This window comes from Polaromonas potterensis, assembly GCF_033446725.1.
Classification (GTDB): domain Bacteria; phylum Pseudomonadota; class Gammaproteobacteria; order Burkholderiales; family Burkholderiaceae_C; genus Polaromonas.
In genome coordinates this window covers 471,797-658,339 of record NZ_JAWQLX010000001.1, presented here as the reverse complement: position 1 = coordinate 658,339, position 186,543 = coordinate 471,797, and the positions used below count along the sequence as shown (strand labels likewise).

Below are 186,543 nucleotides of genomic sequence, written 5' to 3'. Positions count from 1 at the left end.
AACTTGGCTGCCAGCACTGAGGTGATGGCCGCCGTCAGGGTCGTCTTGCCATGGTCCACGTGGCCGATCGTGCCGACGTTGACGTGCGGTTTGGACCGCTCAAATTTGCCTTTTGCCATTTTTCGACTCCAAATACCTTAAGGGTTTACTTACGAAATTTGTTTACAAACCACTCACACCAACCAGCCAGCAGAAGCAAGCGCGGAGCTTGCTTCTGCTGAAATGGTGCCCATTCCGGGAATCGGACCCGGGACCTCTCCCTTACCAAGGGAGTGCTCTGCCACTGAGCCAAATGGGCCTAATTCAAACTATCGCCAAAAAACCAGCTTAACTGCCATGGAGCGGGAGACGGGAATCGAACCCGCGTCATTAGCTTGGAAGGCTAGGGTTCTACCATTGAACTACTCCCGCATCGACCGCTTCAAACTCAAGCGACCCCGAAAAACGGCATTCCAACTATCCAGACACACGCCTGCAAAATCAATTATCACTGGTGGAGAGGGCTGGATTCGAACCAGCGTACTCGTTAGAGGGCAGATTTACAGTCTGCTGCCATTAACCACTCGGCCACCTCTCCTTCGGCGAACCTCAGATTATGCCATGGAAATTTGACGAAAGACAATCCGCGAGCACAAGTGACTACCACTGAATCGCAGAAAACCCGTTTTCCCGCAAAAAGTCATTGGCCGCGCTGAAATGCCCGCAACCCAGAAATGGTTTGGGCGGACGCAAAGCCGACAGCGGCGAAGGGTGATTGGCGGTCAGCACCCGGTGCCGGCCATCGATCAAGACCTGTTTGGCCTGGGCGTGCGCGCCCCACAGCAAAAACACCACCGGCTCGGGCCTGGCCGATACCGCGCTGATCAACTGATCCGTCAGCAACTCCCAGCCCTGCTTGGCATGGCTGGCGGGCTGCCCGTCTTCCACAGTCAAACCGGTGTTGAGCAGCAACACGCCCTGGCGCGCCCAACGCTCCAGCTTGCCGCTGGTGTGCACTTCGGCATCGATCTGCGGATCGCGCGCCAGCTCCTTGAAGATATTGCGCAGGCTGGGCGGCGTTTTCACACCTTCAGCCACCGAAAAAGCCAGGCCATGCGCCTGGCCGAGGCCGTGATAAGGGTCTTGACCCAAAATTACGACCTTGACCTCGGCCAGTGGCGTCAGCTCTAGCGCGCGAAAAGGCTGAGCCGGGTAAATCGTGGCGCCGGCGGCCAGGCGCTGGCTGACAAAAACGCCTAATTGCTGGCCCGTGCTGCTGACCAGAAACTGGGTGACCAAAGCCGACCAATCGGCCGCCACCGGCCAATCGGTCGGATTCCAGCCTTGCAAACACGCAGCGGACGCCACACCGGCTTGCGGCAAACGGTCAAAGGCCAAATCGGCCTGTAGCCCTTGTGGTACGGACATAAACAGCTATCGAATAAATAGCAATTAGCAGTCCGGGAACAAGCCGGCCAGCGCCACGCCCGGGTCATCGGCCCGCATGAAGGCCTCACCCACCAGAAAGGCGTTGACCTTGGCGGCGCGCAGGCGCGCCACGTCGGCTGGCGTCGAAATGCCGGACTCGGTGACCAGCAGGCGGTCGGCAGGCACGTCTGTCAACAGGGCCAAGGTGTTGTCCAGCGAGACTTCGAAGGTCTGCAGATTGCGGTTATTGATGCCTAACAGCGGTGTTTTCAGTTGGAGTGCGCGATCCAGTTCGGCGCGGTCATGCACTTCCACCAGCACCGCCATGTCCAGCGACAAGGCCAGCGCTTCGAAGGCCTTCAGTTGCGCGTCGTCCAGGCAGGCGGCGATCAGCAATATGCAGTCGGCGCCCATGACGCGTGATTCGTAGACCTGGTAGGCGTCAACGATGAAATCCTTGCGCAACACCGGCAGGCTGCAGGAGGCTCGGGCTTGCTTCAGGTAGTCGATGCTGCCGCGGAAGAAATCCTTGTCCGTGAGCACCGACAAACAGGCCGCGCCATGTTCGGCATAACTTTGCGCAATGTCTGCGGGCACAAAGTCAGCCCGCAATACCCCTTTCGAAGGGCTGGCTTTTTTGATTTCGGCGATCACGGCCGGCTTGCCCGCAGCGATTTTGCGGCGCAGGGCGCCGACAAAATCGCGCGTGTTGAGGCGCGATTCGGCGTCTTCACGCATCAGGGCCAGCGGTTTGCGCTTGATCGCTTCGGCGACCTCTTCGTGCTTAACCGCCACAATTTTGTTCAGGATATCGGACATGGTGTTTCAGGCTGCCAGTGAGGTGGAGGTGGACACAAGCTGTTCCAGCTTGTTTTTAGCGGCGCCGGAATCGATGGCCTTACGGGCCAGCTCAATACCGGCCTTCATGTTGTCGGCCACATTGGCCGCATACAACGCGGCGCCAGCGTTGAGCAGCACGATGTCGCGGGCGGCACCCGGTTCTTTGTCGAGCACGCCTTTGAGCATCTGCATCGACTGCTCGGGTGTTTCCACCCGCAAGGCGCGGTTGCTGGCCATGGCCAGGCCGAAGTCTTCCGGGTGGATTTCGTACTCGGTGATTTCACCATTTTTCAGCTCGCCGACCACGGTGGCCGCGCCCAGCGACACTTCGTCCATGCCGTCCTTGCCGTAAACCACCAGCGCATGTTCGGTGCCCAGGCGTTGCAAGGCGCGGATCTGGATACCGACCAGGTCGGGGTGGAACACCCCCATCAGAATGTTGGGTGCGTCGGCCGGGTTGGTCAGAGGCCCGAGGATGTTGAAGATGGTGCGCACGCCCAGCTCCTTGCGCACCGGTGCGACGTTTTTCATCGCCGGGTGGTGGTTGGGTGCAAACATGAAACCGATACCGACCTGCGCAATACATTGGGCAATCGCCTCCGGCGACAGGTTGATGTTGATGCCCAAGGCCTCCATCACGTCGGCACTGCCGGACTTGCTGCTGACGCTGCGTCCGCCGTGTTTGCTGACCTTGGCGCCGGCCGCGGCCGCGACAAACATGGCGCAGGTCGAGATGTTGAAGGTGTGCGAGCCGTCGCCGCCGGTGCCAACAATGTCGACCAGGTGGGTTTTGTCGGCCACATGAACCTTGGTCGAAAACTCGCGCATGACCTGAGCCGCGGCGGTGATTTCACCAATGGTTTCTTTTTTGACGCGCAGGCCGGTGATCAGCGCCGCCATCATGACGGGCGACAAGTCGCCGCTCATGATCAGGCGCACGATCTTGAGCATCTCGTCGTGAAAAATCTCACGGTGTTCGATGGTGCGCTGCAGCGCTTCCTGGGGGGTGATTTTGTTGCTCAAAGGCATGATGTGCTCTTGTCCTCTTGTCTCTTGTATCAATGAGAAGGATTGTCGGACAAGGCCAGCTTCAGGCCAAATCCAATAAATAGGGCGCCGGCGACACGGTCCAGCCAGTGCAGGCGCTGCTGCAAGGTTTCCAGGCGTTGGCCCAGCCAGGCAGACGTCAAAGCCCAGCCGAGGTTGACACCCAGCCCATTCAGGTTGAACACCAGCCCCAGCAGCAAAAACACCAGCGCCTTGTTCTCCACGCCGGGCGCGATAAATTGCGGCACAAAAGCCAGGAAAAACAGCGCCACCTTGGGATTGAGCACATTGGTCCAGAAACCCTGAAAAAATATACGTTTTAGGCCTGTAGCCCCCGTTGGATGGACGCAAACAGCTCCTGAATCAATAGCAAACCCAGACACCTTGCTGCTCAGCAGGCGAATCCCCACATACACCAGGTAGGCCGCGCCCACCCACTTGAGCAGGGTGAAGGCCGTGCTGGACGCCGCCATCAGTGCACTGACGCCTAGCGCAGCGGCTGCGATGTGCACAAAACAGCCGGCCGTGATGCCCAGGGCCGCCACCATGCCGGCGCGTGCGCCGCGGCGCAGAGCATGCGTCACGATGTACAACACGTCCGGGCCGGGGGTCAGGTTCAGCAACAACCCGGCGGCGATAAACAGCGCCAGGTTGTCCACGCCGACCATCAGCGCTGCTCCAGGAAGTTTTTCAGCATCGCATGGCCATGTTCGGTCAATATCGATTCGGGGTGAAACTGCACTCCCTGGATCGCCAACTCCTTGTGGCGCACACCCATGATCTCGCCGTCGTCGGTCCAGGCGGTCACCGCCAGCACCTCCGGACAGCTCGATTTTTCAATCGCCAGCGAGTGGTAACGGTTGACGGTGAACTGCGCCGGCAGGTCGGCAAACACACCTTCCTGCGTGGTGCTGATCACGCTGGTTTTGCCATGCATCAATTGCTGCGCGCGCACGATCTTGCCGCCAAAAGCCGCACCGACCGACTGGTGGCCCAGACAGACGCCCAGGATAGGCAGCTTGCCGGCAAAGTGCTGGATCGCGGCCACCGAAATGCCGGCCTCGGCCGGCGAGCAGGGGCCGGGTGAAATTACCAGCCGGTCCGGCGCGCGGGCCGTTATACCTTCCAGCGTGATTTCGTCATTGCGAAAAACTTCGACCTCGGCCCCCAACTCGCCAAAATACTGGACGATGTTGTAGGTGAAGGAGTCGTAGTTGTCGACCATCAGGAGTTTGATTGTGCGGCTCATGATTTACTCCAGACCTTCTTCGACCAGCTCGCTGGCGCGCAACAGCGCGCGGGCCTTGGCTTCGGTTTCTTTCCACTCCAGCTCGGGCACCGAATCGGCCACCACACCAGCCGCCGCCTGCACATACAGGGTCTGGTCCTTGATGATGCCGGTGCGGATCGCGATTGCCACATCCATGTCGCCGGCATAACTCAGGTAACCACAAGCGCCGCCGTACAGGCCGCGTTTGGTCGGCTCGAGCTGGTCGATCAGTTCCATCGCATGCACCTTGGGTGCGCCGGTCAGGGTGCCGGCCGGGAACGTGGCCTTGAGCACGTCCATGCTGGTCATATTGTCCAGCAACACACCTTCGACATTGCTGACGATGTGCATCACGTGGCTGTAACGCTCGACCGCAAAGGCCTCGGTCACCTTGACCGTGCCGGTCTTGGCGATGCGGCCGATGTCGTTGCGTGCCAGGTCGATCAGCATCACGTGTTCGGCGCGCTCTTTGGGGTCGTTGATCAGTTCCTGTTCGACCGCCTGGTCGGCCTCGGGCGAGGAAGCCCGGGGACGCGTGCCGGCCAGCGGACGAATTGTGATTTTTTGGCCCTCTTCCACCTGTTCCTGGCGCACCAGGATTTCAGGCGAGGCGCCCACCACATGGAAATCCCCAAAGTGGTAGTAATACATGTAGGGGCTGGGGTTGAGTGAACGCAGCGCGCGGTACAGGCTCAGCGGCGACTCGGTGTAACGCTTCTTGATACGCTGGCCGACCTGCACCTGCATGAAGTCGCCGGCCTCGATGAGTTTTTTGGCGCGCTCCACGGCGGCGATGTAGTCGGCCTTGCCAAAGTCGCGCTCGGCCGGGTAAGCCTGGGAGGGTTTGACCACCGGGGCGCTGACCGAATATTTCAGCTGTTCCTTGAGTTGGCGCAGGCGTTTTTTGGCATTGGCATAAGCCTCACTCTGGGCCGGGTCGGCATACACGATCAAATACAGCTTGCCCGAGAGGTTGTCGATGACGGCCAGCTCTTCACACTGCAACAGCAAAATATCCGGGCAGCCCAGGGTATCGGGCGGACACGAAGCTTCGAGCTTCTTCTCGATGTAACGCACCGTGTCATAGCCGAAATAGCCGGCCAGTCCGCCGCAAAAGCGCGGCAGACCGGGCCGCAGCGCGACCTTGAAACGTTTCTGGTAATCGCTGATGAAATCGAGCGGGTTGGCCTGGGAGGTTTCAATCACCTGCCCGTCCCGAACCACCTCGGTCAGCACGTCGGCGCCAAAACCACTGGCCCGCACCAGGGTGCGGGCCGGCAGGCCAATAAAGCTGTAGCGGCCAAAACGTTCGCCGCCGACCACGGATTCCAGCAAAAAGCTGAATTTGCCGCCGTCTTTGGAATGGGCAAGTTTGAGGTACAGCGAGAGCGGGGTTTCGAGGTCGGCAAACGCCTCCACCATCAAGGGGATGCGGTTATAGCCTTGCTGCGCCAGGCTTTTGAATTCAAGTTCTGTAATCACGGCTGGTTTCCTTCACCGGTGGACCCACGCGCCTGGCGTGGCCACCCATCATTCAAGAGGCCCCGGGACGGGGCTGGGATGCCCTTGCCATCGGCAAGAGCGCATCAAACATACATGGCGATCGAGGCGAACAGGCCCCGTCATGCAATAGCTGCGGTCAGGCCCGCCAGGGCCAGGCTCCCCGGTCGCTGCTACCTGTTTGAATGATGCGGTGAATGAACATAGGAAGCCAAAGTGTAGCAAAGACCCGGGCCGCTGGCGAAGCCGGCCGCCCATGCTCGCAAACCCTGTTGTCCCGACCCCGCCCCGCTTACAAAATGGTACAGACACAAACGAACGGTCGTTCTATTTTCTGGAGACAGGCATGAAATTGGTCAAACAATGGGCGCTGGGGTTGGTGGTCGGGATGATGGCGCTGGGGGCCACGGCGGCCACCATCGATGTGGGTGGCGTCAAGATGGAGGACGCCACGGAGGTGCGTGGCGCCAAACTGGTGCTCAACGGCGCCGGCGTTCGTTACAAGGCTGTGTTCAAGGTCTATGCCGCCGGTTTGTACCTGGGCAAAAAAGCCGCTACCCCGGAAGAAGTGCTGGCCACCCCCGGTATCAAACGCATGCAGATCACCATGTTGCGCGACATCGATTCAAACGAGTTGGGCAAACTGTTCACGCGTGGTGTGCAGGACAACGCGCCCAAGACCGAGATGTCCAAGCTGGTGCCCGGCCTGATCAAGATGGGCCAGCTTTTTTCGGACCAGAAAAAACTGCTGGCCGGCGACGTGTTCACCATCGACTGGGTTCCCGGCACGGGCGCGGTGATTTCCGTCAAGGGCGTGCCCCAGGGCGAACCCTACAAGGAGCAGGAATTTTTCAACGCGCTGATGCGTATCTGGCTGGGCCCCGAGCCGGCCGACTGGAAACTCAAAGACGCCCTGCTCGGCAAAGCCGTCTGAACGCTGGGGTTTAGCCCCGTGCGGCGGCCGGCCAGCGCAACTCGGCCAGCGAATCGACAAAACCGTCAGCATCCACAGCCCGCACCGGCTCGCCATGGTTGTAGCCGTAGGTCACCAGTACCACCGGGCACGCCGCGGCACGGGCCGCACGCGCATCGTTGCTGGAGTCGCCAATCATCAGCGTGCGGTCAGGCGTTGTTCCCAACGACTCGCAGGTTTTAAGCAGCGGCAGCGGATCGGGCTTTTTGCGCTCGAAGGCATCGCCGCCAAACACCTGGTTGAAAAAACCGTCCAGCCCCTTGGCTTTGAGCAGCGGCAGCGCAAACGCCGTGGGTTTGTTGGTCAAACAGGCCAGCTTCAGGCCCTGGGCTTTCAACTGCTGCAAACCTTCCAGCACGCCCGGGTAGACCTTGGCATGCTGGCCGTTGATCGCCAGGTAATGGCGCTGGTAGCTGGCCCAGCCGGTGGGGAACAGTCGCGCAGCATTCGCTTCCAAATTGATAGCTGACTGCGCCCGCTCTTCCTGGGCCAGAGGCCTGTTTAATACATAAACCAGCACCGACTGGATCAAATGTTCCGAGCCCTTGCCCACCAGCGGCTCCACCACCGCCCGGTCTACTGGGGGCAGCGACAGATCGGTCAGCATACCGTTCAGGGCGACCACAAAGTCACCCAAGGTGTCCACCATGGTGCCGTCCAGGTCGACGATCACCGCATCCAACATGTTGTGGTTCAAGGCCATAGGATTCAGAGCAAAGGCGCCATCCTAAGCGAAATTCACTGGCCCGCGACGAAACAAAAACTGGTTGAACGCAGGAAGTGCAGGACGACCCCCTAAGGCCTGCGTGCCGGCGTGAGTCGCAGGTACAAGTCAACACCTGCACCCCTGTCCAGCTTGATGGTGTAACGCCGTTGTGCTGCGCCGCGTCCCGCCGTGACGAGATACCTGCCCGTCGGCAGGTCCACATTGATCAGCGGCGCGCCCTCTTCGATATCCGCGTAGCGGCCCCTTGAAGATCGTCGATGCGAATCCTCAGCGGCAGCCGGTCTTCGAGTTGCGTCTGCGCCAGCGCAACGTCGGAGCGCGGTGCGATGCGATGAGTCGGCCATCGTGTGTCCATGGTGAGAGGCACAAAGCCATGTGAAACCCGCTTTAAGGGCCTCACTTCACGCTGACCAGCATCCCTGCCCATGCACACGTTCAATGACAATCGCCGGGGCATGACGTGACATCGGAAACAATTTCGCAAAACACTGGGATCCCAGCTTGCAGGCGCAGGCCAATTGCAAGCACACACGCGGGAATTTTCCTACGCTGGCATACAACGACCTGGACCCTGGTCCGGCGATTCGATCCGCCGGTATACGCTGCTTATTTCAGTACAAAACGCACCGTTGACGACTTCCCGGCCCGCATGACAAGGGCCACCACCTTGGTCTTGGCCGCAACTTTGAAACTGCCTTTGGCTTCCAGTTTGTCGCCGGCAGGGCTCAGCGCGACCTCCTGTTTGTCGGTCCCGGTGAGCAGGGTGAGTTTGGCGCTGGCCTTGCTGACATCCACCGGCTTGCCGTGGTCACGCACATACAGCTGCAAACCCTCCGCCCTGGCGACCAGTTCGTAGTCCATGTCCTTGATCTCGACCACCACACCGCCATGCAGCGGCTGGTGGGCATGGCCGTGTTCGTGTTTGTCGGCCGCGAAGGCGGCTCCGGTGGTGCTGAAAACCAGCGCGGCGATGAGTGAAGCTAGTTTCATAAGGGTTCCTTTGATAGCTTGAAACAGAGATGCCAGAGAAAGCACGGGAAAGTCAAGCCGGGCTCAGAAAGCCTCGGCGTTTTTGTCGTCGAGCAGGCGTTCGGTGTCCTTGCGACCGAACAGCCAGAACATGACGGGTGTCAGAAAGGTATCGAGCAAGGTCGAGCTGATCAAACCCGAGAAAATCACGACCGCCACCGGGTGCAGGATTTCGGTTCCGGGACGTTCCGCCTCGAACAACAGCGGGGCCAGTGCAAACGCCGTCACCAGTGCCGTCATCAGCACCGGGCTGAGGCGCTCCAGCGAGCCCCGCACAATCATCTTGTGGTCAAAGCTTTCACCCTCAAAACGCATGAGGTTGATGTAGTGGCTCACTTTCAGGATGCCGTTGCGCACCGAGATGCCAGCCAGCGTGATGAAGCCGACCAACGCCGCCACCGACAGCGGCTGGCCGGACAGCCACAAGCCCAGCACGGCACCGACCAGCGCCAGCGGGATATTGGCCATGATCAGCAAGGCCAGCCGCGTGGACTGGTACCGGCTGTACAGCACCACAAACATCAGCACCGCCGACACCAGGGACAACAAGCCGACCAGCCGCGAAGCCTCCTCCTGCGCCTGGAACTGGCCACCCAGCGTGACGAAGTAGCCCTCAGGCAACGGCGTCTCGGCCACCACCCGGCGGATGTCCGCGATCACCGCCGACAGTGCCCGCCCCTGCGCATTGGCCGACAACACGATGCGGCGTTTGCCGTCGTCGCGGCTGACCTGGTTGGGGCCGTCGCTGTCTTCGATGCTCGCCACCTTGGACAAGGGAATGCGCCCGGTCGGTGTCTCGATCAGGATTTGCCCCAGGCCTTCCACCGAACGTGCCGACTCGGGCAGGCGAACCACCAGCGCGAAGCGCCGCCCGCCTTCGACGATCTGGGTGATTTTTTCGCCCTCGACCAGGCTTTGCAAGGTACTTAACACCTGCGGTGCCGGCACGCCGTAACGGGCCGCCGCCGCATAGTCGATGCGCACCTTGATTTGCGGCGCCAGCACCTGTTTTTCGATCTCCAGGTCGGCGACGCCGGGAATCGCGGCCAGGCGCGCACGCAAAACCTCGGCCTGGCCGCGCAGAGTGTCCAGATCCTCGCCAAAGATCTTGATGGCGATCTGCGAACGCACGCCCGACAACATGTGGTCGATGCGGTGCGAGATCGGTTGGCCTATGCTCACGGCCGCCGGCAGGTTGACCAGGCGTGAACGGATGTCGGCCGCCACCTCGTCCATGGAGCGTTTGATGTCACCTGAAGGCTTCAGACCCACGTCCAGTTCACTGACGTGCACCCCTTCCGCATGTTCGTCCAGTTCAGCGCGGCCACTGCGCCGCCCGACCTGGGTGACCTCGGGCACCTGCTTGACCAGCACCTCGGCCTGGCGCGCCAGCACCGAACTTTCGGCCAGGGTCACGCCAGGGTTCAGCCGCAGGCCAATCAGCAAAGTGCCTTCGTTGAAGGGCGGCAAAAAAGTGGTGGGGAAAAACGGCACGGCCAGCGCAGCCACCACCACCGCCAGCGCACCTGCGGCCAGCGCGGCCTTGGGACGGTCCAGCACTGCCTGCAAGCTGCTGCGGTAGTGCCTCTTCAGCCATGCCAGCAACTTGGTGTCGCCATGGTCCAGCGACTTCATGCGGGGTAGCAGGTAAAAACTCAGCACCGGCGTGACGGTCACGGAGACGACCAGGCTGGCCAGCGTCGACACAATGAAGGAAATACCCAGCGGTACAAACAAGCGCCCTTCCATGCCGGGCAGCGCGAACAGCGGCACAAACACCAGCACGATGATCACCGTGGCGTACAGAATGGCCGAGCGCACTTCCATGGTCGCGCGCGCCACCACTTCGATAGGGTGCAGCCGGTGCTCGGGATGTTTGACCCGGTCTTCCTTGAGCCGGCGCATCACGTTTTCAATGCCCACCACGGCGTCGTCCACCAGCCCGCCGATGGCAATCGCCAGCCCCCCCAAGGTCATGGTGTTGATCGACAGGCCAAAGTAGCGAAACACCAGCGCGGTGATAAAAATCGAGACCGGAATCGCCACCAGCGCAATGACGGTGGTGCGCACATTGCCGAGAAACAAAAACAGAATCACCGCCACAAAAGCCGAGGCCGCCATCAGCTTGCCTTGCAAGGTGGTGATGGACGACTCGATAAAACTCGCCTGTCGGAAAGTGACGGTCGGTTTTTCCATACCGGCCGGCAAGGAACGCTGCATCTCGGTCAGTGCGGCCTCGATCGCGCGGGTCAACCCGATGGTGTCGGCCGTGGGTTGTTTCTGTATGCCCAGGATCACCGCCGGCTTGCCTTCGTAACCGGCATCACCCCGTTTGATGGCGGCGGCAAACGTCACCTCGGCGATCTGCCGCATCAGGATGGACTGGCCGTCGCGCGCGGTGAGCGCCAGGTTTCTCAGATCGTCCAGGCTGGACGTGCGCCCCAGGTTGCGAATCAGGTATTCGCGCCCATTGAGCTCCAGAAAACCACCCGAGGTGTTGCTGGAGTACCCCTTGAGCGCATTTTCCAGTTGCTCATGGGTGATGCCTAACTCGGCCATACGCACGGTGTTGGGCTGCACCTGGAACTGGCGCACCTCGCCACCAATCGGCACGACCTGCGCCACACCCGTCACGGCCAGCAGCCGCGGACGCAACACCCAGTCGGCGTATTCGCGCACCGCCATGGGTGTGGTCTTGGCCGTGTCGATGGGAATCGCGATCTGCATGATCTCGCCCATGATGGAGCTGATCGGCCCCATGCGCGGCATCACCCCCGAAGGCAGGCCCTCCTCCATCGAGGACAGGCGTTCACCGACCATCTGGCGCGCCCGAAAAATCTCGGTGCTCCAGTCGAAGGTCACATACACAAAAGACAGGCCGGCGCTGGAGGTGGAACGCACCGTCTCCACGCCGGGCAGTCCGTTCATGGCGGTTTCCAGCGGAAAGGTGATGAGTTGCTCCACCTCTTCGGCCGCCATGCCGCCGGCTTCGGTGACGATGGTGACCGTGGGTTTGTTGAGGTCGGGAAACACATCGACCGGGGTGCGTGTGAGCGTGAAAGCGCCATAGGCCATCAAGACCAGGCTGGCGATGATCACCAGCAAGCGATTGGCGAGGCTGCTGTCGAGTAACCACTTGAACATCGTGTTACCCCTAGCTCAGCGAACTTGATTGATCAAGGTGGCACCCTGCGTGGCCACACGATCACCGGCCTTCAGGCCAGACGTCACCGCCACCGTAGCGCCATCCAGCGGCGCCACCGTGACCACACGCGCTTGGAAGTGTTCGGGCGCGGTCTTGACCCAGACAATGGTCTGGTTGGCCGGATTTTTCATCAGCGATGCGGCCGGGACCGGCACACCCGCCACCAGGCTGCGGCTTTGCACCACCACGGCAAGCGGCTGGCCGACGGCCAACTGGCTGAGTAACGGACCTTCGGCACGAAAGGCCAGCGGCAGGGCCTGGTCACGCAAGGCGCGCGACGCACCCACAAAAATGAGCTCCACCTTTTTGCTGCCCACCGCGACAAAAGCGCCCGCCACATCGGCCGCCAGTGCAGCATCGAAGGCCAGGGCCTCGATGTGCAAACGTGCGGGATCGATCACCTCGAACAACAACTCGCGCGCATCCACCACCTGACCGGCCACGGCGTTGGCCGAGGCAATCACACCGCTGACGGGCGCGACCAGCGCATCACGCGCGGACAGGCCGGCACCTACTGCGGCGATACGTGCCCCCAGGCTGGTCACCTCGCTGTCGGCCGCTTCGATGTCTTTGCGTGGCACCGTATCGGCCAGTTCTTTCAAACGCGCCAGGCGTTTTTCGGCCAGCTTGCGGCTGGCCTGAAGCTCGGCCAATTGCGCGGCGTGGTTCGAACGTTCAATCGCCGCAGCGGAGGGCAGCACATAAGCCAGCACCTCGCCCTTGCGCACGGCCTGCCCCAAAGACGGCAGTCCCCGCGGACCCGCTTGCAGACGGCCGGCCATCAAGGCCTGCACCTTGCCACCAGCGTTGGGGTCCATCACCACCTTGCCCGACAATTCGGTCGCACGCGGCAACTGCCTGGCTTCACCCACCACGGTGCGCACACCCATCTGGCGCTGGGCCGGTTTGGGCAAAAACACACTGCCATCGGGCAGGCGTTTCGGGCCGTTGCTATTGGCCGAGGGCGGCGCACCGCCGTGGTCATGCCCCTCGCCGGCAAAAACCGGCGCCGCCATGGAGAGCAAGGCCAGCCACAAAGCGGACACCGCCGCGGACATGCGTAAACCTTGCATCATGTTGCACTCCCGAGTGTTTGGATTTGACGGGCGCGAACACGACGAAAACCCCAAGCCAGCAAGGCCAGGGCCAGCAGTCCGCCGACAGCCCAGGCGCCGTAGCGTTGCCACGCCGAACCGCCTGCGGATACATCGGCATGTGCGTCGGTGTGGATATCCAGCTCGCCAGCGAGCAGATCGGTGTCATCCCCTGCGATCACCGTCGCCGCCACCGCGCTCAGCCCCGGCTGGAGTTCTTGCGTCAGTGTGGCTTCAAACACGCCCTCGCCATGCGGTTGGGTGTCCACCTTCACGCCGCCCAGCTCCAATTCGAGCTTGGCATTTTTCACCGGGCTGTTGTCGGTGGTTCGATCCAGGTAAAGGGTGAGTTGTTTGCCATGGAGGACACCCACCAGCTCAAAGGTCTCGGACACCGCGACAAAACGGGGCAATGCCGAGCCAGCCGCGGAGGCGGGTGCTTCGCCATGATCGTGGCCGTCACCCGCCCAGCTTGTGAACGGTGTGGCGGCGATGAACATCACCAGGGACAAGGCCTTCAGCCTTTTCAAAATAGTCATGATTGAATTCCAAAAAATTGTTTGACCGGGAACCGGCTTATTCGGGAAGCAGTCCCAGGGTTTGACGCCATGCGGAGATCGCCGCGGCCAGGTCGATACGGGTCCGGGCCGCCTGGCGTTCGGCATCGATGGCTTCGAGATCAATGCGCAAACGTGTCGGCAGATCGGTCTCACCCATCTGAAACGATTTCAGGAAAAAACGCTGTGACTCGCGGGCAAGTTGTGAACGCCTGTCGGCGGCGCTCAACTGCGCCCGGGCCGATTCGAGGCGGATCCGCGCGGCGTCGAGCTCGGTCAGCAAACGTTCCCACTCCAGACGCAGCAGCCCTTCCACTTCGATGGCATCGGCCTGCGCCGTGGCCAACCTGGCCTGGTTGCGATCACTCGAACCCAAGGGGATGCGAATACCCACGGTGATGCTTTGCTGGTAGGCCTCGTTGAACACGCCCCGCTCACGGCTTGTCGCCAGGGTCAGCTCGGGGTTGCCGCGGGTTTGCACACGTGTCAGTTCCGTGGATCGCCGCGCGACCTCCGCCCGGTCCAGCAGTTCGGCGAGCGCCGGATGATGCTCATCCAGGGCGGCAACATCAGCGGGCAGCTCGGGAACCGGTTCGGCCACAGGCGTGGCAGGCGCCACTGGCACCTTACCGAGCAGGGCCCGCAATTGCTGCGACGCGGAGGCCAGCGCGCCCGTGGCTTCGGCCAGCCCGGCCTCGGCGCCGGCGACCGCCCCGTCAGCCTGGTGCTGATCGGATCGGGCCAGATCGCCGACCTTGACACGTTTGAGCACGTCGGCAGCCAGTTGCTGCGTATTGCTCAAGCGTTCACGGGCCAGGGCTTGCTCGATCCCGGCACGTTGCCACTGCCAATAAGACGCGCGAACGTTGGCGGCCGTGCGCAACTGCGCGGCCAGGACCCGGCTCGCGCTGGCACGTATCTCCGCGTCAGCCAGGCCACCCGTGCGTGCCCGCTCGCCGGGCAGCCACAAAGGCATGGCCAGTCCAGCGACCAGTTCGCGAGCGCCGCGATTGTTGTTCAGCCTGTCGTTCTGGCTAGCCAACTCCAGGGCCATGGGTTCGGCCGTCCAGCTGTCGGCGGCCTGCCTGCGGGCCGTCACCGCCTCCTGGCGGGCCGCGCGTGACTGCGCTTCTGGCTGACGTTGCCACGCGGCGTCAAAGACTTGTTTCAGCGTCGTGGGAGCACTGACACCGTTGGCCTGCGTGAACACAGGTACAGCCACGCCGACAGCAGCGTTAGGTGGCGCTGCTTGCGCCCAGGCGTTGCTGGCAAGCAGCGCCAGCAAGACGCACGGAACGCCATATTTTTGATTTCTTCGGAACATCCGATTCTCCAGTGATGAAAAGACACGTGGGGAATCGGCGAAGCGCGATCAACAGGATCGCCGTACATCCTTACGTGCCGCGCATAGCGGAACGCAAGAGGCACAAAAGGACAGAAAAATGCCCTGCCTCGCCGATCAGGCGAGGTCGGCCCAGTTAGGGCGTTCGGGCAGGGATGGGGGAGGAGGAGGAGAGGTCCGGATCTGATGCGCGATCCGGGCGCCGGACGGCACACCTAACGCCGGCAAGGGCGCCGAGCCGAAGATCGCCGTGCTGCCGCCTGCATGGCAGGCACCGCAGTCGGCATCCATGCCAACCGTGCTTGTCGGTTTGCTGCTGTCACCCTGATCGGGATCAGCCTGGTGTTGGTGCTGGTGATGCCCCACATGTTGTGCGGCCGAACCGGTTTCGTGCTGGCAATAGGCGCTCACGGCCGCCCAGCTGAGCTGCAGGGGCACAAAAACAAACAGAAGGACAATCAACCAGCGACGCATAGAGTGTTGCATTCTAGCGGGCGGACCAACAGCCCTCGGGCTAACGTGCCTTTGTCTGACCGCGTTTGTTGTCAATGGCGCGGCGCAGGCACTGTAACAGCCGCTGCTCATCCAGTGGTTTTTCAAGCCAGTCGGAAATTCCAAGCGCTTGGTGCGCAAGGTCCTGCTGCACCTCCCCGGCCGTGACCGACAACACCAACACCGGCAAATCGACGGTCCGTGGGACCAGGCGCAATTCCCGAATCAGCGCCAGGCCGTTTTCGTAGGGCAGCTTGACGTCCACCGTCATCGCCGCATAAGTCTCCATCCGGAGGTAGCTGCGGGCTTGCGCCGCCGTGTGGGCGATGTCCGCATCAAACCCGCCCTTGTCCAGCATCATGCCTATCAGTTGCGCCACATCCGGGTCGTCTTCACACACCAGAATGCGGGGCCGCGCCACGGCGTAAAGACTCATGGGCGCTGTCACCGGCGGCGCCTCCCGCCATTCCGGCAGGTCGAAAAAGAAGGTGCTGCCAACCTGGCTCTCCGTCGTGAACCCAATACGACCGTCCATGCGCTCCAGAATCGCCTTGGAGATATTCAAGCCCAGCCCGGTTCCGCCTCTCTGGCGCGTGTCGGACGAGTCGGCCTGCGAAAATTTCTGGAAGATGCGTTTTCGGAACTCCTCGGGAATGCCCGGCCCGCTGTCGCTGATCTCGACCCGCACCCGCCCCGCTTCACGGCGCAACACCACCTGCACCAGGCCCTCAGGTGGGGAAAACTTGATGGCGTTGGACAAAAGGTTGGTCACCACCTGGATCAGGCGGTCGCTGTCGGCGTTGACCCGCACCGGGTGTTTGGTCGCACGCAGAACCAGTCTCACATGGTGTTGCGCGGCAAAACCTTCGTTGGCGGCCAGCGCCTGCGCCATCAGCGGCTCCAGGTCCAGCGCCTGCAGATCAAAACGCATCTTGCCGGACTCGATTTTTTCGCTGTCCAGAATATCGTTGATGAGACGTATCAGCCGCTCGCAATTGTTTTTGGCAATTCCAATCAGGTGTTTGGCCTTTTCAGGCAACTCGCCGGTCACGCCGCCCCACACCAACCCCAGGGAGCCGCGTATCGACGTGAGGGGCGTGCGCAATTCGTGGCTGACGGTCGAGACAAATTCGCTTTTCATGCGGTCCATCCGTTTGAGTTCGGTGACGTCGTTGCCCAGCGCGAACAATCCGATCACCTTGTCCTGCTCATCACCTTCACCGTAGCGCGGAAAATAATTCATCACATACTCGCGCCGCTCGCCGCTGGGCAGTATTTGCTCGCGCTCGTAACGCACCGCATAACCCGCCAGCGCTTCCTGCACATGGGGTTGAACCCGCGCGTAGAACGCCGGGCCCATGACGTCTTGCATGTTTTTTTGATGAATCTGCTCCCGCGTCAGACCGAACGCTTCTTCATACGACTTGTTATGAAACTGGAAACATTGGTCCCTGTCAACGTAGGCAATCAGCGCCGGAACGGTATCCGTGATCTGGCGCAGCAAGGCTTCGCTGTCGTGCAAGGCCTCGCTGATGCGCCGGCTCTCGGTGATATCGCGAAGGATGGCCGTGAACAGCCGCTGCCCGCCCACACTGACATCCCCGAAAGACACGTTGACCGGGAATTCGGTGCCGTCGCCGCGCCTCCCCAGAACCTCGGCACCCGACTCGCGGAAACCGCGTGGCCGCTCGGTCAACGCCCCGAAAAAAGCCGTGAACCCCATCTGGTAACGCGTCGGCAGCAGCACCGAGACCTTTCGATCCATCAGCTCGTCCTGCCGGTAACCGAAAAGATGTCGCGCCGCGCTGTTGACGCTGACAATGGTGCCATCCTCGGTCGCGGTCACCATGCCTTCCGCCATGCTTTCGGTGACGGCCCGGCTCATGGCTTCGCTATCGGCCAGTTTGGCCTGAATCCGGCGGCTCTTGGCCTGCAAGCGGAGCATCATCCAGATCGCCCAGACCAGAACACCCAGCGACAACAAACCACCCAGCAGGATCAGCAGCTTGACGCTCTGGGCCGTCCGCCGGGTGTCCTCCTTGGAGCGTTCCAGCGCCCGGTTTTCGCTGCTTTTGATCCGGGCCACCAGGCCATCAATTTCTTCGTGCAACTGGCGATTCAAATCGTTGCCTACCAGGGCCGTGGCGGCTTCCAGGCCCAGGCTCTGCCGGACCGTGACGGTCTGTTCCATGGCCTCCACCCGCCGGGCGATCAGACCTTCCAGCAGGTGCAAATTTTCTCGTCCGGTCTCGAGTTCCTGCGCCGTCAACACGTGCATCAAGGCCTGCTGGCTGCGCTCCCGCGCCTGTTGATAAGCCGCCAGATCGCCGGCCGTCGCCGTCAGCAAATAACGCCGCTGCAGGGACTCAACCGTCTTGAACTGGGACACCAGGCGCTCCAGCAGGATGACGGTTTCCTGCGATTGCGTTTCACGCTGGGCATCGCGGATCAGGTAATTGATGGTGCTGTAAGAGGCCGTGATGCTCAGGACAATCAAGACCAGCCCCACACCCAGGGCAAAGTTGATGCTTGCGCGAAAAGGTAGCTTCATGGGTGTGGGCCTGAGCTGTGCAGCGCTGTCCCGTCGCGGACCGGCGCGCAGCCGCTACATCATTTCGCCAGCGCCGCCCGCATCGCGGCGATCGAGGCATGGTAGTCCGGCTTGCCAAAAATGGCGCTGCCGGCCACAAAGGTGTCGGCGCCGGCCGAGGCCACACGTGCGATGTTGTCGGCCTTGATACCACCGTCGACTTCCAGACGGATGTCCTTGCCCGAGGCGTCGATGCGTTTGCGCGCCTGCTCGATCTTGCGCAGCGCCGAGTCAATAAAACTCTGGCCGCCAAAGCCGGGATTAACACTCATGATCAGGATCAGGTCGATGTCCTCGATCACCCAGTCCAGCACGTCCAGCGGCTCAGCCGGGTTGAACACCAGCCCGGCCTGGCAACCTTTGGCCTTGATCGCCTGCACGCTGCGATGCACATGACCGGAGGCGTCGGGGTGGAAGCTGATCAGGTCGGCGCCGGCGTCGGCAAAAGCCGCGGCCAGCGCATCTACCGGCTGGACCATCAGGTGCACATCAATCGGCACCGCCGTGCCGTCGGCCTTTTTGGCGTGCGGCTTCAGGGCGCTGCAGATCATGGGGCCGAAGGTCAGATTCGGCACGTAATGGTTGTCCATCACGTCGAAATGGATCCAGTCAGCGCCGGCGGCAATCACGGTCTGGAGTTCTTCACCCAGGCGCGCGAAATCAGCCGACAAGATAGAGGGGGCAATCCGGTACACCGGTGGCTTGGTTTGGCTCATGGCGGGATTGTCGCAGCAAGCCGGACGCCCTGCACGGGCGTGCGTCATTCAGGGCGGTTAACATGGGCACCACTTTTGTGAAAGCCATGCCGAAATACCAATTTTCCTGCGAAGTCCTGCCGCACTACCTGCCGGAGCAATCCGCGCCTGAAGACGACGTGTATGGGTTTGCCTATACCGTCACCATCACCAATACCGGTGATGTCGCGGCCCAGCTGATTTCGCGCCACTGGATCATCAGCGATGCCAAAGGCCACACCGAGGAAATCAAGGGCCTGGGCGTGATCGGCCACCAGCCGCTGCTCAAACCCGGCGAGTCCTTCCAGTACAGCAGCGGCTCGCGCCTGCGCACGCCCACCGGCACCATGCACGGCAGCTACTTTTTTGTCGCCGAAGACGGTGAACGGTTCGAAACGGCCATCCCGATGTTTGTGCTCGACGCGGGTGACGCGGCCGGCGCCACCGGCGGAACCGGCAGCAGCCGCGTGTTGCACTGAGCCCCCGCACCGGCATGCGCAACCTGGCCGACCTGCTGGACCTGCTGGAGCCCAAAGCCGAGCTCGCCAGCCGCCACCTCTGGCTGATAACCCTGCTGGACTGGATACGCGGCGACAGCAGCAATCCGCAGGCGGCTTTGTCCCGGGTCCGCCTGTTTGTCGATGCCGCCCAGGCCAGGCCCGGGTTTCAGGTCAAATTACACGACTGGTGGAACACCCTGGTCAGCACGGTGGATGCCACACCCCTGTTTGCCGATTTTGGCTTTGCCCCACGCGCGGCTTTCCTGAGTGAACTGGGCGAACGGCTGCGTTACAGGCTGCTGCCCGGCACGCCGGAAACCACCCATGCCATCGAGTTGTTCATGCTGCTGTTTCCGACGCCGTTTGACGCCCAGTGGCTCAAGCTGCTGGATGAAGAAACACTGGGCCGTCTGGGCACCCTGCTGACGACGAACCCACCCGGCGAGACCATCGCCGATGACGAAACACCACCGCCAGCGGACCACACCCTGCTGCAGGACTGGCAAGGCGTGTTGCTGGAGGCCTTGACTTATTGCACCAGCCAGGTCGCGGCCACCGGTTTTTCGCCGGAACTGCGCCTGCGCATGAGTTCACAAACCTTGCAGGCCCGGCCTTTTCATGGCCTGGCACCTGATCTGGACGCCATCCGCGCCGCGCTGCTGGCGCACGGGCCGGACAGCGGCGCGCTGCACCTGGCGCTGGACCAGTTCAAAAGCCGGCTGGAAGCTTGCCGCAGCGCGGCCGCCTCGGTGTATGCCCACCTCGATGAACACGGCATTTCGGTCGGCCTGGTGTTTCGCCTGCGCCAGTTGCGCGAACGTATCCTGCGTATTCGTGAACTGCTGGACTGCATGTTGTCGGAAACTCCTGCCGCCAGCGCCATGCAGTTGCTGGCCCGGCTGGTCTTGCTGGCCGAAGAGCGGCGCAGCATTCGCGCGCTGGTGGCCAGCAACTCCAGCCTGCTGGCCGCCAAGGTGGCAGAACGCGGCGCCGAAACCGGCGAGCACTACATCACGCGAGACCGCGCAGCCTACATGGCCATGCTGGGCAAGGCGGCCGGCGGCGGCGCGCTGACAGGCGTCACCACCTTGCTGAAATTCATGATCGTCGGGCTGGCGCTGTCCTCCTTCTGGAGCGGCTTCTGGTCTGGCGTGATGTATGCCGCCAGCTTTGTGCTGATCCAGTTGCTGCACTTCACGCTGGCCACCAAACAACCGGCCATGACGGCGCCGGCCATGGCCGCCAAGCTGAAAGATTTGCGCTCGGGTGAAGCGGTCAGCGAGTTTGTCGACGAAGTCACACACCTGGTGCGTTCACAGGTCGCGGCCGTGCTGGGCAATGTGCTGATGGTGGTGCCGGTGGTGTTGCTCATCAACGGCGCCATCCTGCTGGGCCTCGGGCACCCGATGATTGATGCCAAGGAGGCGCAACACGTGTTGCACAGCCTGAGCCTGCTGGGTCCGACGCTGTTGTGGGCCGCATTCACCGGCGCGTTGCTGTTTGCCGCCAGCATCATTGGCGGCTGGATAGAAAACTGGTTTGTGCTTTACCGACTGGCGTCCGCCATGCGTTACAACCCGGGCATCACACGGACCTTGGGCATGCAACGCGCGCGGCGCTGGGCCGGCTTCATGCGTGACAACATCTCGGGTTTTACCTCCAACATTGCGCTGGGTTTTTTACTGGGGCTGATCCCACCCATGACCGGATTTTTTGGCCTGGAGCTGGAAGTGCGCCACGTCACCTTGTCGGCCGGCCAGTTGGCCGCAGCCGGCGCCGCGCTGGGCTGGGACGTCTTGCGGCAACCGGCCCTCTGGTGGTGTGTGGCGGCGATCCCGCTGATAGGCGCGTTCAACCTGAGCGTGAGTTTTTACCTGGCCTTCCGGCTGGCCCTGCAGGCCCATAACGTCACTCGGCCTGATCGTGCGCGCATTCGCTCGGCAATCTGGGCGCGCTGGCGCAGCAAGCCCAGCAGCTTTTTTATTCCCGGCTGACAAGCGTCGGCACGCGGCGTTCCACCACACGCATGCGGCGATCTCAGCACTTGTCCTACACGCGCCATTTGTGTGCTGATGTAAATTAGCACGACCGGTCCTCTCGGGCTGTCCAGTCCGCATTGACGGGCCGTCTTGTCGAACCCTTCGCGCCCGCCTGCTGCGGGTTGCCTTGCAATCCATCAACGGAGACACCCCATCCATGAATGAACTCATGGCCTTCTGGGCCGAATGGCTCAAACCGTCGGCAGGCCTGCCTACCGTTCAGTGGTCGATCTTGCTCGCCTTGGCCGCCTTTATCGGCCACCTGGTGCAGCGTTATGGCGGTGTGCCCAAGGTGGTGGGTTATTCCGCGGTCGGCGCCTTTGCCGGCCTGGCCGGTTTCACCGGCGCGGCCTGGCCGCTGCAGGGCACCGGCCTGTTTCTGCTCGAGCTCGGCGTGGCCGTGGTGCTGTTTGAAGCCGGTGGTCGCATTCCGCTGCGCTGGTTTCGCCACAACCCCATGGTGCTGGTGCAAAGTCTGGCCGAATCAACACTGACCTTTGTCGCGGTGTACTGGACACTGACCTTTCTGGGCATGCGTGAAGCCGTGGCCGAACCGCTGGCCCTGCTGGCCATGGCCGCTTCGCCGGCCGTGTTGTCGCGGGTCATCATGGACACCCACGCCTCCGGCCCCGTGACCGAACGGGCCATGGTCTTGTCCACCCTGAGCACCTTGTATGCGTTGACCTTGTGCAGCGCCCGCGCCGGCATGATGGACCGAGGCGACGCCAGCCTGGTCAGCACGCTTTATCCGGTGCTGGTGGTGTTGGGCCTGTCGGTGGTGGTGGGCGCCGTGCTGGCCCTCACGCTGCGTATCGCGCTGCGCGTGATGAGCCCCACCAGCGAAAACACCGCCATCCTGCTGCTCGCGCTGATCGCCGCCGGTGCGGCCCTGGCCGCCCACTTTGGCGGCTCCGCGCCGCTGGCCGCGCTGCTGGGCGGCATGTTGCTCAAACAACTCAACCCCCGTCCCTGGTCCTGGCCGCGGCAGATGGGCACTGCGTCAGCGATGTTGACCATGCTGATGTTTGTGCTGGTCTCGGTGGTGGCCGCGCAGGCCGACTGGAGCGGCCCGGTGGCCGGCATGGTCGCCGCACTGGTCGCGGCGCGGGCCCTGGCCAAAATTGTCGGCGTGGGCCTGGGCAATGTGGGCAGCGGCGCGAGCTGGAAGCAGGCCTTGTGGGTCGGCTGCGCGATGTCACCGATGTCCTCGGTGGCGCTGCTGCTGGTATCGCAGTTTGTTGCCGCCTCGGCCTCGCTGGGCCCGCGCATCGCCAGCATTGCCTTGCCGGCGATTTTGCTGATGGAGGTGCTGGGCGCCACGGTGGCCACCTTTGCGATCTACCGTGCGCGCGAAAGCTCCAAGCCCTGGGCACCCCCATCCTTCAACCGCTCTGCAGGAGATTTCCGTGAGTAACTCGTCCACGCCTCAGCCGGCGCCCCTGGGGCTGGAGCCCTTCCAGAAATCCGAAGCCCTGTCGCTGGGTGTCGAGCTGGAGTTGCAACTCGTCAACACCCACGACTACGATCTGGCGCCCTACGCCGAAGACATGTTGCGCCTGATGCACAAGACGCCGCTGCCCGGCAGCGTGGTGCCCGAGATGACGTCCAGCATGATCGAAATTTCGACCGGCGTCTGCCAGTCCTCCTCCGAGGTACTGGGCCAGCTCACGCAAATCCGCGATGCGCTGGTCAAAAGCGCCGACAAGCTCAACATCGCCGTGGTCGGCGGCGGCACCCACCCGTTTCAGCAATGGCACGAACGCCGCATTTACGACAAGCCGCGTTTTCGCGAACTCGGCGAACTGTATGGTTACCTGTCCAAACAGTTCACGATTTTCGGCCAGCATGTGCATGTGGGCTGCCCCGATGCCGACACCGCACTGCTGACCCTGCACCGCATGTCGCGCTACATCCCGCACTTCATCGCACTGTCCGCATCCAGCCCCTATGTGCAGGGCCAGGACACCGCCTTCGACTCGGCGCGGCTCAATTCGGTGTTTGCCTTCCCCTTGTCGGGGCGTGCGCCGCTGGCCCTGACCTGGGACGAGTTCACGGTCTACTTCGACAAGATGACACGCACCGGCGTGGTCAAAAGCATGAAGGATTTTTACTGGGACATCCGGCCCAAGCCGGAGTTCGGCACCATCGAAATCCGCGTCTTCGACACGCCGCTGACCATAGGCCGCGCCTCGGCGCTGGCCGCCTACGTGCAGTCGCTGGCGGCCTGGTTCATGAACGACCAGCCCTTCATGCCGACCGAAGACGATTACCTGGTCTACACCTACAACCGCTTCCAGGCCTGCCGCTTCGGGCTGGAGGCGGTCTACGTCGACCCGGCCACCGGCGAACACATGGCGCTGCGCGACCACATCCTCATGACCATGGACAAACTCGGCCCCCACGCCGGCCCGCTGGGCGCCAGCAGCGGCATCCATTTGCTGCGCAGCAGTGTCGAGTTGTCCAACAACGATGCGCGCTGGTTGCGCGAACGACAAACGCAAGAACGCCTGCTGGCCGAAGTCATTCGCCAGGCCGCGCTGAAGTTTCGGGGTTTGCCGGTTTAGGCCTTGCCGGCATCACGCGGCGCTGGTGGCTTGCAATGGACAGTGGGACTGACTCCCCACTCCCACCCCTAACCCCTCCCTCGCCCCGCTGGGCGATGGAGGGGGACTTCATTTGGCCAGGTGTGTTGCAAGCGCGTGCATGAGCGGCGGTCTCTTGACTCCGATGAAGACGCGCAGCCGCGCCTTCATCTCCCCTCATCCCGTACCCGGTTTCGCCCCCCAACCCGTTTGACCGGGCCGAGGAGCACAGCCAAAAGCGGATCAGGGCTCGCGATTGTCTGAGGCGAAGCCGAGTTCGAGCGAGACCCCGCTTTTGGCGAGCACCGCAGCTTGCCCGCAGCGAAGCGTAGGGACCCGGACAGTCGGGTCGCCTTTCTTTTCCTTAGGTTTCTTTGGCGAAGCAAAGAAAAGTAAGTCGCCCGCCGGGGCGAGTCCCGGCCAGCAGGCAAACCACGCAACCCCAGACGAAACCACTTCCCACCCGCCACCCGTTATGCTCACCCCATGGGTGAATTCGACCTGATCAAACGCTACTTCACACGCCCCACGCCCCGCGCCGTGCTGGGCATAGGCGACGACTGCGCGTTGTTGCAGCCGGCCGCCGGCATGCAGCTGGCCATTTCCAGCGACATGCTGGTCGAAGGCCGGCACTTTTTTGCCGACGTCGATCCAAGCACCTTGGGCCACAAGGCCCTGGCCGTCAACCTGAGCGACCTGGCGGCCTGTGGTGCCAAGCCACTCGCCTTCACCCTCGCGCTGGCGTTACCGCGTGCCGATGAGACTTGGCTGGCGGCGTTTTCACGCGGCCTGTTCGCGCTGGCCGACACCCACGGCTGCGAACTCGTTGGCGGCGACACCACCCAAGGCCCGCTCAACATCTGTATCACGGTGTTCGGCGAAGTCCCGGCCGGCCAGGCCTTGCTTCGCTCAGGCGCACGCAGCGGCGACGATATTTATGTCAGCGGCAACTTGGGCGATGCGCGGCTGGCGCTGGACGCGCGGCGCAACAACAGCCCGCTGCCCGGCGCCCTGCAGGCGCCGGCCAAAACACGCCTGGAACAACCAACACCCCGTGTGGCATTAGGTCTGGCCTTGCGCGGCGTGGCCAGCGCGGCCATCGACGTCAGCGACGGCCTGCTCGGTGACCTCGGTCACATCCTCAAGGCCTCCGGCGTGGGGGCTTGCATCGACACCTCGATCGCTATTCATTTGATAGCTGCTTGCGCTCATCCTGCCTGGGCTACAGGCCTTATTTCCTTGGAAACGCAGCTGGACTGCGTGTTGGCAGGCGGCGACGACTATGAACTGGCATTCACCGCACCGGTGTCGGCGCGCGAGGCCGTGCGCGCGGCCGCGCAGCAGTCGGCCACGCCTGTCACACGTATCGGCCAGATAGAGGCGGCGCCAGGCCTGCGCCTGACCGATGGTGACGGCCGGCCTGTGACGCACAGCTTCCGTTCATTCGACCACTTCGCCTGAAACGTAGCGCCAGCCATGAGCCGCGCGGTCCGCCTCTTGCAATTGCTGGAAGCACTGCGCGGCCACCGCCATCCCGTCAGTGCCGATCGGCTGGCCACGCAGCTACGCGTCAGCCGCCGCACCGTGTACCGCGATGTCGCCAGCTTGCGCGAGCAAGGCGCCCGCATCGACGGCGAAGCCGGCGTGGGTTACCAGTTGCGTCCTGGCTTTGTGCTGCCACCCTTGATGTTCGGTGAAGATGAGATCGAGGCGCTGGTACTGGGCGCACGCTGGGTGGCGCTGCAGGCCGACCCCGAACTGGCCCAGGCCGCGCGCCAGGCCTTAGGCCGCATCAGCGCCACCTTGCCCACGCATTTGCGCCTGGCCGTGGAAACCAGCGGCCTGCTGGTGCCCCCACCTGAGCGCAGGGTGCCGCCCGAACCCTGGCTGCCCGCGCTGCGCCTGGCGATACGCACCGAACAAAAAATCCTGCTCGGCTACCGCGACGCCAACGGCCAGCTCAGCCAGCGTACGGTGTGGCCGTTTGTCATGGCTTTTTTTCAGGCGTCACGCATGTTGGCCGCCTGGTGCGAGTTGCGGCAGGATTTCCGCCACTTTCGGGCCGACCGCGTGGCCACACTCATCACCACCGGCGAAGCTTATCCCGCGCGGCGCCATGCCCTGATGAAACGCTGGCGCGAACAAACGGGTCATGCAGCGGAGCTGGACTGAGCTCGGGCGCGCGGCCAGCGAACAGACCCGCTACACACTGCTGACAATTCCTGGCAGCAGGGCGCTTTACGCTGACAGCTTCATCACTCACCCCGAAAGGACGCACCATGGCACCCGCCCTGACCCTCTACACCCACCCCATGTCCCGCGGCCGCGTTGCACGCTGGATGCTGGAAGAATGCGGCGTGCGCTACGACAGCGTGCTGCTGGATTACGGCACCAGCATGAAAGCCCCCGACTACCTGGCCATCAACCCCATGGGCAAGGTACCCGCGCTGCAGCATGGCGCTACCGTCGTGACCGAAAACGCCGCCATCTGCGCCTACCTGGCAGACCTGTTTCCCGAGAAGCAACTCGCGCCGGCCGTCGGCAGCGCAGCGCGCGGCAGTTATTACCGCTGGCTGTTTTTTGCCGCGGGCCCCGCGGAGGCCGCGACCACGGCCAAAACGATGAACCTGCTCGCGCCCCCGGACAAAGCCATGCAAGCCGGCTACGGCACTTACGCGGATGTGCTGAGCACCCTGGAAACCGCCGTCTCGCGTGGGCCCTATCTGTGCGGCGACCATTTCACGGCCGCCGACCTGTATGTTGCAGCCTTCCTGCACTGGGGCATGCAATTCGGCGGCATAGACAAGCGCCCCGCCTTCGAGCGGTATACCCTGCCCATCGTCCAGCGGGACGCCTGCCTGCGCGCCAGCGCCATCGACGACGCCTTGTTGGCCAAGCAGCCGGGCCCGCGCTGATCAGCTTGATCAGCTTGATCAGTTGGTGCAGCCAGCCGGCCGCGCCACGGCTTAATCGACCAGGCCCCCGGAGGAGGATTCGCCAGGGGGCGGCTGCGTCTGCAGCCGTCGCAGCCGCACCGTCAACTCCTTGGCCAGTTGGTAATCCCCACGCCGCTGCGCCACCGCCAGTGCGTCGGCAAACGCGGCTTCAGCCCCCACCGTGTCGCCGCAAGCCAGTGCAATCAGGCCCAGCAAACGACCCGCCGCCGCAAAATCCGGATCAAAAACCAGCGCCTGTTCAACATGCCTGCGCGCAGCCGCGTGGTCCTCGCGCCGGTGGTAGGCCAGCGCCAGACCCATGCGCAACAAGGCGCCATCACGACCAGCGGCCAGCAAACGCTCCAGCGCCGCCGGGTCGGCGCCGCGTTCGGCAGTCATGCGCCCCCGGTCCAGGCCAGGTTGAACACGGCGAATGCCGCCAGAAACCACAAGAGCAGGACCAGGTGTGTGAGTTGCAGCGTTTCCTGCCGGATCCAGTACGCCACGGCCATGCCGCCCAGCGTCATCGCCAGCACCGCGGCCGACAAGGCGCCCAGACCCAAATTGAGCCAGGGCAGCGCCGCCTCCCGCGTGCCATAGACCAGCAGAGCCGCGCAGCCGGTCCACAGGCAAACGGCGGCGACCCCTTGCAGGGCCAGCACCATCAGCAAGGCCAAGCGGTGCAGGCCTGCCGAGGAAATGGCGCGGCGGCGCAAGGGGGTGGGCACCTTGGGGGCCTCGTCCAGCGGCGCCATCGACAAGGTGCGCCCAACCGCAGCCGCGGCGCCCCGAAAATCATGGACATTGTTCAGCGCCGCCACACTGCTCCAGAGCGCCAGCCCGACCGCATGCACGAGCAGGAAGAGTTGGATACTGGCCTGTGTGTCCATGGCTCAGCCCCGCACGGCAACAATGCGGCGCGCCAGCAACGCCGCCAGCGCCGGCGCCAGGGCAAAACTGGCAAACAGCCAGACGGCGGCCGATTGCGCCCCGACATTGCCGCCCGGCTGCGTCAGGCCGGCCGCGTTGACCACCAGCCCCGCCACCGCCGCACCCACCGCCATGCCGTAAAGCTGCACCGTCGTGATCGAGGTGGAGGCCAGGTTTTCCTCGCCAGGCCGGGCCAGCGACAGCACACGTGTCAGCAGGTGCGGCCAGCCGGCACCCACGCCGAAACCCGCACCCGCCAGCGCCAGCGCCATGCAAATCGTCTGCAGCACAGGCTCCATACGCGCCACCGGCATGAGCAGCGCCAGCGCGGCCAAAGACAGCGTGCCCACCACCGGCCCCAGCCGCAACATGCGCTCGGCCCCGGCGCCGCTGCGACCCGAAGACAGCAGCGAAGCCGCACTCCAGCCGCCGGCCATGGCGGCCGTCAAATAACCCGCTGCCAGCGGTGAAAAACCGTGCAAATGTTGCAGAAAATAGGGCACAAAAATCTCGGTGGTCGTGCCTATCAGCAGCAGTGCCACGCTGGCATAAATCGCGCCCAGCGGCGTGAACAGCGCGTAAGCTCCGGTGGGCAGCAGCCGCACGCTGGCATGCCGGTCCACCCGCGTCACCGCCCAACCCAGCGCCAGCCCAAGGACGACCACCGCCACCTGCGCCAGCGGCGTGCTGAACAGGCTGGCCATCGCAATACACAGCGCGGAAGTGATCAATAAAACGATCTGCGCCAGCGGCAAGGCCGTAGGCGGCACATGGCGCCTGTCGTCGGGCTCAGCGGCATGTGCCGGCAGTTGCGCAGACACAATCAACGCCTGCACCAGCGCCACGGGCAGCAGCGCCCAGAAGGCCCAGCGCCAATGGCCCAGCTGCGCAAACACACCGCCCACGGCCGGCCCGCATAGTGTCGCCACACCCCACATGCCGGACACCAGCGCCACCGCGCGTGGCCACAGCCTGGCCTCGAACATGTAGCGAATCAGCGCATAACTGAAGGCCGCCAACACCCCACCGCCCAGGCCCTGCACCGTGCGCCCGGCCAGCATCCAGGCCATGTTGGGCGCCAGCGCGCACCCTATGCTGCCCAGCACAAACAAGGTCAGCGCCGCCAGGTAACCGCGGCGCGGCCCCAGTCCCTGCAGCAGGCGCGCCGACAAGGTGGCACCCAGGATGGACGCCACGACAAACAAGGTGGTGTTCCAGGCATACCAGGCGACGCCGCCTATGTCCTGCACCACCGAAGGCAACACCGTGGTCACGATGTGCACATTGATGGCATGCAGCGCCACGCCGCCGGTGACCGCCACCGCCCGCCAGGCATTGCGGCCCGACATCAGTTCACCCCAGGAGGCGGTGGCAGCGACCTGCGCTGGGGGCAGGCCGGCCGAGTCGGCGGGAACGGTGGTGGAAAGCTGGGTCATGGGGTGCAATCAAGGGCTGGCCGCCTGAAGCAACCAAATACAAAAGTAATTACTTGGATAATACTCGACGCACCCCAATTAGACAAGTAAACTCTTGCTTAATATGACGCCCCGCTCCACCGCCGACCGCATTCTGCTGCTGCTGAAAAGCCGCGGCGCCACCTCCACGGCCGAACTCGCCACCGCCCTGCAAACCAGCACGGAAGGCGCACGTCAGCAGGTGAACAAGCTGCTCGAGGCCGGCCTGGCGCGCGGCACGGCCGAGGCACCAGCCGTTCACGCAGGTGCCGGCCGTCCCGGCCAGGCCTGGGTCTTGACGGCCGCCGGCCACATGCATTTTCCGGATCGCCATGCCGAGCTCACACGTTCGCTGATCACCACGGTGCGCGAGGTTTTTGGCGAGGCCGGCCTGGAGCGGCTGATTGCCCAGCGCGAGAACACCTCCCGCAGCGCCTACCTGCAGGCCTGCGAGGACTTGACCGAGTTAGAGCCGCGCCTGCGCAAGCTGGCCGCGTTGCGCGACGAGGAAGGTTATATGGCGCGGCTGGAGCGCGACGGCGGCGACTGGTTGCTGGTCGAAGACCACTGCCCGATCTGCGTCGCGGCTGAAAGCTGCCAGGGTTTTTGCCGCTCCGAGCTGGCCATTTTTCGCGAGGTGGCGGGTCCAGGCGGCGCCTTGCGTCGCGAAGAACACCTGATCGCCGGCGCGCGCCGCTGCGTTTACCGCATCACACCGGTTGCCGGGGTCGCCGCACACGGCCCACACGCCGAGCGCCCGCCCCGGCCGGAAAAGCCTTAGCGAACCAGGCCACGGTCCGAGGCCACGCCGGCTACAGCGCTTTCCCCAAAAAGGAGCGCATCGTCCAATGCCACGGCCATGGCCTGGTAGCCGGCATCGCCCGGATGCAGGTGGTCGCCGGAGTCCCAGGCCGGCAACAGGCGCTCAGGGTGCTGCGGATCACGCAGCACCGCGTCGAAGTCGGCAACGGCATCGAACGCGCCGCTGCTGCGTATCCATGCATTGATGGCCCGGCGTTCCCCGTCCTTCGCGGGCGTGAAATGCCCCCCCAGCGGTGTGCCTTGCAAGGCGCCTTCAAACGGCGGCAGGGTCGCACCCACGATACGAATACCTTGCGCCCTGGCCCTGGCAATCAACTGGCGATAACCGTCGATGACTTGCGCCGCCTGCACGGCCGGCGCGTCGGGTTCAAACGCACTGCCCGGCCAGCCGATGTCGTTGATGCCCAGCAGCACAACCACCGTCCGGATGCCGGGTTGCGCCAGCACGTCGCGCGCCAAGCGCGCCGAGGCATTGCTGCCCATGCCGTCCTTCAACACACGGGCGCCTGAAATTCCGGCGTTGAGCACCGCCACCCGGGATGGGGCCAGGCGCTCGGCCAGGAAATCCGGCCAGCGCCGGTTGGCATCCATGGTCGAGCCATTGCCGTCCGTGATGGAGTCGCCGAAGGCCACCACCACGCCTGCGTTTTGCGGGGAGTCGACCAGGATGCTGCTGACTATGGCGCGGCTGGTAAGCACCCCGACCGGCGCAAAGTCCCGGGCGGCGACCACGTTGCCGGCGCCAATATAGGTCTTCTGCCTCGCGTCCCAGTGAAAGGTCGAAAACGCCGTCGGCTGAGGCAGGTAAAGCGAAACCGACACCAGGGCCAGTGGTGCCAGTGGCAGCGCGACCGGGTCGCTGATGACCTGGCCGCCCGGCGGAATACGCACGTCGGCGCGACCGTTGAAGGTCAGCGGCCGGCTCGAAGCCGGTTCGACTTGCTGATGCGATCCGGCCAGCGCCAGGCTCGCCGCGCCAACCGTCATGGCCTGCTTGCCGTATTCGTTGCTGAGCACCACCCGGGCCCGCGCCCCCCCGATGCTGACCCGCGCCACTTGGCGCAGCGTCTGGTCCGACAGATTGAAGGGCATGTTGACGGGCAGGATGAAGTCGCCGCTCCAGAGCGGCTGCTGGCTGGCATGCCAGCTGGGGACCCAATGGCCCGCATCGGGGTCAGCGGCCAGTGCCGGCGCGGCGCTCAGTGCGAGGGACGTGGCCAGAACGGCCAGGGTTTGCTTGAAGGTCATGGGTTTCTCCAGGTTGAATGCGGATGGCATGACTGAACCATAGGTTCTTCCGTACAAGAATGGAACGACCTAAAATTGCATACATGCCATTCAAAATTGGAATCCCATGGATGCCTTGAAAGCCATGCGTGTCTTTGTGCGCGCCGTCGATCTCGGCAGCCTGTCCGCCGTGGCCCGCGCGTTGGACAGCACCCAGCCGAATGTGAGCAAGGTGGTGGCCGCCCTTGAGCGGGATGTGGGGGCCCGCCTGTTCGTGCGCAGCGCCAAAGGCCTGGAAGCCACGGAAGAAGGCCGGCGCTTCTATGAGCGCGCGCAGCGCATCCTCGAAGACTATGAAGAAGCACTTGCAGAAGCGCGCGAAACCGTGGCGCGGCCTTCCGGCACCCTGCGTTTCAACGCACCGCTGGCGCTTGGCGAGTTGCGGCTCAATGCCCTGATGCTGGAGTTTCTCCAGCACCACCCCGAGATCCGTGTCGAGATGATTCTCAATGACCGCCTGGTCGATCTGGCCGAAGAGGGCATCGACGTGGCCTTGCGGCAAAGCGACACACTTCCGCTGAACGTGGTCGCCCGCGAAGTCGCCGCTTCTGACCGCTACCTGAGCTGCGCGCCCGCCTATCTGAAGGGATGTGCGGCAATCAAGCGCCCTCAGGATCTGGCCGGCCATGAGTACCTGGAGTTTGCCTGGGCGGCCACACCCGGCTACGTGACGCTGACGGACGGCAGCGGCAACGTCAGGGTGAAAGTCGACGGCCGCTACCGCGTCAACAGCTCCATGGCCATCCGCGAAAGCCTGCTGGCCGGCGCCGGCGTGGGCATGACGCCAGCCTGGCTGGTCGAAGACCTGGTTCGCACCGGCCAGTTGGTGCGCGTGTTGCCGCGCTACCAGGGCGCCGTGCAGCGTGCCTACCTGCTGTATCCGTCGCGCCGCCACCTGCCGGGCCGGACACGCGCCCTGCTCGACTTCCTGTCCACACGCCTGCCGCAGATCGCCGGCTTCACGCCGGTGCGGACCTGAGGCGCCAAGCAGAGGTATAACACTCCGATGAATTCAGCCTCCCTTACCGATTTGCCGCCCGAACTCCAGCGCCTGCAAGCCAGCGCCACCCGTCTTGAAACCCCTTGCGGCGCCGGCGCCATGGTCTGGCATGTCTGGCGCCCGGAACCCGCCCAGGCCTTGGCCGAGCACCCGCCTGTGGTGCTGCTACACGGCGGCAGCGGCAGTTGGACCCACTGGCTGCGCAACATCGAGCCGCTGGTGCGTGCGGGCCGCGAGGTCTACGCGGCCGACCTGCCGGGTTTTGGCGACTCGGCCCCACCCACCACCGGAACCGACGCCGACGCCGACGCCTTGCCGGCACCGGTTGAGGCCGGCTTGCAGATTTTGCTGGGTGAGCGGGCCTGTGACCTGGTGGCGTTTTCTTTTGGCGGCATGGTCGCCGGTTTTCTGGCCGCGCAATTTCCCGCGCGAGTGGCGCGCCTGGTGCTGGTGGGCGCGCCCGGTCTCGGTGTGGCGTCGCGCAACACCATCACACTCACGCCCTGGCGCCATCTCAGCGACCCGGCGCAACGACAGGCCATTCACCGCAACAACCTGGCCGCGCTGATGTTGTACCGGCCCGAAGCCATCACGGCGCTGGCGCTGCGCATCCACACCGACAACACCTTGCGCGACCGCATGAAAGGGCGCAGCCTGGCTTATACCGACGCGCTGGGGCAAGCCCTGACCCGGGTGCACTGCCCGGTGTTTGCGATCTACGGCCGTGAAGACGCCTTGTATCGCCAGCGCCAGGAAGTACTGGCCCAGGCCCTGCAAGCCGCGCCGCAGTTCCAGGGCCTGCAGTGGATTGAAGACGCCGGCCACTGGGTGCAGTTCGAGCAGGCGCCGGCGTTTGATGCCGCGCTGCTGGCCGTGCTGGATACCCGCCGGCCCGACTCGCTACCAAATAAATAGCTAGCTGCGCCCGTCCTGACTGGGCTAGAGGCCTATTTCTCTCACAACCACGTCAAGCCAGCCCATCCAGGGCTCCCCCAGCAATTGCCGCCGCCGCCGGGCCTGACCATAATCAGGGCGTGCGCCACCCGCCCCTCACTTCATGACCCGTCCGACTGATCATCCCGATTCACCCTCTTCCCCGCAGCGGCCCAGCGCCCGCTTCATGTTGGCCCATCCTGCCCACCTGATCGCGCTGGGTTTTGGCTCCGGCCTGAGTCCCATCGCGCCCGGCACCGCCGGCACCTTGTGGGCCTGGCTGGCTTTTGTGGTGATGGCGCCCTGGCTGACGGCCGCACATATGGGGCTGGTGATCGCCGCTTCGCTGCTGGTCGGCTGGTGGGCTTGCACCGTGACGGCCAAAAACATGCGGGTGCTGGACCCCGGCAACATCGTCTGGGACGAGGTGGTGGCTTTCTGGCTGGTGCTCTGGCTGATCAGCCCCGCTGGTTTTTGGGGCCAACTGGTGGCCTTTGGCTTGTTCCGGTTTTTTGACGCCGTCAAACCCGGTCCGGTGGCCTGGGCCGACCAGGCCTTCAAAGGCTTCAATGCCCGCGGCGGCTTCGGCATCATCTTCGACGACCTGGTGGCTGCGGCCTGCACGCTGCTGGTGATTGCCGTCTGGCGTTTCTTATGAGCACCTCATCGCTATCAAATTCAGAGCTGGTGACACCCGTGTTGGTTGGACTGGTGGCCGATTTGATGCTCAACAAGGGCTGGCTGCTGGCCACCGCCGAAAGTTGCACCGGCGGCATGATCGCCGCCGCCTGCACCGACCTGGCCGGCTCCAGCACCTGGTTCGAGCGTGGCCTTGTCAGCTACTCCAATGAAGCCAAGACCGAGATGCTGGGTGTAGATGCAGCGCTGATTGCCGCCCACGGCGCGGTCAGCGAAGAGGTGGCGCGCGCCATGGCGCAAGGCGCGGTCAGCCATTCCCATGCCCGCGTCGCCGTGGCCGTCACCGGCGTGGCCGGCCCCACGGGCGGTAGCCGCGCCAAACCGGTGGGCACGGTGTGGTTTGGTTTCATGGTGGACGGCCGGCTGAGCAGTGAGGTCCAATATTTCGACGGCGACCGCGCCGCCGTGCGTGCGGCCACCCTGCACCACGCGCTGCAGCGGCTGGTGCAGTTGCTGGGCTGACGCCGCACTTTTCATGCCGCATCACGCCGCCGCCGAACTCATCGACTCCCGCGCGGCCTGGCGGCGCCTGCTGGTCACGCTGGCGCTGATGACCGTGGGTGCCAGCGGCATGTACGTGGTGCCCGTGGTCCTGCCGGCGGTGCAGGCCGACTTTGGTGTGGCGCGCGCCGACGCCTCCATGCCTTACACCTTGCTGATGATTGGTTTCGGCATAGGTGGCATGTTCATGGGCCGGCTGGCCGACCGTTTTGGTGTGGCGTTGCCGCTGCGTCTGGGCGCGTTAGGCCTGGGCCTGGGTTTTGCCGGCGCGGCGCTCTCCAGCAACATCTGGCTGTTTGCGCTGGCGCATGGCCTGTTGATCGGCCTGTGCGGCAGCGCGGCCACGTTTTCACCGCTGCTGGCCGACACCTCGCTGTGGTTTGCGCGCCGCCGCGGCATTGCGGTGGCCGTGTGTGCCAGCGGCAACTACCTGGGCGGCGCGCTCTGGCCGCCCATCATTCAGCACTTTGTCGAGAGTGTGGGCTGGCGCCAGACCTACTGGGGCTTGGCGGTTTTTTGCAGCCTGGCGATGCTGGGCCTGGCGCAACTGATGCGACAACGTCCGCCGGCGCTGCAAGCACCCTCGACCCGCCTGGGCGGCGTGGTCGCCAGCGACCGGCCCTTCGGCCTGTCAGTGGGACAGGCGCAGGCGTTGCTGTGTGTGGCCGGCGTGTCCTGCTGCGTGGCCATGGCCATGCCGCAGGTACACATCGTGGCGTATTGCAGCGACCTCGGTTTCGGCGCGGCGCGTGGCGCCGAAATGTTGTCGCTGATGCTGGCTTGCGGCATCGTCAGCCGCCTGATCTCGGGCGCCATCTGCGACCGCATAGGCGGCCTGCGCACCCTGCTGCTGGGTTCGGCCTTGCAAACCGTGGCGCTGCTGCTGTTTATTCCTTTTGATGGCCTCGCGTCGCTGTACCTGATCTCGGCGATGTTCGGCCTGTTCCAGGGCGGCATTGTGCCCAGCTACGCCATCATCGTGCGCGAGCACTTTCCCGCAGCCCAGGCCGGCGCCCGTGTCGGCACCGTGATCATGTGCACCATGCTGGGCATGGCGCTGGGTGGCTGGATGTCGGGCAAGGTGTTTGATGTCACCGGTTCTTACAACGCCGCCTTTTTCAACGGCATCGCCTGGAACCTGCTGAACTTTGCCATCGTGCTGTATTTGCTGCGCCGCACGCTGAAAACGGCACCTGCTATGCCAGCCATGCAAGTCCCCTAGCAAGGGAGCGGCCGCATGCGCCGGGCACAATGACCATTTCGAAAAAACAAACTCAGGAGTTTTTATGCGTTCCATGCTCTGCGCCAGTCTTTGTTCCCTTATGCTTTTGCCCGCCGCCTGGGCCCAAACCGATGCGGCCGCACTGGCTGCCAAAGAAGCCGGCGCCAGCGTCAGCCCCAGCGGCCTGGTCTACCGCTCGCTGAAAGAAGGCAGCGGTGCCAGCCCGGCCGCGACCGACACCGTCAAGGTGCATTACCGCGGCACCTTCCCCGGCGGCAAGGAGTTCGACAGCTCGTACTCACGCAATGCGCCGGCCGAATTTCCGCTGAACCGCGTGATCGCCTGCTGGACCGAAGGTGTGCAAAAAATGAAGGTGGGCGGCAAGGCCAAACTTACCTGCCCGTCGGCGATTGCCTATGGCACGCGTGGCGGCGGCGGCGGCGCGATCCCGCCGAATGCGACGCTGGAATTTGAAATCGAACTGCTGGCTATCACGCGCTAACCTCAAGCCCACACGCTCGCTCGCGGGCATCTGGCTCTCTACCCAAGGGAGCTGCGCTTGCTTGAGGCGGCCCCGCGCGGCGCGCTGAGCGCCAGCCTCAGTCCTGCAGGCTGGCGGTGATTTGGTAAGAGCGCAGGCGCGCCTGGTGATCAAAAATTTGCGAGGTGATCATCAGCTCGTCGGCGCCGGTACGGTCTACAAAGGCTTGCAGGCCGCGCCGCACGGTCTCGGGCGAACCGATCGCTGAACACGACAAAGTCTGCTCCAGAATCGCGCGTTCGGGCGGCGTCAGCCGCTCTTCGTATGCATCCACCGGCGGCTGCAAACGCGAAGGCCGGCCGCTGCGCAGGTTGACAAACGCCTGCTGCATCGACGAGGACAGGAAGTGCGCCTGCGCATCCGTGTCGGCGGCAAACACATTGAAGCCCAGCATCACATGCGATGTGGCCAGTTGCGCCGAAGGCTTGAAGCGGCTGCGGTAAACCTCGATCGCCTGCATCATCTGCGCCGGCGCAAAGTGCGAGGCAAAGGCAAAAGGCAGCCCCAACTCGGCCGCCAGTTGCGCGCCGAACAGGCTGGAGCCCAGAATCCAGACCGGCACCTTCAGGCCGGCGCCTGGCACGGCCCGCACACGTTGGCCCTCGGCCACCGGTTCGAAATAATGCATCAGCTCCACCACATCCTGCGGAAACTCGTTCGGGTCGGCGTTGAGGTCACGCCGCAAGGCCCGTGCCGTGGCCTGATCCGAGCCCGGCGCCCGCCCCAGGCCCAGGTCGATGCGGCCGGGGAACAGGGATTCGAGCGTGCCGAACTGCTCGGCAATCACCAGTGGTGAATGGTTGGGCAACATCACGCCGCCGGCACCGACCCGTATGCGGGAAGTGCCGGCCGCCACATGGGCGATCACCACCGCCGTGGCGGCGCTGGCAATACCGGCCATGCCGTGGTGCTCGGCCAGCCAGTAACGCTGGTAAGCCCAGCGTTCGGCATGTTGCGCGAGATCGAGGGTGTTGCGCAGGGACTGCGCGGCGTCACCGCCCTCGACGATGGGGGAGAGGTCCAGAACGGAAAAAGGAATCATGCAGGGCAGATGGGTCGGATTGAAACTTTATCAATGCCCGACTGGCGCGCCGGCACGATGCGAAAAAAGAGTCTAGTCAATTGCGGCGGCCGATTGCCAGGCTGGCGGTCCTGCCCCTGCTTGGGCAAGGGCTTCAACGGAGCTTGTGCACCGCAGGGTGAGGGTTATGCAAGGTTTTGGCCAGATAGGCCTTGATATCCACCACCCGCTCCCCGACTGCATCGACGCTCGCGCGCAACTGCTGGGCGGTGCAACCCAGCTTTTCGCCCCAGTACATCTCTTCCCAGGGTTCGTGCACGTTGACACGCTGGCGGTCCGCCGGCTCGCGATGCGGGGGTTGGGTCCTCATATCATCTCTCCGTGAAATAAGTCGTCCAGCCCTGATTTATACGCCCGGACCATGACGGCGCCAAGCGCAGCAGCCTACAAAACGCGTAAGGCACCATCGCCGGGAAATGCGCCACCACGTGTGCCCCCGGGAGGTGTACTATTTCCCGAGCCCAAACACGTCCCTGGCCCGTCTTCGTACAACGTTCGAAAGTTCGCATGCACCCCAACCAGCACACCCTGGAAAAGCTGTACAACGCCTTCACCAACCTCGACGCGGACACCATGGCGCAGTGTTATGCGGCCGATGCGACGTTTGACGACGAGGTTTTTTCACTGCGCGGTCACCGCCAGGTCACCGGCATGTGGCACATGTTGTGCGACGCCACCCAGGCCAAGGGCCGTGATGTCTGGAAGCTCGACTACAGCGGCCTCAGCGCCGATGCCAGCAGCGGCCAGGCGCATTGGGAGGCCGACTACCGCTTCAGCGCCACCGGCCGCATGGTGCACAACATCATCGATGGACGATTCACTTTCACCCCGCATGGCCTGATTGCCACCCACCGTGACAGTTTTGACTTCTGGGCCTGGTCGCGCCAGGCGCTGGGTACACCCGGCCTGCTGCTGGGCTGGACCCCCTTTCTGCGCAACAAGGTGCGGGCACAGGCCGCAGCCAATCTGCAGAAATACCTCAACAGCAAAAACTAGGCAGACACAGACCATGGCCTCCACCCTGCCCACTGCCTGGTTTGAAGGTTTTGAAGCGCGCGACTTCGAAGTCAACGGCACCTCCATCTTCGCGCGATATGGCGGCAATGTGGCAGGCCCGGCCTTGCTGCTGCTGCACGGTTTTCCGCAAAGCCACGTGATGTGGCACCGCGTGGTGCAGGCGCTACAGGCGCGGTACTTCATCGTCCTGCCGGATCTGCGCGGTTACGGCGATTCGTCCAAGGTGGCCGGCCTGCCCGACCACAGCAACTACAGCAAACGCAACATGGCGCAGGATGCGCTGAGTGTGATGGATATGTTGGGCCGGGACCGGTTTTATGTCTGTGGCCACGACCGCGGCGGCCGGGTGGCCCACCGCCTGGCGCTGGACCACCCGGGGCGCGTGCACAAGCTGTGTCTGATCGACATTGCGCCCACGCTGGACATGTACAACGCCACCGACATGCAGTTCGCCACCGCTTATTACCACTGGTTCCACCTGATCCAGCCCAGCCCGCTGCCCGAGACCATGATAGGTGGCAATGCCCTGCCCTACCTGCACGCCAAACTGGGCGGCTGGGGCAGCCAGGGCTTGAGCTACATCGAGGCCGAAGCCCTGCTGGAATACGAACGCTGCTTTTGCACGCCCGAGGCGATTCACGCCGCCTGCGAGGACTACCGCGCCAGCGCCGGCATCGACCTGGTGCACGACCGTGACAGCCGGGCGCAGGGTGAAAAAATTGTCTGCGACACCCAGGTCTTGTGGGGCGAACGCGGCGTGGTCCACAAACTCTTCAACCCACTGGCGCTCTGGCAGGCACAGTGTGCCGGCATCGTCAGCGGCCAGTCCCTGCCGGCCGGACATTTCATCCCGGAAGAGTTGCCACTCGAAACCGCGCATGCGCTGGCACAATTTTTTGCGGCGGAAGAGACTGAAGGCCCTCCGGCGACCTGACCCCACCCCACGCGAGGTGGTCCATCAAAAAAGCCAGGCGATTCGCCTGGCTTTTTTTCTGAGTCGCAGCGCCGCAGCTTATTTGATCGCGCTCAGCTTGACCTCACGGATCTTGCCGTTTTCAACCACCGCCACGCGGGTATCGGCCAGGCTGCCGCCTTTGCTGTCAACACCCGTCAGGGTGTTGGGGTTGTGGGCCGGCGACAGGGTTTTCATGGCCTTGTCGAGCTGCGCACGGATGGCCGTGGCATCGCTGGTGGTCTTGGCCAGTTTCATGGCCTCGACCGCGGCGTGCACGGCCGTGTAGTTGAGCGAAACTTCCGAGCTGGGGTCACGGCCCGGGAACAGCTTGCGGTAACGCTCGACAAAGGCCTTGGCCGTCGGTTCGCCGTCGTCCACCAGCGGCAACACACCGATGGCGCCTTCCAGCGAGGCATAACCCCCGCTGACCTTGCTGATCTCGTCCATCTTGGCCTGGTCGATGATGACAAAGCCGCCCTTGAAACCCAGCTCGCGCGCCTGTTTGACCACCAGGCCTGTGGGCTCCGAGGCACCGCCAATAAACATCACGTCGGGCTTGGCCGCCAACACGCGGCTCACGCCGCTGTAAAAGTCGGTCGCGCGGTTGTAAGACATGGGGTTGTCCGCCACGATCTTGCCGCCGGCGGCGATCCAGGCCGGTTTGAAGGCCGCGTTCCAGGCCTTGGCGTAATCATGGTCCCCATCCGCGATGCCCAGGTTCTTGCCGTATTTCCCCATCGCGTGTTTCACAAAAGGCTGGATGTAGCTGGTGTATTCCGGCGGAATCCGCAAGGTCAGCTTGTTGTTGGTGGCCGTGATCTGAGGCACGCTGGAGTAGGCCAGCAGCAAATATTTCTGCGCTTCGTTGGTGGTTTGCAACGCAAAAATGCCGCCCGAATGCGGCACCAGAATCACCGCGGCCTTGTGCTCCTGCACCAGGCGCTGCGCATTGATGGCGGTTTCGCTGGGGTTGTATTTGTCGTCCAGCGACACGATCTCGATTTTGTATTTTTTGCCGTTGACTTCCAGGCCGGCGGCATTGATCTCGCCGGCGGCCATGGTCATGCCGTCGAGCACGTTTTTGCCGTAGAGCGCGGCGCCACCGCTGAGCGGGCCCGAATAACCAATCTTGACCACCTCCTGCGCCATGGCACTTGTGCCCAGCGCCATGCCGGCCACAAGAGCCAGCGTGGAAAGACGGTTGAAACCTTTGTGCGAATTCATGAAATGTCTCCTTGTGATCAGCTTGCGAAACGGGTGAAGGGGGAATCAGGCGCCGATATAGGCCTTGCGGATGGCGTCGTTGTTGAGCAGGGTGTCGCGGTCGCCTTCCATCACGATGCGGCCGCTTTCAATCACATAAGCGCGGTGTGCGATCTTCAGCGCCGCGAATGCGTTTTGTTCGGCCAGCAACACCGTGGTGCCGGCGCGGTTGATCTTCTGGATCACCTCGAACACCTGCTTGACCACCAGCGGCGCCAGGCCCAGCGAAGGTTCGTCCAGCAGCAGGGCTTTGGGCCGCCCCATCAACGCCCGGCCGATGGCCACCATTTGCTGCTGGCCGCCGCTGAGGGAGCCGGCGGCATCTTCCTTTTTTTGATCGAGGATGGGAAACAAGGCCAGAACCTCTTCCAGCCGGCTCTGGTTGCCGGCCTTGTCGCCGCGGTGCACATACGCGCCCAGCATCAGGTTCTTGAGCACCGACATCTGCGGGAAAAGCTTGCGGCCTTCGGGGCATTGCACCACGCCGTGTTCGACGATGTGTGAGGGTTTCATGCCGGCGAGTTCGCGGCCGCCATACTTGATGCTGCCACCGGCCGCCTTGTGCAGGCCGCTGATGGTCAGGAAGATCGAACTTTTTCCGGCGCCATTGGCGCCCAGCAGCACCACCAGCTCGCCATCTTTGGCGTGCAGGGTTACACCATCGAGCGCACGAAAGCTGCCGTAGTTGAGCGAGACATTGTCAAGCGTCAGCATGTTCACTCCCCAGGTAGGCATCGATCACGGCGGGGTTGGCGCGAATTTCGGCTGGTGTGCCTTCGGCAATTTTTTCACCGTAGTTGAGCACCAGAATTTTGTCGGCCAGCCGCATGATCATGTCCATCTTGTGTTCGATCAGGCACACCGTCAGCCCGCTCTTGACCATCTTGCGGATCAGGTCGGCCAGGCCCGTGGTTTCTTCCGGATTCACGCCGCCGGCAGGTTCGTCCAGCAGCAGCAGCACCGGGTCGGTCGACAGCGCCAGCGCAAAGGCCACGCGTTTTCGCTCCTCCTGCGAAATGTCGCCGGCCAGCCGGTTGCCGATGTGCGAAAGCCCGACAAAATCGAGCGCGGCAGCGGCCTTCTCGCGGCAGATCCGTTCTTCCTGTTTGAGCCGCGCCGAGTTGACCAGCACATCCAGCAGGCCGGACCGTGTGCGCAAGCGGTGACCCACGATCAGGTTGTCGAGCACGGTCGCCATGTCAAACAAGGTGGTGCTCTGGAAGGTGCGCGCAATGCCCAGTTGCGCCACCTGGTCGGTGCGCAGATGCGTGATGTCACGGCCCTGGAAGGTGATGCTGCCGGCGCTGGGCTGCTGCATGCCGCTGATCAGGTTGAAGAAGGTGGTTTTGCCAGCGCCGTTGGGGCCGATGATGGCGTTGATCTTGCCGGCCTCGATGGTGGTGCTGACATCGTTGACCGCGGCCAGGCCGCCGAAATGTTTGCTGAGGTGGGAGATATCAAGCATCAAGACCTCCTGGCGCAACCGTGGGCTTCGCACCGGATCGGGCGGGTGTCGCGTGTGCAGTCGCGGCCGGCGTCGCCACAGGCGTCATCGCGGCGCGGCGTGCACGCCAGCCCAGGTAGGTACCCACGATGCCGTGTGGCACAAAAATGACCAGCAGCACCAGAATCGGGCCGAAGACCAGGTAACGCAACTCCTGCAGGAACTGCAAATACTGCGTGAGCCACGGCATCGCAATCGCGCCCAGCAGCGGCCCGAGCAAGGTGCCCAGCCCGCCTATCAGCATGTACATGGTCATGTTGAAAGTGTGTTCCACCGAGGCCAGGTCCGGCCCCAGGAAACGCACAAAACCCGCGTACAGGCCGCCCGCAAAACCGGCATACGCCACCGACAGCATGAAGGCCAGCAGCTTGTTGCGCATCAGGTGAATGCCCAGCGATTCGGCCAGTTCGTCCCCGTTGCGAATCGCCATGAAAGTGCGGCCCAGCAAGGAGTTGACGATGCGGTGCATGACCCACATGCCGATCACCAGGAAGAAAAACACCAGGTAATACAGCGAACGCGGCGAGTCGAAGGTCAGCGAGCCGATGGCGGTCGGCACCGGGATGCCCATGATGCCGACCGTGCCGTGGGTCAGGCTTTCCCACTTTTCGATCAGCAGAAACATGATGTAGCCGACACACAGGGTGAAGATGGAAAAGAAGTGGCCCTTGAGGCGCAAGGACACCAGGCCCACAAAAAACCCCAGCGCTGCCGCCACCACGCCGGACAAGGCGAAGGCGATCCAGAACGGCACCTGGTAGTCCACTGTCAGGATGCCGACGGTGTAGGCGCCAACGGCCATGAAGCCGCTGTGCCCCAGGTTGAACTGGCCGGTGTAACCCGTGATGAGGTTGAGCCCGACGGTGGCGATGGCAAAGATATAAGCCGTTGACATCACCGTCAGGTGGTAATCGTTGCCCACCACAAACGGAAACAGCAAGCCCGCGATAAACAACAAACTCCAGCCGGTTTTGCCTTGAAGGTATTTCATGATCAGCGCCCCGCCTGGGTAAAGAGCCCTTGCGGGCGCACCGACAAAATCACCACCAGCAGCACAAAAGCGATGATGTCCTTGTAGTCGGTCGAAATATAAAAGGCGCCAAAACTCTCGGCAAACCCGATGATCAGTCCGCCGACGATGGCGCCCGGCACACTGCCCATGCCGCCCAGAATGATGATCACGAAAGCCTTGGTGATGACGATGCCACCCATCGCCGGATAGACGAGGTTGATGGGCGCGTACAGCGTGGCGGCAATCGCGGCCAGTGCACCTGAAATCCCAAAGGTCAACATCGCCACCTTGTTCGCGTCAATGCCCACCAGTGACGCACCATCGCGGTTTTGCGCCATCGCGATGATGGTGGAACCGACCACGGTTTTTTTCAGAAACAACTGCAGCACCAGCATCAGGCTGAACGCGCCCGCGATGATCAGCAACCGCTGCGCCGGCGCCACCACGCCGCCCAGGTCGATGATGCTGGTGTATGGCGTCTGCATGCGGCGAAAGTCCGCGCCCCACAAGGCTTGCGCCGCCGCTTCGAGAAACAGCAACATGCCGATGGCTGCCACCATGGGGTGCAGGCCCGAGGCATGGCGCAAGGGGTGAAACACCAGCCGCTCCGACAGCACGGAAATGGCGGCCACACACAGCGCCGATCCGCCCATCGCCAGCCAGTAGTTCCAGCCGAAAGCCGTCATCAGATGGAAGGACACAAAGGCCCCGGCCATGTAAAAGGCCCCGTGTGCGAAGTTGGGCACATGCAGGATGCCGTAGACGAGGGTCAGGCCCAGCGCGACGAGGCTGTAGATACCGCCTAAGGTCAGGCCATTGAGTACTTGCTGGAGAAAAACGTCCATGGATCGTCCTTCAGCCCGTACACGGCAGGTGCCGGTGGGTCATTCGCATGCTGGGTTCCTTGAGGATGCCGACGGTTGCTGGTGAAAGCAAAAACGTACACGAAAGGCCGGACGACGTTGCTCGATGGCACTCGCATCTGGCGGTACGGGCCATTCTGCGGACGGGGTGAGGGGGAGTCAACCGGCGGCATCCCGCTGTGGGGGCTTTCACGGGAAAACACCAAGGCTTTCCAAGCCCTCCGTGTCGCACACGTTACTCGACGGCGGAACAAGGATGGTCGGCGCAGCAACGATGCAGGGCTTTCGGCATGAACGGTCTGAGCGCCAAGAATGAGCGCAGGCAAACGCTACACAATGAATAGCGATCCGCGACCGTCTCTATTGCGCTGGCGCCTGAAAAAACGTAAACCCGCCGGAACCCCAGTCTTGCGCGCCAGGACCCACCGGGTTTCACAAATGGCAGTAGCTCGGGTAAATTTCGAACATCGCGCGGGACACCCAAACAGCCCCCGCCACACACGCCGACCGGAAGAACAACATGACTCTCCCACCCTGGATGCCTGTCGCCGCCGCCGAGATCGGGGTCCGCAGCTTTGCGCCCGGCCAGAGCAACCCGCGCATCACCGCGTACCACGCACACACCAACATCCGCGGCTACGACGACAAGGCGTCCTGGTGCTCGTCCTTTGTCAACTGGTCGCTGATACAGGTGGGCGTGACTGGCACCGGCTCGGCGCTGGCCCGTTCCTGGCTCGACTGGGGCGAGCCGCTTGAGCAACCGGTCACCGGCTGCATCGTGGTGTTATCCCGCGAAGACCCCGGCAGTTGGAAAGGCCATGTCGGTTTTTTCCTTCGCATCGCAGATGATCAGGTGGTCCTGCTGGGTGGCAACCAACTGGAGCAGGTGCGGGAACATGGTTATCCGCTGGCGTCCGTGTTGGGTTATCGCTGGCCGGTGGACGCTGCGCGCGCTTGATGCGTCATGTGCGGGCTATCGACAGGCTGGCGCCCACTGTGACCGCCAACAAACGCTACAAAATAGGTAGCTCCTTGCGCCCGTGCTTATTGGGCTAGAGGCCTAAAACGCTCACACCAATCCGCTCTTTGGGGTTTCCACTCCGTCAGACTGTTGCTGCGACAGAGACGCACCGGGATCATGCAGGTATTGACTCCGGCATGAATGGATAACGTATTTCTGTACAAACCAAGTACCAAGCCCGTTACGGAGGGTTTCCGCGTCCAGGTTGACGCGCTGTCATCGACAGGTGCCACAAGTTTTGCGGTCTAAATTACATTAGCCACAAACACAATGAATTCAATACGCGTTTGCCGGACAAAACCAGCGATCAATACGGAAGCCACTGCGGGACGTCGGGCAGAACGACGTTAACAGCCATGCGCATTGAACAAGCCACGCCCGAAGACTGCCGCGCAATTGCCGAGGTTCATGTCTTGTCGTGGCAACACGCGTACAAGGACATCCTGCCCGCCGAGTACCTCGACGCGCTTTCGATCACGTCGCGCGAAGCCATGTGGCGCGAATCCTTCTTCAGCGGGCAACCGCAGTTGCTGGTGGCCAAGGACAACGGAACAGTGGTTGGGTTTGTCGCCTTCGGTCCATCTCGCGACGAAGGAGCGCAACCGCTCTGCGCAGAGGTCTGGGCGATCTACCTGACCCCGTCCATCTGGTCGCAGGGAGCCGGCCGCCTGCTCTGGCTCACCGCATGGGAGCGCCTGCTCGCGCAGGGTTTCAAAATAGTCAGCCTGTGGGTTATCGTCGGCAACGAGCGCGCCATCAGATTTTACTCAGCCGCGGGCTTCAAGCCCGCAACCCATTCGACCAAAGCGTTCACGCTCGGAGGGGTGTCGCTGCAAGAGATCCGGTATGACTTCAACGGTAACGGTTAACCCGTCCATCGAGTGGCGTTCAACGTTGGACAACGTGGCCCGGCGTTAGCTAGACCACTGCTGCCGGAACTTCAGGCCTTGATATCACCCCGCCCCGTGGCACTTCTTGTATTTCTTGCCGCTGCCGCAAGGACACAAATCATTGCGGCCTGGTGTGGCTTCCTTGCGAATGGTTTCGACTTTCGGCCCCATGGTTTTCCACAACTCGCGCAGGTCGTACACCGCCCAGATCGCGTCGCCAAAGGCGTTGAGTCGGGCGATGCTGGTGCTGGGCGCGCCTTCCTCGCTCAGCGGTGACACTTCGGGTTTGGCGGTGTCGTCTTCGGTCATGGCGACCACGGATTGCAGGGCGTCGTCCAGCCACTGGGCGGCGTCCTTGTCGCGCGGGGCGGCCCATTCTTCGGGCCAGCTTTCCACGGCAAACATAAAACCCAGGGCCCAGACCTGGGCAAAAGCTGGCAGGTCTTCGCCCTTGAAGGCGGTTTGTTCTTCGGGCGGCATGTCGGCGACAGCTCCGCGAATGTCCATCACCTCGGGGTGGTAACACAGGTCATCTTCCAGCGTGTCCACCTTGGCGTCGAGCGCCGTGGCGACTTCGGCCCAGCGCTGGTTCCAGAGTTCCATGAAACGCGCTTGCTGGTCCGGGCTGGCAAACGAACCGCTTTCCGCGTCAGGCATCTCGCCCTCTGCCGGGAGCGCCAGCAGCACGGACAGGTACTCGTCGTCGGCGATGGGGCGGCGTGAACAGATCACGGCGGCCATGAAACCTTCACAAAACTCCCACTGCGGTGTTTCGTCATACCGGCTGCGCAGATCGTCGAGGATGGCGTCGAGTTCGTCAAAGGCTTCCATTTCCATCCAGGTTGTTTCGGGCGTGTCGGAAGCTGGGGTGGGGGAAGAAGAATCGGGGGGTGTTGAAGTCGTCATGGGAAAACAGTCTTGAGCCCCGGGCGGGGCTCTTATGATCGAAAGTGTATCTGCCGCGCCGCGGGCCGTCTTGCCCGCTCCCCACCTGATGGAAATCCCGCCATGCTCCAGCGACTTGATGCCCTGTTTCCGGTTCGTTACACCTTTCTGGGCTTGTGCCTGTTTGGCCTGTTGCTGGCGCTGTTCAGCCTGATTGCTTTTGGCGTGGGCTGGCTGGCCCTGGGGCTTTGCGCGCTGCTGCTGGGCCTGGGCATCCACGACCTGCGGCAGACCAAAAGCTCCATTTTGCGCAACTACCCGGTGATCGGTCATCTGCGTTTCCTGCTGGAGTTCATACGCCCGGAGATGCGCCAGTATTTTATTGAAAGCGACGCGGAAGCCGCGCCTTTTTCGCGTGCGCAACGCTCGCTGGTCTACCAGCGCGCCAAGGGCGAGATGGACAACCGGCCGTTTGGCACCCAGCTCGACGTCAGCACCCAGGGTTATGAGTGGATCAACCATTCGGTGCAACCCACACACATTGCCTCGCACGACTTTCGCGTCACCATCGGCCCCGACACGGCCCAGCCCTACAACGCGAGCATCTTCAACATCTCGGCCATGAGTTTTGGCGCCTTGTCGGCCAACGCCATCCTGGCGCTCAACAGCGGCGCCCAGCGCGGCGGTTTTGCGCATGACACCGGCGAAGGCTCGATCTCGCAGCACCACCGCGTGCACGGCGGGGACCTGATCTGGGAAATCGGCTCGGGTTATTTTGGCTGCCGCAACGACGACGGCAGCTTCAACGCGGAACGGTTTGCGGCCAGCGCTTGCGACCCGCAGGTCAAGCTGATTGAACTCAAGCTGAGCCAGGGCGCCAAGCCCGGGCATGGCGGCATCTTGCCGGGCGCCAAGGTCACGATTGAAATTTCTGCCGCACGCGGTGTGCCGGTGGGCAGGGACTGCGTGTCGCCGTCCTCACACAGCGCTTTTTCAACGCCTGTGGAGATGATGCATTTCATCGCCCGCCTGCGCGAGTTGTCGGGCGGTAAACCGACCGGTTTCAAGTTTTGCCTGGGCCACCCCTGGGAGTGGTTTGCCATGGTCAAGGCCATGCTGGAGACCGGCATCACGCCGAACTTCATCGTGGTCGATGGCGCCGAGGGCGGCACCGGCGCCGCGCCGCTGGAATTCACCGACCACGTGGGTGTGCCGGTGCAGGAAGGCCTGCTGCTGGTGCACAACACGCTGCTGGGTGTGGGCCTGCGCGAGCGCATCAGCATAGGCTGCGCCGGCAAGGTGATCAGCGCTTTCGACATCACCCGCATGCTGGCGCTGGGCGCCGACTGGTGCAACTCGGGCCGGGCCTTCATGTTTGCGCTGGGCTGCATCCAGGCCCAGACCTGCCACACCGGCAACTGCCCGACCGGCGTGACCACGCAAGACCCGGTGCGCCAGCAGGCCCTGGTGGTGCCGGACAAGGCCGAACGGGTCTGGCGTTTTCACCAGAGCACGCTGAAGGCGCTCAAGGAGTTGCTGGAAGCGGCGGGGCTGAAGCACAGCAACGACGTCACCGCGCACCACATCGTGCGCCGCATCAACGACACCGAGGTGCGGCTGCTCAGCAACCTCGTCATGCAGGTCGCGCCGGGCGCCTTGCTGGGCTCGCTGGAAGATCAACACAATGTGTTTCGCCTGTACTGGCCGCTGGCCAGCGCGCACAGCTTCCAGCCCAGCAGCGCGCCCGTGCTGCAACCCAGCAGCCCCGAAACGCTATCAACTTCATAGCTGCTTGCGCCCGTCACACCAGAGCTAGAGGCATATTTTTTTAGCTTCTCAATAACTCAAGGCAAGACAACCCCGGTGGCGGGGCTGCCCAGACTGGGTAGACTCGCAGCTGCTGAGTCCATAAGCCGTTGTGCAGGCCTATTTGCATAGACCAAGGATCCGCTCCTGCTGCGGGCACTCCTTCGCCGGTTGTGATTTCACACGTGTTCCCAGCTTCGATTCTCTGGCGATACAGGAGCGGATCTCACGCGCCGTCGGGGCATAGTAGAACCATCCGCGACCGAGATCCGGCAGCGCCAGCTCAACCTCACGCCATTTCGGGTGTCCTTTTTCTTGCAGCACCGGGAAGTTCTGGCACAGCGAACGCGCCATGCTCCGCAGGTGGCTCTCGGTGTCCTTCAGCTGGAAATCGTAGGTAACGAGGAAGGCCTTGACTGCCAGCCCCGGGAGATCCGCCGTGAGCAGGTTGGGATAATTGCTGGCACGCACACTGGCTTGAAAGTAGGTCTTGAGAACTGCTTCGCTCGATGCATGGTTGGGGTCGAACTTGAGCAGTTTGATCAGTTTGCGCGACTCGGGCTTCATGTCAACCAGCAGTTTGGCGGGTTGACCGGCGACGACGGCGACCACGTCAATGGTCTTGTCGGTGACCAGCTTGGACAGCGCTTCCTCGTTGGAAAGAAAGCTCGCCTTGGCGTCCGGCATGGGTTCGCCAAACATCAAGCGGTAGAGCGTTGCCGAAGTAAGCGCCGTGCCGCTTCCTGACTCGCCCGCATTGATCTTTGCATTCTTGATCTCGTGGATATAGTTGCGCTCCGAGTCAGCCCGCACGATAAAGTAGATTTCCTCGTTATAGAGCGGCATGATCACCCGCAGCGGCTGGATCAAGGCACGGGCCGCTGCGTTTCCGCCCGCTGCGGTGTCGAGGAAGGCCTGATAGACGTCCGACTGCACCAGGGCCAGTTTGACGCCCGGCTCGTAACGCAACAGCCGAACGTTCTCTGCCGATCCGGCCGAAGGCAAGGCGTCGAGCTTGATGTCCGCCGAGGGAGCAACAAACTGGGCGAGATCGCGCCCGATCTTGATATAGGTTCCCCGCTCGGAAGCGGTGACGATTTTGTATTCCACCGCAGCGACCGCCGCCGAGGCGTGGCAGAGCATCCCAGCCATCAGCAGCGTGCTCAATATGAAGTTTTTCATGCTAATGCTTCTCCTGTGGTGTATCCGGATTGCAGAGTCCAAGCGTTGCGACTGCTGGTGGACATTTTTCAACTATTGACAGGTCCTGGCGGGTCTTCACTTCGGCATCAGTCGCCGGCAATGGGCGCACAGTGAGTGCGGCGTCAGCACCGGGTGGCGCACGCGATGGCGCTTTTTTAAGTTCATCCGCACCGGTCGCGAGTTTTGCCCCGGCTGACGGCGTGGACCCACCGAGCTTAGGCGCGCCGGACACGTCAGTGACTGCCTGCTGTTCGCCCTGCTTCTGCGCGAGTTGCACAAGCTGCCCATCATATAAATTGACGGACACAACAGCTGTTGTCAACGCGAGCAATAACGCCAGGATTGCAATGAGCTTCCTGCGTCGCGACTTGGTCGCGGCCGTAACCATTTCGGATGAAAGCGCTTCATCCACCGGTTGCGGTTCAGGGGGCGTGTAAGTCAGATCATGATTCGGGTGCGCAGCCTCCGGACCCGCGACTCCGGCATCGTTCAGTGTTGAATAAGTAAGCTCCTTGCCAAGGACCGCTGGCGCGGGCAGGGAGTCGGGTTCCGGTGCCGCAGGCAGAGTGAATTCGGCGCCACATTTGTAGCAGTTCCTCGCGGCTCGGTTGTCAATCGCTCCGCACCGGTCGCATGGTTGCAGGTTCAACTGCCCGCCACAATCATTGCAGAAAATTGCACCGGCTGGATTGAGGTGCTTGCAGAAAAGGCACCGGAGAGGAGTTATCGGCGACATCTCGAGTTGTGACCTTCATGTAGTCAGCGAAGTTGCGTCCAAACATAGAGAATCAGGGTCGGTCATCCGAGCGCGGGAAGATCAAAGCCAGTGGTTATCTTATAACGGATAGTGGTGGACCGGTGAGCGCTTCGGTGGTAGCTCGGCAGGCTCGGGCTGCGTTTGGCCCGCATTGGCATGGCCCGGCTGCTGACTTGCCTTGAGTTATTGAGAAGTTACACATTTTTCTTATAAACCGCGCCAGCTAGGCTAGAGACGGCTCAGTGGTTGTCGCGCGGCACGGCTGAGCCGCTTTTGCCGACCAGGAAGTCGAAGTCAACCCCTTCGTGCGCCTGCAACACATGGTCCACGTAGAGCTTGACGTAACCGCGCTCGGAATGAATCGCGGGTGCCGTCCACGCAGCCCGGCGCGCCTGCAGCTCGGCCGCGTCCACATGCAGGTGCAGGTTGCGGCCCGGCACATCCAGCGTGATCAGGTCGCCATTGCGCACCAGCGCCAGCGGCCCACCGATGGCCGCTTCGGGCGAGGTGTGCAACACCACGGTGCCGTAAGCCGTGCCCGACATACGCGCGTCCGACAGGCGGATGATGTCGGTCACACCCCTGCGCAGCAGCTTGGGCGGCAAGGGCATGTTGCCCACTTCCGCCATGCCCGGGTAACCCTTGGGCCCGCAGTACTTGAGCACCATGATGCAGTTCTCGTCAATGTCCAGGTCCTCGTCATTGATGCGCCCGTGCAGGTCTTCAATCGACTCGAAGACCACGGCGCGACCGGTATGTGTCAGCAAATGCGGCGAGGCGGCCGACGGTTTGATGATGGCGCCGTCGGGCGCCAGATTGCCGCGCAAAACCGCAATACCCGCGTCTTCCTTGAACGGGCTGTCAAAGGCATGCACCACCTCGGGCCGCCAGCACGGTGCTTTGGCGATGTTTTCGCCCAGGCTGCGACCGTTAACGGTCAGGGCGGACAGGTCCAGCAAACCTTGCTGACCGAGCTGATCCAGGATGGCCGGCAGGCCACCGGCCTCGAAAAAATCTTCCATCAGGAACCGCCCTGAAGGCATGAGGTCCAGCAGGCAATGCACGTTGCGGCCCAGGCGGTCCCAGTCGTCCAGGTTCAGGTCCACACCGATGCGGCGCGCCAGCGCAATCAGGTGCACCACCGCATTGGTCGAGCCGCCAATCGCGGCATTGGTGCGTATGGCGTTTTCAAACGCGGGCCGCGTCAGGATTTGCGACCTCTGCACATCGTCGTGCACCAGTTGCACAATGCGCCGGCCGGCTTCGCGCGCCAGCACGTGGCGGCGCGCATCGACCGCCGGAATGGCGGCGTTGCCGGGCAAGCCCATGCCCAGGGCTTCCACCATGCAGGCCATGGTTGAGGCCGTGCCCATGGTCATGCAGTGCCCATGCGATCGATGCATGGCGGTTTCGGCCTCGTGAAACTGGTTGAGTGTGATGCTGCCGGCGCGCAACTGCTCACTCATGGAAATGGTGTTGGTGCCGGAACCCACCGCCTTGCCTTCGTAATAACCGCGCAACATGGGGCCGCCCGACACCCCGATGGTGGGCAAATCGACACTGGCCGCACCCATCAGCAAGGAAGGTGTGGTTTTGTCGCAGCCCATCAGCAACACCACGCCGTCCAGCGGATTCGCACGCACGGCTTCCTCGACATCCATGGAGGCCAGGTTGCGGTACAACATGGCGGTCGGCCGCATCATGGTTTCGCCCAGCGACAAGACTGGGAATTCCAGCGGGAAACCGCCGGCGTCCAGCACGCCGCGGCGCACATGTTCGGCCAGCTCGCGGAAATGCGAGTTGCAAGGTGTCAACTCCGACCAGGTGTTGCAGATGCCAATGACCGGACGGCCATCAAACTGGTCCTGCGGAATGCCGCTGTTTTTCAGCCACGAGCGGTAATAAAAACCCATCTTGTCCTGGCGGTCGAACCAGGCGCGGCTGCGTAATTTTTTGCGTTCTGTCATGTGAGTGTTCTTTCCTGGCTGGGCTTCTGACGGTTGATGTGTTCGAGCTGCAGCCAGAGGCCGCTGTGGTCGGTCTCGCCGACCCGTGCGACCAGATCGGTGAACAGCTGGCGCACCTGGCTGGCCACGGGCGCGTCAAAACCCTGCTGCGCCGCTACTTCCATGGCGTTGTCCAGATCCTTGAGCTGCATGGTGGCACGGGCGCGTGGTGTGAAGTCGCGCTCCACCATGCGTTGGCCGTGCAGGTCCAGCACCCGGCTTTCGGCGAAGCCGCCACGAATCGCTTCGCGCACCTTGGCTGGATCGGCGCCGCCGCTGGCAGCCAGTTGCAAGGCCTCACACACGCCCGCGATATTGATGGCCACGATCAGTTGGTTCGCCAGCTTGGCGAGCTGGCCCGCGCCGCTGGGGCCCACATGCGTGGCGCGGCCCATGGCCGCGAACAAGGGACCCGCCTGCTGAAAAGCCGAAACCTCGCCGCCCACCATGATGGCCAGCGTGCCGGCTTCGGCCGCGCTGACACCGCCCGAGACCGGCGCGTCCAGATGGTGCAATCCCGCAGCGGCCAGTTGCTCAGCGTGCCCACGTGCTTGCGCCGGCTTGATGGAACTCATGTCGATCACCAGGGTGCCGGCTTGCATGGCCTGGGCGGCGCCGCTGTCAAACAAGACCTCGCGCACGATGTCGCCGTTCTCCAGCATCAGCACCACGATGTCGGCGTCTTTCACTGCGGCTGCCGGCGTCAGGGCCAGCACGGCCCCGTCGGCCAGCAACGCCTGCGCCTTGGCCACACTGCGGTTCCAGACCGTGACCGCAAAACCGGCTGCCAGCACGCAGCGCGCCTGGCGCGCACCCATCAGGCCAGTTCCTAAAAAACTGATTTTTGTCATGGCAAACACTTCGGTGAATGGCGTCAGTAAGTGGCTCGTCCGCCGGACAGGTCGAACACAGCACCGGTGGAAAACGAACATTCCCGCGTGCACAGCCAGCCCACCAGGGCGGCGACCTCGTCAATCGTCCCGAAACGCCCCATGGGAATCTTGGAGCGCATGTAGTCGATGTGTGTTTGCGCCATCTGCGCGAACAAGGGGGTTTCCACCGCAGCCGGTGCCACGCAGTTCACCACCACGCCTTGCTGGGCCAACTCCTTGCCCAGTGTTTTGGTCAGGGCGATCACGCCGGCCTTGGATGCGCTGTAGGCGCAGGCATTCGGGTTGCCCTCTTTGCCGGCCACCGAGGCAATGTTCACGATGCGACCGTAGCCCTGGGCCAACATGCCCGGCAACACCGCCTGGCAACACAGGAACAGGCCGGTGAGGTTGACCTGCATCACCCGCGACCAGTCGTCGAGCGGGTAGTCCACCACGGGGGCGTTCGGGCCGGTCAGCCCGGCGCTGTTGACCAGGATATCAATGGCCCCGCCCACCACCGCCGTGCGTTGCGCGGCCTCGCGCGCCGCGGTGGGCTCGGCGATGTCGACAATTTCTGCACGCGCCTGGTCGCCGAGTTCGGCAACAGCGCGCCGCAGGCCGGCCTCGTCGCGGTCCCACAAGGTGACCTGCGCGCCACTGGCGATCAGCCGGCGCGCAATGCCCAGCCCGATGCCGGAGGCGCCGCCGGTGACCACCGCATGTTGTCCCTGCAAATCCAGTTGGTTCATGCGGCCGCTTTCTGCGCTGGCCGGCTGGCGGCGGCCATCCGTGCGCACAAATTGAAGGCCTGCTGCAGGCCCTCAATATTGGCAATGCCCTTGCCGGCAATATCAAAGGCGCTGCCGCTGGCCGAGGTGGCCACCGGCACCGGCAGGCCGCCGTGCAAGGTGACGCCATGGTCAAAGCCCATGAGTTTCATGGCGATCTGGCCCTGGTCGTGGAACATGGACACCACCGCGTCGAAGTCGCCGCGGCGCGCCGCGATAAACACCGTGTCAGGTGAATACGGGCCGCGTGCGTCCAGCCCCAGCGCCTGCGCCTGCAACACCGCGGGGGCAATCACTTCGATCTCTTCCATGCCAATGGAGCCGCCGTCGCCGGCATGCGGGTTCAGGCCCGACACCGCGATGCGGGGCTTGGCGATGCCGGCCTGGCGCAACGCGGCATCGACAATTTTCACGGCCTCACACACGCCTTCACGTGTGATCAGGTCCGCCACTTCGCGAATCGGCACATGCGAGGTCACGCGCGAGGTCCAGAGGTTTTGGGTGATGTTGAACTCGCAGACAAAACCGGCGACCTTGAAACTCTCCTGCATGTGGCGCAGCTCGTCTTCCTCGGTCAGCCCGCCCAGGCGCAGCGAATGTTTGTTCAGCGGCGCAAACAGAATGCCGTCGCAAACACCGCGCTTGACCGCGGCCAGCGCCGTTTCCATGGCCAGGAAGGAAGCGCGGCCGGCTTCGACCGTGCATTCGCCCAGCGGTGGCGACTGGCCATTCAGCCAGTTTTGCGCCAGCACGGTCACGCGGCCGGGTTCAAACCGGACCTGCGCCAGGTCAGTGACCACCAGGGTATCCAGCGTGACGCCGGCAATACGCTGGGCATCGGCCAGCATCACCGGGTCGGTGATCAGCAGCAGATTGGCCGCGTCGCGATTTTCCTTGCGCGCCAGCAACTTGACGGCCATTTCGGGGCCGACACCGGCGGGATCTCCCAGGAGGACGGCGAGGCTGGGGCGTGGGAGGGTCATGGGAACTTCCTTGGTGGGTTCTTGGGATGGAAAAAAAGAAACGTCCGGGCGTTGCGGCGCCCGGGCCGGGGACTTATTCGGCCTTGATGTTGGCGGCCTTGACCAGCTTGCCGTAACGCTCGTAATCGTTTTGGTTGAGCTTGGCGAACTGCTCGACGGACAGCAGTTCGATCTCGCCGCCCAGGGACTTGATACGGGTCTGGACCTCGGGCGATTGCAAGGTGCTCAGCAGTTGTTCACTCAGGCGAGCCACCACGGCCGGCGGTGTGCCGCGGGTGGTGAACAAGCCGTACCAGGTCGTGACGTCGGCGCCGCTGATGCCTTGTTCGGCCAAGGTGGCGACATTGGGCAACTCGGGCGTGCGTTTGGGCGCGCTGACGGCCAGGGCGCGCAGCTTGCCGCCCTTGATTTGCGCCATGGCCGAGGAGGTGGTGTCAAACATCATGTCGACCTGGCCGCCAATGATGTCGATATGTGCTTGTGAGCTGCCTTTGTAAGGCACGTGGATGGCCTGGGTGCCGGTCGCCAGGTTGAAGGCCGCGCCACCGATGTGCTGGGTGCTGCCCAGCCCCGACGAGCCGTATTTGGCGTCGCCGGGCTTGGCCTGCATCATGGCCAGCAAGTCCTTGACGTTGTTGTAGGGCGAGGTACTGGACACCACCAGCACGTTGGGCATGACAGCCACCATGCCAATCGGTTGCAAATCCTTGATCGGATCGAACTTCAGCTTGAGCAGGTGCGGCGCAATCGCCTGGCCGGTGTTGGTGGCCAGCAGCAGGGTCAGGCCGTCGGGCTCGGCCCGGGCGGTGATTTCAGCCGCAATGGTGTTGGACGCGCCGGGGCGGTTTTCCACGATGAAGGACTGTTTCATGTCGCGGCCAAACTTCTCGGCCAGCACACGCGCCAGGATGTCGGTGCCGCCGCCCGGCGAGGCGCCGACCATGATACGCACCGGTTTGGCCGGGTAGGCCTGCGCGGCGGCCGTGCCGGGCAGGACCAGTGAACTCAGGGCCAGTGCGCAAGCTGGCGCGAAACGAAAAAAGGAAGCGGGCTTCATCGGTTTGTCTCCTGTTGTTGTGCGGTCAAAGCGGAGACTACCGAGAAAAGACATTCCAATCCAATCGAATCTCATCAATAATTCATACACTTTTGTATATGGATGAGACATGACGGCGGTTTCCGACCTTTCCCTGCTGCTGCGCCTGCGCACCCGCCAGTTGGCCTTGCTCAGCCTGCTGGACACCGAGCGCAACCTGGGCCGGGCCGCGGCCGCGCTCAACATCAGCCAGCCGGCCGCCAGCAAGCTGCTGCAACAGGCCGAAGAAACCTTTGGCGTGCCGCTGTTTGAACGCCTGGCACGTGGCATGGCGCCCACACCGCATGGGGAAATCCTGATCCGTTATGCACGCGGCCTGTTCACCGACTTTGGTTTTGTGCGCGAAGAAATGGTGGCCCTCAGCTCCGGCCTGCGCGGGGCGCTGCGTATAGGCAGCGTGCCCGGCGCCGTGCCCGAGTTGCTGGCGCCCACCTTGAACGAATACAAACGCCGCCACCCCCAGGTGGCCGTGGCCGTGACGGTGGACACCAGCAACGTCATGATCACCCAGCTGGCCCGGGGCGAGGTTGACTTGGTGCTGGGACGCCTGACCGAGGGGCACGGCGAGGGGGATTACACCCTGGTGCCCTTGTTGCAGGAGGCGCTGGTGGTGGTGGTGGGCCACACCCACCCGCTGACCCAGCGCGCCAACGTGACCTTCAGCGACCTGACCGCCCTGCCCTGGATATTGCAGCCACCGGGCTCGCCGCAACGCCTGCGTTTTGACGCGGCCCTGCGCGAAGCCGGCATCCACACACGCCTGAACATCACTGAAACCTCCTCGACCATCGTCACCACGGCCATGCTGGAGATTTCCGACATGGTGGCGGTGATGCCGGCCTCGCTGGCCGACCACTACGGCCGGCTCGGCGTCTTGCACGCCTTGCCGCTGGACATGCCGATACGCGTGCCGCCGATTTACCTGATCACGCGGCAGGACCGCCCGCTGTCGCCGGCGGCCGCACGTTTTGCCGCGCAGATACGCAGCCAGGCCGGCACCGCAGCCGGCCCGGCGGCGCGGTGACAACACTCGCTGCAACCATTCGCTATGAATTAGATAGCTGCTTGCGCCCGACCGATATGGGCTGGAGGCCTATTTCTTATAAGACCTCAAGCTAGCAAGCGCTATGCGGAGTCGCCCCGCAACTCCTGCACAAAGGTCGCCACCAGCGGGTTGTCGCTGCCTGGCCCCAGCAGGGCGCCCAGGCCTTCAAAATCGCCGCCCACCTCGAAGGCCAGCCGCGTCACCAGGCCCCATTCACAAAACGGCGCGATCAGGTTGCCCGGCACCAGCGACAGCAGCGGTTCACGGCGCAACAATTCCAGCAGCAGCGGCACCGAGGTGCCGGAGATCGGGTGTAGCCGGGGCGGCTCGGCAAAAGACGAAAACATGGCGTCGAACAGGCTGCGCACACCCTTGCCTTCGGTCGGCAGCAGCCAGCGCGCGGCGCACAAGTCCTCCAGCGTGAGGCCGGCCTGCCCGGCCAGCGGGTGGCGGGGGCCGGCCACCACCCAGGGCGTGTCGCCGACCAGGGGCACAAAGCGGCAGGCGCTGGGCACGGCGGCTGGCTGACGGCACAGCGCCAGGTCCAGCCGCCCGGAGCTGACTTCGGGCAGCAGGTGTTCGCCCCGATCCTCCTGCACCTCGATACGCAGGCTGGGGTAACGGCTGCTCAGTTCCGGCAAGCGCCGGCACAACAGCCCGGTGACGGCCGCCGGGATGGCGCCCACACGCAACACGCCGCTGGCGCCTTCCTGCAAGGCATGCAAGGTGTCGGCCGAGGCACGCAGCGCGTCCATGGCGCTTTTGGCGATGGGGATCAGCGAGCGCCCAGCCAGGGTCAGGCGCATGCCGCGCGCGTGGCGCTCAAACAAGGCCATGCCCAGCAGACGTTCGATGTCACTCAAGGCCTGGGTGGCGGCCGGCTGGCTCAGGCCGACTTGCTCGGCCGCGCGTTTGGTGCTGCCAAATTCGGCAATCGCAACCAACAGCTGCAAGTGCCGCAGCCGCCCCTTGGCGATCAGGCGGGCATACAAGACCGAGGCGGCGGGCGGGGAAGGCGTCATGCTGAGCTATCTGGTTTACGGATAGCTCACAGCATAAATCTATTTGTTCTCAATGCCTGCACTCCCCATAATCAAGGCCTCTCTTTCTCTTTTGCCCCCTCCACTTACCATGCAAATTTCAAGACGCACTCTGGCTGCCGCGCTTCCGGTCCTGTTGCTGGCCGCGACGGCTTCGACCTCGACACTGGCGCAAGCCGATTACCCGCAGCGCCCGATCAAACTGATCGTGCCCTTCGCGCCCGGAGGCTCGACCGACATCGTGGCCCGGCTGGTGGCCGACAAGATGCGCACGACTTTGGGCCAGTCCGTGGTGGTGGACAACCGCGCGGGTGTCGGCGGCATGATTGGCACCGAGGTGGTGGCCCGGGCCGAGCCCGACGGTTACACCATTGGCATCGGCACCGTCAGCACCCTGACGGTCAACCCGCTGCTGCTCAAGGCCAACCGGGTGGACCCGCTGAAAGACCTGGCACCCATCACCGCGCTGGCGGCCGTGCCTTCCGTGTTTGCCGTGAACCCCGCCTTCGGCCCACGCAATTTCAAGGACGTGGTGGCCGAAATCCGCAGCAAGCCGGACCAGTACAACATGGGTTCCTCGGGCCCGGGCTCCATCAGCCACCTGCTGATCGAAGCCATGAATACCGACCTGAAGTTCAAGCTGCGCCACATCCCCTACCGCGGCATGGGCCCGGCCATCACGGCCGCGCTGTCCGGGGAAACCCAGGTCTACAGCGACCAGTACCCCTCGGCCGCGCCACACATCAAGTCCGGCAAGATGGTGGCCTTCGCCGTGGGCGCCAACCAGCGCCTGGCCGATCTGCCCGAGGTGCCGACCTTCAAGGAACTCGGTTATGCCGACCTCAACACCCTGGCCATGACCTGGTTCGGTCTGGTGGTGCCGGCCAAGACCCCGGCCGCGATCCAGGCCAAGCTGCACAAGGCCGCGACGGAAGCGCTGCGCGACCCGGCCTTGCTGGCGCGTCTGAAAGAGCTGGGCGTGGACCCCGTGGGCAACTCCCCGGAGGCGTTTCGCAAGCAGATTGTTGACGGCCTGGCGCTGAATACCCGCATCATCAAAGCCGCCAACATCAGCGCGGAATAAAAAAGCCACGCATGAACAAAGCCGTAGATTTTTCCAGCCTGATCGCCGCGCCCGAAGGCGTCGAGGCGCAGTCACTGCAGCAACACACGCAAGTGGTGGCCTGGCGCCGCCACATGCATCGCAACCCCGAGTTGTCCTTCCAGGAAGTCAACACCTCCGACTACCTGGAAGCCAAGCTCAAAGCGATTCCCGGCCTGGAGGTCTCGCGCCCCACCGCCACCAGCTTGCTGGCGCGCCTGGTCGGCGGCCTGCCCGGCCGCACGCTGGCGATGCGGGCTGACATCGACGCCCTGCCCATCCAGGACCAGAAAGGCTGTGACTACGCCTCGCAAAACCCCAACGTGATGCACGCCTGTGGCCACGACGGCCATGCGGCCATGTTGCTGGGCGCGGCACAGCTCCTGGGCCGGCTGCAAAGTCAGGTGCCGGGCGAGGTGCGTTTTTTCTTTCAGCACGCCGAAGAACAACACCCGGGCGGAGCCCAGCAAATGGTGGATGCCGGCGTGATGCAGGGTGTGGACCAGGTGATCTCCGCGCATGTCATGTCCACCCTGGACACCGGCAAGATCGCGGTGCTGGACGGCCCGGCGCTGGCCAGTTCCGACCGCTTCAAGCTGCGCATTTTTGGCAAGGGCGGGCACGCCGCCAACCCTGACCGCTGTGTGGACCCGATCGTGATCGGCGCGCAAGTGGTGAGCAGCTTGCAGACCGTGGTCTCGCGCAACATCGACCCGCATGACGCCGTGATCATCTCCGTCACCAAGTTCGACGGCGGCAGCGCCTTCAACGTGATCCCCGACAGCGTGGAGCTCTGGGGTTCGGTGCGTTGTTTCAACGACAGCGTGCGCCAGCACCTGCCCGACATGATTGAGCGGGTGGCGCAAGGCGTGGCCGCCACCTATGGCGGGCGCTGCGAGCTGGAGTACATCCGCGGTTACGGCGCGGTGGTGAACGATCCGGTGGTGGCCGGCCAGTTGCGCGGCGTGGTGGAACAACACCTGCCCTCGGCCCAGCTCGAAGCCATCCGGCCCCTGCCCAACAGCGAGGACTTCAGCGCCTTTTTGCAACACGCGCCCGGTGCGTATGTGTTTATCGGCGCACGCAGCGCGGCCAAGGGCATCGAGCACCCGCACCACCATCCGCGTTTTGACTTTGACGAAGATGCCTTACTGCATGGGGTGCAGCTGTTTGTACACGCGCCGTTTGCGTTGAACCCGTTGGCCTGAGCGGTTTCTGCTGCTTGTAGATGCGGGGAATCATTGCCCATCATTCCGATGGGTAATGAGCACTTTGCTGATCTTTAGGGCTGGATATCGGCTTCGGGCTCGCTCCAGTCCTTCGAGGAAAGCCAACCAATGACCGCTCAGCAGCGGATCCGGCTGCTCGCCAACAAATATCGAACGCACGGTTTCGGCACCTTTGCGGCCAATGCCAGACGCGACTGGTTGCGGCATCAACGGCCGATCGCAAGATACTGCTGACAAGCCATTCGCTGAAACCCGGTGACGGAATCTCGAACACAGCCGACCTCGAGTGCCGAATTCACGCCCCCAACCCGAAACGGTAGCAGCGAACTGTGAAGAGCAGTCGTTCAATGTCCGAGGTTAGGGGTGTATATGCGACCCACATCAATAAATCCCGGGGCCCCGAAATACCCACGAACGATTGCAGCGTGAAAGCGAGGCCCGGTCCCGGCAAACTGCGCTTGCACCCGAGTCCGCGGCAAAGCCTGCGCCAGGCATGCAGCGCACAGCCCACCCGCCACCGAGTTGCTCCGTACCAAGAAAGCCAATCAGCGAAGTGGCGTTCCCGCCTTCATCAAGGCGGGCTATGGTGTGGCGCCAGATTTTGCGTGGCCGATGTATATGTTCGCCATGCCGAATATGCTCACATTGCTCTGTGCTGAAGCGCACAGGCTACCTTGAGAATACATTCCTGTAGGCCGAGATCAGTTCATCCAGCCCCCCATGGCTTCGCGCCTGGAGGGTGGTGTGGGCGTGGTGTCCCGCTGTACGGGTTTACAGCGGTGAGAGCTGCGCCTTCTTCATCATGGCCTCGGTGAGCTCGATCTCTTTCACGAATCCCCGGACATAGTCCTGCGAGCTTGCGGAGGGTCTGACATTGCCGCCGTTCGCCTCAAGCATCGAGCGCAAGGCGGGTTGGCTGAGGGCTTGCTCAAATGCGGACTGAATCCGGGCCACGACGGTACTGGGTGTGGCTGCAGGCACTGATACGCCCCCCCAGGAGGTGAGCTCAACACCACGCACCCCAAGTTCGGCCAGCGTGGGCACATCGGGTAGCAGCGGATTGCGTATCGGTCCTGCGACCGCTAGAGCCTTGAGCTTGCCGGACTTGATCTGGGGATACGCTACAGTAAAGATGGGCATACCAAAGTCCACCTGGCTGCCCAGCACCGCATTAACCAGCTCCGATGCCCCTTTATAAGGAACGTGGGTGGCATCGACCTTCATGGCGCTGGACAGAAGCTCAACGCCCAGATGTGACGGTGTGCCAACCCCTCCCGATGCGTAGTTGAGCTTGCCCGGTTGGGCGCGCATTCTGGCACCCAGCTCTTCGAGACTGGAGATTCCGGAATTAGGTTGCACAATCAATACGATGTCGGAGGTCGTCAACCGCATGATGTGGTGAAAATCTTTGAGTGCATCGTACCCAGGCTCCTTGTACATGCGCATGTTCGCAGCCATAGGAGCCGCAGAGTAGACCCATGTATAGCCATCTGGCGCGGCCTTGGCCGCCAGGCGCGCACCGAGATTCCCCCCCACGCCGCCCTTGTTGTCGATAATCACCGGTTGCCCGAGTAGTGGCGAGACCGCTTCAGCCAGCATACGTGCCGTGAGGTCAGGGCCGGTACCAGCCAGGTAAGGAAGCACCCATTTGATCGGTCGGCTGGGCCATTTGTCTGCGGCCAAAGCGGACCCGGCGGTGGGCAGCAGGGCAGCAGCCAGGGTACAGCCAAGTAGTCTGCGGCGTTGCAAATCAATCATTGTGTGTCTCCTTCATTTTTTTGTGGAATACCGTTAATGCAATTCGCCGAGTAGCTCGCGCGCAATGGTATTGCGCTGAATTTCGCTGGTCCCCGTCAACACGCGGTACATGCGTAGCATGCGAAACAGAAATTCAACCCGGCGCCCCTGCACGATGCCTTCGCCACCATGAATCTGTACCGCTTTGTCGGCAACACGGAATGCGGCCTCGGAACAAAAGAGCTTGGCCATTGAGGCCTCCGCCCGCGCCTCCGCACCGGCATCAATTTGCTGTGCGGTAACGATCATGAGCGAACGTGCGGCGGCCAAGTCTGTCGCCATGTCGGCCAGCATGTGCTGGATGGCTTGAAACTGGCCGATGGCGCGACCAAACTGGTGGCGCTGGATGGCATAGTCGCGAGCATCACGCAGTGCCACGGTTGCCAGGCCCACCATAGATGGGCAGTGGAGCAAGCGGTTCACGGTGATGCGCCCCAGGGCCAGGGCCAATCCGCGTCCCGGCTCACCAATTATGTTGGCCGCGGGCACACGGCAGTTCTCCAGCACGATGTCTCCAGTATGAGATTGGCCAGCCATGGTCTTATAGCCCGACTCCACCCGTACACCGGGCTGCGCGAGGTCGACAAAAAACGCCGATACCTCCCGCTTCTGCGGATCACTGGAGGTTGATGCCATCAGCACAGCAAAGTCGGCAAAAGGTGAGCCCGAAATGAACCGCTTGCGGCCGGTGATCACGTAGCCATCTCCTTCACGCACCGCTTTGGTCTGCACCGCGCCGGCGTCGGAGCCGGCTTCGACTTCGGTGAGGGCAAAACAGATGGCCTTTTCGGCCTGCGCCACGGGCAGGATGAAATTTTCCATCTGATAGGGCGTTGCCTTGCGCGCCAATGCGCCAACGCGCGGAGGCCCGCTGAGTTCGCCAAAGATGTGCGGTGCCAGCGGCGATCCGCTGGCATAGATCGCCTCCTTGACCAATACATGGTCGAGCACCGAGAGGCCTAGTCCGCCCATCTGTGCTGGCAGTGTCATGCCATAGAAACCCAGCGCATGTGAGCGACGCCAGACATGCTGCAGCGTTGCACGGTCCGGGCTGCGCTCGTGGTCAATACCTTTCTCACGGACCAGCGCAGCGAGTTCGCCGTGCAGGTAGTCATTGATCTGCGCAATCAGTGTGGCGGCCGCCTCTGAGCCTTCAAAGGGGACTTTGAAGAGCGCCTCTGGACGGTTCTCGATTCCATTGGATGTTTGATTCATGTCATGCTTCCTCAATTGACCATACGGCTGCGATCAGCCCAATAGGGGGTCTGAATAGCCTTTCGTGCTACCTTGCCGTTGGGGTTCTTCAGCAACGTGGGAACAAACTCGATGTGGCGTGGCAGCTTGAAGCCCGCGAGGCGTCCGGCACAAAAAGCGCCCAACACTTCACCAGTGGCCAAGCTGCCCGGCTTGAGTACCACGTGTGCGGCAACCGCTTCGCCCCACTTATCGTCGGGGATGGCGAAGACGCAGGCTTCTGCCACAGCTTCGTGCTGGTAGAGCACAGCCTCCACTTCCGAGGGATAAACGTTGAAGCCACCGCTGATGACCATGTCTTTCTTGCGGTCCACGACGTAGACGTAGCCGTCGTCGTCCATCCGCGCCAGGTCACCGGTGTGGTAGCGGCCATCTTTTAACACCTCTGCCGTCAGTTCTGGTGCGCGCCAGTACCCCGGGAAAACGTCGGGGCCACTGACTACGATCTCGCCAATGTCGCCTATGCCAACAGGCTGGCCGGCATCGTCCACGATCTCAACATTCGACTCCAAATAAGCGCGACCGCACGAGGCCAAGCGTTCGGGCCTAGCCGCGCGGGCAAACACGTGGTCTTCCGCGGTCAAGCCACATACTCCTGATGTTGTCTCCCCTGCTCCGTAGCCCTGCGAAAGGATAGGGCCGAACACGTCCATGGCACGCAGGATGCGGGCTGGCGCCATGGGTGCTGCACCGTAGCCCAAGCGTTGCAGATCAGGCAAAGGACGGTATTGGTTGCCGACCTCGGCGAGCAACATATTGATCATGGTGGGCACCATGAAAGTATGCGTCACACGGTCGACTTTCATATCAACCATGAAGCGCCCTGGATCGAAGCTGTTGAATAAGCGGATCGTCGCGCCGCTGCACAGCGCAGGCACGATCTGCATACCTGATGCATGTGTGATCGGCCCCACCAAGCCAAGCACGTGACCGGTTTGCATGCCCTCGGAACGCATCAAAAACTTGCGCAACTGTGCGAGTCGATTGCCAAAAGTCTGCATCGCTGCCTTGAGCACACCCGAAGAACCGGATGTGTAGTGCAACACCGCCACCTCATCGGCTGTCACCCTTGCGGGGCTGAAGGCATCGCTGGCCTGTGCCAGCACGGCTTCGTAGGACGTGGCGGCATCGGCCGAGTCATCAAGCAGCAGCAGGCGCGGCGCTTCACCCTTGAGATGCTGCCGGAAGGCTTCTGCACGATCGGCCGTTGTCACGATCAGGGTAGCCCCGCTGTTGGCCACAATGTCGCCCACTTCCGTGGGTGACAGACGGGCATTAAACGGTGCTTTGACCAGTGCCGCCTTGTAGCAGGCCAGCTCAATTTCAATCACTTCAATGCAGTTGGGTAGATAGATTCCGACTCGGTCACCGCGCTGCAACCCCGAGCCGATCAGGGCATTTGCGAGGCGATTGGAGCGGCGATCCAGTTCAGCGTAGGTGATGCTGCGCGCCGGGCTCTTCACGGCGATCTGGTTGCCGAAGGCGCGCGTGCCGCGAGAAACAAGTTCACCGACGTTGGCGATCCAGGGGGTAGGCTGACTCACGTAATCTCCTTTGTGTGTGACACGTTCTGCATGTCACTACACCCGACTGTTCCAGAATTGGAGCGATCAAGGAAATACTGTTTGGTGATGCTGCGCCATCAATAGATTTGATAGCCACTTTCGTTTAAATGCCCGTCCTGGGCAGGAGCAGATCCGCTACCCAATAGCCGCCCCGGATCAGACGGGTCACCTCCTGCTCCAGTGCATCAATTACCACACGTGCTGCCGGAGTGGGCGTACGGTCAGCCGATGTAGCCAAGTGGTAGCTGCGCTGAAGGTCCGGGCGAACCACCCGGGCAATGATCCAGTTCTCTGCAAGGGGCGGGGGGTCAGTCAGTGCGCAAGCGGGTGTGAAAGTGAAACCGGCACCACATAGGAAGAGCGAGCGGATGACACGTACCGAGTCATGCTCATGCGCCACGTTCAAAGCTACGTTCAACGAGGCGGCCGCATCTTCCACACTCTGGCGGATCGAGAATCGCCGCGATTGCAGCAATAAGGGCAACTGCGCAGCCTGCTTGAAGTAGATCTCCGGCCATGCGGATTTGCGGCCTTGCCGCGCAGGGCGCAGCAGCGCCGAGACCACTCCTTCGGCATCATGCCCGCAGATATACATGGACTCGCTTGCCAACGGTTGGCAGTGCAGCCCGTCAACCTGCGGCGTATTGACCAGGATACCCACGTCGGCGCGGCGGTCCAGCATCGCCTTCTTCACTACCAGGCTCAGGTCATCAAGCACAAACACACGGATGCGTGGATGTGTTTTCTTCAGCATGGCCAGCACCGGGCCCAGCAACAGTGATGCCAGCAGGAAAGGAGCAGCCACCGTGACAGAGCCCTCCGGGCCCTGAGGCAGGCGCTGTATACGCTCACGCACCGCATCGGCGTCAGACAGCAGGCGGCGCGCATCTTCGTACAGCTGAACCCCCGCAGGTGTGGGCGTCACTCCTATGTGAGAGCGCTCAAAAAGCTGAGTACCCAACTCCGCTTCGAGCTTCTTGATTTGTGCTGTGAGCGCCGGCTGGGCGATATACAGAGAGCCCGCTGCGCGCGAGAGGCTGCCCGCTTCCAACACCGCGATGAAATAACGAAGAGTGCGTAAATCCATAGTGCGCTCATTGTCGCCAACGGCCCAACGATATGGGGGAGAACTTACCTGGATGGCAATAGGCATTGCCTTGCACCTACCTGCCCGCGTCCACCACACCGCGTTTGGGGAATTGACGTGCCGCCTAAAAACGGCTGACTCCCTAGTCTTGCAGACATCGATTCAGTCGCTGCATATTTCTGTTTTTCGTGAAAAAGCAACTCAATCGGACGCGATCACCAAGTTTTATGGATTACTGACACCTAGAAAATTCCTCCAGTTCAGCAGGCATATTTCCGCACAGTAGCCAACCAGTAAGTCCGCTTGTGGCCTGATGCACCCGACCAAGTCCGACGCATCCCGCGGTAGAACAGACCAGTCGCCTCCCGACTCCGAACGTCCGATTCCCGCCACTGCGGTCATTCGGCGGCCGAGCTTGGGTGGCCGCAAACAGCCTGAAGCAGTCGGCTAAGAAAAAGTGTTGAACGGCTGCTCCTGGCCGATCGTCCCCATTCAGCCCAGGCTCGCCATGGACGTCATCCCGCGGGGTCGGTTCGATGTTTCAGGGGTCAGTGCCAACATCTTATATAGAGCGGGTCACCCATTCCCGACACAGAGGGTCAAGCAGATCTGAATACGCACGGATGCTGCCTTGGACAGCGCCAGCTTCAGGTTGCTACTGTTTTGATAGCTGCTTGCGCCCGCACATCCAAGGCTAGAAGCCGTTTTCGCATACAAAGCACGGCCTGATCCTTGCTCAGCAGCCAGGCTTTGTGCGCCACCGCCAGGTCAATGAAGATCTGGTCGTCGGCGTCGGTGCAGGTCACCGGTGCCTTGTCGCCGGCCGCCACCCGGTGGCTATGGGTATCGAAGGCCAACAAGACCGTGGCATCGGCCAGGCCGTCACGCGCCATGCGTTTGGCGATTTGCGGGTAACCCAGCACACGCTGCAGCTCGACCCGCATGGCGTCGGTGGCCAGCCATTGCAAGTGGCCGGCCAGCACCGCACTTTTCAGCGCCTGCGCCGCCAGGTCGCCAAACACAAACAGGTCCAGCACGATGTTGGTGTCCAGCACCACGCGGTCGCCAGCCTGGGCGGGGGTGTCCATGGGCACGGACATCAGGACGTGGCGGCTGGTTTTTTCTCGCGTGCGGAGCCGGCCACCATGTCAAAACGGAACAAGCGGCATTCGATCGGGCCGTTCCACATCGGCACACGGCGCGATTCTTTCAGGCGCATTTTTTGCGGCAGCTTCATGTCGGGCGTGAGCACATGGGCAGTCCAGCCGGCGTAGTTTTTCTTCCAGTGACTGGCCAGTTGTGGAAAGAAATCCGAGGCTTCTTCGCCGCTGGCGGTCTGCGCCTGCTCGCGGCCCGGATTGGCGCTGCGGTCGCGCCGCGGGCCATCCTCGGAATTCGCACGCTCGTCCTGCGGCAGAGGCTGGCCGAACTCGTCGATGCTCTGGCCCTGGAACTGCGTGTTACGGCGCTGGTCGCGCCCCTGCACCGACGGGATGCCGGCCACACCGGCCACATCAATCCGTTCGCCATAAGGCGGGTTCACCAGCATCACACCGGACGGCGCAGGCGGCATACGTTGCAGAGCGTCACCACCACGCAGTTGTATGGCGCTGGCCACACCCGCACGTTCGGCATTGCGCTCGGCAAAGTCGACCATGCGGAAAGACACATCGCTGCCGAAGATGGGCGCGGTGGGTTCGGTGATGGCGGCTTCGGCCTGGTCGAGCAAGCCTTCCCAGACATGCGGCTGGAAAGGCACAAATTTTTCAAACGCAAAACGCCGGCCCATGCCGGCGGCGATGTTGCGGGCGATCTGCGCCGCTTCAATCACGATGGTGCCGGAGCCGCAGCACGGGTCGTACAGCGGCACGCCCTGTTTGCAAAGCCCCTCCTCGCCGCTCCAGCCGCTGGCAGCCAGCATGGCGGCGGCCAGGGTTTCCTTCAGCGGGGCATCGCCCTTGTCTTCGCGCCAGCCGCGTTTGAACAGCGGCTCGCCCGAGGTGTCGATGTAGAGGGTCACGGTGTCTATGGTCAGGTGCACGTACACACGCACATCGGGCCAGCGGGTGTCGACATCGGGGCGCACATCGTATTTGTCGCGGAAGCGGTCGGCGATGGCGTCCTTGATCTTGAGCGCGGCAAAGTTCAGGCTGGTCAACGGGCTGTGTTGCGCCGTGACCTCGATCTTGAAGGTCTGTTTGGGCGTGAACCAGATTTCCCAGGCCACGGCGGCGGCGGCGTTGTAGAGGTCTTGTTCGCTGCGGTACTGGTTGTGCTGCAGCTCGATCAGCACACGCTGGCTCAGACGGCTGTGCAGGTTGAGCTGCAGCGCGTCGCGCCAGGAGCCGGCCACCTGCACGCCGGCGCGCCAGGCCTTGCCCTGGGTGCCGGTGATACGTTTGACCTCGGCGGCCAGCAGTTCCTCGACACCTGCGGCGCAAGGTAAAAATAGTTGAAGTTGGTTCATATGTGGGGCCTCTAGGGATTTCTAGAAATTCGGTTATCGGGATGCAGGGCAAGGCGTGCGGCGCGCAGGACACCGGAATGCACTTCGGTGCATGAGGATTCCGAGCACCGCGCAACGCGGCCAAGCGCCCGAGAACCGGATTTATAGAAATCCCCCGTTATAGGGATTTTCGCAGGTTCGCCGGTGCGATGCGCAAAGCCTCGCGGTACTTGGCCACGGTGCGGCGTGCGCATTCGATGCCCTGCTCCTTGAGCATTTCGGAAATCTGGTTGTCGCTGAGCGGTTTGGTCAGGCTCTCTGAGGCGACAAACTGCTTGATCAGCGCCCGCACCGCCGTGCTGGAGGCATTGCCGCCGGTTTCCGTGCCCAGCGCCGAACCAAAAAAATACTTCAGCTCGAAGGTGCCAAACGGCGTGTTCATGTATTTGGCCGTGGTCACGCGCGAGATGGTGGACTCGTGCAGGCCCAACTCGTCGGCGATTTCGCGCAACACCAGCGGACGCATGGCGAGTTCGCCATGGGTGAAGAAGTTTTTCTGCCGCTCGACAATCGCGCTGCTGACCCGCAGGATGGTGTCAAAACGCTGCTGGATGTTTTTGATGAACCAGCGCGCCTCCTGCAGGCGCTGCTGCAGGGCCTGGCCGTTCTGGCCCCGGTTCTGCTTGAGCGCATTGGCATAAATGTCGTGCACCCGCAGGCGCGGCATCACGTCGCTGTTGAGCGAAACCTTGAAGCCGCGGCCGGACTTGACCACGATCACATCGGGCACGATGAGGTTGCGCTCGACGTTGACAAAACGCCGGCCCGGCTTGGGGTCCAGCCGGCCTATCAGTGCAATCGCGGCCTTGATCACGGTGTCGGGAAAACCGCACAGCTGCGACAGACGCTTGACGTCGCGTCGAGCCAGCAACTCCATGGGTTGCTGGCACATGGCGATGGCGGCGCGGGTTTCGTCGGAGTTTTTGCACTCCAGCAGTTGCAGGCCCAGGCACTCGGCCAGGTTGCGCGCGCCCACGCCGGCCGGCTCCATGTGTTGCAACAGCTTCAGGGCCACGGTGAACTCGTGCACCATCGCTTCGACTTGTTCCAGGTCGTCCCCGGCCAGACCCGCGGCCAACTCGGCCAGGCTGTCTTCCAGGTACCCGTCGTCGTTGAGCGATTCGATAAGAAAATGCAGCGCCGCCCGGCCTTCGGGCATCAGGCGCAGGGACAGCGCCTGGCGGTGTAAATGGTCTTGCAGCGATTCATGGCTGCGCGCCAGATCGGCGGCATCGACCTCGCTGTCGTCGTTGTTGTTTTTGCGCGGCGCGGCGTCGCCGCCCCACTCGTTGTCGTCGGGCGCGGTGTCGACACTGCCGTCGCCGTCCCAGCTTTCCTCAAGTTTGGCCTCGCTGCTGGGTTCAGCCTCATTTTGGCTTGTAGCCCCCGCGCCATCTGCGCTGACAGCTATGGAATCCGTAGCAGATTCAAACTCACGGGTTTCCTGGCTGACCGGCGTGTCGGCCTGGACCAGGCCAAAGTCTTCGCGCGGCGCGGCTTCTTCGGAGACTTCAAGAAAAGGATTTTCGTCGAGCATCTGCTCGACTTCCTGGCTCAGCTCCAGGGTAGACAGTTGCAGCAGGCGAATCGATTGCTGCAACTGGGGCGTCAGCGCCAGATGCTGCGAAACGCGTAGGGACAGGCCTTGTTTCACGACATCCCTAAGTGCGCGACAAAGCGGGTTGGGATGTATGAACCAAGCGGGGGCCGCGCAACCGGCTTTGCCGGGGCGCAGGCGCCGCCCCCTGCAGGGGGGAGGGAGCTACACGCAGTGAGCGACAAAGGGGGGGAGCCAAAGTGATCACATCTTGAAATGTTCGCCCAGGTAAACCCGGCGCACATCGGCATTGTTCACAATTTCAGAAGGGGTGCCCGTGGCCAGCACGTGGCCATCACTGATGATGCAGGCATGGTCGCAAATGCCCAGGGTTTCACGCACGTTGTGGTCGGTGATCAACACGCCGATGCCGCGGGACTTCAGGAAACCGATGATGCGCTGGATCTCGATCACGGCAATCGGATCGATACCGGCAAAAGGTTCGTCCAGCAAGATAAAACGCGGCTGCGTGGCCAGCGCCCGGGCGATCTCGACACGGCGCCGCTCGCCGCCCGACAGGGCAGGCGCGGGTGAATCACGCAGGTGGTCGACGCGCAAATCCTGCAGCAAGGCGTCCAGGCGTTCGTTGATGGCCTTGGCGCTCAGCGGCTTGCCGGCTTCGTCGGCCTGCAGCTCCAGCACGGCGCGCACATTCTGCTCGACCGTGAGTTTTCGGAAAATCGAGGCTTCCTGCGGCAGATAACTCAGGCCCAGGCGCGAACGCTTGTGGATGGGCATGTGTTCGATGGACTCGCCGTCGATGGTGATCTCGCCGGCGTCGGCGCGCACCAGCCCCACGATCATGTAAAACGACGTTGTTTTGCCGGCGCCGTTGGGGCCTAACAGACCCACAACTTCGCCTTTTTGCACCGTCAGCGAAACATCCCGCACCACCTTGCGGCTGCCGTAGGACTTTTGCAGGCCGGTGGCCACCAGGCGGCTGATGGGCGCGGTTTCCGGAGACACATTCATGGCGTCGGTGTTATTTTTTGTCATTGCCCAGCGTGGTACTGGGCCGCAGAACAGGCGCCGACCCGGAGGGCGCCGCCGGGGCGCCGGGGGCGCCCGCTGCGGGGGCCTGGTTGCGCGGCGCCAGCAGGGCGCGAATCCGGCCCGAGGGGTTGCTGGCCGTGCGGGCTTTCTCGCCGCTGTCGACGGTGAACACGTCGGTCGGGTTGTCGTAAACAATCAGGTTGCCGTGGGTTTCGTCAGCCAGGGTCGCGCCTATGTAGCGACGCAACACGGCCTGGCGGATGAACTTGACGGTGTCGGCGCGGCTGTCGTATTCGATACGTTCGCCTTCACCTTCAATGTATTCGTCGACCAGGTCGCGCTTCTTGCGATAAAACGCCAGCTTGCCGGGCGCCGCGACCACGATGGCGCGCTGGTAACCCTCGGCGTCCTGGATCACATCGACCTGCGCACCCCGGATGATGATGGTGCCCTTGGTGATCACCACGTTGCCGGTGAACACACTGGTTTGATTGAGGTCGTCATGACGCAGGGCGTCGGCCTCGGCGTTCATGGGCTGGTCGCGATCGGCCTTTTCAGCCGCAACCGGAAAGACCGCCAGGGTGGCGGCCAGCATCAGTACACAGGCGGGGTAGTTCATAAAGGCACGAATCTTGCTGCTTTGGTGGTGTTGCTTCATTGTAGCCATGGCACTCCCCGGAATTGGCAAGGTGCATAAAAAACCCGCCGGATCAGGGCGGGTGAGGCGAAATACCCGGCGGCGGCATCCAGCTGGCCGCTTGGGGATTAAGCTTTTCGGGCCTGGGTAATCAGGTAGTCCGTCACCAGCAGCGCGCGATCCATGGTTTTTGCCAGTTCGCCTGAAGTATAGAAACGCCCGGCCACGCCCAGGGCTGGCACGCCGTCCACCTTGTAGGCGTCTTGCAACTGCGTGGCCTTGCGAGCCTTGGTGGCGATGCCAAAGGAGTTGTACATTTCCACAAACTTGGCCTTGTTGATGCCTTGCTTCTCGGCCCAGGCGGCCACCAGCTCGGGGGTGTTCAGCATCTGCTTTTCGTTATGAATCGCGAAAAACACCTTTTTGTGGAGTTCGTCGACCTTGTTCATGGCTTCCAGCACATAGTAAAGACGCTGCTGCGGCTCGAAGTCGGCGCGGAAGGACACCGGCACACGCCGCACCGCCACGTCTTGGGGCGCTTTTTTGCTCCAGGCGTCAAACGCCGGCTCAAACTGGTTGCAGTGCGGGCAGCTGTACCAGAAAAACTCCACCACCTCGACCTTGCCGGCCGGCGCGTCGACCGGTGCGCGTTTGTCGAGCAGCAGGTAATCGCGGCCTTCCTGGGGCGCTTGGCCCTGGGCCTGGGCCGAGGTTGTCAAAGCGCCCAGGGAAGCGGCGGCAGCCACGGAAGCGGCGGATATCGAAAATTCACGTCTTTGCATCAAGCATTTCTCCATTAGTGCGACAGGTTGGACACCCTGGCCTCAGAAAGTTCAGCGCTGAACCCGGACCAGGGCAGTTTCGATGCCGCTGCCATCCAGGCGCTCCTTGGCTTTGTCGGCATCCTCTTTTTTATCAAACGGCCCGAGGCGCACGCGAAACACGGTGCGGCCCGACTGTTCGCGCTCGGTGACCTTGGCTTCCAGGCCCATCAGCGAGATTTTGGCGCGCTGCTGCTCGGCGTCTTCAGGCGTGCGGAAAGCCCCGACCTGCACAAAATAATTGAAAGGGTCCGGGCCGGACGCAGTGGCCGGCGTCGCCAGCTTGGCTTTGGCCAGGTCACCGATGGGGTCGGCCGATGGCGGTTTCGCGGGCTTGACGGTCGGGTCGGCCACGGGTTTCTGCGCGGTCACAGGCGCTTGCGGCGTGACATCGGTCACCGGGCCGCCGGACGCAGTGGCCGCCGCTGGCGCGGACGCCGGTTTGGCCGGATTTTTGCCGTACAACGGTGCGTTCGGGTTCCAGTTCTGGTTCTTTTTGGCCTCGGCCGCGTCATGGTCGGGGTTGCGCGACTGGCCCTTGTTCATGAAAGGCACGGGCACCTTGGTGATGTAAACGGCCACGGCCAGCGCCGCGGCCAAGCCAATCAGCGCGCCAATGATCAGGCCCAGAAAGGTGCCGCCGCGTTGTGGGTTCATGCCTGGCCGGCTGGGCCGGTGGGAGGGGGTACGCGCCATGGTCTCATCATTCCTTACATTTTGCGCGGGGCATCAACACCCAGCACGGCGAGGCCATTGTGCAACACCTGCGCCGTCGCCGCGACCAGGGCCAGGCGCGCGAGTTTGACCACGGCGTCATCAACCAGGATGCGCTCGGCATCGTAATAGCTGTGGTAACAGGCGGCCAGTTCGCGCAGGTAAAACGCCACGTCGTGCGGCGCAAAACCGCTGGCGGCGTTGCTCAGCATGTCGGGGTATTTGGCGATCAGCAGCATCAAGGCCTGGGCCTGCGGGCTGTCCAGCGCTGACAGGTCCACCGACTTGAGTTCGGCCTCGTCGCCGCCCCAGGCGGTCAGCACCGAGCAGATGCGGGCATGGGCGTATTGCACGTAATACACCGGGTTTTCGTTGTTTTTCGCCAGCGCCAGGTCGATGTCGAAGATGTATTCGGTGTCGGGCTTGCGGCTGAGCAAAAAGAAACGCACGGCGTCCTTGCTGGTCCACTCGATCAGGTCGCGCAAGGTCACATAACTGCCGGCGCGTTTGGATATCTTGACCTCTTCGCCATTGCGCACGACCCGCACCATGGTGTGCAAGACGTAGTCGGGGTAGCCCTGAGGCACACCCTCATTGGCCGCCTGCAGACCGGCGCGCACCCGGGCAATCGTGCCGTGGTGGTCCATGCCCTGGATGTTGATGGCCTTGCTGTAGCCGCGCTCCCATTTGGCCAGGTGGTAAGCCACGTCAGGCACAAAATAGGTGTAGCTGCCGTCGCTCTTTTTCATCACACGGTCTTTGTCGTCACCGTAGTCGGTGGACTTGAGCCACAAAGCGCCGTCCTGCTCGTAGGTCTTGCCGGCGTTCTTGAGTTTGGCCACCGTGGACTCGACCCGGCCCGAGCTGTACAGGCTGGACTCCAGGTAGTAGTTGTTGAACTTGACCGAGAAGGCTTTGAGGTCCAAATCCTGCTCGTGGCGCAGGTAGGCAACGGCGAACTGGCGGATCGAGTCGGTGTCTTCCACGTCGCCCGAGGCGGTGTATTCGCGGTCGTCGGACTTGACGGTTTTTTTGGCCAGGAAGTCAGCCGCGATATCGGCGATGTAGTCGCCGTTGTAGGCCGACTCCGGCCAGCCGGCGTCGCCGGGCTTGATGCCCTTGGCGCGCGCCTGCGTGCTGGCAGCCAGCGTCTGGATCTGCACACCGGCGTCGTTGTAATAAAACTCGCGATAAACCTCGGCGCCCTGGGTGACAAACAGGTTGCAGATGGCGTCACCCAGGGCGGCCTGGCGGCCATGGCCCACATGCAACGGCCCGGTCGGGTTGGCCGACACAAACTCGACAATCATGCGCTGGCCGTTGGCGGCCTGGGTGCCGTAGCCGGGTCCGGCCTTGAGCACTTCGCGCACGGTTTCTTGCTTGGCTGCGGGTTTGAGGCGGATGTTGATGAAGCCGGGGCCGGCGATCTCGATGGCGTCCACCCAACGCTCGAAAGCCGGGGCTTTCAGCAGGAGGGCGCGCAGGTTCTCGGCCAACTGGCGGGGATTGAGTTTGAGCGGCTTGGCCAGCTGCATGGCGGCCGTGCAGGCGAAATCGCCATGGGCCGCCACTTTGGGGGATTCAAACGCGGCCTTGTCGCCTGCGCCTGGGGAAAGTTCTTCCAGCCCCGCAGCCAGGGCCGCGAGCAGGTCTTGTTTAATCGAGAGCATGGGCCGATTTTACGGTTAAGAGCCTGCTCCCAATCTCGATGGGGTCGCGTTGGGACGCAATCGGGATGAGTTGGTCGCCAAGATCACGCAGCATGGGCTCATGCCCATGCAAGGGATTTGGTGGGCAAATCGCCCGATTTCGCCCCAACCCGAAGGGCAGGTGCCTTTTCGGGCGCTCCGCGGCGTTGCGGCGCTTGCCAATAGCCAGCTATTGGCGGCGCACCGCGCCTTGCAGCCCATCCCGAAAAAACACCTGCGCGGCCCCATGGAGATTGGGAGCAGGCTCTTAGCCGCGTGCCGTCCGGGCCAGGGACCTACCCGGTCATCGAATTTGCCCGGCGAAGCGTTATGTGTTGGAATTCCACCCGGAATTCAATCCTGATTCCCCACCCTTCCTACTCCTGGAGCCACCCATGAAAAAACTGTTGTCCCTGATCGCTATGACCTTTGCCATGTCGATGGGCCTGTCGGCCGTGGCCCATGCAGCGGGCGCCGATACCGATTGCGCCGCCAAGTCTGCCGAGAAAAAGCTGGCGGGTGCCGCCAAGGCCAGCTTCGAGAAAAAATGCATGGCTGACGCAGGTGCAGCGCCCGCAGCCCCTAGCGCCGCCTGTGAAAAATCGGCTGCCGACAAAAAACTCGCCGGCGCCGCCAAAACCTCACACATCAAAAAATGCATGGCTGACGCAAAACCCGGTGCCACGCCAGCTGCTGCGGCTGCCGGCGCCAAACCCATGGCAGCTGATGCTGGTGCGAAGAAATAAGCCGTCAACGACGGCTCTGGCATTGAACTGATGCCGCACCCCCGTCCGGGCAACCTGGCGGGGGTTTTTACTGGGGCAAGGGGGAAATTCGAGGGTTTGCGCGTCGCTATTAATTCAATAGCTGCTTGCGCCCATACCTAAAGGGCTAGAGGCTCTTTTTTCTTAAGAAACCACGCCAGACAGCAAAACGCCCCCGGCCTGGCTAACGTTTACGCGCACCGGCCCAGAATTCGGACTGGCTGTAGTTGTGTTTCAAAAAATCAATCCACAGCCGCACCCGCAGCGGCAGGTGTTTGCGCTGCGGAAACACGGCGTAAATGCCGTTGGGCGGCGCATCAAAGTCTTTCAGCACCGGCACCAGCTTGCCGGCGGCGATTTCCGCCTCCACCTCCCAGGTACTGCGCCAGGCAATGCCGCAGCCGTCCATACACCAGTCGTGCAAGACCTGGCCGTCCGAACAGTCGAGCGGGCCGCCGGGTTTGAAATGCACCACCTCGCCGCCGACCAAAAAAGCCCAGCCCCGGGTTTGCGAGGCATCGCTGGACAGGGTCAAACAGGCAAATTTGGCCAGGTCGGTCGGATGTTGCGGTGTGCCGTAACGTTTGAGGTAGTCGGGTGCGGCCACACACAGGCGCCGGTTGTCGGCCATACGCACGCTGACCAGCGAGGAATCCGGCATGTCGCCGACCCGCACCGCGCAGTCAAAGCCTTCCCCGGCCAGGTCCACCACGCGGTCGCTAAGGTTGAGCGAAATGGTCACATCGGCATGGAGTTCACGAAATTTGGGCACCAGGGGCGCAACATGGCGGCGGCCAAAACCCGCCGGCGCGGTGATGCGCAAATGCCCGCTGGCCTTGACGCCGCCGGCCGAGACACTGGCCTCGGCGTTGGCAAAGTCCACCAGCAGGCGCTGGCAGTCTTCCAGGAAGGCGCTGCCTTCATGGGTCAGGGACATGCGGCGTGTGGTGCGCACCAGCAGCTTGACGCCCAGCCGTTCTTCCAGCGCATCCAGCCGCCGGCCCATGATGGCCGGCGCCACCCCTTCGGCCTTGGCGGCGGCGGTCAGGCTGCCACGTGTGGCGACCGACACAAAAGACTCCAGCTGCTTGAGTTTGTCCATGCGTCATTATGTACAAAATTGTTTCGAATCATCTTGTTTTTCAAATGATTCCGACAATTCGCATACTCAGCCGACTGTCCTGCGTTTCAGGCGGATCTGATTCGGCAAAGGCACGGAACGCCGCAGCACATCCTCGCCCAGCCACAAGGCCGAACGCCAGGCGCGCTGGGCCACGGTGGCTAGCGGCATCTGCTGGTAGTCGTCGTTGAAGACCTCGAAGCTGTAATCGCCGCGGTAACCCAGCTCGTGCAGGCGTGTCACCAGCGCCGCGAGGGCTTGGCTGTGCACACCTTCGCCGGGAAAGACCCGGAAATGCCGGGCGGTGGCGATACGCTCCTCGACCGACTTGATCTCGGTCCACATGAAGTCGGCCAGTTGCACCAGGAATATCTTGGCCGGGTCCAGCAAGTCCAGCTCGTCCAGCGGGGTGCGGGTGGCAAACATGTGGAAGGAATCAAAACCCAGGCCGAGGTTGGGCATGTCGGCCTGGCTGATGATGTCCCAGGCCTGCGGAAATTCATTCACCGTGCGGCCCCAGGACAGGGCTTCGTAGGCGATCCGGATATTCATGGGGATGGCCAGCATGGCCAGCTTGCGCAGGTCCTTGACCAGCACCTGCGTCTCGCGGGTGGCGTGTACGGAGGTCGACGAGCAGATCAGCAGCAGGCGGCAACCCAGCCGGTGGCACATCTCCAGCATGGACTTGGCAATGTCCACCTTGTAGTCATGCAGGTGGCCTGACAGGCCCTCGAAATCACGCAGCACCTGGAAGCCCGTGACGCGCAGGCCGCTGGCACGCACGGCGGCCACGGCCGCTGCCAGGCCATCGGGGTGGCCCACCAGGTCCTTGGCGGCCAGCATGATCTGGGTGAAACCGGCGTCACGCACGGCCTGGAGTTTGGCTTCCAGCGGGCCGGCCAGCGAGATGGTGTCCATCCCGAAGTCGGCTATGTTGCCACTGGCGTGGCTCATGATGAAACGCCGCGCTCGTTGTGCACCAGCTCGAAACTCACACCGCCCGGCCCGGTTTTGACCAGCGCCCCCCGATCAGCGGTGTGTACGCCACTTGATTCGACAAATTCCACACCGCGCTGACCAAGCGCGGCCACCGCCGCCAGCACGTCGGCCGTGCCCAGGCCGATACGCTGCAGGCTTTCGTCATCCTCCACGTCCAGCACACCGGCTTCCGGCTCGATCAACTGGATATAAAACCGCGATGCGGCCGGACACGGGCTGCGCAGAATCCGGCCCTTGGGCAAGATGCCAAAGCGCTGCTCGGCGGGCAACTCGGCAAAGCCGAACAACTCGCGGTAAAACGCCGACCAGTCTTCGGCGCGGTCGTTGCCGATGTATTGCACGACACCGAAAAAATGCAGGCCTGCCAGCGCCGGCGGCTTCGGGTCCACGCCAGGAATCGGCACAAAGTCCACGTCGTAGATGGAAAATCGGTCGTAGCCATCGACGAAATAAATACGGCTGCTGCCTACACCGTGGATGGCCGGGATGTTGAGTTCCATCACCTCCACGCGTGAAGGCACGGCCCAGGCACCGCGGTCCAGCGCGCGGCGGTAGGCGGCCGCGGCATCACGCACACGTAATGCCACGGCGGCGATCACCGGCTTGCCTTCCGTCGCCGCGGCGTCCGCATCAAGCTGGGCCGGCACATGGGCGTTGACAATCACGTTGATGGCACCCTGCCGGTAGAGCAGGACCTCGCGCGACCGGTGGCGGGCGATCGGGCGAAAACCCATCTTCTCCAGCACCTGCCCCAGCGCCTGCGGCCGGCTCGTGCGGTATTCAATGAACTCAATGCCGTCCAGCCCGAGCGGGTTGGCGACCTCCGTGATCGATTCCCGGTCAGCGCTTGTGACCGGTTGTGGGGTGTTCATGCTGTTCTCCGGTGTTGGCTGTGGTGGTCCTTGGGACGTTGTGCGGTGCGCAGAGCTTAATAACTGAGGCGGGCCACCGCGCGCAAGGCCTCGGGCGTTGCGGTGCCGAAGCCAAAAAATTCAAGGTAGGCCGGGATCTGCTCGAACAACATGTCCGAGCCCACCTGCACCGCGCAACCACGCGCCTGGGCCGCGCGCAGAAAAGCCGTCATCTCTTTTTTCATCACCACCTCGCCCGCAAACGTGGAGGGCGCCATGCGCGCCACATCGACCGGCAGGGGGTCGCCCTCGTTCATGCCCAGCGGCGTGGCATTCACCACCAGGTCGTAACCGGCCGGGTCGTTGTTGCCGGTGCTGAGCTGCAGCGCCGGGTAATGCTTGCGCAGGCGGGCGGCCAGGGCGTCGGCAGAAGCCGGATGACGGTCGTACAGCCCCATCGCACGCACGCCAGCCGCCGCCAACGAGGCGGCAATCGCCGAACCCACGCCGCCGCAGCCCACCACCAGCACGCGAGCCCCTGCCAGCCGCAGGCCCTTGCGCAACACGCCACGCACAAAACCGGCGCCATCAAACATGTCGCCCAGCAGGCTGCCGTCGGGGCGGCGCAGGATGGCGTTGCAGGCGCCGGCGATGTCCACGGCCGGGGTGTGGTCGTCCAGCAAAGCCAAGGTTGTCACCTTGTGTGGCATGGTGATCAGTGCGCCACGAATGTTGGTGAGCTTGAACAGGCTTTTCAGCACCTGCGCATAGTCCTCGGGTTTGACCCCCATGGGCATCACCACGGCATCGATGCCGGCCTGCTCGAACCAGGGGTTGTAAATCATGGGCGCCTTGAAAGCTTCCGTCGGATAACCGATGTGGGCGATCAGGGTGGTGGTGCCGCGAATCATGGCCGCCCCCTCTGGAAGGTGGCCGCGCACAAGGCTGCGCTGCCGGCATTAAGGATCAAGGTGCTGTTCATGCGAGTCAAAAATGTCGGATAAAAGAAGCGCGCCGCCCGAGACAAGGTGTTCCGGGCGGAGAAAAGCGTTCGACCTTATTTGCGCAACTTGGTCAACTCGGTCATCAATTCATTGACCGTGGATTCGCCCACACCGGCGGAATATTTGGCGATCACCGGCTTCATCTTCTCGCGCAGCTTGGTCATTTCGGCGGGTGGCAACTCGGTGACCTGCATGCCCGCCTTCTTGAGCGCATCCAGCGTGGTGCCCGCGGCATCACGTGCGGCCTGGCGCTGGTATTTGCCAGCTTCGATCGCAGCATCGGCCAGCAGTTTTTTCTCGTCGCCGGAGAGTTTGTCCCAGAACTTCTTGCTGATGATGACCGACTGCGGGTTGTAAACGTGGTTGGTCAGGGTCAGGTGTTTCTGGACCTCGGCAAACTTGTTGGCCAGGATGGTGTTCAGCGGGTTTTCCTGGCCGTCCAGCGCCTTGGATTCCAGGGCGGCATACACCTCGGGAAACGCCATGGGTGTGGGGTTGGCGTCCAGCGCCTTGACCCAGTCCAGGTTGATGGGGTTGGGGATCACGCGGATTTTCAGGCCGGCCAGGTCTTCCACCTTGTTGATGGCGCGTTTGCTGTTGGTCATGTTGCGAAAGCCCAGCTCCCAGTAAGCCAGGCCGACCATGCCTTTATCCTGCAGCTTGTCGTGCAGTTTTTTGCCGAAGGGGCCGTCCACCACGGCATCGGCTTCTTTTGCATTCGCAAACAGGAAGGGGAAGTCATAAATCGCGAACTCCTTGACCTGGCTGGCCAGGATGCCGGAATTCAACACCACCATTTCGATGGTGCCGCCCTGCAGACCCGAAACGTTGGGCGCATCGCCGCCCAGCACGCCACCGGGAAACAGGTTGACCTTGATCTTGCCGCCGGATTTGGTGCTGACGATCTCGGCAAACTTCTCCATGCCCATCACGATGGGATGGCCCTTGGGGTTCTGGTGGGCAAACTTGATCGTGTGTTCCTTGATGTCCTGTGCCGCGGCCAGACCGAAAGCGCCGAGCGTGGCCGCAGCCACCAGGGTTTTGATCATCAGACGTTTCATTGTTGTCTCCTTGGGAATCTCTCAGTACGCCAACCGTAAAAGTGCAGGACATGCGCGTACCAGGCATGCCGCCACACAGGAAATCAGGATCGATGCCGGTCGGCACTTGAACCCATATTTCTATCCATAGAGAAACCGTGCGGGCCACATCACAATCTGCGGGAACAACACCATCAGGAACATGAGCGCGAATTGCACGGCCATGAAGGGCAACACGCCGCGTGTCACCTCGTCCATCTTCATGCGGCCCACGCCTGCCACCACGTTGAGCACCGTGCCCACGGGCGGGGTCACCAGCCCGATGGAGTTGTTGATGATGAACAACACGCCGAAATACACCGGGTCGATGCCGGCCGCCTTGACCAGGGGCATCAGCACCGGCGTCAGGATCAGGATGGTGGGTGTCATGTCCATGGCGGTTCCAACAACCATGACCAACACCATGATGGCCATCAGCAGCAGCGTGGGGTTGCCCAACAAGGGCTCCAGCAGGCTGATGACTTGCGCGGGCAACTGGGCCACGGTGATGAGCCAGGCCGAGACCATGGCAGCGGCAACCAGAAACATGATGACGGCGGTGGTTTTGGCGGCCGCAAGAAAAACGTCGTACAACTGCTGGATGCTTAACTCGCGGTAGATGACACCCGCAACAAACAGCGCATACACCGCGGCCACCACGGCCGCTTCGGTGGGCGTGAAAACGCCCATGCGCAAGCCCACCAGAATGATCACCGGCAGCATCAAGGCCCAGCCAGCCTGGCGCATGGCCAGCAGCACCTCACTGCGCGAACGGCGGGGCGGGGTGGCGATGTGCTCGCGGCGTGTCAGCCACCACCAGGTCAGCCACAAACCGGCGCCCAGCACCAGGCCAGGAAAAATGCCGGCCAGAAACAATTTGCTGATCGACACATTGGCGGCCACACCAAAAATCACAAACCCGATGGACGGCGGAATGATGGGCCCGATGACGCCGCAGGCCGCGATCAGGCCGCCGCTGCGCGCCTTGTCATGCCCGGCCTTGACCATCATGGGCAGCAGCAGAGCCGTGAGCGCGGCCGCGTCGGCCACGGCCGAGCCCGACAAGGCCGACAACAAACAAGCGGCAATGATGGTCACATAACCGAGGCCGCCCTTGATGTGGCCGACCAAGGCCATGGCGAAGTTAACAATGCGCCGCGACAATCCGCCGGTGTTCATCACCTCGCCGGCCAGCATGAAAAAAGGCACGGCCAGCAGCGGAAAACTGTCGGCCCCGTTGATGACGTTTTGCGCGAGGATCTGCGCGTCGAACATGTCCATGTGCCACATCAGGGCGGCACCACACAACAACAGGGAAAAAGCGATCGGCACGCCCAGGGCCATGGCGGCCAGCAGGGAACCGAGAAAAACAGCAATGGTCATGACGATGCTTTAGTCAGTTGGGGACAGAGCTGGCTCACTGCGTGTAGCTGCGGTCTGTCCCGCAAAGGTTTACAAGGGCTTGGGCAGGTCAAGAGGCTCTTCTTCGGACTCGCGTATGCCTATCAGCTCGGCCTCCGACAGCTGGCCGGACAGCAAGCGCCAGAGTTGGTTGAGCAGGATCACAGCGCCCGAAACGGCAAACACCAAACCGCAGCCGTAAAACAAGGCCATCGAGGTTTCCATCGCAGCGCTGGTGGAATCCCAGTTGATCTTGACCTGCTCCAGCGAGCCCTGGAACAGCAGCCAGCAGATGTACAACATCAGTAGATGGCCGATGAACAGGCAGGTTTTTTTGCCCCGCAGCGGCAGGCGCGAAACCAGGCTGTCGGTGCCCAGGTGTGCGCCCTCGTTCATCGCCACGATGCCGCCCAGAAAGGTGAGCCAGACGAAGAGCCAGCGCGACAACTCTTCCGACACAGCAATGCCGGAGTTCATGGCGTAACGCAAGACCACATTGGTAAACACCAGCACCACCATGAGCGCCAGACAGGCCACGATCAGCCACGAGAGGGCCTGGCAATAGCGGTTTATCAGTTTCTGGATCACGGTTGGGCTCCTGCCTACAAATCACCTCATTAATGTACGAACTAGTTAGTTTTTACAAATCAGTGATTACCCCATGCCGCCCGCACGCAGCGGCGACAGGGGCCGTTCAGACCTGAACGAAACGCACGACCATCTCCACGATGTTCTGGCGCCGGACCGCCAGGGCTTCGGGCGACTGGCCGTCACGTTTGAAGATCAGGCCAAAGGTATGCTGGTTGGACACATTGAAAAAAGTCAGCGCCGAGATCGACGCATGGATGTCGATGGCGTCCAGGCCGGGCCGGAACACCCCCGAGGCCACGCCGCGGTCGTAGAGCTGGCGAATCGCCTGGATGGCCGGCACGTTGAGCGCCTCGATGACTTCGCTTTGCGCCAGATAGACACCGCGCTCCATGTTTTCGTTCATCACCAGCCTGATGTAATCCTGGTTGTCATGGTGGTGGTCGAAGGTGAAACCCACGAGTCGGCGCAAGGCGTCCTCAGGCGGCAGGTCTTCAAGGTGCAGCTCGGCCTCGATGGTCCGCATGCGGCGATAGGCTTCCTCCAGCACCGCGATGTACAGGCCTTCCTTGCTGCCGAAATAGTAATAAATCATGCGCTTGCTGGTGCGCGTGGCAGCCGCGATCTCGTCGATGCGTGCGCCGCTGAGACCTTTGCTGGCGAACTCCGTGGTCGCCACCTCGAGAATCCCGGCCATGGTCCGCACCGGGTCGTTGGTGCGGGTGGTTTCGCGCGGCGACACCTTGGCCACCGGTTTCACCGGACGCGTGGAATGTACTGACTGGTCCATTTTGGCAGTATAGGGGCGGCCGAGGAACAAGGGGTGCACTGACGGACGAAAGCGCATGGGCAGTAAAAGCAACGCTTTGTGCCCACGTCGTGTCCGGCCCTGCGCCTACACCCGGCTAGCTCGCTGCCGCTTACAACTGGACAGGTGGGTGCAAAGAGGTTTCCAGATCTACAGTTCCGTGGAAATCCAAGCGCACCGATGCCCAAGAATGCGCGGAAGCAGCCGTCCATCGGCTGTTCCGGCTACGGAGAAGCGGGGTTACGTTCGCCATTGAACGCAACCGTACGCACATACAGCGTATTTTTTAACCCCACGACGACGGCCAAGCTGTTCAGACAGATGGTTTTCGTCAATTATCCAAAGGATTTTTTATGAATTACCCCCTCATTTTTTCAGCCACGCTGATGGCTCTGGCCTTGAGCGCCTGTGATCGCCCGGCCGCTGTGGTGACACCCCCCACCGTGGTGACCGTTCCGGTGCCCGGCCCCGCCGGCCCCACAGGCGCAACGGGCTCAACCGGCTCAACCGGTTCGACCGGTTCGACCGGTTACACCGGCGCGACGGGAGATACCGGCGCCACCGGCAACACGGGTAGTACCGGCAACACCGGCAGTACCGGGGCGCCAGGCCAGACCGGAAAAGACGGCGAGACCCTGGTCATCGTTCCGGCCACACCCTCACGCTGAGTTCCCCGCGCCATCCTGAAGCAGGAAGGCCTCGTGGCCGCCAGGCGTTAAAAAAGCCCCGGCCCCGGGCGACACCAGGACGGGGCTTTTTGCATGCGCGGCGCTTATTCCAGCTTGATGCCCGCGTCACGGATCAGTTTGCCCCACTCGGCTTGTTCCGCTTTCAGGTACCTGGCCACTTGCGCGGGATCACCGCTCAGGGGCGCGCTGCCTTCTGCCGCGAGCTGGGCAATCATGGTGGGATGGGTCAGGGCTTTGGCCACGGCCGCATTCAGCCGTTTGATCACCTCGGCCGGCGTGCCGGCCGGCGCCACGATGACTTTCCAGTCCACTGCTTCAAAACCCTTGTAACCGGCCTCGGCGACGGTCGGCACCTCGGGCAGGATGGCCAGGCGTTTGGTCGAGGTCACGGCCAGCGCGCGCAGCTTGTTGCCCTTGACCATGCCGATCACGGCTTGCGGCGTGGCGAACATGTAGTCGGTCTGGCCGCCCAGCAGGTCGGTGATGGCCGGCGCTGCGCCTTTGTAAGGCACGTTCAGCACCTTGATGCCGGTACGGCGCGCCAGCATTTCGCCGGCCAGATGCCCAACCGTGCCGGTGCCGGCCAGCGCCTGCTTGAGCTCACCGGGTTTGGCCTTGGCCGCCTTGATCGCATCAGCCAGTGTTTTCCACGGGGAATCGGCGCGCACCACCATCACGGTCGGCAGCTCGGCCACCAGGGCCACGGGCGCAAAATCCCTGGCCGGGTCAAAAGGCATGCTGGGCAACAAGGCCGGGTTGATGGCCAGGTTGGCGGTTTGCCCCATGCCTATGGTGTAGCCGTCGGCCTTGGACTTGGCCACCATGTCCAGGCCGATGTTGCCGCCGCCACCGGCCTTGTTGTCAATCAGAAAAGTCCACTGCGTATCTTGCGTGATGGTGTTGGCGATGTGGCGCGTGACCGTGTCAGTGCCGCCGCCCGGGGTGTAAGGCACGACAAAACGGATGGGTTTGTCAGGCCAGGCGGTCTGCGCCAGGACGGGCAAGCCGGCGATGCCGACCGCGCTGGCCAGCAGCAGCCCGCGGGTGAGGTGGGCGAAACGTGGGGGGCGGGTCGTGGTTGTCATGGGGTCTCTCCGAAAGTGATGTTGTGGGTTTTGAGCCGGGCGATGTCGGCCGCGCTGTAGCCGACCTCTTCCAGCAGCGCCTGGCTGTGCTGCCCCAGCGTGGGTGGCTGGAGCCGGATTTGCGGACGTTCACCGTCCAGGGTGAAAGGCATCAGCGGTACCTTGGCGGTGCTGCCGTCGTTCATGCGAATGGGCGCGAGACCGCCGGTGGCATTGAGGTGCGGATCGTCGAACAAATCCTGCGGCTTGGTGATGGGGGCAAACGGCAGCTCGTTTTTTTCAAACACGGCGCTGAGTTCGGCCGCGCTGTAAGCCGCCAGGTGGGAGCGCAACAGGGGCATCATCCAGTCGCGCGCCAGCACCCGATCGTTGTTGGACTTCAGGCGGGTATCGGCCAGTAGCTCTTCCAGGCCAAAGGCCTTGCAAAAAATCGCCCACTGCTTGTCGCTCACGGCGGCCAGAAAAATCTGCTCGCCGTCCTTGACAGTGAACACGTCGTACACCGCCCAGGCCGAGATGCGGCTGGGCATGGGGTCGGCGGCCTTGCCGGTGGCGGCGAACTGCATCATGTGTTGCGCCACCAGAAAGACATTGTTTTCGAACAGGGCCGATTGCACTTCCTGACCCCGGCCGGTTTTCTCGCGTGCGGCCAGCGCGGCCATGGCGCCAATCGCGCCAAACATGCCGCCCATGATGTCGTTGACACTGCTGCCCGCACGCAAGGGATCACCGACACGCCCCGTCATGTAGGCCAGGCCGCCCATCATCTGCACCACCTCGTCCAACGCCGTGCGGTGGTCGTAAGGGCCGGGCAGAAAACCCTTGTGGCTCACATAGATAAGACGCGGATTCAGCTTTTTCAGGGTGTCGTAGTCCAGGCCCAGCTTTTTCATGGTGCCGGGCTTGAAGTTCTCGCTGACGATGTCGGCGGTGGCAATCAGGCGCAGCGCGGCCTCCACGCCTTCGGGGTTTTTCAGGTCAAGCGCGATGCTTTTTTTGTTGCGGTTGAAGGTCGGGAAAAAACCAGAACCCGAGCCCAGCAGGCGCCGCGTGTTGTCGCCCTCTATGGGTTCCACCTTGATGACCTCGGCGCCCAGGTCGGCCAGCAACAGACCGCAGGTCGGGCCCATGACCATGTGGGTGAATTCGACAACACGGATGCCGGCATACGGCAGGGTGGACGGGTTGATCAGAGGGGGGGCAGTGTCTTTGCTTGTCATGTCAGTCATTCAAATCAAGATTCCGGGCAGGCGCAAAACATCTGTCGCGCAGAAGCGTCGGGCTGTCGCAGCTCGTGACCGAGACAAAGGATTCAAGTAGCTTGAACTTGTCCATGGTGCGCCCGTCGCCAGCGAATCAGTCGAGGGAGATGTGAGCGTCGCGAATGACGCGCCCCCATTTGTCGGTGTCGCGTTTCGTCCAGGCCTGCACCTCCTCGGGCGTGCTGCCAAGCAACTCGACGCCGTGGGGTTCGATCTTTGCCTGCAGCGCAGGATCCTGCAGCACCTTGCGCAAAGCGGCGTTCAGGCGCTCCACCACCGGCGTGGGCGTGGCCAGCGGGGCATACAGGGCATACCAGGTGGTGTAGTCGAAGCCGGGCAGCGTGGCCGATAACAGGGGCAAGGATCGGGTGGCGGCCGAGGTGCTCGCGGCAGTCGCTCCAATGACGCGTACGTAGCCCTTGTCCGCCACACCCTGCAAGGACGGCAAGCTGCTGAACATGGCACTGACCTGACCTGACACCAGGTCGCCGACGGCGGCGGAACTGCCCTTGTAGGGAACATGCAGCACGTCGGTTTTGGACAGTACCTTGAACATTTCCATGCCCAGGTGAGCCGTTCCGCCGGTGCCCGCAGACGCAAAACTCACTTTGCCTGGATTGGCCTTGGCGTAGTCCACCAGTTCTCGCACCGTCTTGACCGGCAGCTTGGCCGACACCACCAGCACATGCGCGCTGGTGGAGACCATGCTGACTGGCCGCAATTTGGCCAGCAGGTCGGCTCCGCCGTTTTTGCTGAGCAGGGGCTGCAGCACCACGTTGCCCAAGGCGGGCATCAACAAGGTATGCCCATCGGGTTCTGCACGTGCGACCGCGGTCAGTGCGGGCATACCCATGGCACCGCCCTGGTTCTCGATGAGCACGGGCTGCTTGAGTTCAACCGCCAGACGCTGAGCGATTTCCCGGGCGACCACATCGGCCGGTCCGCCCGCGGCGTAGGGCACCACCAATTTGACCGGCTTGCTGGGCCAGGGCGCTTGCGCGAAGGCGGCGGTTGGGATAGCCAAGGCGGCGCAGGCGAGTAAAAGGCCGGTACGGCGCTGGAAGTTCATGCCTTGTCTCCTGAAAAAGCGGGGTTGATCAAATTGAAAAAGGGGATCAGGTCGGGGCGCTGGCATGGCGCCCGGAAAGCGCCTCGGTGTCTCGCGCGGAATAAGGGCGTGCGGCCACGATCTCGGCGTTGTGCTCGTCCAGCGCCATGCTTTTCCTGGTTCGTTGGCTCAGGCATGAGCGGCTCCCTGCACAAACCCTTTGGGCAAGCCCGCCTCGGGCGTCATGCCGTAAATCGGCTCGCCCGGCAAACCGGCCTGCAGCGGCGCACGGGCGGCCAGCAACCGGCCGAGATCAACACCAGTGGACACACCCATGGCTTCAAACATGAACACCAGGTCTTCGGTCACCACATTGCCCGAGGCACCGGGCGCATAAGGGCAGCCGCCCAGGCCGCCGAGTGAGGCATCAAAAGTACGCACCCCTTCGTCGTAAGCTGCCAGGCAGTTGGCCAGGCCAAGACCGCGTGTGTTGTGCATGTGGGCCGCGCCGGCGTGCTCACCTATCTCGGCGCGCAGGCGCCGAAACAAACGGCGCACCTGCGCCGGGTTGGCATAACCAACGGTGTCCGACAGGCCCGATTCGTCGGCGCCAGCGGCGATACATTGGGCCGCCAGCCAGATCACTTCGTCCTCCGGCACCCAGCCCTGCAAGGTGCAGCCAAAGGCGGTGGAGATGCCGGCTTCCAGCCTGACCTGGGGCGCGATGTCGCGGCGCAGATCGGAGATCGCACGCACCTCCTCGATCATTTCTTCGCGGGTCTTGCGCACATTGGCCAGCGAATGGGCGGCGCTGGCCGATACCGGCACCGTGAGTTTGTGCACACCGGCGGCCAGTGCGGCTTCGGCACCTTTTCTATTCGGCACCAGCGCCATCACGGTCAGGCCGGGCAGGGTCAGCGCGTGTGCCACCACCTCGGCGGCGTCGGCCATCTGCGGCAGGTGTTTGGCCGGCACAAAAGAACAGACCTCGATTTCGCGCAGGCCGGCGGCGTGCAGGGCGCTGATCCAGCGCAGCTTGTCGGCCGTGGCCATGGTGCGCGCGACACTTTGAAGGCCGTCGCGCGGCCCCACTTCGCTGATCAGCACAGAGGGTTCAGGAGGGGTTTGCATGTTTTTCAGTATTCTGTAAGATAGAACAATATTCTTTCTAATGAAATATTGAAGCAGCTTGCCCGCGCTGTCAAGCGGGGACTTGCCCAGGAGATTGACCGATGCCACGCAAAGCCCAGACCGAATCCGTCGCCGATGCCCACGCCGCCCCCGGCGGTGCCGCCGCCGTGGACCGCGCCCTCACCTTGCTGTCGGCGTTCAAGGCGGGCGACACCTCACTGGGTCTGATCGAGCTGGCGCAGCGCACGCAGCTCTACAAAAGCACGGTGCTCAGGCTGCTGGCCTCGCTGGAACACGCACATCTGATCCAGAAACTCGACGACGGCCGTTATGCGCTGGGTGCCGAAGTCGCCCGGCTGCACGGCGTGTATGCCGCCTCGTTTTCGCTGGACAAGGTGGTGCTGCCGGTGCTGCGCCAGCTCGTGGGGATCACCGGCGAAAGTGCGGCCTACCATGTGCGCCAGGGCGAGGCCCGTTTGTGCCTGTACCGCGTGGACTCGCCGCACCCGATCCGCGACCACATCAAGGCCGGCGACGTGTTACCGGCCGACCGCGGCACAGGCGCTCGCATTTTGATAGCGTTTGACGCCCATCAGGCAAGGGCCAAAGCCCTAAAAGACCGGCAACTTTACGCAAAAATCCGGGAACAGGGTTATTACACGGCGGTCGGTGATCGCCTGGCCGAGGTGGCCGGTATTTCCGCGCCGGTGTTCAAGGCCGATGGCAGCTTGGCCGGCGCCCTGACCTTGACCATGCCGGTCTCCCGTTACGACCAGACCTACGTCAAACCGGTGCTGGAATGCGCACGCAAACTCAGCGGCATGCTTTGATTACCTTCATTAAGGTCATGGATAAACCAATTTATTCATCATTAATAAGCGCTTGAGTATCAAATAAAGTAGAGGGATGGAAAAACCCAAAGCCGGGCCGACGTTGCCACGGGCTGTTTTATTTGATGCTTACGGCACGCTGTTCGATGTGTACAGCGTGGGCCTGCTGGCGGAGCAGTTGTTTCCCGGCCAGGGACAGGCGCTGGGCCTGCTCTGGCGCGACAAGCAGATTGAATACACCCGGCTGGTCACCACCAGCAATGGCGGCGACCACTACCAGCCCTTCTGGGACCTGACCCGCGCCGGCCTGCGTTATGCCTGCAAACGCCTGGGCTTGGACCTGAGCGCCGGCAACGAAGAGCGGCTGATGAACCAGTACCGCCACCTGTCGGCTTTTCCGGAAACCCGCGAGGTCTTGCAGGCGCTAAAAAGCCGCGGCATCGTCACCGGCATTTTGTCCAACGGCGACCCCGGCATGCTGGACATCGCCGTGCGTTCCGCCGGCCTGGAAGGCCTGCTGGACCATGTGCTCAGTGTCGACGGCGTGCGCAAATACAAAACCCATCCCGACGCTTATGCGCTGGGGCCGCAGGCCACCGGCCTGGCCGCCCGGCAGATTGCCTTTGTCAGTTGCAACAGTTGGGACGCGCTGGCCGCGACCTGGTATGGCTACCAGACCTTGTGGGTCAACCGTTATGCCCTGCCTTTTGAAGAGCTGGGCACAGCACCCACACACACCGGCCACAGCCTGCGCGAAGTACTGATGCTGCCCGGCCTGATCGCCCCGCCTGCGGCAGGAGCGACGGCATGACACTTTTCGACATGAGCTTGCTGGACATGCTGCTGATAGGCGGTGGCGCATTTGCGGCGGGTGCCGTCAATGCCATCGCCGGCGGCGGCACCTTTTTTTCCTTTCCGGCACTGCTGATGATTGGCATTCCGCCGGTGGTGGCCAACGCCAGCAATTCCGTGGCCCAGTGGCCAGGCAGCCTGACCGGCGCCTGGGCCTACCGGCGTGAATTGGTCCCTTACAAGCGTTATTTGCTGCCCATGGGCGCGGCTTCGCTGCTGGGCGGCGTGGCCGGCGGACTGCTGCTGCTGAGCGCCGGCGACGCGCGGTTCTCGGCACTGATCCCCTGGCTGCTGGCCTTTGCCACCTTGCTGTTCGCCTTCAGTCCGCAACTGGCCGCCACCCTCAAACACCTGCGCGCGCGCCACGGCCAGGTCAAACCCCAAGTCGCCGCGGAAGAGTGCCATGGCAGCGGCTCGCCGGCCGGCTGGCTGGTGCAACTGCTGGTGTCCATTTACGGCGGATTTTTTGGCGCCGGCATGGGCATCCTGATGATGGCCAGCCTGGCCATAGGCGGGCACGAGGACGTGCAGCACATCAACGCCTTGAAGAACCTGCTGTCTGCCGTGGTCTACAGCATCACGGTCGCCACCTTCGTCGTGGCCGGCGCGGTCAGTTGGCCGCACACGCTGGTCATGGTGCTGACCGCCAGCCTGGGCGGCTACCTGGGCGCGCGTATGGCGCGCAACATACGCGGCCCCTGGCTGCGCCGCATGGTGATCGCGGTGGGCACCGTGTTGACGCTTTATTATTTTTCCAAGACGCTGGGCTGAGACGCAGCAGCGCCTTCACCACCCCAGGCCATTTGTAGCAACGTTTATTTTTAAAAAGGGACTGACATCATGACTGCCAACACGACTGCACGCACCACCCGCCACCACCTCCAGGTCGCCACCAATCTGTACCGTTTTGTGGAAGACCAAGTGCTGCCCGGCACCGGTGTGGCCAGCGACACCTTCTGGGCCGGCTTTGATACCATCGTGGCCGATCTGGCACCGAAAAACATCGCCTTGCTGGCCGAACGCGACCGCCTGCAGACCGAGATGGACAACTGGCACAAGGCCCACCCCGGCCCGATCCAGGACATGCCGGCCTACCGCGCTTTCCTGGAGAAAATCGGCTACCTGGTGCCGGTTCCGGCCAAGGTGCAAGCCACCACCACCCACGTCGACGCCGAGCTGGCCCTGCAGGCAGGCCCGCAACTGGTGGTGCCGGTGCTCAACGCGCGTTATGCACTCAACGCCGCCAACGCGCGTTGGGGCTCGCTGTATGACGCGCTGTACGGCACGGACGCGATTGCCGAAACCGGCGGCGCCGAAAAAGGCAAGGGTTACAACCCGGTGCGCGGCGCCAAGGTCATCGCCTTTGCGCGTCAGGTGCTGGACCAGGCCGTGCCGCTGGCCAAGGGCTCACACAAAGACGCGACCTTGTACAGCGTGGAAGACGGCCAGCTGGTGGTGAACACGGCCGCCGGCCGCACCGCCCTGGCCAATCCCGCGCAGTTTGTCGGCTACCAGGGTGAGGCCGCCGCACCTTCGTCGGTGCTGCTGACCCACAACGGCCTGCACCTGGACATCCAGATCGACCGCAACACCGCCATCGGCAAAACCGACGCCGCCGGCGTCAGCGACCTGGTGCTGGAAGCCGCGCTTTCGACCATCCTGGACCTGGAAGACTCGGTGGCCGTGGTGGATGCCGACGACAAGGTGCTGGCCTACAGCAACTGGCTGGGTATTTTGCAGGGCACGCTGACCGAAAACGTGAGCAAGGGCGGCAAGACGTTTGTGCGTGGCCTGAACCCCGACCGCGTGTACACCGGTGCCGATGGCCAGCCCTTGAGCTTGCATGGCCGCTCGCTGATGTTCCTGCGCAATGTCGGCCACCTGATGACCAACCCGGCCATCCTGTACGCGGACGGTAAAGAAATCCCCGAAGGCATCCTGGACGCGGTGGTGACCGTGGCGATTGCCATGCACGACCTGCAACGCCGCGGCAAGCAAGCCATCGTCAACTCGCGCACCGGCTCGATCTACATCGTCAAACCCAAGATGCACGGCCCGCAGGAAGTGGCTTTTGCGTCGGAGCTGTTCGGCCGCGTGGAAAGCTTGCTGGGCCTGCCGGCCAACACCGTCAAGCTCGGCATCATGGACGAAGAGCGCCGCACCAGCGTCAACCTCCAGGCCTGTCTTGCCGAAGCCAGCGCGCGTGTGGCCTTCATCAACACCGGTTTTCTGGACCGCACCGGCGACGAAATGCACACCGCCATGTATGCCGGCCCCATGATCCGCAAGGGCGACATGAAAGCCAGCGCCTGGATTGCTGCTTATGAAAAAAGCAATGTGCTGGTGGGCCTGTCCAGCGGCCTGCGCGGCAAGGCGCAAATCGGCAAGGGCATGTGGGCCATGCCGGACCTGATGGCCGCCATGCTGGAGCAGAAAATCGCCCACCCCAAAGCCGGCGCCAACACCGCCTGGGTGCCCTCACCCACCGCCGCCACCCTGCATGCCCTGCATTACCTGCAGGTCAGCGTCAGCGATGTGCAGCAACAGCTGGAAAAGATCGACGCCCATGCCGAACACGACAAGCTGCTCAACGCGCTGCTGGAAGTGCCCGTGGCGACAAACACCAACTGGTCGGCTGCTGAAAAACAGCAGGAGCTGGACAACAACGCGCAAGGCATCCTGGGTTACGTGGTGCGCTGGATCGACCAGGGGGTGGGCTGCTCCAAGGTGCCCGACATCCACAACGTCGGCCTGATGGAAGACCGCGCCACCCTGCGCATCTCCAGCCAGCACATCGCCAACTGGTTGTTGCACGGCGTGGTGACCGAGGCCCAGGTGCGTGAAACGTTTGAACGCATGGCCGCCGTGGTGGATGACCAAAACGCCGGCGACCCGCTTTACAAAAACATGGCGGGTCACTTCGACACCTCGGCGGCCTACAAGGCGGCTTGCGACCTGGTGTTCAAGGGCCTGGCGCAACCCAGTGGTTACACCGAGCCGCTGCTGCATGCCTGGCGTCTGAAGGTCAAGGCGCAGGCCTGAGCGTGACAAGCCCAACCAGCTATCTATTTGGTAGCTGGTTGGGCAATACCAGAAAGGGCCACGACCCGATTTGACACGAAGATAATTTGCAAAAAAAAACGGCGCCCGAGGGCGCCATTTTTAATGGCGCTGCCGAGGATTCAGACCAGAAAGCGTTGCGCCAGCAGCGTCCAGTAAGCCGCACCTATGGGCAGGTTCGCGTCGTTGAAGTCGTAGCCCGGGTTGTGCACCATGCAGGCACCGGCGCTGTCGCCATCGCCGTTGCCGATGAACAAATAGCTGCCGGGCACACGTTCCAGCATGAAGGCAAAGTCTTCACTGCCGGATAAGGCCGGACCTTGCAGCGTCACGCGCTCCTCTCCGACCAGTTCCAGCGCCACCTCGCGGGCGAAGGCGGTTTGCTCGGGCGTGTTGACCAGCACCGCATATCCGGGCCGCCAGTCGATCCGCGCCGTGGCGCCAAAACTTTCAGCCTGCGCGGTGATCAGCGCCTTGATGCGCTGCTCCAGCCTGGCGCGCACCTCGCGGTCCAGCGCGCGCACGCTGAGCTCCAGGGTCGCGCTTTGCGGGATCACATTGTTGGCTTTGCCGGCATGCAGCGCGCCGACGGTGACCACCGCCATCTGCAGCGGATCGATGTTGCGCGAAACGATGGTCTGCAGCGCCATCACAATGCTGGCCGCCGCCACGATCGGGTCGGTCGCCAGGTGCGGCATCGCGCCATGGCCCCCGACGCCGGTCAGCGTGACGGTGACGTAGTCCGACGAAGCCATGGCCGCACCTTCGCGCAGCACCAGTCGCCCTTGCGGAACGCCGGGCATGTTGTGCATGGCGAAGATCGCGTCGCAGGGGTATTTCTCGAACAGGCCGTCGTCCATCATGCGCAGGGCACCGCCGCCGCCTTCTTCGGCCGGCTGGAAGATCAGGTTCAAAGTGCCGGAAAAGTCCCCGCTCTGCGCCAGGTGCTGCGCGGCGGCCAGCAGCATGGCGGTGTGGCCGTCGTGGCCGCAGGCGTGCATCACGCCGGCGTGGCAACTGGCGTGCGGCAGGCCGGTGGCTTCGTGGATGGGCAGCGCGTCCATGTCGGCGCGCAGGCCGAGCCGGCGCTGGCCGTCGCCGCGCACCAGCTGCCCCACCAAGCCGGTGCCGCCCAGGCCGCGCTCGACCGCGTAACCCCAGCCTTGCAGCTTCTCGGCCACCAGGGCCGAGGTGCGGTGTTCGTCGAAGGCCAGCTCGGGATGGCGGTGGATATCGTGCCGCAGGCTGATGAACGCATCGGCCTTGTCGTTCAGTGCCTCCAGCAGCCGCGTGTTCATGCGGGCGCTCACTGCGGCTGCAGGTTGATCGCCTTGGCGATGGCGCGGTACTTCGCGGTTTCGGCCGCGAAGTACTTCGCCCCGTCGGCCAGTGACGTGGGCGACGATGCCAGTGCCGTTTGCGCCGCCAGTTGCGAGCGCAAGGAGGGGTCCTGCAACGTCGTGCCGATGGCCTTGTGCAGGCGCTCGACCACGGCTTCCGGCGTGTTCTTCGGCACGAAGAAGCCGCTCCAGATGCCGTAGGAGAAGTTTTTCAACTCCTTGCCTTCGCTGACGGTGGGTACATTCTTCAGCAATTCAGAGCGCTGCGCGCCGAGCTGTCCGATGATCTTGACCCGGCCCTGGTCGGCCAGCCCCCCCATCGCCGCGCTGTACACCAGCACGGCGAAATCGACAGATCCGCCGCCTATGTCCTGCATCAAAGGCGCATTGCCCTTGTAGGGCGCGTGGATCAGCTTGATGCCGGCGCGCTGCTGCACATCCTCGAGGATCAGGTGGTAGAGCGAACCTATGCCCACGCTGCCGTAAGTCAGCGGCTTGTCGCCCGACTTGCGCGCCAACGCGATCAGTTCGTCCACGCTGTTGGCCGGCAAGTCCTTGCGCGCGACGAAGACCATCACGGCATCGCTCGCCGGATGCACGAGGCGGAAGTCCTCGGTCTTGAGCTTCACGGCGGCGTTGGCCAGCGGCGCCAGGATCAACTCGTTCGGCGAGCCCTGAAAGAGGTAGTAGCCATCGGCCGGTGCGGCCAGCACCTTCTGCGCGGCCAGCGCGCCGCTGACGCCGCCGAGGTTTTCAACGATGACCGACTGGCCCAGCTCCTTGCCCAGTGGCACGGTGAAGATGCGCGCGTGCGCATCGGACGGCCCGCCAGCGGGGTAGGGCACCATCAGGTTGACAGGCTTGCTCGGGTAGCTCTGGGCGAGCACGCCGCCGGTGGCCAGCAGCAGGCCGGCCAGCAGCACGGTGACGGTCTTGAATACGTTCATAGGGTTGTCTCCTTGGAATACTTGGAATACTTGGAATGGGTGCACGGGGGGATACACCTCAAGAATGCTAGATAGCCCGGATTAATGTGTCCAATGCATTATTTTTGTGATTACCATTCATGCGACTCATTCACGACGCTAGAACATGAATCTTGCACAACTCGAACACCTGCTGGCCGTGGCCGAGACCGGCTCCTTCAGCCGCGCCGCCGAGCGGCAACACCTCACGCAGTCAGCCCTGAGCCGCAGCATCCAGGCCCTGGAAGAAGATCTGGGCGCGTGCCTGATAGACCGCAGCGGCAAACGCAATGAACTCACGCCGCTGGGTCAGGCCGTGGCGGTGCGCGCCAGACGCATGGTCTTCGAGGCGGCCGAGCTGCGCCGCAGCGCCGAGCTGCTCAAACAGGGCGACCTGGGCGCCATCCGTATCGGCCTGGGGTCGGGGCCGGGCGCCATGCTGATGACGCCGTTTCTGGTACACATGGCCAGGCACCACCCGGGCGTGCAGGTCAGCGTGTCACCAGGGGCGACCGAGTTGCAGCTGATGCAGCTGCGCCAGCGCACGCTCGACGCGCTGGTGGTCGACGTTCGCCGCATCGCGCCGGCCCCCGACCTGGCCATCGAGAACCTGACCGAACTGCGCGCCGGCTTTGTCTGCCGCAGCGGCCATCCCTTGCTGCAGGCCGACGGACCTGTGTCTTTTGACGACATGCTGCGCTACCCGCTGGCCTGCATCCCCCTGAGTACGGAAGTCGCCCACCTGCTGGTCACCCGCTTCGGCCCGCGGGCCGACCCGCAGCAGGCCGTGAGCCTGCGCTGCGACGACATCACCAGCCTGATAGAGACGGTCAAGGCCTCGGACGCGATCTACCTCGGCATCCTGGCGGCTACACGCGCCGGCATTGAGGCGGGACAACTCGCCGAACTGGCGACCGACCCCCCATTCACCAGCGGCGCGCGTTTTGCGTTTGTCACGCTGGCCGGGCGCACCGAAGCCCCATCGATGGGCCTGTTCCGCCAGTTTGTGGCGGAGCGGCTGCGCGACTAAGGCCGCGATACGCCGATGCGGGCCAGATGACACGCGGGGCCGCGTGCACGGGCCTGGCGCAAGGCCAAGGCGGGCACCGCTTGGGTAGCGCTCCTGAATTCATAGCTGCCTGCGCCCATCCCCTTTGGGCTGACGGCTTATTTTGCTTGTAACTATTTTAAAAGCGTCTTCGGGCGCTTTTTTTTCGTCCGGCGCTTGGCCCGCACATCCAGTCGCGCATCTGCCGCGTATTCCCTGCAAGCGCCCAACAAAACGCTCACGCGCTGTGGCGGATTCCACAGGATCTTCAACCCAAGAATCATCAGGAGCCTTTTATGAAAAAACTCATCATTGCAGCCGGCGTGGCCGTCCTTCTCAGCGCCTGCGCCGGCGGCATGTCGGGCAACACCATGTCCGGCGAACCCTCGGTCATGGTCGGCGGCGCGGCCATGTTCCCGAGCAAGGACATCATCGACAACGCCGTCAACTCCAAGGACCACACCACCCTGGTCGCTGCCGTCAAGGCCGCCGGCCTGGTCGAGACCCTGAAAACGCCGGGGCCCTTCACGGTGTTTGCACCGACCAACGCGGCTTTCGCCGCCTTGCCGGCCGGCACAGTGGACACGCTGCTCAAACCCGAGAACAAAGCCCTGCTGACCAAGGTGCTGACCGCCCACGTGGTGTCGGGCCGGCTGGACGCGGCCGCACTGAGTCAGCGCGTGATGGCCGGCAATGGCCGCGCCGTGTTGACCACGGTCAGCGGTGACACCCTGGTCGTGACCAGCAGCGGCCCGAATGTGATGGTGACCGACGAAAAAGGCGGCACCGCCATGGTCAGCATCGCCAATGTTTACCAGTCCAACGGTGTGATCCACGTGGTCAACCGGGTGCTGGTTCCCAGCTGAGTCCCCCACGTTTTCTTCACGCTTCATCATTCAACAAGGATATTTATCATGACCGCCAAACTCCTCTCCTCCGCCCTGATCGCTGTCGCCGCCCTGGCCTCGATGAATACTTTTGCGGCCGGTGCCGACAACCCGCTGGAGCCCACACGCACTGTCGCGAGCAGCTCCACCCACAGCACCATGCGTATGCAAACCATGAGCCTGCAGCAGCCAGGCGCTGTCACCAGCAGCAACCAGGTGGACGGCGGCATGATCGCCATGACACCGCGGACCAGCCAGCGCAACCGCAGCGACGTGCGCGCAGAAGGCACACAAGCACGCAGCAGCGCGATGTACAACGCCGCCCCTGGCCGCGCCTGAGTTGTCGCCCCGACGGGAGCAAGCACCGGGACAGCCGGTGCGCCAGCCACCCCAAACCGCCACGGTTTGTGGTGGCTTTTTAACAGGGGCACTTGGTGGCATTTTTCCGTCGCCGACTCCCGTATCAGCAACGCGAAACAGGGATTCAGGCATCAGACACGCTATCCAAACCATAGCTACTTGCGCTCATTTTTAAAGGGCTGGAGGCCTATTTGATGCTGCATCACATCTACGTTCTAGCGGTGCGGGCAACACCACCACTCTCGGCCCGTCACATGTAAGCAGGTACTTCTTGATCGATCACAGGTTAAAAATTGTTACAAGATACTTCGGCATCTTCATCCGCCGAGCCCCAGTTCAGACCAAACTCCAAGCTCGTACCGAATCCGGGGTTTTGCCAACAAAATCACGGAACCCGCTTTTACTTTGTCACACCACCCGCCGCCCAAGATGGCATTGCAAGCCGACGTTTTTCACCATTGCCTGCAGGAAGCTGCCAAGGCCGCCAAACCAGCGCTTGAACACTGCATAGACCATGCGGTGGCGGCGCTGCAGATCGCGGAAACCCAAAGCCTCAAACCGGCCGAGCGCGACAACTTGGGCCAGGCCTGGCGCGAGCTGCTTAAAAACAAAGACGGCTGGTGCGCGCAATACCCGCAGGCACTGCTGGCAGCCTTCAACAGCACGGCGCCGGGCGCAACCGACCGGCCAGCGGCCCAGCCATTCACAACCGGAACATCCACGCGCCCCGGTAGTGGGGCCGACCTGTTTTCGCTGGTGGACAACGCCCAGGTCGAAGAAGGCATTGAGTCCTCCCGGCTGCTGCAGCAGGTCTTGCCGGTGGTCGAGCGCGCCCTGGCCGAGCTGGATGCCTTGATGAGTTCGGCCCAGGGCCTGGTCAATGTCAGCCCGGAGTTCAACCCGGTGCGGCCCGAGGTGTATGCCCACACCTTGCGCAGCTTGCTGGCCAGCGCGACGGTCGAGCCGGCCGTCAGTGCCTTGTGGGCCAAACACCTGGCCGAACCGCTGGGGCGCGAACTCAAACGTGTGTACGAACGCCTGATCAATGTGCTGGAGATGGCCCAGGTGCGGGCCGCCAGTTACCGGGTGTTGCCGACACCGGCCAACAGCGGCCGGGGCCCGGGCAGCGGCGCGGCGCAAACACAGGCCGGTACGGGCACAGAAACCACCTCAGGCTCGGCCCCCCTGGGTTATGTATCGGACGAGCCCCTGGCCAAGGTGCCCTCGCAATACGCCGATCTGTCGAATTACGAAATCCGGGATGAGCTGTTCCAGGACTTTTTGTTTCGCGGCGGCAGCCATGCCAACCACGGGCTGGCGCCCTCGTATTACGCGACCATCGAAGAAGAATTAAGCGCGCTCAAAGCCAGCCCCGACTCGGCACCCGTGGCCTTGCAGGACGAGCCACCACCCGCGCTCAGCGACGATTACCGCGGCACACGCAGCGACCCCGAGCGGCCGGTGCACCCGGCACAGGAAACGCCGGACAACCCCTCGCGCATCATCGATGTGTTGAGCCAACTGAGCTCGCAGGTCTGGGGCGTTTACGGGCGCGCCCGCGAACGTGCGCTGGTGCGCACGCAACTCAAAAAAGACGCGACCCGTGTCGGCCAGGTCTTGGGCATGGAGGTGGTGCGCAAGCTGGTGAACCAGGTCGCGCAAGACCCGCGCCTGCTGGAGCCGGTGCGCGAGGCCATCGTCGCGCTGGAGCCCTCGCTGCTGCGCCTGGCCATGGTCGACTCGCGTTTTTTCAGCGAAGAAAACCACCCCGGCCGGCGCCTGATGGAACGTGTGGCGCAGCGCAGCTTCAAATACAACGACGCGGCCAGCCCGGAATTCGCGGTCTTTTTCCAGTCGGTGAGCGAGGCCTTCAATGCACTCAATGCCCAGGACATCGCCGATGCCCAGCCTTTTGCGGCGGCCCTGGGCGAGCTGCAAAACCTGTGGGATGGCCAGGACCAGCAGGAGCAGGCACAGCGCAGCAACATGCGCCAGACCATGCAGTTTGCCGAAGAGCGGCAAAGCCAGGCCGACCAGATCGCCTACGACCTGAGCCTGCGTGCCGACCTGGACCAGGTGCCGGGCGTGGTGCTGGACTTTTTGTTCGGCCCCTGGGCGCTGGTACTGGCCCATGCCCGCCTGACCGACGCGGCGCGCCAGATCGACCCCGGCGGTTATAGCTCGCTGGTCAGCGACCTGTTGTGGAGCGTCAAGCCCCAGGTCACACTCAAACGCCCGGGCCATTTGATCGAGATGATTCCCGGCCTGCTCGGCAAGCTGCAATCTGGCCTGGCCTCGTTGGGGCAAGACCCGCGCGAGACCGAAGCTTTTTTCAAGGTGATGGAAAAACTGCACCGCCCGGTGCTCAAGCTGCGCCGCCTGCGCAGCCGCCGCGATGCCGAGGAATCGGCCGCCACGCCGCTGGACATGGCGCTGGCCGAGGACCCGGAACTGAACGACCTTCTGCAGGCCAGCCCCGAACAAAGAAAAGCCAAAACCGCCGGCCAACCCTGGCTGACGCCGCAAGAGCTGGACAAGGCCGGGTTCGAAGAAACCCTGCCGTCCGGCCCCGCCGAACTGGATGACAAACCCAGCGAGCCCGGGCCGGCAGAGCAACCCGTCCCGGTGGCAGAGGACGAAACACCAAACCTCGCAGAAGCCGGTGACGAGCCCAGCCCCGAACAAGTCTTGCTGGGCCTGCGCGAAGGCAGCTGGGTGGACCTGTATTCCAAACGCCACTGGCTGCGCGCGCAACTGATCTGGGCCAGCACACGCGGCACCCTGTTCATGTTTGTCAGCCACGGCGGCCAGCCCCATTCCATGACCAAACGCAGCTGCGAACGCCTGCTCAAGGAGGGTTTGTTACGCCCCGTCGCCACCCACGGCGTCGTGGCGCAGGCTTTGAACAGCCTGGTCAGGGAAGTGGCGCCGGTGGATGCAAAAGTGGCGGCCTGAGCTGGCATCAGGCTGCGTTTTCGGCAGACAGGGGACCGCAGGCCGGACGCCCCACGCCTGACCCTGCCAGAATCCCTCCATGTCATTTTTCAAAGACCTCAATCTCTCCGCCTTCACCGCTGGTTTTGTCGCCGTGCTGGTCGGCTTCACCAGTTCGGTGGCCATTGTTTTTCAGGCGGCGCTGGCTTTTAACGCCACGCCAGCGCAGATCAGCTCCTGGATGTGGGCGCTGGGGCTGGGCATGGGTTTGTGTTCGGTTATTCCTTCCTTGTGGCTAAAGAAGCCGGTGATGGTGGCCTGGTCCACGCCGGGGGCGGCGGTGCTGGCCACGGCAGGACTCGCGGGTGGGTTTTCCATGGCCGAGGCGGTGGGCGCTTTCATGGTCAGTGCGGCGCTGATCACCTTGTTTGGTGTGACCGGCTGGTTTGAAAAAGTCATGAACCGCATTCCGATGGCGATTGCCTCGGCGTTGCTGGCCGGGGTGTTGGCGCGTTTTGGCATCCAGGCTTTTGCCGCCGCGCAAACCGCGCTGGTGCTGGTGGTGTTGATGCTGCTTGTTTATCTGCTGGGCAAGCGCCTGTTGCCGCGTTATGCGGTGCTGCTGACCTTGCTGGCCGCCGTGGTTTATGTCGCGGCCCGTGGCCAGATGGCCTGGACCGCGATCACCTTTGACTTTGCTCGACCGGTTTTTGTGATGCCCAGCTTCACCTTGGCGGCGGTGGTCAGCCTGGCCTTGCCGCTGTTTGTGGTGACCATGGCTTCGCAAAACCTGCCCGGCGTGGCGGCGATTCGTGCCGCGGGTTATGGGCCGGGCAGCGCCGACGGCGGCATCCCGGTGTCCAAAGTGATCACGTTGACGGGGCTGGCCAGCCTGGTGCTGGCGCCGTTTGGTGCGTTTGCGCTCAACCTCAGCGCCATCACCGCCGCCATCTGTATGGGCAAGGAAGCGCATGAAGACCCGGCCAAACGTTACACCGCGGCCGTGTCTTGCGGCGCGATCTACATCGTGATCGGTATTTTTGGCGCGGCCGTCACCGGCCTGCTGACGGCGTTTCCCAAGGAGCTGGTGGTGGCGATCGCCGGGCTGGCTTTGCTGGGCACCATCAGCAGTGGCCTGGCGCAAGCGCTGCGCGAGGAGCCACACCGCGAGGCCGCGCTTATCACGTTTCTGGTCACGCTGTCGGGCGTGGTGATTGCCGGCATAGGTTCGGCCTTCTGGGGCGTGGTCGCCGGCGCGCTGGCGCTATTTGTACAACAATATCGCCAGCGCGCCGCTTAGGCGATCCTCTTTCCTCAAGACTGAACCGCCATGCACATTCTTTTTGTCGCCGATCCGCTTGCCTCTTTCAAGATCTACAAAGACACCACGTTTGCGATGATGCGCGAGGCGCAGCGGCGCGGCCATCAGCTCAGCGTGTGTGAACCCAAAGACCTGCGCTGGCAGACCGGCGAACAAGTCACAGCCCTGGTCACCCAGATCACCCTGACCGGCGATGCGACCGACTGGTTCAGCGCCGCGCCGGCCCTGCGCCGTCCGCTGCAGGAGTTTGACGCCGTGATCATGCGCAAGGACCCGCCTTTTGACAGCGAATATTTCTACAGCACCCATTTGCTGGAGCAGGCCGAGCGTGAAGGCGCACGGGTGTTCAACAAGCCCCGCGCCTTGCGCGACCACCCGGAAAAACTCGCCATCCTGGAGTTTGCCCAGTTCAGCGGCCCGACCCTGGTGACACGCAGCGCGGACGACATCAAACGGTTTCACGCCGAACACAAAGACATCATTCTCAAGCCGCTGGACGGCATGGGCGGCATGGGTATCTTCCGCGTCAAGGAAGACGGCCTGAACCTGGGCAGCATCATTGAAACGCTGAACAAGGACGGCGCGCAAAGCGTGATGGTGCAGAAGTTTTTGCCCGAAATTTCCAGGGGCGACAAACGTGTGCTGGTCATAGGCGGCAAACCCGTGCCTTACAGCCTGGCGCGTATTCCCCAGGGCAGCGAGGTGCGCGGCAACCTGGCGGCCGGCGGCCTGGGTGTGGCGCAAAAACTCTCGGCACGCGATCAGGAGATCGGCGACGCCCTCGGGCCGGTGCTGGCGGCGCGCGGTTTGTTGCTGGCCGGGGTGGACGTGATCGGCGACTACGTGACCGAAATCAACGTCACCAGCCCGACCTGCTTCCAGGAAATTTTTGACCAAACCGGCTTCGACGTGGCGGCAATGTTTATCGATGCGCTGGAAGCCGCGCTGAGTAGTTGATCAAAAAGTCCTGCAGCCCTTATTCAGCAATCACAAGCAGCTCCTGAATTTATAGCAATTCAATTCAGGTGCGCAAGGCACCACCCTCAAACACCTTCAGCTCGCCGGGGGCAAACGCCTGCCAGGCTTCGTTGGTGGTCAGCGGTGCCGTCACCACCACCGCGACCCGGTCGCCCGGCGCGGCTTGCTCGGCAAAATTGACACTCAGGTCTTCGTCGCTGAGTGTGGCGTGCGAAAACGGGTGTTTGCGTTCCACGTAATACAGCTGGGTCGAGGCATGGGCCCAGAGCGCCAGGCCGTTGCTCAGCAAAAAATTGAAGGTGCCGTGTGACGCGATGTGGGCCGCCAGTTCGCGCAGGGTCAGGGTCAACTCCGCGATGCTGGGCACGCCGGCGTGGGACTTGGCCAGCTCCTGCATGATCCAGCAAAATGCCCGTTCGCTGTCGGTGTTGCCGACCGGCCGGAAGCTGCCGTGCAGGCGCGGGTTGAAATCTTTCAAATCGCCGTTGTGGGCAAACACCCAGTAGCGGCCCCACAACTCGCGCACAAAGGGGTGGCAGTTTTCCAGCGCCACGCGGCCTTGGGTGGCCTTGCGGATATGCGCGATCACATTGCGGCTTTTGATCGGGTAGCGGCGTATCAGCTCGGCCACCGGGGATTCGCTGGCAGACTGGTGGTCGACAAAATGGCGCAGGCCCTTGTCGCAGTCCGCCCCTTCACCGCCTTCAAAAAACGCAATGCCCCAGCCATCGGCGTGGTGGTCGGTCTTGCCGCCGCGCTGCGCAAATCCGGTGAAGCTGAAGGTCACGTCGGTGGGCGTGTTGCAATTCATGCCTAAGAGTTGGCACATGGCTCAGGGCTCCACTTTCCGGGGGGCGGGTTCGCGCAAACGCCAGGCCGCCAGCAAGGCCAGCGTACACAGGGCGGCCAGCAACATGAAGGACTCGTTGAAGGCGGCGAGCCGGGCCGGGCTGGTGGCGGTCTGGCTCAGGGAATCGCCGTGGGCGGTCAGCCGCCATTCAAGCACGATGCCGCACAGGCTGACGCCGATCGCACCGCCCAGCATGCGCACAAAATTGATGGCGCTGGAGCCTTGTGAAATCAGGTTGGAACTCAGCGGCCGCAGGGAGCCGAGGTTGAGCGAAGGCAGGATAAAACCCAGGCCGATACGCCCCAAAATAGCCCAGAGCACCAGCAACCAGATCGCGGAGCTTAAGTTCACGGTCAGCATCAGGGCAAAAGACAGGGCCAGCAGCGCCAGCCCGATACACACCAGCAGCCAGGTGGGCTGGCGGTCGGCCAGGCGGCCAACCATGGCAATCGTCACGGCCAGCACAAAACCGGCGGGCAGCAAAATGCTGCCGACATACGAGGCCGACAACCCCAAACCCAGCTGCATGTAGACCGGCAACAAATAGGTCGAGCCAAACAGCGCCGTGCCGTAAATAAACGCCACGATGCTGCCCATCGCAAATGGCCGGTAACCAAACAGCGCCAGGTTCATCAGCGGCTCGCGCCCGGTCTTGGCCATGCGCCGCTGCCAGGCGATAAACACCAGCAGCGCCAGCACGGCGGCGGCCAGCAGTGACGCAGCCTGCAGCGCAGCGCCTTCATGCAGCGCCACCATGCCGTTGAGCAGACACAAGGTGCCGGCGCCGCCCAGCAACAGGCCACGCCAGTCCAATGTCGCGCCATTGCGATTCGCCGCCGCGCCGCCCGGCGCCGTGACCGGCACATAACGGTAGGCCAGCCACAAGGAAGCCAGGCAAAAAGGCACCACCATGAAAAAGATGGAGCGCCAGCCAAACAGGTCGACCAGCACGCCGCCTATGCTGGGCCCGATGGCGGGTGCCAGCACCACACCCATGCCGAAAATGCCGCTGGCCCGGCCTTGTTCGTGCGGCTCGAAAGCCCGCATGATGATGATGGCCGGAATCGGCTGCACCACACCGGCCGCCAGCCCTTCGGCCACCCGGGCGCCCAGCACCAGGGTGAAGGTGTTGGCAAAACCGCCGACGATGCCGCCGACCAGCAGCAGCAACATGGTACCCACATAGGTGCGGCGGTAGCCGTATCGCGCCAGCAGCCAGGGCGTGGTCAACATGGACACCGTCATCGCCACCATGAAACCCGAGGTCACCCACTGGGCCCGCCCCTGGCCCAGGGTGAAGTGGTGGCTCATGTCGGGAATCGCCACGTTGACGATGGTCGAGGACATGATGGAAGCCATCGTGCCTATCATCACCGAGAGCAGCAGCAGCCAGCGATAACGCGGGCCGTACAGCGCGCGCATCTCGGGCAGGGTGGAGGGGTTGCTCACGGGTGGCTGCGGGTGAAGCCGGGGGCGCCGGGGACCATCAGTCGCGCGGCTCGGACCAGAGTTTGCCGCCTGTGGACCAGTTTTCGCGCTTGATGTCGGTGATGATGATGTCGACGGAGTCAGGCGCACCGCCCAGGATTTCGACGCTGACACGGGTGATTTCCGCGACCAGTTTTTTCTTCTGCTCGACGGTGCGGCCTTCCATCATTTCGACGTGGTAAGTGGGCATGGTGATCCTTGAATTGATTGACGCGGGGTAGGACATGATAAAAGAAGCCCCGGCGTGAATGGCTATTGTCTGTCAGCCCAGGCGTGTGATCAGAGGCTTTCTTGGTCCAGGTTTTTCATCTCCCAGAGCACCCGCCCCAGTTCCGCCTTGAGTTGTTGGCGGGCATCCTCTTCATGCAGGCCAGCCAGGCTGCGTGCCAGGTTCATTTGGCGCGGTGAAATCGGCTTGCCCCTGGACGCAAACACGAGGCTGTTGCTTTTTTCGGCGGCGATGACTTCGACCACGTTGCCGCTGAAGCTGCGGCTGATACGTTCGGCCAGCACCGGGTAATCGGGGTGGTCGTAATGCAGGTTGACCACCAGCACGCCGTCGATTCTCAGGGCCACAAAACAGTCGTCATAAAACCCTTGTGAACACAAGGCGACGGGTTGCCCTTCGTGGTCGAAACCGTCGACCAGCAAGACATCAAAATCCGGTGTTTCGGTCTGCAAAAAAAGCGCACCGTCGGCGGCGATGACCTGGAAACGCGCGTCGTCGTCGGGCACCTGAAACTCCCGGCGCAAGGCCAGCACATGCGGGTTGATCTCCAGCACCGTCATGTGGCTGGCGGGCAATTGCCGGTAGCAGAATTTGGCCAGCGAGCCGCCGCCCAGCCCGATCATGCCAATGCGGTCCGGCGCCGGCTGGAACAACAAAAAACCCATCATGGTCCGGGTGTAGTCCACCGCCAGGTCCCAGGGCCGATGTCTGAGCATGCGGCTTTGCAACTCACCCAACGTGAAATGCAGCGACTTGCCGGTCGCATCTTCATGCACAAAAGGCTGGGCGTATTGCAGCGACAGGAAGTCGCCGCAGGCCGGGGCGTCCAGACCTGCAACTTCCGGCATGGCGGTTGCGGCTTTCACAGTGAACGCGCCATTCTGCGCAGATCGATCACGACCGACGGCAAGGCCATGGCCACCAGCAGCAAGGCGAGCGGCAAGGTGGCGCTGAAACCCATGGCCCGGAAGGCCAGGGCGCCGACCAGGCCGCCTGAGAAAAACAGGCCAAGCAGGGCGGCGTGGATGAACAACTTGTCGGTGTTGGCCCGGACAATCTGGATGTCATTGGCTTTTTTGGAGTGGTTCCAATAAATCAGCCGCCCCAGTTCAATGCCCAGGTCGGTGATGACGCCGGTCATGTGGGTGGTGCGGATCTCGGCGTTTGAAATCTTGGTGACGATGGCGTTTTGCAAGCCCATGATGAAACACAGCAGCAACACCGCCGTGGGCACCAGCAGGCTGGCGAGTGAGCTCAGGTTGGCGCCCAGCAGGCCGAACATCAGCAGCAGCGCCGCTTCCAGCAGCAGGGCCAGCGCGTATTTGCTGCGCAGCTCGTGGCGCCGGGCCCAGCTGATCAGCAGCGTGGTGGTGATGGCCCCGCCGATAAACGCCGCCAGCGACACCAGGCCGGCCAGCGCCAGCGCGATGCTGCCCACCACCAGGTCATCGGCGATGGCAGACACGATGCCCGTCATGTGTGAGGTGTAGCGGTGTACCGCCAAAAACCCGCCGGCATTGATCGCTCCCGCCACAAACGCCAGTATTCCGCCGAATTGCCGGTTGCTGCGGCGTGTGCGTTCCCGGGCGGTGAGCTGGAGCAGGAAGGAAAGAAGCATGGAAGCAGTCCATTATCGGCCTGCGTTGCGGCAAGAAGCCTGGATGGCGTGGGACTCGAACATGGAAAATCGGCTTGTGCTTCCGAAAAATACAAGACAAATTGAGCGATAGCCCATACACCACAGGCGCAAGCAGCTATTGAATTTATAGCGGCCTATCGTCCCTGGCTTGCCAGCCAGCCAGCCAGGAGTCGATATGGGCCGCGGGCCACGCCGATGGCCCGCGCCCAGAAGATGCACTACACTTTTGCCTCAGGTGTTTAGGGACGCCTGCCCGCACAAGAGGCTCTCACCCTAGAGTTCATCATTTCATGATTGATGTGATAAGCACATGTTTCGTTTGGCCATAGCGGGGTAGCCAAAATAACGAACAGGAGCTTTGTCATGTTGTCCCCGTCTTTTTCTCCCCCTTCTCCGCTGGCTGTCGTGAACGCCGCGATCACCGAAATAAAAACCCGCGCGCGTTTGTTGTTGAACGGCCTGGAAACCGACCAGCCGCAAGCCATGGCCCGTGCGCAACATATCAGCCACAAACGCCGCTGGGCGATACCGCCCACCTGGCAATTGCGGCACTGCCTGAACATCGTTGCCGCCGAGGCCGGCTTCGCCTTGTGGGACCAGGCCCGGAGCGTGCTGGGCGGCGAGGCGCGCGCCGGCGACGACATGGGGGACTTCTGGTGCGAGACCGAAGCTTCGGCCTTTCTGAACCACTGGTATGCCGATTACGCCCTGGCGCTGGATTGCCTGCACAAAGAGTCCCGGCGCTTCCTGCTGCCCTACCGCCGCCAATTTGTGGTCGCGGGCGAGTTTTATGTGCAGCACCTGGGCCTGGTGCCCGATGACGCGGCCTGGCCGGCCATGGGCCACGACCTGGTCGCGGGTTACGGCAGTGCCGGCTGGCGGCACTTATGCGATCAGCGTCTGCGTGCGCGCCCACCGGCCCTGCCGCAGATCAAGCCGCGTCGCAGCGGGCGGGGCGTTGCTCGCGGATAAGGCCAGACAAGCCGAGTTGACGTTCGCCTGCAAGATGGACACCTTGCAGCGGCTTGAACCCAGGCTTTAGCTCAGCACCACGCTGCTCAAACGCCGGCGGTAGGTCGCCACGGTCGGGTCGTCCGGCGGAATCTGGCCGTCGGCGACCTTGACCTTGGGCGGCTCGATGATTTCCAGAATCGAGACAAAAGTCTTGCGTGCCAGTTCCTCGTTCCAGGATTTGTCGCGCATCAGGATTTCCAGCAACTCGTCCATGGCCGGCACCCAGTGCTGCTGGCTCATGTGGAGTTGCGCCAGGGCGTAACGGGTGTCGAAATCCCGCTTGTTAGCCAGCAGTTTTGCATCAAATTCGGCTTTAGCCCTTGATACATCTGCGTGAGCAGCTCCTGTTTCAATAGCGTTGAACCAGTGCCGCAAGGCTTCGAACTTGCGCACCCCCGCGGCCTTGTCGGCCACAGTCGCAAACGCGGCTTGGGCGTGGTCCACCTGGCCGTGTTGCAGCAGCAGGCGTATGTAGTCAAAACGCGTGTTGTCGTTGGCCGGGTCGGTGGCCACCGCTTCCTGCAGTTTTTCCAGCTGGGCGGCCGGGTCCAGGTCTTCCGGGGCTTCGGCCTCCTCCTCGGGCGGCAGTTCGTCGGCTGGCGGCAGGTGTTTGTCGAGAAACTCCTTGATCTTGCCCTCGGGCAAGGCACCGGCAAAACCGTCCACCGGCTGGCCGTTGATCATCAGGATGCAGGTCGGGATGCTCTTGATGCCGAAAGCGGCGCCCAATTGCTGCTCCTGGTCGGAGTCAATCTTGACCAGCTTGAAACGACCGCCGTAGGCCACTTCGACCTTTTCCAGAATCGGCCCCAGCGATTTGCAGGGCCCGCACCAGGGCGCCCAGAAATCAATCAGCACGGGGGTGGTCATGGAAGCCGCGACGACTTCCTCTTCAAAGTTGTGTATGGTGACGTCGATCATGATGCGGGACAGGTAGGGGTGAGACGATGGTTTTCAACCGGCGGGCAAGCCGGGATGGACGATAGCACGTCACCAACAGGTCAGGGGCCCCGGGCTAAGGTCGCGAAGAGGCGGGTTCATCTTTCGATATTTTCGGGTCTTGGGGCGAACCCTTAAAATCAGGGCCAGCAAGCGCCCGGCCCGTAAACCTCCTCAGACCTTGAAGATCCCCCTATGACGACAAGCAACAATCCGGTCAGCCCCCTGGTGGGTGTGGTGATGGGCTCCAGCAGCGACTGGAACACCATGCAACACGCCGTGCAAATTCTCCAGCAGTTCGGCGTGGCGCACGAAGCCCGCGTGGTGTCGGCCCACCGCATGCCCGACGAGTTGTTTGCCTATGCCGAGCAGGCGGCCGGCCGCGGCTTGCGGGCCATCATCGCCGGTGCCGGCGGCGCGGCCCACCTGCCGGGCATGCTGGCCGCCAAAACCGCCGTGCCTATTCTGGGTGTGCCGGTCGCCAGCAACCACCTGCAGGGCGTGGACTCCTTGCACAGCATCGTGCAAATGCCCAAAGGTGTGCCGGTGGCCACCTTTGCCATCGGCAATGCCGGTGCGGCCAATGCGGCCTTGTTTGCGGTTGCCATGCTGGCCAGCCACGACCCCGTCCTGGCCGACAAGCTGCAGGCCTTCCGCGCGGAGCAAACCGCTGCCGCGCGTGCCATGACCTTGCCGCCGTTATGAAAGCCGTGTTCCCCGGCACCGTGTCGGCCGCCGGCCAGCCCGCCACCCTGGGTGTGATGGGCGGCGGCCAGTTGGGCCGCATGTTTGTGCACGCCGCGCAGCGACTTGGTTATTTCACCGCCGTGCTGGACCCCGATCCACACAGCCCGGCCGGCCGGGTCAGCCACCACCATATCCAGACCGCTTACGGCGACGACACCGGCCTGATACAACTGGCGGACTTGTGCGCAGCCATCACCACCGAATTTGAAAACGTGCCGGCACAAGCCCTGCTGGCGCTGGCGGCCAACCGGCCAGTGGCGCCCGGCGCGGCAGCGGTGGCGATTGCGCAAAACCGCATCGAGGAAAAAGCCCACTTCACGGCCAGCGCCGGCGTGGCGGGTGTGACTTGCGCGCCGTATGCAGTGATTGAAACCCCTGCCCAGCTGGCGGCGGTGTCTGGCGATCTGTTGCCCGGCATTCTGAAAACCGCACGCATGGGTTACGACGGCAAGGGCCAGGTCCGTATCAAAAACGCCGCCGAACTCGCTGCCGCCTGGGCCGACCTGAAACAAGTGCCTTGCGTGCTGGAAAAGTTGCTGCCGCTGAAGGCCGAATGTTCGGTCATCGTGGCGCGCGGCTGGGACGGCGACATTGTCGGTTTTGCGCCGCAATACAACGTGCATGTGGACGGCATTTTGGCGGTGACCCTGGCTTATGAAGGAAATATGCCTCCAGCCCTTGCGCAACGGGCGCAAGAAGCTACTAAATTAATAGCGAATCACATCGGCTACGTCGGTGTCTTGTGTGTCGAGTTTTTTGTGATCGATGACGGCAGCACGGACGGCGCGCTGGTGGTCAACGAAATGGCGCCGCGTCCGCACAACAGCGGCCACTACACGCTGGACGCCTGCGATGTCTCGCAGTTTGATTTGCAGGTGCACGCCATGGCCGGTTTGCCGCTGCCCCTGCCGCGCCAGCATTCGCCGGCCATCATGCTCAATTTATTGGGTGATGTGTGGCTGGATGCCGCGGGCCAATCCCGCACGCCCGACTGGCAGGCCGTGCTGGCCTTGCCCGGCACGCATTTACACCTGTACGGCAAGCTGGAGGCGCGCGCCGGCCGCAAGATGGGCCACCTTACCATCACCGGCGCCGACATCGCGGGCGTGCAAGCCGTGGCGCGCCAGGCGGCGACCATCCTGGGCCTGCCCGGCCTCGAGACGCTCTGATGATTTTTCCCGGCACCGACCCCCAAGCTATTGCGGACGCCGCCCGCTGCATCCAGGCCGGTGGGCTGGTCGGTTTTCCGACCGAGACGGTGTATGGCCTGGGCGCCGATGCGTCCAGCGATGCCGCGGTCGCCGGCATTTTTGCCGCCAAGGGTCGTCCCTCAGACCATCCGCTGATTGTTCATGTGGCCGAGGCCGCGCAGGTCCATGACTACGCCAGCAGCGTGCCACCGTTTGCGGCCAGCCTGATCAAGGCCTTCTGGCCCGGCCCGCTGACCGTGATCCTGCCGCGCAAGCCGGGTGTGGCTGCAGCGGCCGCCGGCGGCCAGGCCTCCGTAGGCCTGCGTTGCCCGGCGCACCCGGTGGCGCTGGCTTTTTTGAAAGCCTGCAACACCGGTGTGGCCGGTCCCAGCGCCAACCGTTTTGGCCGCGTCAGCCCGACCACGGCGCAACATGTGGCCGGCGAGTTTGGCGACGCGTTGCTGGTGCTGGACGGCGGGCCGTGTACGGTCGGCATTGAGTCCAGCATCGTTGATTGCACGCGTGGCCGTCCGGTGCTCTTGCGCCCCGGCGTGTTGACCCGCGACCAGCTGGAGGCCGCTTGCGGCGAGCCGGTGTTGACGAAGGACGAAGTCTTGGCAGAAGAAGGCGATGCCCCACGCGCCTCCGGCACGCTGGAAGCACATTACGCGCCCAACGCCAAGGTACGCCTGATGGATGCCGCGGCCATCCAGGCGGCGCTGGACTTGTTAGGCGCCGACGCCGCGCATCTCGCGGTCTATGCCCGCAGCATCGTGCGTATCAAGTCGTCGAAGGTGCTTTACCGCCGCATGCCTGACGACGCGCTGGCGACCGCCCAGCAACTGTTTGCGGTGCTGCGCGATTTTGATAACCAGGGCATCAAGCTGATCTGGATCGAACACCCGCCGGAGACAACGGAATGGGACGGCGTGCGGGACCGCCTGGGGCGGGCGGCGGCGAGCTGAACCAGCTTTGCGCGTTCCGCGGCGCCTCACTTCTTCAAGGGTCGAGGAATGGAGCGCCCCTTGTCCTTCTCGGCCACGATGAACTCCACGAAGCGGAGATTTTCGGTGGTGCTCGGGTTCCAGTGCGCATGGATGGTTCCGGTCGGAACGAACAGGCTGTCCCCGGCACGCAGCGTGACGGGCGGCTTCCCGTCCTCCTGAAAAACACCCGTGCCTGACAGGATATGGAAGGTGATTGCGGCCGGGTGAACGTGCCGGGGGTTGATCCCGCCGGGTGCATATTCCGCCTCGAAGACCATCACTTCCTGGTTCGCCGTATTGGGTAGCACACGCCTGAGCAGGGGCTCGTGGGGTATCGCGCCCTGCTTTTCTTGCGCGGACGGCATCTCTTGTGCCGACGCCGGTTGCAGCATGGCGCCCAGAACAAAACCCAGTAACGCAAGTGGCTTCTTCATGAGGATTCCTTGGCTGAATGACAGGCTGGACGGTAGCATCCTGGGTATCCGTTGTGTATCGTTTTTTATCCATCAGCTATAACCAAAGGGTTTCAACAAGGAGTGCGCATGAAGTCTGTCGATGCCGTCGTCCGGCGGGTCACGCTGCGGGAACTCCGGCTGTTGGCCGCCATCGCCCATGCCGGCAGCATCCTGAAGGCGGCGCAGGACGTGGGCCTGAGCCAACCCGCGTTATCGAAGGCCCTGGCTGACCTGGAAGAGACGCTGGGCGTGCGTTTGTTCGACCGCACCAACCGTGGTGTCGAGCCCACCCCGCACGGCAGGGTATTCATCCGTCGAGCGCTTGCGGTCTTTGACGAGATGCGCCGCGGAGTGGAAGAGCTCAACGTCCTCTCTGATTCAAGCGGCGGCGAAATTCGCCTGGGGGGAACGCCCACGATGTGCGGCGGATTTTTGTCGCATGCGGTCGCCAGCATGGCCCTTGAGCGGCCGGGCATCCGCTACAAGCTGCTCGAACTGGAGTCCGAACGGCTGGCCACGGAGGTCAGGAGCCGTTTGATCGACATCGGCATCGGCCGTGAACCGCTGGTTCGACCGGATGGCGAATTGTCTTTTGAACGGCTGTTCGACGACCCGCTGTATGTGGTTGCGGGGGCCGATCATCCGCTGGCCCGGCGACGCCGCCTCACCCTGGCCGATCTGGCGAACCAGCGCTGGGTGCTCCCGATGCCGGAGACGCCTGTCAGCGGGCAACTCCGCGCTGCTTTCGAGCATCAAGGGGCAGCTATGCCGGAATCCATTGTCACCAGCATGTCCGTCCTCGTCCGCCAGGAATTGCTTTCGACGAACCGTTTCCTTACGGTACTCTACGGGTCGATGCTGCAGTTCGGCAACATGCCCTCCCATCTGCGAATTTTGCCGGTGGAACTGTCTGCGCGACTACCGATTGGCGTTTACAAACTGGAAGGCCGGACGCTTTCACCCGCGACCGAGTTGTTCATTGACAGCCTGAAAACCTTTGCTGCGCGTATGTGCACGCTCAGTGTTGACTTGCTCCAGCGTGCGCTGCGGGACCGTTAGACGGCGCGTGCCTTGTGTTGTTACCAATTTTCTCACTGACCAGAGGACCCTGATGGAATTTGTATGGATATGCACAAGCCGGCAGCAGCCGTCGGCGATAAGCGGGTGCAAGGACTGACATGGCCCACCCGACAGAACCCTCTTCCGCCGGTGTGACGCCGTCTATCGCGGCGCTGCTGCAACAACTGCGCGAAGGCGGCGACCGCGCCGCGGCGCAGGAGATCCTGCGCATCACAACCGAACTCGAAGAGCAGTTGCGCCAGCGCAGCGCCGATGTGGCCGCCGCGCACCAGGCGCTGGAGTCGTTTTCTTATTCAGTCTCCCATGACTTGCGTGCGCCGCTGAGCACCATAGACGGCTTCAGCCGTTTGCTGGAAACCTCGGTGACCAAGGGGACAACGGAGCGCAGCCAGCATTACCTGGCGCGTATCCGTTTTGGTGTGGGGCAGCTGAACGAATTGATCACCGCCTTGCTGACGGTCTCGCGCCTGCTGCGTGCCAAGCTGGCGCCACAAACGGTCGACCTGAGTGCCTTGGCGCAAGCGGCTTTTGCCACCTTGCAGGCGACCGATGTGGCGCGCACGGTGCGTCTGGATGTGCAGCCGGACCTTGTTGTCCACGGGGACCCGGCCCTGCTTGGGCAACTGGTGAAACACCTGGCCGGCAACGCCTGGAAGTTCAGCGCGAAAAAAGACAGCGCCGACATCACGCTGGGCAGCCAGCCCGGACCGGACGGCGAGACCGTGTATTTCTTCCGCGACAACGGCGCCGGGTTTGAGATGCAGCAGGCCGACAAACTGTTTGGCATCTTCCAGCGCCTGCACACGGCGTCGGAATTTCCCGGCCTGGGGGTCGGGCTGGTCAGCGTGCAGCGTATTGTGGGGCGGCACGGCGGACGGGTATGGGTGAAGGCGGCGCTGGAGCAAGGCGCTACGGTTTATTTCACCTTGGGACCTGGGCCTTTGCCGACTTGAGCGTTGCGGCGGCTTGGGGCCGGCCGGAACTCGGCCCCGCTTGCAGGCCACTCTTCACCCCTCACTCGCTACAAATTCAATAGCTAGCAACGCCCATTCGGCAATGGCTAGAGCCCAAAAATACCTCTAAAACTCAAATCTCGATCTTGCTGCCCAACTCCACCACCGAGTTGTTGGGCAGGTTGAGAAAATCCGCCGCGCCGCTGGCGTTGTGGTGCATCTGCGCAAAAAGTTTTTCGCGCCAGGGCATCATGCCGCTGCCTATGGTCGGCACCACCACGTCGCGCGACAGGAAATAGCTGGTGCTCATGTGTTCCAGCTCGCAGCCGCGGTTGCGCATCTGCTCCAGGGCGGAGGGCACATCGGGGTCGTTCTTGAAACCGTAGTGAATCACCACCTGCCAGCAGTTGTGGCCCAGCGCTTCGATCGCCAGCCGCTTGTCCAGGCCGATCCAGGGCACCTCGTGGCTGCGCACCGTGACAAACAGGTTTTGCTCATGCAGCACCTTGTTGTGTTTGAGGTTGTGCAGCAAGGCGTTCGGCACCGTGCCCGGTTCGGCGGTCAGAAACACCGCCGTTCCGCCCACGCGGGCCGGCGGGCTGACAAACACCGCCTCCAGAAAACTGGGCAGGTCAATGGCATCGGCACGTAACTTGTCATTGAGCAGCGCTCGCCCCTGTTTCCAGGTCATCATCAGCGTGAAGATGACGCCGCCAATGGCCAGCGGGAACCAGCCGCCAGCAAACAGCTTCATCAGGTTGGAAGCGAAAAAGGCGAAGTCGACCACGAAAAACACACCGGTGGCGGCAAGACACAGCCACAGCGGGTATTTCCAGCCGTGGCGAATCACGTAGAAGGTCAGAATCGTGGTGATCAACATGTCGGTGCAAACGGCAATGCCGTAGGCGGCCGCCAGGTTGCTCGACGAGCGGAACATCACCACGGCCAGCACGATGGTGACAAACAGGCCCCAGTTCACCAGCGGCATGTAGATCTGGCCGGTGTCGTGCACGCTGGTGTGCTGGATGTTCAGTCGCGGCAGGTAACCCAGCTGGATCACCTGTTTGGTCACGCTGAAGGCGCCGGTGATCAGCGCTTGCGACGCGATCACCGTGGCCATGGTGGCCAGCAACACCAGCGGCACCAGCGCCCATTCCGGCGCCATCATGTAAAACGGATTTTTGACGGCCGCCGGGTTGTTCAGCAGCAGCGCGCCTTGGCCAAAATAGTTGAGGGTCAGCGAAGGCATGACCACTGTGAACCAGGCCAGGCGGATTGGTTTTTTACCGAAATGGCCGAGGTCGGCATACAAGGCCTCGGCGCCCGTCACACACAAAACCACGGCGCCCAGGATGATGAAGGTGGTGCCGGGGTTGTGCCACATGAACAACACGGCGTAATGCGGGCTGATCGCCTTCAGGATGACCGGGTTGGTGATGATTTGCATCACGCCCAGCAGCGCTATCACGCCAAACCAGACCAGGGTGATGGGGCCGAAAAACTTGCCGATGCCGGCGGTGCCGCGTTTTTGCACGGCAAACAGCGCAAACAGAATCACCAGCGTGGCCGGAATCACATATTGCTTGAAGGCCGGCGAGATAACCTCCAGGCCCTCCACCGCCGACAGCACCGAAATCGCCGGCGTGATCACGCCATCACCATAAAACAGCGAGGTGCCGAAAATGCCGATGACCAGCAACACCCGCCGCAGCTTGGGTTTGTCCTTCACCGCCTGCGAGGCCAGCGCCAGCATGGCCACCAGCCCGCCCTCGCCATTGTTGTCGGCACGCAGCACCAGCACCACGTATTTGATCGACACAATCACGGTCAGCGTCCAGAAAAAGATGGACAGGATGCCGTAGATATTGGTGGGGGTGAACGCCACATGCCCGGAGCCGAAGACTTCCTTGACGGCATACAGGACGCTGGTGCCGATGTCGCCGTAGACAACACCGATGGCGCCTAGGGTCAGCGCCGCAAGAGAGGATTTTTTACTTGACACAAAAAATTCCCGCGGAGGCCGGAGGTCAGAAGCTGACCCCTGGCGGCGGGAATGGTAACTGGAGGAACGCTATTTTGCGCCTTGCCCCGCACTAAGCAAGTTGGGAGAGATACCTAAATGCGAGATTCCAGCCTTGTGTTGCAGTGCAACAACTGGGCGCCGACGCCGGCGCGGCAGTCGCTACGACTTTGATAGCTGCTTACGCCCATGGAATAAGGGCTGGAGGCAAAAAAGGCTTGTAAAAAAGGCCCCGAAGGGCCTTTTTTCAGTCATAAACCTCGGCGTCCGGGTCGGTGGCTTCCAGCTCGTAGCTGGCGGCCAACATGGCCAGGCGGCCAATCACGCCATACATATAAAAGCGATTCGGGCCGCTGGAGCCGGGTTTTTCGCCCGGTTGTGGCAGGCGGCCGCTTTCGGCAAAAGCCAGCGGTACAAAGCTTGAACCCGGCGCGTTGAGGTTTTCGTCGATGCCACGGTCGGCATGCACGCGGTAAAAACCGCCCACCACATAACGGTCCATCATGTAGACCACGGGTTCGGCCACCGCGTCGTTGATGCGTTCGTGGGTCTGCACCCCTTCCTGGATGATGACTTCGGACAGCGCCTGGCCGTCCTTGGTGGTGCTCATCTTGAGTTTGGTCTGGGGGCTGAGTGCGTCCAGGTCTTTCACGTCGCGCACCGTCATGATGCCTTTGCCATCCGTGCCGTTGTCGGCCTTGACGATGACAAAAGGCTTCTCGTTGATGCCGTATTCCTTGTATTTGCGACGAATTTTGGTCAACAGCGCATCAACGTTGCTGGTCAGGCAGTCCATGCCCACGCCTTGGTCCATGTTGACTTCGCCACATTTGGCAAACATCGGGTTGATCAGCCAGGGGTCCACACCCAGCAGCTTGCCGAAGCGTTTGGACACTTCTTCATAGGCCTGCGCGTGACGCGACTTGCGCCGCACCGACCAGCCCGCATGCAGCGGCGGCAACAGATATTGCTCGTTGAGGTCTTCCAGAATGCCGGGGATACCGGTCGACAAGTCGTTGTTCAGCAGAATGGTGCAGGGGTCGAAGTTTTTCAGACCCAGGCGCCTGTCGGTGCGGATCAGCGGCTCCAAGGTGATCTGCTCGCCGGTCGGCAGATTCAGGGTGGTGGGGGCCTTGATCTCCGGGTCGAGCGAGCCAAAACGCACGTTGAGCCCGGCCTGGTGAAAAATGCGCTTGAGCTGCAGCACATTGGCCAGGTAAAAGCTGTTGCGGGTGTGGCTCTCGGGCACGACCAGCAGGTTGCGTGCCTCGGGGCAGATTTTTTCAATCGCCGCCATCGCGGCCTGCACCGCCAGTGGCAGCATCTCGGGCGTCAGGTTGTTCCAGCCGCCGGGATAGAGGTTGGTGTCCACCGGTGCCAGCTTGAAACCGGCGTTACGCACATCGACCGAACTGTAGAACGGCGGCGTGTGCTCCATCCACTCCAGGCGGAACCAGCGCTCGATCGCCGGCGTGAAGTCCAGGATGCGTTGCTCCAGCTCGTTGATGGGGCCGTTCAGGGCGGTGATGAGGTGCGGAACCATGCGGCCACTTTCAATTGAGGATGCTGTTATATGTTTCGGCTATATCTTGACCGGATTTTAGGGATATTGGGATGGCCGTCCCGGTTACAAGAGGCAACAAGCGGCGGAAACCGGCCGGATGGGCAGCCGCCGCGTCCCCTCAGAGGCGGACTTCGCCCTGGCCCAGCACCACGTATTTGAGCGAGGTCAGGCCTTCGATGCCGACCGGCCCGCGAGCGTGGAACTTGTCGGTGCTGATGCCGATTTCGGCGCCCAGGCCGTATTCGAACCCATCGGCGAAGCGGGTGCTCGCATTCACCATGACGCTGGCCGAATCCACCTCACGCAAAAAACGCTGCGCATGCATGTGGTCACGCGTGAGGATGGCGTCGGTGTGGTGGCTGGAGTACTGGTTGATGTGTGTTATCGCCTCATCCAGCCCCGCCACCACGCGGATAGAAATGATGGGCGCCAGGTATTCCTCGGACCAGTCCTGCTCGGTCGCGGCAACGATGTTGGCGACCGATTGAATCGCGGGCTGCGCGCGCAAAATCTGGGTCGCCGCTTCATCACAGCGCATTTCCACACCTTTGGCCGCATAAATGGCCGCGATTTTTGGCAAAAACTCGGCGGCCACACCACGCGCGACCAGCAGGCCTTCGGTGGCGTTGCAGGGGCTGTATTTGCTGGTCTTCGCGTTGTCGGCCACGCTCACGGCCATGGCGATGTCGCAGGGATCGTCCACATAGACATGGCAATTGCCGTCCAGGTGTTTGATGACAGGCACCTTGGCGTCGCGGCTGATACGTTCGATCAAGCCCTTGCCGCCGCGCGGAATAATCACGTCCACGTATTGCGGCATCGTGATCAACAGGCCCACGGCTTCGCGGTCGGTGGTCGGCACCAGTTGCACCGCATCGGCCGGCAGGCCGGCCTCCAGCAACGCCTGCTGCACCAGCGCGGCCAAGGCCTTGTTGGATTCAATCGCTTCGGAGCCGCCACGCAAAATACAGGCGTTGCCGCTTTTGATCGCCAGCGACGCAGCTTCAATCGTGACGTTGGGCCGGCTTTCGTAAATCATGCCGAACACGCCTATGGGCACCCGCATCTGGCCCACGCGTATGCCGCTGGGCTGCTGTTTCATGCCGATGATTTCGCCAATCACGTCGGGCATGACCGCCAACTGTTCGCAGCCGATGGCCACGGTTTCCAGAATTTTCGGACTCAGGATCAAGCGGTCCACCAGCGGCGCGGCCAGGCCGGCGGCCTGGGCACGTGCGATATCGATGGCATTGGCCGCCTGCAGCGGTGCAAGCTGGCTGCGCAGCAAGGCGGCCAGACCCAACAATGCTTTGTTTTTGATAGCCGTTGACGCCCGTGCCATCTGGGCTGAGGCCACTTTTGCCTTGGAACCCATGGTCTGGATCAGGGCCGGGAGCTCGCTGCAGGCAGCCAGGGAGGAGGAGGAATCGGGCGCGTTCATCCCTCCATTTTCCTCCAAAATCTCAAGCCCCCACGTTCGCTTAGTGAACCCGGCTCTTGGGCGTGCACTGTTCACACACCATACCGGCCAGGCGCTGCAGCGCCTGCCAGCCATCCTGCGGCCAGTCGGGCTGTTTCAGGCCCTTGACGATGCCGTCCACCTTGTGTGCGGCGTGCAGCAAATTGGCCAGGCTGGTATCGCCGATCTGGGGCAACACACGTTCAAACAGTTTTTCCTTGATGCCCCAGACGCGGTTTTCACGCAGCGCCATGGGCATGGGCCGGCCGGCGTTCAGGGCGTCTTTCACCCGTTTCAGGCTGCGGATGTCTTCGGCCAGCGCCCAATGCACCAGCACCTCGGACTCCCCTTCGGATTGCAGACCGTCCAGCATGCGCTGCACACGCAGCGCCTGGCCGCCCAGCACGGCTTCGGACAGCTTGAACACGTCGTAACGCGCGACATTGAGCACGGCGTTTTCGACCTGGTCGAAACTCAGCACCGCTTCTTCCGGGGAGGGATACAGCAGCCCGAGCTTCTGGATTTCCTGGTGCGCGGCCAGCAGGTTGCCTTCGACGCGGTCGGCAAAAAACTGCAGGGTGCGCTGGCCTTCTTCACCGGCCGCCACACGCTGGCCCTGCTGCTGCAGGCGCTGGGCAATCCAGGCCGGCAGGCTGCGGCGGTCGATCGGATCGAACTTGACGGTGGTGCCAAAACTCTCCAGCGCGCCAAACCAGGCGCCTTTGGTGGTCATGCTGTCGAGCCGGGGCAGCAGCACCAGGGTCAAGGTGCTGTCGTCGCCCTGCGAACGTTCAGCGATCTGCTGCAGAGCGGTCGAGCCGTCCTTGCCGGGTTTGCCGCTGGGAATGCGGATTTCGATGATTTGTTTGTCGGCGAACAGACTCATGGAGCCGCCGCTGGCCAACACCTCGCTCCAGTCAAAATGGGCGCCGGCCACGCTGTGCACCGTGCGTTCGGTGTAACCCTGTGCACGGGCCGCCGTGCGCAAGGCATCGGCAAACTCCTGCACCAGCAGCGGCTCGTCGCCATGCAGGGTGTACAGGGGTTTCAGGCCACGCTGAAGGTGTTGCTGAAGTTGGATAGGCGCAAGCTGCATGGCCTGAAGTTTACGCGGCCTGCGGCCACACCCGCCCGACCGCCCCGCTGCGGCCCCGGTACAGATTGTTCAAGCTCAGCGTCAGGCAATACGCCGCGCCGCCGGAGCGATTGAAGGCGCCCAGCGGCACCACGTGTACGTGGTAGCCGCGCGCCTCCAGCGCCTGTCGCGTCACCGCGCTGCAGTGGCACATGACCACATCGCGGCCTATACACACTGAGTTGACGCCCAGGTGCAAGGCATCGTCGCTGCCGGCCTCTATCAACTGATCGCCGGCCACCGCCCGTATCTGCGCCCGGCCGGCTTCACTGAAGGCCGGCGGGTAATACAAAACTTCGCCGCCCGACAGCAGGCAAAAACAGGTGTCCAGGTGGTAAAAACGCGGATCCACCAGTTCCAGCGACAAGGTCGGAATACCAAACACCTGTTCCACACTGTCACGCGCCGCCAGGCTGGAGCGCTGACCGTAACCCATCCACATGATGCCGCGGCCGGCATCAAAAATCGCATCGCCCGCCCCTTCAAAAAACACGCCGGCCGGCATGGCATGCAAGCTATCCACCTCGCCGCGCAGGCGCAGTTGCTCAAACAGGCGCCGGCCATGGGCTTCTTCACCGGCCCGCTCGGGCTTGAGATAACGCGCCAGCAAGACCTTGCCGTCCAGCACGACCGCGCAGTTGGCGGTGAACACCAGATCGGGCAAGCCGCGCACCGCCGGCTTGACCTCGACCCGCGCACCCAGCGCCTCATAACAGGCCTTGAGCGCGGCCCAGCCGCTGCGTGCGTCCTGCGCCAGCCGGTGGGCATCGAGTGACCACTGGTCCGGGTCCATCCAGGGGTTGATGGCGTAACTCACCTCGAAAAAATCGGGCGGGCTCATCAGCAGTTGCGGCGCCGTGGCCGCGACCGGGGCCACGTCCGGAAGGGCCGCGACGGGATGCGGCGTGACATACCCTTTCATCTCCAGCAGCACCGCTGCAAATACATCGACCGCGGTGTCGATCTGCGCCCGGCTGATGGTCAGCGGTGGCGCAAAACGGATCACGGTCTCGTGGGTTTCCTTGGACAAGACCCCGCGCGCGGCCAGGCGCTCAACCACTTCGCGCGCGTCCGCAAAAGCCGGGTCCATGTCCACCCCCACCCACAGGCCGCGGCCGCGCACGGCACGTACCAGCGGCGCAACCAGCCCCTGCACCGCGACCAGGCGCTGCAGCAAATGCCGGCCCAGCGCCGCGCTGCGGGCCACCAGGTTTTCGTCTTCCAAGACCTGCAAGGCCTCCAGCCCGACGGCGGCGGCCAGCGCATTGCCGCCAAAGGTCGAGCCGTGGCTGCCCGGCGTGAACACATCCATCACCGCCTGGTCCGCCAGGAAGGCGCTGACCGGCAGCAGCCCGCCGCCCAGGGCCTTGCCCAGGATCAGCGCATCGGGCCGGATGCCTTCGTGCTCAAACGCAAACCAGCGGCCGGTGCGGCCCAGGCCGGACTGCACTTCGTCGAGGATCAGCAACATGCCTTGCTGCGTGCACCAGTCGCGCAGTTCGGCAAAAAAGCCGGCAGGCGGCAACACAATGCCAGCCTCGCCCTGGATAGGTTCGACCAGCACCGCACAGGTGTTGGGTGAGGTAGCGGCGCGCACACTGGCCATGTCGCCAAAATCAAAAAAAATGAAGCCCGGTGTGAACGGCCCGAAACCGGCGCGGTAATCGGCCTCGCTGGAAGCGCTGATGACGGTGGTGGTGCGGCCATGAAAATTGCCACGCGCCACCAGAATCTCGGCTTGGCCGTCCGGCACACCCTTGACCCGGTAGCCCCAGCGCCGCGCCGCCTTGATCGCGGTTTCTACCGCCTCGGCGCCGGTGTTCATCGGCAGCGCCCGCTCAAAGCCAGCGATGCGGCACAGTTTTTCCAGGAAAGGGCCGAGCGTGGTGCCGTGGTAAGCCCGCGAAGTCACCGCCACCCGCGCCAGTTGACGCTGCGCCGCAGCCACCAACCGCGGATGCAGATGGCCATGGCTGACGGCCGAGTAGGCACTCATCATGTCCAGGTACTCGCGGCCTTCGACGTCCCACACCAGGCAGTCCAGCGCATGGTCCACCACCACCGGCACGGGATGATAGTTGCGCGCACAAAAGCTCGCCTCAGCCCGCATGAAGTCTTGCGAAGTTGCTACAGTTTTTGCGTTCATGGTGACTCTCCTGTTGGAGACAACTGTAGACGCGTGTCGCTTCGGCGGTGGTGAAAATGCGGCCCTGCGGATACAGCTTGCGGACGTGCAGCGGGCCTTGGGCTTCCGAATCGGAAGCGGGCTTCGACAGGCTCAGCCCGAACGGCAGTCAGGGAACTCAGCCCTTGGCCGGCGGCAAAGGAAAGCCGCCAAATTCCTTGAGGGTCTGCCACTCGGTATGGGTCACGATTTTTTCGATGCCCAGGCCGACGTCATCCAGCCAGCCATCGGTCAACTCGCGGTAACGCGCCAGGTCACGGCAGCAGATGCGCACCAGGTAGTCATACGGCCCGCTGATCTGGTAACAAGCAATCACCTCGGGGCTGGCCAGCATGCACGTTTGAAAACGCTGCACCGTGGCCTGGCGCTGGTCTTTCAGCGCGATTTCGGCGAAAACCACCACTTGTTGACCCAGCACGGTCCGGTTGACCAGGGCCCGGTAGCCCTGGATCAAGCCTTCGGCTTCGAGCCGGCGCACGCGGTTGAGCGTGGCGCGCGCCGACAGGTGGATCGCTTCCGACAGCGCCTGCACGCTGGTGCGCCCGTCGCGCTGGAGCAGCTCCAGCAGCTTGAGATCGGCGCGGTCGGGCTCCATGGTGGGTCAGTCCGTCAGGCGGCCATGGCTTGCGCAAAAAGCCATGCTCACAATTCCTTGACCGCCGCCAGCCGGCGTAGAACCTGCTGGACGATGTCGCTCTGCATGTCGCGGTACAGCAGCGCCTCTTCGGTTTCCTTGGCCAGCACGGCGGACTCGTTGAAGGTGATGTCGCGGTGCAGCACAATTTCGGCCGGAGGAATCAGCAGTTTGCCGGCCAGCGTGCGCAGCCGGAAGCGAAAACGGGTACGTAGCTGGAACTCACGCACCTGGCCGACGGCGTTGACGCCGACCACGGTTTTTTCACGCTGGTCACCCAACACGTCAAAGATCACATCCGCCTTGTCGATCTGGCGCGGGTCGCGGATCACGCGCACCGTGCCGCTGGCCTCCAGGTTGCGGGTGAGTTCGGTCGCCAGCGTCGAGTTTTCGGGCGCGCCGTTGAACAAGGTCTTGAACGCGTAGTTGGGCGCCTTGCGCAGCGCAAAGCCGCAGGCGCTCAAACCCGCCGAAGCCGCGGCGGCCACCAAGAAAATGCGACGCTGCATGGTGATCCCTTTTAGATGACGATGTTGACCAGCCGGCCTGGCACCACGATGACTTTTTTGGCCGGGGCACCGGCGGCTTGTTTGACAAACGCCTCCGAGGCCAAGGCCGCCACTTCGATCGCGGCTTTGTCGGCGCCGGCGGGAACGGTGACAGAACCGCGCAGCTTGCCATTGATTTGCAACACCAGTTCGATTTCGTCCTGCTGCAGCGCGCCGGGATCGACTTCGGGCCAGGGCGCATCCAGCAGGTCGCCGTATTCTGTCGCAAAGCCCAGGTCTGACCACAAGGCATGCGCCATATGCGGCGTGGCCGGGTAGAGGCAACGCAACAAAATGCCCAGGCCTTCACGCAGGGCAAAGGCCGCGCCGCTGGAGGTCTGGCCTTTGAAATCTTCCAGCGCGTTCAGCAGCTTCATGCCGCCCGACACCACGGTGTTGTACTGCATGCGCTGGTAGTCGTAGTCGACCTGCTTGAGCACGGTGTGCACCTCCCGGCGCAAGGCCTGGGTTTCCTTGTCAAATACGATCCCAGCCCTTTTAGGATGGGCGCCACCAGCTCCCAAATTCATAGTATCGAGCTTGACGCCGAAATTCCAGACCCGGCGCAGGAAGCGGTAGCTGCCTTCGACGCCGGCGTCGTTCCATTCCAGCGTGGCCTCGGGCGGCGAGGTGAACATGGTGTACAGGCGTGCGGTGTCGGCGCCGTATTTTTCGATCAGGTCTTGCGGATCCACCCCGTTGTTTTTAGACTTGCTCATGGTGCCTACGCCTTCGTAGTTCACCATAGTCCCGTCTTTGCGGAGTTTGGCGCCTGTGACCTTGCCGTTTTCGTCCTGCACGTCGTCCACATCGGCCGGCCAGAAATACTCGACACCGCCTTTGGCGCCCTTGCGCGAATAGATGTGGTTGAGCACCATGCCTTGCGTGAGCAGCTTGGTGAAAGGTTCGTCGACCTTGACCAGGTCCAGGTCACGCATCACCTTGGTCCAGAAACGTGCGTAGAGCAAATGCAAAATCGCATGTTCGATGCCGCCTATGTACTGGTCCATGGGCATCCAGTAGTCGGCGCCTTCGGCCACCATTTTTTCGTCGTTCTTCGGGTCGCAATAACGCATGAAGTACCAGGACGAGTCGACAAACGTGTCCATGGTGTCGGTCTCGCGCCGCGCGGCCTTGCCGCAGACCGGGCAAACCACACCGGCGTGAAAACCTTCGTGTTTGTGCAACGGGTTGCCCGAGCCATCGGGCACGCAGTCTTGCGGCAAGACCACGGGCAGGTCTTTTTCCGGCACCGGCACGGCACCGTGTTCCTCGCAATGGATGATGGGAATCGGTGTGCCCCAATAACGCTGGCGGCTCACGCCCCAGTCGCGCAAGCGCCAGGTGGTTTTTTTCTCGCCCAGGCCCTTGGCGGCCAAGTCGGCGGCCACGGCATCGACGCAGGCCTTGAAGCCCAGACCATCGTATTTGCCAGAATGGATCGCCACGCCCTGCTGCTTGTCGCCGTACCAGTCGGCCCAGGCCTCGGTGTTATAGGCCTGGCCTTTGACGTCGGTGACCTGTTTGATGGGCAGACCGTATTTTTTGGCGAATTCAAAATCGCGCTCGTCATGCGCGGGAACGCCCATGACCGCACCATCGCCATAACTCATCAGCACGTAGTTGCCGACCCAGACCTCGACCTGTTCGCCGGTCAGCGGATGCGTGACCAGCAAACCGGTAGGTTGGCCTTTTTTCTCCTGCGTGGCCAGCTCGGCCTCAGTGGTGCCGCCGGCTTTGCATTCTTCGATGAAGGCGGCGAGCTGGGGGTTGGTGGACGCGGCATGGACCGCCAGCGGATGCTCGGGCGCCACGGCGCAGAAGGTCACGCCCATGATGGTGTCGGCGCGTGTGGTGAAGACGTACATCTTCCCGTCGCCGATCAGCGCACCAGCACTGTCCTGGATGTCGTGGGTGAAGGCAAAACGCACACCTTCACTTTTGCCAATCCAGTTTTCCTGCATCAGCTTGACACGCTCCGGCCAGCCCGGCAGGCCGCCGGCGACGCTGCCCAACAGCTCTTCGGCGTAGGCCGTGATCTTCAGGTAATAACCGGGAATCTCGCGCTTTTCAACCACCGCACCGGTGCGCCAGCCCTTGCCGTCGATCACCTGCTCGTTGGCCAGCACGGTCTGGTCCACCGGGTCCCAGTTGACGACCTGGGTCTTGCGGTAGGCGATGCCCTTGTCCAGCATTTTCAGGAACAACCACTGGTTCCATTTGTAATAACTCGGGTCGCAGGTGGCGATCTCGCGGCTCCAGTCGATCGCCAGCCCCATCGCCTTCATCTGCTTCTTCATGTAGGCGATGTTGTCGTAAGTCCACTGTGCCGGTGGCACGCCGTTTTTCAACGCGGCATTTTCAGCCGGCAGGCCAAACGCATCCCAACCCATGGGCATCAGCACGTTGTAACCCTTCATGCGCAGGTAACGCGTGAGCATGTCGTTGATGGTGTAGTTGCGCACATGGCCCATGTGCAACTTGCCGCTGGGGTAAGGCAGCATGGAGCAGGCGTAATACTTCTTTTTGGACGTGTCTTCGGTCACGCGGTAAGCGTCCGCGGCAGTCCAGTGGGTTTGCGCATGGCGCTCAACGTCGAGATGGTTGTATTTGTCTTGCATGGCGCACGGAAAATAGAAATTAACAAGGCAGCGCAATGCTGCCGACTGCATGGATTTTAGGCGCTGGACCGGTCGGACCGGTCAACAGCCCCCTCAGGGCCGGGTAACGGGAGACGGGGGAGACAGCGACGGGACGGGCGCGGCCGGGGTTGCGGCGGTTTTCGGGGCATCCGCGACAAAACCGATGCGGTTCAGCCCGGCTTTTTGGGCCATACCCATGACCTCGACGATTTTGCCGTAAGGCACGCTTTCATCGGCGCGCAACTGGACTTCGGTGTCGGGATTACGTGCTGCGCTTTGCTGCAGGCTCTGGGCCAGCTGGACCGGCGTCATCGCCTGGTCGTTCAAGTAAGCCTGACCGGCCTTGTCGACCACCAGGGTGACGTATTTGGGCGCTTCATTCGGCTGGGCTGCATCACTTCTCGGCAAATCGAGTTTGATGGAACTGCCCAGCAAAGGCGCGGTGAGGATAAAAATCACCACCAGCACCAACATCACATCCACCAGCGGCGTGACATTGATCTCGCTCATGGGCTGGGCGCCGGGGGTACGTTCCAATCGTCCAAAGCTCATATCAGGGCTTCTTCAGATATCCTGGGGCGGAGCCACCGGCCGCAGCGCCGGGCCGCCCCAAGCAAGGCCAGCCCCCTCGGGGGGCAGCGCAGTAAGCGAAGCGACAAGCGTGGGGGCCAGTAATTCACGCAGGTCGCGCGCAAACCCTTCGAGGTCGGCTTCGATGCGGCTGATGCGGCGACCAAAGATGTTGTAGGCCAGCACGGCCGGGATCGCCACCGCCAGGCCGGCGGCCGTCATGATGAGGGCCTCGCCGACCGGGCCCGAGACCTTGTCGATGGTGATCTGGCCAGCGGCGGCAATACCCACCAGTGCATGGTAAATACCCCAGACCGTGCCCAGCAGGCCAACAAAGGGTGCGGTGGAGCCGACGGTGGCCAGCAGAACCTGGCCATGCTGCAGCTTGTTCAGCACCGCATGCAGGGCATCGCGAAGCACCCGTGTCAGCTGCTGGGATTTGTCGCCGGCCGAGGCCAGCGTGCCGGTGACTTGAAGGTCGGTGGCGGTGATCAGGGGAAGAACCAGTGCTTCACGGTCGAAAGCGGCGACTTTTTGCTGCGCATCGGCGATCGCTGTGGACTGCCAGAACACCGCCGTGCTGCGCGCCACATCGCCGCTCGCCCGCTGCAGCAGCCAGGCTTTCCAGACAATCACGACCCAACTGGCCACCGACATCACCAGCAGCAAGACCGCCACCAGGCCGGTCACGGCGTCGCCCTGGGTGATCAGCGCGAGCAGGTTCATCGTGTCACTTCAGATTCAGCACATCAAACATGTCGAACAGGCCGGTGCGCTGGCCTGCGAGAAAACGCGCTGCACGCAAACTGCCTTGCGTATAACCTGCCCGGCTGGACGACTTGTGGCTGATCTCGATGCGCTCGCCGGTACCCAGGAACATCACGGTGTGGTCGCCCACCACGTCGCCGCCGCGCACGGCGGCAAAACCAATGGAGGACGGATCACGCTCGCCGGTCACACCTTCGCGGGCATAAACCGCGCAGTCTTTCAGGTCACGACCCAGCGCGTCGGCAATCACTTCACCCATCTTGAGCGCGGTGCCCGAAGGTGCATCCACCTTGTGGCGGTGGTGGGCTTCGATGATTTCAATGTCGTAGCCGGTGGCCATGGCTTTGGCCGCCATTTCCAGCAGCTTGAGCGTGACGTTGACACCCACACTCATGTTGGGCGCCATGACGATGGCGATGTCTTTGGCGGCCGCGGCGATCTCGGCTTTTTGGGCGTCGGAAAATCCCGTGGTGCCAATCACCAGCTTGATGCCGAGTTCGCGGCATTTGGCCAGGTGCGCCAGCGTGCCTTCGGGCCGCGTGAAGTCGATCAGCACTTGCGAGCCGCTCAAGCCGGCCGTCAGGTCGGACGTGATGGCGATGCCGCTGGCATGGCCCAGGAAAGCCGTTGCGTCGGAGCCCAGGCCCGGGCTGCTGGCCACATCCAGGGCACCGGTCAACTGGCAGTCGTCGCTGCCGCGCACGGCCTCGACCAGCATCTGGCCCATCCGACCACTGGCGCCGGCCACGGCAATACGAAGGCGGGCTGCACCGCCGGCAGTGTTGGCCGCGCTCACTTGGACGCGCTTTCCAGCGGTGGGTAGCTGGTGGCCGGCGCCAGAGGCGCAGGCTCTGTCACCGGGGCGGCCGTGCTGCTGGTCGCGGGTTTCTTTTCGACGGCCTTGAGTTGTTCGTCCGTCAACTCCAGCACCGGCACCTTGCCGAGTTTGCGGCGGGTGTCTAGCTTGGAGACAAATTCAATCTCGCTGGGCATGGTGTCGCCCTCAAAACGCTCCAGCACGTCGTTCTTGAAAAACACCGTGAGTTTGAGCGACTGCGGCTCGGCGCCCTGGCGCTTGAAGGTGAACACATAGTCCCAGCGATCGGCGTGGAACACGCTGGTCAGCAAGGGCGTGCCCAACGCCTCGCGCACCTGCGCCCTGGCCATGCCGGGCTGAAGCATCTCCACCTGCTCCTTGGAGACAAAGTTGCCCTGGACCACATCGATCTTGTAAGGCGTGATCCAGTTGACGGGATTGACCTTGCTTTCGCTCAAGCCGCTGCTCATGCTTTTCATGCTGCCGCAGGCGGCCAACCCGGCGCATGCCAGAACGGTGAGAGCGGTTTGGATGCCGTAACGGTATTTTGCAGACATGGGATAGGGTGTAGCGATATGATCAATCATTGTAGCGGCAGGGTGCCGCCCTGCCCGAGCACCCCCACTGTCCTGCGGGCCGGCTTTGACGCCCCCGCCTTGCGACCCTTTTTTATGCCCTCTTTTCTCAGGATATGTCCATGAGCAACATCGACGAACTCAAAAACACCGGATTGAAAGCGACGCTGCCGCGCCTGAAAATCCTCGAAATTTTCCAGGCCGGCAAACAGCGGCACATGACGGCCGAAGACGTCTTCCGGGTCTTGCTGGAAGACCGCTCCGACATCGGCCTGGCCACGGTTTACCGGGTGTTGACCCAGTTCGAGCAGGCTGGCCTGCTCAACCGCAGCAATTTCGAGTCCGGCAAAGCCGTTTACGAAATCAACGAAGGCCAGCACCACGACCACCTGGTGTGCCTGGATTGCGGCAAGGTCGAAGAGTTTTACGACGCGGAAATTGAAAAACGCCAACACGCGGTCGCCAAGGCCAAGGGTTTTGCGATTGCCGACCACTCGCTGTCGATGTACGCCAACTGCACCAAGGACAAGTGCCCGAACCGGCCGACCTCGCCGCGGCACCATGGATAAAACGGCCTGACGGCCAGCTTTCTAGCAAAACCTTAAGGGAAATAGGGCCCTAGCCCTTGATGGACGGTCGCAAGCAGCTATCAACTCGATAGCGAGTACGGGGCCACCGGCCGCAGCGCTGGGCCGTCCCAAACAAGGCCAGCCCCCCAGTGGGGCAGCGCGCTACACGAAGTGAGCGAGCGTGGGGGCCAGTTTCTAGCCGCCCCGCTCCATCGCCTGGCGATGCCGGTCGACAAACTCCTGGTAGGTGTCTATGCCGCGCAGCTGCAGGATGACATTGCGCACCGCCGCCTCGACCAGCACCGCGATATTGCGCCCGGCCACCACCTGGATCACCACCTTGCGCACCGGAATGCCCAGCACGTCCTGGGTCAGCGGCTCATAGGGAATTCGTTCGTACTCGCGCTCCAGCGTTTCGCGCCGTACCAGGTGCACGATGAGTTTGAGCCGCATCTTGCGCCGCACCGCGGTTTCGCCAAATATCGCCTTGATGTCGAGCAGGCCGATGCCGCGCACTTCCAGCAGGTTTTGCAGCAGTTCCGGGCAGCGGCCCTCGATGGTGGTCTGGTTGATGCGGTACAAATCCACCGCATCGTCGGCCACCAGGCCGTGGCCGCGCGAAATCAACTCCAGGCCCAGCTCGCTTTTGCCCAGGCCAGACTCGCCGGTAATCATCAGGCCCACACCCAGAATGTCCATGAACACGCCGTGCATGGAGGTGCGGTCGGCAAAATGTTTGGACAAATAGGCCCGCAACACGTCGATCACAAAGGCGGCCGACTCCTTGGTCGCAAACATCGGGATCTGGGCGCGTTCACACATCGACAGCAGGGTATCGGGCGCGACCTGGCCGTCGGCAATGATCAGCACCGGTGGCTCTAGGGTGACGATGCGCGCAATCCGGCGCGCGCAGTCCTCGGGGCTGGCGCTGGTCAGGTAGGCGACCTCGCGCTCTCCCAGTATCTGCACGCGATAGGGATGGATGTAATTGAGGTAACCCACCAAGTCGGCGCCGGAGCGGGCGGCGCGCACCGCTACTTCGTCAAAACGTCGCTCCGAAGCGCCCAGGCCGGCAATCCATTCCCACTTCAGGGCGGCGCGGTGATCCTCGAACAGCACATCGGCACTGACAACGGTAGGCTTCATGCCCGCTTAGTCCGCGAAAAAACCGGGCTCATGTGTTCAGGGGCTGACGGCGTGGCTGGACTGCCAGGAGGCGATCAGCTGGTGCAGCGCCGCGGCATCGGTGCTGGCCTTGAGTTGCTCGCGCAGCGCACTGTCGCTGAGCAATTCGGCGATTTCGGACAGGATTTCCAGGTGCTTCTGGGTCGCCGCCTCGGGCACCAGCAGAAAAATCAGCAAAGCCACCGCCTGCTCGTCAGGCGCATCAAACCCGATCGGGGTCCGCAACTGGAACAGCGCCGCCATGGGCGCCTTCAGGCCCTTGATACGGCCATGGGGAATGGCCACGCCATGGCCCAGACCGGTCGAGCCGAGGCGCTCACGCGCGAACAGGCTGTCGGTGATCAACGCACGGTTCAAGCCGTGCTGATTTTCAAACAGCAGGCCGGCTTCTTCAAAAGCGCGTTTTTTGCTGGTGGCTTCAACACTCACCAGCACTTGGGTAGGGGGCAATATTTGCGAAAGACGGTTCATAACAATCTTTTAGTCGCCGAATTATGCACTTTCGCAAACAGGGGGGCATCACGGGCACAAAAAAGCCGCCTCGTTGACCGGGCGGCTTTCAGATGTTGCTTCAATTTTTTGGCGGGAAAACCATCCCGCCCGCCCATCACGCCAGCCGTTTGACGGTCTCGTGGTGGTGATCCTGGGTTTTGGTTTTGTAACGCCCGACCTGACGGTCCAGTTTGTCGGTCAACTCATCGACCGCAGCATACAAATCAGCATGCGAACTCTCGGCAAACAGATCACGTCCCTTGACGCGTACGTTGCACTCCGCTTTCTGTCGTCTATCTTTCTCCGTCATGTTGTCCACTGTCAAAAGGACTTTTACATCTACTACCTGATCAAAATGCCTGGTAATTCGATCCAGCTTGCTGGTCACATAGCCGCGCAGGGCGGGGGTAACTTCAAGATGGTGGCCGCTGATCGTCAAATTCATAAAGAGACTCCTTTTCCATGGCTGGAGTGGGGGTTAAAAACACCGCTTTGGCAAGGGTGCAAGGCGGCGGACGGACAACTCTCTTGCTTTCACTATGCGCCCGAACCCTGGCAAAAACAATCCTGTGCCGCAACAAAAATGCAACGGTCTGAAAGGGCGCTTGACGGCCGTTTCTGATGAACTGGCAAGTCCCAAAAACCGCGGCCGGCCAGGCCGCAAGCGTTGTTGATTTGTAAGGTGTTTTTGCAGTCACCGACAAACAGCCGACAGCCCAAGGCAGCTTGCAGTAACTCCAAGGCCGCAGCGAAAGGCCTGCTGTTTTGCTCAAGCTTTGGCAGGGCAGTGGCGCTCGTCCCGCGGCCCATACCCCCTGCGGTCCTAGAATCAGGACCGGTTTCCTCACGTCTACCCGGGCAGCGCATGAACCTCCCTCAGGCCAAGTTCTTTTTATGTCTGCCCCAGGCTTGAACGCGCTGGTGCTGATGGGTGGCGGCGCACGCACCGCCTACCAGGCCGGCGTCTTACAAGCGCTGGCCCGCATCCTGAGCCTGCAGGGCGACAGCGCCCAGCCCTTCCCGTTCAAGATCCTGGCCGGCACCTCGGCCGGCGCGCTGAATGCCAGCTACCTGGCCAGCCGGGCCGGTGAAGGCCTGGCCGCGTTTGAACAACTGGCCGAGTTCTGGACCACGCTGCGTTCGGCGCAGGTCTACCAGCTCAAGGTGCCGGGCTGGATACGTTCCAGCCGGATTGCCGCCGCCCTGTTCTTGTCGCAACATGTGCGCAAACAGCAGGCTTTTTTGAACAACACGCCGCTGGTGAACACCTTGCACCGCGTGATCTCCCTGCCCAACATCGACCAGGCCCTGCAGGACAACACCCTGCTGGCGCTGGCCGTGACGGCGTCGAGTTATTCCAGCGGTGTGCATTGGACGTTTTGCCAAACCGCAAGTGGTGACAGCGGCGGTTTGTGGGACCGGCCGGGCCGGCGCGCCGAGTTCCAGCCCATCACCATCGAACACCTGATGGCCTCCAGCGCTATTCCTTTTCTTTTCCCCGCCACGCCGTTGTGGGTCGATGGCCACCGCGAGTATTTTGGCGATGGCTCGATGCGCCAGAGCGCGCCGCTGTCGTCGGCGCTGCATCTGGGCGCCAACAAAATCCTGGTGATAGGCGTCGGCCAGCCGGAACGCGCCGGCCTGACGAGCAATGGCAACCCATCCGTTGCGGCCCGGCCCACCTTGGGCGCGATTGCCGGCCACGCCCTGGCCAGCGTTTTTCAGGACACCTTGCAAGCCGATGTTGAACAAGCCCAGCGCGTGACCCACACGCTGCGCCAGATGCCACGCGAAACGGCTGCCCTGATGCCTTACCGGCCGGTCGACGTGCTGGCGATCGCCCCGTCGCAATCGCTGGACGCACTGGCCCAGGCCCATGCCAGCGAACTGCCCGCCGCCACCTACAACGCCATGGCCGGCCTGGGCGCCCTGGGATCGCGGAGCGGCCCGAGCGGCGCGGCCCTGGCCAGCTACCTGTTGTTTGAGCCGGGATTTATCAAGGCGCTGATGGCGCTGGGGGAGCGCGATACCTATGCGCGCAAGGGCGAATTGCTGGCCTTTTTTGGCCTGGTTTAGGGCCGGGAACAGGCGCTTTAAGCCGGGCTGGTGCCATAATCACGCCATCTTAATGATGGAGAAATCCTTGGAAAGCAGCCCCAGTCGCTAGCTTTCAACGCCGCAGACTGATGTTGCCGGGGTTGAAAGCGATGCCACCATCCGCAACCCCCGCCGCCCCACCCGGTTAACACCCGGTTCCGGCGCCCCAAACCGATTGGGAGCCAGTCATGCTCAATATTTTCACGCTCGCCAACGGGCGTCTGTTCCAGGAAGAAATCGAATCCCTGGAAGAGCTCTCCAAGTTCCAGCCCATCTGGGTCGACCTGGAATCACCCACGCTGGAAGAAAAACGCTGGATCAAGCAGTATTACGGCCTGTCGATTCCCGAAGACGCGATGGACGAGGACATTGAAGAGTCCGCCCGTTTCTACGAAGAAGACAACGGCGAGTTACATATCCGCTCCGACTTCCTGATTGCCGACGAGGACGAACCCCGCACCGTGCGGGTCGCCTTCATCCTGAACCTGGTCAACGACAACCTCAAAAGCAAGGGTGTGCTGTTTTCCATCCACGACGAAGACGTGCCGGTGTTCCGGCTGCTGCGCATGCGTGCGCGCCGCGCGCCCGGCCTGCTGGAAGACGCCAAGGAAGTGTTGCTCAAGCTGTTCGACGCCGATGCCGAATATTCGGCCGACACCCTGGAAGGCATTTACGACGAACTCGAAAAAGTCAGCACCAAGGTCTTGTCCGGCGACGTGACCGACGCCCTGGCCGGTGAAGTGCTGGGCGCCATCGCCCGCCACGAAGACTTGAACGGCCGTATACGCCGCAACGTGATGGACACGCGCCGCGCCGTCAGCTTCATGATGCGCAGCAAGATGCTGAACGCCGAACAGTTTGAAGAAGCGCGGCAGATCCTGCGCGACATCGACTCGCTGGATTCACACACAGCTTTCCTGTTCGACAAGATCAACTTCTTGATGGATGCCACGGTTGGTTTCATCAACATCAACCAGAACAAGATCATCAAGATCTTCTCGGTGGCCAGCGTCGCCTTGTTGCCGCCCACCCTGATTGCCAGCGTCTACGGCATGAACTTCAAGTTCATGCCCGAACTCGACTGGTCGCTGGGTTACCCCTATGCCCTGGCCCTGATGGCGGCCAGCGCCGTGGTGCCTATGATTTATTTCAGAAAGCGCGGCTGGTTGAAATAATTCCACTTCTACTTCAATACGATATGTCGTTGCACCCCCTTGCCGTGCTGTAGCACTGTCTGCGGAGGCGCGCCTAATCTCGCATCGAATTAGAAATGGAATAAGGGCCTTTCATCGCGTGCGCCTTTGGAGTCACGCTGCGTTCGCGACTTGCCTGGGGCCGCACTTATGAATAAAATAAGGCTCCAGCCCTTATGAGGTGGGCGCAAGAAGCTATTGTTTTTATAGCGACTGCAGCAAGTGCCTAACCATGGCCTGCGCATACAGACTGGCCACGTCCCGCACAAACACCGGGAAATCCACATGCGCCTGGTCATCCGCCCGGTCTGAAATAGTGCGCACCGCGGCAAAAGGCAGGCCGTAGTCAAAACACACTTGCGCCACCGCGGCACCTTCCATTTCCACCGCCAGCACCGCGTGGCCCTGGCCTTGCAAGGACTCACGCAAGGTCTGCGCCTCCTGCGCGCCGGACACAAAACGGTCGCCGCTGGCGATCAGGCCGTGGTGGACGGCCACCGCCGGCAACAGCGCCAGGCTTTGCAAACTCGCCCGGCCCGCCGCCAGCAACAAGGCGGTCAGCGCCGCATCACAGGCAAACCGGCTTTGGCCGTACAGCGGCACTTCGTAACGCGGAAAAATCGGCGAGGCATCGAGGTCGTGCTGCACAAACTCGGTGGCCACCACCACGTCACCCACCTGTACCCCGGCCCCCAAACCACCGGCCACGCCGGTGAACACAATGCGGCTCACCTTGAAGCGTTCAATCAGCGCGGTGGCGGTGGTGGCCGCCGCGACCTTGCCGATACGCGACAAGGCCAGCACCACGGGCTGGCCGTGCAAGGTGCCTTGCCAGAAATCGCGTCCGGCGTGATTGATTTTTTGCGGCTGTTGCAGGAGTTCGAGCAAACCCTGCTGCTCTTCGGCCAGGGCGCTGAGAATGGCGGTGAAAGTCATGGCCGCCAGTGTGCCCGAAATGGTCCGTACAACGACGTCCACCCAAAGAAAAAGGCGGCCTGAGCCGCCTTGAACCAGTCTGCGTTCGCAGGCCTTATTTCTTGTCGCGCAGCTCGCGGCGCAGGATTTTGCCAACCGGGGTTTTGGGCAGTTCGGTGCGGAACTCCACCACCTTGGGTTGTTTGTAGCCGGTCAGGTTGGCCTTGCAGAACTCGCGCACCTGGGCTTCGGTCAGGTCAGGGTTTTTCTTGACGATGACCAGTTTGACGGCTTCGCCCGACTTGTCGTCGACCACACCGACACACGCGCATTCCATCACGCCTTCCATGCCGGAGACCACGTCTTCGACCTCGTTCGGGTAGACGTTGAAACCACTGACCAGGATCATGTCTTTCTTGCGGTCCACGATCTTGAAAAAACCGCGTTCATCGACGATGCCGATGTCGCCGGATTTGAAATACCCGTCCGGCGTCATGACCTTGGCGGTTTCGTCAGGGCGCTGCCAGTAACCGGCCATGACCTGCGGGCCCTTGATGGCGATTTCGCCGGGCTGACCTTGCGCGACCTCGTTGCCGTCATCGTCCAGCAGCTTGAAATACGTGCCGGGAATCGGCACACCAATGGTGCCGGTGAAGGCTTTGCTGTTGGTCGGGTTGCAACTGGCCGAAGGCGAGGTTTCCGACAGGCCATAACCTTCGCAAATCGGGCAGCCGGTTTTCTCCAGCCACAGCTTGGCCACCGCGCTTTGTACCGCCATGCCGCCGCCCAGCGACACCTTCAGGTGCGACCAATCCACGGTGTTGAAATCCGGGTGGTTGGCCAGGCCGTTGAACAAGGTGTTGACCGCCGGGAAGCTGTGAATTTTGTGTTTGGCCAGTTCCTTCAGCACGGCCGGCAGATCGCGCGGATTCGGGATCAGGATGTTTTTGCCGCCTGTGCGCATGCCCAGCATCATGTTCACGGTGAAGGCGAAGATATGGTACAGCGGCAGCGCGCACACATAGGTGGGCTGCACACCCGGCGTCATGCTGGCCATGGCCGGGATATTCCAGGCTTCGGACTGCAACACATTGGCGATCACATTGCGGTGCAGCAACACCGCGCCTTTGGAGACACCGGTGGTGCCGCCTGTGTATTGCAGCACCGCCACGTCGTCGGGCTTGAGTTCGGGGCGCTTGAGCGTGCCGCGTGTGCCCTGGGCCACCGCGTCGTTGAAACGCACGGCACCGGGCAAATTGAAAGCCGGCACCATTTTCTTGACATTGCGCACCACGTAGTTGACCAAGGCGCCCTTGAGCATGCCCAGCTGGTCACCCATGGCCGTCAGCACCACATGTTTGACCGGCGTGTTGGCGATGCACTGCTCCAAGGTGTTGGCGAAGTTTTCGATGATGACAATCGCCTTGGCGCCGGAGTCCTTGAGCTGGTGCTCCAGTTCGCGCGGGGTGTAGAGCGGATTGACATTGACCACCACAAAACCGGCACGCAGGATGGCGGCCACCGTCACCGGGTATTGCGGCACATTGGGCATCATGATGGCGACGCGGTCGCCCTTGACCAGCCCCAGCCCCTGCAGATAAGCCGCGAAGGCCTGCGACAGGCTGTCGGTCTGTGCAAAGGTGATGTCCTTGCCCATGAAGCTGTAAGCCACGCTGCTGCCGTTTTTGCGGAAGCTTTCTTCCATCAGCGCCACCAGCGACGGGTACTGGGACGCGTCGATGTCGGCAGGCACGCCCGGGGGATAGGCCTTCAGCCAGGGACGCTCAGCGGTGGATACAGTCATGCTTGTCTTCTCCAGATTACGATTGAATATCAGCCACGGATTTTCATGGCTTCACCCTCTGCGGGGTTATTACGTTTTCCCTAGGAAACCTGAAAATTAGAGGGGAAATCCCTCTAATTCCGGTCTTTTGGCAGCAAGACAGCCCAGCAACGCCAATTATTCGATGGCCTTGCCCATGTCTTCAATGACTTTTTTGGCATCGCCAAACACCATCATGGTTTTGTCCATGTAGAACAGTTCGTTGTCCAGGCCGGCATAACCGGCGGCCATCGACCGTTTGTTGACGATCACGGTCTTGGCCTTGTAGGCCTCCAGAATCGGCATGCCGTAAATCGCGCTGCCTTTGACATGTGCGGCGGGATTCACCACGTCGTTGGCGCCCAGGATGATGGCCACATCGGCCTGGCCGAACTCGGCGTTGATGTCTTCCATTTCGAAGACCTGGTCGTAAGGCACTTCGGCTTCGGCCAGCAACACATTCATGTGACCGGGCATACGACCAGCCACCGGGTGAATCGCGTATTTGACCTTGACACCTTTGTGAATGAGTTTTTCGGCCAACTCGTTCACGGCATGTTGGGCACGCGCCACCGCCAGACCGTAACCCGGCACGATGATGACGGTTTCGGCATTGCTCAGGATGTAGGCCGCATCGTCGGCCGAGCCCGACTTGACCGGCCGCTGCTCGGTCGAGCCGGCGACAGCGGTGCCGGCTTCGCCGCCGAAGCCGCCCAGAATCACGTTGAAGAAAGAGCGGTTCATCGCCTTGCACATGATGTAAGACAGGATCGCGCCGGACGAACCCACCAGCGAACCGGCAACGATCAGCATGGCGTTGTTCAGAGAGAAACCAATACCGGCCGCCGCCCAGCCCGAATAGCTGTTGAGCATGGACACCACCACCGGCATGTCGGCACCGCCGATGGGGATGATGATCAACACACCCAGCACAAAGGACAGCGCCAGCATCGCGAAGAAAGCCGTCCAGTTGCCGGTGAACATAAACACCAGGCCCAGCACCAAAGTCGCAATACCCAGCACCAGGTTCAGCATGTGCTGGCCCGGGAAGGTAACGGGCGCGCCCTGGAACAGGCGGAACTTGTATTTGCCGCTGAGTTTGCCGAAAGCAATCACCGAGCCGCTGAAGGTGATGGCGCCAATCGCCGCCCCCAGGAACAACTCCAGCCGGTTGCCGGCCGGAATCGCGACCGTCGACAAGCCATGGGCCACGATGCCAAAAGCGTCGGGCTCGGCCATGGCCGCCACGGCGATAAACACCGCGGCCAGGCCGATCATGCTGTGCATGAAAGCCACCAGCTCGGGCATCTTGGTCATCTCGACGCGTTTGGCCATCACGGTGCCCGCGCCGCCACCAACCACCAGCGCGGCCAGCACATACACCATGCCGGTGGCCTTGCCGCCGGCGGTTTCAACAATCAGCGCACCGGTGGTGAGCACGGCAATCGCCATGCCGACCATGCCGAACAGGTTGCCGCGAATCGAAGTGGTGGGATGTGACAGGCCTTTGAGCGCCTGGATAAAACAGACGGAAGCCACCAGATACAGCAGCGTGACAAGATTCATGCTCATTTCGCGGCTCCTGCGTCAGCGGCGACGACTTTCTTTTCTTTCTTGCGGAACATCTCCAGCATGCGGCGCGTGACCAAAAAGCCACCGAACACATTGACCGCGGCCAACGCCACGGCCAGCACGCCCATGGTTTTGCCGAGCGGCGTGACCGTCAAGGCGGCGGCCAGCATGGCGCCGACAATCACAATCGCCGAAATGGCGTTGGTCACCGCCATCAGCGGTGTGTGCAGGGCGGGCGTGACGGTCCACACCACGTGGTAACCCACGTAGATGGCCAGCACAAAGATGATGAGGTTGATGATGGTGGGTGACACGGCATCCATGGTCTTCTCCTGGTGGGCTGGCGTGGCCGCCAGCCCCTGAAATGGTTGATTTCTTTGAACTTCGCGAAAGCTTACTTGCGCTTGACGTCGCCGCCCTGCGTCATCAGGCAGGCCGCCACGATGTCGTCTTCGAGGTCGATGTTGAGCGCACCGTCCTTGTTGATGATCAGCTTGAGGAAGTCCAGCAGGTTGCGCGCATACAGCGCGCTGGCGTCGGCCGCCACCAGCGCCGGCAGATTGGTCTCACCGATCAGGGTGACGCCGTGTTTGATCACAGTTTTTCCGGGCTCGGTCAGCGGGCAGTTGCCGCCTTGCGGCGCGGCCAAATCGACAATCACGCTACCGGGCTTCATGGCCTTGACCATGTCTTCGGTCACCAGCACGGGAGCGGCGCGGCCCGGGATCAAGGCGGTGGTGATCACCACATCGGCCTGGGCCACGCGTTTGGCAACCTCGGCTTTTTGCCGTTCCAGCCAGCTAGGTGGCATGGGTTTGGCGTAACCACCGACACCGACCGCGGCTTCGCGCTCTTCGTCGGTCTCGTAAGGCACGTCGATGAACTTGCCGCCCAGCGACTCGACCTGTTCCTTGACGCTGGGTCGCACGTCACTGGCTTCAATCACGGCGCCCAGGCGTTTGGCCGTGGCAATGGCTTGCAAGCCGGCCACACCCACGCCCAGTATCACCACGCGGGCGGCCTTGACGGTGCCGGCGGCGGTCATCAACATCGGGAAAAAACGCTGGTATTTTTCAGCCGCCATCATCACGGCCTTGTAGCCGGCGATGTTGGCCTGCGAGGACAAGACGTCCATGCTTTGCGCGCGGCTGGTACGCGGCGCGGCTTCCAGCGCAAACGCGGTCAGTTGGGCAGCGGCCAGACGTTGCAGGCCGGTCGCATCAAAGGGGTTGAGCATGCCGACCATCACGGTGCCGGCCTTGGCCAGGCCGATTTCGCTGTCCAGCGGGCAACGCACCTTGAGCACGATGTCGGCAGCGTAGGCACCGGCGGCATCGGTGATCTCGGCACCGGCGGCGACATAGGCCTGGTCCGGCACGCTGGCGGCGACGCCGGCACCCGACTGGATGCTGACGGTATGACCCTGGCCTTTGAGTTTTTTAACCGTCTCTGGCGTGACGGCGACGCGTGTTTCCCCCGCCGTGATTTCGGCCGGTACCCCTATTCGCATGCGTGTCTCCTCGTTGCGTGTCTGTCGTTCTGGGTGGAATTAAAGCTGTCGGCAAGCTTACATGAAGTTTCGTATCTTTTTTGCCACCCGGTAACCAGGCCGGTACGAGCCCGCCGCCGCTGATAATGAAGCGATGAACACACGATGGAAACCCAACGTCACGGTCGCGGCGATTATCGAGCGGGAGGGCAAATTTCTGCTGGTGGAAGAACACACGCAAGACGGCCTGCGCCTGAACAACCCGGCGGGCCACCTGGACCCGGGCGAAAGCCCGGCCCAGGCCTGCGTGCGGGAAACGCTGGAAGAAACCGCGTTTCACTTCAGGCCCGATGCGCTGACCGGCATTTATATGTCGCGTTTCGAGCGGCCGGTGCCCGGCCAGGACATCCCGCTGGACGTCACCTATTTGCGCTTTGCCTTTTGCGGCACCCTGGGCGACGAGGTGATCGGCCAAGCCCTGGACGACGGCATTGTGCGCGCCTTGTGGCTCAGCCCCGAAGAGATCCGGGCTTGTGCGCACATACACCGCAGCCCGCTGCTGCTGACCTGCATGGAAGACTACCTGGCCGGCAAACGTTACCCGCTGGACCTCGTCACCACCGACCCCAGCGTTTACGATACAAAACCCTGAAACGTCCCGGTTCAGGCCGCCCGCCTAAAATCCTGCGATGCAAAAACAACGCATTGTGGTCGGTTTAAGTGGCGGTGTGGACTCGGCGGTGACGGCGCATCTGCTCAAACAGCAGGGCCACGAGGTCATCGGTATCTTCATGAAAAACTGGGAAGATGACGATGACAGCGAGTTCTGCTCGTCCAACATCGACTTTGTCGACGCCGCCGCCGTGGCCGACGTGATCGGCATCGAGATCGAACATGTCAACTTCGCCGCCGATTACAAGGACCGGGTGTTTGCCGAGTTTTTGCGCGAATACCAGGCCGGCCGCACCCCCAACCCCGACATCCTGTGCAACGCCGAGATCAAGTTCAAGGCTTTTCTGGACCACGCGATGCGCCTGGGCGCCGAAAAAATCGCCACCGGCCACTATGCCCGTGTGCGCCACAACGAGGCCACCGGCCTGCATGAGTTGCTCAAGGGCCTGGACCCGGCCAAGGACCAAAGTTATTTTCTGCACCGCCTGAACCAGGCCCAGCTGTCCAAAACCCTGTTCCCGGTCGGTGAGTTGCACAAGACCGAGGTGCGACGTATCGCCGACGAAATCGGCTTGCCCAACGCCAAGAAAAAAGACTCGACCGGCATCTGTTTTATCGGTGAGCGGCCGTTTCGCGATTTCCTGAACCGCTACATCGCCAAGGCGCCGGGACCCATCAAAAACGACAAGGGCCGGGTGCTGGGCGAACATGTGGGCCTGAGCTTTTACACCCTGGGCCAGCGCCAGGGCCTGGGCATAGGCGGCGTGAAAGCGCGCGGCGCCGAACTCAAGGCGGTGCAGGCCCTGGGCCAGCGCGGCGTGGGCGAACACGAGCCCTGGTTTGTGGCGCGCAAGGACATGGCCAGCAACACCTTGTGGGTGGTACAAGGCCACGACCACCCCTGGTTGTTGTCAACGGTGCTGCAGGCGCAGGATTGCAGCTGGGTCGCCGGCACACCGCCCGCCGAGGGAGCGATGGCCGCCAAAACCCGTTACCGCCAGGCCGATGCCGCTTGCACCCTGGTCGCGTCCTCCGCGACCCAGGCCGAGTTGTCGTTTGAGCAGCCGCAATGGGCCGTGACGCCGGGCCAGTCGGCCGTGTTGTACCAGGGCGAGGTTTGCCTGGGCGGCGGCGTGATTACCGCCAGCAATGTGCAGAACCTGCTCTAAACCCGGTTTTTTGGCCTTTTCTTAAGCCAAATCGGCTTCTATCCCTTGACCGGCGGGCGCAAACAGCTATCAATTAAATAGCAACTGCGACCCGCCTTCGGCCCTAAAGCACCGTTTCCAGGTAGGTGTAGATGTAGTTGGAGCCGCCGTTGACATTGCCCAGCAGACGCGAGGCGCCAAAAATGCCGGAGCGGTGCGACACGCCAAAGCCGAGGTAGGTGTCTTTCAGGCGGCGGCTGCCCAGCAGGTCGCCCACGCTGAAGTCAATGCTCGGGTCCAGGTAGTTCAGCAGCCGCGAAGTCGAGCGGTTGCGTTCCGCCTGGCTGCTGGCCTCGCTGTAAGGCACGCGTTGTGCCAGCGACAAGCCCACCCCCAGGCCGAGCCGGGTCTTGACCCGGTCATTCCAGGGGAAGCCGGAATAATAGGCTTTCATGAAAGCATCCAGTTGCAGGCCGTTGGTCGCCAACCCGCGGTCATCGTGCTGCAGCAGACCGACGTAACCCACAATATCCACCGGCCAGCCGTTGAGCTTTTCGATGAAAGGTTTGCCGATCTGCACACCAGCGATCTGGGTTGAATTGACCTTGGCCGTCGAGGCACAACGCAGGGTCACGATCTTGACCAGGTGGCAGCCGTCTTCCGTCGATTTGCCGTACAAGACCTTCAGATAGGTCGGCGAGCTTTCTCCGGCCCAGGTCCGCTGGGGGCTGCCGAAATCGTAGGCGGCGCCCAAAAACAGCACGGTCTGCGTCCCTCTCTGCACGATGGGACTGGTTTTGATCTTGCTGTCCAGTGCGGTCCAACTCACGCCACCCAGCAGACGCCAGCGCTCACTCACCTCGTAAGTGGCATACAGGCCCACGCTGGTGTTGATGCCGCTGCCCGGCTCGTAGGCCGGCCGCGCGGAAGTGGCTTCGCCGGGCCGCACGCCGTAGTAGTAGTTATTTAGTTTGGCGTCACGCGCCGACACCGTCAGGCTGGGGCGCAAGGCCAAGCGGCCGGAACGCCAGTCGTAGGCGTAGGACAGACGTGCCTCGTTGCCCTTGGAAAAACCGCCAGCGTCATGCAAAAACTCCGCCTGCACCGTCCCCCAGGGCTGGCGGTAGCGGTAAGACACGCCGGCATCCAGGCCGGCGCCGCGCTCGGCCATGCCGGCCAGGCTGGTCGGCATCTGGTCTTTGGTCAAACCCTCGAAACGCTGGTCAAGGAACAAATCCACACGATGTGTCTCGTCCTTGAACAGTTTCACGCCAACACGGCTGGCGTGCAGAAACAGGCGGTCACCTTCGTAGAGGTAAAGCGGCAACAGGTCGTAACGCGTGCCGCCGCCCACATAGGGCGACTGCTCGGCACGCACGACCAGCCCCAAACCGGCGCTACCGGGCGTGCTGAGCAGGTCACTGAGGGGGTCGGTGTTGGCCTGTGCCGGCGCCCAAGCCAGGCCGCCGGCCGCCAGCAAGGCCGAGCCCAGCCAGGTTCGCAAGCGGGGCGCCCGCGCTGTATTTTTGTTGTTATTCAGGCGCATGGCCACGGACTCCCTAGGTTGGCAAGCTTGGATACTAGTCAACAAAACGCCGCTGAGACCGCCCGCGCCTGCAAACAGGGACAGCAGTGAACAAAAGCGTTGCGTGAAAGAATCAGAACGGAATGTCGTCGTCCATGTCGTCAAAGCCGCTGGCGGCTTTGGGCTGTGCGGGCGGGCGCGGCGCAGCGGCGGGCGCACGTGGGGCGGCGGCTGGCGGACGCGGCGCGTACTGGCGGGGTTCGCCGCCCTCGCTGCCGCCCTCTCCACCGGGGCCACCCATGCCTTCGCGGCCGCCCAGCATCTGCATTTCGCTGGCGACGATGTCGGTCGCGTATTTTTCAACACCGTCTTTGTCGGTGTATTTGCGGGTTTTCAGGCGCCCTTCGATATAGACAGAACGGCCTTTTTTCAGGTACTCACCAACGATTTCGGCCTGCCGTCCAAAAAAGCTGACGCGGTGCCATTCGGTCTCTTCGACCATTTCACCGGCCTTGTTTTTGTATTTGCTGCTGGTGGCAATGGCGATATTGGCCACAGCGTCGCCGCTGGGCAGGTAACGAACTTCGGGGTCGCGGCCGAGATTGCCGACGAGAATGACTTTATTGACGGATGCCATGGCATGTACTCCTAATCTTCACAGTTTAACTGGCTGGGCCGTTCCCGCACCAGCCGGGCTGGAAGCCAGCGCCACCGCATGCCGGCCCGGCGCCCGCATCGGCCAGGCGACCAGCAGCCACAACAAGGTCAATACAGTGCAGCCGGCAAACAGCGCTTGCGCGCCGGCGGTTTTGGCCAGCCAGCCGCCCAAAGCGCCCCCTGCAAAAAAACCCAGCGACTGCAAGGTGTTGTAAACACCCAGCGCCGCGCCGCGCGAATGGGCCGGCGCCACGCGGGAGGCCAGGCTGGGCTGGCTGGCTTCGAGCACATTAAAACCGCAGAAAAACAGGAACAACAAAACCCCCAGCCAAGCCAGGCTGGGCGTGCCTTGCGCGGCCGCGCCCATCAGGCCCAGTTGCACCAGCGCAATCAGCCCCACGGCGGCCAGGAACACGGCGCGCAGGTAGCCGCGTTTTTCCAGCGGGAACAGTGTCAGCCCCATGACCAGAAACGAGGCCAGCACCGCCGGCAGGTATACCTGCCAATGGTTGTTTTTGTCCAGTCCGGCCTGCACCAGCAACGCCGGCACCGCCATCCACATGGCCAGCTGGACCGCGTGTAAGACAAACACGCCGAAATTCAAGCGCAACAAAGCCACATGGCTCAGGACTTCGCGCAAGCTGCCGCGCGGCCGGTTGACGGCTTGGAGTGGCTCGGGCGGCGCCCACCAGATCACCACGGCCATACCGACCAGCGCCAGGCCGCCGGTCAGCACAAACAGGCCGGCCAGGCCGATATGTGCGGCCAGCACCGGGGCCAGCACCAGCGACAGCGCAAACATCAGGCCGATGCTGGCGCCTATCAGCGCCATGGCCTTGGTGCGTACCTCGTCGCGGGTGGTGTCGGCCAGCAGCGCGGTCACGGCCGCCGAGATGGCACCCGCGCCCTGCAAGGAGCGGCCCACCACCAGCCAGTTCAGGTCGGGCGCCCAGGCGGCGACAAAACTGCCCATCGCAAACAGGCCCAGGCCCGCCACAATCACCTTTTTGCGGCCCAGCCAGTCCGAGGCGAGGCCGAAAGGAATTTGTAACAAGGCCTGCGTCAGGCCGTAAATCCCCATCGCCAAGCCCACACGCGCCGGGTCGTCACCTCCCGGGTAACGTGCCGCTTCCAGCGCAAACACCGGCAGCACAAGAAACAAGCCGAGCATGCGCAGCGCAAAAATCGAGGCCAGCGACACGCTGGCGCGCCGCTCGGTGGCAGTCATGGGAAAGGAAGGCGGGGCGGAGGGAGCGGCAGGCACGGTCAAGGGATGGAGCTGGTTAGGTGTACGCGGCGGGCGCCAGCGGGCAAAACGTCTATTGTCTTTGAATTGGCCTTGGGGCTTTGACAGCCAGCCGGCCGGCCCCAAACCCCATGGCAAGGCCACCGGCGACTGACCTGCCAAAAAACGCACATCCGTCTATGATGGTGGGTTTTGCGGCGCCCCAACACAGTGAACTCTTCTACCGACGGCCAATACCTCGCTCCCGCAGCCGCAGACGGCCGGACTGTGACCGAACCCGATCAGAGCCGCTACCTGGCCCAGGCCTTGGCGGCGCAGCGCATCAGCATCCGCGGGGCGCGCACGCACAACCTCAAAAACATAGACCTGGACATCCCGCGCAACCAGCTGGTGGTGATCACCGGCCTGAGCGGCTCGGGCAAATCCAGCCTGGCGTTTGACACCTTGTACGCCGAGGGCCAGCGCCGGTATGTGGAAAGCCTGTCCACTTACGCACGCCAGTTTTTGCAGCTGATGGACAAGCCCGACGTGGACCTGATCGAGGGCCTGTCGCCGGCGATTTCCATCGAGCAAAAAGCCACCAGCCACAACCCGCGCTCCACCGTGGGCACGGTCACCGAAATCCACGATTACCTGCGCCTGCTGTTTGCGCGCGCCGGCACGCCCTATTGCCCCGAACATGATCTGCCGCTGCAGGCGCAAACGGTCAGCGAGATGGTGGACCATGTGCTGGCCTTGCCGGAAGACACCAAACTCATGATCCTGGCGCCGGTGGCGCGCGAGCGCAAGGGCGAGTTTGTCGAGCTGTTTGCCGAGATGCAGGCCCAGGGTTATGTGCGTTTTCGCGTTGATGGCCAGGCTTATGAGTTTGACGAACTGCCCAAACTCAAAAAAGCCGAAAAACACAATATCGACGTGGTGATAGACCGCCTCAAGGTGCGGCCCGACATGCAGCAACGCCTGGCCGAAAGTTTTGAAGCCGCGTTACGCCTGGCCGACGGCAAAGCGCTGGCCATGGAAATGGACTCGGGCAAGGAACATCTGTTCAGCGCCAAGTTTTCCTGCCCCATCTGCAGCTACTCGCTCAGCGAGATGGAGCCGCGCCTGTTTTCCTTCAACTCGCCGGTGGGCGCCTGCCCGAGCTGCGACGGTTTGGGCCACCGCGACTTTTTCGATCCGGCACGGGTCGTGGCTTTTCCATCGCTAAGCCTGGCCAGCGGCGCGGTCAAAGGCTGGGACCGACGCAACGGTTATTACTTCGCCATGCTGGAAAGCCTGGCCAAACATTACAAGTTCGACATCGACACGGCGTTTGAAAACCTGTCCGAGGACGTGCGCCAGGTGGTCTTGCATGGCTCGGGCGAGGAAGAAATCAAGTTCAGTTATGTGATGGATTCGGGCGCCAGCGCCGGCAAAAAAGTCAGCAAAAAACATGTGTTTGAAGGCGTGATCACCAACTTCGAGCGGCGTTACCGCGAAACCGACTCGGCCGTGGTACGTGAAGAACTCTCGCGTTACCGCAGCGTGCAACCCTGCCCGGACTGCCGGGGCACACGCCTGCGCAGCGAAGCCCGCCATGTCTACCTGGTGAGTGCACCCGAGGCCGTCGGCGGGCCCACCAGCCGCAAGGCGATTTTCGAAATCAGCAGCGCCACCCTGCGCGAAAGTTTCGACTACTTCGACACCCTGGTCATGGAAGGCGCCAAGGCCGAAATTGCCGGCAAGGTGGTGCGCGAGGTCGGCCTGCGCCTGAAGTTCCTCAACGACGTGGGCCTGAACTACCTGAGCCTGGACCGCAGCGCCGAGACACTCTCGGGCGGCGAGTCGCAGCGCATCCGTCTGGCCTCACAAATCGGCTCCGGCCTGACCGGCGTGATGTATGTGCTGGACGAACCCAGCATCGGCCTGCACCAGCGCGACAACGACAGGCTGATCAGCACGCTCAAACATTTGCGCGACATCGGCAACAGCGTGCTGGTGGTTGAACACGACGAAGACATGATCCGTGCCGCCGACCATGTGATAGATATGGGCCCAGGCGCCGGCGTGCATGGCGGGCGTGTGATGGCGCAAGGCACGTTTGAAGACGTGCGGGACAACCCGAATTCGCTGACCGGCCAATACCTGGCGCAGACCCTGAAAATTGCCGTGCCCAGCCAGCGCACGCCCTGGCTGCCGACGGTGGTGCAAGCCCCTTTTCGCGACCCGGCCAAACCGTCCAAATTTGCGCCCAGCGCAGCCGGCGTGAAACGCGCCGCACGCGAAGCCGCGCATTTGCTCACGCAAGGCGACATGCAGGCTATCCGCGTCGTCAATGCCAGTGGCCACAGCCTGAAAAACGTCAGTGTCGAGTTTCCCGTGGGCTTGCTGACTTGTGTCACCGGCGTGTCGGGCTCGGGCAAGTCGACCCTGGTCAACGACACCTTGTATGCAGCCGTGGCGCGCACCCTGTACCGCGCGCATGAAGAACCGGCGCCGCATGAAGCGATTGAAGGCATAGAACATTTCGACAAGGTCATCAACGTGGACCAGTCGCCGATTGGCCGCACACCGCGCAGCAACCCGGCCACCTACACCGGCTTGTTCACACCGATTCGTGAGTTGATGGCCGAGATGAACAGCGCGCGTGAACGCGGCTACGGCCCCGGGCGTTTTTCCTTCAACGTGGCCGGTGGCCGCTGCGAAGCTTGCCAGGGCGACGGCGTGGTCAAGGTGGAAATGCACTTTTTGCCCGACGTCTATGTGCCCTGCGATATTTGCAAAGGCATGCGTTACAACCGCGAGACGCTGGAGGTGCAGTACAAGGGCAAAAACATCGCGCAGATCCTGGACCTGACGGTTGAGGTGGCGGCCGAGTTTTTCAAGGCCGTGCCGACCATTTCGCGCAAGTTACATACCTTGCTCGATGTGGGCCTGAGTTACATCAAGCTCGGTCAGGCGGCGACCACACTCTCGGGCGGCGAGGCGCAAAGGGTCAAACTCGCGCTGGAACTCTCCAAACGCGACACCGGCCGCACCTTGTACATCCTGGACGAGCCGACCACCGGCCTGCATTTTGCCGACATCGCTCTGCTGCTCAAGGTCTTGCACCAGTTGCGCGATGCCGGCAACACGATTGTGGTGATCGAACACAACCTGGACGTGATCAAAACCGCCGACTGGCTGATCGACATGGGCCCGGAAGGCGGCGATGGCGGCGGCACGGTGGTGGGGGTGGGCACGCCGGAAGACATTGCGGCCAACCCGGCCAGCCACACCGGGCGTTACCTGGCCCGCCTGCTCTGAGCTGCGGCAGGGCATTTTCTTTTTCACTCGCGCGTCAGGCGCATCGTTTTTCACAGGATGGCTTGTGCGCAGCTCTTCGTTTTTCACCCACCGCAAGGTGGTTTTTCTTCTGGCTTCGCTGTGTTGCCTGCTGTGGGGCAGCGCCTACCCGGCGATCAAAAACGGCTATGCCTTGTTTCACATTGCCGCCAACGACATTCCGTCCAAGCTGGTGTTTGCGGGCTGGCGTTTTGTTTTTGCCGGCCTGCTGCTGCTGGTGTTTGCGGCCCTGAGCCAGCGGCCGGTGTTCCGGCTCAGCGGGCGCACCTTCGGCCAGATCACGCTGCTGGGCCTGACCCAGACCAGCGTGCAATATGTGTTTTTCTACATCGGCCTGGCCTATGCCACCGGCGTGAAAAGCTCCATCATGAACGCCACCGGCACTTTTTTCAGCGTGCTGCTGGCCCACTACATCTACAAAAACGACAGGCTCAGTTTCAACAAGGTCTTGGGCTGTGTGGTCGGTTTTGTCGGCGTGATGGTGGTCAACTTCAGCGATGGGCTCTTGAGCTTTGACTTCAGCTTGCTAGGCGAAGGTTTCGTCGTGATCGCGGCTTTTGTGTTGTCGGCCGCCAGCATCTACGGCAAAAAAGTGTCGCAACATGTGGACTCGGTGGTGCTGACCGGCTGGCAACTGGCCATAGGCGGCCTGGCCTTGCTGCTGATTGGTTTTGCCACCGGCGGTTCGCTGACCGGCTTCACACTCGAATCCATCGCCTTGATGGTTTACCTGGTGCTGCTGTCGTCCGCGGCTTTTTCGCTGTGGACGATTTTGCTCAAGTACAACAAGGTCAGCATGATCACCGTGTTCAACTTCATGATCCCGGTGTTTGGCACCTTGCTGTCGGCGCTGTTCCTGGACGAGCGTTTTTTAGAATGGAAAAACGCCGCAGCGCTGCTGCTGGTCTGCTGGGGCATCTGGCTGGTGACCAAGGAAGAAAAACCGGCGCGCACCTGAACCCGCTTGCCGGATAATTCTCCAGGCACACCCTCCACGCTCACAACAAGCTAGCAAGGCTTTTCATGTCCTCCATCACCCTGCGTTTTCTGGCCGAACCCAGCACCGTCAACTTTGGCGGCAAGGTGCATGGCGGCACCGTCATGAAATGGATAGACGAGGCCGGTTACGCCTGCGCCACCCGTTGGGCCAAACGTTATTGCGTCACGGTGTCCGTGGGCAGCATCCGTTTTCAGCGCCCCATCATGATTGGTGACCTGGTGGAAGTTGAAGCGCGGCTGGCTTACACCGGCCGCACCAGCATGAACATCGCGGTCGAGGTGCGCGCCGGCGACATGAAAACCGGCCAGATGGCGGTGATCACCGAATGCCTGGTGGTGTTTGTGGCGGTGGAGCCGGATGGGCAGACCATTCCGGTGCAGACCTGGTTGCCCGAAACACCCGGCGACATTGCGCTGGCGCAACGGGTCAAGGCGCATCTGGATGCGGCCCGCGCGACCCAGCCTGGCATTTGAGGCGCCCATTCTTAAGAAAAATAGGGCTCCAGCCCTTGACCCATATGCGCTAGAAGCTATCAAATAGATAGCAAACAAGGACATCCATGCCCGCTACCGCCCCGTTCTCTGCAGCCCGATCCGCGACGCACCAGCGACTTTCCGGCGTCGCGCCCGCTGCGCAGTGACACAAACACCGGCCCGTTTCAGTACCCGTGACTATGCCGCCGCCCTCGCGGTGGTGGTGATCTGGGGCTCGAATTTTGTCGCGATGAAGTTCGCGCTGCAGGACTTCACGCCCTTCCAGCTCGGCGCCGTGCGTTATGTGTTTGCCATCTTGCCGCTGGTCTTCATCGTGAAAGCACCGCGGCTGCACTGGAAGTGGGTGCTGCTGTATGGCCTGGCGCAAGGTGTGGGGCAATTCGGCTTCCTGTTTTCGGCCTTGCGTGTCGGCATGACGGCGGCGCTGGCCTCGGTGCTGATGCAGACCCAGGTGTTTTTTACCGCGCTGTTTGGTTTTGTGTTGCTGCGTGAACGCGCCAGCCGGCCGCTGCAACTCGGGCTGCTGCTGGCGGCGCTGGGGCTGTGCTGTTTTGGCATGAACTACGCCGCACCGGGCGCGGCGCCCGCCACCACGGTCTGGGGGCTGGTGCTCAACCTCTGCTCGGCCGCCATGTGGGCCGCCTCCAACATCGTGGCGCGCAAGGCCCAGCAAGCCAGCAGCGACTTCGATGCCCTGGGTTTTGTGGTCTGGAGCAGCCTGGTGCCGATTCTTCCTTTTGTCTTAATGACCCTGGTTTTCGACCCGGCCGCCACGCGCTGGGAATGGGTCAATGCGCCCTGGCGCAGTTGGGCCTCGGCGGCTTATCTGGGCTGGGTCGCCACCATCACGGCTTACGCCTTGTGGACCGGGCTGCTCAAGCGCCACCCTGCCAACCGTGTCGCGCCTTTCAGCCTGGGTGTGCCCGTGGTCGGGCTGGCGGCCGGCATGGGCATCCTCGGGGAAACGGTCACGCCCTGGCAATGGGCCGGGGTGGCGCTGGTGGTGGCCGCGTTGGGCTGCGTGATGCTGGGCGGATTGTTCCGACGTCGTTAGCCGTTTCAAGGGCGGGCTCAGTCCACGTGCGGGCGCAGCGCGCCGGGGATACGTGGCTGCAACAAGCCCCCCTTTTCCAGCCAATGCCGGGTGCTGTGTTTGGCCCGGTCTATCAGTTCGTGGGCACGCGAAAAATCGTAGGCCGAGGCCGACAACGGGCACAGCGGCGGCACCGTCAAGACCTCGTAGCGATCGGCCAGCAACTCCAGGTCTTGCACCAGCTGGTGCGCAATCAACATGTTCAGCGCATGCAAGGCGCTGGCGATGGCGCTGGCTGGCGGCGCGCTCAAGGCACAGGCATAACCGGTGGGCAACACGATCAGCCGGGTCGCGCCCAGCGTCACCGCCGTGGTGACCGGCGTGTTGCTGGCAATCGCGCCGTCGATCAGGTAGTCAGCGCCGATCAGCACCGGCGGAAAAATCGCCGGGATCGCACAACTGGCCAGGATGGCCTCCACCGCCGGACCGGACGACAGGCAGACCGGGTTGCCATGCAACTGCCCGGTGGCGACCACATGCACAGGCAGCGCCGCCTGCTCCAGCAGATTGAAAGGCAAATGCTGGGCGATCAAGTCACGCAAGCCACTGGCATCGACCAGCGAAGGCGAGCGTGAAAACAGGCCGGCGATGCGGCTGAAGGTCATGGGGAAAATCGTGCGGCGTTTGAGCTGGCACCAGAGCTGCTCCAGCTGCGTGACCCCGGCCAAGGTCGGATGGCCGGCGAAATACGCACAGTTGATGGCGCCGACCGAGGCGCCCACCACCAGATCGGGCACGACGCCGTGGGCCACCAGCGCATGCAACATCCCGACCTGAATCGCGCCGAAACTGCCGCCGCCGGCAAACACAAAAGCGGTCTTGCCACTGCTGGCCCTGGGGTCCATCTGCGTCTCCGTGCTGCCGCGCCTGCGTGCGGCAGAAAATTCATCTTACTGCGGCGGGCGCGGCCTCCTGCCGCCAGGGGCTTCCTCAGGACGCCGCCGGCTGACCGTTCGCCTGGCCGAAATAATGCGCCAGCAGGTCCAGCGTGTGGCGCACCTTGGCCGGCTGTTCGCCGCGCCTGGGGGTCACCGCATACACCGGCAAATCGTCCAGCCGCCAGCCCGGCAGCACCGGCAACAAACGCCCGTCGGCCAGCGCCCGGCGATCGTCCTCGCTCACCACCACGCTGAGACCCCAGCCCGCCACACACAGCGCATGCAAGGCTGTCACCTGCGAGGCCTGCACCCTGGCCTCCAGGCGCAAGATTTCGCGTTCACCACCGGGGTTTTGCAACTCCAGGATTTCCGCCCCGGTGCTGCCGGGTTTGCCACCCAGCCAGTCATGTTGCAAGAGCTCTTGCGGATGCGCCGGCCAACCACGCTCGGCCAGGTAGGCCGGTGAGGCGCACAACTGCCGCGCCATGCTGCCCAGCTTGCGTGCCACCAGGGTGGAATCAGCCAGCGCCCCGACGCGTAAGGCGATATCCACCCGGACCTCTATCAAATCAATCACCACGTCATCCAGCAAGAGTTGCAGCCGGAGTTTGGGATAACGGCGCAGCGGCGCCAGCGCCTGGGCCAGCAGGCCGCCAAAACCCATGGGCGCAGCCAGGCGCAACTCGCCCTCGGGTTCGTCCCGCAGGCGGGCCAGTGCCTGCTCGGCCGAACGTGCCGCCGCCACCATGGCGGCGCAACCGGCGTGGTAACGCTCGCCGGCCTCGGTCAGGCTGAGCCGCCGCGTCGAGCGGTGTAACAAGGCCAGCCCCAGGGCCTGCTCCAGCTGGCGCAAATGCTGGCTGACGGCCGAAGGCGTCATGCCCAGCTGGCGCGCCGCCGCGCTCAGGGAGCCGGCGGCCACGACTTCGGCAAAAATCGCCATACGTCTGAGTTGGTCCATGGATACAAGGGTGATTAGTTAGCTCTACTTCATAGTATTAGCGAAATAAACCGTCTATTCAAGCGCTTGTGAAGTCCTCAAACTAGAGGCTTCTTTCATTTGCAGGAGATTGCCATGAACATCGCACTGATAGGCGCCACCGGTTTTGTCGGCTCGGCCATCCTTCCCGAATTACTCGGCCGCGGCCACCAGGTCACCGTGCTGGCCCGTAGCCCCGCCAAACTGGCGCCGCAAGCCGGCCTGACGGTGGTGAAGGCCGACGTGCTGGACGCAGCCCAGGTCGCGCAAGCCGTGGCCGGCCACGACGCGGTGATTAGCGCCTACAACCCGGGCTGGAGCGAGCCGAAAATTCACGACTTGTTTTTGCAAGGCAGCCAGGCGATCACCGCCGGCACCAAAGCTGCAGGGGTGAAACGCCTGCTGGTGGTCGGCGGCGCGGGCAGCCTGTTGGTGGCGCCCGGCCTGCAACTGGTGGACACGCCGGAGTTTCCGGCCGCCTACAAACAGGCCGCGCTGGCGGCACGCGAAGCGCTGAACCTGATCAAGTTGGAGACCACGCTGGACTGGAGTTTTGTCTCGCCACCGATTGGCCTGGCACCGGGCGTGCGCACTGGCCAGTACCGTCTGGGAGCGGACAACCTGCTGCCCGGCCTGGGTGAGCAGCCCGCCGGTATTTCAGTGGCCGACCTGGCGGTGGCCATTGTTGATGAGATCGAACAGCCGCGGCATGTGCAAAAGCGCTTCACCGTCGCCCATTAAAAGACAAGTGATTGCAGGCGTCACGCTGCGTCCGTGGTCTGCGTTTGGCAGTAGGTCTGACTCCCCACTCCCACCTCTAACCCCTGCCCTCGCCCCGCTGGGCGATGGAGGGGTACTTCATTTGGCCGTGTGTGCTGCGCTGGGGTAGATGAATGACAGTCTCTTCTCTCCGTATTTGTTTCCCGCATTTGTATTCGTCCCCAAAGCCCGTCCTGGCAGGGCTGAGCAGCGCAGGAGGGGACGGATCAAAATTTCAGATGTCCGACGGCTGCGCAGCAGACTAGTTTCTGAAATTTCCGTCTCCTCCGAGCAGCGCAAGGCACCGCGCAGCGGCCCTGACTGCGGGTCGCCTTTTCTTTGCTTACTTTCTTTTGGCGAAGCAAAAGCAAAGTGAGTCGCCCGCCGGGGCGAGTCCCGGCTTGTGGGAAGAACCACGGGCCTGCAAGCTTGTACTGGCTTCGACCCTTTGACAAGTTCAGGACAGGCCAAGCTCAGCCCGAACGGCGTGCCGCCGGCCTGGACGGTTTGCGCGCACAGCGCTTGGGCCGCGCCCAAGCGCCAGGAGGCCGGCAGCTTCAGGCTGAAAGCGCGCTTCCTAAAAAGGTCTAAAAGATGGCGTTTGGTCGCAATCGCACGCCGCGTCGGAGGTGTCATCATGGAGCGCAACAAACGCTGTGTGATACGCCCGTGATTCCGGATGACAAATCAGATGAAAATTTGCTATCTTGATCAAACAAGAACGACTTGCGGCCGCATGCTGTAAAAAATAAACAGCACCTCCTCTTGTTCGCGTTGACCGACGTCATTTTTCCCCATGGCAGACAAAGCATCGTCCAGCACCGCCATGAATTCGGTAGCCGAGATATTCATGCCTTTGTGCGCCGCCAATATGTCCTTGCCCTTGTAGACGTTGGGTCCCCCTGTTCCGGAAATAAAGAACGTCGCAGCCGCATGCTTCAATGCAGGTACATCGGATTCGGCGAATCGGGTGGAAATGGCCTTGTTTTCCAAATGAAGATCCACTAAATCGTGCGCTAGTTTAGTAATGCCATGCGTTCCGCCAAGCCTGTCAAAAAGGGTGGTCGTCATATTCATCTCCAATTTAGTTGAGGATCAATGCTCCGATCGTCTTGTAGACAATGGGAGCCGGGTTAGCGTACGATCGATTTCCGGACCCCACCAGTACAAAATCTGTAGCGCCAACGGCGTTCCATTGATCTGGTGTTCCGACCTGGAGGAGATGTGATGAAGCCCTACGGGCAGTTCTGTCCCTTGGCGCAGGCAACCCAACTGCTGTGCGAACGTTGGACCCTGATCATCGTGCGCGAACTGCTCGCTGGCAGTACGCGTTTCAATGAGTTGCAAAGGGGCGCCCCCTTGATGTCGCCGACACTGCTTTCCACGCGGCTCAGGCAGTTGACAAAGGCCGGGCTGATAGCACATGACGGGAACAGCGACAAACACGCTTACATGCTGACGCCTGCCGGACTGGAGCTGCGCCCGATCGTCGAGTTGCTAGGTGTATGGGGCCATCGTTGGGTTCGTTCCAATTTGAACGATGCAGATCTGGATCCCGGCTTGTTGATGTGGGACATGCGTCGAAGCATAGATCCGACAGTTTTTCCACAGAATCGTATCGTCGTCCAGTTTGAGTATCCCGATGCACCCGTCGGGGCTCAAGACTGGTGGCTGATTTCGGAAAATGGTGAGATTGATTTATGCCTGACTGACACGGGCCACAGTGTCGATATTGTTATCAGGTGCTCACTGAAGACGATGACCGGCATTTGGACTTGCCAGCAAGGGTTTCGTGATTCGGTGCGGCACGGTGATGTCAAAGTGATGGGTGATCCGAAACTTACCGGGAAGCTTCAGGATTGGTTGCGCTCAAGTGGCTTGTCAAGATTAGGCGCCCTGGGGAAATTTCCAAGCCTGGATTGGAGCACCGAAACTGCCGCTCGCTGAACCTGTGGCATGGCGCCAATGAATGATGCCGAATTCGCCCTGTGGGGTTCACCGGAAAAATTTCCAATGCGTTCCCCGATGTATGCGCCGCGACCTGAAAGCAGTCGCGGGTCTCTTCATCCGGGTGGGCGGCCGGGACAGCGAAGTTCACCTCGCCCTTTGCGCATCCTCGCAGCGAACCGGGTCTCCGAAAAGTGGCCCCGCCCACGCGAAAAGTGTCACATCCGTCGCCACCACATCCGTCGCCACCACATCGCCGCCCTGCGAGCCGACGCCGGGAAGCAGCCGCGCCATCTGCAGCGCCGCTTCACCGTCGTCAATTAGGCGCCAAATCGGCCTCTAGCCCAATCAACACGGGCGCAATCAGCTATCAACAAAGTAGCGACTACAGACCAAAAAAAGCCCCGCAGTGCGGGGCTTTTTTACGTTCGCAAGGGGCGGCGGCAGGCGAAACGCACAACGGTGACACCGGCGCGCGCCTGGCGCACCGAAGGCATCACCAACACACAGTCGTCATAAGGCGTGGTCACGGGTTCTGCGTCATTCCAGCCGATCACGGTGCCGGCCTTGGCGATCAGCTCCAGGCCCTGGAAAGGTTCGGTGAAGCGGAAGTGTTCACTGCTGGCCACCACCGGGCCGGTGACATCCAGCACCCACTGGCACGGCGCATCGGCTTGCAGCCAGCCCGGCAGAGCTTGTTGCAAAGCCTCGGCATCCAGCGTGCCGGCGGCGCGTAGGAAACGTGCACACATGTCGTAAGCCACGGTGCGGCTGATGACGTCGCCATGAAAACCGCATTCCAGCAGCAGTGATCTCGTGTCCGCAGCCGCGCCCTCAGGCGCCAGTTCGCCGAAACGGCCGAAGTCGCGCATGCGCACGCCGTCCTTGTGGCCGGCATCGACCACGATGTATTCGGGCGCACGCAGGGCTTTGGCCAGCTCCAGGTTGCGCGCCTGCATGCCGGCCAGCAGCAGCGGCGCGGCGCGTTCGTGCATGGAATGCAGATCGAGCAGCCAGTCGGCACGCTCGATAAACGGCCGCAGCTCGGCGGCGCGGCGGCGCTCCCGCGTGTTGCCGCTATCAATACGTTCGACCAGCCATTGCCGGTTCAGGTCTTCATCGACAAAACGCGAGGCGTCGTGGCTGGTCGCATCAAAACGGTCAAACGCGGCCAGGTTGCAAAAGGCCAGCGTGAGTTGGCCGCGTTGCGGCTTGAGGCCGGCTTCGAGCAAGCCTTTCAGCGCCCAGGCGCCGCACAACTCGTTGCCGTGCACCAGTGCGCTGATCATCACCGTCGGGCCGCTGATCCCGGAGTCAAAATGCCAGATACCTTCGACCCCGGTGTTGCCGGCGCGCCAGGCCGAAATATCTGGCTGCGCCAGATCAAAGCTCAGCGTGGTACTCATTCTGTGATGTTGGCGTAGTCAACAATTTTCTTGTACTTGACGGTTTCCGTCTCCAGAAACTTCGCCAGGTCCACATTCGGCGAGGCCAGTGTGGAGCCGCTGTCTTCCAGCTTTTTGCGCAGCTCGGGCGACTGCATGGCTTCGACATAGGCCTTCTTCAACTTGGCCAGCACCGGCTCGGGCAGCTTGGCCGGGCCCATCAGCGCAAACCAGACACTGATGTCTATGCCCTTGAGTTGCGGGTTGGTCGCCATGGGCGCGACTTCGGGCATCTGGGCCGAGGCCTTGGCTTCCGTCGTGCCCAGCGCCACCACCTTGCCGCTGCGGATGTGCGGCATACCGCTGGACAAGACAAACACGCCGAAGTCGATGTTGTTGCCCAGCAAGTCATTGGCCAGCGGCGCAACGCCGCGGTAAGGAATGTGGGTCATGAACAGGCCGCCTTGTTGCTTGACCATCTCGCCCGCCAGGTGCAGGGAGGTGCCCACGCCCGAGCTGCCGTAGCTGTATTTGCCCGGGTTTTGTTTGACCAGGGTGAGGAACTGGCCCAGGTTTTTGACACCGGACTTCTGCGACGCCACCAGCACCAGGGGCTGGGAGGCAATCAGGCCAATCGGCGTGAAGTCCTTGATCTGGTACTTGACCGACTTGGACACCAGGCGGCTGATGGCGATTTCGTTGTTGGCGCCCACCAGCAGGGTGTAACCGTCGGGCGCGGCATTGGCCACTTTTTGCGCACCGATGGCGCCGCCGGCGCCGCCCAGGTTTTCGATCACCACCGGCACACCCAGCTTTTTCGACAACTCATGGGCCATGATGCGGCCGGTCAGGTCGGTGCTGCCGCCGGGCGGGTAACCGATCACCATGGTGATGGGTTTGTTCGGGTAGCTGTCGGACTGGGCCGCGACGGGCACGGAGGCCAGCAAGGCCAGACCGCCCAAAACGGCAAGGCGACGCGAAAAAGTGAAGGAGGTCATGGGGCAAATCCTGGATGAAATGAGTCGGCCCATTGTGCGGATGGCTGGGTTACGATTTGGTGCCAATAAAGCACAGGCTTATGCTTTATGAGCAAGCTTCATGCCTAGCTAGCTGCTCTCAAAACTGCGCCAGAGTGTCTCGGCCAGCGGGCTGAGCCGGCGTTTGGCGCGGTAGATACGTACTTCAAAACGAATCTCCAGCCGCTTGTCGCCCGCCACCACCAGTTGCCCGGCCTGCAGCGCACCCACCACCATGGAACGCGGCAACCAGGCCACACCCAGGCCTTTGAGCGCGTATTCAATCAGCGCGTCGGCCGAGTCGCACTCGACGATGCGGCGCAAGGCCGGCGCATGCGGGTTGTTGGCCAGGTGGTCTTCCACCAGCCGGCCCAGCGCCAAGGTGCTGGCGTAGGCCAGGTAAGGCGCGGCGCGGCCGGGCTGGAAGTGGTGTTGTCCCTGGCCCAGCGCGTTGGCACGGGTCACCGGCACCAGGCTGTCCTGGCTCAGTGACAAATGGCTGTATTGCCGGGCATTGATGGGCAAGGCCAGCAGCGGGTGGTGGTAGGTCAGCATGAAGTCGGCATCGCCGCGCTCCAGCAGTTGCACCGTGTCGGCCAGCGCCCGCGTCAGGATGCGCAACTCGCCGCCGGTCTCGACCAGGAGGGGCTGCACGCCGCTCAGCCAGTCGGCCACCAGGGTGCGCGCCAGGGTGCGACCGGTGGCCAGGGTCACGGTGTTTTGCTGCCGGCCGGCCGCGCCCAGCAACTCTTCGTGGGCATGGCCCAGGCTGCGCATCATCTGCTGGGCGTTGTCCAGCAGGCTGGTGCCGGCCGCCGTGAGGGTGACCGGGCTGCTGCCGCGTTCGATCAGCGGCGTGCCGGCCCAGGCTTCCAGCGCCTTGATACGCCGGCCAAAAGCCGGGTGCGTGACATGGCGCAATTCGGCCGCGCGGCTGAAGTTACGCGTCTGCGCCAGCGCGGCAAAGTCCTCCAGCCACTTGATTTGCATGCTGGCCAGAACAGCAAACCGGGGCTCAGGCCCGGGCGGCCTGCAACACGTCGCGGGTTTTCAGGGCTTCGCGGCGCGCGGCCTCGCTGAAATCGTCGCCCGAGGAGGCGTACAAAATGGCGCGCGAGGAATTCACGATGATGGGTGCGCCCGGCTTCCAGCCGGCCCGGACCGTGGCCACCGCATCGCCGCCCTGGGCACCGACACCGGGGATCAAGAGCGGCAAGGTCGGCGCGACGGCGCGCACACGTTCGATTTCCGCCGGGTAAGTGGCGCCCACCACCAGGCCGAGCTGGCCATTGAGATTCCACGGGCCTTGCGCCAGCCGCGCCACATGTTCGTAGAGCAGCGGTTGACCGTCGATGGAGGCCAGGCGCTGGTTCTGCAAATCGTCACCGCCGGGGTTGGAGGTACGGCAGAGCAGGAAAGCGCCCTTGCCTTCGTGTTTCAGATAAGGCGCAACCGAGTCAAAACCCATGAAGGGCGACAAGGTCACGGCGTCGGCGCCGTAACGCTCAAAGGCTTCCTTGGCGTATTGTTCGGCCGTGCTGCCGATGTCGCCGCGTTTGGCGTCCAGGATGATGGGCACTTGCGGCGCGACGCGGCGCATGTGTTCCATCAAACGCTCCAACTGGCCTTCGGCACGGTGCGCGGCGAAGTAGGCAATCTGCGGCTTGAAAGCAATCACCAGATCGGCCGTGGCATCGACGATGGCGGCGCAAAAATCGTAAATCTTGTTGGCGTCGCCCTTGAAGCGGCCGGGGAATTTGGTGGGCTCCGGGTCCAGGCCCACACACAGCATGGAGTTGTTCTGGCGTTCTGCGGCGCCCAGCATGTCGAGAAAAGTCATGCCCTATTGTAAGAACCCGCCGGAATCCGCAAAAACGGCCGCGGACTCAAAGCCGCACAATAAGCATACATAGCAATAAGGGAGACCGACAGACCATGCAATTGAGCCGTCAACAACTGATACGCCTCGTCCTGCTCACGCTGGTCTGGGGCCTGAACTGGCCGGTCATGAAGTTCGGCCTGGCCGATTTTCCGCCGCTGACTTTTCGTGCGATGTCGATCTGGCTGGGCGTGCCGGTGCTGGGCTTGGCGCTGGTCCTCATGAAAGTGCCGTTTTTTGTGCCGCGCGAGCGTTACCGCGAGTTGTTCTGGCTGGCCTTCACCAATATGTTTGTCTGGCACGTCTTGATCATTGTGTCCATCAAACACCTGAGCAGCGGCCGCGCGGCCATCCTGGGTTACACCATGCCTATTTTTTCAGCGCTGATAGGCGCCTGGTTTTTCGGTGACCGCCTGAAGGCGCGCAGCTGGGTCGGCGTGGGCGCAGCGGCGCTGGGCGTGGGCCTGCTGCTGTGGTACGAGCTGACCAACATGACGGGCAGTCCGTTGGCCGTGGTGGGCACGCTGATAGGTGCGGCCACCTGGGCGCTGGGCACCCGCAAGCTGAGCCGCACCACCATGCCGGTGGCGACCCTGACGATCTCGTTCTGGATGACGGTCATGACCGCCGTGGTGCTGAGCGGGCTCAGCTTGCTGTTCGAAATGCCGCAGTGGAAAGCGCCCAGCAGCGCCACCTGGTTTTCGATTCTTTACAACGCGGTGCTGATTTTTGGCTTTGCCCATGCCGTCTGGTACGTCCTGGCGCGCAGCCTGCCGCCGGTGGCATCGTCCCTGAGCGTGATGATGATCCCCATCCTCGGTGTGTTTTCGGGCGCGATCGCCCTGGGCGAAGTGCTGCACTGGCAGGACTGGGCCGCGGTTGGGCTGATGGTGGTGGCGATGGCCTCGGTGCTGGTGCCAACGCGGGCGGTAGCCAAGTAAGCAAGCGGCACGCGCGACGCCCCTTCCCACCAGCCAGGGCCGCGGGACCGGCTTTGCCGGACCGCAGGCGCAGCGCCCCCTAGTGGGGCAGGGAGTTACACGCAGTGAACGACCGTGGGGGCTAGATCTGCCCCATCGCCAGGCACAAATCGTCCCAGGCCTTGGCCTTGTCGCCCAGGCTGCGCAGCAAATACGCCGGGTGGTAGCTGACCACCACCGGCACGCCGAGGTAGCGGTACACCTGACCACGCAGTTTGCCCAGCGGGATTTTTTGCACATCCGGCACGCTGTCCTGCAGCAGTGACTGCGCGGCGAACTTGCCCAGCGCCAGAATGATTTTCGGCTGCAACAACTCGACCTGGCGCTTGAGATAAGGCGCACATTGCGCCACTTCGGCCGGCTCGGGGTTGCGGTTGGCCGGTGGCCGGCACTTCAGCACATTGGTGATGAACACCCGTTGCGACAGGCCGGTTTTGGGCGGCGCGTCCGCGCTGCCGCGCTGCAACTGCATGGCCTGCAACATGTTGTCCAGCAACTGGCCGGCCTGGCCGACAAAAGGCTCGCCGGCGATGTCTTCGTTTTCACCCGGTGCTTCGCCGACGATCAACCAGTCGATTTGCGGCGCAGCCTGCCCGGCCAGCGTTGGCCCGACACCAAACACCGTGTTTTTGCGGCTCTGGCCCAAGGCGCAGGCGCGGCACTCGGCGACCGCGTTTTGCAAGGCGGACCAGCCCATCAACTCGATGCCATCCGGATGCGGCTGCAGGCCGGGGACCGGCTCTGCCGCAGGGGCTGGTGCAGGGGTTTTCTGCAGGACAACCGGCGCGGCCACGGGGCGCGCGGCCGCGGGTGCCATCACAGCGGGTGCCGCTGGCTTTTCAGCATCAAATCCGGCCTCAGCCCTTGCGGATTTCACGGGAGCAGCTACCAAATCAATAGCGACTTCAACAGGTACGACGGGCGCCATTGGCTGCCATACCCGTATACCCATCTCGCGCAACATGGCGCGCTGGCGTTTGTCCAGATCCAGGCTCATGACATCGGCCTCATATTCACAAAGCCAAACTCATGACCACCGCATCTTCGCGCGTGCTGTTGGCTGCGGGGTAGTAGTTGCGCCGGGTGCCGACATGGCGAAAACCATAAGCCTCGTACACGGCCCGGGCGCGGGCATTGCCCAGACGCACTTCCAGCCACAACCATTGCGCGCCCTGGCCGCGCGACCAGATCACCAGTGCATCGAGCATCACGCGGGCCCAGCCCTGGCGCTGATGTGCCGGCGCCACGGTGATGTTGAGCAGGTGCACCTCGTCCACACCTTTCATGGCCACAAAATAACCGAGCAACTCGGCCTGGGGCGGCTCGCCGGCTGTCAACAACTGCGCCTGGTAACCGGCCTTGAGCGAATCGCTGAAGTTGCCCTGTGTCCACGGATGTTCGTAGGCACTTTGCTCGACGCGCAGCACGGCCTCGAACCAGGACGGGGTCATGGGCTCGAACTGGGCTTCGCGAGGTTGCAGGAGGGCGCTCATGGGTGCGTGAAAGTAAAAAGGTCATCCCTGGGCCGCCAGGGCCGCATCGGCTTTGACCTTGGCGCGCTCTTCGGTGGTCAATGCTACTTTATCGCGAATATAAAGCGGCAAGGCCTGCTCGGCGTCCACGCCCTGGCCGGCGGCCAGTAGCGCCGGCGCCAGCCGCAACATGGCCGTGGCCGTGGGCAAGGCCGTCACACACTGCGCAGACGCCGGCCAGGCCGGCAGGCGATCCGCATACACCCCAAACACATTGCCGGCCAGCCAGGTATCGGCCGGCGTGAGTTGCAGCTTTTCAGGGCGGATCAAGGTGCAGGCGGCTTGCGCGGTCCACAAACCGCTCTCCAGCACAAAACGCTGCACATACATCTCGTCCATGCGCGCATCCAGCAACGCCGTGAGTTGCAGGCGGCCGGTGCCCAAATCGCCCGCACGCTGGAAACGCGCTTCTTCGGCCACCGCCAGCAAGGTGTCCAGGGGCAAGACCGGCAGTCTGGCGCCCAGGGCCAGGCCCTGCGCCACCGAACAGGCGGTGCGCAAACCGGTGAAGGAGCCGGGGCCGCGGCCAAAAACCAGCGCATCCAGCTCGGCCAGCTTCAGCCCGGCCTGGGCCAGCAAGTCCAGGATGGACGGGATCAAGGTGGTCGACGAGAGCGCCGCGCCTGGGCCGGTGTGTTGCCAGGTGTGCTGGCCATCCGTCACGGCCACGGACAGGTTTTCGGTGCTGGTGTCAAAAGCCAGGAGTTTCATGGAATTCACAGTCAAATCAGGCCTTGGCCCTTGTAGGGTCTACGCGACCAGCTATTAAATCAGGAGCAACAACAAGCCCCGGTTTGGGCTGCACCCGCACGCCAAACAGAATGCCCACCGTCACCAGCGCCAGCCCGGCCAGCAAATGCCAATACAGCGGTTCGCCCAGGAACAACACCGCGCCCAGCGCCGACAAGCCAGGCACCACGGCCGTGATCATGGTCGAACGCACCGGGCCGAAATGCTGGACCATCTTGGTGAAACTGATGCCGGAAATCACCACCGAGCCCATGCCCTGGAACACCACCTGGAACAGGATTTCACCCCAGGGCGCGCTCGCCAGTTGTGTGGCCAGCGCGCCCGACAAGGTCAGCAGGCCATACACCGGCACATAGACCACAAAGGCAAACACACTGATGGCAATCGTCGCCTGCACGGCCTGCAGCGCGTGTTTGCGCACCAGCACCGAATACACGGCCCAGCAGGTCGACGCGCCCAGGAACAACACATCGCCCTTCCAGACCTGGCTGCCGCTTTGGGTCCAGGCCTGCAGCAAGCTGGCCCCGCCGACCAGCACGTCGCCCAGGAAAATCAGGCTCAGGCCGATGGCGCGCACCGGCGTGACGCGGTCCTTGAGGATCAGCACGGCCATCAAGGTGGTGGTCAGCGGCAAGGTGCCGGGCAGCAAGACCGAGGCATGGGCGGCCGGCGCGAAATAAAACCCGCTGTAAGCCAGGCAGGCATAACCCAGGCCACCCAGGCTGCCGATCAACGCGGTGAGTTTGAAGCCCAGCGGCGACAGCGCCAGCCAGCTAGGCGGGACGGCCAGGCCGGCGGCGCGGCTGTCACGCGTACGCCGCCACACCATCCAGCCACCCCAGGGCAGCAGCACCAGGGCCGCGCCGGCAAAACGCAACAGGCAGATATCCAGCGGCGTGAGGTTGCGATGCGCGGTGGCGCGGGCAATCACGATAAAGGAGGTCCAGATGGCGACGGTCACGATGGCAGCCGCCACACCAACCGTCTTGGGAGAAAAACGCATGCCCCGATTATCCGGGCAAGCTGTTCGCCAAGCTTTGCCAAGGGCTGCACGGATAATCGGCCGCATGTTCTTGACTCCTCTTCTTGGCCGGATGGCTGCTGTTGTGGCGCTGGGCCTGGCCCCAGCCTGGGTGCTGGCCCAGAAAGCCGCCCCCTCTCCTGCTTCTCCCAAACTGGCGCTGCCCGCAGCCATCGACAAAGCCCTGGTGCGCGCGCAGATTCCGCGTGAGGCCGTGACCCTGCTGGTGGTGGATGCCGCGGGCAAGCAGCCTGCGCGCCTGAATTACCGCAGTCTGGTTCCCATGAACCCGGCCTCGGTCATGAAGCTGGTGACCACTTACGCGGCGCTGGACGTGCTGGGCCCCGACTTCCTCTGGACCACCCAGCTGCTGATGGACGGCCAGATCGCCGACGGTGTCTTGAACGGCAATCTGGTGGTGCGCGGCGGCGGCGACCCCAAGCTGGTGGTGGAGCGCCTGCAGGCCTTGCTGACGCAGGTGCAAAGCAGCGGTATCCAGGTGATTCGCGGCGACATCGTGCTGGACCGCAGCGCTTTCCGGATGCCGGTGCGGGACGCCGCGGACTTCGACGGCGAACCGCTGCGGCCTTACAACGCCAGCCCCGACGCCTTGCTGATCAACTTCAAGTCGCTGGTCCTGAAATTCACACCCGACCCGCTCAACCAGCGCGCACGGGTGCAGGTCGAGCCGCCCCTGGCCGGCATCGTGATCGACGAGAGTGTGCCGATGTTGCGCGTCGGCCGCTGCGGCGACTGGCGCAGCGAATTACGCGCCAGCGTGGACAACCCGAACCGCCTGCAGTTTACCGGCACGTACTCATCGGCCTGCGGCGAGCGGCTCTGGCCCACGGCTTACCCAGAACCCGAGAGTTTTGCGGCACGTGCGATCGAAGGTTCGTGGCGCGCTTTAGGCGGTTTGCTGACCGGCACCGTGCGTGACGCCAGCGATGCCGAGCTGGCGACCTTGCGCGCCCGCGGCAGCTTGTCCGGCGAAAAAGCGTCGTTGCGACTGGACGCACCGTCGCTGCCGCTGCGCGAGATCGTGCGCGACGTGAACAAGTTCTCCAACAACGTGATGGCCCAACACCTGTTCCTCACGATGGGCCGCCAGGCCCAGCCCGGGCCACATCCCCAGGCCACGCCGGAAGCCGGCCGCGCCGCCCTGGCCGCCTGGTGGAAAAAATCGCTGCCGCAGCAAGCCGCGCCAGTGATGGACAACGGCTCGGGCCTGAGCCGCAGCGAACGGATCAGCGCCGCCAGCCTGGCCGCCATGTTGCAACACGCGGCACAAAGCCGGGTCGCGCAAGACCTGCTCGACTCCCTGCCCATCGCCGGCACCGACGCCACCATGCGCGAACGCGCCAAAGGCGTGGCCGGCCAGGCTTTTATCAAAACCGGCTCGCTGCGCGATGTGGCGGCCGTGGCCGGTTATGCCAACGGCGCCAGCGGTGCACGTTACATCGTGGTCGGCATCATCAACCACCCGAATGCTGGCGCCGGGCGCGGGGCGCTGGATGCCTTGATTCAGTGGGCGGTGCAGGAACGCTGAGTTTTCTCAGCCTTGCGGCTGGCTTGAGAGCCTGTTTACGATCTCGATGGGGTCGTAAACAGGCTCTGTGACGCAAGCGTCTTACGCCGCTTCCTTGTAGAAATACCCGCGCTGGATGCTGCGCGGCGCCATCGGCTGGACCGCCTGGTGGATCGCACCTATGTGTTCGGGCGTGGTGCCGCAGCAGCCGCCCACGATGTTGACCAGGCCTTCATCGGCGAACTCGCGCAGCAGGCGTGAGGTCACGTCCGGCGTTTCGTCGAAACCGGTGTCGCTCATGGGGTTGGGCAGGCCGGCGTTGGGGTAGCAGCTGATGTAGGTGTCGCCGGCGACACGCGCCAGCTCCTGGATGTAGGGACGCATCAGCGTCGCACCGAGGGCGCAGTTCAGGCCCACGGCCAATGGCTGGGCGTGGCGGATGCTGTGCCAGAAGGCGGTGACGGTCTGCCCGCTGAGGATGCGGCCGGAAGCGTCGGTCACCGTGCCGCTGATGATCAGCGGCAGGCGCTCGCCGGAGTTGTCGAAATATTCATCGATCGCAAACAGCGCGGCCTTGGCATTGAGGGTGTCGAAAATCGTTTCGACCAGCAAGACGTCGGCGCCGCCCTTGACCAGGGCTTCGGTCTGTTCGTAATAAGCCTTGCGCAACTCTTCAAAACTGGTGTTGCGGGCGCCCGGGTCGTTGACGTCGGGGCTGATGCTGGCGGTTTTGGGTGTCGGGCCCAGGGCGCCGACCACAAAACGCGGTTTGTCAGGCGTGGAGAATTTGTCGCAGGCGGCGCGGGCGATGCGGGCCGACTCGACGTTCATCTCGACCGCCAGCTCGGCCATGTCGTAGTCGGCCTGGGCCACGGTGGTGGCGCCAAAGGTGTTGGTTTCGATCATGTCAGCGCCGGCCGCCAGGTAGCCTTCATGGATGTCCTGGATCACGTCGGGGCGGGTCAGGCTCAGCAACTCGTTGTTGCCCTTGACATCTTTGTGGAAGTCCTTGAAACGTTCCCCGCGGTATTGCGCTTCGTTGAGCTTGAAGCGCTGGATCATGGTGCCCATGGCGCCATCAAGAATGGCGATGCGTTTTTCCAGAATGGCAGGGAGCGCGGCTCCGCGGGTGTAGATGGCTTGCTTCATGGCCCGATTTTAAGGCGCAGGCCATAGCCGGACAAACACACGGCCATTTGTCTGCCTGGGCCGGGCCAGCAGGGGCCGCGGATCTGGCTTGGCCAGTCCGCAGGCGCAGCGCCCCCTCGAGGGGGCAGCGCATTACACGCAGTGAAAAGCGTGGGGGCTCCCTTTTCCCGCGACAATAGCGCTTCCGTCTGAGTCCGACCCATGAAACACCTCCCTCCCAAAGAAGCCTGGAACTACCTGCAGCAGCATCCCGATGCCCTGTTTGTCGACGTGCGTATGGAAATCGAGTCGCTGTACGTGGGCCGACCGCCCGGCGTGGTCAACGTGCCCTGGTACGAGTACCCCGACCTGGTGCCCGATCCGGCCAAGTTTGCCGACACCGTCGCGCGTGAAGCCAGCAGCAAAATGCAGCCGGTCTTGCTGATCTGCCGTTCGGGCCAACGCACGCTGGCGGCGGCGCAGGCGCTGGAAGCCGCGGGTTTCAGCGAGGTGATCAACGTCATGCACGGCTTTGAGGGCGAGCTGGACGACCAGTTTCGCCGCTCGACCCTGACCGGCTGGCGTTTTGACGGTTTGCCCTGGGAGCAGATGTAGCCGGCTTTCTTAAGGAAAATCAGGCTCCAGCCCTTACCCCACGGGCGCAAGAAGCTACTCTTTTAATAGCGAATCGCGCCCTGCCCTTACCTCTTTCGCCCTTGCCACCCACCACGCACCCCTCCTCCCCGCTGGACATTCTTAGCCAGGTTTTTGGCTATTCGGATTTCCGCGGGTCGCAGCAAGCCATCGTCGACCACGTGGTCGCCGGCGGTGATGCGCTGGTGCTGATGCCCACCGGCGGCGGCAAGTCGCTGTGCTACCAGATCCCGGCGATTGCGCGGCAAAACGCCGGCCATGGTGTGACCGTCGTGATCTCGCCGCTGATTGCGCTGATGCATGACCAGGTCGGGGCCTTGCACGAGGCCGGCGTCTCGGCGGCTTTTCTCAACTCCACCCAGACTTATGAAGAAAGCAGCGAGCTTGAGCGGCAACTGCTGCGCAACGAGCTGACCCTGCTTTACGCCGCGCCCGAACGTATCAACACGCCGCGCATGAAAGGCCTGCTGGGCTCGCTGCACGAACGCGGCCTGCTCAGCCTGTTTGCGATTGACGAGGCGCATTGCGTGAGCCAGTGGGGCCACGATTTCCGGCCCGAGTACCGCTCTTTAAGCCTGCTGCACGAGACCTTTCCCGATGTGCCGCGCATTGCGCTGACGGCCACCGCCGATGCGCTGACGCGGCAGGACATGATTGAGCGCCTCAAACTCGAAGACGCGCGCGAATTTGTCAGCAGTTTTGACCGGCCCAACATCCGTTACACCATCGTCGAAAAAACCGACGCCACACGCCAGTTGCTGCGATTCATCGAAAGCGAACACACGGGCGAAGCCGGCATCGTCTATTGCCAGTCGCGCAAACGTGTGGAGGAAATCGCCGAGACACTGCAAGGCGCCGGCCTCAAGGCCATGGCCTACCACGCCGGCCTGGACAGTGCGTTGCGCCAGCAGCGGCAGGACCGTTTTCTGCGCGAAGAAGCCATGGTCATGGTGGCGACGATTGCTTTCGGCATGGGCATAGATAAACCCGATGTGCGTTTTGTGGCGCACCTGGACATGCCGAAAAACATCGAAGGTTATTACCAGGAAACCGGGCGCGGCGGCCGCGACGGTTTGCCGGCCAACGCCTGGATGGCTTACGGCCTGCAGGACGTGGTGAACCAGCGCCGCATGATAGACACCAGCGACGCGGCCAGTGAAGAATTCAAGCAGGTGATGCGCGGCAAGCTCGATGCCTTGCTGAGCCTGGCCGAAGACACACGTTGCCGGCGCGTCAGCCTGCTGCACTACTTCGGCGAAGACAGCCAGCCCTGCGGCAACTGCGACAACTGTTTGAATCCACCAGCGGTCTGGGACGCGACCGAAGCGGCGCGCAAGATGCTCAGCTGTATTTACCGCGTGCAGCAGGCCAGCGGCATCAGTTTCGGCGCCGGCCACCTGATGGACATCCTGCGCGGCAAACCCACTGAAAAAGTGCTGCAGTACAACCACGACAAACTCAGCACCTTTGGCATAGGCACCGACCTGTCCGAGCTGCAGTGGCGCGGCGTCTTGCGCCAGTTGATCGCCAAAAGCATGGTGCGGGTTGACCCCGACGCCTTCAACACCCTGCAACTGCTGCCCGATGCGCGCCAGGTGCTCAAGGGCGAGGTCAGCGTGATGCTGCGCGAACAGGCCGCGAGCGACAAAGCCGACCGACGCAAAAAAAGCACCAAGACATCCACCAAAGGCCTGGCCGAAGCCTCGCTCAATGCCGGCGCGCTGGAGCGCCTGGCGCGCCTGAAAACCTGGCGTGCCGAGGTGGCACGCGAACACAACCTGCCGGCCTTCGTGATTTTTCACGATGCCACCCTGCGCGCGATTGCCGAACGGGCGCCGCAAAACATCGCCGACCTGGAAGGCATCAGCGGCATCGGTGTCAAAAAGCTGGAAGCTTATGGCAGCGAGGTGTTGCGCGTGTGCGCCGCAGATTCTTAACCCAAAGCCGCCTGATCCCGGGCAGCTTGGACGTCAGCGGCTATGAAAATCGCAGCTGTTCGGCCAAGCACCGGCCTCATTCCCCCGCTGCTCTCACGCCGCTTTCGAGGGCAGCTGCGGCACAATACGCCCTCGTGAGAACCCCAAAAAATATCAGCGCCGGAGGGAGACTGAGCGCTTTGACGCGGGCATGGCTGAGCCTGCTTTTTCTGCAGATGGCGCTGCTGGTCAGCCCCGCCGGCGCGGCCGAGTTGCTGAACCTGGGCGAGCGCAGCGGCCCGATCCGCATGAGCACCGCGCTGGAGTTCTGGCTGGACCCGCAAGGCCAAAGCTCTGTTGACAAGGTCGAGGCCGGCGCCCTGCCTTTTGCCCCCGTGCAAGTCGGCCAGCCACAAGTGCTGGACAACGCGGCGCTCTGGCTGCGCTTCGACGCGATTGTGCGCGACCCGCGTTTTCACTGGAAACTCGAACTGCCCATGACCGGGGTGGACAAAATCGCGCTGTATTACCGCAACCCCCTGGGCCAATGGGTGGTGCAGCAGGCCGGGGACAGCTTGCCCATGAGTGCCTGGCCGCAGCCCGGCCGTTACCCGGCGCTGTCGCTCAGCCCGGTGCAGGACCAGGTGGTTCGTTATTACGTGCGTATCGAACACGCACGTGTGCCATTCTCGGTCATGCCGCGTGCGATCGGCGACACCGAACTGACCACAGCCCGCCAGCTCGACCATATTCTGCTGGGCGCCTACTTCGGGCTGGCCGTTCTCGTGACCTTGCTGGCCCTGCTCAACGCGATCGCTTACCGGGACTGGGGCTTTGCCTCTTATGCCGTTTACCTGGCCACCTTTGCCGGGGCGCTAGGGGCGCTCACCGGCGTGGCCGGCCTGTACTGGTGGCCCGAATGGCCGGTGCTGAACAACGCAGCCACTTTTCTGCTGCCCCTGCTCGCCGCCGCCGCCGCTATGTGGTTCGTACGCGTCATCACCACGCCCAAACGTTTTTCACGGGCGCTGGACTGGTTCATGCTGGCCCTGATTTGGCTGCTGCCGCTGATCGGCATTTTTGACACGCTATTTCCCAGCGCCGAGGGTTTTGCCATCTGCAACATCCTGGTCAGCGCCGGTATTGCGGTCTTGCTGATGGTGATCGGGGTCTCGCTGTTCGAAGGTGACCACCACACGCGCTGGATTGCGCTGGGCTTTTTGCCCATCCTGGTGGCCACGGTTTTCCCGCTGTTGCGCAACTATGGCGTGCTGGCCTCCAGCTTTCTGACGGAAAACGCCTTGATCCTGGGCTCGGCGCTTGAGGCACCGATTTTGTTTTACGGCTTGTTGCGCCGCGTGACGCAGCAGCGCGAACCCGAGGTCCGGGCCACAGCCTTGCAGACCACAGACCCGCTGACCGGGCTGGGAACAACACGGCTGCTGCTCGACAAGCTGCGCCAGGCCCTGAGCACGGCCGAACGTTACCAGCAGCCTTGCGCCCTGCTGATCATCCACCTGAGCAACCTGGCCTTGCTGCAACGCCAACACGGGCGCGAGACCAGCGACCGCGCCATGGTGATGGCCGCCTCGCGCATACGCGCCGTGGCCCAGACCACGGACACGGTGGCTCGGGTCGGCGACAGCCATTTCGCCTTGTTGATGGAAGGGCCGATGACCAGTGATTCGGTCAACGACGTGGCCACCAAAATTCTGGCCAGCGGCTTGCGGCCGTCCCGGGAATTGCCCGACGCCGACCCCTTGCTTTTTCGCATCGCCATCGGTTACATGCCCGACCCGGCCCGGCTGGCCAAAACAGAGCCGCAGGCCTGCCTGGCTCAGCTGCTGCAGGCGGTCAAGGACATGAACGATGGTTCGCGCAAGGCAATTCGCCTGATTCAGCTGTGATTCATGACCAAACAGGGCTCTAGCCCCCGGTACACGGTCGCAATCAGCTACTGATTTAATAGCAACTGCCGGACTTCACTGAATAAAGCCCACGGCCCGGGCCTCGCGCACCTCGGGTTTGATGCGGTGTTCGGCTTCGAGCTGGCCGAGAAATTCGTCGGCCGTGAACGCCACCGCGAGAATATCGATCTGGCGCTTGACGGCGGCAAAGTCACCGGGACACAGCTGCGCCAGTTTGGCCAGCCGATCATGCAGGGCGGTGGTCAGCGCTGCCGCCTCACCGGCCAACGCTTCGGTGACAAACATGGTTTCGCGCTGCGCCGTGGTCAGCGGCATGAACTTGATCTTGAAGGTGAAGCGCCGCAGCGCCGCCTGGTCCAGGCTTTCCAGCAGGTTGGTGGTGCAGACAAAAATACCGCCGAAGCGTTCCATGCCCTGCAACATCTCGTTGACCTCGGTGACCTCGTAGGTGCGCTGCGCGCCACGCCTGTCCTGCAAAAAACTGTCGGCTTCATCCAGCAATAACACCGCTTTTTCGGTTTCGGCCTCGCTGAACATCGCCGCCATGTTCTGCTCGGTTTCGCCCACGTATTTACTCATCAAGTCGCTGGCCTGTTTGATGATCAGCGGACGCTCCAGCGCCTTGGCCAGGTGTTCGGCGAGTGCGGTTTTGCCGGTGCCGGGGGCGCCGTAAAAACACAAGCTGCCGTGGCCACGGGCTTTCAGCGCCTGCACAATACGCGGCACGTCAAAACGCGACTCCACGTTCAACATGGCCAGGTCATAAGTGGTGACGCTGTGCCGCCCGGAGACATCCGCCTTGTTGCCCAGCGCCAGATCGGCGTTTTTGAGCTGGCGCTCGATCAGCGATTCCATCAGGGCCGTGTTCCCGCCAGACAGAATGGCCTGCAGGCCTTCACCATCGGTGTCCTTCCCGGGTTCGCTGGCCAGTTTGGCAAAACGCACGGCCGTGCGAATCTGCGCCGGTGTCAGGCCTTTGCGCCCTGTGAGTTTGGCCACAAAAGGCTCGCTGACGGCAACCCCTTCCAGCGTTTTGCGCACCAGGCCCTCGCGCGCACCGGGCGGCGGCGACTTGAGCTCCAGGTGGTAGGCGAAACGCCGACGGAACGCCGGGTCGATTTGCTCGATGCGGTTGGTCACCCACAAGGTGGGCACGGTGTTGGACTCCAGAATCTGGTTGACCCAGGCCTTGCCGCTGACCGAGCCTGAACTGGGCGCCGCCATTTGTTCGGAGCGCGCCATCAGTTGCGCGGCTTCGCTGGAGATGCTGGGGAACACGTCTTCCACCTCGTCAAACAGCAGGACCGAATGGGCGCTGCCCTTGAGAAACACCTGGGCGATCTGCAGGGAGCGATAACGGTCACGGCCGCTCAGGGAATTGCCGTCACGGTCGGCGTATTCAACCTCGAACAAGTCCAGTCCGGCGGCCTGCGTCACCACCTTGGCCAATTCGGTTTTACCCGTGCCCGGTGGTCCGTACAGCAACACATTGACCCCGAGCTCCTTGCCATCCACCGCATGGCGCAGCAGCGACACCAGCACCTGTGCGTCTTCCCGGGCAAAAGCAAAATCGGCCAGACCCAAGGTGCTGCGCTCCACCGGCCGGGTGAAAACCGCCATCAACTCGTTCTGGTCACGGTATTCGCGCATCAACACCGGCGGCAGTTTTTCACTGACCTTCATGAGGTCGGCCAGATCGGTGATGTTGTGTTCGGAGATCAGGTTTTCGACCATGCCGATACGCTCCAGGCGCGAACCGGCACGCAAGGCCTCGGCCACCTCGTTGGCCTTGACACCGGCCACCTCGGCAATCGCCGCATAAGCTTCCGGTGCATTGCTGACCTTGAACTCGACCAGCAGGGAGCGCAGGTCGCGCTGGTAACGCGCCAGCGTGCCGTAAAGCAACAAGGCGCGTTCGGCCTGGTTGAGCTGCAACAAATTGGCCAGGGCGTCGATGTTTTTTTCCACCAGCGTGGACTGTTTTTTCAGCGCATGGGTCAACCAGTCGCCGGTGGCGCCCAGCACCGACAACAAGTCCTTGGGCTGGTCCTTGGCATGTTCGTCCAGGTAGAAAAACAAGGTGCCTTCTTCATACGGCCCGCGCCAGGCGCCGTGGCGGTTCATGAAGGCGGCGTCGCTGAGGTCCTCATGGCCGCGCCAGAACTCGTTGTCCTTGCAGCGCCGGCCCAGGAATTCACGCAGGCGCTGAAACGCGGGCACCGGCCAGACCAGGTGGCGGCCCGACAGCGACAACAGGCTGTTGAGGTCGCGCCGCACATTGAATTTGGCGCCTTGGCGCGCCGCCAGGGTCAGCACAAAATGGGAACACATCAGGTCCAGCACCGGCGCGTCCTTCAGGCCGGGAGACAGCAGCAGTGGACCATGCTTGTCAGCACCCAAACGCTTGCTCATGGAGGACCTCCGGCGTAGAAGGAAAACGGTTTGCGCCTGCGCGCACAGTTCACACAAGCCTAACCATAACGCAGCTTGAAGCATCAGGGAAGACGCTGCTTTCAAGCGCCCGTGGATTGCGCCACAAAACCGGCCACAATCAGCGCTCCCCTGGAGAGAAAACATGTGCCCCCACGCTCACATTTGTTCGCTGCCCCCCGAGGGGGCGCTTGCCGCCCTGGAGGCGGCTCGTCGGCCGGCAAACCTGTGCCGCCAAGACCACCGCTGTTCACCACCGCCCGAGGAGATCCCATGCTGGCTTTGACCGATATTGAGGCCGCAGCGCTGCGCTTGCAAGGCCAGTTGCTCGACACCCCCTGTGTGGCGTCCAAAACGCTGTCCCAGATCACCGGGGCGGAGATTTTCTTGAAGTTTGAAAACCTGCAATACACGGCCTCGTTCAAGGAGCGCGGCGCCTGTAACAAACTGGTGCAGCTCTCGGACCAAGAACAGCGCCGCGGCGTGATTGCCATGAGCGCCGGCAACCATGCCCAGGGCGTGGCTTACCACGCGCAGCGCCTCGGTTTGCGCGCGGTGATTGTGATGCCGCGTTTTACCCCCGGCGTGAAAGTCGATCGCACCCGCGGTTTTGGCGCCGAGGTGGTGTTACATGGCGACACACTGGAAGAATCACGCAGCCATGCCTTGGCGCTGGCAGAACGCGAAGGCCTGGTGTTTGTCCATCCCTATGACGACGAAGCCATCGTTGCCGGCCAGGGCACGGTAGGTCTGGAAATGTTGCGCGCCGTGCCCGAACTCGACACCCTGGTCGTGGCGATAGGCGGCGGCGGCCTGATCGCCGGCATGGCCACCGCGGCCAAAGCCATGAAACCGGGCATCGAGATCATTGGCGTGCAAACCTCGCGTTTTCCGGCCATGGTCAATGCCATCAAGGGCACGCATTACCCGCAAGGCAGCAGCACGATTGCCGAGGGGATTGCCGTCGGCAGCCCCGGCGTGATCCCGCAAGCCATCATCGCGCGCCTGGTCGACGACCTGGTGCTGGTCGACGAGGGTGACATCGAACAGGCCATGGTGATGTTGCTCGAAATTGAAAAAACCCTGGTTGAAGGCGCAGGCGCGGCAGGCCTGGCCGCGCTGCTCAAATACCCGGCGCGTTTCAAAGGCAAAAAAGTCGGCCTGGTGCTGTGCGGCGGCAACATCGACCCGCTGCTGCTGGCGGCCATCATCGAACGCGGCATGGTGCGCGCCGGACGGCTGGCCCGCATCCGCGTCAGCGCGCGCGACGTGCCGGGTTCGCTGGCCAAAATCACTGCCACCGTGGCCGACGCCGGCGCCAACATCGATGAAGTGCACCATCAGCGGGCCTTCACCATGTTGTCGGCGCAAAACGTGGACATTGAACTGGTGATCCAGACCCGCGGGCGCGACCATATCGCCCAGGTCCTGGCGGTTCTGAAAACCGCTGGGTTTGAAGCCGAGGAACAACTGTGACCCAAGCGCTATTGCAAGCGGCCCTAGCGGACTATGTTGCGCCCTGGGTGCAGGCGCTGGGACTGATCGTCGAGTCTCGGGACGAACACAGCGTCACGCTGCGCCTGCCGAAAAATACAGCGCTCTCGCGGGTGGGCGGCATGTTGTGCGGACAGGCCATGATGGCCGCGGCAGACACCGCCATGGTGCTGGCGCTGATCAACCATTTTGGCGAGTTCAGGCCTTGCACCACGGTGCAGATGAACAGCAGCTTTTTAAAACCCCTGTCCAGTCAGGACGCACTGATCGAAGCGCGCGTGTTACGCGCCGGTAAATCACTGGCTTTTGGCGAAATCGACATTCGCGGTGCCGATGATGGCAAAAGCGTAAGCCGTTCCACGACGACCTATGCGCTGTTGTAACGCGCTGCTAAAAAACACTCGCCACAACAGCCTTCTTGCCCTTTGCTTAAGCCCTTTGGGCGGGCCTTTTCTCCTACTCTCCCTGGACGACGATGCGTTTCAAGGGTTTCACGCAGTCCCGTCAATGGCTCCACGATAATGCAGGCCTGCTCATTTCACGGCCTCTTCCGCTCTTATGCCCCCTATTGCCGTTAATTTTCGCCTGATCCTCGTTTGCCTGGTTGCGGCTTCGGTCGGTTTGTCCATGGCCCTCATCAGCCTCTCGAAGGCGGCCCTGCTGCTGTTTGCCTTGGTTGCGCTGCTCTGGGTGAGTCGTCAGCCGGTGCCCGCCGCCCACTTGAGAACCCTGCGCACCCCGATGGCGATTTTGCTCGCGCTGGCCTGCCTGGCCTTGAGCATCACCTGGTCAGACGCGCCATGGCCGCAAGCGCTGGAGGCCTGGACCAAACACGCCAAACTGCTGGTGATCCCGGTGCTTCTGTGGTTGATACGCAGTGAACGCGATGCCAAGCTGGCCTTCCTGTCTTTCATGGCTGCCCAGGTGTTTCTGCTGCTCAGTTCATGGCTATTGGTGCTGGGCGTCCCCGTGCCTTGGGCCACCTCGCGCATGGCATTGGCGCATAACGCGGTTTTTTCCAGTTACCTGGACCAGTCCATCATGAGCAGTGTCACAGCGGCCCTGTGCTGGCACCTGAGGCATCTGGCGCCCGGGCGTTGGGGGCGCACGCTCGTTTTGGCGGTGATAGCGCTAGCCCTGGCCAACGTTCTTTTTGTCATGAACGGTCGGAGCGGTCATGTGGTGTTGATCGCCCTGATCTCGCTGGCCATCATGTGGGCGTTGCCCAAGTCCTACCGCTTGCTGGCTGGCGCCGTCCCCTTTGTCGTGTTGTTGGCCGTCATGCTGGGCTCAACCCTGGTGCGCGACCGGATGATGGCCGTGGGTCAAGAGATTAACTCTTACGCCACGGCAGGGAAAATCAACTCATCCTCTGGCGAACGACTGAACTACTGGTCTCGCTCTCTGGAATCGATGGCGCAACATCCCATCGTCGGATCGGGCGTGGGCAGCTGGAACGCCGAGTACCGGCGACTGGACCAGGGCAAAAGCTCAGCGGACTCTCAAAATGTACGCAATCCTCACCAAGAATACCTGCTCTGGGGCGTCGAGGCCGGGGTGATCGGCATCTTGTTGTTGTTGAATATCTTGTTGGCGGTCTATCGTGATACCTTGCGCATGAACACACCCATGGCCAGAGCCACCCAGTCCGTCCTGGCGGCGATGGCCCTCGTCTGCCTGTTTAACTCCAGCCTGTTTGACGCGACCATTGGTGATTTCTTCTGCGTGTCCTTGGGATTGATGCTGGCGCTGGGCTGGCACACCCGCCCACCAGCCGTCGCAGCCCATGAGCCGATCAGGCCGCAACCCGCGCCTACAGGCGCCTAGTTCCAGCCAATCACGTCAAAGCCTTTTTCGCCAAGGCAGCGCTGCACAAAGTTGCGGTAGGTGCCGCTGGGCCGGTCGTTGCGGAAAGCGCCCTGAACCGCGCCGGCCGAGCCGCCCACGGCAGCCCCCCCGACCCCGGCACGCAGGACACCTTCACTGCCCCGGCCGGTGATCAATGCGCCCACGGCAGACGCCACCGCGCCGGTGGCGGCACCCGCCCCGGCGCCGCGAGCAACGGCATTGGTTTTCTCGTCGGGGGTCAGACCGGCAGACACGGCCCTGGCCATGCAAGCATCCGCCTCGGCACGGCCCTGGGCATCACCCACGCGATTCAAGGTCGTATTGGGGTACAACACCGGCCGGGCGGATGGGCTATTGGCCCCGGTGCTGGCACAACCCGTCAAGCCACCCAGCAGCAAGACCGACACCGCGACAAAACCCCGTTTGGCAAAAAGAGACATCTCGAACTCCAAAACACATGTTGTCCGGCTCGATGCCGGACCATCACAGCAAGATATTAGTGGCGCGCGGGCCAGTTTGTGATTCACCGGCTCAAAAAGGTAAAATAGATCAGTTGTCCCAGTTTCCAGGAATCATCACCATGTCCAGCTCCCACCATGCTACCCCCGCCGCGCACAGCAACCCTCTCCAGGACCAGGAGCAGGACGCCGTTGAAGCCATCGTGCCGCTGATGCCCCTGGTATTGCCTCTGGCTGGTGGCGTCCTGATGTTTCTGCTGGCCTTCATCGCTGTCTACATGGCTTGAAGCGCCAAGGCTAATACTCCCCCGGATCTTCGGTAGCTGCCTTTGTTGCCGAAATTAAACCTCGGCGGTCATCACAAGCCCTTGCCTGATGGCCATTCATGTGCCGCTTGAATGGCTCTTCTTTTTTGTTGATGCCTGCATCATTCATGATTGGCTCAATACGAACCGCGTGGCATGCCGTAGCCCGGACATCTCCGTAATGCACGCAGCCAAGCTGCGATCTGTTGAGACCCCAGAGGGTGCTTAAGCGCATGCTCAAAAAGCTCAGCTCCGCGCTGGATGGCCGCTTGAAGCAACTGGCCCTGGCAACAACCACGCCGCAGTTGAAAAAGCCTGTCAGCATCGCCTCCCCGCAGGAATACATTGCCGAGGCCGGCCATCGAAAGGTCGGGTGGCGGGCCTGGCGACGAAGTCTGGTGTTCATGGCTTCGGGTCAGGCCAACGTCAAGATCCATTCACTGGAAAATATCGGAAAAAGAGGGCTGTGGCTCTACGCCGGCGAAGGCCAGGTGGGCGATGCCTTGATGGACCTCGCCCCGCGATCACTGCTTCAAGCGCAGGGCTTTCGCATGGACTTGTTGACCGATCCGCACCTGGCCCGTTTGTTTCAGGACGACCCTTGGTTTTCAAGCGTGACCGATGACGCCGCCGTGCTGGCCGCGGTGCCCTACGATTTTGTGATGATCTTGAGCCACAAGCGGCGCTCGCTCCAGCCCAAAAGCAAGTCTTTCAAAAAACTGCCCTGGGTATCCATCCTGGAAAACTTCACGGGGCCAAATTTCGATCGCTCGGGTTACGCCACCCAGCGCCTTGCCGACTTGTTGGGGCTGGAACTCAGCCCGGCCGAATTTACCGAACACGCCCGCCAGAAGCTCAAGCCGCGCCTGGCGCCTGCCGGCTTTGAGCAGGCAACCGCGCACCTGGCGACGGCGGTTGCACTGTCGATAGGCGGCGTGGATCCCTTGCGCACCTACAACGCCTGGCCTCAGGTGATGGCAGCCTTGATGCGTCATGGCATCCATGAATTTCTTCTTGTCGGCAGTGACAACGGCATCGCCGATGCGCAGCGCATAGAGCAGACATTTGGCACTTCGGCGCGGATACATAACTACGTGGGCAAATGTTCGCTGGCGCAAAGCCATGACCTGCTGGCCGTCGCGCGAGTGGCGATTTGCACCGACGGCGGCCTGATGCACCTGGCGGCGACCACCGCCACACCCGTGCTGGGTCTGTTCAGCGTCGCCATCGAACCGGAATGGCGGCTCCACCCGCGGCCGGGCATCGCCTGTGTTCGTTCGAACTCGGCGGATGTCAACGACGCTTCCGTGCAAGAGATTGTTGAAAAAACGCTGTTGCTGTGTAACGCCCATTCTCAAGCACAAACCTCCTGATCCACAGCCGGCTCTGCTGCCCCGACTGAAGCGGCACCCCTTGCGGGTTTGCTCAGGCCGCAAAACCGGCACGCGCACGCGGCCGGACGCGACAGCATGGCGAAAACACCCCGGCTGGCGCATTCCCACCCGGATTGTCATCACTGCCAGAACCGCAGCAAAGTTTATGCATAACCCCATGCAAGTTTTGCATATGTTTTACCCGTAACCGCCAAGCAACTCCCCCTGATGTTCTTAAAATGAATTTTCTGGTCGACCCGTGGCGCCTAAAAAGTAAGTGATTCGCTGCTTTTTTGGCGGGGTGTCACAGCCCCTCTGGCTGCCACCCCACTCGCCGACCGCGATCAGTGTGATGGCAGGCCGTATCTGCTTAACGGCTTTGCTGGCCAGATTTTGAAGCCGCTGAAGCGCCATTTCGACAAACGTCTCGATGTCCCCATCCGACGCTTGCTGAAATAACGTTTTTTAACTTTGGAGCTTTCGATGAACCACCCCGCCATGCAAGGGCTTAACCTGAATACGCCCAGCTATGTCAAACACGCCAAACTGATCAGTTGGGTCGCCGACATGGTGGCCTTGTGCAAACCCGACACTGTTTACTGGTGCGACGGCAGCGACGCCGAATACCAGCGCCTGTGCCAGCAACTGGTCGACGCCGGCACCTTCAAAAAACTCAACGAAACCAAACGCCCGAACAGCTTTCTGGCCTGCTCCGACCCGACCGACGTGGCCCGCGTCGAAGACCGTACCTTCATCTGCTCGGCCCAACAGGCAGACGCCGGCCCGACCAACAACTGGATGGCGCCCGCCGAGATGCGTGCCACGCTGCAGCCGTTGTTTGACGGCTGCATGAAGGGCCGCACCATGTATGTGGTGCCTTTCTCCATGGGCCCGCTCGGTTCGCCGATTGCCCACATCGGCATCGAACTCTCGGACAGCCCGTATGTGGGCGTCAACATGAAGATCATGACGCGTATGGGCAAGGCCGTGTTTGACGTGCTCGGCACTGATGGCGAGTTTGTGCCCTGCGTCCATACCGTGGGCGCGCCGCTGACCGAAGGCCAGAAAGATGTGAAATGGCCTTGCAACAAGACCAAATACATCGTGCATTACCCCGAGACGCGCGAGATCTGGTCTTATGGTTCCGGCTACGGCGGCAATGCGCTGCTGGGCAAGAAATGTTTTGCGCTGCGTATCGCCTCCAACATGGGCCGCGACGAGGGCTGGCTGGCCGAACACATGCTGATCCTGGGCGTGACCTCGCCTGAGGGCAAAAAATACCACGTGGCGGCGGCTTTCCCTTCCGCCTGCGGCAAGACCAACTTCTCGATGTTGGTGCCACCGGCAGGCTTCGAGGGCTGGAAGGTCACCACCATCGGCGACGACATCGCCTGGATCAAACCCGGCCAGGACGGCCGTCTGTACGCCATCAACCCGGAAGCCGGCTACTTTGGCGTGGCCCCGGGCACCAACATGCTGACCAACCCGAACTGCCTGCGCAGCCTGGACCGTGACGTGATTTTCACCAACGTCGGCCTGACCGATGACGGCGACGTCTGGTGGGAAGGCATGGAAAAAGACGGCCCCATGCCAGCGCACCTGATCGACTGGCAGGGCAAGGACTGGACACCCCAAATCGCCAAGGAAACCGGCGCCAAGGCCGCCCATCCCAACTCGCGTTTCACCGTCGCCGCCACCAATAACCCGGCGCTGGACCCGGCCTGGGATGATCCTGCCGGCGTGCCCATCGACGCCTTCATCTTCGGCGGCCGCCGTTCCAACACCGTGCCGCTGATCACCGAAAGCCGCGACTGGGTCGAAGGCGTGTACATGGCCGCGACCATGGGCTCCGAGACCACGGCCGCCATCACCGGCCAGGTCGGCGTGGTGCGCCGCGACCCCTTCGCCATGATTGCCTTCGCCGGCTACAACATGTCGGACTACTTCCAGCATTGGCTCAATATGGGCAAACGGCTGGAAGCCACAGGCGCGAAGCTGCCGAAAATTTTCACCGCCAACTGGTTCCGCAAGGGCGAAGACGGCAAGTTTGTCTGGCCCGGCTACGGCGAAAACATGCGTGTGCTGAAGTGGATGATTGACCGTGTCGAAGGCAGCGGCCAGGGCGTGGAACACATCACCGGCGTCAGCCCGCGTTACGAAGACATCAACTGGAAGGGCCTGGACTTCAGCGCCCAGCAGTTCGACAGCGTGACCAGCATCGACAAAGCCGCCTGGCTCAAGGAGCTGGAATTACACGCCGAACTGTTCAAGCAACTCGAATACCATCTGCCGAAAGAGCTGGAGGAGACCAAAGCTGCGATTGAGCGCCGCCTGGCAGCCTGACCGGCCCCAGGACCCTGCCGCAGTTGCGGCAGGGCGCATGAACTGCGCCTTGCCTGATGCGTCTTAGTCAAATCGTCCAGACGCAAAAAAGCCACCGATCCGGTGGCTTTTTTTATGGCCGCCGCAGGGGCGGCCGGTGTCAGCGCTTAGATGTAGTTGCGCTGGTAGGCACGCAGTTCTGCGCCACCCAAACGGATGCTGCGCTTCGGCAATACTGGCAGCATGGGCAACACCGCCACCGCTGCGGCCACCTGGGGTGCCGTTGCCACTTCCGTGTCAGCTTCACGGCGTGCCATCGCGGCCTGCAGGTCAGCCATCATGCGGGGGTCGGCTTTGGCCGCTTCCCACATGCGCAAGTCAGCACGGCCACGGGCCACGCTGCTCGACCAGGCATCCAGACCCGTGATCACACGTGCGGCCAGACGACGTGCGGTGCCGGCAAACAAGGCCAGCGCGGCAAATGCCACCGCCCAGAAAGCGACCCAGACCACCAGCAAGTGGCCGTCGGCCCAGCTCTCGATCAACTGGTCGGCCACCACCATCATGGCGGCCACGAGGGCGGCCAAGAGCATGGTCGCCAGCCCTTTGCTGCTGTCAAAGCTGCGGCGGAACTGGCTAGCTGCGTCCACAGCCGACTCGAAACGGGCCACGGCGGGATGTTCGGTGGGATAGCTGATGTTGACGAAACTGCTCATGATGGTTCTCCTGAAAGAGTGCCACCACCGACATTGGTTTGGGCACAGATGAATATTAGGGTTTTTACTGATGTTATTCAACTTTATCTTTGTGATGCAATTCATTCACAACAGTGATAATTGAACGATTCCTTCCGACGGAAACCTCATGGAACAGCTCAACTTCCGCACCCTGGACCTGAACCTGCTGCGCGTGTTTGACGAAGTCATGGCCGAACGCAGCCTGACCCGGGCCGCGCGCAACCTGTCATTGACCCAGCCGGCCGTCAGCAATGCCCTGCGCCGCCTGCGTGAAACCCTGGGCGACGAGCTGGTGCAGCGCAGCGGCCAGGGCATGGCACCCACACCGCGCGCCCTCGCGATCTGGCCGGCCGTGCGCGAAGCCCTGCAGCAACTGCAGGAATCGCTGGTGCCCAACGCCTTTGTGCCCGCCAGCGCAAGCTCCACCTTTGTGCTGGCCATGGCCGACGCCACGGCGGCGACACTGATCCCGGGCCTGGCCGAAATCCTCGAACATGAAGCGCCCGGCGTCTCGATACGTGTGGTTCCGCTCACCACCCGTGACCCGCGGCGCCTGCTGGACGAAGAAAGCTGCGATCTGGCCGTCGGTTATTTCCCCTCGGTGCTGGCCGACCTGACGGCCCACGCCCAAAGCGGCGAGCCCATGCCCTTTTTGTTTCACCGGCTGTATGACGGCGAATACGTCTGTGTGATGCGCAAAGACCATCCGCTGGCCAGCGGCCCGCTCACGCTCAACCGGTATTGCGCCGCACGCCACATGCTGGTGAGTTTTTCCGGCCGGCCTTATGGGTTTATCGACGAGTCGCTGGCCTCGCTGGGGCGCAAACGCCACGTGGTGCTCACCGTCAACCAGTTTTTCACCGCCGGCCGGGTGGTTGCCAACTCCAACCTGCTCACCGTGCTGCCGCGCAACTTCATCAGCGTCACCGGCATCGCCGATCAACTGGTGCGCCGCTCCCTGCCTTTTGATGTGTCGCCGGTGCATGTGGATGCGCTCTGGCACCGGCGCTCCGAGCAGCGCAGCGCCCACATGTGGCTGCGCCAGGCCGTCATGCGGGCGGCCAAACATGCGTTTTCCGGTGCCAACCCGGAATTTATATAAATCGTAGCCGCAGCCCCCGTCACGCGGGCGCAAGCAGCTACTTGTTTGATAGCAAATCAAGCTTTCAGGACGATGCCCTTTCCCCCAAGGCCAGCGCCTCCAGCCGCGCGCGCAAGTTAACCACGGCCTCGCGCGACACATTCCAGGGCTCGGCCAAGCCGTCCAGCCAGAGACAAGCTGGCGGCGCTGGGTGAGCTTGCGCGCACGCTGGCAAGCCCTCAAAAGGGCTATGGAAGCCGATTTTCAAGAAAAATCGGCCTCCAACCCATATCACACGGTCGCAAGCAGCTATTAATTCAATAGCAAATTCACCCTCACACCCCACCACCCCGCCGCCTGAGTGCGGCGCTGGGGCCACCTGCACCAGCCCCTGGCGCGTCACCGAGCGGGCCACGCAGTGGGCGCCAAAAAAGTGTCAAATCGTAACAAATTACCGCTTTCACATGGTCTATTTAGACCAATTGAGGCCTTTTCAGGAACAAAACCGCACAAATGTGTCACGTTTAGTTACACAATGCCGGACCTATTCCCTGTTGCGACCTCAGGCCGCGCCGGCTTCTTCGGCTTTCACACCCCATACCCTTATGAACATCTCACACCGCAGCCTCTGGAACTCCGCACTTGGCGCCTGGGTCGCCGTTTCTGAGGCCACCCGGGGCCGCGGCAAACGCAGTGGCGGCGGCAGCGCGGTCCTGGCGGGCGCGGCCCTGCTGTTGATCGGGTCTGTGCCAAGCCTGGGTTTTGCGCAAACTACGTGGAACAAGACGACGGCCAGCGCCTGGGCTACGCCAGGCAACTGGACCAATGGTGCACCTGGCACCACCACTGCTGTGACCGTGAGTCAAGGCACGGCCCAGATCACCGCCGCCACCACCAACACCACCATCGGCTCGCTGGCAGGCGGCACGGGTGGCAAAATCACCATCGTCTCAGGCAAATCGCTCACGACCGGCGGAAACGACAGCTCGACAAGCTTTGGCGGCATCATCAGCGGCGCAGGCGGCCTGACCAAGCAGGGAACGGGCACACAAACCTTGACAGGCGCCAACGCCTACACCGGCGTCACAACCATCACCGCCGGCACCTTGCAGGTCGGCGCAGGCGCCGCCACCGGCACTCTCGGCGCCGGCGGGGTCGTCAACAACGCCAAACTGGCCTTCAACCGCACCGGTACGCTGACGATCGCCAACGCCATCTCCGGCAGCGGCTCTGTCCAACAACTTGGCACGGGCACCACCGTCCTCACGGGCACCAACACCTACACCGGCGTCACAACCATCACCGCCGGCACCTTGCAGGTCGGCGCAGGCGCCGCCACCGGCACTCTCGGCGCCGGCGGGGTCGTCAACAACGCCAAACTGGCCTTCAACCGCACCGGTACGCTGACGATCGCCAACGCCATCTCCGGCAGCGGCTCTGTCCAACAACTTGGCACGGGCACCACCGTCCTCACGGGCACCAACACCTACACCGGCGTCAC

General features: G+C 62.7%; 173 protein-coding genes, 3 tRNA genes and 1 pseudogene. 65 read left to right on the top strand and 112 right to left on the bottom strand.

What is annotated here, in order from left to right; all coding sequences use genetic code 11:
• The 10 genes from R6254_RS03155 to trpE all read right to left on the bottom strand — a co-directional run.
• Positions 1-119: GTP-binding protein (locus tag R6254_RS03155; protein WP_318404318.1), on the bottom strand; the 119-nt coding region annotated here is incomplete at its 3' end.
• A 104-nt stretch (positions 120-223) separates the two neighbouring features.
• Positions 224-298: transfer RNA gene (locus R6254_RS03150), tRNA-Thr, on the bottom strand.
• Positions 299-337: 39 nt separating this feature from the next.
• A tRNA-Gly gene (locus tag R6254_RS03145) sits at positions 338-411 on the bottom strand.
• Between the two features lie 80 nt (positions 412-491).
• Positions 492-577, bottom strand: a tRNA-Tyr gene (locus tag R6254_RS03140).
• A gap of 62 nt (positions 578-639) precedes the next feature.
• Positions 640-1,407 carry a uracil-DNA glycosylase gene (locus R6254_RS03135; protein ID WP_318404317.1) on the bottom strand — a complete coding sequence of 256 codons (768 nt, stop codon included), beginning with the start codon at positions 1,405-1,407 and terminating at the stop codon, positions 640-642.
• 24 nt (positions 1,408-1,431) lie between these two features.
• A complete protein-coding gene (trpC, locus tag R6254_RS03130) occupies positions 1,432-2,226 on the bottom strand; it encodes an indole-3-glycerol phosphate synthase TrpC (protein WP_318404316.1) in 795 nt (264 codons plus the stop codon).
• A gap of 6 nt (positions 2,227-2,232) precedes the next feature.
• The gene (gene trpD, locus R6254_RS03125; RefSeq protein ID WP_318404315.1) at positions 2,233-3,276 is read right to left on the bottom strand and encodes an anthranilate phosphoribosyltransferase; all 1,044 of its coding nucleotides are present in this window, start codon (positions 3,274-3,276) and stop codon (positions 2,233-2,235) included.
• A gap of 29 nt (positions 3,277-3,305) precedes the next feature.
• Positions 3,306-3,962, bottom strand: a complete 657-nt coding sequence (locus tag R6254_RS03120) for a LysE family translocator (RefSeq protein WP_318404314.1) — start codon at positions 3,960-3,962, stop codon at positions 3,306-3,308.
• Entirely contained in the window at positions 3,962-4,543 is a 582-nt protein-coding gene (locus tag R6254_RS03115) for an aminodeoxychorismate/anthranilate synthase component II (protein WP_318404312.1), read from the bottom strand. The genes R6254_RS03120 and R6254_RS03115 overlap by 1 nt, the downstream gene beginning before the upstream one ends.
• Before the next feature lie 3 nt (positions 4,544-4,546).
• Positions 4,547-6,046 carry an anthranilate synthase component I gene (trpE, locus tag R6254_RS03110; RefSeq protein ID WP_318404311.1) on the bottom strand — a complete coding sequence of 500 codons (1,500 nt, stop codon included), beginning with the start codon at positions 6,044-6,046 and terminating at the stop codon, positions 4,547-4,549.
• 364 nt (positions 6,047-6,410) lie between these two features.
• Between trpE and R6254_RS03105 the strand changes: the two genes are divergently transcribed.
• The gene (locus R6254_RS03105) at positions 6,411-6,998 is read left to right on the top strand and encodes a chalcone isomerase family protein (RefSeq protein WP_318404310.1); all 588 of its coding nucleotides are present in this window, start codon (positions 6,411-6,413) and stop codon (positions 6,996-6,998) included.
• A gap of 10 nt (positions 6,999-7,008) precedes the next feature.
• Here the strand turns inward: R6254_RS03105 and gph are convergent, their stop codons facing one another.
• The 9 genes from gph to rpe form a co-directional block, all read right to left on the bottom strand.
• Positions 7,009-7,740, bottom strand: coding sequence for a phosphoglycolate phosphatase (gene gph, locus R6254_RS03100; RefSeq protein WP_318404309.1), 732 nt, complete (start codon positions 7,738-7,740; stop codon positions 7,009-7,011).
• A 630-nt stretch (positions 7,741-8,370) separates the two neighbouring features.
• Positions 8,371-8,754, bottom strand: coding sequence for a hypothetical protein (locus R6254_RS03095; RefSeq protein WP_318404308.1), 384 nt, complete (start codon positions 8,752-8,754; stop codon positions 8,371-8,373).
• A 63-nt stretch (positions 8,755-8,817) separates the two neighbouring features.
• Entirely contained in the window at positions 8,818-11,937 is a 3,120-nt protein-coding gene (locus tag R6254_RS03090) for an efflux RND transporter permease subunit (RefSeq protein WP_318404307.1), read from the bottom strand.
• Between the two features lie 15 nt (positions 11,938-11,952).
• Positions 11,953-13,071: an efflux RND transporter periplasmic adaptor subunit gene (locus R6254_RS03085; RefSeq protein WP_412103095.1), complete on the bottom strand. Its 1,119-nt coding sequence runs from the start codon at positions 13,069-13,071 to the stop codon at positions 11,953-11,955.
• Positions 13,071-13,631 (bottom strand): hypothetical protein, encoded by a 561-nt coding sequence (locus R6254_RS03080; protein WP_318404306.1) that lies wholly within the window; start codon positions 13,629-13,631, stop codon positions 13,071-13,073. The genes R6254_RS03085 and R6254_RS03080 overlap by 1 nt, the downstream gene beginning before the upstream one ends.
• A 37-nt stretch (positions 13,632-13,668) precedes the next feature.
• Complete coding sequence (locus tag R6254_RS03075) at positions 13,669-14,973, bottom strand: TolC family protein (protein WP_318404304.1); 1,305 nt, start codon at positions 14,971-14,973, stop codon at positions 13,669-13,671.
• 135 nt (positions 14,974-15,108) lie between these two features.
• Positions 15,109-15,465 carry a hypothetical protein gene (locus R6254_RS03070; protein ID WP_318404303.1) on the bottom strand — a complete coding sequence of 119 codons (357 nt, stop codon included), beginning with the start codon at positions 15,463-15,465 and terminating at the stop codon, positions 15,109-15,111.
• 40 nt (positions 15,466-15,505) lie between these two features.
• Positions 15,506-18,034: a PAS domain S-box protein gene (locus R6254_RS03065; protein ID WP_318404301.1), complete on the bottom strand. Its 2,529-nt coding sequence runs from the start codon at positions 18,032-18,034 to the stop codon at positions 15,506-15,508.
• Positions 18,035-18,093: 59 nt separating this feature from the next.
• The gene (gene rpe / locus R6254_RS03060) at positions 18,094-18,789 is read right to left on the bottom strand and encodes a ribulose-phosphate 3-epimerase (protein ID WP_318404299.1); all 696 of its coding nucleotides are present in this window, start codon (positions 18,787-18,789) and stop codon (positions 18,094-18,096) included.
• Positions 18,790-18,875: 86 nt separating this feature from the next.
• On the opposite strand from rpe, the gene apaG reads away from it, so the two are divergent.
• The 7 genes from apaG to R6254_RS03025 all read left to right on the top strand — a co-directional run bounded on the left by apaG (position 18,876) and on the right by R6254_RS03025 (position 26,843).
• Entirely contained in the window at positions 18,876-19,286 is a 411-nt protein-coding gene (gene apaG / locus R6254_RS03055; protein WP_318404362.1) for a Co2+/Mg2+ efflux protein ApaG, read from the top strand.
• Between the two features lie 14 nt (positions 19,287-19,300).
• On the top strand, positions 19,301-21,301 hold the full coding sequence (locus R6254_RS03050; RefSeq protein WP_318404297.1) for a site-specific recombinase: 2,001 nt from the start codon (positions 19,301-19,303) through the stop codon (positions 21,299-21,301).
• A gap of 202 nt (positions 21,302-21,503) precedes the next feature.
• A complete protein-coding gene (locus R6254_RS03045; protein ID WP_318404296.1) occupies positions 21,504-22,760 on the top strand; it encodes a cation:proton antiporter domain-containing protein in 1,257 nt (418 codons plus the stop codon).
• Between the two features lie 25 nt (positions 22,761-22,785).
• Positions 22,786-23,910 (top strand): YbdK family carboxylate-amine ligase, encoded by a 1,125-nt coding sequence (locus tag R6254_RS03040; RefSeq protein ID WP_318404360.1) that lies wholly within the window; start codon positions 22,786-22,788, stop codon positions 23,908-23,910.
• Between the two features lie 504 nt (positions 23,911-24,414).
• Positions 24,415-25,389, top strand: a complete 975-nt coding sequence (gene thiL, locus R6254_RS03035) for a thiamine-phosphate kinase (RefSeq protein WP_318404295.1) — start codon at positions 24,415-24,417, stop codon at positions 25,387-25,389.
• Positions 25,390-25,404: 15 nt separating this feature from the next.
• On the top strand, positions 25,405-26,100 hold the full coding sequence (locus R6254_RS03030) for a helix-turn-helix transcriptional regulator (RefSeq protein ID WP_318404294.1): 696 nt from the start codon (positions 25,405-25,407) through the stop codon (positions 26,098-26,100).
• A gap of 107 nt (positions 26,101-26,207) precedes the next feature.
• Positions 26,208-26,843: a glutathione S-transferase family protein gene (locus tag R6254_RS03025; RefSeq protein WP_318404293.1), complete on the top strand. Its 636-nt coding sequence runs from the start codon at positions 26,208-26,210 to the stop codon at positions 26,841-26,843.
• Between the two features lie 51 nt (positions 26,844-26,894).
• Here the strand turns inward: R6254_RS03025 and R6254_RS03020 are convergent, their stop codons facing one another.
• Genes R6254_RS03020 through R6254_RS03010 form a run of 3 tightly spaced genes read right to left on the bottom strand, consistent with a single transcriptional unit; the run spans position 26,895 to position 29,230 of the window.
• On the bottom strand, positions 26,895-27,263 hold the full coding sequence (locus R6254_RS03020; protein ID WP_318404292.1) for a tetratricopeptide repeat protein: 369 nt from the start codon (positions 27,261-27,263) through the stop codon (positions 26,895-26,897).
• On the bottom strand, positions 27,260-27,754 hold the full coding sequence (locus R6254_RS03015) for a DUF2165 family protein (RefSeq protein ID WP_318404291.1): 495 nt from the start codon (positions 27,752-27,754) through the stop codon (positions 27,260-27,262). The genes R6254_RS03020 and R6254_RS03015 overlap by 4 nt, the downstream gene beginning before the upstream one ends.
• 3 nt (positions 27,755-27,757) lie before the next feature.
• Positions 27,758-29,230 (bottom strand): MFS transporter, encoded by a 1,473-nt coding sequence (locus R6254_RS03010; RefSeq protein WP_318404289.1) that lies wholly within the window; start codon positions 29,228-29,230, stop codon positions 27,758-27,760.
• A 103-nt stretch (positions 29,231-29,333) separates the two neighbouring features.
• On the opposite strand from R6254_RS03010, the gene R6254_RS03005 reads away from it, so the two are divergent.
• Positions 29,334-30,029 (top strand): helix-turn-helix transcriptional regulator, encoded by a 696-nt coding sequence (locus R6254_RS03005; protein ID WP_318404288.1) that lies wholly within the window; start codon positions 29,334-29,336, stop codon positions 30,027-30,029.
• Here R6254_RS03005 and R6254_RS03000 read toward each other — a convergent pair.
• The gene (locus R6254_RS03000; protein WP_318404286.1) at positions 30,026-31,318 is read right to left on the bottom strand and encodes an SGNH/GDSL hydrolase family protein; all 1,293 of its coding nucleotides are present in this window, start codon (positions 31,316-31,318) and stop codon (positions 30,026-30,028) included. The genes R6254_RS03005 and R6254_RS03000 overlap by 4 nt on opposite strands.
• Positions 31,319-31,424: 106 nt before the next feature.
• Here R6254_RS03000 and R6254_RS02995 point away from each other — a divergent pair, with 106 nt between their 5' ends.
• The 6 genes from R6254_RS02995 (at position 31,425) to R6254_RS02970 (ending at position 36,214) form a co-directional block, all read left to right on the top strand.
• Positions 31,425-32,336: a LysR family transcriptional regulator gene (locus tag R6254_RS02995; RefSeq protein ID WP_318404285.1), complete on the top strand. Its 912-nt coding sequence runs from the start codon at positions 31,425-31,427 to the stop codon at positions 32,334-32,336.
• A gap of 27 nt (positions 32,337-32,363) precedes the next feature.
• Complete coding sequence (locus R6254_RS02990; RefSeq protein ID WP_318404283.1) at positions 32,364-33,272, top strand: alpha/beta fold hydrolase; 909 nt, start codon at positions 32,364-32,366, stop codon at positions 33,270-33,272.
• A gap of 142 nt (positions 33,273-33,414) precedes the next feature.
• Positions 33,415-33,948: a phosphatidylglycerophosphatase A family protein gene (locus R6254_RS02985; protein ID WP_318404282.1), complete on the top strand. Its 534-nt coding sequence runs from the start codon at positions 33,415-33,417 to the stop codon at positions 33,946-33,948.
• Positions 33,945-34,451 carry a CinA family protein gene (locus R6254_RS02980; protein ID WP_318404281.1) on the top strand — a complete coding sequence of 169 codons (507 nt, stop codon included), beginning with the start codon at positions 33,945-33,947 and terminating at the stop codon, positions 34,449-34,451. The genes R6254_RS02985 and R6254_RS02980 overlap by 4 nt, the downstream gene beginning before the upstream one ends.
• A gap of 13 nt (positions 34,452-34,464) precedes the next feature.
• On the top strand, positions 34,465-35,712 hold the full coding sequence (locus tag R6254_RS02975) for an MFS transporter (RefSeq protein ID WP_318404280.1): 1,248 nt from the start codon (positions 34,465-34,467) through the stop codon (positions 35,710-35,712).
• A gap of 100 nt (positions 35,713-35,812) precedes the next feature.
• Positions 35,813-36,214: an FKBP-type peptidyl-prolyl cis-trans isomerase gene (locus R6254_RS02970; RefSeq protein WP_412103092.1), complete on the top strand. Its 402-nt coding sequence runs from the start codon at positions 35,813-35,815 to the stop codon at positions 36,212-36,214.
• A gap of 97 nt (positions 36,215-36,311) precedes the next feature.
• Here R6254_RS02970 and R6254_RS02965 read toward each other — a convergent pair whose 3' ends face one another.
• The gene (locus tag R6254_RS02965; protein ID WP_318404277.1) at positions 36,312-37,295 is read right to left on the bottom strand and encodes an LLM class flavin-dependent oxidoreductase; all 984 of its coding nucleotides are present in this window, start codon (positions 37,293-37,295) and stop codon (positions 36,312-36,314) included.
• Between the two features lie 133 nt (positions 37,296-37,428).
• On the bottom strand, positions 37,429-37,644 hold the full coding sequence (locus tag R6254_RS02960) for a DUF3606 domain-containing protein (RefSeq protein WP_318404276.1): 216 nt from the start codon (positions 37,642-37,644) through the stop codon (positions 37,429-37,431).
• A gap of 197 nt (positions 37,645-37,841) precedes the next feature.
• Here R6254_RS02960 and R6254_RS02955 point away from each other — a divergent pair, with 197 nt between their 5' ends.
• Entirely contained in the window at positions 37,842-38,330 is a 489-nt protein-coding gene (locus tag R6254_RS02955) for a nuclear transport factor 2 family protein (protein ID WP_318404274.1), read from the top strand.
• Between the two features lie 13 nt (positions 38,331-38,343).
• Positions 38,344-39,285, top strand: a complete 942-nt coding sequence (locus R6254_RS02950) for an alpha/beta fold hydrolase (RefSeq protein WP_318404273.1) — start codon at positions 38,344-38,346, stop codon at positions 39,283-39,285.
• Positions 39,286-39,363: 78 nt separating this feature from the next.
• Here R6254_RS02950 and R6254_RS02945 read toward each other — a convergent pair whose 3' ends face one another.
• The 5 genes from R6254_RS02945 to R6254_RS02925 are packed head-to-tail and all read right to left on the bottom strand — an operon-like array spanning position 39,364 to position 43,930.
• On the bottom strand, positions 39,364-40,530 hold the full coding sequence (locus R6254_RS02945; RefSeq protein WP_318404271.1) for an ABC transporter substrate-binding protein: 1,167 nt from the start codon (positions 40,528-40,530) through the stop codon (positions 39,364-39,366).
• 45 nt (positions 40,531-40,575) lie between these two features.
• Positions 40,576-41,283 carry an ABC transporter ATP-binding protein gene (locus tag R6254_RS02940; RefSeq protein ID WP_318404269.1) on the bottom strand — a complete coding sequence of 236 codons (708 nt, stop codon included), beginning with the start codon at positions 41,281-41,283 and terminating at the stop codon, positions 40,576-40,578.
• Positions 41,270-42,034 carry an ABC transporter ATP-binding protein gene (locus R6254_RS02935; RefSeq protein WP_318404267.1) on the bottom strand — a complete coding sequence of 255 codons (765 nt, stop codon included), beginning with the start codon at positions 42,032-42,034 and terminating at the stop codon, positions 41,270-41,272. Before R6254_RS02935 ends, R6254_RS02940 begins: the two co-directional genes overlap by 14 nt.
• Positions 42,027-43,064 (bottom strand): branched-chain amino acid ABC transporter permease, encoded by a 1,038-nt coding sequence (locus R6254_RS02930; RefSeq protein ID WP_318404266.1) that lies wholly within the window; start codon positions 43,062-43,064, stop codon positions 42,027-42,029. Before R6254_RS02930 ends, R6254_RS02935 begins: the two co-directional genes overlap by 8 nt.
• Positions 43,065-43,066: 2 nt before the next feature.
• Complete coding sequence (locus R6254_RS02925) at positions 43,067-43,930, bottom strand: branched-chain amino acid ABC transporter permease (RefSeq protein WP_318404264.1); 864 nt, start codon at positions 43,928-43,930, stop codon at positions 43,067-43,069.
• Between the two features lie 538 nt (positions 43,931-44,468).
• Here R6254_RS02925 and R6254_RS02920 point away from each other — a divergent pair.
• Positions 44,469-44,906 carry a TIGR02594 family protein gene (locus tag R6254_RS02920; RefSeq protein ID WP_318404263.1) on the top strand — a complete coding sequence of 146 codons (438 nt, stop codon included), beginning with the start codon at positions 44,469-44,471 and terminating at the stop codon, positions 44,904-44,906.
• A 419-nt stretch (positions 44,907-45,325) separates the two neighbouring features.
• A complete protein-coding gene (locus R6254_RS02915; RefSeq protein WP_318404262.1) occupies positions 45,326-45,838 on the top strand; it encodes a GNAT family N-acetyltransferase in 513 nt (170 codons plus the stop codon).
• Positions 45,839-45,922: 84 nt separating this feature from the next.
• On the opposite strand, the gene R6254_RS02910 is transcribed toward R6254_RS02915, so the two are convergent.
• Positions 45,923-46,765 (bottom strand): UPF0149 family protein, encoded by an 843-nt coding sequence (locus R6254_RS02910; RefSeq protein ID WP_412103091.1) that lies wholly within the window; start codon positions 46,763-46,765, stop codon positions 45,923-45,925.
• A gap of 102 nt (positions 46,766-46,867) precedes the next feature.
• Between R6254_RS02910 and R6254_RS02905 the strand changes: the two genes are divergently transcribed.
• Positions 46,868-48,532: an FMN-binding glutamate synthase family protein gene (locus R6254_RS02905; protein WP_318404261.1), complete on the top strand. Its 1,665-nt coding sequence runs from the start codon at positions 46,868-46,870 to the stop codon at positions 48,530-48,532.
• A gap of 138 nt (positions 48,533-48,670) precedes the next feature.
• Here R6254_RS02905 and R6254_RS02900 read toward each other — a convergent pair whose 3' ends face one another.
• From R6254_RS02900 to R6254_RS02870, 8 genes and pseudogenes are all read right to left on the bottom strand, one after another.
• The gene (locus R6254_RS02900) at positions 48,671-49,732 is read right to left on the bottom strand and encodes a TAXI family TRAP transporter solute-binding subunit (RefSeq protein WP_318404260.1); all 1,062 of its coding nucleotides are present in this window, start codon (positions 49,730-49,732) and stop codon (positions 48,671-48,673) included.
• A gap of 1 nt (position 49,733) precedes the next feature.
• The gene (locus R6254_RS02895) at positions 49,734-50,165 is read right to left on the bottom strand and encodes a hypothetical protein (RefSeq protein WP_318404258.1); all 432 of its coding nucleotides are present in this window, start codon (positions 50,163-50,165) and stop codon (positions 49,734-49,736) included.
• A gap of 177 nt (positions 50,166-50,342) precedes the next feature.
• Positions 50,343-50,489, bottom strand: a pseudogene (locus tag R6254_RS21935) (double zinc ribbon domain-containing protein); the annotation flags it as partial.
• A 260-nt stretch (positions 50,490-50,749) separates the two neighbouring features.
• Positions 50,750-52,477: an IlvD/Edd family dehydratase gene (locus R6254_RS02890; RefSeq protein WP_318404256.1), complete on the bottom strand. Its 1,728-nt coding sequence runs from the start codon at positions 52,475-52,477 to the stop codon at positions 50,750-50,752.
• Positions 52,474-53,367 (bottom strand): NAD(P)-dependent oxidoreductase, encoded by an 894-nt coding sequence (locus R6254_RS02885; RefSeq protein ID WP_318404255.1) that lies wholly within the window; start codon positions 53,365-53,367, stop codon positions 52,474-52,476. Before R6254_RS02885 ends, R6254_RS02890 begins: the two co-directional genes overlap by 4 nt.
• 23 nt (positions 53,368-53,390) lie before the next feature.
• On the bottom strand, positions 53,391-54,137 hold the full coding sequence (locus R6254_RS02880) for an SDR family NAD(P)-dependent oxidoreductase (protein WP_318404253.1): 747 nt from the start codon (positions 54,135-54,137) through the stop codon (positions 53,391-53,393).
• Entirely contained in the window at positions 54,134-55,159 is a 1,026-nt protein-coding gene (locus R6254_RS02875) for a 4-hydroxythreonine-4-phosphate dehydrogenase PdxA (protein ID WP_318404252.1), read from the bottom strand. Before R6254_RS02875 ends, R6254_RS02880 begins: the two co-directional genes overlap by 4 nt.
• Before the next feature lie 73 nt (positions 55,160-55,232).
• On the bottom strand, positions 55,233-56,216 hold the full coding sequence (locus R6254_RS02870; RefSeq protein ID WP_318404251.1) for a Bug family tripartite tricarboxylate transporter substrate binding protein: 984 nt from the start codon (positions 56,214-56,216) through the stop codon (positions 55,233-55,235).
• Between the two features lie 109 nt (positions 56,217-56,325).
• On the opposite strand from R6254_RS02870, the gene R6254_RS02865 reads away from it, so the two are divergent.
• Positions 56,326-57,279 (top strand): LysR family transcriptional regulator, encoded by a 954-nt coding sequence (locus tag R6254_RS02865; RefSeq protein WP_318404250.1) that lies wholly within the window; start codon positions 56,326-56,328, stop codon positions 57,277-57,279.
• A gap of 101 nt (positions 57,280-57,380) precedes the next feature.
• Here R6254_RS02865 and R6254_RS02860 read toward each other — a convergent pair whose 3' ends face one another.
• Entirely contained in the window at positions 57,381-58,322 is a 942-nt protein-coding gene (locus R6254_RS02860) for a LysR family transcriptional regulator (RefSeq protein WP_318404249.1), read from the bottom strand.
• A gap of 109 nt (positions 58,323-58,431) precedes the next feature.
• Between R6254_RS02860 and R6254_RS02855 the strand changes: the two genes are divergently transcribed.
• Together R6254_RS02855 and R6254_RS02850 are read left to right on the top strand one after the other, a co-directional pair.
• Positions 58,432-59,424, top strand: a complete 993-nt coding sequence (locus R6254_RS02855) for a Bug family tripartite tricarboxylate transporter substrate binding protein (RefSeq protein WP_318404247.1) — start codon at positions 58,432-58,434, stop codon at positions 59,422-59,424.
• A gap of 11 nt (positions 59,425-59,435) precedes the next feature.
• Positions 59,436-60,650, top strand: coding sequence for an amidohydrolase (locus R6254_RS02850; protein ID WP_318404246.1), 1,215 nt, complete (start codon positions 59,436-59,438; stop codon positions 60,648-60,650).
• A gap of 792 nt (positions 60,651-61,442) precedes the next feature.
• On the opposite strand, the gene R6254_RS02845 is transcribed toward R6254_RS02850, so the two are convergent.
• From R6254_RS02845 to argS, 12 genes are all read right to left on the bottom strand, one after another.
• On the bottom strand, positions 61,443-62,429 hold the full coding sequence (locus tag R6254_RS02845) for a Bug family tripartite tricarboxylate transporter substrate binding protein (protein ID WP_318404245.1): 987 nt from the start codon (positions 62,427-62,429) through the stop codon (positions 61,443-61,445).
• Positions 62,430-62,462: 33 nt separating this feature from the next.
• Positions 62,463-63,683 carry an acyl-CoA dehydrogenase family protein gene (locus R6254_RS02840; protein WP_318404244.1) on the bottom strand — a complete coding sequence of 407 codons (1,221 nt, stop codon included), beginning with the start codon at positions 63,681-63,683 and terminating at the stop codon, positions 62,463-62,465.
• Between the two features lie 11 nt (positions 63,684-63,694).
• Complete coding sequence (locus tag R6254_RS02835; protein WP_318404242.1) at positions 63,695-65,266, bottom strand: AMP-binding protein; 1,572 nt, start codon at positions 65,264-65,266, stop codon at positions 63,695-63,697.
• A gap of 124 nt (positions 65,267-65,390) precedes the next feature.
• Complete coding sequence (locus R6254_RS02830) at positions 65,391-66,374, bottom strand: LysR family transcriptional regulator (RefSeq protein WP_318404240.1); 984 nt, start codon at positions 66,372-66,374, stop codon at positions 65,391-65,393.
• Positions 66,375-67,021: 647 nt separating this feature from the next.
• A complete protein-coding gene (locus R6254_RS02825; RefSeq protein WP_318404239.1) occupies positions 67,022-67,462 on the bottom strand; it encodes a putative toxin-antitoxin system toxin component, PIN family in 441 nt (146 codons plus the stop codon).
• An 11-nt stretch (positions 67,463-67,473) separates the two neighbouring features.
• Entirely contained in the window at positions 67,474-68,841 is a 1,368-nt protein-coding gene (locus R6254_RS02820) for a THUMP domain-containing class I SAM-dependent RNA methyltransferase (protein ID WP_318404237.1), read from the bottom strand.
• Positions 68,842-68,998: 157 nt separating this feature from the next.
• The gene (locus R6254_RS02815) at positions 68,999-70,534 is read right to left on the bottom strand and encodes an RNA polymerase factor sigma-54 (protein WP_318404235.1); all 1,536 of its coding nucleotides are present in this window, start codon (positions 70,532-70,534) and stop codon (positions 68,999-69,001) included.
• 147 nt (positions 70,535-70,681) lie between these two features.
• Complete coding sequence (lptB, locus tag R6254_RS02810; protein WP_318404233.1) at positions 70,682-71,449, bottom strand: LPS export ABC transporter ATP-binding protein; 768 nt, start codon at positions 71,447-71,449, stop codon at positions 70,682-70,684.
• 10 nt (positions 71,450-71,459) lie between these two features.
• A complete protein-coding gene (gene lptA / locus R6254_RS02805; RefSeq protein WP_318404356.1) occupies positions 71,460-72,089 on the bottom strand; it encodes a lipopolysaccharide transport periplasmic protein LptA in 630 nt (209 codons plus the stop codon).
• A gap of 146 nt (positions 72,090-72,235) precedes the next feature.
• Positions 72,236-72,889, bottom strand: coding sequence for a thiol:disulfide interchange protein DsbA/DsbL (locus R6254_RS02800; protein ID WP_318404231.1), 654 nt, complete (start codon positions 72,887-72,889; stop codon positions 72,236-72,238).
• Positions 72,890-72,940: 51 nt separating this feature from the next.
• Positions 72,941-73,624, bottom strand: a complete 684-nt coding sequence (locus R6254_RS02795) for an SPOR domain-containing protein (RefSeq protein WP_318404230.1) — start codon at positions 73,622-73,624, stop codon at positions 72,941-72,943.
• A 14-nt stretch (positions 73,625-73,638) separates the two neighbouring features.
• Entirely contained in the window at positions 73,639-75,312 is a 1,674-nt protein-coding gene (gene argS, locus R6254_RS02790) for an arginine--tRNA ligase (RefSeq protein WP_318404228.1), read from the bottom strand.
• Between the two features lie 413 nt (positions 75,313-75,725).
• Here argS and R6254_RS02785 point away from each other — a divergent pair, with 413 nt between their 5' ends.
• A complete protein-coding gene (locus tag R6254_RS02785; RefSeq protein WP_318404226.1) occupies positions 75,726-76,076 on the top strand; it encodes a hypothetical protein in 351 nt (116 codons plus the stop codon).
• A gap of 202 nt (positions 76,077-76,278) precedes the next feature.
• Here the strand turns inward: R6254_RS02785 and R6254_RS02780 are convergent, their stop codons facing one another.
• The 8 genes from R6254_RS02780 to R6254_RS02745 form a co-directional block, all read right to left on the bottom strand.
• A complete protein-coding gene (locus R6254_RS02780; RefSeq protein WP_318404224.1) occupies positions 76,279-77,196 on the bottom strand; it encodes a LysR family transcriptional regulator in 918 nt (305 codons plus the stop codon).
• A 66-nt stretch (positions 77,197-77,262) separates the two neighbouring features.
• Positions 77,263-78,168 (bottom strand): sugar phosphate isomerase/epimerase family protein, encoded by a 906-nt coding sequence (locus R6254_RS02775; protein ID WP_318404223.1) that lies wholly within the window; start codon positions 78,166-78,168, stop codon positions 77,263-77,265.
• A complete protein-coding gene (locus R6254_RS02770; protein WP_318404221.1) occupies positions 78,165-79,085 on the bottom strand; it encodes a VOC family protein in 921 nt (306 codons plus the stop codon). Before R6254_RS02770 ends, R6254_RS02775 begins: the two co-directional genes overlap by 4 nt.
• Before the next feature lie 56 nt (positions 79,086-79,141).
• The gene (locus R6254_RS02765) at positions 79,142-79,975 is read right to left on the bottom strand and encodes a shikimate dehydrogenase family protein (RefSeq protein WP_318404219.1); all 834 of its coding nucleotides are present in this window, start codon (positions 79,973-79,975) and stop codon (positions 79,142-79,144) included.
• Between the two features lie 146 nt (positions 79,976-80,121).
• The gene (locus R6254_RS02760; protein ID WP_318404217.1) at positions 80,122-81,129 is read right to left on the bottom strand and encodes a TRAP transporter substrate-binding protein; all 1,008 of its coding nucleotides are present in this window, start codon (positions 81,127-81,129) and stop codon (positions 80,122-80,124) included.
• Positions 81,130-81,249: 120 nt separating this feature from the next.
• Entirely contained in the window at positions 81,250-82,530 is a 1,281-nt protein-coding gene (locus R6254_RS02755; protein ID WP_318404214.1) for a TRAP transporter large permease subunit, read from the bottom strand.
• Between the two features lie 69 nt (positions 82,531-82,599).
• Positions 82,600-83,136, bottom strand: a complete 537-nt coding sequence (locus tag R6254_RS02750; RefSeq protein WP_318404212.1) for a TRAP transporter small permease — start codon at positions 83,134-83,136, stop codon at positions 82,600-82,602.
• Positions 83,137-83,242: 106 nt separating this feature from the next.
• A complete protein-coding gene (locus tag R6254_RS02745) occupies positions 83,243-83,926 on the bottom strand; it encodes a TetR/AcrR family transcriptional regulator (protein WP_318404210.1) in 684 nt (227 codons plus the stop codon).
• Positions 83,927-84,297: 371 nt separating this feature from the next.
• Here R6254_RS02745 and R6254_RS02740 point away from each other — a divergent pair, with 371 nt between their 5' ends.
• Entirely contained in the window at positions 84,298-84,612 is a 315-nt protein-coding gene (locus tag R6254_RS02740; RefSeq protein WP_318404209.1) for a collagen-like protein, read from the top strand.
• A gap of 104 nt (positions 84,613-84,716) precedes the next feature.
• Here R6254_RS02740 and R6254_RS02735 read toward each other — a convergent pair whose 3' ends face one another.
• The 4 genes from R6254_RS02735 to R6254_RS02720 all read right to left on the bottom strand — a co-directional run bounded on the left by R6254_RS02735 (position 84,717) and on the right by R6254_RS02720 (position 89,159).
• Positions 84,717-85,718 carry a Bug family tripartite tricarboxylate transporter substrate binding protein gene (locus tag R6254_RS02735; protein WP_318404208.1) on the bottom strand — a complete coding sequence of 334 codons (1,002 nt, stop codon included), beginning with the start codon at positions 85,716-85,718 and terminating at the stop codon, positions 84,717-84,719.
• Positions 85,715-86,938 (bottom strand): CaiB/BaiF CoA transferase family protein, encoded by a 1,224-nt coding sequence (locus R6254_RS02730; protein WP_318404207.1) that lies wholly within the window; start codon positions 86,936-86,938, stop codon positions 85,715-85,717. Before R6254_RS02730 ends, R6254_RS02735 begins: the two co-directional genes overlap by 4 nt.
• Before the next feature lie 136 nt (positions 86,939-87,074).
• Positions 87,075-88,049, bottom strand: coding sequence for a Bug family tripartite tricarboxylate transporter substrate binding protein (locus R6254_RS02725; protein ID WP_318404206.1), 975 nt, complete (start codon positions 88,047-88,049; stop codon positions 87,075-87,077).
• A 168-nt stretch (positions 88,050-88,217) separates the two neighbouring features.
• A complete protein-coding gene (locus R6254_RS02720) occupies positions 88,218-89,159 on the bottom strand; it encodes a hydroxymethylglutaryl-CoA lyase (RefSeq protein ID WP_318404205.1) in 942 nt (313 codons plus the stop codon).
• Positions 89,160-89,260: 101 nt separating this feature from the next.
• Here R6254_RS02720 and R6254_RS02715 point away from each other — a divergent pair, with 101 nt between their 5' ends.
• From R6254_RS02715 to R6254_RS02700, 4 genes are all read left to right on the top strand, one after another.
• On the top strand, positions 89,261-89,989 hold the full coding sequence (locus R6254_RS02715) for an IclR family transcriptional regulator (protein WP_318404203.1): 729 nt from the start codon (positions 89,261-89,263) through the stop codon (positions 89,987-89,989).
• A gap of 76 nt (positions 89,990-90,065) precedes the next feature.
• Positions 90,066-90,800 carry a haloacid dehalogenase type II gene (locus R6254_RS02710; protein WP_318404201.1) on the top strand — a complete coding sequence of 245 codons (735 nt, stop codon included), beginning with the start codon at positions 90,066-90,068 and terminating at the stop codon, positions 90,798-90,800.
• Positions 90,797-91,612, top strand: a complete 816-nt coding sequence (locus R6254_RS02705; RefSeq protein ID WP_318404200.1) for a sulfite exporter TauE/SafE family protein — start codon at positions 90,797-90,799, stop codon at positions 91,610-91,612. The genes R6254_RS02710 and R6254_RS02705 overlap by 4 nt, the downstream gene beginning before the upstream one ends.
• Before the next feature lie 69 nt (positions 91,613-91,681).
• Positions 91,682-93,883 carry a malate synthase G gene (locus R6254_RS02700; protein WP_318404199.1) on the top strand — a complete coding sequence of 734 codons (2,202 nt, stop codon included), beginning with the start codon at positions 91,682-91,684 and terminating at the stop codon, positions 93,881-93,883.
• Positions 93,884-94,023: 140 nt separating this feature from the next.
• Here R6254_RS02700 and R6254_RS02695 read toward each other — a convergent pair whose 3' ends face one another.
• Both R6254_RS02695 and R6254_RS02690 read right to left on the bottom strand, forming a co-directional pair.
• Positions 94,024-95,199 (bottom strand): M20 aminoacylase family protein, encoded by a 1,176-nt coding sequence (locus R6254_RS02695; protein ID WP_318404197.1) that lies wholly within the window; start codon positions 95,197-95,199, stop codon positions 94,024-94,026.
• Positions 95,200-95,207: 8 nt separating this feature from the next.
• Positions 95,208-96,188 carry a tripartite tricarboxylate transporter substrate binding protein gene (locus R6254_RS02690; protein ID WP_318404195.1) on the bottom strand — a complete coding sequence of 327 codons (981 nt, stop codon included), beginning with the start codon at positions 96,186-96,188 and terminating at the stop codon, positions 95,208-95,210.
• Between the two features lie 145 nt (positions 96,189-96,333).
• Here R6254_RS02690 and R6254_RS02685 point away from each other — a divergent pair, with 145 nt between their 5' ends.
• The 6 genes from R6254_RS02685 (at position 96,334) to gshB (ending at position 103,713) form a co-directional block, all read left to right on the top strand.
• Entirely contained in the window at positions 96,334-97,236 is a 903-nt protein-coding gene (locus tag R6254_RS02685; protein WP_318404193.1) for a LysR family transcriptional regulator, read from the top strand.
• Between the two features lie 314 nt (positions 97,237-97,550).
• Entirely contained in the window at positions 97,551-98,120 is a 570-nt protein-coding gene (locus R6254_RS02680; protein WP_412103090.1) for a fasciclin domain-containing protein, read from the top strand.
• A gap of 48 nt (positions 98,121-98,168) precedes the next feature.
• Positions 98,169-98,480 (top strand): hypothetical protein, encoded by a 312-nt coding sequence (locus R6254_RS02675; protein WP_318404192.1) that lies wholly within the window; start codon positions 98,169-98,171, stop codon positions 98,478-98,480.
• A gap of 450 nt (positions 98,481-98,930) precedes the next feature.
• Entirely contained in the window at positions 98,931-101,456 is a 2,526-nt protein-coding gene (locus R6254_RS02670) for a DUF1631 family protein (protein ID WP_318404191.1), read from the top strand.
• A 79-nt stretch (positions 101,457-101,535) separates the two neighbouring features.
• On the top strand, positions 101,536-102,735 hold the full coding sequence (locus R6254_RS02665; protein WP_318404190.1) for a benzoate/H(+) symporter BenE family transporter: 1,200 nt from the start codon (positions 101,536-101,538) through the stop codon (positions 102,733-102,735).
• 30 nt (positions 102,736-102,765) lie between these two features.
• Positions 102,766-103,713, top strand: coding sequence for a glutathione synthase (gene gshB / locus R6254_RS02660; protein WP_318404189.1), 948 nt, complete (start codon positions 102,766-102,768; stop codon positions 103,711-103,713).
• 64 nt (positions 103,714-103,777) lie between these two features.
• Here gshB and R6254_RS02655 read toward each other — a convergent pair whose 3' ends face one another.
• The 5 genes from R6254_RS02655 to R6254_RS02635 form a co-directional block, all read right to left on the bottom strand.
• Positions 103,778-104,563, bottom strand: coding sequence for a class II glutamine amidotransferase (locus R6254_RS02655; protein ID WP_318404187.1), 786 nt, complete (start codon positions 104,561-104,563; stop codon positions 103,778-103,780).
• A gap of 3 nt (positions 104,564-104,566) precedes the next feature.
• On the bottom strand, positions 104,567-106,033 hold the full coding sequence (locus R6254_RS02650; protein WP_412103089.1) for an MFS transporter: 1,467 nt from the start codon (positions 106,031-106,033) through the stop codon (positions 104,567-104,569).
• 37 nt (positions 106,034-106,070) lie between these two features.
• A complete protein-coding gene (locus tag R6254_RS02645; RefSeq protein ID WP_318404185.1) occupies positions 106,071-106,262 on the bottom strand; it encodes a 4-oxalocrotonate tautomerase in 192 nt (63 codons plus the stop codon).
• An 89-nt stretch (positions 106,263-106,351) separates the two neighbouring features.
• Positions 106,352-107,167, bottom strand: coding sequence for a spermine/spermidine synthase domain-containing protein (locus R6254_RS02640; protein WP_318404183.1), 816 nt, complete (start codon positions 107,165-107,167; stop codon positions 106,352-106,354).
• Positions 107,164-107,919, bottom strand: a complete 756-nt coding sequence (locus tag R6254_RS02635; protein ID WP_318404181.1) for a YoaK family protein — start codon at positions 107,917-107,919, stop codon at positions 107,164-107,166. The genes R6254_RS02640 and R6254_RS02635 overlap by 4 nt, the downstream gene beginning before the upstream one ends.
• 384 nt (positions 107,920-108,303) lie before the next feature.
• On the opposite strand from R6254_RS02635, the gene R6254_RS02630 reads away from it, so the two are divergent.
• A complete protein-coding gene (locus tag R6254_RS02630; protein ID WP_318404179.1) occupies positions 108,304-108,912 on the top strand; it encodes a hypothetical protein in 609 nt (202 codons plus the stop codon).
• Positions 108,913-108,978: 66 nt separating this feature from the next.
• On the opposite strand, the gene trxA is transcribed toward R6254_RS02630, so the two are convergent.
• A complete protein-coding gene (gene trxA / locus R6254_RS02625) occupies positions 108,979-109,875 on the bottom strand; it encodes a thioredoxin (RefSeq protein WP_318404177.1) in 897 nt (298 codons plus the stop codon).
• A 213-nt stretch (positions 109,876-110,088) separates the two neighbouring features.
• On the opposite strand from trxA, the gene purE reads away from it, so the two are divergent.
• Genes purE through R6254_RS02610 form a run of 3 tightly spaced genes read left to right on the top strand, consistent with a single transcriptional unit; the run spans position 110,089 to position 112,795 of the window.
• A complete protein-coding gene (purE, locus tag R6254_RS02620; RefSeq protein WP_318404176.1) occupies positions 110,089-110,598 on the top strand; it encodes a 5-(carboxyamino)imidazole ribonucleotide mutase in 510 nt (169 codons plus the stop codon).
• On the top strand, positions 110,595-111,809 hold the full coding sequence (locus R6254_RS02615) for a 5-(carboxyamino)imidazole ribonucleotide synthase (RefSeq protein ID WP_318404175.1): 1,215 nt from the start codon (positions 110,595-110,597) through the stop codon (positions 111,807-111,809). The genes purE and R6254_RS02615 overlap by 4 nt, the downstream gene beginning before the upstream one ends.
• Positions 111,809-112,795 carry an L-threonylcarbamoyladenylate synthase gene (locus R6254_RS02610; RefSeq protein WP_318404173.1) on the top strand — a complete coding sequence of 329 codons (987 nt, stop codon included), beginning with the start codon at positions 111,809-111,811 and terminating at the stop codon, positions 112,793-112,795. The genes R6254_RS02615 and R6254_RS02610 overlap by 1 nt, the downstream gene beginning before the upstream one ends.
• Positions 112,796-112,821: 26 nt before the next feature.
• Here the strand turns inward: R6254_RS02610 and R6254_RS02605 are convergent, their stop codons facing one another.
• Positions 112,822-113,250 (bottom strand): cupin domain-containing protein, encoded by a 429-nt coding sequence (locus R6254_RS02605; RefSeq protein ID WP_318404171.1) that lies wholly within the window; start codon positions 113,248-113,250, stop codon positions 112,822-112,824.
• Between the two features lie 108 nt (positions 113,251-113,358).
• On the opposite strand from R6254_RS02605, the gene R6254_RS02600 reads away from it, so the two are divergent.
• The gene (locus tag R6254_RS02600) at positions 113,359-114,330 is read left to right on the top strand and encodes a LysR family transcriptional regulator (protein WP_318404170.1); all 972 of its coding nucleotides are present in this window, start codon (positions 113,359-113,361) and stop codon (positions 114,328-114,330) included.
• Positions 114,331-114,449: 119 nt separating this feature from the next.
• A complete protein-coding gene (locus tag R6254_RS02595) occupies positions 114,450-115,304 on the top strand; it encodes a sensor histidine kinase (RefSeq protein WP_318404169.1) in 855 nt (284 codons plus the stop codon).
• Positions 115,305-115,437: 133 nt separating this feature from the next.
• On the opposite strand, the gene R6254_RS02590 is transcribed toward R6254_RS02595, so the two are convergent.
• From R6254_RS02590 to R6254_RS02535, 12 genes are all read right to left on the bottom strand, one after another.
• The gene (locus R6254_RS02590) at positions 115,438-117,306 is read right to left on the bottom strand and encodes a potassium transporter Kup (RefSeq protein WP_318404168.1); all 1,869 of its coding nucleotides are present in this window, start codon (positions 117,304-117,306) and stop codon (positions 115,438-115,440) included.
• 265 nt (positions 117,307-117,571) lie between these two features.
• Positions 117,572-118,867: a glutamate--cysteine ligase gene (gene gshA, locus R6254_RS02585; protein WP_318404166.1), complete on the bottom strand. Its 1,296-nt coding sequence runs from the start codon at positions 118,865-118,867 to the stop codon at positions 117,572-117,574.
• A gap of 139 nt (positions 118,868-119,006) precedes the next feature.
• Complete coding sequence (locus R6254_RS02580; protein WP_318404165.1) at positions 119,007-120,329, bottom strand: glutamate-5-semialdehyde dehydrogenase; 1,323 nt, start codon at positions 120,327-120,329, stop codon at positions 119,007-119,009.
• Positions 120,330-120,369: 40 nt separating this feature from the next.
• Entirely contained in the window at positions 120,370-121,443 is a 1,074-nt protein-coding gene (holA, locus tag R6254_RS02575) for a DNA polymerase III subunit delta (protein WP_318404164.1), read from the bottom strand.
• A 10-nt stretch (positions 121,444-121,453) separates the two neighbouring features.
• The gene (gene rocD, locus R6254_RS02570) at positions 121,454-123,628 is read right to left on the bottom strand and encodes an ornithine--oxo-acid transaminase (protein WP_318404162.1); all 2,175 of its coding nucleotides are present in this window, start codon (positions 123,626-123,628) and stop codon (positions 121,454-121,456) included.
• A 157-nt stretch (positions 123,629-123,785) separates the two neighbouring features.
• Positions 123,786-124,262 (bottom strand): Lrp/AsnC family transcriptional regulator, encoded by a 477-nt coding sequence (locus R6254_RS02565; protein WP_318404161.1) that lies wholly within the window; start codon positions 124,260-124,262, stop codon positions 123,786-123,788.
• A 47-nt stretch (positions 124,263-124,309) separates the two neighbouring features.
• Positions 124,310-124,810, bottom strand: coding sequence for an LPS-assembly lipoprotein LptE (locus tag R6254_RS02560; RefSeq protein WP_318404160.1), 501 nt, complete (start codon positions 124,808-124,810; stop codon positions 124,310-124,312).
• A gap of 11 nt (positions 124,811-124,821) precedes the next feature.
• Positions 124,822-127,470, bottom strand: coding sequence for a leucine--tRNA ligase (gene leuS, locus R6254_RS02555; protein ID WP_318404158.1), 2,649 nt, complete (start codon positions 127,468-127,470; stop codon positions 124,822-124,824).
• Positions 127,471-127,563: 93 nt separating this feature from the next.
• Positions 127,564-128,043: an ExbD/TolR family protein gene (locus tag R6254_RS02550; RefSeq protein ID WP_318404156.1), complete on the bottom strand. Its 480-nt coding sequence runs from the start codon at positions 128,041-128,043 to the stop codon at positions 127,564-127,566.
• Positions 128,044-128,055: 12 nt separating this feature from the next.
• Positions 128,056-128,787, bottom strand: a complete 732-nt coding sequence (locus tag R6254_RS02545; RefSeq protein WP_318404154.1) for a MotA/TolQ/ExbB proton channel family protein — start codon at positions 128,785-128,787, stop codon at positions 128,056-128,058.
• Positions 128,788-128,791: 4 nt separating this feature from the next.
• A complete protein-coding gene (gene dapB / locus R6254_RS02540; RefSeq protein ID WP_318404152.1) occupies positions 128,792-129,625 on the bottom strand; it encodes a 4-hydroxy-tetrahydrodipicolinate reductase in 834 nt (277 codons plus the stop codon).
• Positions 129,622-130,203 (bottom strand): outer membrane protein assembly factor BamE, encoded by a 582-nt coding sequence (locus tag R6254_RS02535; RefSeq protein ID WP_318404150.1) that lies wholly within the window; start codon positions 130,201-130,203, stop codon positions 129,622-129,624. Before R6254_RS02535 ends, dapB begins: the two co-directional genes overlap by 4 nt.
• Positions 130,204-130,343: 140 nt before the next feature.
• Between R6254_RS02535 and fur the strand changes: the two genes are divergently transcribed.
• A complete protein-coding gene (gene fur, locus R6254_RS02530; RefSeq protein WP_318404148.1) occupies positions 130,344-130,790 on the top strand; it encodes a ferric iron uptake transcriptional regulator in 447 nt (148 codons plus the stop codon).
• 195 nt (positions 130,791-130,985) lie between these two features.
• Here fur and hprK read toward each other — a convergent pair whose 3' ends face one another.
• From hprK to hpf, 3 genes are all read right to left on the bottom strand, one after another.
• Complete coding sequence (hprK, locus tag R6254_RS02525; RefSeq protein WP_318404146.1) at positions 130,986-131,936, bottom strand: HPr(Ser) kinase/phosphatase; 951 nt, start codon at positions 131,934-131,936, stop codon at positions 130,986-130,988.
• A gap of 36 nt (positions 131,937-131,972) precedes the next feature.
• Positions 131,973-132,446, bottom strand: coding sequence for a PTS IIA-like nitrogen regulatory protein PtsN (gene ptsN / locus R6254_RS02520; protein ID WP_318404145.1), 474 nt, complete (start codon positions 132,444-132,446; stop codon positions 131,973-131,975).
• Between the two features lie 136 nt (positions 132,447-132,582).
• On the bottom strand, positions 132,583-132,912 hold the full coding sequence (hpf, locus tag R6254_RS02515; RefSeq protein ID WP_318404144.1) for a ribosome hibernation-promoting factor, HPF/YfiA family: 330 nt from the start codon (positions 132,910-132,912) through the stop codon (positions 132,583-132,585).
• Between the two features lie 449 nt (positions 132,913-133,361).
• Between hpf and R6254_RS02510 the strand changes: the two genes are divergently transcribed.
• Together R6254_RS02510 and corA are read left to right on the top strand one after the other, a co-directional pair.
• Positions 133,362-134,543, top strand: a complete 1,182-nt coding sequence (locus R6254_RS02510; protein ID WP_318404143.1) for a patatin-like phospholipase family protein — start codon at positions 133,362-133,364, stop codon at positions 134,541-134,543.
• A gap of 209 nt (positions 134,544-134,752) precedes the next feature.
• Positions 134,753-135,739, top strand: coding sequence for a magnesium/cobalt transporter CorA (gene corA / locus R6254_RS02505; protein WP_318404142.1), 987 nt, complete (start codon positions 134,753-134,755; stop codon positions 135,737-135,739).
• Between the two features lie 222 nt (positions 135,740-135,961).
• Here corA and R6254_RS02500 read toward each other — a convergent pair whose 3' ends face one another.
• The 5 genes from R6254_RS02500 to R6254_RS02480 form a co-directional block, all read right to left on the bottom strand.
• Positions 135,962-136,693 carry a 5'-methylthioadenosine/adenosylhomocysteine nucleosidase gene (locus R6254_RS02500; RefSeq protein ID WP_318404141.1) on the bottom strand — a complete coding sequence of 244 codons (732 nt, stop codon included), beginning with the start codon at positions 136,691-136,693 and terminating at the stop codon, positions 135,962-135,964.
• 94 nt (positions 136,694-136,787) lie between these two features.
• Positions 136,788-138,476, bottom strand: coding sequence for a long-chain-fatty-acid--CoA ligase (locus tag R6254_RS02495; protein WP_318404140.1), 1,689 nt, complete (start codon positions 138,474-138,476; stop codon positions 136,788-136,790).
• A 156-nt stretch (positions 138,477-138,632) separates the two neighbouring features.
• Positions 138,633-140,066: an NAD(P)(+) transhydrogenase (Re/Si-specific) subunit beta gene (locus tag R6254_RS02490; protein WP_318404138.1), complete on the bottom strand. Its 1,434-nt coding sequence runs from the start codon at positions 140,064-140,066 to the stop codon at positions 138,633-138,635.
• The gene (locus R6254_RS02485) at positions 140,063-140,389 is read right to left on the bottom strand and encodes an NAD(P) transhydrogenase subunit alpha part 2 (RefSeq protein WP_318404136.1); all 327 of its coding nucleotides are present in this window, start codon (positions 140,387-140,389) and stop codon (positions 140,063-140,065) included. The genes R6254_RS02490 and R6254_RS02485 overlap by 4 nt, the downstream gene beginning before the upstream one ends.
• Before the next feature lie 71 nt (positions 140,390-140,460).
• On the bottom strand, positions 140,461-141,576 hold the full coding sequence (locus R6254_RS02480; RefSeq protein ID WP_318404134.1) for a Re/Si-specific NAD(P)(+) transhydrogenase subunit alpha: 1,116 nt from the start codon (positions 141,574-141,576) through the stop codon (positions 140,461-140,463).
• Positions 141,577-141,709: 133 nt separating this feature from the next.
• On the opposite strand from R6254_RS02480, the gene R6254_RS02475 reads away from it, so the two are divergent.
• Both R6254_RS02475 and mnmA read left to right on the top strand, forming a co-directional pair.
• Entirely contained in the window at positions 141,710-142,207 is a 498-nt protein-coding gene (locus tag R6254_RS02475; RefSeq protein ID WP_318404132.1) for an NUDIX hydrolase, read from the top strand.
• Positions 142,208-142,244: 37 nt separating this feature from the next.
• A complete protein-coding gene (mnmA, locus tag R6254_RS02470; RefSeq protein WP_318404130.1) occupies positions 142,245-143,396 on the top strand; it encodes a tRNA 2-thiouridine(34) synthase MnmA in 1,152 nt (383 codons plus the stop codon).
• 103 nt (positions 143,397-143,499) lie between these two features.
• Here the strand turns inward: mnmA and R6254_RS02465 are convergent, their stop codons facing one another.
• The 3 genes from R6254_RS02465 to R6254_RS02455 form a co-directional block, all read right to left on the bottom strand.
• Positions 143,500-144,879: a MipA/OmpV family protein gene (locus R6254_RS02465; RefSeq protein ID WP_318404128.1), complete on the bottom strand. Its 1,380-nt coding sequence runs from the start codon at positions 144,877-144,879 to the stop codon at positions 143,500-143,502.
• A gap of 154 nt (positions 144,880-145,033) precedes the next feature.
• Complete coding sequence (gene ssb / locus R6254_RS02460; RefSeq protein WP_318404127.1) at positions 145,034-145,537, bottom strand: single-stranded DNA-binding protein; 504 nt, start codon at positions 145,535-145,537, stop codon at positions 145,034-145,036.
• Between the two features lie 18 nt (positions 145,538-145,555).
• Positions 145,556-146,785: an MFS transporter gene (locus tag R6254_RS02455; RefSeq protein WP_318404126.1), complete on the bottom strand. Its 1,230-nt coding sequence runs from the start codon at positions 146,783-146,785 to the stop codon at positions 145,556-145,558.
• Positions 146,786-147,070: 285 nt separating this feature from the next.
• Between R6254_RS02455 and uvrA the strand changes: the two genes are divergently transcribed.
• From uvrA to R6254_RS02435, 4 genes are all read left to right on the top strand, one after another.
• Positions 147,071-150,088, top strand: a complete 3,018-nt coding sequence (gene uvrA / locus R6254_RS02450; protein WP_318404350.1) for an excinuclease ABC subunit UvrA — start codon at positions 147,071-147,073, stop codon at positions 150,086-150,088.
• Between the two features lie 64 nt (positions 150,089-150,152).
• Positions 150,153-151,085 carry a DMT family transporter gene (locus R6254_RS02445; protein ID WP_318404124.1) on the top strand — a complete coding sequence of 311 codons (933 nt, stop codon included), beginning with the start codon at positions 150,153-150,155 and terminating at the stop codon, positions 151,083-151,085.
• Positions 151,086-151,150: 65 nt separating this feature from the next.
• The gene (locus tag R6254_RS02440) at positions 151,151-151,600 is read left to right on the top strand and encodes an acyl-CoA thioesterase (protein WP_318404122.1); all 450 of its coding nucleotides are present in this window, start codon (positions 151,151-151,153) and stop codon (positions 151,598-151,600) included.
• A gap of 163 nt (positions 151,601-151,763) precedes the next feature.
• Positions 151,764-152,675, top strand: a complete 912-nt coding sequence (locus R6254_RS02435; RefSeq protein ID WP_318404121.1) for an EamA family transporter — start codon at positions 151,764-151,766, stop codon at positions 152,673-152,675.
• Between the two features lie 17 nt (positions 152,676-152,692).
• On the opposite strand, the gene R6254_RS02430 is transcribed toward R6254_RS02435, so the two are convergent.
• Both R6254_RS02430 and R6254_RS02425 read right to left on the bottom strand, forming a co-directional pair.
• Positions 152,693-153,559, bottom strand: coding sequence for a patatin-like phospholipase family protein (locus R6254_RS02430; protein ID WP_318404120.1), 867 nt, complete (start codon positions 153,557-153,559; stop codon positions 152,693-152,695).
• Between the two features lie 85 nt (positions 153,560-153,644).
• Positions 153,645-154,553, bottom strand: coding sequence for a LysR family transcriptional regulator (locus R6254_RS02425; protein WP_318404119.1), 909 nt, complete (start codon positions 154,551-154,553; stop codon positions 153,645-153,647).
• 114 nt (positions 154,554-154,667) lie between these two features.
• Between R6254_RS02425 and R6254_RS02420 the strand changes: the two genes are divergently transcribed.
• Positions 154,668-155,312 (top strand): NAD(P)-dependent oxidoreductase, encoded by a 645-nt coding sequence (locus tag R6254_RS02420; RefSeq protein WP_318404118.1) that lies wholly within the window; start codon positions 154,668-154,670, stop codon positions 155,310-155,312.
• Between the two features lie 729 nt (positions 155,313-156,041).
• On the opposite strand, the gene R6254_RS02415 is transcribed toward R6254_RS02420, so the two are convergent.
• Complete coding sequence (locus R6254_RS02415; RefSeq protein WP_318404117.1) at positions 156,042-156,401, bottom strand: group I truncated hemoglobin; 360 nt, start codon at positions 156,399-156,401, stop codon at positions 156,042-156,044.
• Positions 156,402-156,557: 156 nt separating this feature from the next.
• On the opposite strand from R6254_RS02415, the gene R6254_RS02410 reads away from it, so the two are divergent.
• The gene (locus tag R6254_RS02410) at positions 156,558-157,277 is read left to right on the top strand and encodes a winged helix-turn-helix transcriptional regulator (protein ID WP_318404115.1); all 720 of its coding nucleotides are present in this window, start codon (positions 156,558-156,560) and stop codon (positions 157,275-157,277) included.
• A gap of 422 nt (positions 157,278-157,699) precedes the next feature.
• Here the strand turns inward: R6254_RS02410 and R6254_RS02405 are convergent, their stop codons facing one another.
• The 4 genes from R6254_RS02405 to pyrF all read right to left on the bottom strand — a co-directional run bounded on the left by R6254_RS02405 (position 157,700) and on the right by pyrF (position 161,518).
• Positions 157,700-158,683, bottom strand: coding sequence for a M14 family metallopeptidase (locus R6254_RS02405; RefSeq protein ID WP_318404114.1), 984 nt, complete (start codon positions 158,681-158,683; stop codon positions 157,700-157,702).
• Positions 158,680-159,660, bottom strand: coding sequence for a Bug family tripartite tricarboxylate transporter substrate binding protein (locus tag R6254_RS02400; RefSeq protein WP_318404113.1), 981 nt, complete (start codon positions 159,658-159,660; stop codon positions 158,680-158,682). The genes R6254_RS02405 and R6254_RS02400 overlap by 4 nt, the downstream gene beginning before the upstream one ends.
• Before the next feature lie 108 nt (positions 159,661-159,768).
• Positions 159,769-160,668, bottom strand: coding sequence for a LysR substrate-binding domain-containing protein (locus tag R6254_RS02395; RefSeq protein WP_318404112.1), 900 nt, complete (start codon positions 160,666-160,668; stop codon positions 159,769-159,771).
• A 25-nt stretch (positions 160,669-160,693) separates the two neighbouring features.
• Positions 160,694-161,518: an orotidine-5'-phosphate decarboxylase gene (gene pyrF / locus R6254_RS02390; RefSeq protein ID WP_318404110.1), complete on the bottom strand. Its 825-nt coding sequence runs from the start codon at positions 161,516-161,518 to the stop codon at positions 160,694-160,696.
• Between the two features lie 95 nt (positions 161,519-161,613).
• Between pyrF and R6254_RS02385 the strand changes: the two genes are divergently transcribed.
• On the top strand, positions 161,614-162,498 hold the full coding sequence (locus R6254_RS02385; protein ID WP_318404108.1) for a DMT family transporter: 885 nt from the start codon (positions 161,614-161,616) through the stop codon (positions 162,496-162,498).
• Positions 162,499-162,619: 121 nt separating this feature from the next.
• On the opposite strand, the gene R6254_RS02380 is transcribed toward R6254_RS02385, so the two are convergent.
• Genes R6254_RS02380 through R6254_RS02365 form a run of 4 tightly spaced genes read right to left on the bottom strand, consistent with a single transcriptional unit; the run spans position 162,620 to position 165,822 of the window.
• The gene (locus tag R6254_RS02380) at positions 162,620-163,534 is read right to left on the bottom strand and encodes a uracil-DNA glycosylase (protein ID WP_318404106.1); all 915 of its coding nucleotides are present in this window, start codon (positions 163,532-163,534) and stop codon (positions 162,620-162,622) included.
• 16 nt (positions 163,535-163,550) lie between these two features.
• Complete coding sequence (gene rimI, locus R6254_RS02375) at positions 163,551-164,030, bottom strand: ribosomal protein S18-alanine N-acetyltransferase (protein ID WP_318404104.1); 480 nt, start codon at positions 164,028-164,030, stop codon at positions 163,551-163,553.
• 21 nt (positions 164,031-164,051) lie between these two features.
• Positions 164,052-164,780 carry a tRNA (adenosine(37)-N6)-threonylcarbamoyltransferase complex dimerization subunit type 1 TsaB gene (tsaB, locus tag R6254_RS02370; protein ID WP_318404102.1) on the bottom strand — a complete coding sequence of 243 codons (729 nt, stop codon included), beginning with the start codon at positions 164,778-164,780 and terminating at the stop codon, positions 164,052-164,054.
• Positions 164,781-164,796: 16 nt separating this feature from the next.
• Entirely contained in the window at positions 164,797-165,822 is a 1,026-nt protein-coding gene (locus R6254_RS02365) for a DMT family transporter (RefSeq protein WP_318404101.1), read from the bottom strand.
• A gap of 64 nt (positions 165,823-165,886) precedes the next feature.
• Between R6254_RS02365 and dacB the strand changes: the two genes are divergently transcribed.
• Positions 165,887-167,389: a D-alanyl-D-alanine carboxypeptidase/D-alanyl-D-alanine endopeptidase gene (dacB, locus tag R6254_RS02360; protein WP_318404099.1), complete on the top strand. Its 1,503-nt coding sequence runs from the start codon at positions 165,887-165,889 to the stop codon at positions 167,387-167,389.
• 81 nt (positions 167,390-167,470) lie between these two features.
• Here the strand turns inward: dacB and R6254_RS02355 are convergent, their stop codons facing one another.
• The gene (locus R6254_RS02355) at positions 167,471-168,517 is read right to left on the bottom strand and encodes a homocysteine S-methyltransferase family protein (RefSeq protein WP_318404098.1); all 1,047 of its coding nucleotides are present in this window, start codon (positions 168,515-168,517) and stop codon (positions 167,471-167,473) included.
• A 201-nt stretch (positions 168,518-168,718) separates the two neighbouring features.
• On the opposite strand from R6254_RS02355, the gene R6254_RS02350 reads away from it, so the two are divergent.
• From R6254_RS02350 to R6254_RS02340, 3 genes are all read left to right on the top strand, one after another.
• Positions 168,719-169,111 (top strand): rhodanese-like domain-containing protein, encoded by a 393-nt coding sequence (locus R6254_RS02350; RefSeq protein ID WP_318404097.1) that lies wholly within the window; start codon positions 168,719-168,721, stop codon positions 169,109-169,111.
• A 101-nt stretch (positions 169,112-169,212) separates the two neighbouring features.
• On the top strand, positions 169,213-171,087 hold the full coding sequence (gene recQ / locus R6254_RS02345; protein ID WP_318404095.1) for a DNA helicase RecQ: 1,875 nt from the start codon (positions 169,213-169,215) through the stop codon (positions 171,085-171,087).
• A gap of 179 nt (positions 171,088-171,266) precedes the next feature.
• The gene (locus tag R6254_RS02340) at positions 171,267-172,973 is read left to right on the top strand and encodes a 7TM diverse intracellular signaling domain-containing protein (protein WP_318404094.1); all 1,707 of its coding nucleotides are present in this window, start codon (positions 171,267-171,269) and stop codon (positions 172,971-172,973) included.
• Positions 172,974-173,048: 75 nt separating this feature from the next.
• Here the strand turns inward: R6254_RS02340 and R6254_RS02335 are convergent, their stop codons facing one another.
• Positions 173,049-175,406, bottom strand: coding sequence for an ATP-binding protein (locus R6254_RS02335; RefSeq protein ID WP_318404093.1), 2,358 nt, complete (start codon positions 175,404-175,406; stop codon positions 173,049-173,051).
• A gap of 291 nt (positions 175,407-175,697) precedes the next feature.
• On the opposite strand from R6254_RS02335, the gene R6254_RS02330 reads away from it, so the two are divergent.
• The 3 genes from R6254_RS02330 (at position 175,698) to R6254_RS02320 (ending at position 178,745) form a co-directional block, all read left to right on the top strand.
• On the top strand, positions 175,698-176,900 hold the full coding sequence (locus R6254_RS02330) for a threonine ammonia-lyase (protein WP_318404091.1): 1,203 nt from the start codon (positions 175,698-175,700) through the stop codon (positions 176,898-176,900).
• Complete coding sequence (locus R6254_RS02325) at positions 176,897-177,301, top strand: PaaI family thioesterase (RefSeq protein ID WP_318404090.1); 405 nt, start codon at positions 176,897-176,899, stop codon at positions 177,299-177,301. Before R6254_RS02330 ends, R6254_RS02325 begins: the two co-directional genes overlap by 4 nt.
• Before the next feature lie 175 nt (positions 177,302-177,476).
• Positions 177,477-178,745 (top strand): O-antigen ligase family protein, encoded by a 1,269-nt coding sequence (locus R6254_RS02320; RefSeq protein WP_318404089.1) that lies wholly within the window; start codon positions 177,477-177,479, stop codon positions 178,743-178,745.
• Here the strand turns inward: R6254_RS02320 and R6254_RS02315 are convergent.
• Positions 178,742-179,206 (bottom strand): glycine zipper family protein, encoded by a 465-nt coding sequence (locus R6254_RS02315; RefSeq protein ID WP_318404087.1) that lies wholly within the window; start codon positions 179,204-179,206, stop codon positions 178,742-178,744. The two genes, R6254_RS02320 and R6254_RS02315, sit on opposite strands and share 4 nt — an antisense overlap.
• A 140-nt stretch (positions 179,207-179,346) precedes the next feature.
• On the opposite strand from R6254_RS02315, the gene R6254_RS02310 reads away from it, so the two are divergent.
• Positions 179,347-179,511, top strand: a complete 165-nt coding sequence (locus R6254_RS02310; RefSeq protein ID WP_318404086.1) for a hypothetical protein — start codon at positions 179,347-179,349, stop codon at positions 179,509-179,511.
• A gap of 10 nt (positions 179,512-179,521) precedes the next feature.
• On the opposite strand, the gene R6254_RS02305 is transcribed toward R6254_RS02310, so the two are convergent.
• The gene (locus R6254_RS02305) at positions 179,522-179,659 is read right to left on the bottom strand and encodes a hypothetical protein (RefSeq protein ID WP_318404084.1); all 138 of its coding nucleotides are present in this window, start codon (positions 179,657-179,659) and stop codon (positions 179,522-179,524) included.
• 103 nt (positions 179,660-179,762) lie between these two features.
• On the opposite strand from R6254_RS02305, the gene R6254_RS02300 reads away from it, so the two are divergent.
• The gene (locus R6254_RS02300; RefSeq protein WP_318404083.1) at positions 179,763-180,902 is read left to right on the top strand and encodes a glycosyltransferase family 9 protein; all 1,140 of its coding nucleotides are present in this window, start codon (positions 179,763-179,765) and stop codon (positions 180,900-180,902) included.
• A 483-nt stretch (positions 180,903-181,385) separates the two neighbouring features.
• Complete coding sequence (locus R6254_RS02295) at positions 181,386-183,245, top strand: phosphoenolpyruvate carboxykinase (GTP) (protein ID WP_318404081.1); 1,860 nt, start codon at positions 181,386-181,388, stop codon at positions 183,243-183,245.
• A 146-nt stretch (positions 183,246-183,391) separates the two neighbouring features.
• Here R6254_RS02295 and R6254_RS02290 read toward each other — a convergent pair whose 3' ends face one another.
• Positions 183,392-183,940 (bottom strand): hypothetical protein, encoded by a 549-nt coding sequence (locus tag R6254_RS02290; protein WP_318404080.1) that lies wholly within the window; start codon positions 183,938-183,940, stop codon positions 183,392-183,394.
• A 148-nt stretch (positions 183,941-184,088) separates the two neighbouring features.
• Between R6254_RS02290 and R6254_RS02285 the strand changes: the two genes are divergently transcribed.
• Positions 184,089-185,063, top strand: coding sequence for a LysR family transcriptional regulator (locus R6254_RS02285; RefSeq protein ID WP_318404079.1), 975 nt, complete (start codon positions 184,089-184,091; stop codon positions 185,061-185,063).
• Between the two features lie 584 nt (positions 185,064-185,647).
• A partial coding sequence (locus tag R6254_RS02280) for an autotransporter-associated beta strand repeat-containing protein (protein WP_318404078.1) occupies positions 185,648-186,543 on the top strand: 896 nt, incomplete at its 3' end.

Excerpts from the sequence above, each read along its gene's own strand:
- R6254_RS03135 (WP_318404317.1), bottom strand. The coding sequence starts at position 1,407 with ATGTCCGTACCACAAGGGCTACAGGCCGATTTGGCCTTTGACCGTTTG.
- trpC (WP_318404316.1), bottom strand. The coding sequence starts at position 2,226 with ATGTCCGATATCCTGAACAAAATTGTGGCGGTTAAGCACGAAGAGGTC.
- trpD (WP_318404315.1), bottom strand. The coding sequence starts at position 3,276 with ATGCCTTTGAGCAACAAAATCACCCCCCAGGAAGCGCTGCAGCGCACC.
- R6254_RS03120 (WP_318404314.1), bottom strand. The coding sequence starts at position 3,962 with ATGGTCGGCGTGGACAACCTGGCGCTGTTTATCGCCGCCGGGTTGTTG.
- R6254_RS03115 (WP_318404312.1), bottom strand. The coding sequence starts at position 4,543 with ATGAGCCGCACAATCAAACTCCTGATGGTCGACAACTACGACTCCTTC.
- R6254_RS03105 (WP_318404310.1), top strand. The coding sequence starts at position 6,411 with ATGAAATTGGTCAAACAATGGGCGCTGGGGTTGGTGGTCGGGATGATG.
- gph (WP_318404309.1), bottom strand. The coding sequence starts at position 7,740 with ATGGCCTTGAACCACAACATGTTGGATGCGGTGATCGTCGACCTGGAC.
- R6254_RS03095 (WP_318404308.1), bottom strand. The coding sequence starts at position 8,754 with ATGAAACTAGCTTCACTCATCGCCGCGCTGGTTTTCAGCACCACCGGA.
- R6254_RS03090 (WP_318404307.1), bottom strand. The coding sequence starts at position 11,937 with ATGTTCAAGTGGTTACTCGACAGCAGCCTCGCCAATCGCTTGCTGGTG.
- R6254_RS03085 (WP_412103095.1), bottom strand. The coding sequence starts at position 13,071 with ATGCAAGGTTTACGCATGTCCGCGGCGGTGTCCGCTTTGTGGCTGGCC.
- R6254_RS03080 (WP_318404306.1), bottom strand. The coding sequence starts at position 13,631 with ATGACTATTTTGAAAAGGCTGAAGGCCTTGTCCCTGGTGATGTTCATC.
- R6254_RS03075 (WP_318404304.1), bottom strand. The coding sequence starts at position 14,973 with ATGTTCCGAAGAAATCAAAAATATGGCGTTCCGTGCGTCTTGCTGGCG.
- R6254_RS03070 (WP_318404303.1), bottom strand. The coding sequence starts at position 15,465 with ATGCGTCGCTGGTTGATTGTCCTTCTGTTTGTTTTTGTGCCCCTGCAG.
- R6254_RS03065 (WP_318404301.1), bottom strand. The coding sequence starts at position 18,034 with ATGAAGCTACCTTTTCGCGCAAGCATCAACTTTGCCCTGGGTGTGGGG.
- rpe (WP_318404299.1), bottom strand. The coding sequence starts at position 18,789 with ATGAGCCAAACCAAGCCACCGGTGTACCGGATTGCCCCCTCTATCTTG.
- apaG (WP_318404362.1), top strand. The coding sequence starts at position 18,876 with ATGCCGAAATACCAATTTTCCTGCGAAGTCCTGCCGCACTACCTGCCG.
- R6254_RS03050 (WP_318404297.1), top strand. The coding sequence starts at position 19,301 with ATGCGCAACCTGGCCGACCTGCTGGACCTGCTGGAGCCCAAAGCCGAG.
- R6254_RS03045 (WP_318404296.1), top strand. The coding sequence starts at position 21,504 with ATGAATGAACTCATGGCCTTCTGGGCCGAATGGCTCAAACCGTCGGCA.
- thiL (WP_318404295.1), top strand. The coding sequence starts at position 24,415 with ATGGGTGAATTCGACCTGATCAAACGCTACTTCACACGCCCCACGCCC.
- R6254_RS03030 (WP_318404294.1), top strand. The coding sequence starts at position 25,405 with ATGAGCCGCGCGGTCCGCCTCTTGCAATTGCTGGAAGCACTGCGCGGC.
- R6254_RS03025 (WP_318404293.1), top strand. The coding sequence starts at position 26,208 with ATGGCACCCGCCCTGACCCTCTACACCCACCCCATGTCCCGCGGCCGC.
- R6254_RS03020 (WP_318404292.1), bottom strand. The coding sequence starts at position 27,263 with ATGACTGCCGAACGCGGCGCCGACCCGGCGGCGCTGGAGCGTTTGCTG.
- R6254_RS03015 (WP_318404291.1), bottom strand. The coding sequence starts at position 27,754 with ATGGACACACAGGCCAGTATCCAACTCTTCCTGCTCGTGCATGCGGTC.
- R6254_RS03010 (WP_318404289.1), bottom strand. The coding sequence starts at position 29,230 with ATGACCCAGCTTTCCACCACCGTTCCCGCCGACTCGGCCGGCCTGCCC.
- R6254_RS03005 (WP_318404288.1), top strand. The coding sequence starts at position 29,334 with ATGACGCCCCGCTCCACCGCCGACCGCATTCTGCTGCTGCTGAAAAGC.
- R6254_RS03000 (WP_318404286.1), bottom strand. The coding sequence starts at position 31,318 with ATGACCTTCAAGCAAACCCTGGCCGTTCTGGCCACGTCCCTCGCACTG.
- R6254_RS02995 (WP_318404285.1), top strand. The coding sequence starts at position 31,425 with ATGGATGCCTTGAAAGCCATGCGTGTCTTTGTGCGCGCCGTCGATCTC.
- R6254_RS02990 (WP_318404283.1), top strand. The coding sequence starts at position 32,364 with ATGAATTCAGCCTCCCTTACCGATTTGCCGCCCGAACTCCAGCGCCTG.
- R6254_RS02985 (WP_318404282.1), top strand. The coding sequence starts at position 33,415 with ATGACCCGTCCGACTGATCATCCCGATTCACCCTCTTCCCCGCAGCGG.
- R6254_RS02980 (WP_318404281.1), top strand. The coding sequence starts at position 33,945 with ATGAGCACCTCATCGCTATCAAATTCAGAGCTGGTGACACCCGTGTTG.
- R6254_RS02975 (WP_318404280.1), top strand. The coding sequence starts at position 34,465 with ATGCCGCATCACGCCGCCGCCGAACTCATCGACTCCCGCGCGGCCTGG.
- R6254_RS02970 (WP_412103092.1), top strand. The coding sequence starts at position 35,813 with ATGCTTTTGCCCGCCGCCTGGGCCCAAACCGATGCGGCCGCACTGGCT.
- R6254_RS02965 (WP_318404277.1), bottom strand. The coding sequence starts at position 37,295 with ATGATTCCTTTTTCCGTTCTGGACCTCTCCCCCATCGTCGAGGGCGGT.
- R6254_RS02960 (WP_318404276.1), bottom strand. The coding sequence starts at position 37,644 with ATGAGGACCCAACCCCCGCATCGCGAGCCGGCGGACCGCCAGCGTGTC.
- R6254_RS02955 (WP_318404274.1), top strand. The coding sequence starts at position 37,842 with ATGCACCCCAACCAGCACACCCTGGAAAAGCTGTACAACGCCTTCACC.
- R6254_RS02950 (WP_318404273.1), top strand. The coding sequence starts at position 38,344 with ATGGCCTCCACCCTGCCCACTGCCTGGTTTGAAGGTTTTGAAGCGCGC.
- R6254_RS02945 (WP_318404271.1), bottom strand. The coding sequence starts at position 40,530 with ATGAATTCGCACAAAGGTTTCAACCGTCTTTCCACGCTGGCTCTTGTG.
- R6254_RS02940 (WP_318404269.1), bottom strand. The coding sequence starts at position 41,283 with ATGCTGACGCTTGACAATGTCTCGCTCAACTACGGCAGCTTTCGTGCG.
- R6254_RS02935 (WP_318404267.1), bottom strand. The coding sequence starts at position 42,034 with ATGCTTGATATCTCCCACCTCAGCAAACATTTCGGCGGCCTGGCCGCG.
- R6254_RS02930 (WP_318404266.1), bottom strand. The coding sequence starts at position 43,064 with ATGAAATACCTTCAAGGCAAAACCGGCTGGAGTTTGTTGTTTATCGCG.
- R6254_RS02925 (WP_318404264.1), bottom strand. The coding sequence starts at position 43,930 with ATGGACGTTTTTCTCCAGCAAGTACTCAATGGCCTGACCTTAGGCGGT.
- R6254_RS02920 (WP_318404263.1), top strand. The coding sequence starts at position 44,469 with ATGACTCTCCCACCCTGGATGCCTGTCGCCGCCGCCGAGATCGGGGTC.
- R6254_RS02915 (WP_318404262.1), top strand. The coding sequence starts at position 45,326 with ATGCGCATTGAACAAGCCACGCCCGAAGACTGCCGCGCAATTGCCGAG.
- R6254_RS02910 (WP_412103091.1), bottom strand. The coding sequence starts at position 46,765 with ATGACGACTTCAACACCCCCCGATTCTTCTTCCCCCACCCCAGCTTCC.
- R6254_RS02905 (WP_318404261.1), top strand. The coding sequence starts at position 46,868 with ATGCTCCAGCGACTTGATGCCCTGTTTCCGGTTCGTTACACCTTTCTG.
- R6254_RS02900 (WP_318404260.1), bottom strand. The coding sequence starts at position 49,732 with ATGAAAAACTTCATATTGAGCACGCTGCTGATGGCTGGGATGCTCTGC.
- R6254_RS02890 (WP_318404256.1), bottom strand. The coding sequence starts at position 52,477 with ATGACAGAACGCAAAAAATTACGCAGCCGCGCCTGGTTCGACCGCCAG.
- R6254_RS02885 (WP_318404255.1), bottom strand. The coding sequence starts at position 53,367 with ATGACAAAAATCAGTTTTTTAGGAACTGGCCTGATGGGTGCGCGCCAG.
- R6254_RS02880 (WP_318404253.1), bottom strand. The coding sequence starts at position 54,137 with ATGAACCAACTGGATTTGCAGGGACAACATGCGGTGGTCACCGGCGGC.
- R6254_RS02875 (WP_318404252.1), bottom strand. The coding sequence starts at position 55,159 with ATGACCCTCCCACGCCCCAGCCTCGCCGTCCTCCTGGGAGATCCCGCC.
- R6254_RS02870 (WP_318404251.1), bottom strand. The coding sequence starts at position 56,216 with ATGAAGCCCGCTTCCTTTTTTCGTTTCGCGCCAGCTTGCGCACTGGCC.
- R6254_RS02865 (WP_318404250.1), top strand. The coding sequence starts at position 56,326 with ATGACGGCGGTTTCCGACCTTTCCCTGCTGCTGCGCCTGCGCACCCGC.
- R6254_RS02860 (WP_318404249.1), bottom strand. The coding sequence starts at position 58,322 with ATGACGCCTTCCCCGCCCGCCGCCTCGGTCTTGTATGCCCGCCTGATC.
- R6254_RS02855 (WP_318404247.1), top strand. The coding sequence starts at position 58,432 with ATGCAAATTTCAAGACGCACTCTGGCTGCCGCGCTTCCGGTCCTGTTG.
- R6254_RS02850 (WP_318404246.1), top strand. The coding sequence starts at position 59,436 with ATGAACAAAGCCGTAGATTTTTCCAGCCTGATCGCCGCGCCCGAAGGC.
- R6254_RS02845 (WP_318404245.1), bottom strand. The coding sequence starts at position 62,429 with ATGATTGATTTGCAACGCCGCAGACTACTTGGCTGTACCCTGGCTGCT.
- R6254_RS02840 (WP_318404244.1), bottom strand. The coding sequence starts at position 63,683 with ATGAATCAAACATCCAATGGAATCGAGAACCGTCCAGAGGCGCTCTTC.
- R6254_RS02830 (WP_318404240.1), bottom strand. The coding sequence starts at position 66,374 with ATGGATTTACGCACTCTTCGTTATTTCATCGCGGTGTTGGAAGCGGGC.
- R6254_RS02825 (WP_318404239.1), bottom strand. The coding sequence starts at position 67,462 with ATGGACACCCCCGCCCAGGCTGGCGACCGCGTGGTGCTGGACACCAAC.
- R6254_RS02820 (WP_318404237.1), bottom strand. The coding sequence starts at position 68,841 with ATGAACCAACTTCAACTATTTTTACCTTGCGCCGCAGGTGTCGAGGAA.
- lptB (WP_318404233.1), bottom strand. The coding sequence starts at position 71,449 with ATGAATGTGTCTCCGGAAACCGCGCCCATCAGCCGCCTGGTGGCCACC.
- lptA (WP_318404356.1), bottom strand. The coding sequence starts at position 72,089 with ATGAACTACCCCGCCTGTGTACTGATGCTGGCCGCCACCCTGGCGGTC.
- R6254_RS02800 (WP_318404231.1), bottom strand. The coding sequence starts at position 72,889 with ATGCAAAGACGTGAATTTTCGATATCCGCCGCTTCCGTGGCTGCCGCC.
- R6254_RS02795 (WP_318404230.1), bottom strand. The coding sequence starts at position 73,624 with ATGGCGCGTACCCCCTCCCACCGGCCCAGCCGGCCAGGCATGAACCCA.
- argS (WP_318404228.1), bottom strand. The coding sequence starts at position 75,312 with ATGCTCTCGATTAAACAAGACCTGCTCGCGGCCCTGGCTGCGGGGCTG.
- R6254_RS02785 (WP_318404226.1), top strand. The coding sequence starts at position 75,726 with ATGAAAAAACTGTTGTCCCTGATCGCTATGACCTTTGCCATGTCGATG.
- R6254_RS02780 (WP_318404224.1), bottom strand. The coding sequence starts at position 77,196 with ATGGACAAACTCAAGCAGCTGGAGTCTTTTGTGTCGGTCGCCACACGT.
- R6254_RS02775 (WP_318404223.1), bottom strand. The coding sequence starts at position 78,168 with ATGAGCCACGCCAGTGGCAACATAGCCGACTTCGGGATGGACACCATC.
- R6254_RS02770 (WP_318404221.1), bottom strand. The coding sequence starts at position 79,085 with ATGAACACCCCACAACCGGTCACAAGCGCTGACCGGGAATCGATCACG.
- R6254_RS02765 (WP_318404219.1), bottom strand. The coding sequence starts at position 79,975 with ATGATTCGCGGCACCACCACCCTGATCGCCCACATCGGTTATCCGACG.
- R6254_RS02760 (WP_318404217.1), bottom strand. The coding sequence starts at position 81,129 with ATGAAACGTCTGATGATCAAAACCCTGGTGGCTGCGGCCACGCTCGGC.
- R6254_RS02755 (WP_318404214.1), bottom strand. The coding sequence starts at position 82,530 with ATGACCATTGCTGTTTTTCTCGGTTCCCTGCTGGCCGCCATGGCCCTG.
- R6254_RS02745 (WP_318404210.1), bottom strand. The coding sequence starts at position 83,926 with ATGGACCAGTCAGTACATTCCACGCGTCCGGTGAAACCGGTGGCCAAG.
- R6254_RS02740 (WP_318404209.1), top strand. The coding sequence starts at position 84,298 with ATGAATTACCCCCTCATTTTTTCAGCCACGCTGATGGCTCTGGCCTTG.
- R6254_RS02735 (WP_318404208.1), bottom strand. The coding sequence starts at position 85,718 with ATGACAACCACGACCCGCCCCCCACGTTTCGCCCACCTCACCCGCGGG.
- R6254_RS02730 (WP_318404207.1), bottom strand. The coding sequence starts at position 86,938 with ATGACAAGCAAAGACACTGCCCCCCCTCTGATCAACCCGTCCACCCTG.
- R6254_RS02725 (WP_318404206.1), bottom strand. The coding sequence starts at position 88,049 with ATGAACTTCCAGCGCCGTACCGGCCTTTTACTCGCCTGCGCCGCCTTG.
- R6254_RS02720 (WP_318404205.1), bottom strand. The coding sequence starts at position 89,159 with ATGCAAACCCCTCCTGAACCCTCTGTGCTGATCAGCGAAGTGGGGCCG.
- R6254_RS02715 (WP_318404203.1), top strand. The coding sequence starts at position 89,261 with ATGCCACGCAAAGCCCAGACCGAATCCGTCGCCGATGCCCACGCCGCC.
- R6254_RS02710 (WP_318404201.1), top strand. The coding sequence starts at position 90,066 with ATGGAAAAACCCAAAGCCGGGCCGACGTTGCCACGGGCTGTTTTATTT.
- R6254_RS02705 (WP_318404200.1), top strand. The coding sequence starts at position 90,797 with ATGACACTTTTCGACATGAGCTTGCTGGACATGCTGCTGATAGGCGGT.
- R6254_RS02700 (WP_318404199.1), top strand. The coding sequence starts at position 91,682 with ATGACTGCCAACACGACTGCACGCACCACCCGCCACCACCTCCAGGTC.
- R6254_RS02695 (WP_318404197.1), bottom strand. The coding sequence starts at position 95,199 with ATGAACACGCGGCTGCTGGAGGCACTGAACGACAAGGCCGATGCGTTC.
- R6254_RS02690 (WP_318404195.1), bottom strand. The coding sequence starts at position 96,188 with ATGAACGTATTCAAGACCGTCACCGTGCTGCTGGCCGGCCTGCTGCTG.
- R6254_RS02685 (WP_318404193.1), top strand. The coding sequence starts at position 96,334 with ATGAATCTTGCACAACTCGAACACCTGCTGGCCGTGGCCGAGACCGGC.
- R6254_RS02680 (WP_412103090.1), top strand. The coding sequence starts at position 97,551 with ATGAAAAAACTCATCATTGCAGCCGGCGTGGCCGTCCTTCTCAGCGCC.
- R6254_RS02675 (WP_318404192.1), top strand. The coding sequence starts at position 98,169 with ATGACCGCCAAACTCCTCTCCTCCGCCCTGATCGCTGTCGCCGCCCTG.
- R6254_RS02670 (WP_318404191.1), top strand. The coding sequence starts at position 98,931 with ATGGCATTGCAAGCCGACGTTTTTCACCATTGCCTGCAGGAAGCTGCC.
- R6254_RS02665 (WP_318404190.1), top strand. The coding sequence starts at position 101,536 with ATGTCATTTTTCAAAGACCTCAATCTCTCCGCCTTCACCGCTGGTTTT.
- gshB (WP_318404189.1), top strand. The coding sequence starts at position 102,766 with ATGCACATTCTTTTTGTCGCCGATCCGCTTGCCTCTTTCAAGATCTAC.
- R6254_RS02655 (WP_318404187.1), bottom strand. The coding sequence starts at position 104,563 with ATGTGCCAACTCTTAGGCATGAATTGCAACACGCCCACCGACGTGACC.
- R6254_RS02645 (WP_318404185.1), bottom strand. The coding sequence starts at position 106,262 with ATGCCCACTTACCACGTCGAAATGATGGAAGGCCGCACCGTCGAGCAG.
- R6254_RS02635 (WP_318404181.1), bottom strand. The coding sequence starts at position 107,919 with ATGCTTCTTTCCTTCCTGCTCCAGCTCACCGCCCGGGAACGCACACGC.
- R6254_RS02630 (WP_318404179.1), top strand. The coding sequence starts at position 108,304 with ATGTTGTCCCCGTCTTTTTCTCCCCCTTCTCCGCTGGCTGTCGTGAAC.
- trxA (WP_318404177.1), bottom strand. The coding sequence starts at position 109,875 with ATGATCGACGTCACCATACACAACTTTGAAGAGGAAGTCGTCGCGGCT.
- purE (WP_318404176.1), top strand. The coding sequence starts at position 110,089 with ATGACGACAAGCAACAATCCGGTCAGCCCCCTGGTGGGTGTGGTGATG.
- R6254_RS02615 (WP_318404175.1), top strand. The coding sequence starts at position 110,595 with ATGAAAGCCGTGTTCCCCGGCACCGTGTCGGCCGCCGGCCAGCCCGCC.
- R6254_RS02610 (WP_318404173.1), top strand. The coding sequence starts at position 111,809 with ATGATTTTTCCCGGCACCGACCCCCAAGCTATTGCGGACGCCGCCCGC.
- R6254_RS02605 (WP_318404171.1), bottom strand. The coding sequence starts at position 113,250 with ATGAAGAAGCCACTTGCGTTACTGGGTTTTGTTCTGGGCGCCATGCTG.
- R6254_RS02600 (WP_318404170.1), top strand. The coding sequence starts at position 113,359 with ATGAAGTCTGTCGATGCCGTCGTCCGGCGGGTCACGCTGCGGGAACTC.
- R6254_RS02595 (WP_318404169.1), top strand. The coding sequence starts at position 114,450 with ATGGCCCACCCGACAGAACCCTCTTCCGCCGGTGTGACGCCGTCTATC.
- gshA (WP_318404166.1), bottom strand. The coding sequence starts at position 118,867 with ATGGTTCCGCACCTCATCACCGCCCTGAACGGCCCCATCAACGAGCTG.
- R6254_RS02580 (WP_318404165.1), bottom strand. The coding sequence starts at position 120,329 with ATGAACGCGCCCGATTCCTCCTCCTCCCTGGCTGCCTGCAGCGAGCTC.
- holA (WP_318404164.1), bottom strand. The coding sequence starts at position 121,443 with ATGCAGCTTGCGCCTATCCAACTTCAGCAACACCTTCAGCGTGGCCTG.
- rocD (WP_318404162.1), bottom strand. The coding sequence starts at position 123,628 with ATGAACGCAAAAACTGTAGCAACTTCGCAAGACTTCATGCGGGCTGAG.
- R6254_RS02565 (WP_318404161.1), bottom strand. The coding sequence starts at position 124,262 with ATGGAGCCCGACCGCGCCGATCTCAAGCTGCTGGAGCTGCTCCAGCGC.
- R6254_RS02560 (WP_318404160.1), bottom strand. The coding sequence starts at position 124,810 with ATGCAGCGTCGCATTTTCTTGGTGGCCGCCGCGGCTTCGGCGGGTTTG.
- leuS (WP_318404158.1), bottom strand. The coding sequence starts at position 127,470 with ATGCAAGACAAATACAACCATCTCGACGTTGAGCGCCATGCGCAAACC.
- R6254_RS02550 (WP_318404156.1), bottom strand. The coding sequence starts at position 128,043 with ATGAGCTTTGGACGATTGGAACGTACCCCCGGCGCCCAGCCCATGAGC.
- R6254_RS02545 (WP_318404154.1), bottom strand. The coding sequence starts at position 128,787 with ATGAACCTGCTCGCGCTGATCACCCAGGGCGACGCCGTGACCGGCCTG.
- R6254_RS02535 (WP_318404150.1), bottom strand. The coding sequence starts at position 130,203 with ATGTCTGCAAAATACCGTTACGGCATCCAAACCGCTCTCACCGTTCTG.
- fur (WP_318404148.1), top strand. The coding sequence starts at position 130,344 with ATGAGCAACATCGACGAACTCAAAAACACCGGATTGAAAGCGACGCTG.
- hprK (WP_318404146.1), bottom strand. The coding sequence starts at position 131,936 with ATGAAGCCTACCGTTGTCAGTGCCGATGTGCTGTTCGAGGATCACCGC.
- ptsN (WP_318404145.1), bottom strand. The coding sequence starts at position 132,446 with ATGAACCGTCTTTCGCAAATATTGCCCCCTACCCAAGTGCTGGTGAGT.
- hpf (WP_318404144.1), bottom strand. The coding sequence starts at position 132,912 with ATGAATTTGACGATCAGCGGCCACCATCTTGAAGTTACCCCCGCCCTG.
- R6254_RS02510 (WP_318404143.1), top strand. The coding sequence starts at position 133,362 with ATGTCTGCCCCAGGCTTGAACGCGCTGGTGCTGATGGGTGGCGGCGCA.
- corA (WP_318404142.1), top strand. The coding sequence starts at position 134,753 with ATGCTCAATATTTTCACGCTCGCCAACGGGCGTCTGTTCCAGGAAGAA.
- R6254_RS02500 (WP_318404141.1), bottom strand. The coding sequence starts at position 136,693 with ATGACTTTCACCGCCATTCTCAGCGCCCTGGCCGAAGAGCAGCAGGGT.
- R6254_RS02495 (WP_318404140.1), bottom strand. The coding sequence starts at position 138,476 with ATGACTGTATCCACCGCTGAGCGTCCCTGGCTGAAGGCCTATCCCCCG.
- R6254_RS02490 (WP_318404138.1), bottom strand. The coding sequence starts at position 140,066 with ATGAGCATGAATCTTGTCACGCTGCTGTATCTGGTGGCTTCCGTCTGT.
- R6254_RS02485 (WP_318404136.1), bottom strand. The coding sequence starts at position 140,389 with ATGGATGCCGTGTCACCCACCATCATCAACCTCATCATCTTTGTGCTG.
- R6254_RS02480 (WP_318404134.1), bottom strand. The coding sequence starts at position 141,576 with ATGCGAATAGGGGTACCGGCCGAAATCACGGCGGGGGAAACACGCGTC.
- R6254_RS02475 (WP_318404132.1), top strand. The coding sequence starts at position 141,710 with ATGAACACACGATGGAAACCCAACGTCACGGTCGCGGCGATTATCGAG.
- mnmA (WP_318404130.1), top strand. The coding sequence starts at position 142,245 with ATGCAAAAACAACGCATTGTGGTCGGTTTAAGTGGCGGTGTGGACTCG.
- ssb (WP_318404127.1), bottom strand. The coding sequence starts at position 145,537 with ATGGCATCCGTCAATAAAGTCATTCTCGTCGGCAATCTCGGCCGCGAC.
- R6254_RS02455 (WP_318404126.1), bottom strand. The coding sequence starts at position 146,785 with ATGACTGCCACCGAGCGGCGCGCCAGCGTGTCGCTGGCCTCGATTTTT.
- R6254_RS02440 (WP_318404122.1), top strand. The coding sequence starts at position 151,151 with ATGTCCTCCATCACCCTGCGTTTTCTGGCCGAACCCAGCACCGTCAAC.
- R6254_RS02430 (WP_318404120.1), bottom strand. The coding sequence starts at position 153,559 with ATGGACCCCAGGGCCAGCAGTGGCAAGACCGCTTTTGTGTTTGCCGGC.
- R6254_RS02425 (WP_318404119.1), bottom strand. The coding sequence starts at position 154,553 with ATGGACCAACTCAGACGTATGGCGATTTTTGCCGAAGTCGTGGCCGCC.
- R6254_RS02420 (WP_318404118.1), top strand. The coding sequence starts at position 154,668 with ATGAACATCGCACTGATAGGCGCCACCGGTTTTGTCGGCTCGGCCATC.
- R6254_RS02415 (WP_318404117.1), bottom strand. The coding sequence starts at position 156,401 with ATGACGACCACCCTTTTTGACAGGCTTGGCGGAACGCATGGCATTACT.
- R6254_RS02410 (WP_318404115.1), top strand. The coding sequence starts at position 156,558 with ATGAAGCCCTACGGGCAGTTCTGTCCCTTGGCGCAGGCAACCCAACTG.
- R6254_RS02405 (WP_318404114.1), bottom strand. The coding sequence starts at position 158,683 with ATGAGTACCACGCTGAGCTTTGATCTGGCGCAGCCAGATATTTCGGCC.
- R6254_RS02400 (WP_318404113.1), bottom strand. The coding sequence starts at position 159,660 with ATGACCTCCTTCACTTTTTCGCGTCGCCTTGCCGTTTTGGGCGGTCTG.
- R6254_RS02395 (WP_318404112.1), bottom strand. The coding sequence starts at position 160,668 with ATGCAAATCAAGTGGCTGGAGGACTTTGCCGCGCTGGCGCAGACGCGT.
- pyrF (WP_318404110.1), bottom strand. The coding sequence starts at position 161,518 with ATGACTTTTCTCGACATGCTGGGCGCCGCAGAACGCCAGAACAACTCC.
- R6254_RS02385 (WP_318404108.1), top strand. The coding sequence starts at position 161,614 with ATGCAATTGAGCCGTCAACAACTGATACGCCTCGTCCTGCTCACGCTG.
- R6254_RS02380 (WP_318404106.1), bottom strand. The coding sequence starts at position 163,534 with ATGAGCCTGGATCTGGACAAACGCCAGCGCGCCATGTTGCGCGAGATG.
- rimI (WP_318404104.1), bottom strand. The coding sequence starts at position 164,030 with ATGAGCGCCCTCCTGCAACCTCGCGAAGCCCAGTTCGAGCCCATGACC.
- tsaB (WP_318404102.1), bottom strand. The coding sequence starts at position 164,780 with ATGAAACTCCTGGCTTTTGACACCAGCACCGAAAACCTGTCCGTGGCC.
- R6254_RS02365 (WP_318404101.1), bottom strand. The coding sequence starts at position 165,822 with ATGCGTTTTTCTCCCAAGACGGTTGGTGTGGCGGCTGCCATCGTGACC.
- dacB (WP_318404099.1), top strand. The coding sequence starts at position 165,887 with ATGTTCTTGACTCCTCTTCTTGGCCGGATGGCTGCTGTTGTGGCGCTG.
- R6254_RS02355 (WP_318404098.1), bottom strand. The coding sequence starts at position 168,517 with ATGAAGCAAGCCATCTACACCCGCGGAGCCGCGCTCCCTGCCATTCTG.
- R6254_RS02350 (WP_318404097.1), top strand. The coding sequence starts at position 168,719 with ATGAAACACCTCCCTCCCAAAGAAGCCTGGAACTACCTGCAGCAGCAT.
- R6254_RS02335 (WP_318404093.1), bottom strand. The coding sequence starts at position 175,406 with ATGAGCAAGCGTTTGGGTGCTGACAAGCATGGTCCACTGCTGCTGTCT.
- R6254_RS02330 (WP_318404091.1), top strand. The coding sequence starts at position 175,698 with ATGCTGGCTTTGACCGATATTGAGGCCGCAGCGCTGCGCTTGCAAGGC.
- R6254_RS02320 (WP_318404089.1), top strand. The coding sequence starts at position 177,477 with ATGCCCCCTATTGCCGTTAATTTTCGCCTGATCCTCGTTTGCCTGGTT.
- R6254_RS02315 (WP_318404087.1), bottom strand. The coding sequence starts at position 179,206 with ATGTCTCTTTTTGCCAAACGGGGTTTTGTCGCGGTGTCGGTCTTGCTG.
- R6254_RS02310 (WP_318404086.1), top strand. The coding sequence starts at position 179,347 with ATGTCCAGCTCCCACCATGCTACCCCCGCCGCGCACAGCAACCCTCTC.
- R6254_RS02305 (WP_318404084.1), bottom strand. The coding sequence starts at position 179,659 with ATGAATGATGCAGGCATCAACAAAAAAGAAGAGCCATTCAAGCGGCAC.
- R6254_RS02300 (WP_318404083.1), top strand. The coding sequence starts at position 179,763 with ATGCTCAAAAAGCTCAGCTCCGCGCTGGATGGCCGCTTGAAGCAACTG.
- R6254_RS02295 (WP_318404081.1), top strand. The coding sequence starts at position 181,386 with ATGAACCACCCCGCCATGCAAGGGCTTAACCTGAATACGCCCAGCTAT.
- R6254_RS02290 (WP_318404080.1), bottom strand. The coding sequence starts at position 183,940 with ATGAGCAGTTTCGTCAACATCAGCTATCCCACCGAACATCCCGCCGTG.
- R6254_RS02285 (WP_318404079.1), top strand. The coding sequence starts at position 184,089 with ATGGAACAGCTCAACTTCCGCACCCTGGACCTGAACCTGCTGCGCGTG.